This is a genomic window from Spiribacter salinus M19-40 (assembly GCF_000319575.2).
Classification (GTDB): Bacteria; Pseudomonadota; Gammaproteobacteria; order Nitrococcales; family Nitrococcaceae; genus Spiribacter; species Spiribacter salinus.
This window is the reverse complement of record NC_021291.1, coordinates 338842-564044: the sequence shown is the minus strand read 5'-3', so window position 1 is coordinate 564044 and position 225203 is coordinate 338842. Positions and strand designations below refer to the sequence as shown.

Sequence of the window (225203 nt, the reverse complement as noted above, 5' to 3'; positions counted from 1 at the left end):
CGTGTTTGCGACCTCCGTGCCAGCGGCGATCAACTGCCGCAGCACAGACTGCTCACGAACGATGTCTGCATAAGCGCGGATATTGGCGGAGCTTGGGGTATCGCGCGCGAGCAGGCCGAGATAGGCAAGGCCACCCGCATTATCCAGCTCATCGTGCGACTTCAGCCACTCCGAGAGCGTTACGGCATCCATGGGCTGGCCGGTCTCGGCCAGGGACTCGAGGGCACGGAAAATCAGGCGATGATCACGCCGATAAAAATCGTCCTCAGAAACCCGATCACCCACCTGGTCCCAGGCACTGTTATCGAGCATGAGGCCGCCAAGCACCGCCTGCTCTGCTTCGAGCGAATGGGGCGGTACTTTAAGGGCATCCGTCTGCGCAGAAGCGCCGCGAACCTCAGCCATGGTGGGCTTGCGTGACGGCCGATGACCGCCCGCCTCAGGCCTCGCCAGTGACGTTCACATGCACCGCGGCATTAACGTCGGCATGCAGATGCAGCTCAACCGAGTACTCGCCCAGCGCCCGAATCGGCCCGTCTGGCATGCGCACTTCGTGACGCCCCACCTCGACGCCGGCTGCAGTCACGGCATCCGCGATGTCCTGCGGACCCACGGAACCGAACAATTTGCCCTCGTCACCGGCATTGGCAGTGATGCTTACCGTCAATGCCTCAAGTTGTTCCGCCCGTTTATTGGCTGTCGCCAGGTCTTCAGCCGCCTTGCGCTCAAGCTCAGCCCGCTGCGCCTCGAAATAGGCAACGTTCTCTGCCGTCGCCGGCTTTGCTTTACCCTGCGGAATTAGGTAGTTACGGCCATAGCCGTTGCGCACTTTAACCGTGTCGCCCAACCCGCCGAGATTGGCCACTTTTTCAAGCAGAATGACGTCCATCTTTACTATCCCCGACTGTCTGTCTTTTCGATTTTACGTTGCGGGCGCAAAGCGCGCCCGGAAATCTACAAATGTATCGACCAACCCAAGCATCGCGGCCGGTCGAAGCATCAATGGCAGGATCAGGTAAAACCCGATCAGCCAGCCTGTATGCCAGCCCCGCCGCGCGACGAGCGCGTGGGCGACGGCCAGCGCCTGAAGCAAAAAGATGGCCCCCAGGATCAGCCCGACATCGGCCAGTAAACCCGGGCCCGTGATCCATCCACCCAGGACCGCGATCAATGCGACACCCGCGAACCATGCAGCAAAACGCAGCGAATGAAACTCGCTGCGAAACCCGCCTGGATTGTACAGCAGGGCCTGCCACCAGCGCCCGAGCAACAAACAGACTGTTGCGATCGCCAGCATATTGCTCACCCATAGCCCCGTGAGGCGGGGGGCAAGCTGCGCTGCGGCCTGTTCCCACTCCGCGCCCGGTTGACCGCCGCTCAGCATCTGCGCCAGAGACTGAAGCGTGCCCTGCCAAAACGCCGCTGGATCACCATGCAGCGCGTAAAAACTGACGACACCCACGGCCGCTAAACCAGCGCCGGTCTGTAGTGTGGTCGGCAACGACACGGTCTGGCGCAGGATCTGCGCCAACGCAATCACGGGCATCCAGATCAGCGCCAGGGGCTGGAGGATCGCCATGGGTGTGCCGAGCAGCACGGCATACAGGGGTAGCAACACCGCGCTGGCTCCGGCCAGGACGATCAACGCCTCGGCGAGACCCCGGCGCAGCGTGATGAGTGCCAATATCCCGCCGCTCACCCAGAAGAGCAGCGGGAGCGCTGCACCCAGGGCGACCACACCAATGGCACCCAGACGGGTGCGCATGACAAAGCCAAGAAAGGCGCTCATCGTTGGCCGTGCTGGCGCCTGCCTAGTGGCTGTCGGTGTAAGGCAACAGCGCGAGATACCGCGCCCGCTTGATCGCGGTCGAGAGCTGGCGCTGGTATTTCGCACGCGTACCCGTGATGCGGCTGGGCACAATCTTGCCAGTTTCGGTGACGTACTGACGCAGCGTGTTGAGATCCTTGTAGTCGATCTCTTTCACGCCTTCCGCTGTAAAGCGGCAATATTTCCGACGTCGAAAAAAGCGGGCCATGGTCTACATCCTCTAAGCTGTTTCCGTCAGGCGCGTCAGGCGCTTGACACTAATAATAAGGGGGTCCGTTTCTGCGTTTCGCTGACGGGCGCGGAGCATTAATCCGGCCACGCTGACCAACTCACCCACGGTGAGTTCGCTCAGCGTCTCGGCGATGGGCGACCCGGCAGCACGAAGGCCCACCCGAAATCGCACCCATCGCTCCACACCGGCCTCAAGCTGTGATGACTCGTGCTCGAGGAGCGCTCTGGCGATCGGCACACCCGCCGGGGAGTGCCGCAGATCCGCTGGATCGACCAGCCGACCTGTCAGCTCGACCTGATTGGTCACTCGTCCTCTTCGGCTCCGATCGGCTCAAGATCATCGTCAGCGGCGTCCTCGAGCTCATCGGCCTCGTCAGCCTCATCGGCGTGATCGTGACGATCCGCCTCCTCGTCCCGACGCGATGAACGCTCGCGCTCTTCCTCCTGGCTTTTTACCAGGTGGGACGGATCAGTCTCTGCCTGATCCCGGGCGAGTACCATGTTACGAATCACCGCATCGTTGAAGCGGAACATCGACTCGAGCTCTTCGATGTCGCTCGGCTCACACTCGACGTTCATCAGAACGTAGTGGGCCTTGATGAGCTTATTAATGGGATAAGCGAGCTGGCGCCGGCCCCAATCCTCGAGCCGATGGATGTGTCCACCGTTGCCCTCGATCAGGCCTCGATAGCGCTCGATCATGGCCGGGACCTGGTCGCTCTGGTCCGGATGGACCATAAAGACAATTTCATAATGCCGCATTGTGGCTCCTTTCGGATGATCCGGAATGATTCCGGGATAAGCCACCCGCCATTCGCGGGCAGCAAGGAGTAGCCGGATTACACTGGCTAGCCGTGCAGTATAGTCAACCGGGCGCAGCCATGAAAGCGCTGCGTTGCCGCACGGCCTCGAACAGCAGGACGCCCGCCGCAACCGAAACATTCAAACTCTCAACATGACCCGCCATGGGAATGGCGACAAGGGTGTCGCAGTGCTCGCGCGTGAGGCGTCGGAGTCCCTTCCCCTCCGCGCCCAATGCCAGGGCCAACGGTCCGGTAAAATTCGCGCGACTCAGTGGCTCAGCCGCTTCATCGGCAGCACCCGTTAGCCAGATCCCGCGATCCTTCAACCCGCGCAGACATCGGGCGAGATTGGTGACCTGATAAAACGGCATCGCCTCCGCCGCGCCCGCTGCGACACGATGAACCACCGGCGTCAGACCGACAGCGCGGTCTCGCGGTGCAATCACCGCATCAACACCCGCAGCATCCGCCGTGCGCAGACAGGCCCCCAAATTATGCGGGTCCTGAACTTGGTCAAGAATGAGCAGAAACGGGGCATGGCTCAGCCGATCGAGATGCGCGGCGAGATCCGCATCGCCACGCGGCGAGGCCCCCTGATAGGCCAGGACGACCCCCTGATGAGAGACATCCGGGAGCAGCCGCGCGAGCGCTTTTGCATCGCTCTCCTGTACGGGGCAGCCGGCTCCCTCAAGCTGTTCCCGCAACTTTACAAGCCGTGCGTCACGGCGGCGCCGATCGACCCAGGCCTCAATGGCGCGGGTCGGGTCGTAGCGCAGCGCAGACTGAACCGCCTGCAGGCCGCCGATCAGCGTACGCTGGCTCATCGCCGTCGGCGTCGACGGCCCTTGCGACGCGGCTGCTCCGACTGTGGCAGCGGCTCACCGTCGGGACCCAGCGGATGGGCAACAGGATCAAAGTCCAGCTTGCCGTCATCCACATTCACCTTCATCAGCCGCACACGGATGCGGTCTGTCAGCCGGTATTCCTTTCCGGTCCGCTCACCCACCAGGCGGTGGCCAATCGGGTCAAAATGGAAGAAATCCTGCTCGAGATTGGTGATATGGATGAGTCCATCGACAAACAACTCATCGAGCTCAACAAACAGCCCGAACGAGGTCACACCACTGATGACGCCGGTGAACTCGCCACCTACCCGATCCGCCATGAACCGGCATTTCAGCGTCATGATGGCATCCCGGCTCGCCTCCTCGGCACGCCGATCGGTCATGGAGCAATGCTCCCCGACGGTGACCAACTGATCCTCGGTGTACTGGAATGACGTCACCGGCTCCCCGCTCAGTATGTGTTTGATGGCGCGATGCACGATCAGGTCGGGGTAACGCCGGATGGGGGAGGTGAAGTGCGCGTACGCATCCAGGGCCAGGCCAAAGTGGCCGGCATTGTCGGGGCGGTACTCCGCGGCCATCATCGAGCGCAGCATGATGGTCTCGACCAGATGCCGGTCTGAGCGCTGGCGGATTTCCGAGATCAGCGCCGCATAGTCCGCCGGCGTTGGCTCATCGCCACCGCCTAGTTTCAGCCCCGTCTGCTCAAGGAACTGACGCAGATTCTGAAGGCGCTCGAGCGCTGGTGGCTCGTGGACACGATAAAGTGCGGGAATACGGTGCCGGCGCAGATAACGTGCCGTGGCCACATTCGCCTTGACCATGCACTCCTCGATCAGCCGGTGGGCGTCGGTACGCTCCGCCGGGTGGATATCGGCAACCTGCCCTTCCTCAGTGAACTCAAGCACGGACTCGCTCGAGTCAAAATCGATGGCACCGCGTTTTTCGCGATCACGACGCATGGCATGAAAGGCGCCGTACAAATGCTCAAGATGCGGAAGGAGATCGGCATGCTCACGCCGAAGCGACGGGTCACGATGCTGCTCGATGGCATCAACTTCCTCGTAAGTCAGGCGCGCAGCCGAGTTCATCACGCCTTCAAAGAACTCGGCATCCTTGAGATCGCCGTCCTGATCAATGTGCATTTCACAGACCATGCACAGCCGGTCGACTTTCGGGTTGAGTGAGCACAGACCGTTGGAGAGCACTTCGGGGAGCATGGGGACGACGTTACGAGGGAAATAAACCGAGTTACCGCGCTCAGCGGCCTCGGTATCCAGAGGCGAACCCACCGTGACGTAGGCTGCAACATCAGCGATTGCAACCAGTAGCTTCCAGCCGTCTTTCAACGGCTCGCAGTAGACGGCATCGTCAAAGTCGCGGGCATCCGCGCCATCGATGGTCACCAAGGGCAGGTCGCGCAGATCTCTGCGTCCCTTTTTATTGGCCTCGGGTACTTCCGTGCCGAACTGCTCACTCTCAGCCAGTACCTCCTCAGGCCACTCCACCGGGATCCCATGGGTCCGCGCGGCCACCGTGATCTCATCCCCCTCGGCGATCTCGGTGCCGAACACCTCAATGATTCGGCCAATCGGCTGACGACGCTGCGAGGGCTGATTGACCACCTCAGCTGTCACCAACTCACCATGGCGCGCATTGGCGCGGCCATCGGCAGGGATAATCAGATCCTGATGCAAGCGCTTGTTGTTGGGCACCACAAACCCGATACCCGACTCCTCGTAGTACCGACCGGCAATCTCGCGATTGGCATGCTCAATGATTTCAACCAGCTCACCGGTGGGGCGGCCCTGCTTATCCTGGCCGGCTAACCGAACCACGACTCGGTCACCGTTGAGCAGCTGTTGCATCTCCCGGGGGGCCAGGTAGACATCCGAGCCGGGCCGATCCGGATGCACAACGCCCGAGCCGTCCGGTGCCGACCGGATTCGGCCGCGCACCAGCTCCTCGTTGTCCACCACGACATAACCGTTACGTCGGTTTCTTACGAGCTGGCCATCGCGCTCCATCGCCTTGAGTCGGCGGCGCAGCCCTTCGAGGGCATCTTCGTCATCGCCCAGGCCAAAGATTTCGGCGAGGTCTTTACGCGAGAGGGGGCGCGCCTGGGCCTCCAGCTGCTCAGTGATATATTCCCGACTGGGAACGGGGGCACCGTATTTCTCGCGCTCACGTTCAAGGTAGGGGTCGTTGCCGGGATCGGCACCATCAGAGGTTCGTTTAGACATGCCGCGCAGGATACGGCATGCGCGCCACAGTGCCTACACGCCGGGGCAGATTCGATTGACACCACCAAGGCCGGGCAGTATTCTCTGCCGCGCTGTCGGCCAGTTCTGGCCTGCACGGTAAAGCCCAGGTGGCGGAATTGGTAGACGCGCTAGCTTCAGGTGCTAGTGGGGGAAACCCCGTGGAGGTTCAAGTCCTCTCCTGGGCACCACCATCCCGATTGGCTAATTGCGGAAGACACGACGATTTCACCCGCGATCACTGCGCCCGATTGAAGCTCCATGGAAGCGCAGGTGACCCGGCCATCAATCGTTGCGGTATGTGTGGCCTGAAACACACGACAGTGCAAATCGCCATCAAACTGTCCGCTTAGCTTGACGGAATCAGCATACAGCTCACCATTTAACCTGCCGGGCTCACCAATCGTGACGCCGGCGGCCTGAACTTTGCCGTTGACATGTCCCTGAAGATGCAGACCGCCCGAACAAACGAGGTCCCCCGTCATAGCGGTCCCCTCACTAATGACCGACGGCTTTGCAGCTGAGGTTTTATTGAACATTGCGGGCCACCCGAAAGACGGCGAGCGGATCAATATGCCGATCGTTCACCCGAACCTCATAATGCAAATGGGCCCCGTCGCTGCGCCCGGTATTACCCATCAATCCAAGCCACTGGCCGCGCTCAAGCCAATCTCCCTCTTTGACGTCAATCTCCGAGAGATGAGCATAGACCGTTTGGATGCCCATCCCATGGTCGACCACGACCCGTTTGCCTGATAACCCATCGGTGCCGGCGAACACGACCTGCCCCCCACCAGCTGCTCGGATTCGAGGGTCATCCCAGGAGACCAGGTCGATGCCTTGATGGGCGACGTGCTCGCCCGTTACAGGATGCTCACGCAGACCAAAGGCCGAAGTCATCCGTCCGCCTTGCATGGGATTCAGATCCGGCAGATAGTCCCGAAAATGTTCGCTGCGCGCTACGGTCTGTAGCGAGCTCGGCAAATCTTCGGGAACATAGAGGTTCAAGAGCGCACCAACCCCTGCCGTATTCGACATCCCTCCCCCCCAGGACACTTCATCACCCAGGGCGAGATCGAGTGCCTTGAGGGGATCCGTATCAATGGTCGCGAACTCCTCATCGAGCGACCGGGTGTAGTGATCGACGGCTCGGCGGGTAAATTCGACGTACAAACGAAACGCGGAGGCCGTATCGCCAATGAGATTGTCCACCGAGTCCAGCCCGGCCACCGGATCCGCCTGATCAGGCGCGACTTGGCCCTCAGTGACGCGATTAGCCGTTGCAAAAACGCCGTCAATGGCCGTTCCAAGCGTTTCTGCGCGTGCCTCAAGCGCTGCGAGCTCGCCATCAAGCGATGCGTTCACCGTCTCCAAGTGCAGGCTGCGGCCTAAGAACCCCAATGCCACCAAGGCAATCACCACCGCCAGTAGAGACAATCCACGCCGCTGTCGATTGAGCGCTTGAGCCTGTCCCGATAGCCACTCATTCATATCTTCGCGGGCCAGTTCGATGTGCTCGACACCGTCATCAGTGAGCACAATGACCTGGCTTGAGCCACGCTCGCCAAGCCCGGCATGCAATTGCTGCAGCTCCGGGCTCAGCGTCGCTGGCTTAGCCATCCTGCTCACCCGAGGTCACTTCCTCCGAGCGATCCTGAACAGCGGTGAGATAGGCCAGGGAGCCGTCAGCATGGGTGGTCTCTCGGGGCTCGGCTTTGTTGAGCGTACCCTCGATCTGCGCCCCCGCCTCGATCTCCAGCGTCTCGTACTCGACCGAGCCGCTAACGGACGCACTCGAGCGTAGCGCCAGCGTCTTTGCAACGATGCGCTCGCTAACATGCCCCTCAAGGTCGACGTTGCGGCCATCGAGACTGCCTTCGATCCGTCCGCCCGGCCCGACACGAACGTCATCACCTCGCACATCGCCCTCGATGGTCCCGTGCAGCCGAAGCAGTCCGGGGGCGTGCACCTCGCCGACCAGGCGCACACCCTCACCGACGATCAAATCATTTTTATCTGACGAGTCCATTGCTATCCCTCACATAAACTCACTTTTTCTGACTACTCGAAAAGAGTGACGCCAAAAAAAGCTGGCGACAAGTCCTCACTCGCTCAGAGGACATGCGTTATGACAGGACAGTAAGGAACTCAGACTTCGAAAGGATGACGCCGGATGATGGTGTCCTTGCGATCAGCGCCCGTTGAAACAATATCAACGGGTACACCGCAGAGCGTCTCGATGCGCTCGAGATAATCGCGGGCAGCGCTCGGCAATTCGTCATAGTTCTGAATGCCAAGCGTTGAGCATTGCCAACCGGGCATCTCGACATACTCCGGTTCGCACTCGGCGAGGGCCTCTGCGCCGGTAGGCAACACATCACTGCGTTGAGCACCACAACGATAGCCCGTGCAAATTCTGAGCGTGTCCAGCTCATCGAGGACATCGAGTTTGGTCATGCACAGTCCGGAAAGACTGCTGATCTGAACCGCCCGGCGCATGGCCACGGCATCAAACCAACCACAACGCCGCGGCCGACCGGTTGTCGAGCCAAACTCGTGCCCGCGCCGGGCCAGATGCTCTCCGAGATCATCCAGGAGTTCTGTCGGGAACGGACCCGCGCCCACCCGCGTTGTATAGGCCTTGGTGATACCCAGCACGTAATCGAGATCAAGCGGACCCACACCCGTGCCCGTCGCTGCCGCACCCGCCGTGGTATTCGACGAGGTCACAAACGGGTAAGTGCCCTGATCAATATCGAGGAGCGTTCCTTGCGCTCCCTCGAAAAGCAGATGATCGCCCTGCTGCCGGTGGACATGCAGTAAATGGCTCACATCCGCCACCATCGGCTCAAGCTGCTCAGCCAGCGCAAGACACTGTTCCTGAATCGCCTGGAAATCCTGGCCGACCTCGCCGTAAAACTGCTTGAGGATGAAATTGTGGTAGTCGAGAAGCTCGCCAAGCTTGGCAGCCAGACGTTCGCGGTGAAACAGATCGCCGACGCGCAGCCCACGCCGAGCCACTTTGTCCTCGTACGCGGGGCCAATCCCCCGCCCGGTTGTACCGATGGCGGCCTTCCCCCGTGCCTTCTCCCGCGCCTGATCGAGGGCGACATGTGAGGGCAGAATAACGGGGCAAGCCGGGCTGATCCTGAGCCGTTCCCGGGCCGGTACCCCCGACGCCTCCAGTGTGGTGATCTCCTCGAGCAGCGCTTCGGGAGAGAGCACAACACCGTTCCCGATCAGGCAGAGCACATCGGCGCGGAGCACGCCCGACGGAATCAAGTGAAGCACCGTTTTGACGCCATCAATCACCAGCGTGTGCCCGGCGTTATGCCCCCCCTGAAAACGCGCGACGGCAGAAACGCGATCCGTCAGCAGATCCACGATCTTGCCCTTGCCCTCGTCGCCCCACTGAGAGCCGATCACTACCACGCTTCTTGCCATTGGATTCCCCGTCGTTCCTAGAGCGGCTCGACCCGCCATTGCCCGCTATCGTCCTCGACCAACCGCCGATCACACCCCATCGCCGCCGCCGCGTGCTCATGACCAGGCAGCAACCAGACCACCACGTCACCAGCTTGCCGATGCGCGCGAATCGCTGCTCTGAGCGCCTCGTTGGCACTCCATGGCGCCCCGATCGCCCCCTCAACGAACGACTGACTCCCCTTCGTCGGCCCAATCGCCTTCAGCAATGCCTTTAAGTCGGTACTAAAGCCGGTGGCTGGCCGAGCCCGGCCGAATACCGCACCGATGTCGTCGTAGCGCCCGCCGCGTGCAAGCTCAAGCGACTCCCCCGGCGTATAGGCCGCAAACACGACCCCTGTGTGGTAGCGATAACCACGCAGCTCGCCCAGATCAAAATGCAGCGTCAATGTCGGCGACCAGCGCTGGAGTGACTGCGCAATCGTGCTCAGGGCATCGAGCGCCTCCATCACCGAAGACGGCGCGCCCGCCAATACCCGCCGCGCCTCATCCATCGTCTCGGACCCGCCGCTGAGCGTGGCCAGGGCAGAGAGGCGGTCACGGTGCACGGCGTCAACTTGCAGGGTATCCATCAAGGCCTGGATATCCGCTGTCGCCTTGCGCTGCAGCGCATCCCACAGCCGGGCCTCATCGTCCGCTTCCAGGCCGGCGTCACGGGCTAGTGCACGAAAAATACCCACATGCCCCAGGTCCAGGTGGAGGCTCTCGATCCCGGATGCATAGAGCACCTCGGCCATTAACGAGATCACCTCAATGTCACTCTCAACGCCGGCATGGCCATACAGCTCGGCGCCCATCTGAAGCGGGTTACGCGAACCCGCCGGTTCGTCGGGCCGAGTCCGTAAAACGGTTCCGGTGTAGCACAAACGCACCGGGCCCTCTTGTCGAAGCTGATGCGCATCGATGCGGGCCGCTTGCGGCGTAATGTCCGCCCGTACGCCCATCATGCGGCCACTTAACTGATCCGTCAGTTTGAACGTTTGCAGATCAAGGTCGTGGGCGGCGCCGGATAGCAGCGACTCCAGATATTCAATCGTCGGTGGCATGATCAGCGCGTAACCCCACCGGTTGCTGATCTCAAGAGCCGTCCGGCGAAGCGCCTCCAGCTCGCTGGCGGCTGGCGGTAGCAGCTCTTCAACCGAATCCGGCAGGAGCCAGGGAATATCCACGCCACCTGGCTTATTGCTCATCCCCAACTCCTTCAGCGCACCCAATAGAGCAGCAGCAGACCAGCCGCCATGCTCACCATGCCTCCGTATCGAAGGCGACGATCGTTATTCTGAACAATGGAGAATAGCGCTTTTCGCAGGGTTCGCGGGCTCAAGAAGGGTAAAATACCCTCGATAATCAGCACCAGCGCCAGTGCTGTAACCAAATCCTGCGTCATGACAGCCCCACTGACGAAAGGAGGCCCGGGACGCGACGCCTTTCAGCACCTCGCCCCGGGCCCAGGTTCAAGTCAGTCCTGCGGACCACCTTGGTCGAAATATCGGAAAAAGTCCGAATCCGGTGAGAGCACCATGACATCGTCTTCGTCCTGGAAAGCACTCTCGTAAGCGTTCAGGCTTCGGTAGAACCGGTAGAACTCTTCGTCCGCCTCGTAGGCATTGGCGTAGATCGCCGTCGCGTCCGCATCCGCGCTACCGCGAAGCTCCTCTGCATCACGCCGGGCTTCGGCAAGAATCTCCGAACGCCGCCGGTCAGCGGCAGACCGGATGCGCTCAGCCTCTTCCTGACCCTCAGCACGGAACTCACGGGCGACCCGCTCACGCGCGGCGACCATGCGATTAAAGACCGACTCACTTACGCCCTCTGGCAAATCCACGCGCTGAATGCGCACATCCACCACTTCAATGCCGAGGGAGCGGCCCGCCTCAAGGGCATCCTCTGTCAGGATGTTCATAATCTCAGCGCGATCACCCGAGATCACATCCTGCACCGTGCGCTTACCGAACTCGTTACGCAGCCCGTCACGGATGATCTCCGAGAGCCGAAGGTTCGCCCGGGTTGGGTTGGCCTGCACGGTGACGTAGTACTGCTCCACGTCATCGACCCGCCATTTCACGAACGCATCGACGATCACGTTTTTCTGCTCACTGGTCAGAAACCGTTGTGGATCCTCATCGAGGGTCTGCACCCGCGCATCAACCTTGCGGACGTTGTTAACGAAGGGAATCTGAAAGTACAGGCCTGGCTCAAAGTCGACATTGACGACCTCACCCAGCCGGAACTTCAGCGCTCGCTGTGTCTCATGGACAGTGAAGGTCCCGAAGGTGATGCCAACGATGAGCAGCACCAAGATAACGGCACCCAGAGTAGAAATACGATTCATCAGCGTGTCTCCCGCATCCGCAGCTGACGGCTGGACGAGCTGCTCGAAGAGCCGCTCGATGAAGAATTCTGAGCCGTTTCACCGCTACTGCTTGGGCCATCGGCATTGCCAGTGGAACCCTGAGTATTGGCGTTACGCATCATTCGATCGAGCGGGAGGTACATCAACGGCTGGCTGGATTCCACATCGATCAGCACCTTGCCGCTGCGCTGCAGGACCCGCTCCATGGTGTCGATATACAGCCGATCCCGCGTCACACCCGGGGCCTTGGCATACTCGGCCAATTGCTGAGAAAAACGACTGGCTTCACCCTCGGCGCGCTGGACAATCTGCGCTACGTACGCGCCAGCCTCTTCCCGAACTCGGGCAGCCTCACCCTCAGCCCGCGGAATGACCTCGTTGCGATAGGCCTGTGCCTGATTGATCACACGCTCACGGTCCTCACGCGCCTTGATGGCATCCTCGAAGGCGTCCTGCACCTGCTCGGGTGGCTGGACGTCCTGGATGACGACCTCGAGCACCTCGATACCAGGCTCGTACACCCGCAACGCCTCATTGATCAGATCGCGGGTGGACTGGGCAACCTCCGCCCGGCCCTGTGTGAGCACGAAATCCATGGCCCGCTTACCCACGACTTCGCGCAGCGCGCTCTCCGTGAGCTCTTTCAACGTTTGCTGAGGATTAACGAAGTTGAATATGAAATCCGCCGCATCCGAGACCTGATACTGCACCGCGAGCTGAACATTCACGATGTTCTCGTCCTCAGTCAGCATCAATGCCTCGTCCAGAACGGCCCGGGTCTGCTGGGGCGATGTCGCCTGATAACCCACCGTAATACGCCGACGGGACGACACATCGACCACTTCCACCGAGTCGACTGGATACGGAACGTGCCAGTGCGGCCCGGGCATCGCCGTGCTGTGATACGCGCCAAACCGCGTCACAACGCCTCGCGTCCCCTCGTCAACGATGTAGATGCCCGAGAGGGCCCAACCGGCAAGCACCAGCCCGACGATGATGCCGATGCCCTTTTTGGACGGCCCCTTCGGCCCATCGCCACCACTCCGACTGCTCCCACCACTGCTGCGGCCGCCGCTTCCACCGAACAGACCCTCAATACGGGATCGGACTTTACGGATCGCTTCATCGAGGTCGGGCGGGCCTTGTTTGCCGCCGTTACCCCCGCTTCCGCCGCCGCTCCATGGGTCGCGGTTGCCACCACCGGGTTCATTCCAGGCCATGCAATTCTCTCCAGTCTCGGAGTAATACCGGTGTGACAGCTGCCCCGCCGGCGATGAAATTCGACTGATGCTCATTCTGTCGCATCAGCCGCATGATTCTAATGAGCCACGCGCCCTGCCGGCAAGGCGCTGGACGATAGCGGCACCCACTCGGCCTCAAGGCCCTCGTGTCGATAAAGGCGATTTAACGCCCGCTGCGGCATCTCAACGGTCAGCCGCACATGGCCCGCCTCGGTGTATTCCTCTTCAAGGACATCGCCGAGGGCGTAGAACTTCGCGCGCAAGCGGCCCTCCGCCGGGCTCAACTCGATCACGCCTTTTGCCTGTTCGACGGCCACGCGCTCAGCGATCGCCTCGCGCAGCAGGTCCAGCCCTTCATTGGTGGCGGCCGACAGCCACACCGCCCGAGCAACGCCCTCATCGTCGCGCTCGAGGCGCGGTGCAAGACCCCGTAAGTCAATCTTGTTGTAAACCAGCAGCTGCGGTACAGCGTCGGCCCCCAACGCGTCGAGAACCGAATTCACCTCGCGCGCATTATCCTCGCGCAGCGGATCCGAGGCATCGATCACATGGACCAGCAATTGCGCCTCGACCACCTCTTCCAGAGTGGATCGGAATGCGGCGACCAGTTGCGGTGGCAAATCACGAATAAAGCCCACGGTATCGGCGATCACCGCCGCCTCGCCGCCCGAGAGCTCAATCCGCCGCATTGTGGTATCGAGCGTGGCGAACAGCTGATTAGCGGAATACACCTGCGAGCCAGCGACCCGATTAAACAGCGTGGACTTGCCCGCATTGGTGTAACCCACCATTGACACGGCCGGCAAATCCTTGCGTCGGCGGGCCTGGCGCCCCTGGTCCCGCTGCTGCCTTACCCGCCCGAGCCGGCGCTCAAGCTGTTTGATGCGCACACCAAGCATGCGCCGGTCCATCTCAAGCTGCGTTTCACCAGGCCCCCGCAGGCCGATGCCGCCCTTCTGGCGCTCCAGATGAGACCACCCGCGGACGAGTCGACTGGCGATATGGCGGAGCTGCGCGAGCTCAACCTGTAGCTTGCCCTCATGCGAGCGCGCCCGCTGAGCAAAAATATCCAGAATCAGGCCCGTTCGGTCGAGGACCCGACATTGTAATTCACGCTCGAGATTACGCTCCTGGACCGGAGAGAGCGGATGGTTGATGAGGACCAGATCAGCCTGCTCGGCGCTCTTTAGGGCCTGGAGTTCAGCCACCTTCCCGGGGCCAAGGTAGGTCTTGGCATCCGGCCGCCGACCTCGACCGGTTTGATAACCGCAGACGTCGGCCCCGGCAGAGACGGCCAGCGCCTCAAACTCCCGCAGCGCCTCATCGGCATCCAGAAAGCCATCATCAATCTGAACCAGCAACGCCCGCTCTCCGCCGCCAGGCCGCTCAAAAAGCTGGGCCGGCGCGGTCTCTACGGGGGCCGTTGGCTCATTCGTCCTCGGCTTCGGGATTCCGCTCCTCCTGCAGCAGCGTGCTGACATTACGAGACGGCACGATCGTTGAAATCGCGTGCTTGTATACCATCTGACTAATGGAATTGCGCAGCAGAATCACGAACTGGTCGAAGGAATCCACCTGCCCCTGCAGTTTGATCCCGTTTACCAGGTAAATGGACACCGGCACTTTCTCTTTGCGAAGTGCGTTAAGAAATGGTTCCTGCAATGACTGCCCCTTCGACATGCCGTCGAGACTCCTTGATCGCTTTGGCGATTTTTCTTGTGCGTTGCCTTCGATTCAATCTATCACGTCAGCCAGTTGAGCCCTAAGCGTGTTTTGCACTGCGGCATCATCAGCGCTCACCCAGCGAATCCCGGTCTCCCGCCGAAGCCACGTTAACTGCCGACGGGCAAACTGCCGGGTGGCGACCACGCCGCGGTAGATCACGTCATCCTCAGGCAGGTTGCCCTCCAGCCAGTCCCAGACTTGGCGGTAGCCCACGGCCCGCATGGCCGGCAAATCACGGTGCAAGTCACCGCGTGCTCGCAACGCTGCGACTTCCTCAACCAGGCCACCATCCATCATGGCGGCAAAGCGCCGGGCAATTCGATCATGTAGCCAATCCCGGCGCTCAGGCGCAATACCTACTCGGACTACCGGGCCCGGCAAGGGTTCCGTTGCCGAGCCGATTTGCTGCTCACCCAGCGGGCGGCCGGTTAGCTGATAGACCTCAAGGGCACGCTGGATACGCTGGGCGTCATTTGGATGCAGCCGCTCGGCGATGACCGGGTCCACTGCGCCCAGTCGCTCATGCAAGGCAGGCCAACCCTTCTGCGCGGCCTCTGCCTCCAGCGCGGCCCGAAAAGCCGGATCGGCGGCGGGCAGCGATGAGAAGCCCTGCAACAGGGCCCGGTAATACAGCATGGTCCCGCCCACCAGAAGCGGAATACGACCCGCGGCTCGGGAATCGGCAATCAAGGCTCGGGCATCGCTGGCAAAATCCGCGGCCGAATAGGCTTCGGCCGGATCGCGAATATCCACCAGCGCATGGGGTACGCGTGCCCTGACCGCAGGATCCGGCTTCGCCGTTCCGATATCCATTCCCCGATACACCATCGCAGAGTCCACACTGATGATATCCAGGCGGGATGAGCTACGCGCATGAAGATCAAGGGCCAGGTCCGTCTTGCCGGTCGCCGTTGGGCCCATCAAGCAAATCACCGCCGGTAGATCGTCCTGCCGCGGCATCAGCGCCCTCGCAAAAAGAGCCGATCAAGATCCGCCATGCCCAGCTCTACCCAGGTGGGCCGTCCGTGATTACATTGATCGATGTTCGGCGTTTGCTCCATTTCCCGCAGCAAAGCGGTCTGCTCAGCCAATGTCAGACGCCGGTTCGCACGAACCGACCCATGACAACCCATGGTGCCGAGCAACTGCGCGACCCGACCTTCCACCACGTGACCCGCGCTACCCTGCTCAAGCTCACCGAGGACATCCCGAAGCAGGGCCTCCGGATCGGCATCAGTCAGTAACGCCGGCACCGCACGCACACGCAATTGCTCGGGGCCTGCGCGATCAACCTCCAGACCCACCTCCGCCAATACCGCCTGACCGTCTTCCGCGCGGTCGGCCTCGGCGGGCGTCACGGTGACCGGCACGGGCACCAGCAACGGCTGGCGGGCAATCTCGGCGCTCGCATACTGTGCCTTCAGCCGCTCATAGACGATGCGCTCATGGGCTGCGTGCATATCAACCAGCACAAGTCCATTGGCCGATTCCGCCAGAATGTAAACACCATGGATCTGAGCGATGGCCTGACCCAGGCGCGACGCGTGTGCCTGGCCATACACCCGCTCGGCCTCAGCCAGGGGTAACGCGGAGCCTGGTGAGGTGGGCGGCGGTGCCGGGGCCCCCAGAGCAAGCCGGCCTGAGTAACTCGAGGGGCCCGAGGAGGCGAATGACACCGTCGGTGTGGCCTCGGGAGTGCTGACCGGAGCGTGGCTGCCATCGCCGTCCATCGGTGCCGCTGCACCGCCGTGCGCGAGTGCCTGCGCGACCTGACGCTGAATGAAATCAAACACGAGCCCACTCTCGCGGAACCGGACTTCATGCTTGGTCGGATGGACATTCACATCCACCTGGGCGGGATCGATCTGAAGATGCAGCAGATAGGCCGGGAAGCGGTCCTTGAACAGCACATCGGCGTACGCCCGGCGAAGGGCCTGCGTTACCAGCCGATCCCGGATCATGCGGCCATTGAGATAGATATACTGCAGATCGGGTTGCCCGCGGGAGGCGGTTGGCAGGCCGAGCCAGCCGCTCAAGCGCATCCCCGCACCCTCGGCATCGAGCTGTAGGGCCGCGTCAGTAAACCCCTCCCCCATCATGGCGGTCACCCGCTGCCCAGCCGCCTCAGCGGGCAGCGCGGGCAGCTGCATCAAGGCCCGGCCATTATGGGTGAGCTGGAACCCCACCTCCGGGCGCCCCAGCGCGACCCGCCGGACCAATTCCTGAAGGTGTCGTAGCTCCGTGCGCTCAGTACGCAAAAATTTGCGCCGAGCCGGCACCTGATGAAACAGATCACGAACTTCAACCGTTGTGCCGACCGGATGCGGCGCCGGCGCAAGCTCAGCCTCCGCTGCCACCGTCAGCACATGGCCATGAGGCGCCTCCTCGCTACGCGAAGTGACCCGCATTGTGGCGACTGACGCAATGCTTGGGAGCGCCTCACCGCGAAAGCCGAGCGTTGCAATATGCTCCAGATCGTCCAGTGACCCAATTTTGCTCGTCGCATGGCTCGCCACCGCCAGCACAAGATCGTCGGGCGTCATCCCGCGGCCGTCGTCACGGACCCGAATCAGGGACTTACCTCCCGCTTCCAGATCCACCTGAATGGCCCGAGCACCCGCATCGAGGGCGTTTTCCAATAACTCTTTGAGAACCGAGGCGGGACGCTCGATGATCTCGCCCGCCGCGATCTGGTTGACGAGTTCCGGGGGTAGACGCTGGATAGCCATGCGTCAATTATGCGGGCAGGTGCCCGGGATGTGAACGCGCGATCAGGGAAGTTGCAGCGTCCGCCCGGCGTGCAACTGATTGCCAGGTAAGTTATTCACACTTCGCAGAGACTGCACGGACACCGAGTGGCGAGCCGCGATTTCCGATAGGGTATCGCCGCGTTCCACCGTGTATTCGCCGCCGGCGAGTCGAAGATCGGGGCGCTCGCTGCCGGCGTACTCACGAATGCCATTGAGGATGCCGCCAGCCAGCTGGCGCTGATAATCCGCGGATTTCAAGCGTCGCTCCTCTTCCGGATTGGACAGAAAGGCAAGCTCGACCAGTACCGAGGGCATATCGAGGCTTTTCAGCACCGCAAAGCCCGCCTGCTCAACGCCTTTTCCATGAACGTCGCCCACCGCCGAGAGCTCGGATTTGACTACTTTGCCAAAGGCCAGACTCTCCTCGACGGTGTGCGCGCGAGACAGATCGACCAGAACAGAGGCCACCTGAGGATCCTTGTCCCCTAGCGACACCCCGCCGATACGATCGGCGGCATTTTCGCTACGGGCGAGCATGCGCGCCATCTCACTGGATGCACCATTGCGCGACAAAACGAAGACCGAGGAGCCTTTCACCCGTCGATCGGTAAAGGCATCGGCATGAAGTGAAACAAAGAGATCAGCATTCGCCGCCCGCGCCTTGCGCGTCCGGTCACGCAACCCGACATAGTAGTCACCATCCCGGATGAGCACTGGACGCAATCCGTCCACCGCATCAACACGCCGCGCCAGTCGCTTGGCGACACTGAGCACGATGTCTTTTTCGTAGGTCCCGGCTGGGCCAATGGCGCCAGGATCTTCGCCCCCGTGGCCGGCATCGATGGCCACGACAAAATCACCCCGGGGCGTCCCATTGCTGGTCTTCACCGGTGTCCGCTCGCGCTCCCGTTGCACAAGCAAACCCTCGGTTGAACCCTCGCCCGTTAGTAGATCGACGACGAGCCGGTCGCCGTATTGGCTATTCGGTGCAACCGCGAACCCCTCAGCCTTCAGCGCACGATCCAGGTCAAAAACAATGCGGACACCATCGTCGCGCTGACCGGTGCGCACCCGCTCAATCGGCCCCTCGCTACGAATCCCGTCAACGAGCTCATCGCTGAGCTGGGTGTTCGCCAGATCGACAACCGCCCGATCCGGGTCGTCGAGCACGAACAGCTCGTGCCTCACCGGCTCGGAGAGATCGAACACCACCCGCGTGTGCTCAGGGCCCTGCCACGTCCTGATCGCTTCGACGACGACCTCAGCCATCGCAGCGGCTGGGGTCAGCAACAGGGTTAAAGACAGGATCGCGGCGCGCATCGGGTAGCCTCAAAACTCGAATCTGGCGGGAGTAATGCCATAAAGCCGGCGAGGTTTCAAGGAAAACCTTGCGTGAATAACAAGATAGGGCCGTCTTTTAGCTCAAAGTCTCACTGAATCGCCAACGTGGCCTGGCGGCCTTGCCCGTCAGCCGCTAAATCGATCGTCCAGTCCGGTGCCGGCAACACGCCACGCCCTTGCGCTGGCCATTCCACCAGCAACAAACCCTGCCCGAGCAGCTCACGTAGCCCGATGAACTCGAGCTCTTCGGGATCACCCAGGCGGTATAAGTCGAGGTGAAAGACCTGTCGGCCCGCCAGTTCATAGGGCTCAATCAACGTATACGTTGGGCTACGAACCGCGCCGTCGTGGCCTGCAGCACGCAGCAGACCCCGCACCAACGTGGTTTTCCCGGCGCCAAGATCGCCAGAGAGATAGACACAGCCAGTGACGGGCAGCTGCGGCCACAAGGCTGCCCCCAGCGCCAGCGTGGCCGATTCGTCTGGCAACGAAACGCAACGGCTCTTCACGGGTTCACCACGCCGCGCAATTGATCCACAAGATCACCCGCCAGCAATCCGCGCTCGCCATCGCGCGCGGCCCGATCGCCGGCCTCAGCATGCACCCGAGCACCAACCGCAGCAGCCTCCCACGCTGATAGCCCCTGAGCGCGTAAGCCCAGGACAACCCCCGTCAGCGCATCACCCATCCCGCCGCTGGCCATGCCCGGATTACCGCCTTCAATCACGCGGCATCGCTGTCCATCGCTCACGAGCGTCCCAGCACCCTTGAGCACCACGACGCCCCCGTAGCGCTCCGCAAGGGCTGTGACGGCGGCGAACCGATCGGCCTCGACGGCATCGGTTGAGCAGCCAAGCAGTCGTGCCGCTTCCCCCGGATGGGGCGTAAGCACCCAGTCTGGTCGAGCCACCGGCGACTGTGCGAGCCAATTCAATGCATCCGCATCCACGACCAACGGCCGCCCAGCCGCTAAAGCGGCCCCAAATAACCGCCGCCCCCAGGCCTTGTCCTGCCCCAGCCCCGGCCCAATAGCCACCACGGATGCCTTCTCCAGCAGCGGCGCGATCAACTCCGGCTGATCGATGCCTTGCACCATCAACTCCGGTCGGGCCGCCAGGCACGGCGCGACATGCTCAGACCGCGTAGCCACTGAGACCAGACCGGCACCTGAACGGGCGCTCGCCTCGCCGGCAATCCGCACAGCACCCCCCAGCCCGCGGTCGCCACCGATCACAAGCGCGTGGCCAAACGCCCCCTTATGAGCACCCCGCGGGCGGACCGGCAGATAACGGGACAATGCGGTCGCGGGAAAACGCTGAGCCGCGGGGGTAATGCCTTGATAAACCCCAGCAGGGACGCCGAGATCATCGAATAGGACCTCTCCGGCATAATCGGCGGCATCGCCCGTGAAAAGGCCGCGTTTAAGGCCAATAAATGTCGGGGTAACAGCGGCTCGAACCGCGGTGCCAAGGACCTTTCCCGTGGCCGCACTCAGGCCGGAGGGCACATCCACGGCCATCACCGGCTGACCCGCGGCATTTACCGCATCAATTACCTCGGCAAAGCGACCGGTCACCGGACGATCCAGGCCGGTACCTAACAGGGCATCCACGATGACATCCGCCTGAGCGGCAAGCTCAGGTGTAAACGCTCTTGGCGTCAGGCACTCGCAGGCCTGCTGGGCCGCCAGACCCGCATCTCCCTCGAGCGCCTGCAGATCGGTCAAGACACACAGATCGACTCGGTGACCCGCCTCCGCGGCCAGTCGGGCGATCACAAACCCATCACCGCCGTTATGCCCCCCGCCGCATAGGACCAGGATGCGCCGAGCGTGCGGGTACCGGCTCGCCAGGAGAAGCCATGCGCATCGCCCGGCCCGATGCATCAGGACCCGACCGGGGACACCGCTGTCATGGATCGCCGCGTGATCCAGCGCACGGACCTGCTCCGGGGTGTAAAGGGCGTCGGGCAATGCATCCATACTCGTCAGTATACCTCTGCCACCTATAGCTACTGAGTCGTTAAACTGGCCCCCTATTCTGAGCCGGAGTCTGTTTTGGCCGAGACCGCACAACCTGCGATGCCGGATATGGAACGTCTCGCCGTGGCACTCCGTCAATGGGCGGAGGCGCTCGGTTTTGATAGCGTGGGCATTGCCAAACCGGCGCTGGCCGAGGACGAGGCGCATCTGCTGCGCTGGCTAAAGGCGGGCCGTCACGGCACGATGCGCTGGATGGGCCGGCACGGTGTCAAGCGCGCGCGCCCTGACCAGCTCATCCCGGGCACAGCGCGCATTATCAGCGTGCGCATGGACTACCGCCCACCGGACCTGGAGGCGGACGATGCGATCCTTGCCGATCGCCGACGGGCCTTTGTCGCCCGATACGCCCTGGGCCGGGATTATCACAAACTGATGCGCCGCCGCCTCCAGCAACTCGCTGAGCAGATCGAGACAACGGTGGGACCGTTCGGCTATCGCGCGTTCGTCGACAGCGGCCCGGTGCTGGAAAAGGCACTCGGGCGCAACGCCGGCCTGGGCTGGATCGGCAAAAACACCCTTTTGCTCAATCGTGAGGCCGGCTCTTACTTCTTCCTTGGTGAGCTCTTCACCGATCTCCCCCTCCCTGAGGATGCACCGGTTGAAGACCTCTGCGGCAGCTGCCGGGCGTGTATTGATGTCTGTCCCACCCAGGCCATCACCGGGCCCCGGCAGCTGGACGCCCGGCGCTGTATCTCCTATTTGACGATCGAGCATGAGGGCAGCATTCCGGAAGCGCTACGGCCCAGCATTGGCAACCGGGTGTTCGGTTGCGATGACTGCCAAGCCGTTTGCCCCTGGAATCGCTATGCGCAGCCCACGGATGAGGCGGATTTTCATCCACGCCATGGCCTGGAACACGCCTCACTGATCGAGCTGTTCCGCTGGGATGAGGCGACCTTTCTCAAGCGCACCGAGGGCTCAGCAATCCGCCGGCTCGGCCACGAACGCTGGCTGCGCAATCTCGCGGTTGCGCTCGGCAATGGCCCGGCTGACCCTGAGGCCATTCAGGCGCTGAGTGAGCGCCTCGAGCATCCATCCGACCTGGTGCGAGAGCATGTGGACTGGGCGCTCCGCCAGCTCCAATCAGCGACGCTACCCTCGGTAACGAGCGATCAACCCCGCGGTTGATCCATCCAGCGGCGTTTCCGGTGTTGCCCCGCCTAGCAGCGGTTTAAGGTCAGCCGCCAGCCCCTTGCCCAGTTCCACGCCGAATTGATCAAAGGGATTGATCCCCCACACCGCCGCCTCAGCAAAAGTGCGATGCTCATACAGCGCAATCAGCGCACCCAGCCGTTCGGGCGTCAATGCATCAATCAACACCGTGTTACTGGGCCGATTCCCCGGACAGGCTCGCGCGGCCGGCACATCGGCTCCGCCACGGCCCTGCATGAGCGCCTGGCTCTGGGCAAAAAGATGAGCCGTCAGCTCGAGGGGATCCCCGCGCTCACCCGCCACCGGGCGGATCACGCCAATGAAATCCACCGGCACCACGTCTGTGCCCTGGTGCAGCGCCTGGAAAAACGCGTGCTGACCCGGGGTACCGGTCTGGCCCCAAATCGCACCTGCGGTTGGCACCGCCACCGGGTTGCCGAGCCGATCCACGGACTTGCCATTGCTCTCCATAACCAGTTGCTGGAGATAGGCCGACAGCCGCCCCAGGCGCTCGGTATAAGGCACGACGGCCTGGCTACGCCGACCCAGCAACGTGCCATTGAATACCGACAGCAAGCCAAGGATGACAGGCATATTGGCGTCGAGGGGTGCCCGCCTGAAGTGTTGATCCATGCCATGCGCACCGGCGAGCAACGCCTCAAGGCAGTCGGACCCGATCCCCAATTGGATGGCGAACCCCACTGCCGACCAGAGCGAGTAGCGCCCACCGACCCAGTCGCGCATCGGCAGGGCCAGGGCGGGATCCAGCCCCAGGGCCCGAACCCGCTCGAGATTGGCCGTAATAGCCAACACCTGGCGCTCGATGACCGCATCAGACGGGACTCGCCGGCGCAGCCAGGCCATCGCCTCATGAGCATTGGCCATCGTCTCCACGGTGCCAAAACTCTTCGAGACAACCAGCACCAGCGTCGTTTCGGGATCACAAACCGCCAGCGCGCGCTCAAGCTCCACGCCATCCACATTGGCGACAAAATGCACCGCGGGCCCATCCACCATCGGCGCCAGGGCCTCAAGCACTAAGCGCGGACCCAGGTCCGAGCCACCAATACCGATGTTGATCACATGGCGAATCGGCTTGCCCGTTGCGCCCATGTACTCGCCCGACCGTATACGCTCAGCCAGCTCAGCCATCCGCGTCCGGGTATCCATTACCTCTCGGTGGATGGCCTCACCCGCCGGACCCGGTTCCGCCGCTGGCTGGCGCAACGCCGTGTGCAGCGCGGCGCGGTCTTCGGTGCTATTCACCGCCGTGCCATTGAACATGGCCTCACGCTGCGCGGGCAGATCACATGCCTCAGCGAGGGCCAGCAGGGCCTGCCAGGTCGCCGCGTCTATGGGCTGTTTGCTGTAATCCAGCAGCAACCCCTCGGTCTCCAGTGAAAACTGATCGAAGCGCGTCGGATCCGCATCGAACAGATCGACCAGCCGCGTTGCGCGGATGGCCTCACGGCGGTCAACCAGCGTCTGCCATGCCGGTAGCGTCTCGAGTGATGGCATTCAACCTCCTCGCTTCACGATGCCGGGCGGCGAACCTGCACGTTATCAATCAACCGTGCCCGGCCCAGATAGGCGGCTGCCGGTATGACGAGATCACAGTCGCTGGGCGCGGGTCGCCCCAGATCACTCGCCCGACGAATCTCAAGGTAATCCGGTGTCAGACCGGCATGCTGCAAACGCGCCAGACCCTCGGCCTCCAGGCCTGCGAGATCGCCATCGCCCTCGGCGAGGCGCTTCGCCACATCACGCAATGTCTGGTAGAGGACCGGGGCCTGGGCCCGTTGAGCCTCACTCAGATAGGCGTTTCGGCTGCTTAATGCCAGGCCGCTCGGTTCCCGGGCCACCGCGCCGCCAACGATCTCCACGGGCAGACTGAGATCTCGCACCAGATGCTTGATCACCAGCAACTGCTGATAGTCCTTCAGCCCAAACACGGCCAGATCCGGCTGGACGATGTTGAGTAGCTTGGTCACCACCGTTGCCACCCCCACGAAATGGCCAGGCCGCGACGCGCCGCACAGGATATCGTTGAGCACCGGCACGCTGACCGCTGTGCGCAGGACAGGGCCATCCGGGTAAATCGCCTCAACCGGCGGTGTGAATACTAAATCAGTCGCATGCTGTTTGAGCGCGGCGCAGTCGGCCGCTAGCGTGCGCGGATAACCCTCGAAGTCCTCACCCGGCGCGAACTGGGTCGGGTTAACGAAAATGCTGACCACGACGCGATCGCTTCGCGCCCGCGCCTCATCCACCAGCGCCAGATGCCCGCCATGGAGATTACCCATCGTCGGCACAAAACCAATGCGCTCGCCGGCCCGTCGCCAGGCCGCCACCTGCTCACGCAGCGCGGCAATGGACGTGATCTCCTGCATGCTTACTGAAAACCGTGTTCCGGCCTGGGGAACGTGCGGGCTCGAACAGCTTGAGTGTAGCCGGCGAGGGCGTCAGGGATACTGCCGGCATCAGCCAGAAAGTCATGACTGAACGTCGGCGGCCGGCCAGGCGTGATACCAAGAATATCCTGCAGCACCAGAATCTGGCCATCGCAGTCAACACCCGCGCCAATACCAATCAGCGGCACACTGACGGCCGCCTGAACCTGTGCCGCTACGCTCGCTGAGAGGCATTCGACCAGGAGCAGATCCGCACCCGCCGCCTCGAGCGCCCGGGCATCGGCCAGCACCGCCTGCGCCTCAGCGTCGCTGCGGCCCTGGACGCGATAGCCGCCCATCTGCCCCACCCGTTGTGGGCGCAGCCCAAAGTGTGCACAGACGGGCACGCCAGCAGCGGACAGCGCCGCCACAATCGGGGCCTGCTCGGCTGTCGCCTCGATCTTGACCATATCCGCCCGGCCCTCTTTCATCAGCACACTGGAACTCGTCAATGCGCTGGCGGCGTCATGGTCACTGAGAAAGGGTAAATCGACCATCAGATAGGCGCGCTCGAGCCCCCTGGCTACACAGCGGGTGTGATAGGCCATTTCTTGCAGGGTGACCGGCACGGTGTCCGGATGGCCCTGCATGACCATGCCCAGGGAATCGCCCACAAGAACCACATCCACCCCGGCGGCATCCACCGCACGAGCGAAACTGTAGTCGTAGGCCGTCAGGGCGACGATCGGCTCGCGGTCGGCTTTCATCCGCCGCAGTGTCGAGAGCGTTATCCGTTGCGTCATGCCCTTCAGAGTACGCTCATGTCCGGGTTGAAGTAATGGCGGCCTGTGCGGGCACGGCTCATTTCCTCAATCAGCAAATCCAGGTGTCGCTCATCACCCGCAGGATCAATCCCCGCGCTGTTAACGATCAACACCGGGGATTCGCTGTAGTGGTGGAAAAAGTCCACATAGGCACCCGCTAGGCGCTCAAGATAGTCCGTTTCAAGCCGGGCCTCCGGGCCAACGGCATGCTTGCGCAGTCTTGCTTGCAACACCTCAACGGGCGCCTGCAAGTAAATGACCAGATCCGGTGCCGGCACGCCGGGAGAGAGGCTTTGCCAGACACGATCGTAGAGATCGAATTCGTGGGCATCCAGATTGAGCTCGGCGAAGAGCCGGTCCTTGGCAAAAAGGAAATCCCCGACCACACGAGGCTGGAACAAATCACTCTGGCGCAGATGCGAGAGGAGCTCGGCACGCTGCATCAAGAAAAATAACTGGGTAGGAAAGGCCCCTTCCCGAGGGTTGCGGTAGAAACGCTCAAGAAAAGGATTTTCCTGACTGCGCTCAAGCAGGGCCTCAGCCCCCAGGCGCTCGGCGAGCTTTTCTGTGAGCCGCGATTTACCGACCCCGATGGGGCCTTCGACCACTACGTAATTCAGTCCGCCCTGTGTCATGCCCTTATCCGAGTCTTATGAGATCACTGCCATCAACGCCCACTAGCAGGTCTCGGAGCGGCCCGAGCCCCGGGATGTCCAGGCTCGGGGTAATTTCTGTCAGAGGATACAGGACGAACGCGCGCCTCGGCAGGCCGACGTGCGGAATCGTGAGATCGGCCTCATCAATCTGCTCACGGCCGTGTAACAGAATATCGAGATCAAGCAATCGAGGCCCCCAGCGCTGACCATCGCGGAGGCGGCCCGCCTCCGCCTCCAAATGGTGGAGTTCGGCCAGCAGCGCCCGGGCATCGAGCTCCGTTTCCAGCTCGGCTACCGCATTCACGTAATCCGGCTGATCTGCCGGGCCCATCGGCGGGTTGCGATACAGCGAGGACACCTGTTCGACGCGCGTCAGCGGTATCCCAGCCAGCGCCGCGAGTGCCCAGCGAACCTGCGCAACCGGATCACCCAGATTACTGCCGATACCGATGTAGCTGCGCATGCCCGGCGACTAATCGCTACCCGCACGCTCAGGCGCTGGCGAGCCACCGCCGCGCCGACGCCCCCCACGCCGTCGCCGGCGAGCCGGTGTCGGCGGTGGCGCATCCGCGCTCTCGGTGGTGAACGCCCGCCACCATTCGGCCAAATCCCGGTCAGCGAGTCCCGCTTCGGCACGCAGCAGCAGGAAATCGTAGGCGGCGCGAAATCGGGGGTGAGAGAACAAGCGTGTGGCTTTCTTCTCCGAGCGCGTGTCGAATCGTGGCTGCATGGCCCAGATCTCGCGCATGGGTAGTCCAAAGCGCTTGGGAATAGCGACCTGGCGAAGCTGGCGCTCCAGGGCTTCGGTAATGGACTGCTCGAATAACTCCCGATCAATACCGCTCACCATTTTGCCGCGGGGCAACTGAGCGAGTATGGCCGGCCAGAGCAGTGCCGCAAACAAAAAGGCGGGCGTCACGGGGCGGTCTGCATTGACGCGCTGGTCGGTGCTCTCGAGGGCTCTGGCCAGGAACGTGATGAACTGCCCATGCTCGTCGTCATCCAGCGCCGTGTCGGTGGCGGGGAACAGATAGCGAAACAGCCCGTGCTGGCGCAGCGACTCAAAGGTCTCTACACCCTGCCCGGCCATGAGCAGCTTAAGCACCTCATCGAAGAGCCGCGCGGGCGGAATGTCATCAAGCGAATCCGCCATGCGGGGAATGGGCTGGGCCGTCGCCTCGTCAATGACAAAGCCAAGCTTTGCCGCAAAGCGCACCGCTCGCAGCATGCGCACCGGGTCTTCACGATAACGAACCTCAGGGTCTCCGATCAGCCGCAACCGACCGGCCTTGAGATCCGCCATACCACCGGCGTAGTCCACGACCGAGAACGTCGCGATGTCGTAGTACAGGGCGTTGATCGTGAAATCGCGGCGCAGCGCGTCTTCCTCGATCGTGCCATAGACGTTGTCGCGCAGGATCATCCCGTCCTCAAGCACCCGATCGCCGTCGTCCTCCGCCTCTGGCGGGTGCAGCGCCCGAAATGTGGCCACCTCGATAATCTCAGGGCCCCAGTGGACATGGGCCAGGCGAAAGCGTCGGCCGATCAGTCGGCAGTTGCGAAACAGGGCTTTCACCTCATCCGGTGTGGCATCTGTCGCGACATCAAAATCTTTGGGCTCGCGGCCCAATGAGAGATCGCGGACGCCACCACCGACCAGGTAGGCGCCATAGCCCGCGTTCTTGAGCCGATACAGGACCGTCAACGCGCGCTCGCTGATGTGGCTTCGCGAGATCACATGCTCATCGCGGGGGACAATGGTGGGTTCAATGGAGGGGCTTTGGGAAACAGTCACGGAGCGAAACACGCCTCTTGTACCAGGACTTTGAGACCGTATAATACCAGCCCTCGCCGACCGGGCCGATCACAATCGTCTCGCAGGTGAATGCCAGAAACCGTGCTCCCATCGTCTAGCGGTTAGGACGCTGCCCTCTCAAGGCGGAAACCGGGGTTCAAGTCCCCGTGGGAGCGCCATCTCTCCTGACGTTCAGCCATTCGATCGGCTGATCAATTCGCCAGCCCGCCTCATGCGCATTGGCGACCATTAGCCGAAGCACTTCGTGAGCATGCACCCGTGTTAGCGCGAGCCCACCGATCGGCTCGGCACGCATGCGCTCCTCCGGCTCGCCCGGTCGCGGCTGTCCAAGCAATGCCAGCACGATGTGGCTGTCTTGCGCCTCTACTTGCGCTTCGGTCACCAGATGATGCGTCCACTCGATCGGCGGTTCAGCACCCGGGTCTTCGTCGCCCGTCTCCAAAGATCGCTCATGATCGCGCTGCGCGGCGAGTTCAGCTCGGGCACCGATGTGCTCTAGCGCCATGATGGTGTCGTGAGCCATCCCGCCCTCGCCAGCGGGATGGCTCTCTTTTAATACGTGATTCAAGTGCTGGGTCAACGACATCAGCGCACGCCTGGAGAGCCAAGCGATATGACCGCCCCCCGCCACCATGGTCAAGTGCATGGCGATGCGGTCCTCAAGACTCGAGTAGGCAAACCGAATCTGGTGAACCCGTGGAAAGCTCTGTTCTGTACTCATCCGATGCACTATCCCAGCGCCTGATCAAAAACAACCCACATCATGCCACGACAGCGGCGGGGAGGTGCCGGCCAGCGCAAATTCGAATAAACTTTTGGCCAAGATGAGTATGGACCCTGATCAGCGCCCCAGCCTCCTTCGCCGTCTCGCCGCCGTGCTGTACGACGGCATGTTGCTTATTGCCATCTGGATGGGTGCCGCCGCGCTGTGGATTGGCCTCCAGGGTGGTGAGGCAGCGACGGCAGGGGACGGTCTGTTTCGCGTCTATCTGCTCGGCGTCGCCTATCTGTTCTTTGTGGGCTTCTGGGTCATCGGTGGGCGGACGCTGGGCATGCAGGCGTGGCGGCTCCGGTTGGTTGATGCACACGGCCAGCGCATTTCAACACGGGCGGCGACCCACCGCTTTGTCACCGCCATTGTGTCTTGGCTACCGGCGGGCGGCGGCTTTCTCTGGGCCCTCATCGACCGCGAGGGATTGACCTGGCACGACCGCCTCTCGCGGACGTACCTCTCCCTCGAACCCAAACGCCGTTAACGGGTGCGGCGCAGCGCCAGCCATGCCAGCAGACCAAACAACACCGTCGGCGCAAGCGCGCTGACCGGCGCCGGCAACCCGTACACCAGACCGGCATTCCCGAGAAACCGGTTGAGCAGGAAAAACGCCAGGCCAATCAACACACCCAGAAAGATCTGCTGGCCCACACCGGCACTGCGTTGCGACCCGAATACCAGCGGCACCGTGAGCAGCAGCATGACCACGGTGGACAAGGGAGTCGCCACTTTCACCCAAAGCGCGAGCTGATAGCGCCCGCTGTCCAGGCTGTTGGTCTCCAGGTAACCGATGTAGCGCAGGATCTCGCTGATTGCGAGCGTGCTGGCATCGACGACAACCACCTCCAACGTTCGCGGACGCAGCTCGCCACCCAGCTCGAGCGAGGCCATCGGACTGACTGACACGCGATCCTCACCCAGCCGGGTCACTTCCGCGTCGTCAAGTTGCCAAGCGCCATCGACGTAGCGCCCACCCGCGGCCGTGATCACCCGCGTGAGCTGATTACCCTCGATTTCATAGGCAGTCACACCGGCCAGCAAGTCGGGCTGCAATACCCGGTCAATCCGCAGCATGTAAGCGCCGTCCCGCGCCCAGAGATCGCCGCCGGCTGTTGCGACCCCGCCATCGCTGCCTTGGGCCTGCAGGCTCTGCGCCAGTCGGGTGGCAGGCGGCGCTGCCCACTCCCCTATGGCAGCGGCAAGAACCGCCAGGGCCACGCCGGCGAGGACCACCGGTCGCGCGATACGCCCAATCGACAATCCCATGGCCCGCATGACGACAAGCTCGCTGCGCGCCGCCAGGGCGCCAAGACTCACCAGCGCACCAATCAGCGTTGCCATCGGGAACGCCTCATATGCCCGCTGGACCATCGACAAACCCACCGCCAACATGGCGTCAGGCAGCCCGTAGCCGCCCTGGCCAATATTATCCGCCTCGTCGATGAACTCGAATACGAAACTCAGGCATACAATGACAAACAGGCCAGCCAAGGCCCCGGCCACCACCGTGACCGCAACATAGCGATCGATGCGGGTGAGGATCATTGCGGTGCCCATCCCCGCCAGCGGATTCCGAGCCGAACGCTAAGCCCGGCAAGCACAACCGCCAACGCGACGAGGTGCACTCCACCGACACCCGCCCACACGGGGATTGCGCTGCGAACCGCCCAGTCAGACACCGCAATCAGCAAATTGAAATAAATCATGAAGATGAGTACCGCAATGACGACTCGTCCATACCGTCCGCTGCGGGGACCCGTGCGCGCCAGCGGAAGGGCGCCAAGCGCCAGGACAAAAACCATCAATGGATAAGACAGGCGCTGCGCCAGCTCAGCCCTCGCCCTCGGATCTGCAGCATCGAGCACCTCACCCAGCGGCCGGGCATCCAAGCCAACACCAGGCTCTATCGGGTCCGGCTCGGACAGCCGCACGCCGTACTCATCATAAGCCAGCAGCTGCCAGTCGCTCTGTCCCGGCTCACCGCGATAGCGGTGCCCATCACTGAGCACCAGGAATTCGCCAGGCGCGACCTCATCGACCGCGCGTCGCCCCGCTGTCGCTACCCAGATCTCCCGGCCATCCGCTGTCTGGCGCTCAGCAAAAACCTGATTCATCCGGCCTTCCTCAGTGATCGTCGCAACGTAGACCGTGGTATCGCCACCCAGCCCCAGGAACCGACCTGGTTGCAAACCCCGGAATTGCACCGTCTGCTCAGCGTTGGCGACAACACGATCCGCCTGGCGCTCGGCAGCCGGCCCAAGGGTCAGCGTCAGTGCACCCACCAGCAGCGCGAGTGGCAGCGCGACCGCCAAGATCCCGCGATAAATGGGCCACGGTCCAATGCCGCAACCGGCCATGGCGGTCATTTCCGAGTCGCGATAAAGCCGGCCCAGTGCCAGCACAACACCCAGGAAGAAACTGCCGGGCAGCACCACGCCCAGATTAGCGGTCGCTTTAAGCCCGAGGAGGGTAAAAATGACCTCCGCCGGGATATCGCCACTGGCCGCATCCGCCATGAACTGCACCAGCCGGTTGGTCAGTAGCACCACAAACAGCACGACTGTCACCGCGAGCCAGGCCAGCAGGACCTCACGCAGCAGATAGCGACTGAGACGGGTCAGCCCCACGACAGCAACCCACCGGCTGGGGTAGTCTTATAGCGTTTATGCAATGCGATCTTCCTCGATCAGGCAGTGCGCCAGGGGACCATGGTACAGCCGCAGGGCCGATGATGCCGCGGGTCGATTTCTACATACTGGCACTTGAGGGCACCGAGGCCAGAGAGCACTTCTGTTGCCGGCTTGCGACCCGGGCCTGGCGCGAGGGGCATACGGTCCAGGTGCGTGTGGCCGACGAGGCGGCGGCCGAGCGGCTGGATAACGCGCTGTGGACTTTTGATGAAGTGAGCTTCATCCCTCACGGCCGCGAGTCGCTCGATGGCGACAACCCGATTGTCATCAGCCCGGCGCCGGCGCCTGGTGACCTGATGATCAACCTGACCGACGCCCTGCCCGACGACTGGACCACATGCACGCGCATTGCCGAAATTATCAGCGCCGAGGAGCCGATACGCCAGACCGGCCGAACGCGCTATCGAGACTACCAGCAGGCAGGGGCAACCCCCCAGACCCACCGCATCGAGTCCTAGGAGCAGCCAGAGACCATGGAGAAGACCTACAACCCCGGTCAGATCGAACCCAAGTGGTATGAGACCTGGGAGCGCAACGGCGATTTTCAGCCGAGCGGTGAGGGCAATCCCTACTGCATCATGATCCCGCCACCCAACGTGACTGGCACCCTGCATATGGGACACGCATTCCAGGACACGCTGATGGATGTGCTCACGCGGTATCACCGGATGAAGGGCAACAACACCCTCTGGCAGCCAGGCACTGATCATGCGGGGATCGCTACCCAGATGGTCGTGGAGCGTCAGCTCAATGCCGAAGGCACCACACGCCAGGCGCTGGGGCGCGAGGCCTTCGTCGAGAAAATCTGGGAGTGGAAGGATCAGTCCGGCGGGACGATCCAGAACCAGATGCGCCGATTGGGCGCCTCCGTGGACTGGTCGCGTGAGCGATTCACGATGGACGAAGGCCTCTCTCACGCCGTGCGCGAGGTCTTTGTTCGCCTGCATGAACAAGGTCTGATTTACCGAGGCCAGCGCCTGGTGAACTGGGACCCCGTTCTGCAGACCGCGGTCTCGGACCTCGAGGTCGAATCGGCTGAGGAGCAAGGCTCGATCTGGAAGCTCCGCTATCCGCTGGCCGATAGCGATGAATCCGTGGTCGTGGCCACCACGCGGCCAGAGACCATGCTCGGTGATACCGCGGTGGCCGTGAATCCCGAGGACGATCGCTTCAGCCATCTCGTCGGCCGGCGGATCCGCCTGCCGCTGGTCGGCCGGGAGATTCCGATCGTGGCCGATGAGTATGTGGATCCGGCCTTTGGCACCGGCTGCCTCAAGATCACCCCGGCCCACGACTTCAACGACTATCAGGTCGGTCTGCGGCATGGCTGTGAGCCAATCAACATCTTCACCGAGGACGCCCGCGTCAACGATCATGCGCCGGTCACCTACCGCGGACTTGATCGCTACGAGGCCCGAGAGCGCATCGTGGCTGACTTCGAGGCAGCGGGCCTGCTTGAGGCCGTCGAGCCTCATCGCCTGATGGTGCCCCGCTGTGACCGCACGGGTGTGGTGGTTGAGCCGTATCTGACCTACCAGTGGTTTGTGGACCTGACCCGCGAGACGCAGACCGACGGCCGACCCGGCGGCTGGAGCGAGATCACCCGACCCGCCATTCAGGCCGTCCGTCAGGGCGATATCCGCTTTGTCCCGGAGAACTGGACCAAGACCTATTACAACTGGCTTGAGGAGATTCAGGACTGGTGCATTAGCCGGCAGCTGTGGTGGGGCCATCGCATCCCTGCCTGGTATGATGCCGACGGCCATGTCTATGTGGGTCGTGATGAGGCAGAAATCCGCGAGCGTCACGGCCTCGGCGCGGACATCACCCTGCATCAGGATGAGGATGTTCTCGACACCTGGTTTTCCAGCGCCCTCTGGCCTTTCTCCACCCTCGGTTGGCCCGAGCGCACCCCCGAGTTGAACACGTTCTACCCCACCAGCGTGCTGGTCACCGGATTCGACATCATCTTCTTCTGGGTGGCCCGCATGATCATGATGGGGCTCAAGTTCGAAGACCAGGTTCCCTTTCATGAGGTCTATATCCACGGCCTGGTGCGAGACGCCGATGGCGCGAAGATGTCGAAATCGAAAGGCAATGTGCTCGACCCCATCGACATTATTGACGGGATCGATCTGGAGTCGCTGGTCGCCAAGCGCACAACCGGGCTCATGCAGCCGCAGCTTGCACCAACCATTGAGCGCCAGACCCGCACGGCCTACCCCGACGGAATTGCCGCCCATGGCACCGATGCGCTGCGCTTTACCTTCGCCAGTCTTGCCACCACGGGTCGGGATGTCGTCTTTGACATGGGCCGTGTCGATGGCTACCGCAACTTCTGCAACAAGCTCTGGAATGCGGCGCGCTTTGTGCTCATGAACACAGAAGGCGAGGACTGCGGCACCCAGGGCGGTGATATCGAACTTGGCGCGGCCGAGCGGTGGATTATCTCCCGGTTGCAACGCACCGAGCGCACCGTGATAGACGCCATCGACGGCTATCGTATGGATCAGGCCGCTCAGGCGATCTACGAGTTCATCTGGGATGAGTACTGCGACTGGTATCTCGAACTCGCCAAACCGGTACTCCAGGGCGAGGCGAGCGATGCAGCCCGCCGCGGGACCCGTCAGACCCTGGTGCGCGTCCTCGAGGCCACGCTGCGCCTGACCCACCCAATCATGCCCTTCATTACCGAGGAGATCTGGCAGCGGATCGCGCCGCTTGCCGGCGATGCCACCGGCACCCTAATCCGCCAGCGCTTCCCGGTACCAGAACCCGGGCGCGAGGACACGGAGGCGGAGAAAGAGATCGCCTGGCTACAGCGTTTCATCCTCGGCATCCGCCGCATTCGCGGCGAAATGGATATCGCACCCGGCCGCCCCCTGCCTGTGCTCTTGCAAAACGCGGGCGCCGTCGACGAGGAGCGAGTGGCGCGCCATCGTCAGGCGCTCGATTTCCTGGCCCGGCTGGAGTCGATCACTGTGCTCCCAACCGGAGAGGAAGCGCCGGAGTCGGCGCTAGCGCTGGTGGATCATCTGGAGATTCGGGTGCCGATGGCCGGACTCATCGACAAGGAGGCTGAGCTCGCGCGCCTTGACAAGGAGCGCAAGCGCCTCGCCGATGAACTCAGCCGAACCGAGGGCAAGCTTGCGAATGACAATTTCCTGAATCGCGCACCGGCTGACGTCGTTCAACGCGAGCGCGACAAACTCAGCGAGGCACGCTCGGCGCTGGAGCGGCTGAATGAGCAGCGAGTCCGAATAGAGCAGCTCTAAGCGCAGGGGCTTTGCCGAGGTCTAGCTCGCACGGCATACTGGGTATGTTCTACAATTTGTCATCGTCGCCAGGGGAGTCCGCTGGACTGAGAGTGCGTTCTCGCGCAGACCCTGGAACCTGATCCGGTTTATGCCGGCGGAGGAAGCGCGACATGCCCCTGCTTAACCTGGCGGCGATTGCCGTCATTCTGCTGATTTTCGTGGCCATTGGGTCTCAAGCCCGTTCCATCGGTGGCCTTGACGATTACCTTACCGCCCGCCAGAGCCAATCTGGACTCACCCTGGGCCTATCCTTCCTCGCCTCCGGCATGGGGGCATGGATCCTGTTCGCGCCACCCGAGGTGGGCGCCTTTGTTGGGCCAGTCGCTGTGGCAGGTTACGCCCTGGGCTCCGCCCTTCCGTTCGTCGTGCTGGGCGTGATTGGGCCCACCATTCGGCGCCAGTTGCCCGCCGGGCGCAGCCTCACGGAGTTTGCCGCCAGCCGTTTTGGTGGTGCGATGCGGCGCTGGGTGTCGATTCTGTCGGTGCTCTACATGCTCTGCTTCCTCGCGGCGGAGCTCACCGCCATCGGCGCGATCACCACCCTCCTCTCCGGGCTCGACGGGCGCTACGTCATCGTGGGGGTCGCGCTTGCCACGCTGATCTACACCGCCATTGGCGGCCTGCGGGCCAGTCTGCTCACCGACCGCTGGCAGGCCTGGCTGTTGGTCGGCCTTGTTGGGCTGGTCGCCTTTGCCGCGTTGGCACTGGCACCTGCGAGACCCGGTGAGGCGGCACCGACAAGCACGCTGCCCAATACGGGACTCGCTGCATCGCTGGGTGTGGCCCTGACACTGATCATCGCGGTGACGGCCGCCAACCTGTTCCACCAAGGCTATTGGCAGCGGGTGTGGGCGGCGCGGGATGACCGCGCTCTGAAAACAGCGGCGCTCGTCGGCGGCGCCTCAACGGTCGGCGTTGTCGCTGTGCTCGGCGGTGCGGGCATCCTCGCCGGCCTGCGCGGGTTACCCCTCGGATCACCACCGATCCCGTTTTTTGCGCTACTGAGTGAAGCCCCGCAATGGCTCGCCTTACCCGCGCTTGTTCTCGCGATTACGCTGGTCGCCTCGTCAGTCGATACGCTACAAAACGCACTGGTCTCGCTTGGCGTCACGGAGTCACAGGCGATGGGCCTCACTGGGGCACGCTGGCTTTCCGCCCTGCTCATGCTGCCGGTGGTGGGGCTGGCGCTTCAGGAAATCTCGGTCCTGCGCTTGTTTCTCATCGCTGATTTGCTGTGTGCGACCGCGGTTGTCCCACTCTTGAGTGGCTTGTCTGAGCGGGTACCCACCCGGGCTGCCATCCTCGGCGCCGGGGCGGGGCTGATCGGCGCGGTGCTCCCCGGCACCGTTATGGGCGGGAGCATCGCAGCAGGCCTGGTGGCGGCCAGTTTTCCGGCTGCGGTACCCACGCTTGGACCATTCCTCGGCGCCCTGGTGGCCTCATCACTGATCACCGGGCTGGTGAGCGCCGGATGGCCGGTCAAGCGACCTGACTGAGCACCAGGCTGACAATGAGCACCAGCAGCGCGACGAATACCGCGGTAAACACAAACCCGGCGATAATAAAGGTACTGGCATTGCCCTGACTAAAATCCCGCTGCCTGGCCTCTTCGGTCTGGACACCAAACGCCGCCGCGATGGTGCTTTTCATCACCTGCCAAACGCTGGGGGGCCGCCGAGCCGGCCCCTGATCGGACACGGACGGATCAGGCTCGCTCATCATGACCTCCTTGGGTGTCGACGCGCATCAGCAACAGCGCCCCGGCCACAAACAATAAAATTAGCGCCAGCATCGAGTAGCGCACGTCACCGAACCACACGCCGAACAGCCCGAATAGCGGTGGACCAATGAGCGCCGCAAACTTGCCGAGCAGATTATAGAAGCCAAAAAACTCCCCCGCACGCTCGGGTGGGATCAAACCCGCGTAGAACGAGCGGCTCAACGCCTGCACGCCGCCCTGCACCAGACCAATCAACCCGGCAATCACGTAAAACTCCCAGGGCGAGGTGATCAACGCCCCCCAGATACAAATGCCGACATAACCAGCCAGCCCCACCAGAATGCCCGTCCGCGCGCCTGCCCACTCCCCCAGCCGTCCCATGGCGATGGCTGCGGGAAAACCCACGAACTGCGTGATCAGCAACGCAACGATCAAGTCGTTTTGCTCAAAACCAAGCGATCGCCCGTAGGAGACCGCCATTCGAATGGTGGTCCCCAGCCCGTCGATATAAAGCCAGTAGGCAATAAGAAAAATCCAGACGGGCCGGTAGGCCCGCAGATGCGTCAGGGTGCCGCGAAGCTGTCGCAGACCGCCGGTCATCACGGCCCCGTCCCCTGCCAGTGGCGCACGCTCGGGCACATCCCACGCCAAGGGCAAACTGAAAATCACCCACCACAAACCCGTGACCACAAACGCCGCCAGCGCCGCGTTCAATTCACTGGCCAAACCGAACCAGGGCGGATTGAGCACCGCCAGTACGCAACCGAGGTAAAGCAGCCCACCACCCAGATAGCCCAGGGCAAAACCGTATCCAGATACCCGATGCCACAGAGACGGCGGCGCAACACTGATCAGCAAGGCGTCGTAGAACAGATTAGCGGCCATGAAGCACACGGTGCCGAGCACAAACAGGGTAGCCGCAGGCGCCCAGGCATTTTCCGGCACAAACGCCAGGCTGGCGGTGGCCCCGGCCCCGATCAGGGCAAAGCTCAGCAAGGCGCGCTTATGAATCCCCGCGCGATCCGCCATGGCGCCAATAAGCGGCGCGATGATGATCAACAAGAGGCTGGCCAGCCCATTTGCCCAGCCGAGGCGTAAACTCGCCACGGCCGACGAGGCCCCCTGATTCCAGAAGTCCTGAAAAAGGATGGGAAAAAACCCGGCCAGAACGACAGTGGCAAACGCCGAGTTTGCCCAATCGTACAGCGCCCACGATCGAACGATCCGCTGGGAGGGCGCGGTCGTCATCGCCGGCCCGCCGGCGCCACCTCACGCAAATCGTGACGCAGGACCATGGCATCCTCCCGACCCGTTTCCGTGGGGTAATAATCCCGACGTCGACCGACACGGCGAAACCCCTCACTGTGGTAGAGGTGCACGGCGGGGGTATTGCTCGGGCGCACTTCCAGAAAGACCGACTCAGCGCCGAGCCGCTCACCCCGCTCTAGCGCGCGTTGCAACAGAGCCCGTCCCAGGCCTCGGTTATGCCACTCGGGATGAACAGCGAGGTTGAGCACATGGGCCTCGCCCGGCCCCATCGCCAGAACAAAATGACCGACAATACGATCGGTGGCGAGCTGCACCCAGCACTCATAGCCCATACGCAGGCAGTCGCGAAAGATATTCAGTGTCCAGGGGTAGTCGTAGGCGCTGGACTCCACCGCATACACCGACTCAAGGTCAGCCGGGCGCATGGGCCGGATGACGGGAAGAAAGCCAGCCGGATCGGCCGTCATGCCACAGCTCCCTGTAGCGCGCGCTTAACGGCCAGTAAATCCTCCCATGCCGCGGCTTTCTCGCCGGGGTATCGGAGCAGATAAGCCGGATGGTAAGTCACCCGAAGCGGAATCGTAGCCTCTCCCCATGCCATCCATTGGCCTCGCAATGTCCCAAGCCCGTCGCGCGTCCCAGTGAGTGTTTCAGCGGACACCTTACCCACCGCCAAAATACACGCGGGCGCTAGCAACCGGATCTGCGCCTCCAGCCACCCCTGGCAGGCCTGGACCTCACCACGCCGGGGATCCCGATCCCCGGGTGGGTGACATTTCGCTACGTTGGTGATGAACACATCATGCGTCCGGTCTAGCCCGATGGCCGCAAGCATGGCATCCAGCAGCTGGCCCGAGCGACCAACAAACGGCTCACCGCGGGCATCCTCGGTCTTCCCGGGCGCCTCGCCAACAATGAGCAGACGCGCCTGCCGATCACCGGATCCAGGAACAGCCTGGGTGCGGCCCTGGTGCAATTCACAGGCCTCACACCGGGTAATTTCGCGCTCGAGCCGAGCCCAGGCCTGACCCGTACCCGCCGATGAGGGCGGCGATCGCCAGACGGTCACGCCCATCTCGTAGAGCAGGCGTTTACGACGGACATCGAGCTCAGTCATGGCTGGTAAACCGCCGTCAGACGCCTTCTGTTTGCGGATGGGTCCGCGAGGCACCTCGGCGCAGCCGATTGAGCGCGTTCAGGTAGGCCTTCGCGGAGGCAATCACGATGTCCGTATCCGAGCCCTGCCCGTTCACGGTTCGCCCGCCACGCTCAAGTCGCACCGTCACTTCCCCCTGCGCGTCCGTTCCGGTCGTGATGTTGTTCACCGAGTACAACAACAGTTCCACATCCAGCTGCAGGATGCCCTGAATCGCACTGAAAGCCGCGTCCACCGGCCCATCGCCCGCCGCACTGTTGCGCTGCTCTTCGCCATCCACCAGCAACGTGACATCGGCTGTCGGTGTCTCGCCGGTCTCTGAGCAGCAACGAAAGGCCACCAGGCTGACCGTTTGTTCTTCCTCAAGGGCCGCCACAGCCTCGGTGGCGAGCGCCTGCAGATCTTCATCAAAGATCTCGTGTTTCTTGTCGGCCAGCTCCTTGAAGCGCTGGAAGGCCTCGTTGAGCTGCCCCGCCGTCTCGAAGCTGATGCCGAGCTCCTCACAGCGACTCCGAAACGCATTTCGGCCCGAGTGCTTGCCCAGCACCATCCGATTGGTACCCCAGCCCACGTCCTCGGCACGCATGATCTCGTAGGTCTCGCGGTGTTTGAGCACGCCGTCCTGATGAATACCCGACTCGTGGGCAAAGGCATTGATACCCACGATCGCCTTGTTTGGCTGCACCTGAAAGCCCGTGATGTTGGCCACTAGCCGGGAAGTCGGCAGGATTTCCCGCGTCTCGATGCGGGTGTCGCAGGGAAAATCGTCTCGCCGAGTCCGAAGGGCCATCACAACCTCTTCGAGCGCGGCATTGCCAGCACGCTCGCCGAGGCCATTGATCGTGCATTCGATTTGCCGGGCACCTTCCCGCACGGCGGCAAGCGAGTTGGCAACCGCAAGCCCAAGATCGTTGTGGCAGTGCACCGACCACACCGCCTGATCAGCATTCGGAATCCGTCCGCGAAGATCCCCGATCAGACCGGCAAACTGCCCAGGCAGGTTGTACCCGACGGTATCCGGCACATTGATCGTGGTCGCTCCCGCGTCAATCGCCGCTTCGATAATTCGGCACAGAAAATCCGGCTCGGAACGCCCCGCATCCTCTGGCGAGAACTCGATGTCATCACACAGATTGCGAGCCCGGGCAACGGCATTGACGGCGCGCTCAACCACCTCATCGGGCGTGAGCTGGAGCTTTTTCTCCATATGCACCGGCGAGGTGGCAATAAAGGTATGGATGCGCCCGGCCGCCGCCGGCGCAATGGCCTCCCCCGCCCGATCGATATCGGCCTCGTTCGCGCGCGCGAGACCACAGACCCGGGCGTCTTTGATCGTCTCCGCGACGGCACGGACCGACTCGAAATCGCCCTGACTGGCCGCGGGAAACCCCGCTTCAATGACATCGACGCGAAGGCGCTCGAGCGCCCGCGCGATGCGGACTTTCTCCTCGCGGGTCATCGATGCGCCGGGGCTCTGCTCACCGTCGCGCAGCGTGGTGTCGAAAATGGTGATCTGGTTCGCGTTGTTCATACGTTTATTCTACCCGGCATGACGCCGTTTGCGACGCCGACGACGGCGCAGGATGGTCAGTACGGGGCCAGAGCCCATGTAAGTCACCGCCATCGCGAATAACACGGTTGGTGGGTGAACCGACATCAAAGCCACCCCCAGCACACCGAGCACCATCACCACAAACGGCACTCGATAGCGGAAGTCCAGCTCTTTGAAGCTGTCATACCGAACGTTGCTGACCATCAGGATGCCCGCTACCAGGGTGATCACCAGTGCCGGGATACCCGCAGGCCAGCCGCCGAATTCCAGTCGGTCGCCGGCCCAGACTAACCCCGCCAGCGTGGCGGCAGCCGCGGGACTCGGCAGCCCCTGGAAATAGCGTTTATCCGCAACCCCCACCTGGGTGTTGAAGCGCGAGAGCCGCAAACCGGCACAAGCCGTGTAGATAAAAGCGCCCAGCCACCCAAGCTTGTTCCAGACTTCGCCCAGCTCACCCAGATCCGCCAGCGCCCACGAATAGATGACCAGCGCCGGCGCCACCCCAAAGGACACCATGTCGGCGATGCTGTCGTACTGCACCCCGAAGTCGCTTTGGGTATTCGTCAGTCGAGCCACTCGGCCATCCAGGCCATCCATCACCATGGCGACGAAAATCGCAATGGCGGCCAGCTCATAGGCACCCGCCTGGGCGGAGACGACGGCATAGAAGCCGAAGAAAAGCGCCAGGGTGGTGATCAGGTTCGGCAGGAGATAAATGCCCCGGCGCCGTGGCCGGCGCTCGGGGCGATCGTGATCGGTCATGCGCACCTCGATCGGGTGGCTGGATGACCGCTAGTTACGGCTGCGGTCCACCAGCTGGTTGGCCTTGATCCACGGCATCATGTCACGCAGCTTGGAGCCCACCTCCTCGATGGGGTGCTCAAAGGCGCGGCGACGCATGGCCTTGAGTCGGGGTGCCCCGGCCTGGTTCTCAAGGACGAACTCTTTGGCGAACTCGCCGTTGCGAATTTCCTCGAGGATCTGCTTCATCGCCTCGCGGGATTCCTCGTTGATCACCCGCGGGCCGCGCGTGAAGTCGCCGTACTCGGCGGTGTTGGAGATCGAGTAGCGCATATTGGCGATACCGCCCTGATAGAGCAGATCGACAATGAGCTTCGTCTCGTGGAGCACCTCGAAGTACGCCATCTCCGGCGCATAACCGGCATCCACCAGGGTCTCGAAGCCCGCCTCGATCAGCGAGGTGATGCCGCCACACAGCACGACCTGTTCGCCGAAGAGATCCGTCTCCGTCTCTTCCTGGAAGCTCGTCTCGATCACACCGGAGCGCCCGCCCCCGTTTGCCGAGGCATACGACAGGGCAATCTCCCGCGCACGACCGCTGGCGTCCTGATGGACAGCGATCAGACTCGGCACACCATTGCCTTCTACATAGGTCGAGCGCACCAGGTGTCCAGGGCCCTTCGGCGCGATCATCAGCACGTCCATGTCCGGCCGCGGCTCGATCTGCTGGTAGTGGATATTAAACCCATGGGCGAAGGCGATCGCGCCACCCTGGCGCAGGTTCGGGGCTACGAACTGTTCGTAGACAGCCGGCTGATGCTCATCTGGCAGCGTCATCATGACGAGGTCGGCCGCAGCGACTGCATCGGCTACCTCAGCGACCTCAAGCCCGGCCGAGCGGGCCTTCTCCGCGCTCGCGGAGCCCGCCCGTAAGCCAACCACAACCGGAACGCCGGATTCCTTGAGGTTATTGGCATGGGCATGGCCCTGAGAGCCATAACCCAGAATGGCCACCTTCATACCCTGAATGATGGAAAGATCAGCGTCCTTATCGTAGTAAACCTTCATGACTCCCCCGAGTGGTTGTTTCAGATACGCATTTGCTTCTCGCCGCGGGCGATGCCGATGACCCCCGACCGGACCACTTCCATCGGCGTTTTGCGATCGAGCAGCTCAAGAAAGGCATCCAGCTTGCTGCTGCGACCAATCACCTCGATGGTGAAGGTCTTGTCGGTGACATCCACAACCCGGGCCTCGAAAATATCGGCCAGGCGCTTGAACTCCTCGCGCGTCTCGCCAGACGTTGCCTGGACCTTGACCAGCATCAGTTCGCGCTCGATGTGCGTGGCCTCAGTGATGTCCAGCACTTTGACCACGTCGAGCAGTTTGTTGAGCTGCTTGAGGATCTGGTCAACGATTCGTTCATCACCCTGGGTGACCAGCGTCATGCGCGAGAGGGTCGGGTCATCGGTGGGCGCCACAGTCAGCGAGTCAATGTTGTAGCCCCGCGCTGTAAAAAGCCCGGCGATCCGCCCGAGTGCACCGAACTCGTTCTCCACGAGAATGGAAATGATGTGTCGCATAGCGTTTCGACCGGCGCCCGGCGTGACCCAATCTGATGATGTAAAGCCGGTCAACTTACGGGGCGCTGCAAAGGGCGTCAAGCAGGCGGGGGTGGGCGGCCGGGGCCGGGTCGGCTAACCTGTGGCGCATTCTTGCAACGCATAGGTCATCACTCGCATGCGCGCTAGCCAGTTTCCGCTCTTCACCAGCCGCGAGACCCCGGCAGACGCCGAGATCGTCAGCCATCAGCTCATGTTGCGAGCCGGTTTGATCGAAAAGATCGGCGCCGGGCTCTACACTTGGCAGCCGCTGGGCCTGCGAGTCATGCGCCGGGTCGAGCAGATCGTCCGCGAGGAGATGGACCGCATTGGCGCAATGGAAGTCCTCATGCCCGCGGTGCAGCCGGCCGAGCTGTGGGAGGAATCCGGGCGCTGGTCACTTTATGGACCGGAACTGCTGCGACTGACAGACCGTCATGAACGCGACTTCTGCATTGGGCCAACGCACGAAGAGGTGATCACGGATTACCTGCGTCGGGAGCTCCGAAGCTACCGGCAGCTGCCGCTGAGGTATTACCAGATCCAGACCAAGTTCCGCGACGAGATCCGTCCGCGCTTTGGTGTCATGCGGGCGCGGGAATTCGTGATGAAAGACGCCTATTCCTTCCACCTGGACCAGGCGTCACTGGAAGCCACCTACGCGGACATGCACAACGCCTACACCCGGATTTTTGAGCGCCTCGGCCTGCACTTTCGATCAGTGGGCGCCGACAGCGGCGCGATTGGTGGCAGCGTTTCCGAGGAGTTCATGGTCCTTGCCGACTCGGGCGAGGACGAGATTGCGAGTTGCACAGCCTGCGGCTATGCAGCGAATACGGAGCTGGCGACCAGCCGGCCAGTCGCCCCCACCGCGGACACCCCCTTGCCAGCGGAGGAGCGCGAGACACCCGATGTGCACACCGTCGCCGAGCAGTGCGCCTACCTCGACATCAGCCCCATGCAGGTGGTCAAGAGCGTTGTCGTGATGGCCGATGAGACACCCGCGGTGCTCTTTATCGCCGGCGACGACGAACTCAACCTGGTCAAGGTGGCGCATGCGCTCGATGCCGAGGATGTCCGACTGGCAGAGCCCGATGAGGCCCTGGCCGCAACCGGCGTGCCTCGGGGGTTCATTGGCCCCAAGGGCCTGCCCGAAGGTCTCACTCAGCGGGTCGACCACCGTGCGGCCGCACTGGTGAACTTCTCTAGTGGCGCCGGCCGCGCTGACTGGCACTGGATCAATCTGAACTGGGATCGGGATCTCCCGCTACCGCCTTGCGCCGACCTGCGCACGGCGGCTGCAGGCGAAGGCTGCCCATGCTGCGATGAGGGCCATCTCGTGATCGATCGCGGCATTGAGGTTGGCCACATCTTTCAGCTTGGTACCAAGTACAGCGAGTCGATGGACGCCCGGGTGCTCGACGAGGACGGCCATAAACAGCCTCTGATTATGGGCTGTTACGGCATCGGCGTCTCCCGTGTCGTTGCGGCTGCCATTGAGCAAAACCACGACGACCAGGGCATTATCTGGCCCGCGCCCCTCGCCCCCTTTGACGTGGCGATTGTCACGATCGGCGCAGACCGCTCGCCAGACGTCGCGGAGACGGCTGAACGGCTCTACAGCGAGCTTCGCGCAGCCGGGTATGACCCACTGCTGGACGACCGCGATGCCCGGCCCGGGGTTAAGTTTGCGGACATCGAACTGATCGGCATTCCCCATCGCCTCGTGGTCGGCGCCCGAGGCCTGGAGAACGGGGCGGTGGAGTACCGCGACCGCACCCAACCGGAGAACGAACAACTCCCAGTCGCTGACCTCCCTCAGGCGCTTGGTGAGCGAATGGGGTCGCCCGCTTCGTCCAGGGCTGGATAAGGCTCACCACGAGTGCGGCAGTGCTCGGCGATACGCGGATGCAGCCACTCAAACAGCGTGCGCTGATAGACCTCGGGCGTAAGCCGGGGCTGGTCGTAGAAACCGGCAACCTGCCGCTGGCGCTGGGCCTCGAACAGGATCACGGCGGCAGCCACCGAGACGTTCAGCGATTCCACGAGACCCGCCATCGGCACGGTAATGTGACCGTCAGCGAGCGCCGCGGCGCGCTCACTCACGCCCCATCGCTCCGCGCCCATGAGAATGGCACAAGGCGCCGAGTAGTCCACGGTGCGGAAATCGACCGCCGTTGGCGATAAATGCGCGGCATACACGGCCAGGCCCTCGGCCTGCAGCGCCACAATCGCCGTTTCAATATCCGCATGGGTCTGCATGTGAACCCACTGTCCGGCCCCGGCCGAGCAGTGGCGGTGGATTTCGAAAGCGGCATCCGGCAAGACCGCGTGCGCCTGGAAAACCCCCGTCGCATCACAGGTACGCAGGATGGCGCTCAAATTATGCGGTTTGTGCACCTGATCGAGCAGGACCCGAAGATCCGGCTGCCGCTGATCAAGCGTCGCCTTGAAACGAGCCAGACGGCTGGCACTCACAAGTTGTCCTCCCCCAGGGTTTGCCGGCTATTCTAATGCGATGACAGGCAAGCGAATACTGATCGCCGGTTGTGGGCGCCTTGGGACACGGCTTGGCACGGCATTGAACCAGGCCGGCGCGGAGGTGCATGGGCTGCGGCGCCACCCCCGGCATCTGCCTGCAGGCATTACCCCGCTAGCCGCTGACCTGCTGGCGGACCCGGATCTCAGCGACCGCCTTCCCCCCGGCCTCGATCAGGTGTACTACATCCTCACACCCCAAACCACCGACGATGCGGGTTACAAAGCCGCCTTCGTCACGGGCCTAACACGACTGCTTGAGGCCCTTTCGGCATCCGGGAATGCGCATGCCCGCGTCATTTTCGTCTCCAGTACCGGTGTCTACGGGCAGGATCAGGGCGAATGGGTCGACGAAGCCAGCGTGACCGAGCCGACCCGCTTTTCCGGCAGGCGCCTCCTTGAGGCCGAAACGTGCCTTCGGCGTCATCCCGGCGTATCCGTTGTCGTACGATTTGCCGGTATCTACGGACCAGAGCGTGACAGCCTCGTCCGCCGGGTTCGCTCGGGTCGCCCCTGCACAGACCCACCGCCGCGCTATACCAACCGAATTCACGAAGACGATTGCATTGGAGTCCTGAGGCACGTCGGACAGCTCGCCGCACCGGCCCCGCTCTATATTGGTGTGGACGACGCGCCTTGCACGCAGTGCGAAGTGATGGACTGGTTGGCATCTGCACTGGGCCAACAGCCACCCCGTCGCACGCCCGGCGGGACGCAGTCCGGTCGCCGCTGTCTTAATCAGCGCCTGCGCGCCAGCGGTTATCGATTCCGCTATCCGAGCTATCGACAGGGCTATCAGCGGCTGGTGCGTGCGGGGGTATAAACCTCAGGATCCTGCGAGGAGTAATAGGCGGCAAGATCGCGCATATCTTCCGTGCTCAGGTCAGCGGCCTGACCATTCATCAGCGCGTTTTGTCGATCGCCCGATTTGTAGGCCTGCAAAGCGTGGACGATGTAGTCCGGGTGCTGGCCGGCCAGGTTAGGCCACTCAGGATTGCTGGAGACACCGACCTCGCCGTGACAGGCCACGCAGGAGGCTGACTTCTCACGCCCCGCTTCACGGTCTCCGATGGGCTGTGCCACCACCGTGCCGGCCATCAGCATGGCGATCATCACAAGGGCATTCTGGATTACACGCATCATTCCGACTCTTCCTGTCCGGCTGAGGCAAAGTACGCCGCGATATCTTCCATGTCCTGTTCACTCAGCGTCGAGGCGAGCGCCTGCATGGTGCCGTGTTGGCGATCGCCGGCTTTATAGGCCTTCAGCGCCAGCACAATGTACTCGGCATGCTGGCCACCCAGTTTCGGGACGCGGTATGACGGATAGGCGTTGCGGTACCCATCAACGGCATGGCAGCCCATGCAGGTATACGCCTTATCCCGCCCGGCCGAGATATCCCCCTCGGCGGTAGCCAGGCCAGGCAACCCCAGCATGAGCAAGGCAAGCGCGGTCAGTGCCGCTGATCGCGTAATCTTCATCGTACTCCTCTTGGCCCCGTCGGCAGTGGCGCCTATATTTCCATGGATCGACACGGCGGTAAAGTTGCACAGGACGGGCGCCAGCCGTCGTCAAATAATCTCGAATCCGCTCATACCGAGATCATCCGCCGGCTCCGAGGTCACCGACGCGACCACGGCTCTGGGTGGGCCGTCATGCAACCAGGTTTCCAGCGCATCAAGGCCCGCGTTCGATCCGCAGGCCAGCACCTCCACACGGCCGTCGTCGCGATTGCGGACCCAGCCCGTCAGGTCATGTTGCGCGGCCTCTGCCTGCGTGCTGGCCCGATAGAAAACGCCTTGAACCTGCCCCTGGACGAGGAAACGCCGACACTGAATGGATGCTTTCGTCATCAGACTTTCTCTTGCATGCCGCGGATGCAGCCATGATGATCACACCATGAACTGCGAAATCATGATCCTCTATTATAGTCGCCACGGGGCCACGCATGACATGGCTCGTCAGATTGCGCACGGCGTGGAGTCGATTGACGGCGCCACGGCCCTGCTGAGAACCGTTCCGCCCGTCTCGGAGGTTAGCGAAGCAACCGCTCCCGCCGTACCCGAGTCCGGCGCGCCCTATGCCACCATTGAAGAACTCGGGAACAGTGACGGACTGGTGCTCGGCAGCCCAACCCGATTCGGCAACATGGCCGCTCCCTTAAAGCATTTTCTCGATCAGACCTCCGGGCTTTGGATCAGCGGGGCGCTCGATGGCCGACCGGCTGCCGTGTTCACCTCCACCGGCAGCCTGCATGGCGGCCAGGAATCCACCCTGTTATCGATGATGCTGCCATTGCTCCATCACGGGATGTATCTGATCGGATTGCCCTACAGCGAGCCCGGCCTCTCGGCGACCACGACGGGTGGCACACCGTACGGTGCCAGTCACCTCGCCGGTGGCGATGCAGATCGCGCCGTCGACGACACGGAATCGCAGCTCTGCCGGTGCCTGGGCGCCCGCGTTGCCCGCGCAGCCCGGCGTCTGAAACACGCAGAGTCGAGCGATGGCGCAGACTGAACCAGGGGGCGACACGGCCACGCATGTCGCCTCAACACCGCTCTATCGAGTGGCAGTCGGTTGCTACATCGGTCTGATTGTTTTGCTGGGCGCCTGGCTGGTCTGGCTGGCACCGCCACCGCCCGGGCTACTCAGCCCCCTTCTGATCGTCTTTTTATTGCCGCTACTCCTCGGGCTGCGTGGCGTGCTGTATCGGCGCCGCTACACATTGCAATGGACGGGTATGCTCAGCCTTGCCTACTTTATGCACGGCCTAGTCGCTGCCACGGGTCCTGCCTCACAGCGCTGGCTTGGCAGCGCCGAGGTCATTCTGACCATCGGTTATTTTGGCGCCGCCCTCATGGTTCTGCGCCGCGGGAAGATCGCGCACAAGGCCCGCCAGAAAGCCTGACCTGCTTAAGCGGGTGGCGGCGCCCCGAGGATCGTTTTGATGAACGGCACCGTCAGGCGTCGGCCGCTTTGCAGAGAGGCCGCATCCAGCCGGTCCAGCCACGCGAGCAAATGACGCAGGTCGCGGGCCTCATGGCGCAACAAGTAGTCGGCGCTGGCCTGAGGAAGCGCCAGCCCGCGCTGTCCGGCGGCCCGGGAGAGAATTTGACGGCGGCGGGCATCATCCGGCGGGGATAGACGAAACTGCAGCAGCGCCTGCAATCGCGAAACCAGATCGGCCAGCCCCAGCCCCAGGGAATCGGGCCCAACCGCTGCCGCCACAATCAGTTGGCCACCGGCATCCCGAAGTCGATTATGCAAGTGAAACACCGCCTCTTCCCACGCCGCTTTGCCGGCGATGCAGTGCAGATCATCCAAGACCACCAGCGTCACGCGCTCAAGGCCCTCAAGCAGATCCGGCGTGGCGCGGGGGTAATCCGCCAGCGGCACATAAACCGCCGTCGCGCCGGTTCGGCCCGCCTCACCGCACGCCGCCTGCATTAAATGGCTTTTGCCCGTCCCCGGCTGCCCCCACACATACATCCAGGGTGATGCCGGCACGCCCACCGTTCGCAGTGCACTCACCGCTTCGGTATTGCCGTCGGCAACGAAACTCGCAAAGTCCGCACGGGTATCCCAGCGGAAATCAAGCGCCAGCTGTGGCGAAGTCGAGGCGCTGTCCGTCATTCCCAGCGGTATTCCGCATCACTGCCAGCGAGCCGGCCATCCCGCTCTAGGGCATCCATTACCCGGGCTTCGGTGGTGCTGATGGCCAGTTCAAATTGCACAACGTCTTCCTGGACGCGGACCGGGTTGACCCGCTCCACGCCACTCATCTCGGTCAGTCGCTCAGTCACGCGTTCATGGACACCCAAATCGACAATGCCTGCGACCTCGATTTGCATCCGGCCACGCGCCTGGAGATCAGGTAGATAGGCAAACGTTTCCCGCAGCCGGGTGACCAGGCTGTCTAGCGTGCGATCAAGTAGGGCCGCGGGATCAGATGCCTGCTCGCGCCACCGCTCCACATCGCCCTGACCCGAGAGCACCATCCAACGCCCATCGATGCGCCCCCCGTCAGTATCGGCGATACGGCCTGCCAGAATCTGATCGGCCCCATATCGCTCCGAGGCCTCCGCTACCGGCTCCGAAAAGCCACCCGCCAGGTCGACGAAGCGGACGGCGGAGAGATCTTGCAAGTCCATGATGGGGAAAAACAGATTGATGCCGAGGTCTTTGGCAGCCGCTACCCATTCAGCCCGCAGTGGCTCGTCATCACCCGCGCCAACGATTTCGCGCTCCCCCTCCAGATCGCGGCCAAGCCACACAAGTACCGTGGGCGGGCGATCCGGCCAGATGGGCACCTCGGCCTCGACCAGGGCCTCGCGAAGCCGCTGAATATCAAAGCGGGCGATTAAACGCAGCCCGCCTGAACCCGACTCGGTATCCTCCGCTTCCCGGTAGGCATAGCCCTGCAAATACCGATCCGCGTTGCGCTGCAATTCAGCCGCCAGATCGGACGTCAGCACAGACGGATCACCGCTCAAGCGCAGGATCACCTGATCCACCGCCTCCGCCACCGCCTCGGTGCGGGCGGCTTCAGACCCGTCCGTCACAGGCACTTCAGCCCGCCCTGGAGAATCCACCGTCTGCGCCACGGCCAACGGGGCCAGCAGACTGGCAAAAACAAGACAAAAGACAGCCACTAATCGGTATCGCATCAGGTTGCTCGGCTCACCCACACCGTGATGACAGGGGGATTTAAGGTACCATGCCGATCTCATCGGCACGACGCGGCGAGCGGCAAGGGAGCAGGCATTGACGAAGCGCAATGAAACCCAGGGACTCACTTATCGTGATGCAGGGGTCGACATCGACGCCGGCGCCACACTGGTAGAGCGTATCGGCGAGGATGTCGCGCGCACACACCGCCCTGGCATGCTCGGCGGACTGGGCGGTTTCGGTGGGCTATTTGAACTGCCGATGGATCGCTACACCCATCCGGTGCTTGTCTCGGGGACTGATGGTGTCGGCACCAAATTGCGCTTGGCCCTGGATACCGGACAGCACGACGGGATTGGGATCGATCTGGTGGCCATGTGCGTCAACGATGTCATCGTCACCGGGGCCGAACCGCTTTTCTTCCTCGATTACTATGCGACAGGCCGGCTCGATGTGGATATTGCCGAACAGGTTATCCGCGGAATCGCTGCTGGCTGCCGTGAAGCGGGCGCTGGACTCATCGGCGGTGAGACCGCCGAGATGCCCGGCATGTACGCCGACGGCGATTATGACCTTGCCGGCTTCTGCGTGGGTGTCGTGGAGCGCGAGGCGCTGATTGATGGCCAATCAATTCAACCCGGCGACCAGCTGATTGGGCTCGCGAGCGCGGGCGTGCATGCCAACGGCTACTCTCTGGTGCGTCGCATCCTGGCGCGGGATCCCGAGGCCCTGGAAACGACACTGGATGGACGCAACCTCGGTGAATGGCTGCTCACGCCCACCCGAATCTACGCGCGGGCCATTCGCCATTTGATCGCCAACAGCCCAGTGCACGGAATCTGCCATATCACCGGTGGCGGGCTGACAGACAATCTGCCCCGCATTCTGCCAAACGGCCTTGCCGCCGCTGTCGATGTCACCAGCTGGAAATGGCCCGCTTTGTTCGACTGGCTGCAGCGAACGGGCGATGTCAGCACGCCCGAAATGCGGCGCACTTTTAACTGTGGGGTCGGGATGGTGGTCGTGGTGCCTGCGGATCAAGCCGATGCGGCGATCGCCTGCCTGCAGGAGGCGGGCGAGACGGCCTGGCGTCTGGGAGAGATCAGCGCCGCCAATCATGGGCCAGCGGTTGTGTTTGCGGAGGGGCCGTGAGCGTACCCGCCTTTCGGATCGCCGTTCTTATCTCGGGCAGTGGCAGTAACCTCCAGGCCATCATGGATGCCACGGCAACCGGGTCGATATCCGGTGAGATTGAACAGGTCCTGAGCAATCGCCCGGACGCTGGTGGCCTGGAGCGAGCACGTCAGGCGGGTATCCCCGCCGAGGTCATTGACCATCGCCACTTTGACACCCGAGAGGCGTATGACGAAGCGCTCGGCCAACGCCTGACCGCCCTCCGGCCGGATCTCATCGTGCTCGCCGGCTTCATGCGCATCCTCACCGATCCGCTGGTGCGCACGTTCGCCGGTCAGATGATTAACATTCACCCCTCGCTTCTGCCGGCCTATCGCGGGCTGCACACCCATGCGCGCGCTATCGCCGCCGGTGAGCGCCAACATGGGTGCAGCGTTCACTACGTCATTCCCGAGCTCGACGCAGGCCCGGTGATTGCGCAGGCGCCCGTCACCATCAAACCCGACGACACGCCTGCCAGCCTGCAGACCCGCGTTCAGGCGATGGAGCACACCCTGTACCCGCAGGTTGTCAGCTGGATCGCTGATGGCCGCGTCTCACTGCACGACGACCAAGTGTGGATGGATGGCCAGCCCATCAGCCGTCCCCCCCGCATCACCGCCGAGACCGAGCATTGATCCATCGACCGCTCACCCGTTTAATCGGCATCGCCCTCGCGATCTATCTTGGGCCCGGCCTGGGGGCCGTCGCGGCGGAGGGGTTTGAGCCGCCACCCGACTTCAAGGCGCGCTACGAGGTTCGTAAGGCGGGCATCACGCTGGGGCGTGCCGACCTGCGGTTTGCACAACCCGTCCCAGGCCGCTATCGCTACAGTCTGCATACCCGCGCCAGTGGACTGGCCCGGCTGCTATTCAGTAGCGAGGTCTATGAGCAGAGCCATGGACGGATCCTCGACGATGGCTTTCGACCCGATTTTTATCGCTATAAACGCAGTGGTGATGACAAAGCCCGCGTGGCGGAGCTGCGCTTTGACTGGCTGGATCTTGAGGTCGTCAACGACGTCGCGGATTACCCCTGGCGCATGGATATCACCCACGACACGATCGATCGGGTGATTGGGCCACTCCAGCTCATGCATGACCTTGCAGAACGCGACGGCGATGACGATCAGCTCGTCTACCGCATTGCCGATGGTGGCCAGCTCAAGACCTACCTGCTCACCATCGAGGGCACCGAGATGATCGATACACCGATGGGAGCGTTCGAGGCGATTCGGATTCGCCGGCGCGATACCGACAGCAACCGGGAGACACGCCTGTGGTGCGCACCCGAGCTTGATTACCTGGCCGTTCGCGTCGAGCAGCACGAGGATGGCGATCAAAACTTCCGCCTCAGTCTTGCGGCCCTCGACGGCCTCGACTCATCCCGCTGAGGACCTCAGGGTCGGGGCAGGGTCACACCGCGCTGGCCCATGTACTTCCCGGAGCGATCCTTGTACGACTGCTCGCAGACCTCGTCCGACTCAAGGAAGAGCATCTGCGCAACGCCCTCATTGGCGTAAATTTTCGCGGGCAGCGTCGTGGTATTGGAAAACTCTAGGGTCACATGCCCTTCCCACTCCGGTTCGAGCGGAGTGACGTTAACGATGATGCCGCACCGAGCGTAAGTGGACTTGCCAAGGCAGATCGTCAGCACATTTCGCGGGATACGGAAATACTCCACGGTGCTCGCGAGCGCGAAGCTGTTCGGCGGAATAATGCAAACGTCCGCGCGCACGTCGACGAATGAGGATTCGTCAAAGTTCTTTGGATCGACCACCGCGGAGTTGATGTTGGTGAAGATCTTGAAGTGGTCTGCGCAGCGCACATCGTAGCCGTAACTCGACGTCCCGTATGAAATCATGCGGCCGCTGCCAGCGTCTCGCACCTGCCCGGGCTCGTAAGGCTCGATCATGCCCTCGGCAGCCATCTGCCGTATCCAGCGGTCGGATTTGATTGCCATTGGCGTCTTCCTGTCTAGGTGTCGTCGACAACGATATTGGGAAAGCGGCTGGCCCCTGCCGAGTCCTGCCGCGAGAGAATGGCCGCCGTTCGCCGCGCTGCCTCACGATAAAGCTCGGCGACCCGCGAGTGCGGATCCGCCACCACCGTGGGGCGGCCCGCGTCCGCCTGCTCTCGGATTTTCAGGTCAAGAGGCATGGAACCGAGCAGCTCGACCCCCTCCTGATCCGCAAGCCGCTGTCCGCCGCCAGAACCAAAAATCGGCTCCTCGTGGCCACACTGCGAGCAGATATGCAGGCTCATGTTCTCGAGAATGCCCAGTACGGGAACCTTCACTTTCTCGAACATCTTCACGCCCTTACGCGCATCGAGTGTGGCGATATCCTGCGGCGTGGTGATGACCACCGCACCGGCGACTGGCACTTTCTGAGACAGCGTCAGCTGAATGTCGCCTGTCCCCGGGGGCAAATCGATGATGAGGTAGTCCAGCGACTCCCATCGTGTTTCATTCAACAACTGCGTGAGCGCCTGGGTGACCATCGGGCCGCGCCAGACCATCGGGGTATCTTCCTCGATCAGGAAACCGATCGACATCACCTGCACGCCGTAGTTATCCAGCGGTGTAATGGTCTTGCCATCGGGACTGTCCGGCTTGCGCCCCGCCACACCCATCATGCGCGGCTGGCTTGGCCCATAGATATCCGCATCAAGCAGGCCAACCCGGGCGCCCTCGTCCGCCAGGGCCAGTGCCAGATTGGCCGCACAAGTAGACTTGCCGACACCGCCCTTCGCCGACGCCACGGCGATGATGTTGCGAATCCCCTCCAGAGGTTTCAGGGCGGCCTGAACCTGATGCGCGGCAATCGACCAGTCCACTTCCACCGTCACGGCGGTGGCATCGGTCGCCTCGGTGATCTGCTCAGCCACCGCTGCCTTCAACGTTTTTTGGTACTCATCAACCGGAAAGCCAAGCGACAGTCGAACAGTGACTGCGCCCTCGTCGACACTGATGGCCTCAATCGCGCCGGCGCTGATCAGATCCAAGCCCAGGCAGGGCTCAGTCCAATTGGCGAGGGCCTGCTCGACAGCGTCTTGAGTCACGGCTGGCATAATGGCTCCTTGTTCGCCCGGTCCAGAAATAATGAAGCGAAAGTCTACCCCGCGGGGGAGGTGCATTAAACACGCCACGAGCGGGGTTGGCAGACAAGCTTGCCCAGGCCCTCGGGGTGGGGCAGATTGAGCACCATGCGCACACCACCGGAAAACGTCATCCTGATCGGTATGCCAGGGGCGGGTAAAAGCACGGTCGGGGTATTACTCGCCCGTGCGCTTGGGCTGGATTTCACGGATACCGATCTGCTGATTCAGCGCCGTGAGGGCATGAGTCTTCAGGATCTGGTTGACACCCGAGGCCACCAGGCCCTCCGCCACATCGAAGCGGAGGTGCTGCGCCAGGTCAGCCTGCGCGGGCATGTAATTGCGACCGGCGGCAGCGCCGTCTACAGCGAGGCGGCCATGACCGCCTTGCGGACCACCGGTGTGATCGTGCACCTGCATGTCGATCTGCCCGTCATCCGTGCGCGTGTGACCGATTTCGATACGCGCGGGATTGCCCGCGCCGCTGGCCAGAGCATCGAGGATCTTTATCGCGAGCGGGAGGCGCTCTACCACCAACATGCCGACGTTGGCGTCGATGTCAGCACAACCGACCAGGCCGGCGCCGTTAAAGCCGTCATCGCGGCCCTTCAGAAGATTAATGCCCTGCCGGCCGGCTCTGGCATAATGCCGCGTTCCTGATTGTCACCGCGCGGAGCGTTCATGACCCGCAAGCTACTGGTCACCAGTGCCCTGCCGTACGCCAACGGGCCAATTCACCTTGGCCACCTCGTCGAATACATCCAGACCGATATCTGGGTGCGCTTCCAGAAGCTACAGGGCAACGAGGCGTGGTATGTCTGCGCCGACGACGCCCATGGCACGCCGATCATGCTCAAGGCCCGGGAGCGCGGGATCACGCCAGAGGCACTCATCGAGCAGGTGGGCGCTGAACATCGGCGGGATTTTGCCGGTTTCCAGATTGGCTTTGACAACTACTACACGACGCACTCCGCAGAAAACCGCCATTTCTCCGAACTGATCTATACGCGGCTGCGCGATCGGGGCGCCATCGACCGGCAAATCATTACCCAGGCCTTTGATGCCCAGGAGGGCCTCTTCCTGCCCGATCGCTACATCAAGGGGACGTGCCCGCGCTGCGGCGCCGACGATCAGTATGGCGACAACTGCGAAGCCTGTGGCGCCAGCTACTCGCCCGATGAGCTGAAAAACCCGGTCTCGGTACTCTCCGGCGAAACACCGGTGCAAAAAGAATCCGAGCACTACTTTTTCCGGCTGCAGGACTTCGAGCCCATGCTGCGGGAGTGGGCGGCCAGCGAAGGGCTGCAGGACGAAGTCTCGAACAAGCTCCAGGAATGGTTTGATGCCGGCCTGCGTGCCTGGGACATCTCGCGTGACGCCCCGTACTTCGGCTTCGAAATACCGGATGCCCCCGATAAGTACTTCTACGTATGGCTTGATGCCCCGATTGGCTACATGGCGAGCTTTCAGGATTTATGCCACCGCACTGGCGTGGATTTCGACGCGTTCTGGCAACCCGATTCTGACGCCGAGCTTTATCACTTCATCGGCAAGGACATCGTCTATTTTCACGCCCTGTTCTGGCCCGCCATGCTCAGCGGCGCGGGTTTTCGCACGCCCACCCGGGTTTGTGCCCACGGATTTCTGACCGTCGATGGCCAGAAAATGTCGAAATCCCGTGGCACGTTCATCATGGCGGAGACCTATCTGCGCCACCTCAACCCGGAATATCTACGCTACTACTTCGCCGCCAAACTCGGCAGCGGCGTGCACGATATCGACCTCAATCTCGACGACTTCACACAACGCGTAAATGCCGATTTGGTCGGCAAACTCGTCAACATTGCGAGCCGTTGCGCGGGATTCATCCACAAACGCTTCGATGGTCAGTTGGGCCCACGCCTGGACAGCCCTGAGCTGTTCCGGCGCTTCAGCGCCCGGGCAGAGACCATTGGCGGGCTCTATGAGGATCGCGAGTTCGCCCGGGTCGTCCGCGAAGTCATGGCACTCGCCGATGAGGCCAACCAGTACATCGACGAACAAAAGCCCTGGGTCCACATCAAAGACCCTGACCGACAAGCGGATGTCCAGGCGGTCTGCACCACCGGCATCAACCTGTTTCGCGTGCTGATGCTCTACCTCAAACCTGTGCTGCCCAAAACCACGGAAGCCGCCGAGGGCTTTCTCAATGTCAGCGCCATGCGCTGGGCGGATGCAGGACAGCCTTTGCTCGACCACGATCTGCAAGCGTTCAAGCCGCTCATTACCCGCGTAGACACCGATGCCATCGCGGCCATGGTCGAGGAATCGCGGGAGAACCTGAAGCCGACATGAGTCTGATTGAGGCCATCGACCGATGTCTCCCCCAGACCCAGTGTGCCCAATGCGGCCACCCGGGCTGTCGCCCCTATGCTGAGGCCATTGCCCGCGGCGAGGCGGACATCAACCAGTGCCCACCGGGGGGTCAGGCCGGCATTGATGCCCTTGCGGCGCTACTAGGTCGTGACAGCAAGCCCCTGGACCCGGCACATGGCACCTATACACCGCCCCGTGTCGCCTGGATCGATGAAGCGGTCTGCATCGGATGCACCAAATGCATTCAGGCCTGCCCCGTCGATGCCATTGTGGGGGCCCGCAAGCTGATGCACACGGTGATTGCTGAGGAATGCACCGGCTGCGACCTATGCGTTGAACCCTGCCCCGTGGACTGTATTCACATGCTCCCGACCGATCGCGAAGCGGAGTCCGATGCCCTGCGCCAGGCCCGCCGGGATACCGCAAGACAACGCTTTGAGCAGCGCAATGCCCGCGTGGCGGCACGTCAAGCCGAAACCGAGCAACGACGCCAAACCCGTCGCGCCACCCGCCAGCAGCCCACGCTGCCTGATCGGGCAACGCGGCAGGCAGCGGCGCAAGCGGCGTTGGAGCGGGCACGGGCCCGACGCGCGCGACAGCGCTCGGAGCGCCAATGAACGCCAGCAAACGCCAGGCCATCTTCGAGCGGTTGTGCGCCGCCAACCCGCATCCAACCACCGAGCTCGAGTACCGCAATGCCTTCGAGTTGCTGATCGCGGTCATCCTCTCGGCGCAGGCCACCGACCGCGGCGTGAACATCGCCACGCGCAAGCTCTTCGCTGCGGCCAATACCCCGGAAGGCATTCTGAGGCTAGGCGAAGCGGGCTTGCGTCAACACATCCGAACCATTGGGCTTTTCAATAGCAAGGCCAAAAACATCATGGCCACGTGCGAGGCCCTCGTGGAGCGTCATGGCGGCGAAGTCCCTGACCGTCGCGAGGCCCTTGAGGCCCTGCCGGGTGTGGGCCGCAAAACCGCGAATGTCGTGCTCAATACCGCCTTTGGCTATCCCACCATGGCCGTCGATACGCACATCTATCGGGTGGCGAACCGCACGGGTATCGCCAAAGGGAAAACGGTGCGTGAGGTTGAAGACCGCCTGATGCGCTGGGTACCGCGCGCATTCCTGCAGGATGCCCATCACTGGCTGATCCTGCATGGCCGGTATGTGTGTACCGCCCGCAAACCGCGCTGCGGAGCCTGTCCGATCTATGACTTTTGTGAGTTCAAGGACAAGGCCCGTTATGCTGACGAGGCGCCGTCAGCCGGCTGATCCGCCAACCGGCGCCGACGCGCTTGTCGAGCCAGCAGGCCATGCCGCGGGCCGAGCGTAAGCGCCAGTATCAAAAACCCGCCCGTTGCCAGCGCCATCATGCCGGCAATGGAAACGTTGAGCGCGACGGCAGCGACGTAGCCTAGGGGCGCGCTGGCCATCGCCATCGCCACGGCCAGAAACAACATGACCGCCAACCGGTCCGTGAGCAGATACGCCGCGCCCGGCGGGACAATCACAAAGCAGATAAACAGCACCACGCCCACCGCATCAAAAGCAGCGACTGCTGTGCCACTGACCAAACTCAATAATCCGTAAAACAGCAGCGTGGGCTTGAAGCCCAGGGTCCGTGCGAGCTCCGGATCAAAGGTCGCCAGCTTAAGGGCTTTGTAGAACAGCGCGATGAAAAGGCCATCGATGGCCAGCACCACGGCCAAGGTCGCTAAGGACTGCGGCAGCACCCAACCCGCAACGGTGATCTGGTCAAGCCAGACAAAACCGATCTCACCAAGCAGAACCGTGTGCTCATCGAGATGCACATCGCGGGCAAAGACGTTCAGCAAAACGACGCCGAGCGAGAACAGGGCGGGAAACACGAGGCCGATCGCCGCATCCTGACGCACTCGCCGGGTACGAACGACGCTCTCAATGAGGAACACGGCCAGCACACCACTTAAAGCCGCGCCAACGATCTGCACCGGGCCACTCGTGGCGCCGGTCAGCAACCAGACGACTGCAATACCAAAGAGGATCGCATGGCTAATGGCATCGGATAGCATGCTGTTGCCACGCAGCACCAGAAACACGCCCAGCAGCGAGCCCGCGGCCCCCACGAGCATGCCGGTCAGGACAATGGCAATGGTCGGTTCGACAAACAGCTCAGTCACACGCCAATCGCCTCGTCCGGGCGGCCGGCGCGGGCCGCTGCATAGGACATGCCCTCATTGGTCAGGCGCCAATGTCGCCCCTCATCCGGCATGTGCTCCACGGCCTCGAGCAGCCCCCGCTCACGCAGCGACACCAGAATGGCGGCCGTCGCGATGCCGTGATACGCATCCACCGCCCCTTCTTCAACGCGATATCGGCCACTGCCATGCTCGCACGCGAGCTGATAGACCGTCTCAAGCACTCGATCTGACGAGGTTCGACTCAGCCGATGCCCCTGTCGCCACCAGGCGGGGATCAGCCCGCGCCGCGGGGCAAAAAACAGGGAGCCAAGGGCGATCACACTGGCCACCAGGACGATAACCGGCCCGGTGGAGAGCCCGGGGATCAATGCGCTCAGGCCACCGCCCAGCACCCCGGCTGTAGCGCCTAGCAACGCCGCCAGGATGACCATGCCGTGCAGGCTGCAACACCATTGTCGGGCAGCAGCTGCCGGGGCGATGACCATGGCGGTCATCAGCACCACGCCCACGAGCTGCAGGCCGACCACCACCGTCAGGGCGACGAGCAGGGTGATGAGCAATTCAAGCGACCGGACGGGTAGGCCAATCACTGCTGCGTATTCCGGATCGAACGTCAGAAGCTTGAGCGGTTTCCACAAAAGCACCACAAGCCCGACCGCGACCAGCCCCACACTGCTCATCGGCAACAGATCGGCTCGTGACAGGGCAGCCGCCTGACCAAACAAGAACGCATCGAGCCCCGCCTGTGCCGCACCCCCTGTCGCCTGAATATGCGTCAGCAGGACAACACCGAGGGCGAAGAACAACCCCAGGGCGATCCCCAGGGCGGCATCGGTTTTCAGGCGGGTGTAGCGCACCAGAAAAACCATAGCGAAGGCGGCGAGCATGGCCGTCACCAACGCCCCAGCCATCAAACCTGTCAATGACCGTGCGCCCGTTACCATGAAGCCCAGGCACACGCCGGGCAAAGCGGCATGCGACAGGGTATCGCCCAGCAGACTCTCGCGGCGCAGGACGGCAAAGCTGCCGAGCACACCGCTCATCACCCCGAGCAGCGCGGTCCCCAGCGCAACCGTGTGAAGCGTGGGATCAGAGAGCAGCGGGATCATGCCCGGTATCCAGCAAGGCGACCTGCCCGCCATAGGTGCGACGGAGGTTGTCAGCGGTGTAGACCTTTTCGACGGGGCCTTGTGCGATCACACGCCGATTCATGAGGATGAGCCAGTCGAAATAGCTGCGCACCGTCTGGAGGTCATGGTGGACCACGATGGCCGTGCGACCGGCATCCCGGAGCTCGCGCAGCAGATCGATGATCGCGCGCTCGGTGGTGGCGTCCACTCCGGCCATCGGCTCATCAAGGAAATAAATATCCGCCTGCTGGACCAGCGCCCGGGCAATGAAGACGCGCTGCTGCTGACCACCCGAAAGCTCACTGATCTGGCGATCGGCCAGGCCTTCCAACCCGACTTGCTCGAGGGCACGCAGGGCCCGATCGCGCTCGGACCGACCCGGTCGCCGCCACCACCCCAATTCCCCATAGAGGCCCATGGTCACCACATCAAGCGCACTGGTCGGAAATTCCCAATCGACACTACTGCGTTGAGGCACATACCCCACGCGCAGGCGCTGCGCCCGATACGGGTGCCCAAATAGGCGAACATGGCCCGCGGAGCGACGAACCAGGTCCAGAATGGCGCGAATCAGGGTGCTTTTGCCCGCACCATTCGGCCCAATGATCCCGGCCAGCACGCCAGGCGGGATATCCAGATCGATGTCCCACAACGCCGGGCGCTCGCCATAGGTAACGGTCAGATCCTCCACGTGAAGGGCAAGATCCGGCTCGTGCAGCGGCGGACGATTGGCCGACTTATCCCTCATCAACCACGCGGCCTCCCAGCGCCTCGACGATGCGGCGGGTATTGGTGCGCATCATCCCCAGGTAGTCTCCCGCTGGCCCGTCGGCTTCGCCGAGCGCATCACCATAAAGACGGCCGCCCAGGGCAATCTCATGGCCGTCACTCGCCGCTGCCGAGCGTACGGCCTGGACGGTTCGCGGGTTAATCGTGCTTTCAATAAAAATAGCGGGCACATCGCGCTCAACCAGCAATGCTGCGGTGTCGCGGATGTCCGCCACACCGGCCTCGGCGGTGGTGCTCACGCCCTGAATTCCACGCACGTCGATAGCATAGGCACGCCCATAATAGGCAAACGCATCATGGGCTGTGACGAGTACTCGGCGCGGCTCCGGGATGCTGCGCACGGCTTGCCTGATCCACTGGTCAAGCGCGCTGAAGCGCTGCTCAAGCACGGCTGCTCGCGTTGCGATGGCATCGCGACAGTCTGGTCGAACCGCCCCAAGTTGGCTGGCCACTGGGTCGATCGCACTCCGCCACAGCCCGACGTCCATCCACAAATGGGGATCGGGCGCGCTACCCTCGTCCCCCGCGCGGATAACTGCCCCAGCGTGGCCTGCAGAGTTCGCCGCCTCCGCTGCTTCCTCTGCGACAGCCAGGGTCGGCATCATGCTGCCAAGCCGCCCAAGCACTGAGCCGAGCTGACCTTCCAGGCCGAAGCCGTTGTAGAGAATCAGTTCGGCGCGCTGGAAGCGCCCAACATCTTGCGCGGCCGGACGATACTGATGCGGATCGACGCCAGGGCCCATCAGCGTGTGCACAGCGAAGCACTCACCGCCCAATCGCTCGGCCAGATCACCAATCATGCCCGTGGTGGCAACCACCTCGGCGGGGCGGCGCTCGGCGGCCTGCCCATCGACAGCCGCCGCGCTGACGACCACGCCAAGCAAGGCGAGGCCGAGCAAGCCAGGCCGGATCTGCCGCCAAGTGCGCATGCCGCTTCCTTCTAGTTTGAAACTATTCCAACGTATGCTCGCGTCAAAGCAGGGTCAACCGGTTTTAGCGGTCTTTGTGCTCCCCGCGCCGAGCCGCGAGGCGCAGTCGCAGGGCATTCAGCTTGATAAAGCCCTCGGCGTCCTGCTGATCGTAGGCACCGGCGTCGTCCTCAAAGGTGGCAATACTGTCGTCAAACAGGCTGTCCGTCTCGGAACGCCGCCCGATGACAATGACATTGCCTTTGTAGAGCTTCAGTCGCACAACGCCATTAACCGGCCCCTGGGTGTTATCGATTAGCGCCTGCAGGGCCTCGCGCTCCGGGCTCCACCAATAACCGTTGTAGATTAATGAGGCGTAGCGGGGCATGAGCTCGTCTTTCAGATGAGCCGACTCGCGGTCGAGTGTTATTGACTCAATGGCTCGACGAGCCCGCAACAAAATGGTCCCACCGGGGGTCTCGTAACAGCCCCGCGACTTCATGCCGACGTACCGGTTCTCGACAATGTCGACCCGGCCAATGCCGTGCTCGCCCCCGAGCTGATTCAACCGGGCGAGCAGGTCGTGGGGCGCGAGTGCTTGACCATTGATGGCCACAGGATCACCACCGCGGAACGCCAGATCGATCACCTCGGGGGCATCGGGCGCGGCCTCCGGCGAGACACTCCAGCGCCACATGGACTCTTCCGCCGGTGTCCAGGTGTCTTCAAGCACACCGCCTTCGTAGGAGATGTGCAGCAGATTGGCATCCATTGAATACGGTGAACCGCCGCCTGCCTGCTTACCCTCGATCGAGATCCCGTGTTCCTCGGCATAGGCCAGCAGGCGCTCACGCGAGTTCAAGTCCCACTCCCGCCAGGGAGCAATCACATGAATGCCCGGCTCAAGGCCGTAATAGCCGAGCTCGAAGCGCACCTGGTCGTTGCCCTTGCCGGTGGCACCGTGACAAACCGCGTCTGCACCCGTTGCCCGAGCGATCTCGATCTGGCGTTTGGCGATTAACGGCCGGGCAATCGACGTGCCGAGCAGGTACTCCCCCTCGTACAGCGCATTGGCGCGAAACATCGGAAAAACGAAATCCCGCACAAACTCCTCGCGCAGGTCATCGATGTAAATCTCTTCAACACCGAGCGCCTGGGCTTTAACCCGGGCAGGCTCCAGCTCCTCGCCCTGTCCCAGATCAGCGGTGAAGGTCACGACCTCGCACTGATAATGATCACGCAGCCATTGCAGGATCACCGAGGTATCCAGCCCGCCAGAATAGGCTAGAACCACCTTTTTGATATCACTCATGAATCGCACTCTCGCATGGTCAGGTTTCGGGGCGTGTTAAACCGGCAATGATCGACGTGCCGGCGGGGATAATCAAGGCGGCGCCCGCGCGAGCGGTGCCCTGCTACAATGCAGACATGGAACGGCTCACAATCACCCGGCCTGATGACTGGCATTTGCATCTGCGCGATGGCCCAGTCCTTGAGCATGTCGTGCCCTGGAGCGCCGAGCGATTCGCCCGGGCCATCATCATGCCGAATCTGACGCCACCGATCACAACGACCGCAGCCGCCGAGGCCTATCGCGACCGCATTCTATTGGCTCGCCCGGCGAATAGCGCGTTCGAACCTCTGATGACGCTCTATCTCACGGATAACACGCCACCGGCTGAAATCGAAAAGGCAGCGGCCAGTGGCTGCATTCATGCCGTGAAGCTTTATCCGGCCGGGGCAACCACGCACTCGGATGCCGGCGTGACCGACCTCAGCCGCTGCGCGGATGCGCTGGCGGCCATCGCCGAGCAGAACCTCACGCTCTGCATTCACGGCGAGGTCACCCACGACCACACGGATATCTTCGATCGAGAGGCCGCATTTCTGAATGAACGGCTTGCACCGCTTCTGGCGGATCATCCCCGTCTGCGAGTCGTCCTTGAGCACCTGACAACGGCAGCCGCGGTTGATTTCGTCCGCGCAGGTCCTGAACGGCTGGGCGCGACCATCACGCCGCAGCATTTGCTAATGAATCGCAACGATCTACTCGTTGGCGGCATTCGGCCCCATTACTATTGCCTGCCGATCCTGAAGCGCGAGCGCGACCGTGAGGCCCTGCTCGAGGCTGCCACCTCCGGGCACCCGCGATTCTTCCTGGGTACAGACAGCGCACCCCATCCCCGAGGCGCCAAGGAAAATGCCTGCGGCTGCGCCGGTATATTCACCGCCCCACTCGCCATCGAGCTGTATGCAGAGGCCTTTGAGAGCGTTAATGCGCTACCCAGCCTGGCGGGTTTTGCCAGCCACCACGGCGCTGATTTCTACGGGCTACCGCGCAATACGGATGTGATCACGCTAGAGCGCCGGCCACGGGACATCCCTGCGGAACTCCCGTATGCGCGCGAGACCATCGTGCCGCTCCGCGCCGGCGGCCAGGTCGCCTGGCAACTCGCCGACACGCCATCCGCCAACTAAAGGACCCTGCCATGGAACCCCGACAGATCAGTCAACGATTCCGCGGGTTTCTGCCCGTGGTGGTGGACATCGAAACCGGCGGTGTCAAAGCCGCCACCGATGCGGTGCTGCAGATCGCCGCCGTCATGGTGCACATGGAAGACAACGGCACGCTCTACGTTGGCGAGACCCATACAAGCCACGTCGAGCCGTTTGAAGGCGCCAACCTGGACCCGAAGTCGCTGGAGTTCAATGGCATCGACCCCGATCACCCGCTGCGCATGGCTATTCCGGAGAGCGAAGCGCTGCCCATGCTCTTCAAGCCCATTAGGGAGGCGATCAAGCAGACCGGCTGCACCCGCGCCGTTCTGGTGGGCCACAACGCCTGGTTTGATCTGGGTTTTCTAAACGCAGCGGTCGAGCGCTGCGGCATCAAGCGCAACCCCTTCCACCCGTTCTCTTGCTTCGATACGGCCACGCTCTCCGGTCTAGCCTACGGCCAGACTGTCCTGGCCCGCGGGGTTGCGGCCGCGGGCCTCGACTGGGATGCCCGAGAGGCCCATTCAGCCATTTATGACGCAGAGAAAACCGCTGAGCTTTTCTGCACCATCGTCAACCGCTGGGACGCCCTGACCGACACTCAGGGCTGATTCAGTCGGACTGACTCGCCTCGCTGCCGGCCGCCTCGGTCACGGCCTTTTGTAAATCGCCGCTTTCATACATCTCCATGATGATGTCGCAGCCGCCCAGCAGCTCCCCGTTCACGTAGAGCTGCGGAATAGTCGGCCAGTTGCCGTAATCCTTGATGCCCTGCCGGATCCCCTCGTCCTCAAGCACGTTGACGTAGGAGAACTCCACACCACAGCCAGCGAGCGCCTGGGCGGCCCGCATGGAAAAACCGCACTGCGGGAACTGCGGTGAGCCTTTCATGTAAAGCAGTACGGGATTGCTCTCGACCTGCTGGCGAATGCTGTCCTGAACGTCGCTCATGGCTGACTCCTTCTCGAAATTGGACCAATAGTGTACGGATTACACCTCGGGCAGACGAGGGGAAAAAACGTGCTTTATCCGGTATCCTCAATGGCTATGGAACAAAATCATCTCTCCGACACCCGCTTTGAATCCCTCAACCTGCACGAGTCGCTGCTGACCGGCCTGAAAGAGGCCGGCTTCGAGCACTGCACGCCGATTCAGGCCGAAGCCCTACCCATCGCGCTAAAAGGCGGCGATGTGGCCGGCCAGGCAAAGACCGGCACAGGCAAATCGGCCGCCTTCCTGCTGGCCTGCATGCATCGGCTGATGACCACGCCGGTCGCCGAGGATAAAACCGGGCCCTGGGCGATCATCCTCGCTCCCACCCGGGAGCTCGCACTGCAGATCCACAAGGACGCGGAGCGCCTCGGCTGGTTCACCGGCATGGATTTCGCCTGCATCTATGGCGGCACCGGCTATGAAAGTCAGCGCAAGGCCCTCGAGCGTGGCACGGATATCCTCATCGGCACGCCCGGGCGGATTATCGATTTCTACAAGCAAGGCGTCTTCAGCCTCGACAACATCGAGGTCTGCATTCTTGATGAGGCAGACCGAATGTTCGACATGGGCTTTATCGCCGATATCCGCTATCTGCTGCGCCGCATGCCGCCGCCAGAGAAGCGGTTGAACATGCTCTTCTCGGCCACGCTATCGGAACGGGTCCGCGAGCTCGCCTACGAGCACATGAACGAGCCCGAATCCATCAAGATCGAGTCGGAAACCATCACCGCCGACCGTGTGCGCCAGACGCTCTATCATGTGGAGAACACCGAGAAAATCGGCCTCCTGCTCGGTGTTCTACAACAGCAGGATCCCACCCGAACCCTGATTTTCGTCAATACCAAACGCGATGCAGATCGCGTCACCGGCTATCTGATGGGCAATGACATCAAGGCAGCCGTCATCTCGGGCGATATCCCACAGAACAAACGCGAGCAATTGCTCGGCAAGTTCCAGTCCGGTGATCTGCCCATCCTGGTCGCGACCGATGTCGCCGCACGGGGGCTGCACATTCCGGAAGTCAGCCATGTCATTAACTATGACCTGCCCCAGGATGCGGAGGATTACGTCCATCGCATTGGCCGCACAGCCCGGGCCGGAGCGGCCGGAGAAGCGATCAGCTTCGCCTGCGAGAGCTACGTCTACTCGTTGCCGGACATCGAGAAGTACATTGACCAGAAAATACCCTCGGAGATGGCGCCACCGGACCTGATCGCCACTGACATCAAAGCCCCGGCACGGATGGACAATCGCCGCAGCACGGGGGGGAATCGGCGCGGCAGCGGGGGCGGAAACAACCGACGCCCGAGTTCGTCCAGTCAGTCGTAGTCGAACGTATAGAAAATATCGAGCGCACTTTCAGTGCCACTGATCGCCTCCAGGTAAAACTGCTGACTGAGGTAGTAGCGCAGACTCAGCGTGTCGTCCGGTTCGAATACGCCCACGCCATAGCGCACGAGCAGGTTGGGGGCGATGTATCCACTCACCGCGACCTGCGCTTGTTCACCCTCACCGCCCGCCTCCAGCTGAAAGCCTTCAATGCCCAGCTCGTCGGCCAAGGCCTGGCCTGCGCTCTCACCCCCCAGCACGCCCAGCGACAACGCTGCTTGCCCCAGCAGGGCCGTCTCACTTGGCGATTCCTCACCAGGCGGTCGGCCAGTGAGCAGGTAGGCCAGAATGTCCACCTGCTCCATCGGTGGCGTCGAAAACAGCGTTATACCTGGACTCCGCGCCGAGCCATCAACGCGGACACCCGCCATCATCTGCTCGCCCTCACGGACCGCCTCGATGTCGAGCCGTGGGTCGCTCAGGGGACCCGAGAAGATGATACGCCCGCGGCGTACCCGCAGATCTTGCCCATAGGCCTGGTAACGGGCGTCAACCAGTTCAATCACCCCCTCACCCTCAACCGTTTCGCCACCGAGCTGTTGCAGGCGCACCTCGCCGTTGAGCCCGCCAGCGGCGCCGAAGCCCTCGAACCGCACATCATCGCCAAGGACCACACGGATTTCGCTCTCCAGCGATCGCGCGCCCATCCCAGCGGCTTCCGCACGAGCCTGCTGCTCACCCACGCCGCCCACGCGCACGGCATCACCCGACACCCGCGTCGCATTTGGGGAGCCCCCCACCAGGCGCAAACGCCCGTAAGGCACATCCACCTCGCCAGACAGCCGGATCACCTCAGGCTCGAGGGCCAGGCGAAGTGATGGATCAACCTGCAAGGCCACCGAGGGCCCCTGCTCAATCTCCAAGCCCTCGCCCACCAAATTGATGGCCCCTTCAGCCTGGCCTGTCGACCAATCGATATCACCGCTCACCGTGGCCTGACCCTCGCCAGCGACAAAGCGGCCATCAATCACAGCCCGACGTCCCTCAATCACCGCCTCCAGGTCAATGGACTCCAACGGCGTGGAAATGGCGGCCGGTCGCAACCGCCCATCACGCAGGGCGATCCGGCCCTGGAAGGCAGGCGAACCCAGCGCCCCGGTTAACTCGCCGTTGGCGCGGAGCGCACCCGCCACACCCCGGACTTGCGGCAGCAGCCCGGCCAGCGGTGTCAACGGGAGGGCATCCAGCCAGACCGTTCCATTGACGGACGTTGCCTCGGCATTCTCCATGGCCACGGTCGGGTCAAACGACACGCTGAATCCGCCGCGACCGAGGTCATCCGCCGCAATCCCGACACGCAAGGTGGCCGATGCCGGGCGTAGATCGGCGTCCACCACCACACGGTCGTAATCAAGGGCCAGTGGCTCAGCACCGGCTGGCTGTGGCAGCCGGACTTGGCTGTTTTCGGTGACCAGGGTCAAACGCGCTTCTGGCGGCTGGCCCGCCCGCCAGTCAAGATCTGCGGTTCCACTGACTTCACCCGGTAGTCCCAGGTCTGCGGGCAGCCACCGTTCCACAACCACCAGGTCGACGGCCTCTGAGGCCAGCCGAAGCTGAGCCTCACTTGGGCTCGCCGTGAGGCGCTCAGCACACACACGGTATGCCTCACGGGCCCAGCAATGTCCTGCAAGCTGCACGGAGCGCTCAGCCGGGTCGAGCTCGAGGGCTGGCTGATCCTCCAGCCGCCAGCGGCCATCCGGCAGCTTGGCCGTTGCCCCGAGCACATGGCCCTGCCATTGCCAGCTATCCGGGGCGATGCCTCCCTCCAGCTGGACCTCGACAGGCACCGGTCCGCCAGCCAGCGCCAGAGTGAACTGATGCGCTGAGGGCTTACCCTCCAACGACGCCTCAAGTTGACCGAGGGCCTGGTCTTCGTACTGCAATCCGTCAACGGCCAGGGTGAGGTCCCCGCCTGCCTCGGCATCCCAGAAACCCGCCAGCGAACCAGTCGTCAGCGCGCTGCCCGCGTACCGGACATCGCGTGCAAGCAGGTCCGCACGTATGCGCGGCGCGTGCACATCACCCGATACATCCATCGTGCCGCTTAGCGCGCCCTCGAGCCCTGGCCAGAAGACCGCCAGGTCAGGTGCCTGAAGATCAGCGGCCACCGTCAGTGACTCCCCAAGGCGGGCGTCTGCTTTTAGCCTGCCGCCCTCTGCTCGGGCCTCAGCCTCGACCACAAGCGGTTGCTCCAGCAAAGCGAGCGACAGCGAGAGATCCACCGGCCCGGTTTCCAGACCGCGCAGGGTGCCCTCCACATCCAGTGCGCCAGCACGGCCGCTGAGCTCAGCGCTTGCCGTCAAAACCCGTCCTTCGGTCAGATGGGCGCTGGGCTCAGCATGCAGGCTTGCCGCAAGCGGCCAGTCATCTTTGAGCAGGAACTCGCCTTCGGCGCTGGCTTGACCCGCCGGGCCGGCAACCGAGAGCGACTCAATCGCCAGTGTCGCGTCCCGCAGACTAAAGCGCGCATCGAGGTGGTCGTAGACGAATTGCCGCCCCGCTGTTCGCAGCACACCCGCCTCGATCGAGAGCGACTGGACATCCACATCGAGGGGCAACCCCAGCCCGCGCGCCGGCGGCGCCGTCGTTATTGTCCCCTCAGGCTGACGGCTGGCAGCTCGCCGATCCACGACCAGGTCCTCAAGGACCAACCGCTCAACACAGAACGTCCACCGCCGCAGGCAGCTCGGCTGCCAGTCCAGCGCCAGTTCGCTGACCGAGTAGGTTCCCTGCGCATCAGTCCATTGCAGATCCGTCAGCTCAAGCTGATCAATCACGCTGCCAGAGACCGATCCTACGGATAGCGCCGGCACGGCGTCATCGGCCTGACCTGCAAGCCAGCGCGCACCCGGCTCGGTACTGACCAGCCAGGCCAGCGCCACGGCAAGCGCGATCAGCAAAGAGAGTGTTAGCCAGATCAGCCCACGCATCAGAACGGCGGCCCGACCGACAGGTGTAATCGGACCGGGATGTCATCGCGGCTCACGCCCCAGGCAATGTCGACTCGCAGTGGACCGACCGGCGAGCCCCAGCGCAGACCAAAGCCCGTGCCGACTTCAGGATCCAGTTCATCCGGGCCATCAAACGCATTACCCGCATCCGCAAACAGTGCTAAGCGCCAGTTGCCACGCACGGCATAACTATATTCCGCACTCCCGGTCGCCAGGTAGCGCCCCCCGGTGACCTCACCGCCCGCATCAGTCGGGCCAAGGCTGCGGTAACTGAATCCGCGGACACTCTGGTCTCCACCGGCGAAGAAACGCAGCGAGGTCGGAACGTCATCAAAATCGTTGGTGGCAATACCCCCCAGATCCGCCCGGAGCTGAAACCGATGCGCACGCCCGATGCTGCGCAGCCAGGTATTACCCAGACGCAACCGCGCGATATCGACATCGGACCCCAGCGCGCGCGCGCTGCCCTCAATAGAATAGTGCTGATAATCGCCACGGAAGGGATCGATGCCCCCGCGCGAGCGGGTGCGGGAGAATGACAGCCCTGGCATGAGCAACGCGCTGCGCCCGCTGTCCTCACCCGCCGAAAAACGCTCATCGAGATACCGGACTGACTGCGTCCGGACCCACCCCGAGGTGAATTCCTGTCGCCGACTCAGGCCGAAGGCGTATCGCTCACTCGCCTGGTCGTCGACCTCTTCATTATCCCAGCCCGCGTTCACGGAGAGATTGTCATTGAGTGGATCGCCCAGCGGTATTCGATAGCGGGCATTAACGCCCTGATTGACCGGGGAGGCGCGTACCTCGCTGGTCAACGAATGCCCACGATTGTTGACGTAATGGCGAGTAAATCCCAGGCGGACTCGCGGACCCTCATCCGTTGAGTAACCAAGGCCCGTCGAGACGGTATTGCGATCCCGCATCCCCACATTGGCCTCGACAGGAATCCTCTTTCCCTCAGCGGCTTCACGCCGTGTATCCACCACCGCGTCATCAAAATAGCCGCTCTCGAGCAGTCGCCGGTTAAGCTCCGCGACCCGCTCGGCGCTGTACGGCGCACCGGGCGCAAACGGCACCAGGCGTTGGAGAAACGACGCACGCAGCGGGACGCTTGAAAAGCCGACCTCCCCCAGCATGTAGCGATCGCCACTATCGAGCTCTAGCGTGACATCGGCCCACCCTTCATCGACATCAATTGCCAGTTCCGCCTGACTAAAGCGATAGTCGAAATACCCCCGCTCGATGGCGAGATTGCGCAGCGCGCGTTTACTCGATTGATAATCTCCGTGGTCGAGCCCCTGGCCGGACTCAAGCGGCAAGCGCTCACGAAGCGCCGCGAATGCTTCATCATCGGCCGCGTCCCCGCTGATCCGAATTGCGACTGCCCTTACCGTGATCCGAGGGCCCGGTTCAATATCGGCCGACAGGACCCAATCGCCCTGCACCGGCTCAAGTTCAAGCGCAATGGCCGCCTGGTAGTAACCGAGCGCTTCGAGGGCCTCCTGCACCTGGCGGCGAGTCCGATCCTGGTAGAAACGCGCCGCCAGCTCGGAGTCCAGATCAACATCCGCGTCGATGAACGCCAGCACATTATCGCGCACCTCGCCCTCAACGCCGTTGACGCTCACCCGCACGCTAGCGTCAGTGCGTGTTGAGGCCATCAACAACGCGAGGCCCAGGCAAACCAGCCAGGGCGTCAGTCTTGAGGCCGCGGTCAAGTCAGGATCACCCCCTAAAGCCGAGGCGGGGGCCCGCCGGCCTTTTCCGTTGCCGCTTGGCAAGTCAGACAACGGGCCGCCGAGGGGTAAGCCTCCAGGCGCTCGAAGGGAATGGGCTCACCACAGTCCACGCAGATCCCATAACCCCCCTGATGCCAGGCCCGTTGCGCCGCCTCATTCGCTCGAAGCTGCTGCACATGACGGTCAATATCGGCGTACTCAATGTCCGCCAGCAAATCGACCACCGATTCATCGCCAGGATCGCGAACCTGGTCCGCCAGATCTTCCGCCCGATGCAGATCAGCCGCCAGTACCTCGCTGCGAATGGCCTCACGGAGATCTTCAGATTCTGTCTCGAGCGCTCGGCGCAGTGTCTCGCGCTGCTCGGTGGTGAGGGGGTCAGTCATCTCATTCTCCTTCTTTGTCAGGTCTTCGCGCTCTGACCCGTTTCACCCCCATGATATCCTTCTGGCCATGAGTGAACACGAGACCAGCGGCGAGGAGCACCGGCTCCGCCTGCGCCACCTCCGGCTCTCCGACCACCCGGATGTTAAGCACATCATGGATCAGGTCTATCCCGATCTGGGCGGCGCCTGGACCCGCAAGCAGTTCAGTGCGCAGATCAACCGCTTCCCGGAAGGCCAAATCTGCATTGAAGACAACGGCCGGGTCGTGGCGGGCGCCATCTCGATGATTGTGGATTACGACCGCTTCGGGGATCGTCACAAATACAACGAGATCACCAGCAACGGCTTTTTAACCCATCATGATCCCAACGGGGATGTGCTCTACGGCGTCGACATTTTCGTCGACCCAGAGTATCGCGGCATGCGGCTGGGCCGGCGACTCTACGACGCCCGCAAAGAGCTCTGCCGCAGCTTGAGCCTGCGCGCCATCGTTGCCGGGGGGCGGATGCCGGGCTACCAGGAGCACGCCGCAGAGATGAAGCCCGAGGAGTACATCGATCTGGTCAAGCGCCGCGAGCTCTACGACCCGATCCTCTCCTTTCAGCTCGCCAATGATTTCCACGTCCGCCGCGTCATCACGGCCTACTTGCCCGAGGACGAGGAGTCCATGGCGTATGCCACGCTCCTGCAATGGGACAATATTTTCTACGAAAGCGCCCGTACGCCGCTCATCGGCGGACGTAAGTCCACGGTTCGAGTCGGCACGGTGCAATGGCAGATGCGCCGCGTAACGAACTTCGAAGACTTGATGAGCAACATCGAGTTCTTTGTCGATGCCATGGCGGGCTACAACTGCGACTTCATCCTGTTCCCTGAGCTGTTCAACGCGCCATTGCTCGCCCAGTTCAATCAGGAAGACCCGGCCGAAGCGATGCGCGGGCTCGCCCAGTACACCGGTGAAATTACCGATGCGATGAGCCGCATGGCCGTGAGCTACAACATCAATATCATCGCCGGCTCCATGCCGGTGTATGACGACAACGTCCTCTATAACGTGGCCTATCTCTGCCGGCGCGATGGCACCGTCGATCAACACTACAAGCTCCACGCCACCCCGGATGAGCGTTTCTACTGGGGCGTACAAGGGGGTGATCAGCTCAAGGCCTTTGACACCGATGTTGGGAAAATCGGCATCCTCGTGTGCTACGACGTGGAATTCCCGGAGGCCTGCCGGCTACTGGCGGATCAAGGCATGCAGATTCTATTCGTGCCGTTCTGGACCGACACCAAAAACGCCTACCTACGGGTCCGGCGCTGCGCCCAGGCCCGGGCAATTGAGAACGAGTGCTACGTCGCCATCACCGGCAGCGTGGGCAACCTGCCGCGTGTCGAAAATATCGAAATTCAGTATGCCCAGGCGGCGGTGTTCTCACCGTCGGATTTCGCCTTCCCCCACGACGGGATTGTCTCGGAGTCCACGCCCAACACCGAGATGACCCTGGTCGTGGACCTGGATATGGACAAGTTAAAGCAACTGCGTGCCGAGGGCTCGGTCCAGAACGCCAAAGACCGGCGTCTGGATCTCTACCGCGTCCAGTGGCTCGACGACTAGAATTTCTGCTGCGCGAGCCAGGGCTGCATGCGCGCGAACGCCTCTTCAATATTTTCCATGGAATTGGAGAAACTGATACGAATCGCATTGCGGCAGGTATCCCCAAAGGCATCACCCGGAATCACGCACACCCCGGTCTCCGCGAGCATCCGCAATGACAGGTCAGTGGCATCCGTGCGCGGTGGCAGTGAGGGGAAGATATAGAACGCCCCCTGTGGCACATACCCCGTCAGATGGGGCGTCTCGCTCACCATCTCCACAATTCGATCACGCCGGCGCCGATACTCGGCATTCATCTCGTCCACGCAGGCCATGTCCCCCTGCAAGGCCGCTACGCCCGCCCACTGCGCTGGCGTGCTTGCCACGGTGGTGGTGAACATGTGGTAGCGCCGCAGCTTTTTAATGGCCCCCTGGCTGGAGATCATCCACCCAATCCGAAAGCCCGCCATGCTGAACGTCTTCGAGAAGCTCGAGATCGACATCACGTGATCCAGATCCGAGGTGCAGTTAATGACACTCGGGAACTCCATGCCCTCCTCAAGGAGGATGTGATCGTAGACTTCGTCAGCGAACACATAGACGCCTCGGTAAGCTGCCTCCTGGACAATGGCCTCGATCGTCTCCCGCGGATAGACGGCCCCACTGGGATTGCTCGGTGAATTGAGCACGATCGCGAAGGTCCGCATGCCAATGGCATCGATCACCTCCTGCGGGTCGATCTGATGGCCATGCTCCGGCCGCGTCGGGATGACCTTCACCTCGCCGCCATTCATTCGGATGAGCGGCGCATACAGCAAGAATGTGGGGTCAGTGACGATGAACTGCCGGCCCGGCGCCGCCGTGGCCGTCAGCGCAAGGTACATCGCCTCGGTGGCTCCCGTGGTGACCAGGAAGTTGTCTTCGGTGAGCTCGCGGTCATAGCGCTTGCTGTAATAGCGCGCAAGCTCGGAGAGCAGCTCCGGCAGCCCCGCATCCATCGTGTAGCCGGTCTTGCCCTCACGCAGCGCGTCGATGTGTGCCTCGACGATATGCGGGGGCGTTGGGAAGTCCGGTTGGCCGATCGACAGATGGATCACGTCATCCATGCCGGCTGCCGTGTTAATCATCCGCCGGATGCCGGGCATCGGAATCGCCTGAAGGGAAGGACTGAACAGCGGTGCCTCAGCCTGATCGCCCTGCTCCATCTCCACCGGATTGACCATGCGTTTCGCCCCTTTGCGCCGCGATGAAAAGAACTGCTGCGTAACACCGCGAAGCTAGCCCTCGGAAGAAAACCGGTCAACCCCCTTGAGAGCCCATTCTGGCGCAGTTGACGGGGTATGGCAGGGGTGGGTACCGTCCGCTCCATTATCAGCGACTCTCTGGGACGCTCAGTCATGGCCGAACAACCGCCAAAAATCGTCATTCTGACGGCCCCTGGCGAAGGACTGCCGGATGGCCTCGAGGCCCTATCCGGCGAGGCAGAACTGCTCGTTGCCGAGAATGGCGCCCAGCTTCGGGCGGCGCTGCCCGGGGCGCAGGTTCTTTGCGTAACCGACTTCCGCACCAACGCGATTTCAGAGGCGTGGTCTGCGGCGGACAGCCTGCAGTGGATTCACGCGACGAGTGCCGGGGTCGATGCCCTGCTAACAGCCGAGGTGCGCGAGAGTTCAATCCCAGTAACGAATGCCCGGGGTATTTTCGACCGCTGCATTGCCGAGTACGTGCTGGGGCAAATCATCGCCTTTTGTAAGGACTTCGCCGAGAACCAGCGTTTGCAGCAGCGCCATGAATGGCACCACCGGGAGACCGAACCCGTGACTGGACGCACGGTACTGGTTGTGGGGGCGGGGTCGATTGGCCGACAGATTGCTCAGATCTGTGGCGCCATGGGTATGGCGGTAGATGGTATCGGCCGCGGTGCTCGACCTGGAGATAACGACTTCGGCGCCATCTATGCCCAGGCCGATCTGATCTCGGTACTTTCCGACTACGACTTCGTTGTGATTGCCGCCCCGCTGACGCCGGACACCGAGGGCTTGTTCGGGGCCGCTGAATTCCAGGCCATGGCCAGCAGCGCGCGTCTGATTAACATTGGCCGTGGCCCGATCGTGCGCACGGCCGATCTGGTGTCAGCGCTGCAGGACGGCGAGATCGACGGTGCCGCGCTGGATGTCTTTGAGCAGGAGCCCCTGCCGGCCCAACACCCCCTTTGGGACCTGCCCAATGTTGCGATTTCTGCGCATATGGCTGGCGACTTCATTGGCTGGAAGCGGGCCTTGTCCGAGCAGTTCATCACCAATTATCGGCGCTGGGCGGCTGGTGACGCGCTCAACAACCTGGTGGACAAGACGCATGGGTTTGTCCCCTCAACAACGAATCGATAGCGAGGCTTGAAATGATCGAATCTCCACTGCTCCCCGCCCTGGGCGGTTACATCAATGGTCAGTGGGTCATGGCCGACAGTGGCAAAACGCTGCCAGTCACCAACCCGGTGGACAACGGTCATCTTGCTGACGTCGCTTCAATGGGCGGCGCTGAGACCGAGCGCGCCATCGCCGCAGCGGAGGCGGCCTTTGAACAACCCGCTGACCTGGACCAGCGCCGCCACTGGCTGGAAGCCATTGCCGACGCCCTGACGACCCATCGTGAGGAAATTGGCCGCATCCTGTGCATGGAGCATGGCAAGCCACTGGCTGAGGCGACGGGCGAGGCTGACTATGCCGCCGGCTTTTTCCGCTACGCGGCCAAAAACGTTCATGCCCTTGCACCGCGCACCCTTGAAGAGCATCCGCGGGACTGCACCTGGACCGTGCATCATCGCCCGGCAGGCGTCGTGGGATTGGTCACACCGTGGAACTTCCCGATCGGCATGATCGCCAAGAAACTGTCTGCCGCCATCGCGGCAGACTGCCCCAGTGTGATCAAACCGTCTTCCAAAACGCCATTGACCATGATCGCGCTGTTCGCCCTGCTTGACCGCGAAGTCGGGCTGCCGGCCGGCAAAGTCAACCTGGTCATGGGCTCATCTGCGCCCATCAGCCAGGCCCTGTTCGACGCGCCGAGCGTGCGGGTCATCAGCTTTACGGGCTCAACAGAAATCGGTCGAGAGCTGATCCGCCAAGCCGCACCCGGCATCAAGCGCCTGACCCTGGAGCTGGGCGGTAACGCGCCTTACATCATCTTTGATGACGCGGACCTGGACCATGCCGCTGATCAGCTCATGATCAATAAATTCCGCGGTGGCGGCCAGACCTGCGTGTGCGCCAACCGAATCTTTGTGCAGGCAGGCGTTGCCGAGGCGTTTGCAGAAAAGCTCGCCGAACGCGTCAACGGGCTGGTCGTCGGCGATGGCATGAAGCCAGGCACCCAGCTCGGTCCACTCATTGATGAGAACGCGGTCGCCAAAGTCACCCGCCATGTGGACGATGCTGTTGCCAGGGGCGCTCGCGAGATGGCGCGCGCGGATGCAGAAGGCCTGCCCGGTACCTTCTACCCCCCGACCGTCCTGCTGGATGTGCCTTCGGATGCCGCTTGCTATCGGGAGGAAACATTCGGGCCACTCGTGCCGCTGATCACCTTCGCTGATGAGCCGGAGGTCGTGCGCATGGCCAACGACACCGATTTTGGCCTGGCCTCCTATGTGTTCACTGCAGACCAAGGACGTGGCCAGCGCGTGATCGAGCGCCTGCGCTTTGGGCATGCCGCACTGAACACAGGGACGGGGCCGACCCCCGAAGCGCCTTTCGGGGGCATGAAGCAGTCCGGCTACGGCCGTGAGGGCGGCCTTGAAGGGCTTTTTGAATTTACCGAGGCGCAGACCGTGCCGGTGGGCTAGCGAACGCCACGGGTCGTACCAGCAATATGGCAGCGACCAGGTAGGCGATCATGAGCCAGGCGAGCGACTGGACGGTTAATCCCGCATCCAGTAAAAGGCCAATCAGGACCGGGCCCGCCGCTGTCCCGAGCACCATGGCGCCATGCGCCATGGCGCGGATGCCACCCAAGTGTCGGAGGCCATAGAGTTCTGGCCACAAAGCGCCCATGAGTGTACCGGCGGTGCCAATGGACAGGCCCGCCAGCCCCAGATAAAGCGGCGCAGCCAAAGCACCGGGCACAAACCCCATGACGCCGATCCCCAGCAATAGCGGTAGTAGATAAAAGGCCAGTAATCGGCGCGCGCCCAACCGGTCGACCACCGGGCCGCTGAGCAGTAAAGATAAGACGTGCGTGGTGGCATAAGCGGTAAAGGCCGCTGATACCAGTGTCAGACTCCAGCCTTTCGCCTCAGCAATCGGCACCTGGTGAAAAAACAATGCGGTGATTAGAATCGGTGGGCCAAGCAGCGCTGGCAAAATGCGGTAAAAGCGTCCATCCAGCAGTACTTCGCTCCGGGTCCAGTCACGACCCACGCTCGCCGGCCCAGGCGGCGTTTCGCTCGTCATCGGGGCTGACTCCGCCTTGCGCATCGCGACTCGTGTCTCGATACGCAACAGCATCAGGACCAGCGGTAGCGCTACGGCGACCAGCAGCAAGGCCAGCAGAAACCAGCTCCCGCGCCAGCCCAGCGCCGCAATCAACGCCACCACGCTCATGGGCAGAATCGCTTCGGCAACCGGAAAACCGAGGGTCACCAGGCTCATCGCGGTTCCCCGCCGGTGTTGGACACGTCGGCCCACCGTGGTCTGGGCCACATGCGTCATAAGCCCCTGGCCACAGAGCCGCAACAGCAAGAAGGCCGGCACCAGGACCCACGCAGCCGGTGTTAGTGCCAGCAGCAGGCCGCCCAGTGCGGCACCCAGGATCACCGCAGCGGTGAAGCGATCCAGGCGCAAGCGATCGACACCCCGACCGAGAAAGATGACGAGCAGTCCGCTCATTAACGTCGCAAAGGAGTAAAGCCCTCCGAATTCGGCATTACTCAAATCGAAAGTCGCCCGCAACTCGCCGCCATAGAGCGAGATCAAAAAGGTCTGACCATGCCCTGAGAGGAACACCATCACAAAGCCGAATATCAGTAGATATCGGTGAGCGCCGAGCCCCCGAAGCGCTGGAATCATTGGCAACCCCAGAAGAAAAGGCCCGGGCAAAAGCCCGGGCCTAAGTGCGTGCGCGACATTGCGCCGCCCATCTAGCCGGTGCTGCGCATCCGTGTTTCCTGAGTCCCGCCGCCCGTCTGCACGAGGGCCTCCTCAAAGCGATCCACCGCCCAGTCGATCTCCTCGGCGGTAACAATCAGCGGTGGAATCCAGCGCACCACGTTACCGCCCCAAGGACCACAGCGAATCATCAGCAGCCCGAGGTGCTCGCAGGCCTTGAGCATCTTCGCGCCCCGATCCCCGTCCGGCTTGCCGTGCTCGTCCACCAAATGGGTGCCGATCATCAGGCCTTTACCGGTGATATTGCCGATTTCCGGATGGCGGGACTGCACGTCCTCAAGCCGGGCCCGAAGCTGGGCACCCCGCTCGGCGGCGTTTTCGACCAGCTTTTCATCCCGCATCACATCCAGCGTGGCCAACCCGGCCGCACATGCCACGGCATTGCCCCCGTAGGTGCCACCCTGAGAGCCCGGCAACGCCTTGCTCATCAGCGAGGCTGGCGCGGCCATGAACGAGAGCTGGAAACCACTCGCCACGCCTTTGGCGGACACGACCACATCCGGCTCGACACCGAAGTGCTCATAACCCCACTGCAGTCCCGAGCGACCGTTGCCCGACTGGACCTCATCCATGATCAGCAGAATTCCATGCTTATTGCACCGCTCCTGAAGGCCCTGCATAAACTTGGTGTTTGCCGGGATATAGCCCGCTTCACCCTGGATTGGCTCAATCAGCATGGCCGCGGTTTCCATCGGCACGCTCTGAACCTGAAGGATGTAATCGAGCTCCCGCAGGCAGAACTCCGCTGCGTCGTCTTCGCTCATCCCGTACCAGTTGGTGTCCGGGAATGGCGCAGTGACCACGCCACCCATCAGCGGCTGAACGCCCTGGCGCACGGCAGCGCTGGAGCTGGTGGTGGCGAGCGAGCCCATGGTCCGGCCATGGAAGCAGCCCCGGAAGGCGATGATGTTGGGCTTGCCGGTGGCCTGACGGGCCAGTCGGATCGACGCCTCAACGGCCTCCGTTCCGGCGTTCGAGAAGAACACGCTGTCGATGGCATCGGGAAGCAGCTCAACCAACCGGTCCGAGAGCTCAAGGATCGGCTGGTGTTTCATGATCGCGTACTGCGCATGGACCACACGATCGATCTGCGCCTTGGCCGCTTCAACGACCCGGGGGTGGCAATGGCCGGTGCTCAGCACGCCGATCCCCGAGGCGAAGTCCATGTACTTGCCGCCGTCCTCAGCGTAGACGTACATGCCTTGCGCGCGCTCGACCAGAATGTCGCTGGACTGGCGCAGCAGCGGCGAGAGGTGATGGACGTTATCGCTCATGACATAGCCTCCTGGCTAAAGAATTCCCCACCTAGGATACGTGATCCCATTCGGCATTTCTTCCCATCGGGGCAATTCACTTGAATGCCCGGGTACTGGTTCTGACAACCATCTCAGCGGTGCTATCCTGATGCAACTGTTGCATCGGGACGAGGATGAAAAAATGGCAATGCAGAGCAACGAGCCGGTGGTTTTCGAGCGCGACTGCGAAGCAGCGCTCATCCCGGCCGGCGACACGGGGACGATTCCGCAGGGCGCCGAAGGCATGATCACTCAGGCCCTTGGCGGCAGCTACACGGTCTACATCCAGGGCAATCTCTTTCGCATTGATGGCAAGGATGCGGATGCAATTGGCAAAGAACCCGAACCGACGCCCGAGCTGCCTGACAACGCTTCCGCGGCGGACGTCGAGCAGCTGGTCTGGGATCAGATGCGGCGCTGCTTTGACCCGGAAATTCCCATTAATGTCGTTGAGCTAGGGCTTGTCTACCGGTGTGACATCACCCTGAAAGACGATGGCTCACGGTCGATCGAGATCGATATGACACTCACGGCGCCAGGCTGCGGCATGGGGGATATTCTCGCCTACGACGTACGGGAGAAGGTCAAAATGGTCCCGACGGTGGAAGACGTGAAAGTGGAAATCGTCTTCGATCCGCCCTGGGGCATTGAGATGATGTCGGAAGCCGCAAAACTCCAGACCGGGATGATGTAGCCACTGGGTGGGTTCGCGCGGTTATTAGCGAAGCGCAGCAGGCCCCTCGCAGGGTGCTTCGTCTTCGGACTGGCCCGCCAACGCCCGCAGGGCAGGCAGATCAAGCAGGGAAATCTCCCGGCCCTCGGCTTTGAGCCAACCCTGATCGGAAAACCGCCGAAACAGCCGACTCATGGTCTCGGGGGCCAACCCCAGATAGTTACCCAACTCACTGCGGGCCATTGAAAGCCGGAATCGAGTCGGCGATAGACCGCGGCGCTCAAAACGGTTGGAAAAACTCAACAACAGCATCGCCAGCCGCTCTTCAGCGCTACGCCGAGCCATGGCAAAAAGCATCTGCTGGTCGGCAAAAATCTCGCGAGACATTAGCCGCAGGAGCTGGCGCTGGAGTCCGGGTATATGCCCCGCCAGGTTCTCAAGCTGCTCGAAGGGCAAAACGCACACACTCGTGGTCTCGAGCGCCCGAGCCGAGCAGGGATGCTCCCAGCTATTGATCGCATCCAGACCGACGAGCTCCCCGGGCAGGTGAAAACCGGTCACCTGCTCTTCACCCTCTTCGGTGGAGGTATAGGTTTTTAACGACCCAGAGCGCACGGCGTAAATCGCGGAAAAACGCTCACCGAACCGATACAAGTGCGCACCTCGTTCCAGCGGCCGCCGACGCTCGACAATCTCATCAAGCTGACGAATATCGGCTTCGTTCAGCGACATCGGGAGGCACAGCTGATTCAGACCACAGTGCGAACACGCCTGCTGCAGTTTGCCGATCTGAACGCCGCCGGTTGTCATTGGGTCCCCCACTCATTTGCTCAATTCAAATTACCACGAGCCGGGCAGATGACTCCACTGACACTCAGCGCTCGAAGTGACGATAACCGGTGTGGGCACCCCCCACAGCGACGCCATCCAAAAGGACGCCGTGGCCGTGCCGGACTTGCCCGATGCGTCGCACCGGCGTTCGCGCATTCTGAGCGGCTTGGGCCACCGTGCTGCGGGCTGTCACCGGCGCGGTAAAACACAGCGCATAATCATCGCCTCCACTGCATAACCAGGCCGTGGCCTGCGCCGTGCCGCCGAAGGCCTGAAGGCGTGCAGACGGCCGAAGCGCTGCGCGTGCCAAATCAATGGCGACGCCACTCTGACTCGCAATGTGGCCCGCATCAGCCAGCAAGCCATCAGAGACGTCAATGGCGGCGTGGGCGATACCTTGCAGCGCCTGTCCCAAACACAAACGAGGCACCGGTCGGAGAAAGGCGTCAACCAGCCCAGCCCAGCGAGGCTCGCCTTGCTGGCCCGCCTGCCAGACCGCGAGACCGCCAGCCGCCTCGCCCAGCCGGCCAGAGACCCAGACATCATCGCCGGCACACGCCGTGTCGCGCCGAATAGGCGGTAGGGCGCTCGTGCCGGCGATCTGCACACTCACTGCACGGGGCCCCCGGGTGACATCGCCCCCAACAACCGCGACTTCATGGGTTTGCGCAATGGCGTCGAGCCCTCGCGCAAAGCCCGCAACCCAGTCCTCATCCATGGCGGGCAATGTCAGCCCCACCACAGCCCAACGAGGCTGGCCACCCATCGCAGCAATATCACTCAGATTCACGGCCAAGGCCCGATAACCGACGGCTTCGGCGGGCATGTCGCCCGGGAAGTGAACGTCTTCGATAAGCGTATCGAGCGCCGACAGCAACCAGGGGTCCGCCGGGCTTTGCAGGATGGCCGCGTCATCACCAACGCCCAGTGTGACGTCCGCGCGGGCTGCACCAAGCCCCGTCAAATAGCGACCAATGAGGGTGAACTCCGAGCAGCCCGCCATCCGAGCCCGTCTCCTTAGCGCTTGGGCGCGGCCAGCTCGGCCTTGCGCAGGGGCAATGTCCGGCCCACTCGGTCGAGTACACCGTTAATGTAGCGATGACTCTGTTCGGCGCCGAACTGTTTGGCGAGCTCCACCGCCTGGTCAAGACACACGCGATAGGGCACTTCCAGCCGCTCCTGTAGCTCATAGCTGCCAAGCCGCAGGAGGGCGTGCTCTACCGGGTCCAGCGTCCGGGCAGGCCGATCGAGGAACGGATCAAACAGGGCGTCCATCGCGTCGGCTTGTGCCGTGACGCCAGAGAAAACCTCGGAAAAATACGCCAGGTCCATCCTGCCCAGCCGGTGCTCACCCAGGAATTGCCGCTCGATTTCCTCAGGCGCCTGCCCGGTCATCTGCCATTGGTAAAGTGCCTGGAGTACCCGCCGGCGGGCCCGCGCCCGGGCCCGATTGGCCTCACGGGCATTCACAGCCGACGCAGGAGACTAATCATCTCGAGCAGGGACATAGCGGCCTCACCGCCCTTGTTCCCTGCTTTGGTCCCGGCCCGCTCGATGGCCTGTTCGATGGTATCGGTGGTTAGTACACCAAAGGCAATCGGTAACCCGTGCTGGGTGCTGGCCTGGCCAATGCCCTTGGCACACTCGCCAGCCACATATTCAAAATGCGGTGTACCGCCGCGAATGACGCAACCGAGCGCGACGATGCCGTCATAATCGCCCGTGGCCGCGACCCGGCTCGCCACCAGTGGCAACTCCCAGGCCCCAGGCGCGCGAATCAGAGTAAGGGACTCATCAGCCACGCCATGGCGGCAAAGCGTATCCCGTGCACCGCCCACCAATGAGTCGACGATAAACGCATTAAACCGCGTTGCGATCAGCGCAATACGGACATCGGTGGCGGTAAAATCGCCTTCAAGGGTCTTCATGGTCGGTCCATTTTCCGTTCGTTGTTCAGCGCAAGGGTAAACCGCACCGCCGAAAGTTGGAACCAGCGGCGTCGCGCTACTCTGCGCCCGACTGCACGTAGTCGACGACTTCCATGCCGAATCCGGACAGACCCACCATGATTTTCGGGGCTGAGAGAACCCGCATGCGGCGTATGCCGAGGTCGGTGAGGATCTGCGCACCCACCCCATAAGTGCGCAAATCTTCAGCCTGCTGATTGGTCTCGCGCGGCTCGGGCGTCAGCTCGCCGCTTTGCGCCAGCACCTGGAATTCGCGCATGCGGGCCATGACCTCCGGGCGGTCATCGGCGCGGCGAAGCATCACCAGGCAGACCGGCTCACTCTCGCTCTCGGCGATCTCGGCCAGCGACTCCCGCAGCGACCAAGTCTGATCCGGTGCCGTCGCGCCGAACAGATCAGCCAGCGTGTTTTCGATTTGCACGCGGACCAGTGCGGGTGTCTCCGGATCGGTCTGCCCCCGAAGCAAGGCAAAGTGCAGGGCACCGTCCACCGTGTCCTGGTAGGCATACAAATGGAACAGGCCGTGCTCGGTGGGCAGCTCACAATCGCCCACCCGCTCAACCGTGCGCTCATTGCGAATACGATAGGCAATCAGATCAGCGACTGTACCGATCTTGAGATCATGGGCGCGGGCAAAATCCAGCAGATCATCCCGACGGGCCATGGTCCCGTCCTCGTTCAACACTTCAACAATGACCGCGGCCGGCTCAAACCCAGCCAGACGGGCCAGGTCACAGCCCGCTTCCGTATGCCCGGCCCGGGTCAGCACACCCCCGGGCTGTGCCATCAACGGGAAGACGTGGCCTGGCTGCAAAAGGTCCTCCGGTGCCGCTTGGGGCGCCACGGCGGTCTGTACCGTGCGGGCCCGATCAGCAGCAGAGATCCCGGTCGTCACCCCCCGCGCTGCCTCGATACTAAGCGTGAATCGGGTGCCCTGGTGGTCGCCGGAGCCGCTGACCATCAAGGGTAGCCTGAGCTGCTCGCAGCGCGCCCGCGTGAGGGTGAGGCAGATCAATCCGCGCCCGTACCGGGCCATGAAGTTGATATCGTCTGGCCGGACCATGGAGGCCGCCATGACGAGATCGCCCTCATTCTCTCGGTCCTCATCATCCAGCATGAGGACCATGCGCCCCTCGCGCAGGTCCTCGACGATGTCCTCGATCTGATTGAAGCCGCTCACCTAGCGCTCTCCCATAAACCCACTGCGCTTGAGCAGCGCCTCACTGACGCCGCCCTGCCCTGCTATTTCGCTACCCTGCAGAAGCCGCTCGAGATACCGGGCCACCAGATCGACTTCCAGATTGACCGGCTGGCCGGCCTGATAGTCACCAAATGTGGTGACCGCCGCCGTGTGCGGCACGATATTGACGTCGAACGTTGCCGCTTCGACGGCGTTAACCGTGAGGCTGATGCCTTCAATCGCGATCGAGCCCTTGGTGGCGATGTAATGCGCGATGTCCGGTGGTGCCCGAAAGCGCCAGTGCTCAGAGCGTCCAGCCGGTTCTCGCAGCACGACCTCTCCAACGCCGTCCACATGGCCACTCACCAAGTGCCCGCCCAGCGGCGTCGCGAGCGTCAGGGCAGGCTCCAGGTTCAGGGTATCGCCGGGTGACAACCTCCCGAGGGTGGTGCGGGTCAGTGACTCGATGGAGACATCCGCGGCAAAGCCCTGTTCATCCACCTCGATGGCGGTTAGGCAACACCCATTGACCGCGATGCTGTCGCCGATACGGACGGCGGTCATGTCCAGTCCGTCGGTATCGATACGCAGACGCCGGTCTTCCCCCATCTGACGCGATTCGCGCAATCGCCCCATGGCCTGGATGATTCCCGTAAACATTAGTCCTCCTTACGCTCACCCACGCGAAACGTCAGTCGCAGATCATCACCAAACTGGCGGATGTCCAGTGTCTCCAGCCCTAACCGGTCGTCCATGGTATCGAGACCGGGCAGTGTGAGCATGGGATTACCCTCATGGCCCATCAGATGGGGGGCAAGGTAGACGATGAGTTCATCGACCACCCCAGCCTGAATCCACGCCCCCACTAACCGCGGGCCCGCCTCAACCAGCACCTCATTGACCTCGACACCTGCGAGCGCCTCGAGCGCCGCTACCGGGCCGACATGCCCTTCTTCGGTCAGCGCGACCTGCCAGAGTTCCGCACCTGACCGCACCAGATCAGGTTCGCGGGCCGGCATCGTCCCGCCGTGGATGACCACCACGCCTTGCTCGTCGGCCAAAAGGCCAGACTCAGTGGGCATGCGGAGCTGGGAATCAATGACCACTCGTCGCGGTGGAAGAAAAGCTTCATCCCAATCTCGAACCGTTAGCTGCGGGTCATCGGCGATCACCGTATCCACCCCGGTCACAACGGCGCTGCTCAGTGCCCGCAGTCGATGAACATCCCGTCGGGCCGCTGCGCCAGTAATCCAGCGACTCTCGCCCGAGGCCATGGCCGTGCGACCATCCAGGCTCGCAGCCACCTTCGCGCGCACATAGGGCAAGCCGGCCCGCATCCGCCGGAAAAAACCGGGGTTCAAGCGCTCACTTTGCGCGGCCATCAACCCGTCCGTCACCGCGACCCCTGCCTCACGCAACCGATCAAGGCCGCGACCCGAAACGCGTGGATTGGGGTCGGTCGAAGCGGTCACCACCCGGGCGATACCGGCCTCGATTAATGCATCGGCGCAGGGCGGTGTGCGGCCGTAATGGCTACAGGGCTCAAGTGTGACGTACGCGGTTGCACCAGACGCGGCGCTGCCCGCTGCACGCAACGCCAGGATTTCCGCATGGGGATCGCCAGCTCGGGCATGCCACGCCTCGCCAACGCATTCGCCATCGCGGACCAGTACACAACCGACACGAGGATTAGGGTCACAGGTCGCCTGCCCATATTGAGCGAGGCGTAGAGCCCGGGCCATCCAGTCATGATCACTCGCGCTGAATCCGCTCACGAACGATCGCTTTCATCGCTTACGGTTGGTTCACGGTGCTCCAGGCCCTCGATCACTTCCCGAAAGGCGCTGACGTCTTCAAAACTCCGATAGACGGAAGCAAACCGTACGTAGGCCACCTGGTCGAGCTCCCGAAGCTCTTCCATCACCCACTGCCCGATCTGGCTGGCAGGGACCTCACCGTCGCCAAACGCCTGGATGCGCTGGCGAATTTTGGACAGCGCCGCATCGACCGCCTCGGTCGCGACGGGGCGTTTCTCGAGGGCGCGCAACATGCCGTTGCGCAAGCGCAGATCATCGAAGAGCACGCGCGTGCCATCGCGCTTGACGACGCGCGGCATAACCAGCTCGGCCGATTCGTAAGTGGTGAACCGCTCGTTACAGCCCACACACTCGCGCCGACGGCGAACCTGATCGCCCTCAGCCGCTAGCCGGGAGTCTACAACCCGCGTGTCGTGGGTGTGACAGAACGGACACCGCATTCGCCCGGGTCAGCCCTGAAGGGCCTCGACGACCGGTGGCTGCAGCGACTCGTAAACCGGGAACCGGCGACAGATATTAGTGACCTGATCTCGCACACGGGCGCGCACTGTCTCGTCATCGATATTATCCAGAACGTCACAGATCCAGTTGGCGAGCTGCCGGCTCTCCTGTTCCCCGAATCCGCGGGTGGTAATGGCCGGTGTACCGATTCGCAGACCCGACGTCACAAAGGGCGACTGCGGGTCGTTGGGAACGGTGTTCTTGTTGACCGTGATATGAGAGTCTTCGAGCGCCGCATCGGCGGCCTTGCCCGTGAGGCCCTGCTTCACGAGATCCATCAGGAACAAATGATTGTCGGTGCCGCCGGAGACGACATCGTAGCCACGCTCCATGACGGTGTTCGCCATCGCCCGCGCATTGGCGATGACCTTCTCCTGGTAGACCTGGAATTCCGGATCCTGCGCCTCGCGGAAGGCGATGGCCTTCGCCGCGACCACGTGCATCAGCGGGCCACCCTGGGTACCCGGGAAAATAAGCGATTGCAGCTTCTTGGTGACCTCGGGGTTTTCGCGCGCAAGGATGAGCCCGCCCCGGGGCCCGCGCAGGCTCTTGTGCGTCGTGGTAGTCACCACATCCGCGTAGGGCACCGGGCTTGGGTAGACACCCGCAGCCACTGGCCCCGCAACATGCGCCATATCCGCGACCAGCCAGGCGCCGACCGCATCCGCGATCGCCCGGAATCGCGACCAGTGAATCACCCGGGAATAAGCCGAGAAACCGGCAACGATGATCTTGGGCTTGTGCTCATGGGCCAGCCGTTCCACCTGGGCGTAATCGATCTCGCCGGTGCGCTCGTCCAGGCCGTACTGCACCGCGTTATAGAGCTTGCCAGAGAAGTTCGGTTTGGCGCCGTGGGTCAAATGCCCACCGTGATCGAGACTCAGGCCGAGCAGCGTATCGCCGGGACTGGCAAGAGCCATGAACACGGCCAGATTGGCGCCGGACCCGGAGTGCGGCTGGACATTGGCGTAGTCCGCCCCGAACAGGGCCTTGGCCCGTTCGATGGCCAACTCTTCGGCTTGATCAACGAACTCGCAGCCCCCGTAATAGCGCTTGCCGGAGTAACCTTCCGCATATTTGTTCGTCAGCACGCTGCCCTGCATCTCCAGCACCCGCGGACTGGCGTAGTTCTCCGATGCAATCAGCTCAATGTGCAGCTCCTGACGGCGCTTCTCGTGCTCGATGGCGTCAGCAAGCTCTGGATCAAATCCGGCCACGGTCATGGTGCTGGAATACATGCCTTTTCCTCACTCAGTCGGGATGGGCGAATGTCTCCCATGGTAAAGGATTCGCCCCGCTCATGCATGCGCCTGAGAGCGACTTCTGGGAGATTCTGTCCGACAGACTACCCACTTATTCCGCTGATGGACTGAATAACTGCTGGCCACGCAACCGATACGCACCAATGGCTGTTTGACCCTCACCAGACGTCAGCCAGTTATGCCACTCCTGAGCCAAATCATGCTTGACGTCATGATTAGCGGGGTTCACCAGCACACTGCCGTATTGATTGAACAACACCGGATCACCCTCTACCAGAATCTCCAGATTCTGGCGGTTATCAAAGCTGATCCAGGTACCGCGGTCGGCCATAATGTAGGCATCCATACCAGCGGCGGTGTTCAGTGCTGCCCCCATGCCCGAGCCAAGCTCACGATACCAGCGGCCGGCCGGCTCAATACCAGCCTCCGCCCAGACGGCCAACTCCTTTTTGTGCGTACCGCTGTCGTCACCGCGTGAGGCAAAAGGCGCCTCGGCATCAGCAATAATCTGGAATGCCTCGACCGCCGTCTCAGCCCCCTGTATACCGGCGGGATCACTGCCAGGGCCAATGACGATGAAGTCGTTGTACATTATCTCGCGGCGATCAACACCACAGCCATCTTCGATGAACTTCCGCTCAGCCGCTGGCGCATGCACCAGAACCGCATCCGCATCGCCATTGCAGCCGATGCGCAAGGCCTGACCTGTACCGACAGCCACCACCCGTACTTCAATACCGGTGGACTCGGTGAACTGCGGCAGAATGTCTTCAAACAGACCCGAGTTTTCTGTTGAGGTGGTCGAGGCAATGGTGATGAATCCACGCTCCTGGGCGCTGACGGCAAAGGTTAATGACAATGCGATCAGTGCAGCAGTGCTAAATCGAATCATAGCCTTGAACATCATCTTGCCCCTGCAGAAAAGCCCCCTGTTCTCCAGCCAGAAAATGCGCCGCCGCGGGGGTGGCCGGCTGCGCAAGGAAAGTTGAAGCCAGCGCACTCTCGACAATGCGCCCACCAGCCAGAAACAGGCAGTGATCGGCCATACGACGCGCCTGGCCGAGGTTGTGCGTGACCATGACGATTTTGGTGCCGTGGTCCGCGAACCGATTGATGGCGGACTCAATGGACTGTGTGGTACCTGGGTCCAGGGCCGAAGTGGGCTCGTCCAAAAATAAGATCTCTGGCTGCAGCACCCAGGCGCGGGCAAGGGCAAGACGCTGCTGCTCGCCACCTGAGAGCACCCGCGCCGAGCGATCAGCCAACGCAGCGAGCCCCACCAGATCGAGGGCCTTCATCGCCTGAGACCGCGCATCCGCGCCGCGAACACCAAGAAGATTCAGCGCATAAGTGACATTCGCAAGCGCCGAGCGACGCAAAAGCGCTGGCCTTTGGAACACCATCGCCTGGCGGCGCCGGACTTCCGAGCGAGTCGGTGCGCCCGCCGCCGCACAGCTCACCTCCCCCAGTGTCGGCGACAGCAACCCGTGGCATAGCCGCAGCAACAGGCTCTTGCCGGCACCATTCGGCCCCAGAATGACCGTGCGGCCTTCACGATCAAGATCTAGATTAATCGGCCCCAGAAGCCGTCGGCCTTGGCGCTCCAGCATCACATTGCGCAGGGACAGCGGCAGCGTCGTTGACATCGCGCTCATGCCCCGTACCGCCTGCGGGAGAATTCACCCAGCCCATAAGCAAGCCAATTGATCATCAGGGTGAGCAGCATGAGGATCGCCCCCAATGCGAGCGCCAAGGTGAGGTTGCCCTTGTTGGTCTCAAGCGCGATGGCGGTTGTCATCACGCGGGTGACGCCGGCGATATTGCCACCAACGATCAACACCGCCCCGACCTCAGCAACAGCGCGGCCAAAACCGGCAAGCAATGCCGTAATCAGGCTGAATCGGCCATCCCAGAGCAGGGTTGGAATGGCACGCGGCCGGCTGGCCCCAAGTGAGGTGAGCTGATCGCGGTACTCCTCCCAGAGATCACTGACGATCTGCCGGGTGAGCGCCGCGACGATGGGGAAAATCAAAAGGCTCTGGACAATGACCATGGCCGTTGGGGTGAATAGCAACCCCATTGACCCAAGCGGGCCAGCACGGGAGAGCAGCAGGTACACGATCAAGCCGGCCACCACCGGTGGCAACCCCATAAGGGCATTCAACACCACAATCACCCCGTTGCGCCCCGGGAAATAGAACAGGGCAACGGCCGCGCCCACCGGCAGCGCCAGCAGGCTGGCAAAGAAAACTGCCGAGAGACTGACGCGCAATGACAGACCGACAATGCCGAGCAATTCGGCATCGCCGGAGAGAATCAATGCAAAAGCGCTCGCGAATGCCTCGGACATTGGAATACGAACTCCTCCTCTAGAGCGCATAGTCTAGGTATCATGACGTCAGTTAATAGAGACGCTGGTAATCGCTGCAAGAATATGCACAAGAAAACAGTATGGATTTACTGACAACGGCCGAGGTAGCGGAATATCTGCGGTTAAAAGAGCGCAAAATTTACGACCTGGTTAGTCAGGGCGAGATCCCCTATGCCCGAGTCACGGGCAAATTAGTGTTCCCGCGCCAGGCGATCGATCTGTGGGTGATGCAGCATCTTGAAGGCGATCAGGCCGGCACGGCCAATACCCCGCCGGTCTATGCCGGCAGCTCTGACCCGCTGCTGGATTGGGCGCTGCGCGAGGCGGGCACGGATCTGGCCCAGCTATGCAACGGCAGCGGGGATGGTGTGGTTCGATTGCTGGATGGCCGCGCACAAGTCGCGGGTATTCACACCATCAATTCGCGCACCGGGCAATTCAACGACCCGGCCCACTGCCGCCTAGGTGGCATGCGGGACCTGGTGATGGTGCGCTGGGCGCGGCGGACACAGGGCCTGGTGCTGCCTGCCGGCAATCCCCTGGGCATCCGCGGCATTGAGGATCTAAAGCGAACCGACTTATGCATCTGTCAGCGCCAGCCCGGAGCCGGCGCACAGGCGCTGCTGCTATACCTCATGGACCGCGCCGGCCTGCACCTCCCGCCATCACCACGCCCCGGGCATATCGCGCTTGATGAGGATGCCGTGGCCATTGAGATCAGCAGTGGACAGGCAGACTGTGGACTGGCGATCGAGGCCGCGGCGCGGCGTCATGGACTCGATTTCATACCACTGATTGACGAGCCGCTAGATCTGGCGATGAAACGCCGCGACTACTTTGAACCCCCAATGCAGCGATTGATTGCGTTCACCCACACCGATCGGTTCCGTGACTATGCCGCGGGCATGCGGGGCTACGACCTCAGCGAGTGCGGCAAGGTGCTGTTCAACGCCTGAGAAGGTAAACTGACGTCATGGCACAATACATCTACACAATGAATCGGGTCGGCAAGGTTGTCCCCCCGAAAAAGCACATCCTCAAGGATATCTCCCTGTCGTTTTTCCCGGGCGCCAAAATCGGCGTACTGGGCCTCAATGGCTCGGGTAAATCGACATTGCTGCGCATCATGGCGGGGCTGGATACCGAGATTGAAGGCGAAGCACGGCCCCAGGCCGGCATCCAGATTGGCTACCTGCCCCAGGAGCCTGAGCTGGATTCGAGCAAGGATGTTCGGGGCAACGTCGAAGAGGGTGTGGCCGAGACAAAAGCCCTCATCGATCAGTTCAACGAGATATCGGCGCAGTTCGCAGACCCTGACGCCGACTTTGACGCCCTAATGGCCGAACAGGGCAAGTTACAAGACAAGATTGATGCTGCCGATGCCTGGGACCTCGAGCGCAAACTCGACCAGGCGGCCGAAGCCCTGCGGTTGCCGGCCTGGGATGCCGACGTCACGAAACTCTCGGGCGGCGAGAAACGACGCGTGGCGCTGTGTCGGCTACTGCTCTCCAACCCGGACATGCTCCTGCTTGATGAGCCCACCAACCACCTCGATGCCGAGTCCGTGGCGTGGCTGGAGCGTTTCCTTGCCGAGTTCCCCGGTACGGTCGTGGCCGTCACGCATGATCGCTACTTTCTTGACAACGTGGCCGGCTGGATTCTGGAGCTCGACCGGGGGCATGGCATTCCCTGGGAGGGGAATTACTCATCCTGGCTCGAGCAGAAAGAAAAGCGCCTGGCCCAGGAGGCGCGGGAGCAAGCCGCACATCGCAAGGCCATGCAGGCCGAGCTCGAATGGGTGCGCTCCAATCCCAAGGGGCGACAGTCAAAGAGCAAGGCCCGGCTCAAGCAATTTGACGAGCTGCAGTCCCGGGAATTTCAGGCACGCAACGAAACCAACGAGATCTACATCCCACCGGGCCCACGGCTCGGCAACGTGGTCGTCGATGCCGAAGACGTCAAGAAAGGCTTCGGTGACACCCTGCTCGTCGATGGGCTGTCGTTCAGTCTGCCCGCCGGCGGCATTGTCGGGATCATCGGTGCCAACGGCGCTGGTAAAACCACCATGTTCCGCATGATCGTTGATCAGGAACAACCTGACGGCGGCACGATTCGCCTCGGTGAGACCGTCGATCTGGCCTACGTGGACCAGAGCCGCGATCACCTGGATGGCAGCAAAACAGTTTGGGAAGAAATCTCCGGCGGCCACGACATTCTCGAGGTCGGCAAGTACGAGGTGAACTCCCGCGCCTATGTCGGGCGCTTTAACTTCAAGGGCCAGGATCAGCAAAAGCGGATTGGGGATCTCTCGGGGGGTGAGCGCAATCGGGTTCATCTCGCCAAGTTATTGCAGCGCGGCGGCAACTTCCTGTTGCTTGATGAGCCGACCAATGACCTGGACGTCGAGACGCTGCGCGCCCTGGAAGAGGCCCTGCTGGTGTTCCCTGGCTCTGCCATGGTGATCTCCCATGACCGCTGGTTCCTGGATCGTATTGCCACGCACATTCTCGCGTTCGAGGGCGACAGCCAGGTGACCTGGTTCGAGGGCAACTACCAGGAATATGAAGCCGATCGCCGCAAGCGGTTGGGCGACGATGCGCTCAATCCGCAACGCATCAAGTACCGCCGGCTCGCCGGGTAACAGGTTTATCCCCACAACATTTGGGCACCATGACAATGAATAACGCGCGCACGGCTACCCTGCTTATGTACTGCCCGGATCAGCCAGGTGTTGTGGCTGCGGTGACAGACTTTCTGGCCCGGCATGGCGCCAACGTCATCGACCTCGATCAGCACGTCGACCGAGTCGAGGGCGTGTTCTTCATGCGGGTGAAATGGGAGTTAGACGGTTTCGCCCTCACACCCGAGGCCTTCGAGCAGGCGTTCAGCGAGGCCATTGCGAAAGGATTCGAGGCAAGCTGGCAGCTGCATCACGATCCCAACCCCATTCGCATGGCCATTTTCGTCTCCAAGATCCCCCATTGCCTCTACGATCTGCTCTCACGGTGGCAATCGGGCGAGTGGCGAGTCGATATTCCACTGATCATCAGCAACCACGACACCTTGCGGCCTGTTGCCGAACAGTTCGGGGTGCCGTATTACCATTTCCCGATCACCGCCGAGACCAAGGCGGAACAAGAAGCTCGCGAGATTGAGCTATTGCAGGCGCACGACATCGAGCTGGTGGCGCTAGCGCGCTACATGCAGGTGGTCAGCCCACAGCTCATCCAGGCCTTTCCGGAGCGGATCATCAACATCCACCATTCCTCGTTGCCGGCATTCGCTGGGGCCAAGCCCTACCACGCCGCCCATGCCCGCGGCGTCAAGATTATTGGCGCAACGAGCCACTACGTTACAGAGGATCTGGATGCCGGCCCGATCATCGACCAAGGGGTGACCCACATTACCCACCGGGACACCGTCCAGGACCTCATTCGCAAGGGCCAGGACCTGGAGAAGATCGTGCTTGCCCGCGGCATCTGGGCCCATCTCCAGCGCCAGACGCTCGTCTACCAGAATCGCACCATCGTTTTCGGCTAGGGGGTGCAGCTTGGCTGGCGCCCGGCTTCCTGTGCCTGCTCGTAGAGATACAGTGCCCTGGGCATCCAATCGCGCAGGTCATCGATACGCCGGCTCTTGGACGGATGGGTCGACAAAAACTCCGGTGGCTCATCACCGCGGGCTTCGGCCATGTTTTGCCAGAGCGCCACACTTGCCCGTGGATCAAAACCGGCATTCGCCATCAACTCGAGGCCGATCTCGTCAGCCTCGGATTCATGCAGGCGACTAAACGGCAGGATGATCCCCACCTGAGCGCCCAGCCCAAGGGCTGCCATCGCCCGCTGTCGATCGGGGTCATCGCCGGCGGCGATCCGAATCGCCCCTAGCCCGACCACCGTCGCCATCTGAGTCGACATCCGCTCATTGGCGTGTTCTGCCATAACATGGGCGATCTCGTGACCCACCACCGCAGCCAACTGGTCGGCATTCTCTGCAACATCCAGCAGCCCGGTGTACACGCCCATCTTGCCGCCAGGCATAGCGAATGCGTTGACCTGCTCGCTCTCGAACACGCTGACCTCCCAGGCCTGGTCGCGATAGACCTCAGGAATTTGGGGCACGATCGCATCAGTCACGCATTGCACGTAATCGACCAGAGGGCCGTCCTCGATCACCGGCTCTTTTTCTTGCAGCTGCGCATAGGCATCCGCGCCCATGGTGGTCATTTGGGAGGCCGGAAAGAGTTGAAGCTGCTGACGCCCGGTCGGCGACGTCGCGCAGGCCGAGATAACCAGTGCCACCACGACGGCGGCCAGCAGGCGCCGAGCCTCAGTGATCCCGCGGATCGTCTTCAGGGTTGTCCTCATCATCGTTATGCGACCTCGGAAAAGGGACGGGCGGCTCGATGTGGGGTGGCCCAGCCCGCTTCTGCGCGATGATCTGCCAGGCAATGTGCCAGATGCCGAAGGTAATCCCGATCAGCCCAGTGATGGCGATCGGCACGCTGGACACAAACGGGGTGGTGAAAAGCAGATACAAACCAATCCCCAGTGCGAACCAGCGACCGGCGAATGTGCCGCAATGATCCCGGCACCAGCGCGCGCGCTCATCCGCGTCGGCTTCGGCCAGCGGCGGCCGACGCAAATGCCAGAGTGCAAAAAAATAGGCAGGCAACCACTCGATTGATCGTTTCATTCGATCATTATGGGCTGAGTGCCGCTCAAGGCCAACAGCGGCTGGGGTGCAGCCAGAGAATCCGTATAATAGGGGGTTTAGTCCGGTTCATGGAGCATGATTGATGTCGGAGCGCATTCAGCGCCTGGAAGAAGCCTTGGCCGAGCGGATTCTGCTGCTCGACTGCGCCATGGGCACCATGATTCAGTCCTACGAACTTGAGGAGCCAGATTTCCGAGGGGCCCGTTTTGCCGATCACCCGCGCGATCTCAACGGCAACAACGACCTGCTGGTGCTCACCCGACCGGAGATCATTACCGAGATCCATCGGGAGAACCTGGCCGCCGGGGCGAATATCCTCGAGACCAACACCTTTTCAGCCACGACCATTGCCCAGGCCGATTACGGGCTCGAGCCCCTGGCCCGGGAGATCAACGTCGAGGCGGCACGGCTCGCCCGCGCTGCCTGTGACGAATTCGAGGCAGCCGATCCAGCTAACCCGCGCCTGGTCGCCGGCGCCATTGGGCCGACGAACCGCACAGCGTCTATCTCGCCCGACGTTAACGATCCCGGCAAGCGCAATGTCACCTTTGACGAACTGGTCACGGCCTACCGTGAGGCGGCCGAGGGCCTGATCGAAGGCGGCGCTGATCTGCTGCTCATCGAGACTGTCTTCGACACGCTGAACGCCAAAGCGGCGATTTATGCCCTGGAGCAACTATTCGACGAGCGCGGTGAGCGCTTCCCGGTGATGATCTCAGGCACGATCACCGACGCCTCCGGCCGGACGCTCTCCGGACAGACCACTGAGGCCTTCTGGAACTCCGTGCGTCATGCCCAACCCTTCACCGTGGGGCTGAACTGTGCGCTTGGAGCCGACTTGATGCGCCCGTTCGTCCAGGAAATCAGCCGGGTGGCCGACACCTACGTCACGGTTTACCCCAACGCGGGGCTGCCGAACGAATTCGGCGAATATGATCACTCCGCCGAGTTCATGGCACACATCATGCGCGAGTTCGCGGAGAGCGGATTTGTGAACATCATCGGCGGCTGCTGTGGCACAACACCGGAGCACATCCGTGCCCTGGCCCAGGCGGTGGACGGGCTGCCGCCACGGGTCATCCCCGAGCCTGAGCCTGCCATGCGCCTGTCTGGCCTTGAGCCCTGCAATATCAGCGCAGACTCGCTATTCGTGAACATCGGCGAGCGCACCAATGTCACCGGCTCAGCGCGCTTCAAGCGCCTAATCATGGAAGAAGCCTATGACACGGCGCTCGAGGTGGCCCGAGACCAAGTGGACGGCGGCGCGCAAATCATCGACATCAACATGGACGAGGGCATGCTGGATGCCACGGCGGCCATGGAAAGCTACATGAAACTTGTGGCCTCGGAGCCCGACATTGCCCGTGTTCCCGTGATGGTCGACTCCTCGAAATGGGACGCGATGATTGCCGGGGTCAAGTGCATCCAGGGCAAGTCGGTGGTGAACTCCATCTCACTGAAGGAAGGTGAGGCGCCCTTCCTGGCGCAAGCCGCAGAGCTTCGCCGGCATGGCGCTGCCGTGGTCATCATGGCCTTCGACGAGCAGGGACAGGCGGATACCTATGAGCGCCGCATTGAGATCTGCGAGCGGGCCTATCGTCTGCTGACCGAGCGCCTCGGCTTTCCGGCTGAGGACATTATTTTTGACCCCAATATCTTTCCCGTGGCGACGGGGATTGCTGAACACGATCGCTACGCGGTCGACTTCATCGCCGCCACCCGCTAGATCAAGGCCCACCTGCCTCACGCCAAAATCAGTGGCGGCCTGTCGAACCTGTCGTTCTCGTTCCGCGGCAATAATGCCGTGCGCGAGGCCATGCACTCGGTATTTCTTTACCACGCCATTCGCGAAGGCCTCGATATGGCCATCGTCAATGCGGGGCAGCTCGAAGTGTATGACGACATCGACTCAGAACTGCGCGAGCACGTCGAGGATGTGGTGCTGGCCCGGCGTGAGGATGCCACCGAACGCTTGCTCGATCTGGCCGAGCGCTACAAGGGCCAAGGCGGCCGCAAGAAAGAGGAAGATCTCGCCTGGCGCGAGCAGCCCGTGGCGAAGCGCCTGGAGCATGCGCTGGTCAAGGGCATCGCCGATTACACCGATGAGGATGTCGAAGAGGCCCGCCATCAGTTCAACCGCCCCATTGAGGTCATCGAAGGCCCACTGATGGATGGGATGAACGTCGTTGGTGACCTGTTTGGTGAAGGCAAGATGTTCCTGCCCCAGGTGGTCAAGTCCGCTCGGGTCATGAAAAAGGCGGTCGCCTATCTCCTGCCGTACATCGAGGAGGAGAAGGCCGCGAGCGGTCGAACCGACGACGAGCCGGCTGGGCGCATTCTGATGGCCACGGTCAAGGGCGATGTGCACGACATTGGCAAGAACATCGTCGGCGTGGTCCTCCAGTGCAACAACTTCGAAGTCACTGACCTCGGCGTGATGGTTCCCACTGATCAGATTCTGGATGCCGCACTCGAGAAAAACGTGGATGTCATCGGCCTGTCCGGCCTCATCACCCCGTCACTCGATGAGATGGTCAACGTCGCCAAGGAAATGCAGCGTCGGGACATGACCACACCACTGCTGATTGGTGGCGCGACGACCTCACGGGTGCACACCGCCGTCAAGATCGCGCCGCGCTATGACGGCGACACCATTTATGTGAAAGACGCCTCACGGGCCGTTGGTGTCGCCAGCAATCTGGTCAGTGATACCCGCTATGAGGACTTTGCGGCTGGCATTCGCACCGAGTATGAGCGTGTTCGCGAGCAGCATGCTGGCCGCCAGAAACGTCAGAAATGGCTGGATATCGAGACTGCACGCGCCAATCGCACGCCCGTCACGTGGAGCGAATACGAGCCCGTCAGACCCCGTTGCCCGGGGGTCCATGAGGTATCGCCTTCTCTTGATGAGCTGCTCGAGTACATGGACTGGACGCCGTTCTTCCACGCCTGGGAGCTAGCCGGGTCGTATCCGAAAATCCTTGATGACGAGATTGTCGGCGAGGAGGCGCGCAAACTGCTGGCCGATGCCCGAGACATGCTCGAGCAGCTGGTCGCCGAGCAGTGGCTGACGCCGCGCGGCGTGTACGGGCTATTTCCTGCCAATGCGGTCGGGGACGATACGGAAATTTACGCTGGCGAAGACCGCAGCGAGGTCCTGATGACCCTGTGCCATCTACGCCAGCAGAATGAAAAACCCGATGGCCGACCGAATCAGTCACTGGCCGATTTCGTCGCACCCCGGCAAACCGGCGCCAAGGACTGGATCGGTGCATTCGCGGTCACAACGGGCATCGGCATCGATGAGCCGGTTGCCCGCTTCGAGGCCGACCACGATGACTACAGCGCCATCATGGTCAAGGCACTCGCCGACCGCCTCGCCGAGGCATTTGCCGAGATGCTGCATCAACGGGTTCGGCGAGAGTACTGGGGTTATCAGCCCGATGAGACACTGGAAAACTCGGCGCTCATCGAGGAGCAGTATGTTGGCATTCGCCCGGCGCCCGGCTATCCCGCCTGTCCGGATCACACGGAAAAGGACCGCCTGTGGGCCCTGCTCGAAGTTGAAGAGCGCATCGGACTGAAACTCACGGAAAGTCGGGCGATGTATCCGACCGCGGCTGTCTCCGGCTGGTATTTCAGTCACCCGGATAGCCGCTATTTCGGCCTGGGTCGAATTTATCGTGATCAGGTTGAGGACTACGCCGCCCGCAAGGGGATGTCGATTCGTGAGGTGGAGCGCTGGCTTGCGCCCAACCTCGGGTATGAACCCGCCGAGGATTGATTTGCATGACTCACCAACTCCGGCAAACTGCGTTTCACCATCACGGGTTAGGAGAATCACCCATGAAACAGGCTGGCTTCGCCGCGGCCTTAGGCGTAATCATGCTGCTTGCGACGGCTTCTGTCTCCGCGCAACAGAGCATGGAGGAAGAGCCAACCCTTGGGGCTGAGAGCCAGGCCCAGGAGGCTGAAGTCACTGCGGAGTACGAAGACTGGATTGTTCGCTGCCAACCGGCGCCGGAAGATGCGTTCGGTGCGGGAGATCTGTGCGAGATGTATCAGCAAGTCAGCGAACAGGAAAGCCAGCAGACGGTGCTGGAGGCGGTGATTGGCTACCCGCAGGACGCTGAGAATCCGATTGCGTTATTCAATCTGCCGCTGGGCATGCGCCTGCCGCCCGGTGTCCAGCTTCAGGTCGATGACAATGAGGCCATCCGTTTTCCCATCCAGCTGTGTTTGCAGACTGGTTGCCGGGCCAATATCGAGCTGGAAGCAGATCTTCTCGAGCAGCTGCGTGCCGGCACTGAAGTCACGCTGACGATTGCCGACCCGCAGGGTCGCGGCGTTGAGCTCCCGCTCTCCTTGATGGGGTTCAGCGATGCGCTGGACGACGTCAACCCGGCGTTATAGCGGTAAAAAAAAGCGGACATCTCATGTGGGATGCCCGCTCAGGTTCGGTAGGAGGACGCAATCAGCTCGCTGCGTTCAGCAGGCGGTTGACCTCATCCCAGTTCACGACATCCCAAAACGCCTCGACGTAATCCGGGCGGCGATTCTGATACCGCAGATAATAGGCGTGCTCCCAAACATCAAGGCCCAAAATCGGGGTCCCCTGCTCCGGGGCAACGTCCATGATCGGGTTGTCCTGGTTTGGCGTGGAGGTCACTTTCAGCCCATCCGGGGTGTGAATCAGCCAGGCCCAGCCTGAACCAAAGCGCCCCAGGGCGGCATTGGTAAACGTCTCCCGAAAGCTGTCAAACGATCCAAAGGCGGCGTCTATCGCGCTACCAACCGCCCCATCCGGCTGACCGCCCCCATTGGGCGAGAGCATCTTCCAGAACAGCGAGTGGTTGTAATGACCACCGCCGTTGTTGCGCACGCCGACCGGCAGCGTCGACACACTTACCAACAAGTCCTCGAGCGGCTTATCGCCCTGCTCAGTCCCACCGACAGCGTCATTGAGCTTGGTGACATAGGTGTTGTGATGCTTTGTGTGGTGAATCTCCATGGTGCGTGCGTCGATGGAGCGATCCAATGCATCGTAGTCATACGGTAGATCCGGCAATGTGAATGCCATGAAGGCCTCCTTGGTGTTGTCGTCCGAAAACCACTCGGTTGAGTGTGCTAAACCGTACTCGGTCAGTCCAGATTTGGCCACACCGGGGCTGGTCAAGTTCACTGATGATCGGCAATACTGTAGCAGTCAAACGTTTCCTGTCACGGAGAATTTCATGGCCGCGCGTGCCTGGCTCATCCCCATAACGACGACCTTTTTGCTCGCCGGTTGCGGCATCAGCATGCCAGAACTTGGAAGCCTTGGTGGAGACGGTTCTCGGGGTATCTTCGCAGCCCAGCCCGATTCAAGTACGGCGGCTACACGCGCCGAAAATATGGAAATCAGTACCGAAGTCCCTGAAGTCGGTGCTCGGGAGACTGGTCAGCGACGGGGGATCGCGCGAGCAAACTGTGCCAGCGACGAGGGTCTTGAGACCGGCTACGAAAATGCCCTTGAGGACCTGCGCATCAAGGTGGCTAACGATGGCGCGGACTACCTCCGCGTGCGGGGTAGCGGCGACATTGAATCTCGCGGGTTTTGTGATGAGAACTACTACCGGATTGACGGCGTGGGCTTTCGTACCGATGTGGCGAATGCGCGCAGCGCCGACGGCAACACGGCGAGCGGTGCCGACAGCCTGACCGCTCGGCTCGAGGAACTTGAAGCGCTCCGTGAACGCGATCTGATCACCGAGGAAGAATACGACCGCCTGCGTGAGCGGGTCATGAGCGAGCCCTATTAGGGCGCATTGATGCGCAACCTCCCGGCATGGGCCTGGACACTCGCGCTGCCGAGCGCCTTTGTGATGTTGTGGAGTACGGGGTTTATCGGCGCCCGGCTCGGGCTCCCGTACATCGAACCACTGACCTTTCTGGCCGTGCGCCTGTTGCTGGCGACCGGGCTGCTGCTCGTTGTCGCCCTCCTCATGCGCGCTCCCTGGCCGAACGGGCCCCAAGCCATCACCCACACCGCGATTGCGGGCCTTTTAGTGCACGGCTGCTACCTGGGTGGCGTTTTCTGGGCAATTGATCGTGGCCAGGCCGCCGGCGTGACCGCCATTCTTGTGGCCCTGCAGCCCCTACTCACTGCAACGCTGGCCGGCCCGCTCTTGGGCGAACGGGTCAGTCGCGCCCAGTGGGCCGGGCTGCTGCTGGGATTTGCCGGCGTGGCACTGGTCATCTCCTCCCGGCTGCAAGGCGGCACGGCCAGTGCGGCAACGCTCGCTAGCACCGCCGTGGCATTACTGGGCATCACGCTGGGCACGCTCTACCAAAAACGCTTCTGCCCAGTGACTGATCTGCGCACCGGTGGCGCTGTGCAGTTCGCTGCCACCGGCGCGGTCCTGGGCACGCTGGCCATGATCACCGAAACCGGGCAGATCACCTGGACGGGCGAACTCATTTTTGCGCTTGGCTGGCTGGTCCTCGTGCTGTCCGTTGGCGCGATCGGTCTGCTATTTCTGCTGATCCAGCACGGGGCAGCATCCCGGGTGGCCTCGCTGTTCTATCTCGCCCCGCCGCTGACGGTGGTTATGGGATGGTTTTTATTTGACGAGGCGTTAGCGCCAAGTGCCATTGCCGGGCTCGTCGTCGTGGTCGTCGGCGTTATCCTGGTACAGCGCGCCCGCCCGGTTCCGCCGCCCGAGGGGTAGTCAGCCCGGCTCGTGCTGCTTATCCTTCCTACATGGCTGACAGTCTTCGCGATCAACTGATGAAGGCCGGACTGACTGACGAGCAGTCCGTGCGCAAAACCCGCAGCCAAAAGCGCAAAAAACGCCGGCAGGGTGAGAGCGATACGGAGCAGGAGGCGGCGAGCCAGGCAGCCGCACAGCGTGAGGCAGACCGTCGCGCACGTGACCGCACACTGAATCGGCACCAGCAGGAAGCGCGTGAGCAGGAGGCTCGCGAGAAAGCGGCTCGTGCCCTGGTCGTGGATAACGAGGTGGCCCACGATGGCGATGAGCGCTTCCAGTTCGAGCACAACAGCCGAATCCGCCCCATTAACGTGAGCACGGCACAACGCAAGGCCTTGGCCGCCGGCCAGCTTGCGATCGCCCGCACCCGCGGGCGCTACCGACTGATTCCCGGCACGCTGGTGGAGCGGCTGCGCGCCGATGCGCCGTTCCTACTCGCCTGGACGGCAGAGGACAAACCCGCCGAGGAGGAGAGTGACGACTACCCCGATCACCCGGTCCCGGACGACCTCATGTGGTAGGGGCAAGCCCCTCCCGGCCAAAGGCCTTCAAGAGAAACGCATAGCGCAGCGCGACTTCTTCAAGAAACTGAAACCGCCCACCCGGGCCACCATGCCCAGCACTCATGTTAGTGCGCAGCAGCAACTGGCCCGGGGGCTCACCCTCAGCGCGTAGCCGGGCTACCCACTTGGCGGGCTCCCAGTACGTCACGCGCGGATCAGACACCCCGGCCGTCACCAGCATGTGCGGATAAGGCCGCGGCGCGACATTGTCGTACGGGGAGTACGCCGCGATATCAGCGTAGGCCTGCGGATCGTCAATCGGATTCCCCCATTCCGGCCACTCCGGCGGTGTTAACGGCAGGCTGGGATCCAGCATCGTATTGAGGACGTCGACAAAGGGCACATCCGCCAGCGCCGCATGAAAAAGCTCGGGGCGCTGATTGAGGACAGCACCAACCAGCATCCCACCCGCGCTGCCGCCATGGGCGGCAATTCGGCCCGGTCCCGTGTACCCGGCGTCGATCAGAGCCTCGGCGCAGGCAATGTAATCGGTAAAGGTATTCATCTTCGCGGCCTGGCGACCCTGGCGATACCAGCGATAACCGCGCTCGCGCCCACCCCGAACATGGGCAACGGCATAGACAAACCCGCGATCCACCAATGACCGTCGATTCGGGCTAAAGCCCGGCAGCTCGCTGATGCCATATGCCCCATAGCCGTAAAGCAGGAGCGGTGTGGTCGCATCCGGCGTGAGATCAGCGCGATGGAACAACGAGATCGGTATCCGCTCGCCATCCGCGGCGGTGGCCATCAGCCGTCGGGTGACATAGGCCGCAGGATCATGGCCTGAGGGGATCTCTTGGGTTTTTTTCAGGACGCGCTCGCGCGTCGCCATATCGTAGTCGAAGACCTGACTGGGCTGGGCAAACCCGCTCATGGCAAAACGCAGGGTCTGGGTGCGGTACTCCATGCCCGGGACAAGCCCTACCTCAACACAGGGATCGGGCTGCTCGATAACGTGCTCTTCGCCCGTGGCGAGAGCGCGGATCACAATACGCGACTCGGCATCCTCCAGCTCCTGGCGCACAAGCCAGTCCTCGAACACCAACACCCCCTCGATCAGGCGACCAGATCGCTCGGGGACCAGTGGCGCCCAAGCCTCTCGGTTCGGGGTTCCAATCGGCGCCCGAGCAATCATGAAATCCTCAGCCCCGTCAGCGTTCGTCAAAATCAGCCAGGCATCGCCGTGATCGGTCACCGAGTACTCGACATCGGCCTCGCGCTCAGCGATGAGCCGCGGCTCAGCGGTCGGCTGGTCGGCCGGTAAATACCGCACCTCGGAGGTTGTATGATCGTGGCTGTCGATCAGCAGATAGCGACCGCTTTCCGTGCGATCCACGCCCAGAAAAAAACCTGGATCCGTTTCGGTGTAAACCAGCGTATCCGCATCAGCGGGGTCGCCGAGCCGATGACAATAAACCCACCGTGGACGGTGCTCTTCATCATGCACGGTGTAGAGGAATGCACGGCTGTCGCTGGCCCAGGCGATATCACCCCGGCCGTGTTCAATCCGATCCGTCAGTGTCTCGCCAGTGGCCAGATCCCGGATCTGGAGCGTGAACGACTCCGCCCCGGATCGATCGAGCGCATAAGCCAGAAAACGATGATCGGGACTATGCGCCGCACCCCCGAGGCGAAAATACGCACTGCCCTCCGCCTCGGCGTCACCATCCAGCAACACCTGTTCTTCACCCCCGTCGCGGGGCTGACGACACAACAGTGGATGCTGCCCACCCGTGCGGTAGCGGGTGTAATAGGCCCAGGGCCCGTCCGGCGCCGGCACACTGTGATCATCTTCCCGAATACGCCCACGCATCTCGGCCACCAGCGTGGCCTGCAGCGCTTCGGTGTCCGCCATCTGGGCCGCCGCGTAGTCGTTCTCTGCGGTGAGGTAGCTGCGAATGGCCGGATCGAGTTGCGCCGGGTCAGCCATTGCCTCGCGCCAGTTCGGATCCCGCAACCAGGCATACGGATCCTCCCGGGTCTGCCCATGGCGCGCATCCGCAACAGGCCGTCGGGCCGCGACCGGAGGCGCCATCGACGTGTTGGCAGCAGACGACATCACGTTTTCTCCTCACGAAGGGCAAGCCAGGCATGCACGGCCACCGTTGCCAGAATGAGCCCACCCCCGATGAGGGTGAGCGACGGGACCGCCTCGCTTAAGACCCACCACACCCAGATCGGCCCGAGCACAGTCTCAAGCAGCAAGCAAAGGCTGACCTCCGGCGAGGGCAAGTAGCGAGTGGCCACAGCCATCATCACCATGGCGAGCGGCATCTGCGCGATCCCCATCACGCCCACCACCAGATACGTCTGCGGCGTTAACGAAAGCGGCGTTGCAAAGGGCAGCGCCATCAGCCCGGCAACCGCCCCGCTGATGGCAATCAACGGCAACCGTGGGATGGTTGGATAGCGTCGCAGAATCGTCAACTGACCGCCCACGAAAAGCGCCAGCAGCAATGCATAAAAATCGCCCGAACTCGTGGCACCACCGACCCCACCGCCGAAGACAATCAACACACCGGAGACGGCTACCAGAATGGCCACCCAGGTCCGCAGCGGCACCGCCTCCTCGAGGAAAAGCCACGAGAACAGCGCAGCAAAAAACGGCGAAGCCGCCAAAATGACCACGGTGTTGGCCGCCGCCGTGTGGGACACCGACAGGACAAAGAGCGTCGTGTTACCCGAGAGCATCAGTACGGCACCCAGGATCAGCCATCGATCGCCTGCCGCCGGCGGCAGGCGCAAGCGATGGCCGCTCAGCAGCATCCACGCGAGTAACGTCAGGCAGATCAGCCAGCCACGCCAGAAAATGATATCCCAGTGGGGGGCGGCTGCCAGCCGGACGAGCAGAGCGTCAAAGCTGATGAGCAGTACGCCGCCGAGCGCGATTAATAGCCCTCGCGCATGGTCAGGCATACCGCTGCCCAGTGGGTTTGCCGCCGAAACTGACAAGTCGAGACCTCCAGACGCACGCAGATAACTCCAGGCTCGCTGAGCCTATCGACTTGCAGCATGCCTGACCAGCCAGGTGGCGTTTGTCCACAGTCAGGCACGTGTTTACACTACGCGTTCATTCAAATTTGCCTCAGAGGTTTGCATGCAGATTGCCAAAAATGCAGTGGTTGCCATTGATTACACCCTGCGCGACACCGAAGGCGAGGTACTCGATGCTTCCCCGGAAGGCCAGCCCCTGCAGTATCTGCATGGCGCCGGCAACATCATCCCAGGACTCGAGAGTGCCCTTGAGGGCAAGACCGCGGGCGAGGATGTGGACGTCACCGTCCCACCAGAAGAGGCCTACGGTGAGCGCGACGATCGCCTGCAGCAGGATGTGCCAAAAAGCATGTTCGAAGGCGTCGATAACGTCGAGACCGGCATGCGCTTTCAGGCCCAAACGCAGTCAGGCACGCAGGTCGTCACCGTGGCTGCGGTCAGCGGCGACAGCGTGACGGTGGATGCCAACCATCCCCTCGCCGGCCAGACCCTGAACTTCAAGGTCAAGGTCTCAGAGGTTCGCGAGGCTTCCGAGGAAGAACTCGAGCACGGACACGTTCACGAGTAACGCGGCCGCGCGCACACCAGACCGAAGGGGAACACAGTGATCGAAATCGAGCGGATTTCCCGGGCATTCGGTGGCCTGCAGGCAGTTCGTGAGGTTTCTTTCACGGTGGAGACAGGCAGCATCACCGGCCTGATCGGCCCAAACGGGGCGGGTAAATCCACGCTGTTCAATATCATTGCGGGCGAAATCCCGCCGAACAGCGGCCGAATTACGCTCGAAGGCGAGGACATCACGGGCTTGCCAACCCATGCCCTGTTCCACAAAGGTCTGGTGCGCACCTTTCAAATCCCCCATGAGTTCTCGCGCATGACCGTGCGGGAGAACCTCATGCTCGTGCCGGCCGCCCAAAGGGGCGAAACGCTGCTCAAAAGTTGGCTAACGTGGTGGAAGGTCATCCGTGAGGACCGCGCCATCCTGCGCCAGGCCGATGAGGTGCTCGACTTCCTCGAAATTGGCCATCTGCGCGATGAGCTGGCGGGTAACCTGTCCGGCGGTCAAAAAAAGCTTCTGGATCTCGGCCGAACCATGATGACCAACGCCAAGGCCGTGCTCCTCGACGAGCCGGGTGCTGGTGTCAATCGCACACTGCTTGGGAAACTGGCAGAGGCGATCGAGCGCCTCAACCGAGAGCGCGGGTACACCTTCTGTGTCATTGAGCACGACATGGATCTCATCGCGCGACTCTGTGATCCGGTCATGGTCATGGCCAACGGCGCGTTAATCGCCTCCGGCGATATGGCCACGCTTCGGGAGAACCCGGAGGTCCGAGAGGCCTATCTCGGAACGGGGGCGAGCGGTCAGGCAGGAGCGGCTTGAGGTGAGCCTGATTAAAGCCGAGGGGCTGTATGCCGGCTACGGTGGTGTGGATATCCTTCGCGGTACGCGTTTGCGCGTCGAGGCGGATGAGATCGTTGTCATCGTCGGTCCGAACGGAGCGGGCAAGTCCACGGCGATGAAGGCGTTATTCGGTCTGGTCCCAATCCGTGAGGGCCAGGTCGAATACATGGGAGAAGTCATTACCAACCGGCCCGCTGAGCAGATGGCCAGCCGCGGCATTGCCTATGTTCCTCAGGAATCGAATGTCTTCCCGTCGCTGTCGGTGCTCGAAAATCTGGAGTTGGGCGCCTACGCCATGCCGGGTGACCTGGGACCACGGCTTGAGAAAGTCTTCGAGATCTTTCCGAAACTCCGAGAGCGCCGCCAACAAGCGGCTGGGCTGATGTCAGGCGGCGAGCGGCAGATGGTGGCGATGGGGCGAGCCCTGATGATCGACCCGCATCTGCTGATGCTCGACGAGCCCACGGCAGGGCTCTCGCCTCGACTAATTGACGAGACCATCGCGCGCATCCAGGAGGTCAACCAGCTCGGCATCGGCGTGCTGATGGTTGAACAGAATGCCCGCCAGGCGCTGGCGATCGCCAACCGCGGCTATGTGCTGGCCACCGGTGAGAACCGCTACGAAGACAGTGGCCCGGCGCTGCTTGCCAACCCCGAGGTCGCCGAAATGTTCCTGGGCGGATAACCCATGACTGAGATTGCCCAACTCCTGATCAGTGGGATCCTGCTCGGCAGCATTCTGGCGCTTGGCGCCGTGGGCGCCACCATGATTTTTGGCGTGCTGCGGTTCGCCCACTTCGCCCATGGCGATTTCATGGCCATCGGCGCCTACTTCGCGCTCACCGTCGTCACCGTCTTCAACCTGCCGGTCCTCGCCGCCCTGCCCGTTGCGATGCTCATGACAGCGGGGCTTGCGGTCGGCATCGACCAGGTGGTTTACCGTCGGATTCGTCGAGTCCAGCCCGTTATATTGCTGATTTCCTCATTTGCAACGGCGCTGGTGCTGCGCTCACTCATCCAGATGATCTGGGGTAGCAGCAACCAGGTCTACCAGACCGGCATCCAGATGCCATGGCGCATCGGCCCGCTGACCCTTAAACCCGATCATCTGCTGATCTTTGCCGCGGCCGCCGTTCTGGTGTTCCTGGTACACCTGTTCCTCACCCGCACCCGGATGGGGAAGGCAATGCGGGCGATGAGCGACAACATGGACCTGGCGCTCATCACCGGCATCCCGGCCGATCGGGTCATCATGTGGACCTGGGCCATCGGCGGCGCACTCGCCGCGGCTGCCGGCGTACTCCTGGGCATGGACACCCGGCTTCACCCGGTGATGGGCTGGACCCTCCTCCTGCCCATCTTTGCCGCTACCATCCTGGGGGGGATCGGTCGGCCCTACGGCGCGATTGTTGGCGGCCTGGTCATCGGCTGTGCGATGGAGCTCTCGACACTGATCATTCCCAGTGCCTACAAACCGGCCGTGGCCTTTGCCATCATGGTGGCCACGCTGATCTTTCGCCCACAGGGCATCATCCGGGGATCAATCTGATGGAATGGCTTTCGTTGCTGTCCTATCCCCTATTTTTCCTGAACCTGGTCGGGATCTACGCCGTGCTGGTCCTCGGGCTTAATATGCAATGGGGCATGACCGGGCAGTTCAACATCGGCATTGCCGGTTTTTTTGCGGTGGGCGCCTACACCAGCGCCATCCTCACCACCGGCCCGAGTGACAATTGGCTGGGCGGCTTCGATCTACCCTTCCTCGCGGGTATAGCCGGTGCGGTTATCGTGACGATCCCTATCGCCTGGGTCATTGGCCGGATCACGGCCCGCCTGCGCACGGACTACCTGGCTATCGCCACCATTGGCATCGCCGAGATCATCCGGCTGTTCTTCCTCAATGAAGGCTGGTTAAGCAACGGCACCCGAGGCATTCCCGGCATCGATGCGCCTTTTGACGTTGGTAACGCGGGCTATCTGCTCATCGTGGCCGTGTTTGTCGCCGGCACGTATCTGCTGGTTGAGATCGCGCGACGGTCACCGTGGGGCCGTGTCCTGCGCGCCATACGCGACAACGAAGCCGCGACAGCGGCAGCGGGCAAGGATGTCGCCCGTTTCCGGCTCGAGGCCTTTGTCGTCGGCTCCTGCATCATGGCCCTTGGCGGCGGACTGTATGCCCACTTTGTCGGCTTCATCAGCCCCGAGGCCTTCCGTCCGCTCTATGGCACCTTTCTCGTTTGGGTCATGCTCATCGCCGGGGGCAGCGGCAACAACCGTGGCGCACTCCTTGGCGCGCTAGTGGTCTGGATTATCTGGTCTTCCACCGAGGTGCTTGCCGACCTGATGCCCACAGCGCTCATCGGCAGCGAGAGCGCCTTCCGCATTTTCCTCATCGGCGTCCTGCTGCAGATCATTCTCGTTAGCCGGCCACAGGGTCTGCTGCCAGAGAAACGACCCCGCATGCCGGGGGAGGGGCGTTAACTCACCCTGTGCTGTGCCGCTTTTGGGTACTCCACCCGGAAGCGGCATTGCACCGATCCGGGCAGCGGCTTGGCGGAGAGCCTAAAGCGAAGGCTCGAAGACCCGCTCGGTGACGTACTCGCCGTTCTGGATTTCCCAGTGCGCGAATGTGCCACCAACATCTCCGTTATCGTCGAAGTCCACCGGGCCAGAGGCACCCTGGTAATTGATCGCGGTACCGTTCTCGAGCAGCTCGACCGCCTCGGCGAAATCACCTGGCCCCACGGTTTCACCATCCGGGTCATTGACCGCGCGTAGGTGATCGCGAATCGCGGCCGGTTCGGTGCTCTCCGCACTCACTGCGGCGAGGCTGATCAAGTAGGCGGCGTCATAAGCCGTATCGATATACGGTACCGGCGGCACCTCGCCATAGACCGCCTCGTAGGCGCTGTTGAAGTGCTGTGCGGCATCGGTGTCGTCCCGCGCCTCCGCGGCGGTGCCAAAGCTACCGTTCAAATATTGGGCGCCAAGATTCTCTACGATCTGCGGCGACTTCATCCCGTCCGTAAACATGAAATCGGTGAAATGGCCGCCCTCAAGCGCCTGACGAAGGATCGTCTGACCGTTTTCGGGATAGCCAATCAGCAGCAGCGGCGATTCGCCATCAGACACCTGACTCAAGTCACCGCGATAGGAAGCCTGGCCCGGCTCGTATCCGCTGCGATCCACGACTTCGCCACCGGCCGCTTCGAATGCCGACTCGAAGGCGTCTGCCAGGCCTTCGCCATAGTCATTGTTGATATACAACACAGCGGCACTATCAACCCCCTTCTCAGCCGCGACTTCCGCGAGGGCAATGCCCTGGAAGGCGTCCGAAGGCACCGTCCGAAATAGGAAGTCATTGTCATCCAGGTCGGTCATCACTGGTGAGGTAGAGGCGTTCGAGATCTGTGGAACCCCTTCCGACGAGGTCACGCTGCTTGCCACTGGAATCGTGACGCCGCTGGAGAGCGCGCCGACAATCGCCGACACCCCGTCAACAGAAACCAATCGCTGGGCCGCATCAACGCCGGCCTGTGGCTCGGTCTGGGTATCGGAGACCTCGAGCTCGACCGGCTCGCCCATGACGCCGCCTGCGGCATTGATTTCCTCGATCGCGAGCTCAACACCATTGCGAGAGCTCTCACCATAAGCCTGCAGATCACCCGTCATCGGCATCAGTGCACCGACACGCAGCGGTTCTGCCTGCGCAGCACCGGCGAGCACGGCAACAGAAAGGGCACTCGTGGCCCCCAGAAGCTTGCCATTTGTTTTCATGTCCAAGACTCCGCTGGATGGTTATGTATTAAGGCGACATTCGAGGATACCCAGAGCGGCTGGACAGCGCAAAGCGGCCATCGACCAGCCCAAAACCGACTTACGCGGTGGCCTGCTCAGCCATCTCAAGCGCCTCTTCCGCCGCCACCCACTCGGCCTCAGCCTCGGTTTTCTCCTGACGCATCCGGCCCTGCCGACGGAGGAGATCATCGAGCGCTTCCCGCGATCCCGCTTCATAAACAGACGGCTCTGCGAGCTGCGTTTCTATAGCCGCCAGCTCGGTATCGATCTTCTCCATCGCCTTAACGGCCGATTCCACCCGGCGGCGCAAGGGCCGCAGGGCGGCCTTGGCTTCAGCGGTCGCCTGACGCCGAGCGCGGGCATCCTCGCCGCTCTGCGGCTCAGGAGCTGGGCCCTGGCGGCGAGCCGTATTGCGCTCCCGCTGATCCCGAGCAAGCCAGCGCCGGTAGTCCTCAAGATCGCCGTCGAACGCCGTCACGCAACCGGCATTCACAAGCCAGTAGTCCGATACGGTGGTCTCGAGCAAATACCGGTCATGGGAGACCACAACCACAGCACCCTCAAATCCCTGCAGCGCGACATTCAGGGCATGGCGCATCTCAAGATCCAGGTGGTTGGTGGGCTCATCGAGCAAAAGGAGATTCGGCGCCGACCAAACCAGCAGAGCCAGCACCAGCCGTGCCCGCTCACCGCCGGACAAAGGGGCCACCGGATCGAGCGCCTGATCACCGCGAAAGCCGAATCCACCGATGAAATCCCGCAGGCGCTGCGGCTCGGTGTTCGGGGCAAGACGCGCCAGGTGCTGTACCGGGCTCGCGGCCAGGTCGAGCTGCTCGAGCTGATGCTGTGCAAAGTATCCCACCCGGAGCTGGCGGGCGCGCCGGATCTGCCCAGCCATTGGCTCACGCTCGCCGGCGAGGGCCCGAATCAGCGTGGACTTGCCCATGCCATTGCGGCCCAAGAGCCCGATCCGGTCACCCGGCGCGAGACTGCGCTCCAGACCGGTCAGCAACGCGTTGTTATCATAACCCAGCGACACGGATTCGAGGCTGAGCAGCGGATTGCCGGCCCGCGGCGCCTCGGGGAAGGCAAACTGAAACGGCGAGTCCACATGCGCCGGCGCGACGCGCTCCATTCGCTCAAGGGCTTTAATCCGACTCTGTGCCGCCCGCGCCTTCGTGGCCTTGGCACGAAAACGCGTGATGAACGCTTCCATGTGCGCGATTTCGCGCTGCTGGCGCTCATGCAAGGCCTGCTGCTGGGCAAGGCGCTCCCCACGTTGACGCTCAAAAGCACTGTAGCCGCCGGTGTAGTGGTGGATTTGCCGATGCTCGATGTGCACGATGCCCTCGGCCACGTTGTCGAGAAAGTCGCGGTCATGGGCGATCAGAATGAGCGTGCCTGTGAAGGCCTGTAACCACTGCTCAAGCCAAAGCACGGCCTCCAGATCCAGATGGTTGGTCGGCTCATCGAGTAACAGCAGATCGGCTGGGCACATCAACGCCCGGGCCAGATTCAGCCGGACCCGCCAGCCGCCAGAGAACTCGGCGACCGGGCGCTCATGAACGGCGGCTTCGAAGCCAAGCCCGTTGAGCAGAATCCCCGCACGCGCTCGCGCGTCGTATCCACCCGCGGCCTCGAGCGCTGCATAGGCATGGGCGATGCGCTCGCCGGCCTCACTGGCCTCCGCCGCAGCCACCTCGGCCTCCGCTGCCCTGAGGGCGTCATCGCCATCCAGTACAAACTCGATAGCCGGCCTTGGCAGTGCTGGCGTCTCCTGTGCCATGTGCGAAAGCTGCCAGTTGGCGGGCATCGAGATCTCGCCGGCGTCAACCGTGAGCTCCCCGAGCAGTAGGCTAAACAGCGTGCTCTTACCGGTGCCGTTGGCACCGACCAGGCCGAGCTTGCTGCCCGCATGCACGGTCAGTCGAGCCCCCTCAAGTAACGGATCCGGCCCGCGGCGCAGCGTGATATCCCGAAGTTGAATCATGGTGCGACGGCCCCACAGTGCCAGCACTCAGCAAATTGCCCTTCAATCCGCTCACCACAGTCGGGACAGATCCAGGGGTCGGGCGTTGGGCCCGCCGGCTCGAGCACCTCATGGATGAGCTGGCGGGCGATCGGGGCATCGTCACGATCCACCCAGATCTCGGGCCAGGCCTCCAGCGGCGGGATCTCTCCGGCCCCGCCGATGAGGTGACGATTGCGCACCATGCAGTAAATGCCCCGCGCGGCGAGGACGGATTCGATATGACCAGCAATGAGGGGGTCGGCGATAATGTGAACGCGCTCGAGATTGCCGACTGTCTTTTCCATGGCGAGAGGCTAACATGACGGCCATGGAGCGGATCGACCACATTGCCGAGCGCCTCGATCACCTGATCGACCGCGTGGAACAACTGCTGCCCCCAGCGCCGCCCCCCGTTGATTGGGAGGCCGCCATCGCTTTTGCCTGGGTGCCCGCATCAGGCCATCGGCGCGCCCTCGAGCCATTGCCGGCCACGCACGGCATCCGCCTCGCCTCGCTGCAGCACATCGACCGACAAAAAACGGCCGCGGTACGCAACACGCGTCAGTTTCTCGCGGGCCTCCCGGCCAACAATGTGCTGCTATCCGGTGCCCGGGGTACCGGCAAATCGTCGCTGATCAAAGCGCTACTCAACGAGTACGCCGCCGACGGCCTGCGACTGATTGAGGTAGAGCCCCAGCACCTGGTCGCCCTGCCAGCCATCGTTCGAGCGATCAGTGATCGGCCCGAGCGGTTCATTCTCTTCTGCGATGACCTGTCCTTTGAGGCCAATGATCCCAGCTACAAGGCGCTCAAGGCTGCCCTGGACGGCTCCGTGGCTGCGCCTCCGGACAACCTGCTGATCTATGCGACGTCCAATCGGCGCCATCTCCTCCCCGAGTATTTCTCGGAGAACGAGCAGGCCCGAACAGTGGACGGTGAGATCCATCCCGGCGAGGCGGTGGAAGAGAAGATTTCGCTCTCGGAGCGCTTTGGGCTGTGGCTGTCGTTCCACCCCTTCGATCAGCAGCGCTACCTGAATATCTGCGCGGAGTGGATTGCAGCCATGTCACCAGGGCATCCACCGGCCGAGGCCGAATGGCGGGCCGATGCGCTGCGTTTTGCCCTGGAGCGGGGCTCCCGCAGCGGTCGCGTCGCCTGGCAGTTCGCCCGCGACTGGGTCGGCGCCCGCGGGCTGGGTTGACGCGTCAGGCTTGCGGCCCAAGCAGTTCAAAGCCCAGCACCCTAGCCGCCTGATTAAGCCGTTGATCAAAGCAGGCAAAGCTGACGGGGACGTCTGACTGGGCACGAAGACGCATTGCGCTGGCAAGCTGTATGGCGTCGTAGGCTCTCAAACCAAACGCCTCAGTGTACTCCCCTGCGGTCTCAGTGATTGCCGCGGTAAGCTCGACGACGGCGAAATGAGGCCCGTCCTGGCGCAAATGCCGCTTTACGGCATCCTGTATGCGTTGGCCCTCACTCGACTCCCGGCTCAGGCGAGCGAGCGCAGAATGCACCTCTACCCAGGCCACACGCGAGACTGCCACCGCCTCCGATTCCGCGACAGCGCGCCGGACCTCGCGGCTTTCAGACTCGTCGACGTACAGCTTGACCAGCGCCGAGGTATCGCAGAACAGGATCAACGACGGTCCTCAAGCACCATCGCAGCCAACGATGTATTCGAATTCGGCAACTGAATCGCACTGCCCGATGGCTTACCGCCAGACCACTGAAGCTCTCCCTGTGCCACCATCCGCGCCAGACCGGTGTCGTCGTGCGCGGCCAGGCCCACCAAACGGGCCACGGGCTGACGATGCCAGGTGATCTCCACGGGCTTCCCGGCTCTAGACTCCGTTATGTAGAACGACAGTCGCGCTTTGAACTCACGAATGGAGGGCATTGGTGACCTTTTATTGGCAATAATTCTTTAACCGTGACCACGGTACGCAAACCCCAATCGCTTGCCAAATCCTACCCAAGCCGTTTGACAACACGCCAGCCAAGCAACACCGCGAGGATGCCGGCGTAGATCAGCGGCTCGGTCCAGCGGTCAGCCTTGATCAACCAAAAGAAGTGCACAACACCAAGGATGGCTGCGGGATAAATGAGCCAGTGCAGGCGTTTCCAATTGCGCCCCAGCCGACGGATCCAGCCCTGCGTGGAAGTGAGCGCCAGCGGCAGGAGCAAAAGCAGCGCACTCGCCCCCACCAGGATGAACGGGCGCTGAGCAATGTCTGAAACAATGGCAGCGAGGCCAAGGCCGTGCTCGAACACCGCGAAGACGCTGAAATGCGCAGCCGCATAGAAAAACGCCCAAAGCCCGATTTGACGGCGCAACCGAACGACCCAGCGAGCCCCTGTCGCCCAGCGTAGCGGCGTCATCGCCAGCGTCGCGATCAGAAACCGGAGCCCCCAGCTCCCCGTGCCGTTCAACAGGCGCTCGACCGGGTTGGCGCCGAGCGTGCCCTGCAAAAGGCCAACGATGAGCAGCACCGCGGGCAGCGCGCACAGCGCGAACACCGCGGCGCGTATGCCAGCCATCGGCAAGGGGCTAGAAGTTCTTGCGAAGGTCCATGCCGGCATAGAGGTCTGCCACCTCCTCGCCGTAGCCGTTAAACATCAGCGTATCTTGTTTGAAGAGCTCACCGATGCGCCGCTCCCGAGCCTGACTCCAACGCGGGTGATCCACGTCGGGGTTCACGTTGGCGTAGAACCCGTATTCACGGGGTGCCAGCTGATTCCAGGTGCACTCGGGCTCAGTCTCCTGGAAATGAATCCGCACCACCGACTTGATGCTCTTGAAGCCGTATTTCCAGGGCACCACCAGGCGAATCGGTGCACCATTCTGCGAGGGCATTTCCCGGCCATACAGTCCCGTCGCGAGCAGCGTCAGCGGATTCATGGCCTCATCCATGCGCAGGCCCTCGGTATAGGGCCAATCAATGCTCGCCAGAAATGACATCCCGCGGGCCCGCTGGGCAGGAAACACCTCGGGATCGTGTTTGGTGTAGAACTTGACGTACTTCGCCCGGGAGTTGGGATTGGCTCGGCGAATCACTTCGGCCAGCGGCACACCGGCCCAGGGGATCACCATCGACCAGGCCTCCACACAGCGCAGGCGGTAGATGCGCTCCTCCAGCGTGAGCCCTTTCATGAAGTCATCAAACGCAAACTCGCCGGTTTTCTCCGCCTCGCCGCTGACCGTCAGCGTCCACGGCCGGTGCGCCAAACGCTCGGGCGCAAGGCGCATGGGGTCTTCCTTGTCGGTCCCGAATTCGTAGAAGTTGTTGTAGGTCGTGATCTGCTCGAGGGTGTTCTTCTCCTCGCCCGTGCTGAACCCGCTGGTCGGCAGATCACCAAGCGGCGCCAGGTCTTCCATGGGCTTTGCCACGGTCCAGCCCGGCGCAAGCAATGTCCCAGCGGCAGCGAGGGCCGAGGTGCGCAGAAAACGGCGCCGGTCCCGGTAGATGGACTCGGGCGTGATCTCCGAAGGCAGCACATCACTCTGGCGGCGTTTTTTGATCAACATGATGGTTACCCCTTTGGCAGCTTCGCCCCTAACCGAGGGCGCACCGGGCATTTCGGAACAGCCGCATCCACGGCCCATCCTCCCCCCACTCATCGGGGTGCCAGCTATGCTGCAGCGTGCGGAACACGCGCTCTGGATGCGGCATCGTAATCGTGACTCGACCATCGGCATTGCACAGACCCGTGACGCCCATCGGGGAGCCATTCGGGTTGGCCGGATAGGTCGCGGCCGGGGCGTCTTGCCCATCAATATAACGCAGTCCAACCAACCCGGCTGACAACGCCTTGCGCGGGCCACCGTCATCAGCAAACGCGGCCCGGCCCTCGCCGTGCGCGACGACGATGGGCATTCGAGACCCTTCCATCCCCTCGAGAAGCACGGAGCGTGAGGGCAGCACTTCCACCATGCTAAGGCGCGCTTCGTACTGACGCGAGCGATTGGCGAGAAAATCCGGCCACAGGGTCGTGCCCGGGATGATCTCGCGGAGTGCCGAAAGCATCTGGCAGCCGTTACACACGCCAAGCGCCAGCGTATCCGGGCGATCGAAAAAGCCCTCAAAGGCCGCCCGCAACCGCGGGTTAAACAAAATCTTGCGCGCCCAGCCCCGGCCAGCGCCCAACACGTCCCCGTAGGAGAACCCACCGCAGGCCACCAGCGCCTGGCAGTCATCAAGCAGATGAGGTTGCGCCAATAGATCGGTGGTGTGGATATCCCGCGGCTCAAAGCCTGCCCGCTCAAACGCCGCCGCCATCTCTACGTGGCTATTGACGCCCTGCTCGCGAAGCACGGCAACCCGTGGTCGTACCGTACTGGCGATATGGGGCGCAGCGACGTCCTCAGCCGGGTTAAAACTCAACGCGGCCCGAAGCCCCGGGTCCGCCTCGTCCCACACCTGCTCATGCGCCTCTTGGGCACAGGTCGGATCATCGCGCAGAGACTGAAGCTGATAACTGGTTTCGTGCCAGGCAGCCTCGAGATCGACCAGCGACTCATCAAGCACGACCGCGCCGTGGTGACGCACGACCAGATGCCGGGCCGCCGTGGGCCGGCCCAGACGCGTGAACCGCTCCGCAAGCCCTGCGGCCTCGAAGGCGGCCTCGACGCGCTCGTGATTCTCTGCACTCACCTGGATGACCACACCCAGCTCCTCGGCAAAGGCCGCCGCCAGCGGCGCCTCAGCCAGCAAAGAGAGGTCCACCGCCACGCCGGCGCGCCCGGCAAAAGCCATTTCCGCGAGCGTCACCAGCACGCCACCGTCCGAGACATCATGCAGCGCCTGAACCCAACCCTCGGCCAGCAGCGATTGCACCGTATCAAAACCCCGGACAAAGACGTCCGGATCATCCAGATCCGGGGCAACATCACCCAACTGACCATAGACCTGCGCCAGGGCGGATCCGCCCAGACGACGTCCGCCCCCCAGATCGAGCAAGTACAGGGTGCTTTGCGGATCGGCTGCGAGGGCTGGCGTCACGCCCCGCCGGACATCATTCGCCGGGGCGAACGCGGAAACCACCAGGGTGAGCGGCGAGGTAACAGCCCGCTGTTCGCCGCCCTCGTCCCAGACCGTTTTCATTGATAGCGAGTCCTTGCCCACGGGAATGGCAATCCCGAGTGCCGGACAGAGCGCGCGGCCCACCGCCTCCACGGTGTCGTAGAGCCGGGCATCTTCCCCAGGATGGCCACAAGCGGCCATCCAGTTCGCCGACAAATTGACCTGGGCCAGTGCGCCGACCGGCGCCCCCATGAGGTTGGTCAGGGCCTCGCCAATGGCCATCCGGCCCGAGGCTGGCGCGTCGAGCAGCGCCACCGGGCTGCGTTCACCCATGGCCATGGCCTCACCGCGGTAGCCCCGATAATCGCCCACCGTCATGGCGTAATCGGCCACGGGCACCTGCCAGCGGCCCACCATCTGATCCCGCGCCGTCAGCCCGGTGACCGTGCGATCCGCAATGGTAATCAGAAATTCCTTGCTGGCCACCGTGGGCAAGCGCAGCACCCGGTGAATCGCCTCGGACAGACTGACACCGTCAAGCGCCAGCGATTGCCCAGGTGGTGTTTGCCGGGTCACCTCACGCCGCATCTTCGGCGGCTTGCCAAGGAGCAGATCCATCGGGATATGGACCGGGTGATTACCGAACTCGGCATCCCCGACGATAAGGTCGCGCGCCTCCGTGGTCTCGCCAACCACCGCAAACGGCGCCTGCTCACGCTCGCAGATTTGCTGGAAGACCGCCAGACGATCGACATCCAGGGCCAGCACGTAGCGCTCCTGGGCCTCGTTGCACCAGATCTCGAGCGGCGAGAGGCCTGCCTCGGCACAAGGGATCGTGCGCAGCTCCATTCGGCCGCCGCGGTCGGCGTCGTCCAGCAGCTCGGGCAACGCATTCGATAGCCCACCCGCGCCGACATCGTGAATCGCGATGATGGGACTCTCCTCGCCGAGCCCCCAGCACGCGTCGATCACCTCCTGACAGCGACGCTCCATTTCCGGGTTGCTCCGCTGGACTGAGGCAAAATCCAGGGCCTCGTCACTCTGCCCGCTCGCCACGGACGAGGCCGCCCCGCCGCCCAGGCCGATTAGCATCGCCGGGCCACCCAGGACCACCACGGGCGAGCCCGGAGGCGCCATGCCCTTATGCACCTGATCCGGGCGGATCGTGCCCATGCCCCCCGCAATCATCACCGGCTTGTGATAGCCACGCACGTCCTTGCCATCGGTACCCGGCACGGCCTGCTCATAGGTCCGGAAATACCCGGCTAATTGAGGGCGGCCGAATTCGTTGCCATAGCGTGCGGCACCGATGGGCCCATCCAGCATGATCTCAAGCGCCGAGGCGATCCGATCCGGGCGGCCGTGATCGACCTCCCAGGGCTGCTCAGCACCGGGAATACGCAGATTGGAGACGGAAAATCCGGAAAGCCCGGCGCGGGTGCGCGCCCCACGCCCAGTGGCCGCCTCATCACGGATCTCGCCGCCCACACCGGTCGCCGCGCCCGCGAAGGGCGAGATCGCCGTGGGGTGGTTGTGCGTCTCCACTTTCATGACCAGATGCCCTGGCTCACGACGATGGCCGTAACCCCCATCAAACCGCGGTGTGAACCGATCGATCTCACCCCCGGCAATCACGGCCGCGTTATCGCTATAGGCTGAGAGCACACCCTCGGGCCTTTCAGCGTGGGTATGACGGATCATGGCAAAGAGGGTGTGCGGCATGGCCTCGCCATCGATCACCCAGTCAGCGTTGAAAATCTTGTGCCGGCAGTGCTCCGAGTTCGCCTGCGCAAACATCATCAGTTCCACGTCAGTGGGATTGCGCTCCAGCGCCGTGTAATTCTCGAGCAGGTAGTCGATCTCATCGCCCGAGAGGGCGAGGCCCAGGGCCTGATCCGCGGCTTTTAACGCTTCACGCCCACCGCTCAGCAACTCGACCTGGCCCAAGGGGCGCGATGCATGGCTCGCAAACAGCGCTTCAGCGTCTTCAAGACGCTCTAACACGGATTCCGTCATGCGGTCGTGCAAAGCCTGGGTCAGGTCGGATGAGCCGCGCGGATCAAGGGGCTGCCCATGGTGATCAGCCAGCGTGTAGCGCAACCCGCGCTCGATGTAGCGTACGCCATCCAGGCCGCATTGATGCGCGATATCCGTTGCTTTGCTAGCCCACGGTGAGATCGTACCCAGCCTCGGCACGACATAGATCGATGGCTCAAGCACCGTGGGATCCTGGCCGCTAGCGGCCTCCAGCGGCTCCGCTTCAAGCAATGCCTGCAGCCGGCTGACCTCCACCACCGTCAATGTCCGTTGCGTATCCACAAAAAACACCACGCGGGCATGCAGCGCGCCCACGGCCGGCATCGCATCGCGAACCTGCGCAATCAGACGCGGGTCGCCCACCGGTTCACGGGGAGCGTGTGCGATCAACGTCATCATACTGGCAAAGTCAGGGCTTCAGCTGTTCGGCGACCACAACCAGGACCTGACGAGCCGCCCGGTCTGGCGCAGGATCACCGGACAGCTGCTCGACCACGATCCTCGACCCGTTGTCCCGCGCGCTGACCCGCAATTGATAGCGCTGCACACCTGCCTCGGGCGCACTCCGCCAGAAGGCCAGACGCTCGAACACACCCCGCTCGTCCGTCACCGGCGCCGCGTCGTTCGCGTCGTCGTCGAGGCCAATCACCGCGTTCGTGTCGTACCGAATGCCGTGGGTGCGCGCCGAGTCATCAGACTCGATGAGCGCAAAGCCACTGCGATCCAGCGCACGACCAAGGATGGCCCAGCCAGCATCTGCGGGCAGGCCCGTGTTCAACGCAACCTGATCGTTGTAGGTCGTCAGGTATGAGGCGGGATCACGACCCGCTTGCGTGTCCGGTTCTGATGCCGATGCATTCGCGCGCTCTTGGTCATCACGCTCGCGGTTCTCTTCCAGGAGATTCGGTGGGGTGCGCAAACGCTCCGCGGTGCGCTCCGCCTCAGTGGGCTCAGCGCCAATCCAGCTGCAACCGATTAACCCTCCGGTGATCATCACCAGAAGCGTCCATCGAGCCCGTCTGATCACAGTGCGTCTGCCAGCTTCAGGGCTTGCCGAACCGTCTCGTGATGCTGCTCCGCCAACGGGGTTAGCGGCAAACGCAGTTTGGCACCAATCAAGCCCATTTCACTCAGGGCCCATTTCACCGGAATGGGATTGGATTCCAGAAAAAGCGCATTGTGCAGGGCCGCCAACCGGGCATCGACCGCCTCAGCTTCGCTCTGATCCCCCTCAAGCGCCGCCATACACATTTGATGCATCAACGCCGGGGCGACGTTCGCCGTGACCGACACGCAGCCCTTCGCACCCGCGTTCATGAGCGCCAGGTTGCGCGCATCCTCACCGCAGTAAACGTCCAGCCGATCCCCGCAACGCTCAATGACCTCTTCAGCCCGCTCGAGGCTGCCCGAGGCCTCCTTGATACCCACAATATTCGGAATATCGGCCAGCCGATCAACGGTTTCGGGAAGGAGGTCACAGCCCGTGCGCCCCGGCACGTTGTACAGAATCTGCGGCATGGGCACGGCCTTGGCCAGGTGCGAGAAATGCTGATAAAGCCCTTCCTGCATGGGCTTGTTGTAGTACGGAGTGACCAGCAACGCGGCCTCACAGCCGGCATCCAGGGCGCAACGGGTGAGTTGTTCGGCTTCCCAGGTGGAATTGGCCCCGCACCCGCCCATCACCGTGATGCGGTTTGCGGCAATCTCCACCACTCGGCGCATCACGTGCTGATGCTCGGCATGATCCAGGGTCGCCGATTCGCCCGTTGTCCCGACGGCCACAATTGCGTCCGTTCCGGCGGCGATGTGGAATTCAACCAGGCGCTCGAGCGCTGCCTCATCCAGGGCGCCGTTATCGTGCATCGGCGTCACCATCGCAACCATGCTGCCCTGGAACATCACCCTTCCCTCACCTGCGGCTTGATTCGCGGATGGTAGCCTTGCGCCCCGGAACTGACAAGCGGCTGTCACCTGCGCCCGTGCTACACTCAAGCCCGAGTTTGAGGGGATTACGCACAAGCGTCGGGCAGACTTCCATGCAGAAAAATTTCCTGGTCATCTCCGCACTGGGCGAAGACCGCCCCGGCATCGTTGAGGAACTCTCCCGGCTGATCTCTGACACCGGTTGTAGCATCGAAGACAGCCGCATGACGGTCCTCGGTGGCGATTTTGCGGTTATCCTGCTGGTTGAAGGCCGCTGGAACGAGTTGGCCAAACTCGAGACCGGGCTACCGGCCGCCGGCCGCAAGCTCGGCCTGACCGCCCACGCCAAGCGCACCGCCCCAAAAACGAAAGAGGGCAACCTGCTGCCCTACAGTGTTGAAGTGGTTTCCATCGATCATCCGGGTATCGTCCATCACCTGGCGGCGTTTTTCTCGGGCCGCGAGATCAATATCCGGGACCTGGCCACGACCAGCTATGCCGCCGCGCACACCGGCACACCGATGTTTCAGGTCCACATGACCATTGACGTCTCGGCCAGCCTACACATCGCGCGCTTGCGCGAGGAGTTCATGGACCTGTGTGACCAGCTCAACCTGGATGCCATCATCGAGCCCAGCAAGCTCTGAGTCCGCAAGAAAAGGCCGACCATGCGCAGCGTCCGTTTGCTCGACACCTCAGTCCTCCTGCACGACCCAGCGGCCGTTTTCCGCTTTGGCGAACAAGACCTCTATCTGCCGCTGGCTGTCCTCCACGGCCTGGATAACGCACGCCATGGCCAAAGCGAGGAAGCGCGGAACGCGCTTCAGGCCTCCCGCTTCCTTGATCAACTGCTGAGCGGTGTCAGCCCCTCCGAGATGGAGCGCGGCCTGCCCCTCGGCGAGGGACTCGGGCGACTTTATTTCATCACCGAGCCGACCGCCGACGCGGATGTCCTCGCCGCGGCGCAAACCCTGACCCGCACCCACCCCGACATCCAGGTCACGCTGGTCGCCCGCGACATCAATCTGCGCATCCAAGCCAGCGTGCTTGGACTGCAGGCGGAGGACCACGAGAGTGAGGCCAGGCTCGACGACCCCGACCTGCTCCCCGGCGGCGTTCATTCGGTATCAGACCCGGCGGCGCCACCGGAGCAGGCCGTTGCGAACGAATTTCTGCTTCAGGCCAACTCCGCCGCCTGGCGTCTCCATGCTGAACCTGACACCGCGACGCTCGTTCCCCAGCCCATCATTGACTTCAGCGCCGCGGGTGAACCGGTCTGGGGCATCCATGCCCGCAATCAGCAACAGACCCTGGCCCTCAATCTGCTCATGGACCCGGATGTCGAACTGGTCACGCTGCTCGGCCCAGCCGGCACCGGGAAAACGTTATTAACGCTGGCGGCCGGTCTGGCACAGACACTGGAGACGGGGCACTACGAAGAGATCCTCATGACCCGGGCGACCATCGCCATTGGCGAGGATATCGGCTATCTACCCGGTACCGAAGAGGAGAAAATGACCCCGTGGATGGGTGCCCTGATGGACAATCTTGAGGTGCTCAGCGCCAGCACTGGGGCGGCTGGCCCGGGCAATGGTGCCAGCAGCGGTAGCCGCTGGGCGCAAGCCGCCACTCAAGATCTGCTTCAAAGCCGCGTTCGTGTGCGATCGCTGAACTTCATGCGCGGGCGCACCCTGCTCAACCGCTACATGGTCCTCGACGAGGCCCAGAACCTCACCCCACAGCAAATGCGCACGCTGATCACCCGGGCAGGGCCCGGCACGAAGATCGTGTGTCTGGGCAACGTCGCTCAGATCGACACGCCCTGGCTCACACCCACAACCTCCGGCCTAACTTATCTTGTGCGACGTTTTCGCGACTGGCCGCACAGCGGACATCTCAATCTGACCCGCGGCGAGCGCTCCCGACTGGCCGCCCACGCCAGCGACGTGCTCTAGCCGTCAGCCTGGCTGGCCTGTGGGCTAGCTGGCTCCTCGAGTTCCTCGCTGAGCATCTCCTCGGCGGCCCGTGGCCATGCATTCATCACCGCCTGGATCACATTGGCGAGGGGGATCGCAAAGAACACACCCCAGAAGCCCCAAATGCCCCCGAACACCAGGATGGCGATGATGATCGCCACCGGATGCAAATTGACCGCCTCAGAGAACAACAGCGGCACCAGGACATTCGCATCGATTGCCTGAATCACCGCATAAGCAATCAAGATCCACATGAACTCGCTGCTCGTGCCGAACTGGAAGTAGGCAACAATGGCAATGGGCAGGGTCACCACGATCGCCCCGACATACGGGATGATCACGGAGAGCCCGACCAGCAGCGCCAGCAACATGGCGAACTCAAGGCCAAAGAACAAAAACGTCATGTAGCTGCCAAACCAGACAATCGCGACTTCGATGAATTTACCGCGCACATAGTTGCCGATTTGCAGATCCACCTCCTGCCAGACGGAAACCGCGAGCCCGTGATGGCGGGGCAAAAACCGTCCCATCCAGCCGAGGATTTTCGATTTATCCCAGAGAAAGAAAAACACCAACACCGGCAGGAGCACGGCATAGACAACCAGTGAGATCACCATTACCACGGAGGCAAAAGAGAACGATGACGCCAGCGCACGTCCGGAGGCGATGGCCTCACGGCGAATGGTATTGAGCAATGCGGCCACCTGGTCGGCCGAGAAATAATCCGGGTAGCGCTCTGGCAGGCGCAATACCGCCTGCTGGCCCTGTTCAAGCATCGCCGGCAGGTTTTCCACCAACTGGATAATCTGGTTGACCACTGTGGGCAGGATGGCGACGATCAAGGCGATGAGCAGTACCATGAAGACCAGGTACACCCCCAACACGGCGAGACGCCGATCAACGCCTGAACGCACCAGCCACCTGACAAGTCCCTCGAGCAGATAAGCCAATACGATCGAGGCGAACACGGGCACCAGCATGCTGCCCAAGAACGTAATAATCGCCAGGCCAGCTAACAGCAGCACACCCAGCCCAACCACCTGAGGGTCACTCAAATGGCGATAGAGCCAATCCCGGACTGTAAACATCGGCGTCGACACGGCCACCTCCTGTTAGCGGTATATACTGTCCCATAGTCGGCGTCCCGATCGGTAGCCATGATGAACACCGCCATAAAGCAAATCATTGTCCAACTGTGTTTCCTCGCCCTGGTCGTGCCTGCCGCCGGGGCGCAGCAGCTCGACTTGTCACTGCCCGATCTCGGCAGCCCATCCAGCAGCACGTTATCGGCCGCCGATGAGCAGCGAATTGGTGCCGAGATGATGCGGGAAATCCGCCAGCAGGTCTCCCTTGTGGACGATCCGGCGGTAACGGCCTATATCCGCGACCTCGGCGCCCGCATCGCCACCGCCACCGACGATCCGGTAGGACAGTACCGGTTTTTCGTCATTGATGATGAGCGTATTAACGCCTTCGCCATGCCGGGCGGCTATGTCGGCGTTCATAGCGGGCTGATTACCGCAAGCCGCACCGAGAGCGAATTGGGCGCCGTGATCGCTCATGAGTTGGCCCATGTTACCCAGCGCCATATTGCCCGGCGCATCGCCGCTGCCGAGCGGAGCGGCGTGCGCACGGCGGCCCTCGTGCTTGCCGGGCTGCTCATTGGTACACAAAACCCACAGGCCGGTATGGCAACGGCGACGACCGGCATGGCGAGCGGCATCGACTCGCAGCTGCGCTACTCACGAGCCCATGAGCGGGAAGCGGATCGGGTTGGCGTGCGCATCATGGCCAATGCACAACTCGACACGCATGGCATGCCGAATTTCTTTGAAGTGCTGCGTGATGACAGCCGCTATCGCAGCCAGCCCCCGGCCTTTCTCAGCACGCATCCACTCACCGAATCACGAATCGCGGATACCCGCGAACGGGCCGAGAAAATCCGTCCCGACGATCCCTTCGAAAGCCCCGGCTACGCGTTTGTCCGGGCCCGGATGCGCGTTATTCAGACCGACGACCTGGAAACACTGACGGCTCGCTTTCGGGCGCGCCTTGAGGACGATTCCAATGACGCAGGCGCGCAGTACGGCCTCGCCTTCGCCCAACTGCAAGCCGGCCAGATCGACAAGGCCCAGGCCCGCTTCGAGGCGCTTCTCCAAGGTCATGGTGAGCATGCGCTGATTTATCTTGGTCTTGCAGAAGCGGCACAGGCCAACGCCCGTTACGAGCAGGCCATCGAACGGCTCGAGCAGGGCCTGAGCCTGTTTCCCGACGACCAGGCGCTGAGCCAAGCAAAGGTCGAGGTTTACCTGGACGATGACAGGCCCAACGAGGCCCTGCGGATTACCCGGACGCTGGTGGATCAAAACCGAGACGCCCCGGGCCTGTGGGCGCTCCATGCCAAGGCCGCCAGCGAAGCGGAGCAGGCCGCCGAGTCTGTTCTTGCCATGGCGCGTTTCTACGCCGTTCAGGGCGATTTCGAAGCAGGCCTCTCCCAATTACGCCGACTCGAAGATCTCAACACGACCCCGCGCCAACGCGCCAGCGCCGAGGACCTCAGTGAGCGCTGGAAGGATCGTGTGACACCCGCCAGCTAATCCACGCCCAGCGCTGGTGTTAGCATAACCGACGGGTTTTGGGGGAGTGACGGAACCGTATGGCCAGCGATGACGCAAAGGGCGACCCGAGCACGGGCTGGATGGAGTGGCTTAGCTGGCTACGCAGCGGTATGGACCCGCTCAGCGTACGCGGGCTGCTTGAGCGATGTGCCCAGGCACTGGACGCCGCCCAGTCACCAGCTGAGGCCAGTGAGCGTGTGGCCCTGGCCATCGACGAAGAACGCCTGCAACAACAAGCCGGCCTCGCCCAGTTCGACCAGTTGCTCAAGCAATGGAGCGCGACCCTGCGTCAAATCGCGCCCATTCTGCCGGATGCCCAAGCGACCGACACCCCGGCGCTGGGGCCCTACCCTCAACGTCAGGCGCTGCTGTCCGCGCTGGCGACCGAAAGCCAGCACTACCAACAGGCGCTCGCCGCGCATCTCGATTCCATTACCACCCTCGCTGAAAACTGCACCGCGGCGTTTCGGGAGGATCTGATCGCTCAGTCCAGCAACAGCGGTGGACGCGAGCATGCAATACCACCCGACACGCTGGTAGCCCGATGGTCAGCGATTGCGGAGCCGCGTTACGAGGCCTGGCTCGATGACCCACAGACACAAGCCCGCATCGGCGCCCTGGTGAATGCCTGGAGCGCACTGGCCACCACCCTGCGAGCGCTGGCCGATGACTGTCTGGAAACGCTCGGGCTACCGTCATCCCGCGGACTCGATGACCTGGCCAATGAGCTTCAGCGTCAACGGCGGCGCCAGCGCCAGGACATTGCCGCATTACAGGCCGAAATCGCCGAGCTTCGCGAACAAATCGATGGCGGCAAGTCATGACGCAGACCAAGGTGCAGGAAGCACTCCGGCGCGCTGCGCAAATCGCCCGCGCGGCTCGGGATATCACCCCCGCCGAGGCAGTGGCCGAGACGGACAACGGCACGCTCTGGCGCTACCAGTGCGACAGTAAGTCACCCCGCATCCCCCTTTTGATTATCTATTCGCTCGTCAACCGCCCGGCCATCCTGGATTTAAGCGCCGAGCGCTCGGTCGTCGCCCACCTGATCAAAAAAGGCTTTGACGTCCACTTACTGGCCTGGAGGCCACCAGGCCAGGCGCGACGCTACCTCGGCCTCGCCGACTACATCCTCGGGGATATTGCGGACGCCGTCGGCTGGCTCCGCCGCACCTCAGGCGCGGCCCCGCACGTCCTCGGCGTCTGCCAGGGCGGTGTGCTCGCCTTAAGCTACGCGGCAACTCCCATGGGACAGGGCACCCGCAGCCTGACTCTGCTCGCTGCGCCCATTGATACCGGCAGCGATAGCGATCGGCTGGCGCAGCTGGCCCGCTCAATCGACTTCAATGCGCTCATTGGCGCGACGGGCAACGTCCCGGGGCAAGGCCTTGCGGGGCTGTTCGCCAGCCTGAAACCGTTTGCGCTCGGCCCGCAGCGCTACAGCGGACTGGCCGAGCTCGCCGATGCCGATGATCAGGCCATTGATACCTTCATGCGCATGGAGCGCTGGATGTATGACGGGCCGGATCTCGCCGGCCAGGCCTTCGCGGAATTCGCTCAGCAAATCTATCAGGACAACGCGCTCGCCCGCGGCATGCTCGATCTCGATGGCCAGCGGGTGGATCTATCAAACGTCCGCTGCCCCGTATTCAACGCCTACGCACTGGACGACCACCTCGTGCCTGTGCACGCGGCGAGTGGCCTCGAGAAGCGAATCACCGGGCCGTGTGTGGAGCACGCACTGCCCGGCGGTCATCTCGGGCTTTTTATCAGCAAGCGCGCGCATCAAATGCTCTATCCGGCGTTATCCGACTGGCTGCATCGCATTCATTAATGTTCTGGAGATTCCCATGGCCCTGAATCCATCGGTGACTGTTCTTGGGCTGTTCTGTGCCGATCTGATCAGCCGAACGCCACGACTCCCCGCCTGGGGAGAGACATTGCGTGGCCGCGGATTCAGCCTGATGGCCGGCGGGAAAGGCTCTAACCAGGCAGTCGCAGCCGCTCGCCAAGGTGCGAGCGTGGCGTTTATCTCACGCCTTGGTGATGATGCTTTTGCCCCATTGGCGCGATCACTCTACGCAGAGGCCGGCATCGATATGACGCACGTCGGCACAGACCCGGCCGCACCCACCGGAACGGCCACCATCCTGGTCGATGATGAGATTGGCGATAATGCGATCGTGATCGACCCCGGCGCGTGTCAAAACCTCACGAAAGCAGATATTGACGCGGCCCAGTCCGTGATTGCCGGCTCCGCCATATTCGTCAGCCAACTGGAGTTACCGCTCGAAATCTGTCGTTACGGTATCGAGACCGCCCATCAGCATGGGGTGCCCGTCATCCTGAATCCCGCACCGGGCCAAGTCATCCCCGAGGCGATGTATCCCCTGATTGATTACCTCACCCCAAACGAGTCCGAGGCCGCGCTGCTGGTTGGCGGCACGGTTGAGACACTGGACGATGCCCGGGATGCCGCCTCGATCTTGCGCAAGCGGGGGGTTGGTCATGTCCTGATTACCCTGGGCGCTCAAGGGGTCTGGATTAACAGCCCGAGCTTTGAGGGCCTTGTTCCGGCCATCCGGGTCGATAGCGTCGTGGATACGATTGGCGCGGGCGATGCGTTTAACGGTGGGCTTGCCGCAGCGCTGGCTGAAGGCGCAACCCTTGAGGCGGCAGCACGTCGAGGCTGTGCTGTCGCCGGTCTTTCCGTGGCAAGGGCTGGCGCCGCACCCGCTATCCCAATGCGAGAAGTTGTCGATGCCGAGCTGATGCGGCGCAACAACGAAAAGGGTTGCGCCGATCAATGACCCCCATTAGGGTCATAGGCGAATTGAATAGCGCCAAGAGGAGGAGGCCGGGCCACACCCGATCAAAAAACGAACGTGGCCCACTGCCTAATAAAGCGTCCCATTACGAGGGCGCAACCTTCGGGAGACATCGTCTCCCCTTTTTTGGCCAGGCATGCTGCAACGCATCACAGCCCACCTGTTCTTTACCCTACGCCTCAGGCGCTAGAAGCTGCAGAACAGCGCGCCGTTGACCGGCAGGTTGGCACCATTGATATAGCCCGCCTCATCAGCCGTCAGAAAACGAACGGCTCGCGCAATATCGCCAGGCTCACCCATATCACCTGCCGGGATCTGGGCAACGATACCTTCGCGCACCTGATCCGGTATCGCATCGGTCATGCTCGTTTTGATATATCCCGGGGACACCGTATTGGCCGTGATGCCCTTGGGCGCACCCTCTTTCGCGACGGCCATGGTGAAGCCGTGCATGCCGGCCTTGGCCGCAGAGTAGTTCGTCTGGCCAAATTGCCCGGACTGACCGTTCACGGAGGAAATGTTCACGATGCGCCCGAATCCGCGCTCGCGCATGGAGCCAACGAACTGCCGCGTCACGTTGAATGCCCCGTTCAAGTTGATATCAATGACCGAGCGCCACTGATCGGAGGCCATCTTGTGCAGGAAGCCGTCGCGGGTAATCCCGGCAACGTTAACCAGCACATCCACTTCGCCAAACTGCTCACGGACTGTCTCGGCCATCTTTTCGCAGGCATCGTAATCGCTGACGTCACACTGCACCCAGTTGGCGTCGATGCCCTCCTGACGCAGATTTTCCGCCCAGGCCTCGATGTTCTCAGCCTCTGGATCGAGACAGGTGGTCACGATGCGCCGTCCATCAGCGCCAAGCTGCCGGCAAATTTCGGTACCAATGCCACCCTCACCGCCGGTAACCAGAGCTAATCTCGCCGCCATGCTGACCTCCCATGCTTGTGCGTCGCACAATGAAAAATGTTGCACAGCATCATAGAGACGGTAAAAAGGTGTGTCAACGCGCCGAAAAGCCGCCACAAGGGCGGTTCAGCGACGTTGAAATCGGCAGGACTCAGGTCTGGTCTGAGCCCTTTTTGTTGCGGTTTTCCGGCGCTGACGAAGGCCTCGAAGCCTCATCTTTATCGGATGAATCGCTTGAGCTGGAACGCTGCTGTGTCTTGAAGCTATCCATCGCTTGCTGCCAGATGCTCAAGTTCTGTTCGGCAATTTGCGAGAGGACCTGAACGGGGTTATTGGCATCCATGAAATGGCGCGCCCGCTCCCGCATCTCCCGTTGCTGATCCGCCCACAGCTCCATGCTCTTTTCGAGATAACTGGTCAGCAGATTCTGCATATTGCCGCCATACGCTCGGATGATCTGCGCCAGCAGCTCGCTGGAGAAAATGGGCTCGCCCCCTTCCTCCTCCTCGCTGATAATTTGCAGCAGAATGGTTCGGGTCAAATCCGTGCCCGTCTTTGCATCCGTGACCTGGAACTCAACGCCGTCGAGCACCAGCCCTTTGACATCGGCCAGTGTGATGTAGCTGCTGATGGCCGTGTCGTAGAGACGCCGGTTGGGGTATTTCTTGATGAGACGGTTGTCGGCCATCGTCTGCAGCCTCCTTATCGTTTTCGGTTAGCGCTCAACAGCCAGTGCGACGCCCTGACCGCCGCCAATGCAGAGCGTCGCCAGCCCGCGCTGAACATCCCGGCGCTGCATTTCGTGGAGCAATGTCACCAGGATGCGCGCCCCAGAGGCGCCTATCGGATGACCGATCGAGATCGCGCCACCGTTCACATTGACCTTTTCTGGATCCCAGCCGATCTCTTTGCTCACGGCGAGCGCCTGAGCCGCAAAAGCCTCGTTGGATTCGATCAAATCCAGGTCGTCGACGCCCCACCCGGCACGCTCGAGGCAGCGCCGCGTGGCAGGAATCGGGCCGCTCCCCATGATCCGCGGCTCAACGCCCGCATTGGCGTAGGCCTTAATGCGGGCGATGGGCTCAAGGCCGAGCGCCTTCGCGCGACTCTCGGACATCATCAGCACCACGGCCGCCCCATCGTTAATGCCTGAGGCGTTGGCCGCGGTCACACTGCCGTCTTTCTTAAACGCCGCGCGAGCTTTGGCAAACCCTTCCGCGGTGCTGCCGTGGCGCGGAAACTCGTCGGTATCAAAGACCACCGGGTCGCCCTTACGCTGGGGAATCTCGACCGGGACGATCTCGTCCGCGAAACGGCCTGCCTTCTGAGCGGCCTCGGCAAGCTGCTGGGAGCGCGCCGCAAACGCGTCCTGCTCCTCGCGGCTGATGCCGAAATCCTCGGCCAGATTCTCGGCCGTCACGCCCATGTGGTAGTCGTTAAAGGCATCCCACAATCCATCCTTGATCATGGTGTCATCCATCGTCCACGGCCCCATCCGCTGACCTTTGCGGGAATTGGGCAGCGCGTGCGGAGCGTTGCTCATGGACTCCTGGCCACCGGCCAGGACAACACCGGCGTCTTCCAGCCGAATCGCCTGGCTGGCCAGATGGGTTGCCTTGAGGCCACTCCCGCAGACCTTGTTGAGGGTCATTGCCGGTGTGGTCACCGGTAGACCGGCGTTCAACGCAGCCTGACGGGCTGGATTCATCCCGCATGCGGCGGTCAGGACCTGCCCGAGAATCACCTCATCGATGATCTGGGGGTCAACGGAGGCCCGCTCCAGCACCCCACGAATCACCTGAGAGCCGATTTCCGCGGCGGTTAATGCGGATAGCGTTCCGCCAAAAGTCCCCACAGCGCTGCGCCCAGCGGCGGTAATGACGACGTTTTCCATGGCCTTGCCTCCTACTCCGAATAAAGGACTGACTTCACATGGTATCAGCGAGTTGACCGTTCTGCCGTAATGCAGCATCGGCCCGCTGCCCGTGTTCAACCAACTGCCGAAAGGCGCTCGCTTTGGATTCGGTCTCGTCGAATTCTTCCCGACAGCGAGAGTCGATGACGACCCCTCCGCCCGCGCGATAATCCAACCAGCCATTGCGCGCCGTCAGTGTGCGGATCGCGATATTGGTATCCATGGCGCCGTCATAGCCAATGTAGCCAATGGCCCCGCAATAGACACCGCGCGGCTTGGCCTCAAGCTCGTCAATGATTTCCATCGCCCGAAACTTCGGCGCACCGGTGATCGATCCACCCGGCAAGCAGTCGCGCAAAAGATCGGTTGCACTGCGCTGAGGCGCCATCTGTCCGGTTACGACGCTGACCATATGGTGCACCGTGGCAAAACTTTCCACCCTGCACAATGCCGGCACGCGAACACTGCCAATCTCGCAACTCTGGCCCAGATCATTGCGCAGCAAATCCACGATCATCACGTTCTCAGCGCGATCCTTCGGGCTGGCCAGCAGCGCCTCACGCGCCGCTGCATCCTGCCCCGGATTCGCCGACCGCGGACGCGTGCCCTTAATCGGCTGTGTCTCAACCCGACCGTCGCGTAGTCGAAGAAAACGCTCGGGTGATCCACTCAACACCGGTCCACCCGGCAGGTCGAGGTAGGCCGAAAAGGGCCCGCCAGCGAGCGCACGGAACTCGCGATAGACCCCAAGCGGGTCGCCTTGAAAACGCGCACCGAGTCGGCGGGTCAGGTTGACCTGATAACAATCCCCCTCGCGCAGGTAATGCGCGACCTGATCGAACGCCAATGCATAGGCCTCAAGGCCCGGCTCATCCATCACCGGGCCGGTCGTTTCCCAGCCATCCGGCGACGTTTCCGGGCCGGTGACAAGCCATTCCGCCACCTCGCTTGGCACCTCACCCGCCAGCCACGCCTTTCCGCGCTCATGATCCAGCACAAGCGCCCAGTCATAGAGGCCGACGGCCATTTCCGTGAGCGTGTCAGCCTCGGGCGCGATCGTCTGGCCCTGTAGCCGCCGGCCCAGTTCATAACTGAAATAACCCACTGCGCCCCCCGCGAAGGGGGCGGGCCAGTCTGGCTGCTGCGTGCTGCGCGATGCGGCGCGATCGGTCAACCGCGCGTTGAGGGCTGCCAGCGGGTCGCCGCAGCTTAGGCACTCCGTCCCGGCAGCGGTTGTTCGCCACGTTCGGCCGGTCCGCGCGACCAGCGTCTCCGCTGGGTCAGCGGCCATGATGCTGTACTCACCGCCAGCCCCCCCGTCCAGCCAGACCGCGCACGGCCATCGCGCCCGGAAGGCGCCAAACGTGGCCACCGGGTCAACGGGAAACGGCAGGGAGATTTCGGCCATGCGCGCTGCACCAACCGCCTGTGAGTGTGTTCATCGCATGGTAATCTGCCCACTTCGCAAAAACTATCGTTGCAGAGACCGAGGGGGATCATGGCAGGGCATAGCAAGTGGGCGAACATCCAGCACCGCAAAAAGGCGCAGGACGCCAAGCGCGGCAAGATCTTCACCAAGATGATCCGCGAAATCACCGTGGCAGCGCGCCAGGGCGGCGATGATCCCGATACCAACCCGCGCTTGCGTCTGGCAATTGACCGGGCACTGGCGGTCAATATGCCCAAGGACAAGGTGGAAAAAGCGGCCGCACGGGGCGCTGGCACGGATGAGGCAGCCGCCTACGAAGAGGCCCGATTTGAGGGCTATGGCCCGGGCGGTATCGCCATCATGGCCGACTGCATGACGGATAACCGCAACCGCACCGTCAGCGAGATTCGCCACGCCTTTAACAAACATGGCGGCAATCTCGGCACCGATGGCTGCGTGGCGTTCATGTTCCAACAGCGCGGTGTCATGATCTTCCCGCCCGATACTGAAGAAGATCGGCTGATGGAGGCGGCCCTTGAGGCCGGCGCTGAAGACGTCTTGGCGAACTCTGACGGCTCATTTGAAGTGCTTACCGCGCCCGAGGAGTTCACCGCTGTGCGGGATCAACTGGTCGCCGGGGGGCTCGAGGCGGCAGATTCCGAGGTTACGATGCGCCCGGAAACCACCAGCGAGCTTGACGGCGAAGAGGGCGCGAAAGCACTTCGTCTCATTGAGCGGCTTGAAGACCTGGATGACGTGCAGCATGTCTATACCAACGCGGAGTTCCAGGAATCCGCCTATGAGGCGGTCTGAAGCAGCCATGTCAGGCCAGCGCACAGCGCGTCGCATCCTTGGCATCGACCCGGGCTCGGTCAAAACCGGCTTTGGCGTGATTGAGGTGAGCGGCAGCCAGGCCATTTATGTCGCAAGCGGCGTCATCCAGGCGGGCACCGGGGCCTTTGCGGCACGATTGCACACCATTTTCACCGGCCTCACGGCCGTTATCGCAGAGCATGAAGCCACGGAGTCAGCGGTTGAAGAGGTGTTTGTGAATCGAAACGTGCAATCGGCCCTGAAGCTCGGTCAGGCCCGTGGCGCCGCCATCTGCGCTTGCGCTGGCGGCGGCCTTGCGGTGCATGAATACAGCGCGCGCGCGGTCAAACAGGCGCTCGTCGGCCGAGGCGGCGCCGATAAAAGCCAGGTGGGATACATGGTGCGCGCCACGCTCGGGCTGCAAGGCACACTGCGCGAAGACGCCGCCGACGCCCTCGCCGTGGCCCTTGCGCACACCCAGCATGATCGGCTGGATGCCCGTATTGCCAGTGGAGCGGCACGATGATCGGGCGAATCAGCGGTACCCTGATCGAAAAGCACCCGCCCTGGATCCTGGTCGACACTGGCGGCGTCGGCTATGAGCTCGAAGCCCCCATGTCGACGATCTACCAGCTACCGGAGACCGGGCAGACCGTCGCCCTGCGGGTGCATCAGGGGCTACGGGATGAAGTCCCGGTTTTATACGGTTTTCTGAGCGAGGGGGAGCGCGAGCTTTTCCGTGCCCTAATCCGAGTCAACGGCGTTGGCCCCAAAATGGCGCTGGCCATTCTCTCCGGTATCAGCGCCGAGGAATTCCGCCGCTGTGTCGAGCAAAAAGACACGGCCACACTCACGCGGCTACCCGGCATAGGCAAAAAGATCGCTGAGCGACTCACGCTTGAAATGCAGGATCGTGTGGAGGGGCTGGCCGGCGGCTCAGGCCTTGCCACGGCGAGCGCGGTGCCAGCCGACGCCACCGGCGAGGCCCATGCCGCGCTGGTCGCTCTGGGTTATCGGCCAGCCGAAGCGCAGCGACTGCTGCAAGGCCTTGATGACACCGCGGACAGCAGCGAGTCACTCATCCGGGCCGCGCTGCAAAAGGCCGTGCGCTAGCCGCATCGGCAGGAACAAAGGGCCATGATAGAAAACGACCACATCACCTCCACCAACGCGGCCCCCGACGACGAGGCGGTCGATCGGGCCATTCGCCCCAAGCGCCTCGGCGACTACATTGGCCAGCAGGCTGTACGCGATCAGCTGGAGATCTTCGTGCACGCCGCAAAAGCGCGGAGCGAGGCGCTCGATCATGTCCTGGTATTCGGCCCGCCCGGTCTCGGCAAGACGACGCTGGCCCACATCATCGCTCACGAGCTTGGCGTCAACCTCCGCCAGACCTCCGGGCCCGTGATCGACCGACCAGGCGATCTGGCCGCGCTGCTCACCAACCTCGAGCCAGGCGACGTGTTGTTCGTTGATGAAATTCATCGCTTGTCCGCCGTGGTTGAGGAAGTGCTCTACCCCGCCATGGAAGACCAGCAGATCGATATCATGGTGGGCGAGGGACCGGCGGCCCGCTCGATCAAGCTCGATCTGCCGCCCTTTACCCTGGTCGGTGCAACAACCCGTGCCGGCTTGCTGACATCGCCGTTGCGGGATCGCTTCGGCATTGTCCAGCGCCTCGAGTACTACTCCGTTACCGAGCTCACCACGATCGTAAATCGCTCGGCAAACCTGCTCGCCCTCGCCATCGACGAGGGTGGTGCAACGGAGATCGCTCGCCGGGCGCGTGGCACGCCCAGAATTGCCAATCGGCTGCTCAGGCGCGTGCGGGATTACGCAGAGGTCCGGGCAGACGGCCACATCAGCCAGGCCGTCGCTGCCGCCGCAATGGATATGCTCAAGGTCGATAACAGCGGCTTTGATATTCAGGACCGGCGGCTGCTGTTGGCGATCCTTGAGAAGTTCGACGGCGGGCCGGTGGGCGTGGAAAGCCTGGCGGCCGCTATTGGCGAGGAGCGGGGCACCATCGAGGATGTGATCGAGCCCTACCTGATCCAGCAGGGCTTTCTGCACCGCACACCACGGGGTCGAATGGCCACTCGCAGCGCCTACGCGCACTTCGATCGGCCGGCGCCGCCCCGGATAGCCGACCCCACGGGCGAGCTCTTCGATCATGACTAAACGCCGGTTGCGCCGCAGCAGCCGGGGGACTACTGTTTCGGGTCATCGACCCAGCTGAGGATGGCCGATGTCCGCTGACCTTTCCGTGACCCACCTGATCCTGGAGGCAAGTTTTGTCGTCCAAGTGGTGATGTTGATTCTGCTGGTGGCCTCAGTGAGCTCCTGGGCCCTGATCTTCCGGAAAATCCGGCACCTGCGCCGAGCTGACGACGGCGCCGAGGCGTTTGAGGATACCTTCTGGTCCGGCGGCAATCTCACCGACATCTACAGCCGCTCCGAGCAGCCCGACATCGAATCGGGCGGTCTGGAGCGCATATTTCGAGCGGGTTTTCGTGAATTCACGCGCATGCGTCAGCAAAACGCCCTCGCTGAGCCCACCATTGAAGGGGCCCAGCGCGCCATGCGCGTCGCCATCAACCGCGAGATGGATCACCTCGAATCGCATGTGCCTTACCTGGCAACGGTCGGCTCAACCAGTCCGTACATCGGCCTCTTCGGCACGGTATGGGGCATCATGAACTCGTTTCTCGCCCTCGGGGCGATGCAGCAGGCAACCCTCGCGACCGTCGCGCCAGGCATTGCAGAAGCGCTGATTGCCACCGCACTCGGCCTGTTTGCCGCGATCCCCGCGGTGATTGCCTACAACCGCTTCTCGAGTCAGTCCGAGCGCATCACCAATCGCTACGAAATGTTTGTTGAAGAGTTCACCAGCATTCTCCAGCGCCACCTGCAGGGACGGGGCAGCGTCGAGCGATGAGCAACACCCTGCCGAGTCGCCGCCAGCGCGGCCGTCGCCGGCCCATGGCAGAAATTAACGTCGTCCCCTACATCGACGTGATGCTCGTGCTGCTCGTCATTTTCATGGTGACGGCACCCCTGCTCTATCAGGGCGTGAATGTCGACTTACCGGAGTCCAGCGCCGAGCCCCTCACGGCCGATGAACAAGAACCCCTGATTGTTGAGGTCGATCGCGATGGTCGGTTCTACCTGAGCGTGGGCGATCAAGCCGATGACGAGGCACTGAATACCGACGAGGTCATCGCGACCGTGACCACGCTAATGCGCGCGCAACCTGAAACCCCGGTGTATGTCCGCGGCGATGCGGATGTGGCCTATGCCCGGGTGATCGACGTCATGGCCGCTCTGCAGGAAGCGGGGGTTCCGCAGGTAGGGCTCATGACCCAACCCGCGCCGCGCAGCGAATGATCAGGCGGGAGACAGCGCGGGATGTGGCACTGTCGATCGGTGCCCACGTGGTGTTGTTTCTCGTCTTCACCGTCAGCTTGCGATTCGGTTCCAGCCTGGATGATGCCGTGCCGGGTACAGAGCAATCCATGCAGGCGACGGCCATCAGCCAACCCGTACCTGACCAGGAGGCAGAGCGGGAGGCTGAGGCGCAGGCCCAGCGCGAGGCCGAAGAACAGGCCCGCCGCGAGGCCGAGGAGCAGGCTCAGCGCGAAGCGGAGGAGCAGGCACAACGCGAGGCCGAAGAACAGGCTCGCCGCGAGGCCGAGGAACAAGCCCGCCGCGAGGCCGAGGAACAGGCCCAGCGTGAAGCCGAGGAACAAGCCCGCCGCGAGGCGGAGGAGCAGGCCCGACGCGAAGCCGAAGAACAAGCTCGCCGCGACGCGGAGGAACAGGCCCGCCGCGAGGCCGAAGCGCTCGCGCAGCGTCAGGCCGAGGCACGCGGCACCTACGATGCCGCAATCCGGCAAAAGATTAATCGCGCGTGGAGCCGACCGCCAGGTATCCCGGAGGGCCTGAGCGCCGTCGTTGCGGTCCGCCTTGGCCCTGGTGGTACAGTCCTGAGTGCTGAGGTGGTGGAGAGCAGCGGCAATGCCGCCTTCGACCGCTCCGCTGAACGGGCAGTCCTGAGAGCTGACCCGCTTCCCATGCCGGACGAGCCCTCACTGGCGGCCCCGTACCGGCGAGGCGTTGAGTTAACCTTCACACCTGAGTAACCGAAATGCGGTTGACTAGAGGAATCATGAAAAAGCTGCTCGTGCTAATCCTAGGCTTACTCCTCAGCGTCCCAGCGATCGGACAGGTCAAACTCGAGATCACCGGTGGTGCCGAAGCGGCTTTGCCAATCGCGGTTGTGCCCTTCCAGTCCGAGACCAGCACGAGTCAGCTCGATTTCGCGAACATCATCCGTGACAACCTCTACCGCAGCGGCCTGTTCGATCCGATCAGCCCCGACAACCACCTTGGTCAGCCTTCCCGTTTTGAGGACGTGCGCTTTCGCAACTGGCGCGCGCTCGGCGCCGATACCCTGGTCGTGGGAGAAATCCGCCCTGGAGAAGGCGGCAATTACCGAGTGCGCTATGAGCTCCTCGATGTTTATGGCGGCGAGCGCATGACCGGGCAACGCTTCACCGTCGCCCCAGAAGGACTGCGCAACCTCGCACACACCATCAGCGACCAGATATTCGAGGCCGTCACGGGCCGACCAGGCGGATTCAACACCCGCATCGCCTATGTTGAAGAGGAAGGCAGCGTTGATGACCCGACCTATCGGCTGACGATCGCTGAGGCCGATGGGCATCGGCCACAGACCATCCTGACCTCCAGTCAGCCACTCATGTCGCCGGACTGGTCACCCGATGGTGAGCGGCTGGCCTATGTGTCCTTCGAATCGGGGCGCAGCTCGCAGGTGTTTGTACAGGACGTCGGCACGGGTGAACGTCGCTCCGTGGCGGCCTTTCGCGGCATTAATGGCGCACCCGCCTGGTCGCCAGACGGTGAAACGCTGGCCATCACACTCTCTCGCGGCGGTAACCCTGACATCTACCTGATTGCCGCCGATGGCAGCGGCGATGCGCGCCAACTGACTGACCACTTCGGTATCGACACCGAGCCGGTCTGGTCACCCGATGGCGAGCATCTGTATTTTACCTCCAACCGCGGCGGCGGCCCGCAGATCTATCGCATCCCGGCCTCCGGCGGCGAGGCCGAGCGGGTCACGTTTGAGGGTAAATACAACGCCTCACCCAGCGTGTCCGCCAACGGCCGACTGCTCGCTTTCACGCATCGACAAGACGGCCACTTTCGGATCGCAGTGCAGGACCTCGAAGAGGACTTCATGCGCGTGCTCACCGATGGGCAACTCGACGAGTCACCGAGCTTTTCGGCGAGTGGCAGCATGATCGCTTACACCCGTTCGGTGGATGACGGCACCGAGCTGGCCACCGTCTCGGTATTTGGCCGGGTCCAGGGTGGGCTGACCGAGTTTGATAACACCGTGCGTGAGCCCGATTGGGGCCCATTGTGACATTGCGCTTTTCGCCGACGCCGATTCAGCATAAAATAGACATCAGAAAACAGGAGAACCGCTCATGAACCACCCAACCCGCTGGCTGGCAACGCTGGCCGTTACGATCTTTCTGGCTGGCTGCGCCTCGACGGGCGATGACATCGATGACTCCGAGATGGCGGAAATCGACGAGGCCGCCGGTGCCGAGACCGCTGGCGCCTCTGGCGGCACCAGCTTCGAAGGCGAACCCCTCGAGGATCCGTCCAGCCCGCTTTCCGAGCGCATTGTCTACTTCGACTACGACAGCAGTCGCCTGAGCGATGAGGCCATGGATCAACTGGAAGCGCATGGCGAATACCTGGCGGACAACCCCGACCGGCAAATGCTGGTTGAAGGCCACACCGACGAGCGCGGCGCACGGGAATACAACCTGGCCCTTGGCGAGCGGCGTGCCGAGTCGGTGAAACAAGCCCTCACCCTCGCAGGCGCTGATGAGGCGCAGGTCGATACCGTGAGCTATGGTGAGGAAAGCCCGGCCGTCAGTGGCAGCAGCGAGTCGGCCTGGGCGGAGAATCGCCGCGCCGAGTTGGTCTACGAGCGCTAGCATGTCAGGCATGTCCATCTCTCGCACTGTTTATCGGACCGCGGTGGCGGCGACGGCCGCCCTTGGCCTGGCCGCAACCACCGCGTTTGCGCAAAGCGATCTCGAGCGGCGCGTTGATCGCCTCGAGCAGCGCCTCGAGGGCAGCGCGCTGATGTCGCTGATGAACGAAGCCGATGCACTGAGAAGCGAGGTTACCGCACTGCGGGGAGAGATCGAAGTCCTCGAGCGAGAACTGGAAGATATTCGGGGCCAGCAGCGGAGTCTTTACCTCGACCTCGATGAGCGTCTACAAGCCCTTGAGAGCGGTGCATCCGCCCCAGCGGAAGGTTCGGATAACGAGCTTAGCGAGCCTGAGATTGAAGACCAGAACGTCGATGAGGATGTCATCCGCAGCGCGTACGACGAGGCCTTTGGCGAGCTTCGCAACGGCAACTATGACGCAGCGGCAGACCAATTCGAGGCCTTCCTCGAGACCTACGCCGACGCTGATCTTGCCGCGAATGCCCGCTACTGGCTTGGCGAGTCGCACTATGTCCAGCGCGACTTCGAAACCGCCCTGTCGGAATTCCAGCAGGTGCTGGATGAGCACCCGGACAGCAACAAGCGTCCGGATGCCATGCTGAAAATCGGTTACGTGCGACTGGAGCAGGGCGAGCGCGATAGGGCAGAAGAAGCCCTGGAAGCCGTGGTCGAGGAGCACCCCGACACGACGGCTGCAAACCTCGCCCAGCAACGCTTGGACCAGCTCTAGCGCCCGTCCGCCAGGGGCTGCGCCGGTTTCATCATCCTGTCATAGCGATCTCGTAGTGTTTAGAGATTAGTCCATTTGGGCTATTTCAAACACAACGGAGTCGTATCATGAAAATGTCGCACGGTTTCACGAAAGGCCTGGCCGCGATCGCTTTGAGCGGCACACTGGCCGGCACGGCAATGGCTGCCGACCCTGCCAATGTCTGCCCCGCCTCGCTGAAAATGGCCGACACGGGCATTGAGGGAATGGGTTCGCTGGAAGAGGCGTTCGCACCATTCGCCGAGTCCTTCGAAGCAATGACCGGTGTCGAGCTCGAGCTCTACTCACTGTCCAACCGCACGGCAGCCGGCACCGCACTGCAGTTTGACGAGGTTGATCTCGTCTTCGGTGGGCCATCGGAATTTGTCCTCTTTGAGGAACTCGCCGATTTGGATGTGCTGTTCTCGATCGTTCGGCCGAACTATGGCTCAAGCTTTGTGGTAAAGGCCGACAGCGATATTCAGGAACTCGCCGATCTTGAGGATCGCCGCGTGGCCCTGAAGGACGTGGGCTCAACCTCGGGTCATATTTTCCCGATGAAGCTTCTCGCCGAAGCCGGCCTCAACCCAGATGAAATGGACATCGTCATGGCCGGGGATGCGCGCATCCAGGTCCTGATCAACGATGATGTGGAAGCCATGGGTGGCGGTAACAAGGACTGGGATGCCGTGCGCGAGCAGGACCCCAACACCGAGTACCGGCTGCTGGCCCAGACCGACACCCTGCCGGGTGACCCGGTCATCATGCGCGCCAGCCTGCCCCAGGACTGCCGCGATGCCCTGCGGGAGACCATGGCGGCTGACACCGATGAAGTCTGGGATGCGTTGACCTCGACGGAGCGCAACGCCGATAAGTTCATCGAGCGTGATGCGTATCTGTCGTTCGAGACCGATCCCGCCATCTACCAGCAGGTCCGCGAGGCCTACGAGGTCGCTGGCATTCCGCTTGACGAATAAGTCGTCCGCTTGGCCTGCCCGCTCCCGGTCAGGCCAATCCTGAATCGAAGCCGCTCCGTTTTTCTCGGAGCGGCTTTTTGTGTTGTCCGGACCAGGAGAATCCATGACCGATGCGACCGAATCGAGCGCCCAGCCAGTGAGGGTGCGATCCGTACACCTGAGTTACGGCCATCTCAACGTCCTGCGCGGCGTTTCTCTGGATATTCATGCCGCCGAGGGCGTCGTCTTACTCGGCGCGAATGGTTCCGGCAAATCGACGCTGCTGCGCACGCTGAACGGTCTCGCCCAGCCGCAATCCGGAGAGATCGAAATTGCCGGACAATCCGTCATCAACGCGCGCGGCGCTGCGCTTCGTGCCATCCGACAGCGTATGGGATACGTGTTCCAGCAGTTCAATCTCGTCAGCCAGTTAACGGCGTTTCAGAACGTGCTCTTCGGGGTTTTGGGTGCCAGGCCGCTCGGCGTGCTGCGGTGTCTGACCTCCACAGCAACCGCCGTCGATCGCGACTATGCCATGGCCTGTCTCGAGCGCGTGGGCATGGCTGACCGGGCAGAGCACCGGCCCGCTGAGCTGTCCGGCGGTCAACAACAGCGCGTCGCCATCGCCCGGATGCTCATGCAACAGCCCGCTTTGGTCATTGCCGATGAGCCCATTGCCAGCCTCGACCCGCGCGGTGGCCGGGAGGTGCTCGACTTGCTCTGGGGCATTGTGCGCGAAGACAACCTCGCGATGCTCTGCACCCTCCATCAGCTTGACCTCGCGCGGCATTACGCCGATCGCATCGTCGGCATCAAGGACGGCGTCACCGCCATCGACTGCGCTGCCAATGAGGTAGATAACGCGGGCCTGAGTGACCTTTACGCGGAGGCGGCACTGTCATGAAAACCAACACCTCACACGTTCCACCGCGCTTTCGCCGCCCCTCGCCGGTTGCCTGGGGCATCGGCCTCGGGTTTCTGGCCTTTTTCATCCAGGGCATGATCGCCGCAGAGATCACGATCGACCGCCTGATTCGCGGCGCGGGCAACATTGTCCGCTTCCTTGGCCAGGCATTGCCCCCCGACTTCAGCCGCAGCGGTAACATTGGCTGGGCCATGCTGGAGACGCTCAATATCGCCGTAGTGGGCGTCACTATTGGTTGCCTACTCTCCGTGCCACTGGCCCTGCTCGCGGCCCGCAACACGTCACCCCATCGCGCCGTGCATATTGCCGCGCGCTTTGTCATCTCGGTATCGCGCACTATTCCGGATCTGATCTGGGCGTTGATCTTTGTGGTCACCGTCGGCCTTGGCCCACTCGCCGGGATTCTGGCGATCATCATGGATACCATCGGCTTTGCCGCCCGGTTTTACTCCGAGCGCTTCGAAGAGGTGAGCGACGGGCCCGCCAACGCCCTCACCTCCACCGGCGCCGGCCGTATTTCGGTGATCTTTGGCGCCATCATCCCCGAGAGCTTCGCCTCCATGACGGCCGTGTCGCTGTTCAGCGTGGAAAAGGCCATTCGCTCGGCGGTCACACTGGGGCTGGTCGGCGCGGGGGGAATCGGCGTGGAGCTCTCCACGGCCATGCGGTTGTTCCGTTACGACGATGCCGCCGCCATCATCCTGATCATCCTGGTCGCCGTGATCGCCTTCGAGCAGCTCTCCTCAGCGATTCGGCGGCGGATTATTGGCGGTCAATCGATACCCGAGTAAAGCCGCCCCGGAGGGCGGCTTCGCTCAGGCGCTGGGCGCGGCTGGACTACTCGGCGTAGTCCAGCCCCTTTGTGCTCGCGACTTCGCGGGCATTGGGGTTCACGGAGGGCCGGAAGGGCACGCTGACAACCTCAGCGTTCACCCGGTTGCCGGGTAGGCCCTGGGTGTACTCGTCCGGTAGCCAGACCTCGAGCGCCGTTCCCACCTCGGTGCGATTGACGGGGACCCAGGCCAACGCAATGTTGGTCTCGAGCTCCGGCGAATACCAGGGCGAGCTGATGTAACCCACTGCTTCATCGGCGCCCCGCTCGGCCACCAGCCAAAAGTCAGGCGCATAGTCGGTAATCGGCAGGCCACCAAAGGTCAGGCCGACCATCTTGAGATGGAAGGGCGGATCGCCCGCCTCAAGCCTCGCACGAGCCGCCTCGAGGGCCTGTTTGCCAATGTAGTCCGCCGCCTTGTTTCGCGGCACCTGATAGGCCAGGTTGCACTGGAATGGCAGCGTTTCCATGTCGATATCCTGTCCCCAGGACAGAATGCCCGCGGCGATGCGGCGATGATGCGCCGGGGCGATCACCATCAACTGATGCTTTTTACCCACTTCGAGCACCGTATTCCACATGTCCTCGGCATAGCGGGTCGCATCCCGCAGATAGATCTCATAGCCCTTCTCACCGGTGAAACCCGTCTGAGAGATAATCACATCACGGCCCGCGACCTGACCGGCCATGAGGCCGTAATACGGAATCTCGCGAACCGCTTCACCGAAAAGATCCGCCATCAAATCCTCGGACTTCGGCCCCTGAATCTGCACGGGGGCGACGTCGATCTCGGCGATGGTCACATCAAAGCCCTTGGCAATGTTCACGCCACGCATCCACAGCTCAAGGTCACTGTCCGACAGCGAGAACCAGAACTCATCCTCGCTGATGCGCAGCAGAACCGGGTCGTTCAGGATGCCGCCCGCTTCATTGCATAGAATGACGTACTTGCCGTGCATCGGCTTGATGCGCGTGGCATCGCGCGTGATCACGTAGTTCACGAAGGCCTCGGCATCCGGTCCCTTGACCTGGATCTGCCGCTCGACAGCGACGTTCCACATTGTGACGTGGTTGACGAGCGCGTCGTACTCCACCATCGCCCCACCGTCCTCGGGGCGGACATAGCCGCGTGGGTGGTACATGCGGTTATACACGGTGGCTCGCCAACAGCCCGCCTGGTGGGCCAGATGCCAGTATGGCGACTTGCGCACGCGGGTCGAGATCAACATCTCCACCGGGGTGCGGCCTGACTGACGCAAATTGATGGGAACCTTGCGGCCTGACTGATCAACGCTGGTCACCTGAGTGACATTCGCGTCATTAACGCCAACATGCGGGTGTTTTGCACTCATCCATCGCTCTCCCCGAAATACTGTGGAACCACCATTGGTTGCAGGGATCATGCAACACGCTGGTCCACGGGGAGTTTTCAAACTGCGACCTCGGGCATCCTGTGGCGGTCCTGCCGGGGTCTTCGGGTCAGGACGATTGCCCCAAAGCAGCGCGCGCCGTATCATTCCGGGCTGATCGGGTCGTTAGCTCAGTTGGTAGAGCATCGGACTTTTAATCCGCTGGTCGCAGGTTCGAATCCTGCACGACCCACCATCTCCCCAGCGCCTACGTCTCCTGAGGTGCTTTTTCTACCTAACATAACTTAACCCTACTTTTAGGTAGTTAAATAGGGTGAAACCGCTGTAGAGTGGTATTGGTTGTCGTTATTTCCTTTACCAACAAAGGTCGCGTCAATGCAAGTTGTTGATTCAAAAGAACCACCGCTAGGCGTCACGCGGCCCGATCGGTTGTTACAGATCGCAATTCTGGAAGACATCCAGGTCATTCAAGACCGATTCAAGTCCATCATTGAGCAGTCGGATTTAGCCTCACAAGTAGCGCTTGCTGAGTCAAATGAGCAATTGGAGCAATTATTGAATGAAGGGCCGCTGGATGTCGTCCTGGCAGATCTTGGTTTGCCGGACGGATCTGGGCTGGTTTCGATCCAAAGGGTTTGCGCGCTCTACCCCCAGTGTCAGGTCATTGTTGTCTCCAGTCTTTCCGATCCGGAAACGGTGACCACCGCGCTTGTCATGGGCGCCGTTGGCTATATCCAAAAAGATGATGCATCCATCGAGGTCGTTGAGGCCATCAAGCAGGCCTTAAGCGGTGGGTCGCCTATTTCCGCCTCGATTGCGCGTAAAATCGTGGAGAAGATGCAATTTCAACCGCAACTGGCTGATCCTGACGCTGACCACGGGCTGACCGAACGGGAAATTGAGGTGTTAACCGTCTTATCCAAGGGCCTGAGCCAGGCAGAGTCTGCAAAAGCGTTATCGATGGCAAGAACAACCCTGCCGGTCCATGTCCGCAACATCTATCGTAAGCTTCAGGCGCATAACCGTACCGAGGCGATATTCGAAGCGCGAAACCAAGGGATCATCCCCTGAAAGTGCAAGGCCTTACCCGCGCATTGATGCTGGCGATCCCGATAATCCTGTATTTCTCCGGATCCTTATTGCTGAACGTCCCACGCGAAGAGCAACAGGCTTTCATCGCGTTTGATTCAGACCCCGACATCACAGTCCCCCTGCCGTGGGTGGAGTTTCGGGGGGTTGATCAAAAGGCGGCTGTGACCGGCAGTATCCTGCTGCCCCCGGCGAACAAAACAACCGGTCAGCCCCAGGCGCTGTACTTCAGCGGTTATGAGGGGATACTGAGTATCTTCAGCGACGGTGACTTGCTGGTTTACGCGGGATCCGAGTCGACCGTTCAAGGGCCATCCCACCTGCAAGACCTGCTGGTGCGCCTTCCAACCAATCTTAGCACGTCAACCCTGACGTTCAGTATTGAGCCGGCGGGGACGCAGTTTTTGCGCCTCCGTGGCGGGTATCTGGGGCCCGTCAGCAATTTTGAAGAAATCATCTCACGGCATAATTTTTACTACAATGATCTTCGTATAACCTTTCTTGGCGTAGAAATTTTTATCGCGCTACTGCTGGGCGCCTTAATTATTTCCAAAAGCACTCCGACTTACTACCGCCATTTAGGTTCGGTTGTTCTCTTCTTTATGGTCATACAGGCAAGCAGCCTCGATGGTGACCCCTTCTCGCTCAATGCCTTTTACCATCAATTTATGCTGCTACTTCCCTATGTCGTTTGCCTCGGTTTTCGACTGGTACTAGAAGCCAATGATGTTCATCAGCAGCGCATAAAAACTGCACGCCGGACTTTACTGGCGTTCGCGTTCATTCTAGCCATACCCATCCAGTTGGGTTTGTTGCCTGGCGCTCAGGCAACACTTATTTACTCACTGCCGGTGGCATTGATCATCTGGGCAATCGGTGTTGTCGTTCTTTTCACAAAGCGCAGTCTGCGGTTCAGTTCTTATCTGACTTTTGCACTGTTAGTCACCACAATCAGTGCTTTATTCGGCATCGCGCATGATTTGAGTGTTAAATTTGGTTGGATCGATAGCAACCTACTATTTGTGCCACTCTGCACGCCGATTTTTTTCGCTTCAGTCGCATTAGCCCTCATTCTGGATTTCGCTAAAACGCGGCGGGAACTCGAGGATCTGAACAAAAATTTGCAGCAAAAGGTCATCAACGCGACGGCGCAAATCCAGCGTGAATCATCAAAGCGGGCTTTCGTTGAAGTTGAACAGGCCAAATCCGAGGCTCACAAAAATGTCATGATGGATCTGCATGATGGCGTTCTGGGCTATCTATCGTCCATGTACGCCCTACTAGAGCCCCGCACCGACAGCAAAACCACCACGGTTAAAGAACTCGCGAAAAGCGCGATGGATGAAATCCGCCTCATGCTGAATCGGGATATCTCCGGCCAGCAAGGGTCGCTGTTAGTTGTGCTATCGGTGTTCCAGGACCAAATGCAGAGCAGGCTCAACTCGATGGATGTCGAGCTGCAGATGGACGTGACCTCCCTTGCCGACTACGATTCACCCAGCGACCAATTCAACCTCGATATCTATCGAATCCTGCAGGAGGCGATCACGAATGCCGTGGACCGTGCTGCCTGCACTGAGCTGAGTATCGTCGCCTACACCGATCAACGTACCCATTTTTTGTGTATTGAGAACGGCGGTGGCCGGGGCCTGTCTTTAGCGAGCGATAATAAACCCCTGCAGGGCACGGGCCGGTCTAACATGAGGGCCCGGGCTGAGGCCCACGGCGCCGAAATGTCGATTACAGCCACGCCCACCGGGGCCCGTTTGCTGATCAAACTACCGCTGAATGATTCCCCCCGTGGTCAGCGCTAGCAGCCGTTGTTATTACCGGGATGGTACTGTCTCAGTCTGCGCTGGCCGAAACCGGCAACGGCGAGAGCACGAGTCTTACGCCGACATCACCATGTTGATCCTCGATCAAAACCGGAGCCTCTGAGATTAGTCGGTAAGCGGTCCGCAACGATGTCGGCCGATTTGCCACAATTCGGGGTTTGAGGGTCACTTCAGTTCGATCGCCAGCAAGGTATCCGGATACGAGACCATCGACACTGACTTCGATTGCCAGGCCTCGTGGTAATTCACCCACGGCATTATCAATGCGCGCCGCAAGTTTTGCGCCCCCTGAATATGGATGCATCAGCTGAATCAAGCTACCGCTTTTCGGTCTGCTTTGAGGTGGAGCTCCCGCTATACTGGGCGCAACCAGACCGATAGCTGCGATCGGCGCCCAATCCAACTGGTTGGCGGAGTACTGCACTTTAACCCACCCATCTTGACCGTCTTTGCCCGGCTTACGCGCTTGCGTCGACTGGTTAGACGACCCAGGCAGGTTGCCACCACGACCACCACGGCTTCGGATTGCTCCGAGAGATGAATCGCGGCCCTCATGACCTGACGCCGATCGATTTTTTGCAGGGCTGCCACCTTTGCCGCCGGCACCGACAACGACCGAACTGCTACCCGTAGGCAATTGTTTACTGCCTTTGCGGCGCGCTCCGATTTCACCCCCGCCTGAATCGCCAATAGCATTACCGCCGCTACCGGCCTGGATTTCATAGCGGACCAAAATTGGCGTATCGAAAACAATTATTTGATCATTTTGGAGGAATACATGCTGACAATAGAGTTTACCGTCAATGTTTTCGATACTTAGATTTCCGCCCTCGGCAACGCATGGCGTTGCAAAGGCTGCTCCACCTGTGTAACTCGACAACCCCAGAAAGATGATGACTCTAATTAAAAAACCACTGCGAGTTTTCATCGTTACTCCTCCCACTGAATCATTTGAAGTTTCCGCTCAGGTTTAGTTACCTCAATGGATGGAGCCATTTGATAACCGGATTGCAGGAAAATGACTTGCTCGGCATTCTGCAGCCGATGTCCATCAGGCAGATTCTGTCCATAGACTTTAAGCTGCCATTCGCCGGGTTCGAGACGCTCAAACCGGTACTCGCCTTGAGCGCTGCTCAATGTCCGATGGACTTCTTCTTCTCGTCGCAACTCGACGAGTATCCCGCCGAGTGGTTGGCCGCTCTCGGCGTAGCGCACGCTTCCCACTAGTTCTGCACCTGCAACTAATGAAAGGTCATACTCATTATTAATCCCCGGTTGAACAGTGACTTGATGGCCTGCCGGAGTGGCCGGGATCAGATTCTCGACGATTCGGTCAGTTTCGACACGAAGTCTGTGAGGGCCAGCTGGCAGACCACGAAACCGATAAAAGCCATTTGCATCAGTCACTGCGGAAATGGTGTCGGCAAAAATAATTGCACCGCTTACGCCGTTGTCCTGATCTCGAGTGGTATCAACGAGCCGCCCCCTCAGTGAGCCAATACCACTTCTGCGTTTTACCGGAAGAGAAAATCGATGCTCGTAGCTGAGTGTCAATTGATTGCGCGTCTCTAATTCAATATCTTGTATCTGCGCCGCTTTAAAATAAATCCTATTGCGATTATTTAGTCGCCAGGTTGCCGTCGCTGCAGTAATTTGCGTTGCTTCGCGCTCGCGAAGTGCGAGGTCATCGTAGACTTTTTTGTTGTTCGCATATCTTAGCGCGACAGCCAGCCCATCCACGGGTAACCAGCGTAGGTTAAGTCGGCGTTGTTGGAAGTCATTGCCGAGCCGACTCTCTTCGGGAGCGGATGTCGACACTAGATCAAAGTCAATGGTTGCGCTGAAGGAAGGACTCGGTTGCCAACGGCTAAAAATTGAATAGCCCTGCTCAGCCCACTTGTCGGGACTCCGCACATCGTCACGGCGCTCTTGCTTTACAGACAGGCCGTGACGCCAGTTTTCGAGACGAAGATTTATCCCAACTTCACCACTCAGCCGCTCATATGCGGCGTCGTTCGAGGAAACTGCGTTACGGTAGGTGAGTCGGCGGACTCCGCCGCGCAATCCAAAAAGCTCATTGACCGGTAATCGAGCCGTTAACGCTGTATTACTCTCCCGGACCGCCGTCCCTCGGTCCACTATGGAATCTAGATTACGTCGATACTCTTCGTACCTACCGGTGATACTGACACCCTCACGGCGACGGAATTCTAGGCTGGTGCCCCAGCTTGCACTGTCGGGTAGCCGACCCGCGAATGTCGGCGCGGCCTGGCGAGCGAATAGCGTTAATCGCGGGCCCTGCGCGCGTATGTCGGTCTCGTAAGCTGCCTGCCATGCACTGCCGCCATCTTGCATGTCTTGGGCAATCTCAATCGCCAAATTACCCCATGGGCGATTGGCGGTATCGATTTGTAAACTCGTAACAGTTTCGGATGAGTCTTTTGCAACATCCGACGTGACACCTGAGTAGTGGAGAAAATTCAGCTTGAGTACATCTTTGCGGTGAGTCCGCCAACCAAAATGGCTCGCGAGATCAAAACGATCACCCACGGCGCCCTCATCCTGGACACCATAAACGCCCCATAGGGGTCCATTGCGATCGCCGCCATAAGCGACACTGGCTCCAACGCCATTACGTCGCACACTCGTGAGATTCGAGAGGTTAAAGCGGCGATTGCCTGCGGCTAAACGCCATTGATTCTGTTCATATCGCGCTGTGGCCTGGACGGTCTGATCGGTGTCGTTTGATGATCTATCTCCGCTTTCATTCACTTCGAATTCGAGACGCCGCTCAGATTTTTCATCGATATATCCGCTGCCGTTAATAGCCCAGTTGAGCGTAGTTTGTGATTCGGTTGCCGTCACAGCGGTGCTCGCCGTTATTGGCAGACGTATCCACGGATCGCTGCCACCAACCTCGGGAAGGACGTCGATCACTGACGCCGATTGCGCTAGCAGCGATGGGTTGTCATCAGTACTCAGGCCAGTGGCCGTGACGACAAGGCGTTCAGTGCGCTGAAAGCCACGATCGGCCGCCGTTGTAAAGGTAGCTGCCACTTCTCGAGTTTTGCCAGGCTTGAGGTCAATAAGATCTGGGTCTAACGTCGGTGCGGAAGCGCTGTTGCTCGAAAGCTCAGCTTGAAGACGAGCCGTAACAACCGTGTTACCGACATTACTTACCATATAGGTGGCAACCGTTTTCCTATTTGCGATCAGGCGTTGAGGAATCTCTAAGGGTCGAATTTCGAGCTTAGGAACTGCCATCACCCGAATGCGCGTCTTTCCCGCTATTAGAGTGCCGGCTGTATCAGCATCGCGTAAGTGGAAGATAAGGTTGTAGGTGCCTGGCGGTGTGCGCGATGTGGCGCGAATCATCGCAAACATCGTTGCTGAGCCCTTCGATGGCAGGGCGACCGGCTCTGGGGGTATTGCAAGGGTCAGTACTTCTGGGCGCTGTAGATTGCCCTCTACCCTAACCGGTGTATCGCCCGGATTGCGGATGCGGTAAGCGATCGTTGCTGTGCCTCCTGGTGTTACGTCGATAAGTTCTGGCGTTATCCCCACGACAGTTTCGCTGACGTCAGCTGAACCGTTGCAGGAGAACAATGCGATAGAGCCTGCGAGGACGTAAACCAAGATCTGCCGGCTTGGCATCGCTTACGGTAGCTGGAGTTTGTAGAGCGCACCCAGCATAGTCCCTTCCACATCGGCGACGATGAGGGTCTCTTCGCCATTTTTTATTGATGACGCCAGTGGCAGTCGCACCCGACGCTCTCCGCCTGGATAAATTAGAACCTCTTGTGCTTCACCAAGACGATTGTTCAATTGATCACTGCCGAACTGCTCAAGCCAGAGTTTCACGGGGAGCCGGCTATTACCGGTATTTGCAAGCAATACTTCAAGCTCGACACCTGCACCCGTATCGACAACATGGCGGTTGATGAAAGCGATTCCATCCGTGTCGATCGGACCAACTTGCGTATCGACACGAACCGCAGTGCGAAATCTCGGAGTGATTGAAAAAGCCGGCACCGCCGGTTGATCGCCCGCATCTGGAGGAGCAGCTTGTGATTGATCGCCGCCCTCAATCATGATGACGTTCCAAAAGGTGCCTATAGGCAAGTCTGTGGCTGGAATGTGCATTTCATAGGCAAATATGCCTGAGGCGCCGGGATCAATTCGCTGTTCACCGGGTGTGATAGTCATCCACTCGGCCGAGGACCGAGCCAATGTGCCAGCAGGTGGGTACGAGCCTCCAGACCGACTTTGTTGGTAATCGGTTAGGTAGGCTCGGACATTACGTGCTTCGGGACCGCGATTATTCACCGCGATACGTCCGGCTATGGTGCTACCTGCATCTCCTAAATGCAGACGTGTCAGCTCGCCAGCAACGACAACTTGTTGGGCTCTCGATGGCATCGTGAGCAGTGCAAAACAGAGCAATGTAGCGACGAAAAGGGAACGGCCGACGGAGTTAGACATCACGGATTACTCGTGGGTGAGGAAGGGCCGACCTTAGAAACAGTCGGCCCGTTCGCCCTAGTCCTCGCCCAATGTATACATGACGTCCATGGAGTATTCGTCAGAGGCATTAAGTTCTGCGACACCATTAGTTCCGCCTGTTGGGCTAATGCTGTAGGCGACTTGGGCGCCAGTGCCGGTGCCAGTCCAGCAGGTACCAACATCGCTGATTAGCGTTTGAGTCTTTTTGCTGGTCATATCGATTCCAGTTTGTGCTGTTCCACACTGGCCCTCGCCGGGAATGTTTGATACGCCAGCCGTTATATCGAATCCTGGGGGCAAGTCACCATCTGCTTCGATAGTGATGTTTCGATTATCGTCGTCTGTCAGTACCGTATACTGAAGTTGCGTACTGTCATTACTATCGCTTTTTCTTGGATCTTCGCCCGCGCTCAGATCCGTGTTGATGAGCTCGAGCTTGACTGAATCGCCGCCAGACATGGCAAGCATCGAAACTTCTTCCACATTGAACGTTATAGTCTGGTCTACTTCCTCATCCGCAATTGCAGTGAGAGGGATGGTGCTCAATGCAATCCCTAATAAACCAATAATTTGTCCCTGCTTGCACCGCATACTCATTTCCTTTTTGTAGTATCCAAGCCATCATTAGCTTTAACTATGAATATATACCCAATAGAAGGTAGTGCTATACTCTATTTATGGTATGCACTGTGGCGGCCATGAAGGGATTCGGGTTCTATCCCATAGCTGCGGACACATCTGAAAAGCTTCATTATTGGAAGCAGGAGGTGGCCGATGGGACAGAAGAGACGACGGTTCAGTCGAGAGCTCAAAGAGGAAGCGGTCGAGCTCGCGAGTCGGCCTGATGTGACGATCAAAGACGTTGCGAATGATCTTGGTATTCATCGCTCGGTCCTCGAGCGTTGGTGCCGGGCATCCAACACCGCTGGCGAGGACTCTTTCCCCGGCAAGGGCCAACCACGAGAAAAAGGGGTCGCCCGGTTGCGGCGAGAGCTTGCTCGGGTGAGAAAGGAACAGGATTTTTTGCGCGAGGCGGCGGCGTTCTTCGCCAGCGCGTCACCGGCGGTACCAGGTGATCCAACGCTGTCGCGCTGAATATTCTGTCCGACTGATGTGCCGCTGTCTGAAAGTCTCGCCAAGCGGGTTCTATGCCTGGCTTGCACGACCGGTGTGCCAGCGTTCTGCTGAGAACCAACGGCTGCGCCAGCGCATGCGGGAGCTTCACGAAGACCATTAAGATGTTCTTGGAGCCCCTCGTATAGATGAGCAGCTGTTCTATGAGGGTGAGTCTCTCGGCCTCAATCGAGTGGCCCGGCTGATAGCCGCCGAGGGGCTGCAGGGCATACCGCAACATCGGGCATGGCGTCGCAAACGCTCTGGCAGCCAGCCGATGGCAGTGAGCAATCATCTCGAACGGGACTTCAGCGCGGCAGCGCCCAATGAGCGGTGGGTGACGGACATCACCTATCTCCCTACCGGTGAGGGTTGGCTGTATCTGGCTGCAGTCATTGACCTCTAGAACAACGTGGTCATCGGCTCGTCGATGAGCGCACGGCAAGGCCGACGACTAGTGTTCAAGGCGGTCCTGGTGGCTATCTGGTAGAGAAAAAACAACAGCCCGGTGATCCTGCACTCCGACCGCGGAACGCAGTTCACCAGTGGTGAATACCAGGCTTTCCTGCGCGACCATAATGTCATCGGCAGCATGAGCGCCGTTGGCGACTGTGGCGATAACGCCGCGGCGGAGGGGTTCTTCGGTCTCCTCCAGCGTGACCGAGTTCGCCGCCGGCGCTATTTAACGCAGGCTGAGGCGCGAAGTGCTGTCTTTGATTATGTTGAGGGATTCCACAACCCGAGAATGCGTTGGCGAGTTGAACAACCAATGGATCAGAAACGAGGCTTAACGAAACCGTCCGCGGTGGCGGGGTAGAACCCCAAGGATGCGATTGAAGTTGAGAACGTGGAGGCGTTGCCAGCTATGTTGCGTAGTGTGCGCGAGGCTATTGCGGAAGGCGAGTTGGACGAGCTGTTGGCGAAGTATGCAGAGTACGGTAGAAGTGTTCGCAAACGAGCGAAGTAGGTATGCGGTATTGCAGACCTGTTAACACGTTTTGCAGTTGATGCTGTAGCAAGATATTTCGCACACCACAGAATATTGCGTTTAGGTCATTGATTATAAACACGAAATCAAAACCGTCTGCTCTTTTAATCCGCTGGTCGCAGATTCGAATCCTGCACGATCCACCAGCCTTCTCCTCACACCGGTTTGGCGCCATACCATGACAGTCCACAACGTCTCATTACTCACTGACTGGCATCCGGTCTTTGTCGAGGGGATGGGGGGTTATGATCCGCGAGACCCGCAGCGCGTGGCCGAGCAAGTCTGCACCCGCCTCTCGACGCATTGGCAGCACCAGCCCGTTGACCGCCCCAAATTACTCATCACACAAGGCGATCCACTCGAGCCGCGCGGTATCTCGGCCATCACCCGGGCCGTTGCTGAGCGCCTCTCACTGGGTCGCGGCCTCATCTGCTTGGATGAACATATCGCGGATTATCACGCCCGCGATGCCGACCGCCATGGCGTTATACTGGAGTTCCGATACTCGCAGTTACTCGAGGCACTGCCTGAGACCGAGATACTCGCCCCCCTCGAGGCCGCCATTGACCAAGCGCTGGAGCGCAAAAATCACAAGCGGGAGCAGCTCGGAAAGCCGCCGCTTAAATCCTATTACCGGGATTTTGCCCGCTTGCAGGAAGTCAGCAAGGTGGCCTGCCGACAACTTGCCGGCTCGATCACTGTCGCTCACACCAGCGAAGACATCCACGAGTTCTCAGTGACGAGTTTCTATACCATCGGTCTGGAGCTGGGTCTGACAACGGCCTCAGAGCTCGTCGGCTTCCGCCCCTAGGATCTGGCAGTCCACGCCGAAGGTATTCGCGGCTATGGCCAATGGCCGATCGGCGGTGAGAAGACAGCACTCTTGTTGGGCCGCGGCCGCAAGATGCAGGGCGTCCAACGTTCGCAAATTCGTTTTACGTGACGACAACCAACGCAGGGCGTGATCAAAAACCTCTACGGGGATGGGCACTGATCGGTAGCGGCCGGCGGCAATATCGTTTTCCAAGGCAGATTCTATACGGCGAGCCTGTGATTCGGTGATTTCACCCATACGAGACCAACGGGCGATTGCTGAGGCTGTCTCGACCCGGACCAAAGGGCTCAGCCCAATCTGCCCGGCTTGACGCAGGAAGATCACCTCCACAGCAGTGCTATTCACCTCCGAGCGATAGAACGGCAGAACGGCACTGGTATCCACGTAAAGCATCAGCCGCACCAGCGGTTTGCCGCGCGGGGGATGTTATTGCCTTTGAGCAATGTTGACGGCTGACGTCACACGTTACTCCGCGAAACGTACCGCGTTCTGACCGGGTGAGGTTATGCGAACCCTCATAGAGGGGTTATGAAGCAACAGGAGACCGCAGAACCAAGGGCCTCCCGCCACTCGGTAACGTGACGCAATCCGTCTCTCATCCGAGACGCAGTGCGTGTGGCGTAACAACGTTTTCCGGCAGGCATCCTAAACGCCAGAAAGCAACATGCAGTCCTCATAGAACAGCGCGTCGGTTAGGGCCCGATGTTTGGGGCTCCGCCCCGCGGCGCTGCCTACGCCGCCTTCCGCCGCTCCGCTTTCCCGGCCTCGGCGGTGACACCTAACGTCTCCCGTAAAGCGATCCAGTCGACCAGCGACAGCTCTCCCGACTGGCTCTCCGCCAGCGCCGTGCAGCTCTCAACCCAATCGCCGTCATTGCAGTAAAGCAGCCCGTCGCGCTCGCTCAGCTCGGCGTGGTGGATATGACCACAAACGAGCCCGTCGACACCCGCCTCCCGGGCCTCGTGTACCAGCGCGTCCTCGTAATTGGCGATGTACTGCATGGCGTTTTTGACGCGGTGCTTGAGATGCGCGGCCAGCGACCAGTACGGCCGGTTGAGCGCCTGGCGTACGCGATTCACCCAGTGGTTTGCGCGAATAAGCCAGGCGTACATCCGATTACCCAGCATGGCGACCAGGCGGCTGCACTGGACTACGGTGTCGAACTCATCCCCGTGCAGCACCAGCAGGCGCCGACCGTCCGCGCATTGGTGCGTTGCGCGCATGCAGATCTCCACGCCTTCAATCGTCATGCCCGCGTAATCGCGCATCATTTCATCGTGGTTACCCGGGATGTAGACCACGCGCGTACCGCGCCGGGCACGGGCGAGAATGTTCTGGATCACGGCGTTGTGACTTTCAGACCAGCGCAGGCCGCGCCGGCGCATTTCCCAGATGTCGATGATGTCGCCGACCAGATAGAGGGTCTCGCATTCCATCGACTCGAGAAATTCGAGCAGGTAGTCGGCGCGCGCGCCGCGGAAACCCAGGTGGGTGTCGGAGATGAAAACGGTACGGTATCGCAGCGGATGGAGAGGCAGGATCGCCGTCATGGTGCTCTTCCCATGGCCAGGTTTCGCCAGAGGATAGGGAGAGAATGTTAAACCGCTGTGACGATTCACCCCGAGCTGTCACCAAAGCGTCACACGCTAACGGCAGTCTGGCGCCATGCTGAAAACGCTGGCTGACACCCTCGGTTTGATCATCTCCGGCTTGGTCCCACGCCGCGAGGATTTACTCCGCCCCACACCCCGCCGCGTCCTGGTTTCCCTGTTGGCCGCCGTCTTATTGCCCCCGGCACTGCTCTACTACTGGGTCGGGCTCTGGCTGGATGAGCTGTGCTTTCGCCGCTACCGCCAAATCAAGGTACGCCAGCCGGTCTTTATTCTTGGGGTGCCACGCAGCGGCACCACGGCCTTACACGAGGCGCTTGCCGAGGACAGCCAGTTCACCACCCAGCGCACCTGGGAGTGCTTACTGGCGCCTGCGATCAGCCACCGCTATGCCTGGCGCGCCCTGGCCCGAATCGACCGCGCCCTTGGAAGCCCGATGCAGCGCCTGGCGGGGTGGCTCAACCAGCGTATCTTGAGCCCGCTGACGCAGGCGCACCCCGTCAGTGCCCGCGCCCCGGAAGAGGACTACCTGAGCCTGCTTCCCCACCTAAGCGCATTCATCCTCATTGTGGCATTCCCCAACGCCCGGCGGCTGTGGCGACTTGGCCGCGGCGATGAAGCTCTGGATGACTCGGCTCGACAGCGCCTGATGGGCCAGTACCGCCGCGCCATCCAACGGCATTTGTATGTCCATGGCACCGAGCGGACCTATCTGGCAAAAAACGCCAGTCATGCCGTTCTGGCGGGTAGCCTGGCCGAGGCCTTTCCCGACGCCCGGTTTATCGCGTGTCTGCGCGAACCGCAAAAAGTCGTGTCCTCGCAGATCGCCAGCATGACGCCCGCGCTCAACGCCCTGCACGGGCCGATCGATCAGTGGGCGTTCAACCGCCGCATGCGCCAGCAACTGCATTTCGCCTATGCCAACTTACTGGCCGTGCTGCCCGCACAAGCGCCTCAGCGCGCCGTTTTTCTGCCGCTCAATGCCCAGCGCACTGACCTGGCGGGCGCCGTTCGGGGGTTTTACCAGCAATTCGACCTGACGCTCTCACCCGAATACGCCGAGCGCTTAAAGCATCGGGCCCAGCAGGCGGGCGCACACCGTTCCGGCCACCAGCATCAACTGGCTGATCATGGCCTCAGCCCCGCGCTGATCCGTGCAGAATTCGCCGACCTGACCGCGCGCTTCGACTGCGCGGGTGATCAGCCGATTGCCGCGGCTGACGTCACACCCTACCGCCACGCCCGACGGGTGGTGGTGGTCTCGGACGCGGCGGCTGAGCGCAACGGCGTGGGTGCGTATTACAGCGACCTCATCGATCACCTGGATGATCGCGTCGCGGCGATTAATCTGATCGCGCCTGGCAAGGCGCCACGCGGGCACCGCATCCCGCACTGGCGCGAGGCGGCCCTACCCGGCGATGCCACCCAGTCACTCGCCCTGCCTTCGCCCTGGGCGCTGTATCAGGCGATGGCCGATGCCGCCCCGCAGGTCATCATCGTGGCAACGCCGGGCCCTTATGGCTTACTGGCCGCGCACATGGCCCATCGAATCGGCGCGAAATTGATTTTTGGCCTGCATACCGACTATGAAGCCCTCGCGGGACTGTACTGGGGCAGCATTCGCAGTCGGTTGAATCGCTGGGGCATGACCGCGGTCAACCGCGCATTATTCCGGCGCGCGGACGTGGTCGTCAGCAACTCGGCGCACATGCACGCGCTCGCCCAGAAAAAAGGGGCGCAACGGGCCGTGCGTGTGAACACCCCGATCCCCAAGGCCTTTGTGGACGAGCCAACGGCTACCCCGAGCCTGCCACCCAAGCGGGTGCTGTTCGTCGGCCGACTGGCTGCCGAAAAACGCGTTCAATCCGTCATCGAGGCGGCAGAAGCGCTACCCGAACTCCACTTCACCCTGGCCGGCGACGGCCCGCTCCGCGCTGAGGTGGAGGCGGCCACGCGGCGCCTCGACAACCTTGAAGCGCTTGGCTGGGTCGCCAGGCCGGCCTTGAGGCAAGTGCTGGATGACGCGGACCTGCTGGTTCTGCCCTCTGAAGTTGAGGCGTTTGGCACGGTTGCCCTGGAGGCCATGGTGCGGGGTCGCCTCGCCCTGGTCTCGCCCGGTTGCGGCATTGCCGACTGGCCAGAGCTCGCCAACGGCCTGATCGTCATGGACGACGGCGAGTCGGTGGCAGGAGCCCTGACCCAGCTCAGCGCCGAGTGCCCAGCCACCTTGGCAGCCCGAGCCGCTGCGGGGCAGGCGGCCGCTCGATCCATGGCGACTCGCTGTATCGATGAGTGGACCACGCTCATCGAGAACACCCGTCCGTCCCAACCCACGCGCGATCAAGCAGCACGGAAACCCGCCCGATGGGCATTGCCCCGCATCTAAGCATTCACGATGTGATGCCGGAGACCCTCCCGGCGGTCCGCGGTCTGATCAGGCAATGCCACGAGGCGGGTTGGCCACCACCGGTGCTGCTAGTGGTACCGGGGCGCGACTGGACGCCCGCCGCACTGCGTCAGCTCCACGACTGGCAGTCCGCGGGCCATGAGATCGCAGGTCATGGCTGGGTCCACCGAATCGATCACTACGGCGGCATCGGGCATCGACTGCATGCCGCGCTCATCTCGCGACAAGTGGCCGAGCACCTCTGCCTGGATGCCGAGGGCATTCTCGCGTTGATGCGGCGGTGCTATGCGTGGCTCACCGTTCAGGGCCTGCATGGCCCGCGGCTTTATGTTCCACCGGCCTGGGCCCTCGGTCGTGTGCCGCTATCGCGTTTGAACGAACAGCCTTTCCCCTACGTGGAGACCCTGCGGGGCATTGTCGAGGTATCGACGGGCCGCTGGCAGTCACGCGCGCTCCTCGGCTATGAGGCCGGCAACCCATTCCAGGCCCGGGCGCTTGGCATTAGCAATGCAATTAACCGGGCCCGCGCCCGGCGCGGCGCGGGCTTGCGAATCGGGCTGCACCCCCATGACCCGGAACTGGCGCTGGCAGACGACCTGCAGCAGGATCTCGCCCGCTTCCTTCCGGATGCGCCAGCACCGGCCAAGGCGCGTCTTACTCGAGCATGCTCCGCAGCATCCACGCGGTCTTCTCATGAAGCTGCATACGCTGGGTCAGCAGATCCGCCGTGGGCTCATCATGGGCCCCATCCGCGACCGCAAACGCCTCGCGAGCCGTCCGGGCGACGGTCTCGTGATCGCGCATGAGCTGCCGGACCATTTCCATAGCCTCCGGTGCGCCGCTTTCCTCGGGGATCGCCGTCAGGCGCTGATAGTCACTGTAACTACCGGGGGCCTGGGCACCCAGGGCACGGATGCGCTCGGCAATTTCATCGACCGCGGTTGCAAGCTCTGTGTACTGCTCTTCGAACATCGCATGGAGCGAGTTGAACATCGGCCCGGTGACGTTCCAGTGGAAGTTATGCGTTTTCAGATACAGCGAATAGCTGTCGGCGAGTACGCGCGAGACCCCTTCGGCAATTTCTGCCCGAGCGCCTTCTTCAATCCCGATATTGACGGCAGGTGTGGCCATAATGACCTCCTTTCTATCGTTTCAGTCGTCTTTGTTTGGAATAATTCCAAACTAACATACCACAAGGTGCCCAACCAATGGCTCAAGAACCGCCCGCCAGGTTGAGCCCGATCAAGCCAACAACAATCAAACCCAGACTGCCTGCTTTGACCCAATTCATTGTCTCCCCAAATAGAAAGACACCCACAAGCGCGACAAGTGCCGTACCCAGCCCGGCCCAGATCGCATAGGCCACACTGACCTCCATCCGTTTTAAAACAAGACCCAGACCAATAAACGCCAGCGCATAGCCGGCCACCACGACCAGGCTGGGGACAAGACGCGTAAACCCGTCTGAGAGCTTCAGCGCCGTGGTGCCCACGACTTCCATGACAATGGCACCGATCAACAACAACCAGGCTGGCATACCCCTCTCCCGCTTCGTGCCTTTATCGACGTCTGTGGCATAGTCAATACCCACGTTCCAGTCTGAGGCGTTCGCTTGCGAAACTCTATCTTCCAGCCCGGGAAATGGTTGATCGTTGCGCTGGCCGCATTCGGTATCGCCATGCTCACCCGAGGCGGCCTGACCGGCGCCGATGACCACGCGGAGGGCCCGCAGGCGTGGCACTCAATGGAAACCGTTGAGCTTCGCATCACGCCACCCGATGCCCCCACTCAGCGACTGCAGGTGCGTGTGGCCGATGACCGTGCTGAGCGCGCCCAGGGCATGCAGCATCTGCCCGCCCAGGTCATCCGCGATCAGCCCATTTGGTTTGTGTTTGCCGAGCCCCGGCAAGTCGGCTGGCATATGCGCAATGTGCGCCTGGCGCTGGATATTGCCTATGTCGACGCCGAGGGCCAGGTCATCGGCGTTGAGCGCATGGCCCCCAATGGCGGAGGTTATGGACACGAGCAGCCGATCGCGGCGGCACTGGAGGTCGCTGCCGGTCAGGCAAAGCGCCTGGGTATACGCGAAGGCACGCAGCTGGCGATCGATTAACTGCGCTGAGGTTTGCGCACTCGCACGTGCAGATCACGCAGGGCGGCTTCATCCACCTCGGCCGGTGCCTCGGTCAGCAGGCAGGCCCCTGTCTGCGTCTTCGGAAAGGCCATCACATCGCGAATGGAACTGGCACCCGCCATCAGCATGACCAGGCGATCCAGCCCAAAGGCAATGCCACCGTGCGGTGGCGCCCCGTACTCAAGGGCATCCAGCAGGAAACCGAATTTATCCCGCGCCTCTTCAGCGCCAATGCCAAGCCGCTCGAACACGGCCGACTGCAGCTCGGGGCGATGGATACGAATCGAGCCCCCACCGAGCTCCGTGCCATTGAGCACCAGGTCATAGGCCCGTGAAATAAGGGCCTCCGGGTCGGCCGCCTGAAAGTCTTCGATCGTCTCGACACTCGGCGCGGTGAACGGATGATGCAGCGCGTAGTAGCGGCCATCGCCCTCGTCGTACTCAAACATCGGGAAGTCGACTACCCACAGTGGCCGCCAATCGCCCTCAAGCAGATCCAGATCATGGCCGATGCGCACCCGCAGCGCGGCCAGCGACTCGTTCACCACCTTGGCCTTGTCCGCGCCAAAGAAGATCAGATCGCCCGCCTGGGCGCCCGTACGCGCCAGAATCCCGGTAATGGCCGCCTCGGGCAGGAACTTGAGAATGGGTGACTGCAGCCCCTCGGCGCCCTGACTCGGATCATTGACCTTGATATAGGCAAGCCCTTTGGCGCCGTATCGGCCAACGAACTGGGTATAGTCATCGATCTGCTTGCGGGTGAGCGCCTCGCCACCGGGCACGCGCAGCGCGGCAATTCGGCCTCGCGGGTCATTGGCAGGACCCGCGAAGACCTTGAACTCCACATCCGTCAGCAGGTCGCTGACCGTGACCAGCTCCATGGGAATACGCAGATCGGGGCGATCGATGCCATAGCGCTCGACGGCCTCGGCATAAGTCATCCGTGGGAACGGATCGCCAAGCTCGATACCGGCCACCTCGTGCATCAGATCCCGCACCATTTTCTCCATGAGCGTGGTGATCTGGTCCTCATCCATGAACGAGGTCTCGACATCCAGCTGCGTGAACTCGGGCTGGCGGTCGGCACGCAAATCCTCATCGCGGAAACACCGCACGATCTGATAATAGCGATCGAGCCCCGACATCATCAGGAGCTGTTTGAACAACTGGGGCGACTGCGGCAGCGCGTAAAAGCTCCCGGCGTGCAGGCGACTGGGCACGAGAAAGTCGCGAGCGCCCTCGGGCGTGGCCCGCGTCAACATGGGCGTTTCTACATCAAGGAAACCGTTCTCATCCAGGAACCGGTGCATGAAGCTGGTGACCTTTGCCCGCGTCACCAAATGCTGCTGCATCTCCGGGCGACGCAGATCAACGTAGCGATAGCGCAGGCGGACATCTTCGCCGACATCGTCCTCATCGAGCTGGAACGGCGGTGTCTTCGCCTGATTGAGCACCTCGATCCCGAGCCCCAGCACCTCGACCTGCCCGGAGTTGAGGTTGGCGTTGGCCGTGCCCTCGGGGCGGCGGCGGACCTTGCCACGGATTTTCAGTACCCATTCCGGGCGGGCCCGGTCGGCGGTGGCGAACGCGTCTTCCCGATCGGGGTCAAAAACCACCTGTAGCAGGCCTTCCCGATCACGCAAATCGATGAAGATCACGCCACCGTGATCACGCCGGCGATGGACCCAGCCGCAGATCTCTACTTCCTGATCGAGCAGGGCCTCGGTAACGTCGCCGCAGTAATGGGTGCGCATGGGGAAAAACCGCCGTTCACAAAAGCCGAAATGGTAAGCGGTGGGGGTCGTCCAGGCAAGGATGTCAGTCGTTGCTGGCGGTCTTCTTACGCTTGTCCGAGTCCGGTTTTTTGCTCTCGCCAGACGAGCTCTTGCTGGTATCGGCACCCTTGCCGCCGCTAGACTTTTGCCCCGAACCGCCATCGCTCGCCAGGTTACGGCGGTTGTCCTTCTTGAAATCGGTCTCATACCAGCCACCGCCCTTAAGCCGGAAGGCGGCGGCGGAGATCTTGCGACGCAGACGGGCCTGAGCGCAGCTTGGACACTCCGTCAGAACGTCATCACTGATGCCCTGCAGCGCTTCGAGCTCGTGGCCGCAGTCATCGCAAACGTACTCATAGATCGGCATGCTGGTTGTCCTCATTTAAACGTATACCCTCCATAATACCCGTTTGGAGCCGGCTAATGCCCCTGCAGATCATCGCCGCGATTTTTTTGTTTGCCGTTTTGTTTGTGTTCATCCAGATCGGCGTGGTCACGGTGGCGTTCGACAAGCTGGGCCTGTCGCAGGGCTCGGCGATGCTGTTGTTGATCACCTCACTGCTCGGCAGCTCGATTAACCTGCCGCTCTTCAAGGTCGATGCCACGAGGCCACCCGATCCAAAGTGGGCGCAGCGGCTGCGCTGGATGAGCGCGATGGCGCGCCAGCTCGACCCGGGCAAGGTGCTGGTGGCCATTAACGTCGGCGGGGGCATCATTCCGGTGGCCTTCTCGGTGTATCTGCTCCAGCACAACCCCCTTCCGATGACGACGGTGCTCGGCGCGATCGGGATTCAGGCGGCGGTGTGTTATGCGTTCTCCCGCCCCGTAGCGGGATTGGGCGTGGGTATGCCGATCTTCGTTGCGCCGATCGCGGCGGCGATCATCGCCGTCACGCTGTCCTCGGAGCACAGTGCGCCACTGGCCTACATCTGCGGGACGCTGGGCGTGCTGCTGGGTGCGGATCTGTTTCGTCTGGGCGATGTTCGCGAGCTTGGCTCGCCGCTCGCTTCCATTGGCGGTGCGGGGACCTTCGATGGCGTGTTCATCACCGGGCTGGTCGCGGTCCTGCTCGCCTAGCCCCGGATCTGCTATAAACACGGACAAACCAACAGGGGGACGGGGAATGGATTTCAACCGCTATCGTGATGCGCTGGCCGAGCGGGTGGGCCGGCTGGATCTGCCCTTTGACGAGACCGAATACGCGCGGCGTCGCGATGCGGTAACCCAATTGATGGCCGCCGCCGGGCTGGATGCCCTGCTGGTCACCGATGCGGCGGACATCTGCTATCTCACCGGCTACAACACCTTTGAGGTATCAGTGCATACGGCACTGGTACTAACCGGTGCTGAGGCATCCAGCCAACCCGGTCGTGCGGTCCTCCAGGTCCCGTCAATTGAAACCGGCCCAGCCGTGACCACCGCGCGGGTCGATGCGGTGCTGGGCTACCGCTGGGAGGAAGCCGACGGGGCCGTGGCCCAAATGGCCGGCATCCTCGCTGACCTCGGGGTGAGCGCGCGCCGACTCGGCACGGACAACTGGGGCCCAGCCCTTCGCAGTGGCTTTCGGGATGGGCTGGCGCAGGCGCACCCCAGCCTGAGCCTGGTGGATGCCTCGGGGCTGGTCGATGGGGTCAGGATCATCAAAAGCGAGCCCGAAATCGCCCTGCTGCGCGAAAGCGCGCGCATCACCGAGATCGGCATTGCCGCGGCCGAGAGCCTGATCGCTCCCGGCGTGACCGACCAGCAGCTGGCGGCCACCGGTTCGGCCGCCATGATCGCCGCGGGCAGTGAGTTCATGAGCCTGCAGCCCATTGTGACCACCGGCTGGCGATCCAGCGTGATTCACTGCAACCACCAGCGCCATGCAGTGGCGACGGACGAGGTCGTTTTTCTGGAATTCGGCTCTGCGGTGCACCGGTATACCGCGCCGATGATGCGCACGCGGGTGGCCGGCGAACCGAGTGCGGCGATGCGTGAGGTGGCTGACGTAATCCGGGCCATCTATACCGCGCTTCTCGAGCACATGCGCCCCGGTGTCACCATGGATGCTGCCGCCGCCGCAGCGGATGCCGCCCTCAAGCCCATCGCGGATCGGGTGTTTTTCTCGGGCGTTTACGGCTACACCGTTGGCATTCAGTTTCCACCCTCTTGGGTGGAGGCCTCGGGCTACATCGCCCGCGGTGTCGAGCGCCCGTTCGAGGCCAACATGGTCTTCCATTTGCCGTTGATGCTGCGGGTGCCTGGCGAGTGGGGCATCGGCATGAGTAACACCGTGCGGGTCACTGCCGAGGGCGGGGAGGCCCTCACCGGCAATGATCTAATGCTGCAAGGCGTCGGTACTTGACCCGCGTGGCCTCAGACGCGCCCGTTATCCTCATCACCGGCTGCTCGAGCGGCATTGGGCGGCACTGCGCGTTCGTGCTCCAGCAACGCGGTTGGCGGGTGTTTGCAACAGCCCGGCAGTCCGCCGATGTCGACGCCCTCAAAGCCGCGGGCCTGGGCGACGCGCTGGTGCTGGACGTTGACGATGACGCGAGCATCACCCAGGCAGTGGCCGTCGTCCTCGAGCGCACCGGCGGGCGGATTGATGCACTGTTTAATAACGCGGGCTTTGGCCAACCCGGCGCGCTCGAAGACCTGCCCCGCGCCGCCCTGCGCGAGCAGTTTGAGACCAACCTCTTCGGCGCCCATGCGCTCACTCGGGCTGTGCTGCCGGCCATGCGCGCCCAGGGCCACGGAAGGATCGTCCAGCACAGTTCGGTGCTCGGGTTTATCGCCCTGCCTTGGCGGGGTGCCTACAACGCATCAAAGCACGCGCTGGAGGGGCTGACCGACACCCTGCGCCAGGAGCTGCGCGGAACGGGCATTGAGGCCATTCTCATCCAGACCGGCCCGGTCACCAGTCGCTTTCGGGCCAATGGCTGGATGAAATTTCGCCACTGGATTGGACTCGCCAGTGAGGGCGGTTTGCACAGCGTCCACCGCGAGACCTATGAGGCCGTGGCCCAACGACTCAACGCCGAGGGCGATCCACCCCTGACACTCGGGCCTGAGGCGGTGGCACGCAAGCTCATCCTCGCCGTCGAGTCAATCAAGCCCAAGCCCCGCTATCACGTCACGGTGCCAACGCACGTGTTCAAGGCGCTAAAGCGCGTTTTGCCCACCCGCGCGCTCGATGCGGTGATCCACCGGATCAACGGATAGCTTAGGCCTCGGCGGGCTCGTTTACCCGCTCAAAGCGCAGCTCACTCGCCTCCTCACCGCCGACGGCATCGACCCGAATGCGGTCACCCGGCGCGAACTCACCCGCGAGGATGCGCTGGGCGAGCACGTTCTCAACCCGCTGCTGCAGGATGCGCTTCAGTGGCCGTGCGCCGTAAATCGGATCAAAGCCGGCCTCGCCGATGACATCCAGGGCGGCGTCGGTCAGCTCCAGTGCCATCTCGCGCTCACGCAGCCGCTCGGAGAGATACCGCACCTGCACCTCGGTGATGCGCCGGATCTGCTCCCGCTCGAGCGGGTGGAACACCACCACATCATCGACGCGGTTGATGAACTCCGGGCGGAAGTGTTGCGAGACCACGCCCATGACCTGGCGCTTCATCTCGTCGTACTGCGACTCCCCGGCGTGCTCCTGGATCAGGTGCGAGCCCAGGTTGGAGGTCATGACTATGACCGTGTTGCGGAAATCGACTGTCCGGCCGTGGCTGTCTGTCAGACGCCCGTCGTCGAGCACCTGCAGCAGGATATTGAAGACATCCGCATGGGCCTTTTCGACCTCGTCGAGCAGCAGCACGGAGTAGGGCTTGCGGCGGACGGCCTCGGTCAGATAACCGCCCTCCTCATAGCCGACATACCCCGGCGGTGCGCCGATCAGCCGGGCTACCGAGTGCTTTTCCATGAACTCCGACATATCGATGCGCACCATCGCCTCTTCGGTGTCGAAGAGGAACGTGGCGAGGGCCTTGCAGAGCTCGGTCTTGCCCACACCCGTCGGCCCGAGGAACAGGAACGAGCCATTCGGGCGGTTGGGGTCGGACAGCCCCGCCCGGGAGCGCCGGATGGCGTTGGATACGGCCTCCACCGCCTCGGCCTGGCCGATCACCCGGTCACCCAGGGCGTGTTCCATGCGCAGCAACTTGTCGCGCTCGCCCTCGAGCATCTTCGAGACGGGAATGCCGGTCCACTTGGAGACCACTTCCGCCACCTCTTCTTCGGTCACTGAGTTCCGCAGCAGCTGCCTTTCCTGCTGACCCTCGGCTTCGGAGGCGCTGGCAAGCTGTTGCTCGAGCTCGGGGATGCGCCCGTACTGGAGTTCCGACATGCGGGTGAGATCCCCCGCCCGGCGCGCGGTCTCGAGCTCCTGGCGCGCCTGCTCGAGCGACTCTTTCAGGCCCGTCGCCCCCTGCACCGCCGCTTTCTCGGCGGTCCAGATCGACTCCATTTCGTTGTACTCATGCTCGATCTCTGCGATCTCGCCCTCGAGTGTCGCCAGCCGCTTACGGGAGGCCTCGTCGGCTTCCTTATTCAGCGCCTCACGCTCGATCTTGAGCTGAATGAGCCGGCGTTCGAGCCGATCCATCGCCTCCGGCTTGGAGTCGATCTCGATGCGGATCCGACTGGCGGCCTCGTCGATCAGGTCGATGGCTTTGTCAGGCAGTTTGCGGTCAGTGATGTAGCGCTGGGAGAGCGTCGCCGCGCTGACAATCGCCGGGTCCGTAATTTCTACGCCGTGATGGACTTCGTAGCGCTCCTTGAGCCCCCGCAGGATCGCCACGGTGTCCTCCACACTCGGTTCGTCGACCAGCACTTTCTGGAAGCGCCGCTCCAGCGCGGCGTCCTTTTCGATATTGGTGCGATACTCATCCAGCGTGGTCGCGCCGATGCAGTGGAGCTCACCGCGGGCGAGGGCAGGCTTAAGCATATTGCCCGCGTCCATCGAGCCCTCGGCCTTACCGGCCCCCACGATGGTGTGAATTTCATCGATAAACAGAATGATCTCGCCTTCCTGCTTGGCAAGGTCTTTCAGCACACCCTTCATGCGCTCTTCGAACTCGCCGCGGTACTTTGCGCCGGCGACCATCGCGCCCATATCCAGCGCGAGGACGCGCTTTTGCTTCAGCGCTTCGGGCACCTCGTGGTTCACGATCCGCAGCGCCAGGCCCTCGACGATCGCGGTTTTACCAACACCAGGATCGCCGATCAGCACGGGGTTGTTCTTGGTGCGCCGCTGCAGGACCTGGATAGTACGGCGGATTTCCTCATCGCGGCCAATCACCGGATCCAGCTTGCCCTGCTCGGCCCGCTCGGTGAGATCAATGGTGTACTTCTCGAGCGCCTGACGCTGATCCTCGGCGTTGGGATCATCGACATTCTCGCCGCCACGGGTCGCCTCGATCGCTTTCTCGAGGGCGTCTTTGTTGGCCCCAGCCTGCGTGAGACTCTCGCCGACGCGGGTCTTGCCATCCTGGAGGGCCGCGAGCAAAAAGAGCTCACTGGAGATGTAGCTATCCCCACGTTTTTGCGCGAGCTTATCCGTCTGGTTAAGCAGGCGGTTCAGGTCATTACTGACGTGCACCTCGCCGGCCGCGCCAGAGACGGTCGGCAGCCGGTCGAGCGCCTCGCCGATCTGCGAGCGCAGCAGGTTGACGTTTACCCCGGCCTGCTGGAGCAAGTGGCGAACGCCGCCGCCCTCCTGATCGAGCATGGCGAGGCCCAGGTGCTCAGGCTCGATCATCTGGTGGTCGCGCCCAAGTGCGAGGGATTGCGCTTCGGACAGCGCCATCTGGAATTTGGTGGTCAGTTTGTCCATCCGCATGGGTCGGACTCCTTCACTTATCGTTGCCGTTGCTTGTTGTTAGATATGGGGGGTGGCAGGCGCGTTTCCAATGGGGTGGATCAGCCGAAAGGCGAGACTGGCGCCAAGCGCCAAACCGCCAGGGGCCAGCGCCGAGCGCCGAGCGCAGACCAGCGTGTTGTTAATACGTTTTGCCCATGAGGACGCTGTCCGGAAAACATCACTCCGCCATACGGGAGACGTAACGCGTTCCGAACGATGCGCGTCATGCGTCAAAGCCATGCGCGTTCCCCGGCCACGGCGGCCTGATACGGCTTTCAGGGCAGGCGATGGGTTCGTGCTCCGTACGGCGTCTACGCCGCGTTACGCATCGCGTCGTAACGCATGACGGCACGCGTCAACATCATGAAAAAGCACCATGCAACGCTCTGCCAACTTTATGCCGGCAATGAAATAAAAGCGGCAATGCGTCCAGTCTTCCCATCACGCCGGTAGGAGTAGAACGCCTCCGCATCCGCATGGGTGCAGCTTCCTAGGTCAGTAACCGCCGCGACCCCGCAAGCCGAAAGAATGCCCGCGGCGGTGTCGGCGAGGTTCAGGTGAGCGCGGGACGTTCGCGCATCGTTTCGCTCATAGTGAGGTGCTACGCCGGCCGCCTGCATCTGCTCGATCACCTCTTCGCCCACTTCATAAGCCGCCTGGCCAATACACGGGCCGATACAGGCGTGTAGCCCGGCGGGCGGCGCCGGTAAAGCGGCCACTGCGACCTGAATAATGCCACTCGCCAACCCACGCCAGCCTGCATGCACGGCCGCCACACAGCCGCCATCGGCACTGGCCAGCAGGATGGGCATACAGTCAGCCACTAGCACGGCGCAGACCTGACCGGGCCGATCGCTCCAGACCGCATCCGCTTCGGTAACGTCCCGCTCGACCTCGTCGGCGTGCACGACGCGGGTTCCATGGACTTGGCGCAGCCAGCGCGGTTCTTCAGGCAGACCCGCTTGCGCGACCAGACGACGACGATTCTCGTGGACCGCCGTGGGATCGTCCTCGACGTGCAGGGCGAGATTGAGGGTGTCGTACGGGGACTGACTGACGCCGCCCTGACGGGTGGTGAAGCCGGCATGCACAGGCACCGGCCAGTCCGGACGAATCAGTTCAATGCCGTGCCCGGGGGCCTCGCGGGCATCCGCTATCATGGCCGCCACCCGCGGTTCCTTTCCTCGGCCTCGGCCTCCTCAACCACGGCGCGGTGAGCGGTCAGTGCCTCCAGCAGGCCCGCATAGTCGGTGGGCAGATCCACGCTCCAGCTCAGCGTCTCGCCCCGAGCGGGATGGACGAGGGTCAGGGTCTCGGCATGCAGGGCCTGGCGCCGGAACCACCGCAGGCAGTCAGCCACCGTGGGCGGCTCGATATCGCCCTTGCGCGGTGGCCAGGGTCCCTCGGGGGCCGGCACGGATTCGACGCCGCCAGGCATCCGCAACCGCCCGCCATAAAGCGAATCGCCCACGATTGGGTGGTGCAAGTGGGCCATATGGACACGGATCTGGTGGGTGCGCCCGCTTTCAAGCTTACAGCGCAGCAGGGTATGGGCCGGGAAGCGGGTGTCGATGCGGTAATGCGTCACCGCCGGCTTACCCGCTTCTTGTACGGCCATGCGCAGGCGATCCCGCGGGTGGCGGCCAATGGGGGCGTCGACCTTGCCGCCGGCGGTGAACGTTCCGGTCACCAGCGCCAGATACTCTCGGCCCACGGTGCGCGCCTGGAGCTGCTCGACGAGATGGGTGTGCGCCTGTAAGGTCTTGGCCACCACCATGAGCCCGGTGGTATCGCGGTCCAGTCGATGCACGATGCCGCCGCGCGGCAGGCCGCCCAACCGCGCGTCATGATGCAGCAGGGCGTTCTGCAGCGTCCCCGCGGCATTACCAGCCCCCGGGTGCACCACCAGGCCCGCCGGCTTATTAATAACCAGGAGCGCCTCGTCCTCGTAGACAATCTCGAGGGGAATGGGCTCAGGTTCTACCACGCCCTCCTCGGATTGGGTCGCCGTAATTCGGACCTGCTCACCCCCCTTCACCGCAACGCGCCCTCGGGGCGAGGTTCCATTCACCGTCAGCGCGCCCTCTTTTAACCAGCGCTGCAGGCGCGCGCGGGAGAACTCGGGGAACAACTCCGCGAGCACGGCATCCAGGCGCCGTCCCGCGGCCGCGTCAGGGATCGTGGCTTCACGGGTGATCTCAGTGATGGATTGATCGTTCATGCTGCTGGGCGATGCCCCCGGTTTTCTCTAGACTGTGCGCATTAGACACACGGTGGACATGGGTGCCATGAAGCGCTTTTTTGCGATTCTACTGCTAATTGGCCTGCTCGCGGGCTGTGCCAACAACGACGAAGGCGGCACGGAGCTGCGCGATGCGGAAGCGGCGGCGCTGTACGAGACCGCCAAAAGTGCCATGGATCGCGGCGATTGGGCGACCGCCACCGAAGAGCTCGAGGCCCTGCAGGCTCAGTATCCGTTCGGCATTTATGCCACTCAGGGCCAGCTTGATTTGATCTACACGTACTACCGCGCGAATGACCCCACCTCGGCGGTGGCTGCCGCTGAGCGCTTCCGGCGCATCAACCCGCGTCACCGTGAGGTGCCGTACACCTGGTACATGCAGGGGCTCGCCTTACAGGAGAAAAACGAGGACGCCATTAAGCGCTGGGTGGGTGTAGACACCACGCTGCGGGACCCCGTGCCTCGTCGGCAAGCGTTTCAGGCCTATCGCACGCTGATCGAGCAATACCCCGACAGCGAATACGTGGACGACGCCCGCGAGCGTATTGACGAGCTCTACATGGCTGGTGCGCGCTACCAGCTCAGCGTCGCGCGCTTTTACGCCGATCGGCAGGCTTGGGTCGCCGCCGCCCGACGCGCTATCGGGATCATCAATGAGTTCCCTGAGTCACCCACCGTCGACCCCGCAATGACGCTGCTTGAGCAGGCGTACCGAGCGCTGGAACTGCCGGATCTGGCAGAGGGTGTGATCGATGCGCGTGACGAGGCACTGGCACAGACAGACGAGAAGGCCACGCCAGACGCACCACCTTTGTACCAGGATGAGACCCGCGAGGTCGCGCCCTCACCGGAGGCGGGCAGTGCGCCGAGTGGTGGCAGCGCTGGGGGCCAACTCCCCATGCCGCCCTCCACAGGTGGCGGCATGGGCGAGTTCTAGCAGCGGGCTCGCGCTAGAGCGCCTCCTCACCCTGGTCGCTGGTACGAATGCGGATCGCCTGCTCGACGGGCGAGACGAAGACCTTGCCATCACCAATTTTGCCGGTGTTGGCCGCCTTCACGACCGCCTCGACCACGCCATCAACAACATCGTCGGGTACGACGACTTCGATGCGCATCTTTGGCAGGAAGTCCACCACATATTCCGCGCCGCGATACAGCTCGGTATGCCCTTTCTGCCGGCCAAAGCCCTTGACCTCGGTCACCGTCATGCCAGTGATGCCAACCTCGGCAATGGCCTCGCGGACGTCATCGAGCTTAAAGGGCTTGATGATCGCTTCGATCTTTTTCATTCGTTCACTCCCGTCGTTTTGGGGGCCGTAGTGTATCAGCCCGACTCCCGGCCAAAGCCCGAGGTAATCGGATAACGTCGGTCACGGCCAAAGGCTTTCGTCGTCACCTTCACGCCCGGAGCGGCCTGGCGACGTTTGTATTCGTTGCGGTGCAAAAGCCGCACCACCCGCTCGATCACGGCGCGGTCGTGACCGCGCTCGACAATCTCATCGATACGCGCGTCCTCCTCCACATAGGCGGCCAGAATGGCATCGAGGACGGCGTAGTCGGGCAGGCTGTCGCTGTCTTTTTGATCGGGCGCGAGCTCGGCACTGGGTGGACGGGTCAGTACGTTTTCAGGGATCACCTGGCCCTGGGTGTTTCGATAGCGGGCGAGGCGATAAACCTCGGTCTTGAAGATGTCTTTCAGCGGCGAGAATCCCCCGACCATATCGCCATATAACGTAGCGTAGCCCACGGCCATTTCACTTTTGTTGCCGGTGGCGAGTACCAGCCCACCAAGCTTGTTGGACACCGCCATCAGCAGTGCGCCACGAATCCGCGACTGAAGATTCTCTTCAGTCACATCCACCGGGCGGCCATCAAACACGGGCGCCAGCGCATGGGTATAAGCCTCGAACATCCCCTGAATGGCCATGATGTCGTAGCGCACACCCAGGGCCTTCACAATGGCGGCCGCATCGCTGTGGCTCATTTCACTGGTGTAGCGACTGGGCATCATCAGACAGTGAACGCGCTCCGGCCCCAGGGCATCAGCGGCGATACACGCCACGAGCGCCGAATCAATGCCACCCGACAGGCCGATGACCACACTGGGGAAACGGTTCTTTTGGACGTAATCCCGCACGCCCCACACCAGCGCTTCGTAAACGACCGCTTCAGGAGAGAGCTCAGGATCGATCGCGCCTTCGAGTGGCGTCCATGCGCCATGGATACGCTGTAGGTCGACTGGGAAGACGCCGGTGTCAAAACGCGGTGCCCGAACCATGAGATCACCACGACCATCAAAGGCGCAGGATCCGCCGTCGTACACCACCTCATCCTGTCCGCCCGCCATGTTGCAATACAAGATGGGACGCGCGCTCTCGGCGATCCGCTCGCGTAATACCGACTGCCTGGCCGTGCCCTTGTACTGATCAAAGGGCGAGGCGTTGAGGTTGACGATCAAATCGGCACCAGCCTGCGTCGCCGCCTCCACAGGCCCGGGGTGCCAGGCGTCTTCGCAGATGGTCACACCCACCCGACAGCCCTCGATGTTAACGACACACGCGGCCTCACCTGGCGAGAAGTAGCGCAGATCGTCAAAAACACCGTAGGTGGGGAGTTCATGCTTGGCGTAACGGGCGATCACCGCACCGTTCTGGATCACCAGCGCCGCGTTGTAGAGGCGGCCTTGCTCCAATATCGGCGCCCCCACGATCACGGTGATGCCACGCGTGTCCGCCGCGATGCGGTCAATGCCTTTTTCAACCGCCTCGATAAAATCCGGTCGCAAAAGCAAGTCATCCGGCGGATAGCCGGTCAGCGTTAACTCCGGAAAACACACCAACGCGGCACCGAGCTGGTCGCGTGCCTCGTGGGCGGCGGTGACGACCGAGTCGGTATTACCGCTCACATCTCCCACCAGGAGATTGAGCTGGGCCATGGCAAAACGCAGCCTATCGCTCATGGGCGAAGGATGCCTCCCGAGATCGGGGGCCGGCATGCGGCCATTGATAACGTCGGTTCAGCCAGTAAAGCAATCACTGACGCGCTGGCCAATCTCCGCCGGGGAGCGAACCGTGGCCACGCCGGCTTTCTCAAGCGCACCGAACTTGTCTGCCGCTGTGCCCTTACCACCGCTGATGATCGCACCGGCGTGGCCCATGCGCTTGCCAGGGGGGGCCGTGACACCGGCGATATAGGCCACCACGGGCTTGCGCACATGCGCCTGGATGTACTCGGCGGCCTCTTCTTCGGCCGTTCCACCGATCTCGCCCACCATGACGATGCCCTTGGTCTGGCGGTCGGCCTCGAAGCGCTCGATCACATCGATAAAGCTCATGCCCTGAATCGGGTCGCCGCCAATCCCCACACAGGTGCTTTGACCCATGCCGATGTCCGTGGTCTGTTTGACCGCCTCGTACGTCAGCGTGCCCGAGCGCGAGACAATACCGATCGAGCCCGGCTTGTGGATGTGGCCGGGCATGATGCCGATCTTGCATTCGCCAGGGGTAATGATGCCGGGGCAGTTGGGGCCGATCAGCGTGGCGTCGTAGAAGTCGAGCGCGGCCTTCACCTTGAGCATGTCGAGCACCGGAATGCCTTCCGTGATGCAGGCGATGACCTTGATGCCCGCCTCGGCGGCCTCGAGGATCGCGTCAGCGGCAAACGCCGCCGGGACGTAAATCATCGAGGCGTCGGCGCCCGTGTCGCCCACGGCATCGCGAACGGTGTCGAACACCGGGCGGTCGAGATGCGTCTCGCCACCCCGGCCCGGCGTGGTGCCACCCACGATGTTGGTGCCGTAGCCGATGCACTGCTCGGCGTGAAAGGTGCCCTGCTTGCCGGTGAAGCCCTGGACGATCACCTTGGTGTGTTTATCCACCAGAATACTCATGCGTCTTCCTCGTCTTGTGTCCGGGGGTAACCGGGTCAGGCGCCGACCGCGCCCACGACTTTTTCAGCGCCGTCGGTCAGATTATCGGCTGGGATGATATCGAGACCGCTCTCGGCGAGTAGTTGCTTGCCCTGTTCCACATTGGTGCCCTCGAGCCGCACCACAACGGGCACATTCACGCCCACATCCTTCACGGCCGCAATGACGCCCTCGGCGATCATGTCGCAGCGAACGATACCGCCAAAGATGTTAACGAGAATGCCCTGCACATCGGGGCTTGCCGAGATGATCTTGAACGCCTCGGTCACCCGCTCCTTGTTGGTGCCGCCACCGACATCCAGGAAGTTGGCCGGCTCGCCGCCATGAAGCTTGATGACATCCATCGTGGCCATGGCCAGACCAGCGCCGTTGACCATGCAGCCGATGTTGCCATCGAGGGTGATGTAGTTAAGGCCGTGCTCCGCGGCTTGCACCTCGGTGTCATCCTCCTGGCTGACATCGCGCATGTCGGCGATCTCGGCCTGGCGGTTGATCTCGATGGCGTTGTCGTCAACGTTGATCTTGGCATCAAGGGCGAGGAGCTCGTCATCACCCGTCACGATCAGCGGATTGATCTCGACCAGGCCCAGATCGCGGTCTTCGAAGCAGCGATACAGACCCTTCATGACCTGGGTGAGCTGCTTGATCTGTGCGGGCGTCAGCCCCAGGGCAAAGCCCATCTGCCGGCACTGGTAGGCCTGCAGACCCGCGACAGGGTTCACCCGCACGGTGATGATCTTCTCGGGCTCGGTGGCCGCCACCTCTTCGATGTCCATGCCGCCGGCAGCCGAGCCCATGAACACAACGCGCTTACTGGCGCGGTCCACGAGGGCGCCCAGGTAAATCTCCCGAGCAATGTCGAGGCCTTCCTCAATCATCACCGAGTTGATGGGCATGCCGTGCTCGTCAGTCTGATGAGTAACCAGCCGGGTACCGAGCAAGGCCTCGGTGTACTCCACGACCTCGTCCAGACTCTTGGCGATCTTGACGCCCCCGGCCTTGCCGCGGCCGCCCGCGTGGACCTGGGCTTTAACCACCCAGACCGGGCCGCCCAGCTGTTCGGCCGCAGAGCGTGCTTCCGCTGCGGAACGGGCCACGAAACCCTTGGGAATAGGAATACCGTACTGGCTGAAGATGTGCTTCGCCTGAAACTCGTGCAGGTTCATGGACGCTCCGCCTCCTCGGGAAAATTGCCATTATTCTCCACGATTCTGTGGTGCGGTTCAAAAAATGCGGCGCTGCAAGGTAAGGACCGGCTGGCGGCGTTGCCACCACGCTGATCGCATCTGTGCGTCACTTCTCACTCTGCTGCGCATGCCCTCTGGCCGAATAGCGCTTGCGCGCCGCCAGCCCGGCGGTCAAGCCAACCAGAAGGAGTCAGACAATGCGCAACCACCAAAGTGGTTTTACCCTGATTGAGTTAATGATTGTTGTGGCCATCGTCGGCATCCTCGCCAGCGTTGCCGTACCCGCTTATTCCGATTACACGGTCCGAGCCAAGGTCTCCGAGGCCGTCGCCGCGGTCGCCCCCGTCAAGGCATCAGTCGCGGATTATTACTATGGGAATGGGGAGTTGCCAGGCACTGCTGAGGAGGCCGGCCTTGACACCGGGGGCGACCCGGCTGGCAGCAATTACTCTACGGCTGTGATCGATACGATTGTGATGGATGCGAATGCCGGAGCAGGCTCCATCAAAGTGACCATCAACGAAACAGTGAGTGACGAAATTACTGCTGGAGACAGCATCATCTTCACGCCCACTGAAACAACAGCAGGGCAACTAGAATGGGACTGCACAGGTAGCACCCTCCCCGCCCGCTTCGCACCGGCGAGCTGCCGCGGTTAGTCACTCGGCTTAATGGCGGTTCCATTTCGTTGGCGGGGTGCTTGCTCGCGGTCTCGACCGAGGTCGTGGTGGCAGCTAGCACTCCGCCGGCGTTCTCAGCAGGGCAGCCTGATGCTCGAGAGCCTGATCGCGTTACCGGTGCTGCTGGTGGTCGGCCTTTCGGTGGTGCAGTGGGCTTTCGTGTACGAGGCAAGGGCGTTCGTTGATCATGGGGCCCTCATGGCCGCGCGTGCCGGCGCAATGGAGAATGCGCGCATGCAGCCCATGCGCTTGGCCCTGGCGCGAGCCCTGACGCCACTTCACCCCTCCCCGCGGAATGTCGGGGCCTTCGAAACCCGCGTGGTGAGCAAAACGCTGCCCGACATCCTGGCGCATGCCCGAATCCGTATTCTCAATCCCACCCGGGAAGCGTTTACCGATCATGGCCAACGCGACCGATCTGGCACTCGGTACCTGCCATTCCGGGATATGCATCGCCAGTCGTCGCGGATCGCCCCACGCAGTGAACTGACGCTCCAGGACGCGACCCTCTTGCGCGTGCAGGTAACTTACGGCTACCCCTTGCATGTGCCTTATGCCGGCTGGTTCATCGCCAAGGCCGCGCTGGGTGCTGCGTGGCTGGGTTCAAACTGGGATGTGCGCGAGCAGCTCATGCTCCGCAATAACCGACTGCCGATCGTGGCCACCGCGACCGTGCGCATGCAAAGCCAAGTCATTGACGGCAACCAGTTTCCAAAGAAAGATGACCTTTCGGAGACAAACCGCGTTAAGCCCCCTCAAAGAAGCTAGTCGGGATGCGCCCAAAAAGTGTGCATTTACCCGCCGATGTGCACTAAATCGGCACAAATGTCTGCGACTTGACCCCCATACCCCCTCAAGCTAGCCTCAACATGACTGTCACATTTGTGATAGCGGCCAAACAGCATAAACAAGGAGACTCATCAATGAAGTCATCCCGCATCTTTACCCGGACGGCGCTGGGTGCACTGGCGCTGAGCCTGTCCGCCACAGCATTCAGTGCAGACTGGCGGTATGCCCACGAGGAGTACGAGGGCGATGTGCAGGACGTGTATGCCTACGCGTTCAAAGAGCACATCGAAGAGAATTCTGACCACACCCTGGAGGTCTACCGGTTCGGTGAGCTCGGTGAGTCTGACGACATCATGGAGCAGGCACAAAACGGGATCATCGAGTTCGTGAACCAGTCACCAGGCTTCAGTGGTGCCTGGCTGCCGGCCGCGCAGATCTTCTTTGTGCCTTATCTACTGCCCACCGACGAAGAGACGGTGCTGGAGTTCTTTGACGAGAGCACGGCCATCAACGAGATGTTCCCGGAGCTCTACGCTGAGCACGGCCTCGAGCTGTTGAAGATGTATCCCGAGGGCGAGATGGTGGTGACGGCCGACGAGCCGGTGACCAGCCCGGAGGGCTTCGACAACAAAAAGATCCGGGTGATGACCAACCCGCTGCTGTCAGAGACCTACAACGCCTTCGGTGCCACGCCGACACCGCTCCCTTGGGGTGAGGTCTATGGTGGCCTGCAGACTGGCGTGCTTGATGGTCAGGAAAACCCGATCTTCTGGATCGAGTCCGGCGGCCTGTACGAGGTCTCCCCGAACCTGATCTTCACAGGACACGGCTGGTTTACGACCGCGTCCATGGCCAACAAGGACTTCTTCGATGGCCTGTCATCCGACGATCAGCAGCTGATCCGGGATGCAGCCAATGTTGCCTACGACCACACCATGGAGCATATTCAGGGTTTGGCGGAAGAGTCGCTCGAGAAAATCCAGGCCGCGTCTGACGAGGTCACGGTAACCCGCCTTACCGAGGAGCAGATCGACGCCTTCCGTGAGCGTGCCCCACAGGTCGAGGAAGAGTACCTGGAGATGACCGGCGAGGACGGCGCCATGCTCCTGGAGCAGTTCAAGGCGGATCTCGAAGCGGTTCGGTAGGCACTATATCAAGGCCTGATACGAACCCTAAGGGGCGACCCGGAGCCCGGGATCGCCCCTTTTTCTTCTGGGGGGCACGGAACCATGAACGAAGACGAACTGGCCGAGCACCATTACCAGTCAGGGCTGCCGGGCATCCTGGGCACCATCGACACGCTGCTCAGCCGCCTGGAGGCGGGCATCCTCGGCCTGGGCGTGATCCTGATGGCCGTGAATACAGTGGCCAACGTCGTCGGCCGTTTTGCCCTTGGCTCAAGCATTTTCTTCTCAGGCGAGATCAACCGGATACTGATTATCATGGTGACCTTTGCCGGGATCGGTTACGCCGCCCGTCACGGCCGCCACATCCGCATGTCCGCGATTTATGACGCGTTTCCCGTCGCCGGACGCAAAGCCATCATGATCACGATTGCGCTGATCACAGCGGCAGCCATGTTCTTCCTGCTCTATTTCTCGATCACCTACATCATCAGTCTGTATGACCGGGGCCGTGTCCTGCCGGCGCTTGGTCTGCCCATCTGGTGGATTTACCTCTGGGTCCCGATCGGCTTTACGATCACCGGCATCCAGTTCTTGCTCACGGCGGTGAAAAACCTCCGCGAAAAAGACGTCTATCTATCCACCGCAATGGTGGATGGCTACAGCGACACGGAAACGGAGGTGTAACGGCCATGGGCTGGATCATGTTCTCTGCCATGGTCGTGCTGTTGCTGCTCGGCTTTCCGATGATGGTGCCGCTGATTGCCGGTGCAGTCATCGGCTTCGTGATGATGTTTGATGGTCTGGGGCAAATGGACACCCTGATCCAGCAGATCGTGGCGGGGATCCGGCCGGCATCACTGATCGCGGTGCCCATGTTCATTCTGGCTGCCGACATCATGACGCGCGGGACGTCGGCTGAGCGCCTGATCAACATGGTGATGGCCTTCATTGGCCATATTAAGGGCGGGCTCGCTGTCAGCACCGCGGCGTCTTGCACGCTATTCGGTGCGGTCTCCGGGTCGACGCAGGCCACCGTTGTCGCGATTGGCTCGCCGCTGCGACCGCGCATGCTCAAGGCCGGTTACAAAGACTCATTCACGCTCGCGCTGATCATCAATTCGAGCGACATCGCGTTCCTGATCCCTCCAAGCATCGGGATGATCGTCTACGGCGTGATTTCAGAGACCTCCATTGGCGAGCTCTTCATCGCCGGCATCGTCCCGGGACTGATGATCCTGGCGATGTTCTCGATTTACTGCGTCGTCTACGCCACGCTCAAGGACGTACCGACAGAGCCACGGGCGAGCTGGCGGGAGCGCCTTGGCGCGGTGCGCGAAGCCCTGTGGCCGCTTGGCTTCCCAGTGATCATCGTCGGCGGCATCTACGGCGGCGTGTTCAGCCCCACCGAGGCGGCAGCGGTCTGTGTGCTCTACGCGTTCATCCTCGAATTCCTCGTCTTTCGCACTCTGAAGTCCGCCGACATCTGGCGCATCGCCAAGTCCACCGGGCTCATCACAGCCGTGGTCTTCATTCTGGTGGGTGTGGGCAATGGCTTTTCGTGGATCATTTCATTCGCCCAGATCCCGCAGGCGGTGCTCGAAGCGGTGGGCATTAACGAGGCCGGACCGACGGGGGTGCTGATCGCCATCTGCGTGGCGTTCTTCATTGCCTGCATGTTCGTGGATCCGATCGTGGTCATCCTGGTCCTCACGCCGATTTTCATGCCGGCCATTGAGGCCACCGGGCTCGACCCCGTACTCGTGGGTATACTGATCACGCTGCAGGTGGCGATCGGCTCGGCGACGCCACCTTTTGGCTGCGATATCTTCACAGCCATTGCCATATTCAAGCGCCCCTACATTGAGGTGATCCGTGGCACGCCCCCGTTCGTGCTCATGTTGGTGGCCGCAGCAGCGCTGTTGATCATGTTTCCGCAAATCGCGCTCGGGCTGCGTGATCTGATGTTTAATTAGAGGCAAGGAATGGCGGTATTCAACCGAATCCTGATCCCGGTGGATGGCTCCAGTGGCGCTGTCCAGGCGCTGGAGAAGGGCATCGCGCTGCAGCATCTCACTGATGCCGAATTGCTCGTCTTGTGTGTGTTCAAACACCACAGCCTGCGGGAGGCCTCGTTATCGATGGTCCGGCCCGATCGGCTGGAGCTGCCGGATGATGCCCTCAAGGAGTACGCCACCGATATCGCCATGTCGGCCAAGCAATATCTAATGGATCACGAGGTACCCAAGGAGCGATTGCGGGCGTTCGTCAAAGGGGGCCGGCCAGCCAGCACCATTGTGCAATTCGCCCGACAGCGCGACTGCGATCTGATCGTGGTGGGCGCGCAGGGCACGAATGGCGACGCCAACGTACTCCTTGGCAGCGTCGCACAACGCGTTGCGGGCGGCGCGCACTGCCCGGTCCTGGTGGTCTAGGGCTTAAAGCGCCCCCAGCAGCACACCAGCCGCCAACACGGCGAGCCAGATATAAAGCGCCCGGCGCAACAGGGCATGCGCGTCATCCACCGCCTCAGCGGTTAAATCACGTGTGACCGCCTCGTCGGCAGGCGGCAGACCCAAAGCCCCCAGACCCGCTTGTGAGAGCCGATCACCATCAGCTGTGCCCGCTGATTGCTCCCAGGCCTGGGCCGCGGCGCTGAAATGCCCCCCCAGCGCGAGGGCAGCGGCCATCAACCGATCCGGCACCCAGTCAAGCAGTGCCACAAGCTGCTCAGCCCGCTGGCAGTACCCGGGACCGGCGTTGTCCTGACAGTCGCCAAAGGCCCGGGCGAGCACCACCAGTCGATAACCGACGGCGCCCACAGGGCCCAGCAACACAAACCAGAAAATCGGGGCAAAAAGCCGGGTCCGGCCTCGCCGCAACAGGTGAGTCGCAGCCACTTCCGGCATCTGCTCCATGGCCACCGGCGCAATCGCCGTCCCGGCCAGCGCGTTCAACGCCGACTGTGCCTCGGCCTCGTCCCCGCGTCGCCAGGCCGCCGTAAAGCTGGCCACCTCGGTTTCCAGCGGCTCCCCACCGCCAAACGCGAAACACAGCGCGACCACGCCTAGCACTAGCCCGACAGCCCCAAACAGCCAATGGCCAATCAGCAACTGCAAAACGCCGAGCAGTACCACAAACGGCACCAGCAACAGGGCAAGGCCACCGGCATGGTTCCACAGCCGCATGGGCATGAGGCGTTGGCGCAGCCAGTCGGCGTAACGATTAAAGCCCCTTGCGCTGCGCCATCCACCGGCTGACAGCTGCCCGTTGATGAGCAGCGCAATAATCAGGGCGAGCAGTGTCATCTTGTCGATACCCGTGGCTGAGTGACGGGCTGAAGGATACCCAAACTTCGCTGCAAACGTCCCCAGTCGAACCGCGGGCCGGGGTCGCTCTTGCGGCCAGGCGCGATATGACAGTGCCCGACCACCCGGTCATCGCCGATCTCAGGGTAGGCTTCACGCAGCGCACGAAGTACCGGCTCAAGCACGTCGTACTGCACACCTGCGTAGGTCGTCATATCCGTCCCCTCCAGCTCAATGCCGATGGAAAAGTCATTGCAGTTGGCGCGCTGGTTAAAGCTCGACTCACCGGCATGCCAGGCGCGCTGGTTGAAGGGCACGAACTGGGTGATGTGACCGTCTCGATGAATGAGAAGATGCGCCGAGACTTGCACGCCGGAAAGATGGGCAAGGCGCTCGTCGCTGTCTGTGTCCAGCTCATTGGTGAAAAGCCCTTCAACATGCCCGTCGCCAAAGTGGCCCGCCGGCACGCTGATCCCGTGGATGACCACCAGCTCGGGTTCGCACCCAGCGGGCCTGGCATTACAGTTAGGCGAGGCAAGATACGAGGCGCCCTCAAGCCGTCCCGTTGACCGATTCACCTGCATGCGCTGCATCCCCGCCGACTACCCCCATACTCGGAATGATAGCATTGAGGCTTTGACTCTACGGTGTCGGAGCAGCCATGGATCCCGCGGCCATTGAGACCAACCGGCTGGCGCAAACGACCAGCCCCTACCTGCGCCAGCATGCCGACAACCCGGTGCACTGGCAGCCGTGGGATGAGGCCGCGCTGTCCGCAGCACGCGTGCTCGATCGCCCGATCCTGTTGTCGATTGGCTATGCCGCCTGCCACTGGTGCCACGTGATGGCGCACGAGTCCTTCGAGGACCCGGCGATCGCCGCGCAAATGAACCAGGACTTCATCAACATCAAGGTCGACCGGGAAGAGCGCCCTGACCTCGATCGCATCTACCAAATGGCACACCAGCTGCTGGCTGAGCAAGGCGGCGGTTGGCCCCTGACGGTGTTCCTGACTCCGGAGCAGGTGCCGTTTTTCACGGGCACCTACTTCCCGAAAACGGAGCAGGCCGGCATGCCGGGGTTTGCCGATGTCATGGCCCGGGTTACCGAGGTCTGGCAGACGCGCCGAGACGAGATCATTGAGCAGAACGCGCGCATGCAGCGTGTTCTCCAGCGCCTGGCCAGCACCAGCGGGGCCGCGCTACCCGGGCCTGAGGCACTGGATGCCGCCCGCACTCAGGTGGCCAGTCGCTTTGATCCGGCCTTTGGCGGGTTCGGGGAGGCGCCGAAATTCCCGCAGCCAACCGCCCTCGAGCGCATGCTCCGCCACTACGCCCGCAGCCAGCGCCAGGGCGAGGTAGACCGCGGCGCCCTGCACATGGCCTGCCATACGCTCAGACGCATGGCCCTCGGCGGACTCTATGACCAGATCGGCGGGGGGTTCGCGCGCTATTCGGTGGACCGGGAGTGGACCATCCCCCACTTCGAGAAAATGCTGAGCGACAACGCCCTGCTGATCCGGGTAGCGACGGATGCCCATCGCGCCACCGGCGACAAGTTCTTTCGCCGGGTGGCGCGAGAGACCGGCGAGTGGGTCCTGCGCGAAATGATCCTGGCTGAGGGTGGCTTTGCGAGCTCACTGGATGCCGACACCCGCGACGGCGAGGGCGCGTTTTATCTCTGGACGCCCGCGCAGATGCACGCGGTGCTGACACCCGCCGAGGCAGAATTAGCGATTCTGCGCCTGGGCCTCGATGAAGCGCCCAATTTCGAAGGCCAATGGCATCCGCAAGTGCACATGACCTTCTCGGAGCTCGCCAAACGCTTAAAGACCCCGCGGGAGCAACTGGTTGAGCGCTGGCAGTCGGCCCAGGCCAAACTGCTGGCTGCGCGCAACCAGCGTGAGCGGCCTGCGCTCGATGACAAGGCCCTGACTGCCTGGAATGCGCTTATGATCCAGGCACTGGCCCGAGCCGGCCATTTCCTCGGTATCCCGGCATTCATTGACGCGGCCGAACGCGCCGAGGCGTTCATCCACGCGCATCTCTGGCGTCATGGCCGATGCCTGGCGAGCTGGCGAGCGGGCGTAGCCGATCTGCCCGGCTATCTGGATGACCACGCCTTTATGCTGGCGGCACTCATCGAGCTCCAGCAGGTGCGCTGGTCAGCGGCGCGGCAGGATTGGGCCAGCGCTCTGGGCGATGTCCTGCTTGCCCAATTTGAAGACACCGAACACGGCGGCTTTTTCTTTACGGCTGCCGATCACGAGCCGCTCATCCAGCGGCCGCGCAGCTTTACCGATGATGCCCTGCCGGCCGGCAATGCGGTGGCAGCCCTGTCCCTCAACCGCCTCGGTCACTGGCTCGGGGATAACCGCTATATCGACGCCGCCCGGCGGACGGTAATCGCCGCCTCGGACGGCATTGAGGACAGCGCCGGCGCCCACTGCGCGCTACTCGATGCCTTGGAAGAAATCATTGACCCGCCCAAAATTATCACCCTGCGGTTAGACGCAACTGATCATGAAACTCTCTCCGATTGGCGCGCGACGGCCGAAGGGGGCTACCACCCGCAACGGATCGTCTTCACGCCGCCGGCGGGGTCCGCCGTAGCTGGTGCACCCGCCACCGGCACCGGCGCCTGGGTGTGTTACGACCACGCCTGCCTCCCCAGGGCCTCCACGCCGGCCGAGCTCGCTGACTGCCTGAATCGCGCATGAATCGGCTGTCGCTCAACCGCGACGAACACTCCTATTTTGTAGCTTAAGCGCAACACCGATGATCATTTTTCATCGGATTGTCACCGAATCGTCATCGCTTTTTCACTGACCTGTCACGGGCGTCCTCCATTGTTTCGCGTGTCGCACACGGCGTCCCCTTTTGCCCTCTGTCGCGTCGAAACAACATTTAGCTATGAGGACCATGACCATGAAAAACGTTTCCAAGCTGGCCCTGTTTGTGGCCGCCGGAATGGTGTCTGCTGGTGTGCAGGCTGCCGATTTTGAAGTTGATGACCGCACGACCGTGACGCTTGGTGGCGAAGTGGTGCTGAACTACATCACCGAGGACGCTACGGACGGATCCGACGAGACACAGTTCACCGACGATGGCTCCATCGTTGTCTTCGGCGGCTCGCGCGATCTGGGTAATGGCGTCACCGGTTACATCGAGACCGAGTTCGAGTACAACACCCTGGGCGACGGCGACGGCGACTTTACGCGCGACGCCACTGTTCTCGGCTTCGCCGGTGATTTCGGCGAGATCCAGATCGGCGATAGCGACAACGTCTTCGAAGACCTGATCTCCGACAGCGTTGATCCGTTTGAGAACGCCTCGCTGGCGCAGGTCAGCCGGACCGAAGAAGACAACATGGTCACCTACTACAGCCCGGACATGGGAAATTTCTCGTTCCGGCTGCAGAGCCGCATCGCAGACGAGACCACCACGGCAAACCAGACGGGCACTGAGCTCAGCCTTATTGCCGCGGCGCAGTTCACTGCAGGCAACCTGTCTTTGAGTGCGGGCTATGATGATCGCGGCTCGGTAGACGCCGAAACGGGGAACGCCTTTGAGTCCGAGGACGAGGTAATTGGCGTTGCTGCGGTGTTCGGTCTGACCGACGCTGTCGAGCTGTCGGCACGTTATGCTGAGCAGAGCGACAAGGACGGTAGCGACAGCGACGGCACGGCCGTTGCCATCAACTATGACTATGGTATGGGTTCGCTCTACGGCGCGTTCCAGGACTTCTCCGTCGATGCTGGTGAGGATGGCTCACAGATGGCCTTTGGCGCGAATTACGACGTGGCTGACGGCCTGATGATCTTCGCTGAGTATGGCGACTTTGATGATGTTGGTGGAGCCGACTCCCTCGCGGTTGCTGGTCTCGTCTTCGAGTACTAAGCGCCAACGGAATCGTTGATTCCAATAGCGACCGCCCCCGGCGCTGCCGGCGGGCGGTTTTTTTATGCCCACTCGCTAGAGATCCAGCTCGCCCTGGCGGCTGTCGGGTTTTGCCTTGCGCCGGGGGCGCTCGGGACTGGGCGTTCGGCTGGCGTGCTGACGGCGAATGCGGGCGGACTCCCGGCCCAGATGGCGGCTCGCTCGGTGGGCCTTGATCTTGTCCCGCGCCTCGCGCGCCGCCTGCTCGTGGTCCACCACAGGCCAGGGATAGTCGGTACCGAGCTTAACGCCATAGCGCTGCTGGAGCCCTGTCGGCAGGCGCCAGGGCTCATGAATCCAGTCGGCCGGTACCGCAGCTAATGCCGGTATCCAACGACGAATATAGGCACCATCCGGGTCCTGATCCCGCGACTGTTTGACGGGGTTATAGATCCGCAGCGTGTTGATCCCGGTGGTACCTGACTGCATCTGAAACTGGCAGTAGTGAATCCCAGGCTCATAATCTGTAAAGAGACGCGCGAGATGCTGCGCGGGCTCACGCCAATGCAGCCACAGGTGATAGCTCGAGAACGCGACCAGCATGGCCCGCATCCGAAAGTTGATCCATCCGTCGTGCGCTAGCTGACGCATACAGGCATCCACGAAGGGGAGGCCCGTCTCGCCCTGTGCCCAGGCGGTGTAGCGCCTCGGGTCAACGCGATCCTCGTCGCGCAGGCCGTCATACCCACGGTGAAGGTTGCGCCACTCGATACTCGGCTCGTCTTCCAGCTTCTGGATGAAGTGGCAATGCCAGTGAAGACGTGACTCGAACGACTTCAACGACTGCGACCAGTAGGAGCGCGGCGCCGCTGCTTTGGCCTCAAGCCAGCGCTGCCGATGCGTCTGAACGATTTCCCTGAGCGACACCGTGCCATAGGCGATATGCGCCGAGAGCCGCGAGCAGACCTGCTCGGCGGTCATCGGGCTCGACATGCCCTGGCGATAGGTCTCCCCCCGCTCGGCCAGAAAACTGGCCATCAAATCGAGGCCGGCGTTGCGCCCGCCTGCCTGACGCCCCGGACAGGGGGTTTGATCCTGACCCAGCGCCTCGGGGAGCGCCGGTGCCGCATATCTCACCTGCAGGGTCACATCAGGTGCCGCGACGACCGACGCCGGCATCTGCACCTGAGGCGCTTTCATCCGGCGCTCCCAATGCCCCAGCCATTCATCGCGGTTGCGCAGGCCTCGGACAACGCCGAACTGCGGTGTCTCATGCAATGCCACGCCGGTTTGTCGACACCAAGTCGCCACCGCGCGATCCCGCGCGTAAGTCCAGGCGTTCCCCGTTTCCTCGTGGGTGTGGATGACCGCGATCCCGTGCTCTGCGTGGAGGCGAGCAAACACCGCTGGCAGCTCACCCTCCAGGATCTGTAAGGCGAGCCCAAGCTCAACCAGTCGCTGATCAAGCTCAACGAGGCTCTCGCGAATGAACGCCCAGTGCCGGGCTGCCGTGTCAGGCTGCTGCCAGTAGCCCGGTTCAATCACATAGACCGGTAACACAGGGCCAGCCGCCGCAGCCGCTGCCAGCGGGGCGTGGTCGGCCACACGCAGGTCGCGCTTAAACCAAACCAGCTGCACCGCCATCAGCGCTCGCCTTGGCCTTTGGTGGCGCTGGCCTGCCGGCGATGCCGCCGGCATCGCTCAGAGCAGTAGCGCACCGATTCCCAGTCTTTCGCCCACTTGCGCCGCCAGTTGAAGGGGCGCTCGCAAACGGGACAGATTTTACTTGGCAATGGCTTTGCCATAGACACTCAAATTCTCCCGCGAGATTGATCCAGCGCGTGTCGCAGTGCTGCCAGGCCCTCGCCGCAATCTGCCGTCAATCGACCATCCGCCTCGGCATCGCCGCGGGTTACACCCAGGCCCAGTACGTACACGGGCTGCCTGGCCGCCGCAGCGGCCCGGACAAATCGATAGCCGGACCACACCATGAGGGAGGAACCCACGACGAGCAAAGCCCCCGCGCCGGCCACCGCCTCAAAAGCCTGCTCGACCCGCGCCGAGGGCACCGTCTCGCCAAAAAACACCACGGCGGGCTTGAGCAGCCCCCCGCAGGCGTGGCATCCCGGCACCGCAAAATGGCTGTAATCCGCATCCAGCAAATCCGCGTCACCATCTGGGGCGGTGGCTACCTGGCGCGCGGATGCCGCCCAGCCCGGATTAGCCGCTTCCAGCCGGGCCTGATGCTCGGCACGCGGAACGACCTGCCCGCAATCAAGACATTCCACACGATCGAGACGGCCATGCAAATCGAGCACTGAACGGCTGCCGGCGGCCTGATGCAGTCCATCGACGTTCTGGGTAATGACCGGCCCGACCAGCCCGCGCGCCTCCAGCGCCGCGATTTCGCGATGAGCCGGATTGGGTTGGGCGGTCTCAACCGTCCGCCAACCCACCAGACTCCGCGCCCAATACCGCTGACGGCCGCGCTCGCTGCCCGTAAACTCGGAGAGTTGCATGGGCGCTCGGCGCTTCCACGCGCCCTGGTGATCCCGATAATCCGGGATACCCGAGCCCGTAGAAACCCCAGCGCCGGTCAGAACGGCCACCGGCGCCACAGCCCTCAGGGCCGCGGCTAGCTCGTCCGCCGACCAGTCGGGGGCCGGCTCAGGCAAAGGGCGCGGTCTTGCCACGAACATGAACTCCTGAAAGGGAATGAACTCTCATCAACCTCAAGTATAGGGATTTCTTTTGTTTAACCAACGCTATCGCGCCCATCCGGATGGCACCCTCATGATTATCATGCTCGGGGTGTTCACGGCGTTTGCGCCGCTGTCGATCGACCTCTACCTCCCGGGCATGCCGGCCATGGAGGCCGACTTCGGCGTGAGTGCCGGCTTGGTTCAGCAAAGCCTGAGCCTCTTTTTTGTTGGGCTTGCGGGAGGGCAGCTGTTGTATGGCCCGCTGGCGGATCGATTCGGGCGGCGGTATCCGCTGCTCGCCGGATCCCTCATTTATCTGGCGGCGGGTCTGCTGTGTGCCCTCGCACCCAGTATTGAGTGGTTGCTCGCCGGGCGTCTGCTACAAGGCTTCGGTGCCGCGGCCGGCCCAGTCATCGCGCGCGCCATCGTGCGAGATGTGTATGCGGGGCGACGAGCGGCTCAGGTCATGTCTTTTGTGATTCTGGTGATGACGCTGGCGCCGCTGATTGCGCCCGTCGTCGGCGGCTGGCTCACCACCGCGCTGGGTTGGCGTGCCAATTTCTGGGCGCTGGTCGCCTTTGCGGTAATCTGTCTGGTCATGCTGCTCATGGCCCTGCCAGAGACCCACCCCGCCGAGCGGCGCCCGCGCACGGCACTGCGGCATTTGTTTGCCGGGTATCTCCCCATCCTTCGAGACCGGGCGGCCCTCGCCTACCTCGGCGCGGGCGGCATGGCCTTCGCCGCCCTGTTTGCCTACGTGGCGGGCAGCCCCTTCGTCTACACCCGGGTTTTTGGCGTAGCTGAGTCGAACTTCGGCTATTTTTTCGCGTTGAACGTCATTGGCCTACTGATTGGCAACCTGGTCAACAGCCGCCTTGTCATGCATTTTGGTCAACAAATCATGCTGACAGCAGGTGTGTTGGTCATGGCAACAGCCAGTGTGTCCATGCTGGTCATGGCGCTTGCGGGCATTACCGAGCAATGGCTGATCACACCCGCGCTTTTTGTCGCACTGGGGACAGTGGGCATCATCGCGGCCAATACCGTCTCTGGGCTGCTTGACCGGCATCCGCGTCATGCCGGGGCAGCATCTGCCCTGTTCGGGGTGGCGCAGTTCGGCCTCGGCGCGCTGAGCGCCGTCGGGGTTGGACTGGTAAGCGTCGGCCCGCTGCTGACCATGACCCTGGTCATGGCCGCGGCTGCGCTGGTGGCGACTGCCTCGGTCATCGCGTTGTGGTGGCAACTGCGCCGCCCGGCCCTGGCAGTCTAGCGCCATGGCACGCGAAAATGATCGGATCGATCGCCGCATTGCCTGCCTGCGCACGGAGCACATGCCAGCTACCCTCGTCTCTGATGACGGCTATCACTGCGCGGTCTGGCGCAGTGGCGGCACCCTCTGGCATGAGGGGCGCGCCCAGACGATGGACATGGTCATTAAAGTGCCCCGTCAGGCGGTCAACGCGGCTGAGGTCCGTGTCCTGAAACGCGAACATGAAACGCTGCGAGCGGCGCTGGGTGACATCGTCCCGCAGACGGTTTTTGCCCGGACGCTGATCGATGGGCAGGTCAGTGTGGTAGCGATGGCGCCGAATATCCGGCGCTGGTTTGATATGGCCAACCCGATCCATGGCGAGCAGATTGCGCCATTGCTGGCCCAGTCGCCCCGCCTGCGCGAGGCCCTGGCCTCCTTCGTTTGCCAGGCTGAGGCCTGGTATCAAAATGATCGACGGGTCATCGATCTCTACGGGCGGGACAACCTGATCTTCGATCGCAACCGGCATTTGCACTATATCGACAGCTTCGGGGTCTTTTTTCATGAAGACCTGCTGCACGTGCTGCCTGATCCCGACGCGGGGCTAGCCGAGCGTATCCGGATCTCTCGGCTGCGGCTAAACTATTTAAGTGCACTCCTGGAGGACGGCCATGCTATCCATTCATAACGCGGTTCGCGCTGTGGCGCTGCTCGCACTCATGCTCGGATTCTCGGTAGCTGGTGCCGCCGATAAACAGTCGGTCGACAATGAAGACCCGGAGGCCGTGGTTTCGCAGGTTGTGAGTAACGCACTGGACGTGCTCGCCGAAGACATTGACCGCCTGACAGACGACGAGGACGCCGGGCGGGCATTTTTTGACGAGCAGGTCCTTCCCTGGCTGGACACCGATCTGATGGCCCGATTTACGATGGGCCGTGTCGCGCGCCAGGCCAGTGACGAGGAAATCAAGCGTTTCACCCGTGCGCTGGAAACCCGGGTAGCAAACCTCTACACCAGCTCACTGGAAAGCTACGCCTCGGAGGCAGAAGACTTCGCTGAAAACGGTGAGATCGACTTGCGAACGGTTTCGCAAAAAGATGACCGCGCGGTTATTTCAGCGCAGATCAGCAGCCCGCAGCTCGAGCGCACCACGCTGCGCATTCAGCTGCATCGACGCGATAATCGCTGGCGCGTGTTCGATGTAGAGACCAGCGGGGTGAGCATGTTGCTGGTCTTTCGGGATGCGCTGCGCTCAGCAGCCCAGGATAACGAGGTCGAAGCGATGATTGCCGCGCTTGAGGAAGGCACGGTGGAAGTCGAGGAGGCCTGGGAAGACGAGACCAACTGACGGCCTAGTAGCCGGTCATCTCCAGATAGCCGACGCCTTCTGCACTGCCCGTGACGCCAACGGCGCCTTCCCAGTAGCGCACGGTCGTCGGCATTTCCTGGGCATCGACACGGGCCTCGATAGTTAAACTGAGGTCCTCTGCCGGTAGCTCGAGCGACCAGGCCACCGGATAGCGTGAACCGGTTATCCCGCTCTGCCAGTCGCGCTGGGGTGTCAACGTGAAATCCTCGGCGCTCAAGACCTGCGCGTTGCCTTCAGCGTCAACCACGATGCCCGCCGAGTGACGGTCGGTGCGGCCGTCGTTACGGCGCAGACGATAAACCATAACGTCGCGGCCATCCTCCAGTTGCAGCGCAAACCAGTCCCACCCCGCCTGGCCGGCATCGAGCGCGCTGGTGCTCCATTCCCGATCCAGCCAAGCGCTACCCGAGACGTCTGACTGACGGCCGTCAAATTCAACTTCACCCTCAGCAGCCAGCCGGGTGAACGAGTAGTAGCGCGACGCGTTGCCCGGCGCTTCTCCTTTGCGGCTGTAGCCCTGATCGCCTTGCAGGACATGGCCCTTTTCCGCCTCGATCGCGAGATCGAGGGCGATGCCCGCTGCCGAATCACTGGCGCGAATCCGCAGCGGGAAAAGTTGCTCGTCCGTGTCGCTTGCGATCTCCCAGTCATCCATCCACACCCGTACAGGGCGAACCTCGGCACCTGCGAGACCCAGCGCACCGCGCTGGTAGCGCTCCGTTGCCCGGTGCTCACCCGCCTCAATGTCGGTGATGGCGAAATGCCCCATCCAGGCCTGACGGGTCGCCCAATCTGAGTCACGCGGCGGGGCGGATGGCCCCAGTGCCGAGCGAAAGAGCGTGATCTGAAACCCGTACGCTCGCCCATCCTCCCCCGTCAGATTGCCGGTGAAGTACCACCATTCGGTCCGGTAATCCGGATGCGCCCCGTGATCTTCGGGAAACTGCAGAGGCCGTGGCCCGGTGACGCGGGCAAAGGCCTCCGCATCCTCACTGGGCCCCATGGCCTCGGCCAGCCCCTCGGCCCCCGAAACGGGTTCGTTACTCGGTCCGCCAAAACGCAGCCAACCAATCGCGATGGCCGCCACCACCAGCGCACCGAGCACAACAGGCGTGGGATCCAAACGTCGCATCATTCCCCCTTCAGCCCACGGGCAATCCCCTGGCGCGCGGCCCGCCAGGCCGGATGCAAGGCCGCCAGCAATGAGGCACCCACGGCCAGCAAAACACCCTCGACCAGCGGCAGGGCGCTGAGCTCAAACCCCATGGTCCAGCCAAACGCCCGGCGGTTGATCACAAATACCAGCAAGCCCGCCAACGCGAGGCCGAGCGGAATCGCCCACAAACCAGCGGCTAGTCCGAGTAACCCACTTTGACCGCCCACAACGAACCCAAGGCCACGGCGCTCAAACCCGATCGCCCGCATGACGGCAAACTCACGCTGGCGATCCAAATGCAACGCCATCAGCGCACTGACCACGCCAACAAAGGCCACCAACCCCGCCAACCAGCGCAGGACCTCTGTGATGGCGAACGTCCGATCAAAAATGGCCAGCGACTGCTCAAACACCGCGGCGTTATCGGTCACACGCGCTCCGGGCACATCCGCGGTCGCCCGCTCGATGACCGGTTGCCAGTCCGGGCTGGCGGCCGCGTTTGCCGAGGGATCCACATGCACACCGATTCCCGAGAGGCCCTCATCATCAAACAGCGCTCGATACAGCGGTCGGCGCATGAGGACCACACCCGTGGGCGAGCCGTAATCGCGATAAATGCCCGCCACCTCAAACGGAGAGGCGTCATCAGCGACGGGTAGAGCGAGTGTGTCGCCCACCTCAAGGTCTCGGCGGGCCGCGAACGGCTCGCTGATCAGTACCGCATCGTCCTCGGCCAAAGCCGCATACGCGGCCGCTGGCTCGCCAGCGAGCAGATCCAGTTCAGGCTCACGTTGATTCGGCAGACCCAGTGCCCAGATCTCGATGGGACCATCAGCGGTTTGCACCGTCTCAAAGCGTGAGCGCGAGACAAAGGCGACCCCGGAGAGACCGGCCACGGTATCCGCTGTGCCGTCATCCATCGCCACCGGCGCGGTCACGTAATAGTCGGCGGCCAGTGACCCCTGAAGCCAGTCAATGACACTCGTACGAAAACTCTCGATCATGATCGAGACGCCGATCACCGCGGCCACCGCGACACTGAGGGCGGCCACGGCCACCCCGGTCCGACTGAGCGACGCCGCGGCCCCTTCAACCACCAGCCCCGCCAAGGGTCGACCCCGAACCAGCGGGCGCAGCAGCGCCGTGAGCCAAAGCATGAACCGCGGCGCAAGCAGCGCTGCACCCAGGATGATGGCGAACAGGCCCGCAAAGGCCACCACCAGCCCGCTGCTTCCGGCAATCAGCGCGCTTCCGATGACCAGCACAATGATGCCCGCCGGGGTGGCCTGACGGGCAAGGCTATGCGCGCGTTGCTCAAGATCCGAGCGTGAGAGCGCGGCCCGGGGCGGTGTTGCCGCCGCTTCGCGTGCCGGCGCGAGGGCCGCGATCACAGCGCCACCCACGCCCACCACGATGCCGGCCACCAGCGACAGGGTAGACAGCTCCAGATCGCCTGCCGCTCGGGAGAAATACACGTCATTGACGGTCTGGAGCACCAGGCCGACCAGCGCATGTGCAAGCCCGAAGCCGAGGGCCAGTCCGATCACAGTACCCACGCTACCGATCAGCAGGGCATCTCCGAGCACCTGGCGCAAAATCTCGCCACGCTGAACGCCCATGGCCCGCAGCACACCGATGGTGGCGCGCCGGCGAACCGCCAGGAACGAGAGGGTGTTAAAGACCAGGAATGCGCCAACCACGACGGCCAGTAGCGAGAGCGCGGTCAGGTTAATCTGAAAGGCCCGGCTCATTTCCAGTACCGATTGGGCGCTGGCCGCAGCCGGGACAATCCGGGCGCCACTGCCAAGTTCGGCTTTCAGCCGCGCCACCGCCGCCTCATCCGCCACCAGATCGATACGATCAATGCGGCCGTGCCGGTCGAGTAAGGTCTGGGCTGTGGCGATATCCGCCAGGATCAGGCCGCGGGCCTGGTCCTGGGGGTCGTCCACGACGCTGACAATCTCCAGGCTCACCCGGCGACCGGCGACCTGCACGGCAAGCGCATCCCCGGCAGTGACCCCAAGCCGCTCTGCCTCTCCCGACCCGAGCGCGATCGCACGCTCGCCCAGCAAGAGTTCGTTAAACGCCTCCCCCAGACCCGCTGTGCCGCCCAACGGCCGCTGAAACGGGCCTTCGGCAAAGGCGTCCAGCCCCAGCAGCGTCAGTGATCGGCGCGTGTCCGCCTCAGCCAGGCGCGCGCCGCCCTCGATCACCGGCGCAGCGGCATGGAATCCCAGCTCGGTGCGCAAACGGGTGTAGACCCGCTCATCCAGGCCATCCGGGCCGCTGACTACCTGATGCGTTGCCGCACCCGTCACCGATGCCAACGAGACGCGCATCGCCTCACGGGCAGAGTGGTTCGCCAGATCCACGGCGACGACCACTGCCACGGCGATCGCGACACCGACAACGGCAAGTCCGGTCTGCACCGGATGCCGCCGCAAGTCACTTCGCCCGATACGGCCAAGCAATCGATTCAAGGCGTCGCTCCGGTTGAGGTGCCGGCGTCAGCCTCGACCAGACGGCCGTCACGGATGGTCAAGAGTTGATCAGCCAGGCCAACCACCTCGTGGGCATGGGTCACCATGATGAGCGTCCGGCCCGCCTCACGGCACAGACCATCAAGCAACCCGACGATGCGCTCAGCATTTTCAAGGTCCAGATTACCGGTGGGCTCATCGGCGAAGATAAACGCGGGGTCGTGGATCAGCGCCCGGGCAATGGCCACCCGCTGTTGCTCGCCACCCGACAACGTGTCGGGCCAGGCGTCTGCGCGATCCGAGAGCCCAACCCGCTCGAGCCACTTATCGATCCGGTCACCCTCAGCCAGCCCGTTCAAGCTGAGCGGCAGGCGCAAATTATCCGCAACGCTCAATGTGGGGATGAGGTTATAGGCCTGAAAAACAAAGCCCATTCGAGCGCGCCGCAGCGCGGTGAGTTCGGCATCCTTCAACGTGGCGATATCGGTGCCATCGACACGCACGGTGCCCTGACTCGGCAGATCCAGTCCGCCGAGGAGATTGAGCAGCGTGGACTTACCCGAGCCACTGCGGCCAACAACCACCACGAATTCGCCGCCACGAATGTGGCCGGAGACCCCGTTGAGGACCTGGCGCCGGGGTGACTCGCCATACCAGCGTGTCAGCGAGTCAAAAGCGATGTCCGCCATGGCGTCGGGCTCCCATGTAACAAGATAAAAGCAAGCTCAATGGTCTGAATTGTGACACTCCGCCGGTGGCATGACCCACCCGTGCCTCTGGTAAAGTACAGACATCATTTTTTATCAGAGATCCCATCATGACTGACCTCGAGGGCGAGAGCACCGGCCCCCGGATCTATCGCATCCCCGAGGGTGACGATCGTGAGCGACTGACCTGCCCTGACTGCGGGTTCATCGCTTACGAAAACCCCCGCATTGTGGTCGGTGTCGTCGCCCGCGCTGAGGATGAGCGCATTCTGTTATGCCGGCGAGCTATCCCGCCGCGTATTGGATACTGGACTCTACCCGCCGGTTACATGGAACTGAACGAAACCGCTGAGGACGGCGCCATGCGGGAGGCCTGGGAGGAAGCCCGGGCGCGAATGCGACTAACCGGGCTACTGGCTGTCTACAGCCTGGCGCAGATCCATCAGGTCCAGCTGATCTATCGCGCCGTGTTAACCGACCCGTCCGTGTCTGCCGGCCCGGAGTCTCAGGCAGTCGGGCTCTTTCACTACGACGAACTGCCCTGGGATGAGCTGGCCTTCCCCACGGTGGAGTGGGCGCTCAAACAGGATCACCAGACCCATTTAGAAGGCCACGGCCAGGCCTTCAGCAACCCCGAATAGGAGATCATCATGGCAACCGCAACACTCGGTGGGGGCTGTTTCTGGTGCCTCGAGGCCGTTTATCAGCGCCTGAACGGGGTCAACCAAGTCACGTCCGGCTATGCCGGCGGGCAGACGGACAACCCGCATTACCGCAGCGTCACCACCGGCAGGACCGGCCATGCCGAGGTGGTACGAATTGACTATGACCCGTCGGTGATTGACTTCGAAACGTTACTGAATGTGTTTTTCACGATCCACGACCCGACCACCGCTGACCGTCAGGGCGCGGACATCGGCCCGCAGTATCGCTCCATCATCCTCTGGGAAGATGAAGACCAGCTGGCGACCGCGAATGCCGTGATCGAGCGGCTCACCCGCGAAGGCGCTTACACCGATCCCATCGTCACCCAGGTCCAGCCCCTGGAGGCCTTCTACCCCGGCGAGGATTACCACCAGGATTACTATCGCCACAACGCATCGGCACCCTACTGCCAGATGGTGATCATGCCCAAACTGGAGAAGGCTGAAGCGCGTTTCGGCGATCGGCTCAGGCGCTAGGCGCCGAGGCGGGCTCCTGCACCAGCACCCAGGGTGCGGCCACCACCGCCCAGAGCGCCGGGTCGCGATCATGCCAGTCGCGGGCATCCTCTGCGCTGGCCCGCCACACCTGTCGCGCGGTCATCCAGGCCATGACCGCGGGCTCGTCGTCGCGCACAAAGGCAGCGGCCACCTCGACCAGGTCCAGTTCGGGCTGTACACGCACCACCACGCCACGCGCGAAGTGGCGCTCAAGCTCACCCCAGGTGATACGTCCGGTTTCGGTGTTGAGCCGCGTCTCGAGTGGCAGGTTGTCTTCATCCATCGCGCAAGCATACCAATTCGCTTGAAGAGGGTTTAGGCTCCCCCGCCATGATCGCCCGAGACTGGTTGTTGCTGATTATCCTGTCCACCGTCTGGGGTGGGTCTTTTTTCTTTTTTGAAGTTGCGCTGCAGACACTACCGCCCTTTACCGTGGTCCTGGGCCGTGTCTCCATGGCGGCTGCCGCGCTGCTTGTGATTGCGCGTATTCGCGGAGAGCCGTTGCCCTTTTCCGCGACGATCGCCCGGCGCTACCTGCTGCTGGGTGCCATCAGTAACGCCATACCGTTTTCCTTGATCGTCTGGGGACAGACCCAGATACCCAGTGGTCTGGCCTCGATCATCAATGCCATGACTCCTATCTGGGCGGTGCTGGTTGGCCTGCTCATCCGCAGCGACGAGCGTATGACCGCTGGCAAGGCCATCGGTGTGGGGTTGGGCTTCCTGGGCGTCGCGGTGCTGATGGGCCCGGATCTTCTTCGTGAGCTTGACCCCTACAGCCTCGGTCAGCTGTCTGTGCTGGGCGCGACGATTTCCTACGGATTTGCCGTGCACTACGGCCGGCGTTTCGGCGCCACCTCGGCCTTGGTGAACGCCGCCTACATGCTGACCGCTGCGACGGTGTGGCTACTGCCCGTGGCTATCCTGGTGGATCACCCCTGGACGTTGTCTCCTGGCCTCAGCGGCTGGACTGCGCTGTTGGGCCTGTCGCTGATATGCACCGCGTTTGCCTTCCTACTGTATTTCCGACTCCTGGCCTCAGCCGGCGCCACGAACATGTCGCTGGTCACCTTTATCGTGCCCGTCTCGGCCATCAGCCTCGGGGCCCTCTTTCTGGGAGAGCGACTGGGGCCGACGGCCTTCGCCGGTATGGGAATCCTGTTCGTGGGGCTCGCCATTATCGATGGACGGGCGGCGCGGATGCTGCGCACCGGGACCCATGCGCTCTGGTCAGGCCTGCTCGGCCGGCGCGTCGTCAGCAAGCGGCCCGAATAGCGCGGTCACGGTTTCCGGATCGAGGCGCGCCGCAGAAGCCTCGGCGGCATCACCCAAAAGACGCTCGCCGAGTTCAGCCTTGTCCCTTTGCAGGGCCATGATCCGGTCTTCCACAGTATCCCGCGTGAGCAGGTGGTAGACGAACACCGGCTGGTCCTGCCCAATCCGGTGCGCCCGGTCAGTCGCCTGACGGGTGACAGCCGGGTTCCACCAGGGATCGTAGTGGATGACGGTATCCGCTGCCGTTAAGTTGAGCCCGGTGCCCCCGGCTTTCAGGCTCACCAGGAAGATGGGCACGTCACCAAATTGGAAACGGGCGACGGCGGCCTCCCGATCCCGAGTTTCACCCGTCAGTTTTGTCCAAGCATGGCCGCGCTCGTTCAATCCCTGCTCGATAATCGTGAGCATGCGGGTGAACTGAGAGAACACGATCACGCGTCGGCCTGCCTGCATCAGGTCATCCACCAGCTCCAGTAACAACTCAAGCTTGGCAGACGCTCGGGCGCTCTCGGGGGCGCCAGCCACTAGCCGGGGATCACAGCAGGCTTCCCGGAGCTTGAGCAACGCGTCCAGGATCAGCACACGACTCTGGGGATGACCCTGTTCGGCAAGCGCCTCACGGACGCGCGCCTGCTGGCCAAGGCGCAGCTGTTCATAAAGATCGCGCTGCCCGCCGACCAGCTCGGCATACAGTGAGATCTCGGTTTTGGGGGGCAGGTCACGGGCGATGGCTTGCTTGGTGCGGCGCAGGAGAAAGGGCCCGACGCGCTCCCGCAATGCGGTCAATCGGCTTTCATCACGGTCCTGCTCAATCGGTCGGCGGTAGGTGCGCTTAAAGGCCGAGGCGTTGCCCAGCAGCCCCGGTGCGACAAAATCAAACTGGGCCCAAAGTTCGCCGAGATGATTCTCGAGCGGGGTGCCGGTGAGGCTGAGACGCTGGCGCGCCTCGAGGGTACGAACGGCCCGCGCGGCCTGGGCACGCGGATTTTTAACCGCCTGCGCCTCATCGAGCACCAGCAGATGCCATGGCTGCCCATGGAGTCGTGCGATGTCGCGCACCAACAGGCTGTAGGTCGTCAGCACCAAATCATAGTGACCCAACCGATCGTATTCGGCATGACGATGCGGACCGTGAAGGCGCAACACCCGAAGCCCAGGCGTGAATTTTTCCGCCTCCCGAGCCCAATTGAACATCAGACTGGTGGGCACAACGACCAGGCTGGGCGCCCGGGCACGCCCCGCTTCCTTTTCGAGCTGCAGGTGGGCCAGCACCTGGAGCGTCTTGCCAAGGCCCATGTCATCCGCCAGCACACCACCTAACTCGACCTGCGCGAGTTGCTGTAACCAGGCCAGGCCATCGCGCTGATACGGACGCAGCTCACCGCGCAGTCCATTGGGGATCGTGACGTCGGTATGCGCTCCCATGGACCCCAGTGTTCGACCCAGCGCTCGCAGGTCCTGATCACCTTGCCAATGGAGGGCGCGCCCTGCGCTCTCCGCGAGACGGTCGAGGGCATTCGCGCGGCCCAGTGGGAGACGCAGCCGGCCCTGGTCCAAACGCAGAGCGGGATCGTAGAGCTCAGTCAGCCCCCGCAGCAGGGGAACCAGCCGATCCGCTGGCACGGGAATCAAGCGCCCGTCACCCAGATCCACCAGCAGGCTGGACGCCGGATCAATGGCATCCAGATGACGCGTTGACATGGCTTCAGGATTTTCACGAATAATCGCCAGCAAAAGCGGGAGCAGGGCATGGCGCTCGCCCTCCACCTCGACGGACAGATCAAAGGTGAACCAGCCCGGCTGGTCTTTATCGCGCCGGGCATCCGCTTGCCAGAGCGCGACCTCGGCTAACCGCCACGGAAACGCGGGTTCAGTGGTGACACGCCACCCCGCCTCGCGAAGTCGGGGCAGCGTCTCAGCAACGAAGGGCCGCCAGCCGCCGACGTGACCCGGCATGAATCGATCACCGGCCATGCACCCCGCTCGCTCAAGGCCTGCTACTTCAAGCTGGCCGATGGCCGAGGATTCGGCGCGCGAATCCCGACGATATTCGAGAAGCTCACCGTGCTCATACACGCAGAGCGTTTCCGCCGGGTCGTCAGCGGCCACAAGATGCCCGGCGTAGTCAAAGCCGACTTCCGCCACGGGCTCGCCGGCATCAACCCGTACGGCATGCGCTCCGCCGTTGAGCCGCGTCAGCCGCAGACACGGGGCCGGCGCGATGTCATCAATTCGTCGTCGACTGGGTACGCGAGGCGCTGGCACGGGCAGCCCACGTTGGACCAGCCCATCAGCCATGGCCGGCACGTCCGCCGGCGCCACGGCGGGGCCAGACTGCAAGCGCGCCACCAACGCCATGGACACACCCGTCTCGATCGTCCCGAATTCGCCTGTCGTCGTGTCCAGCCAGATCGGTGGCAGGGCCGGGTAAGCCTGTAAGCCGTCTCCGGCCACCGGCACCAGCCGCTGGCTTCCGTCCGACTCAACCCGCCAGACAAATGCCCCGTCGCGCGGCCCTGAGGCAGACAGCGCCGGGGTCTCCGTCCGCTGCCAGTGAGCCCGGCCCGTTTCCGCTAGAGCGGTCAAAAGAAAGTTGAGGTCCTCAGGTAAGATCGCTTGCCCCGCTTCGGGCAACAATCTCAGCAGCCGGCGATCATCGGCCCCTAGCAAACCCGCGGGGGCTCGGCGTAGCCCCTGGAACGCCATCAATCGGCCATAGCCACCGCGTCGACGGGGGCGGGCCCGGCGCGGTGTGACCGTCACTCGACCCGCGCCATCATCATCCAGCAGATAGACCAAACACTCGGTACGCCGCTCGGTGCCGTTCGAACCCGCGTCTTCGCTTAAGCGGTCCAGCTCGCTCAACCACTGGTGCACGGCCGGATTGGCCTTCACCAGCCCGGCGGGTGTCTTGCGCCCCAGGTAGAACAGCAGTGCCGCCACCGCGTGCTCGCAGCCACCACCCGCCGCGCACGTGCAATAAGTGGTTACGGGTTTTGGTGAGGGCAGCGGATGCACGCGGCAGTCAACGGAATGGACATGGCGGCGGTCAGCCTGCACGCGCGCAAAGAACCCCTGGCCGCCGGGGCTGGAGTCGAGCACGGCCTGCGCACGCAGCAGCCGCTCGCCGGCTTCCAATGCCTCGCGCGGGAAATCAGCCCAGATGACCGTCTCGCCGTGCTGGGCGATCCATGCTTCGAGGGGTTCGGACAATGCACTCGCTCCCGGGGTTAACCACGAACAACCCCACAGCATACCGCGTTAACAAGTCACTGGGGGATGACGGTTTCGTTAACCGCCGCTTACCGGAGGCAAAAGGACGAGCGTTTCGTCCTGGGCAAGGACTGACTGACGGCTGCGCATCTCATCCCCGACTGCACAGGCAACACGAGGCAAGTGGGGCATGACGCCCGGATAGGTGGCCTGCAGGTGCTCAAGCACCTCATCCACGGTAACGGGGGGTTCGAGGTCCAGGCTGACTTCACTCGCACCCACCGCCTCACGCAGCACACCAAACAGCTCTATGCGTTGAGTCATCCGACCTCCTTGCCCATAAAAAAGCCCCGCCGAAGCGGGGCTTTCCTGGATGGCTGGGGGACCAGGATTCGAACCTGGGTTGACGGAGTCAGAGTCCGTAGTCCTACCGCTAGACGATCCCCCAAGGAACCCTTTAGCGCTTCGAGAACTGGGTCGCCCGACGCGCCTTGTGCAGGCCGATCTTCTTACGCTCGACCATGCGCGCGTCACGGGTAACGTAGCCGGCCTTGCGCAGGCTGCCCTTCAATTCGTCATCATAAGCGATAAGGGCCCGCGTGATGCCATGACGGATGGCGCCAGCCTGACCGCTGGACCCGCCCCCTTCGACACTCACTTTGATATCGACTTTGTTGACGGTCTCCGTGAGCTCGAGTGGCTGACGGACCACCATGCGGGCGGTCTCGCGCCCGAAGTACTCGTCAAGCGGCTTGCCGTTCACGACGATGTTGCCGTTACCGGGGCGCATGTTGACGCGCGCTGCCGATGTTTTCCGTCGGCCGGTGCCGTAATACTGTTCAACTGCCATCGGTTATTCCGCTCCGACTCAGATTTCCAGCGCCTGGGGCTGCTGGGCGTGATGATTGTGTTCGCTGCCGCTGTAGACCTTGAGTTTCTTGAACATCTGCCGGCCCAGGCGATTTTTGGGCAGCATCCCCTTGACGGCGTGCTCGATGGCCCGCTCCGGGTGCTCGACGATGAGCTTGTCAAAGGTCGTCGACTTCATGTTACCGACATACCCCGTAAACCGATGATAGGTCTTTTGTTCCGCTTTGCGACCTGTCACCGCAACCTGCTCGGCATTGACGACCACAACGTAGTCTCCGGTGTCGACGTGCGGGGTGAATTCGGGCTTGTGTTTACCACGCAGGCGAAACGCAACCTCAGAGGCCAGTCGGCCTAGGGTGAGCCCTGCCGCATCAACCACATACCAGTCGCGATGTACGTCCGCCGCTTTGGCGCTGAAAGTCTTCATGGGTAACCGTTCTCCGAGCTCGACGCTCTCGATTCAAGACCGCGCACTGTACACAACCCACAGCCACCAGACAAGCACGTCACCCCGTTTTGGCCGTATCGATTGTCTCGTGACTGTGCGTTAGCTCAGCGGCCTTGGCGAGCATCAGCGAAGCCGAGCAGTACTTGTCGGCTGATAACTGCACGGCACGTGCCACAGCAGCAGGTTTCAGGGCCTCGCCGCTCACTCGAAAATGCAGATGAATCGAGGTAAAGACCTTCGGCGGTGTGTCGGCACGCTTGGCATCGACCTCTACCGTACAATCACTCACGGCGTGGCGGCCACGCTGGAGGATATGCACAACGTCCACCGCCGAGCAGCTGCCCAATCCTTCCAGCAGGAGCTCCATGGGCCGGGGCCCCCGCTCTTGACCCCCCAGATCAGGCGGCCCATCAACCGTTTGTCGGTGACCGCTCCCGCTCTCCACCTCGAAGGCCATGCCGTCAAGCCAGCGTATATGCGCTTTCATACTCATTTCCCTCTGTTCGAAGCCCTCCGTTTGGACGATGCGGTGCATCACCGAAAAAGACTACTGTTTCGCGGCCTCGACACCCGGGGCGCTTACACGACCAATGGAGGTCATCATGTCCCCGCAAACGGTTCGCTTTTTCCAGCAACCGCCCGTCACCATCCTGCTTAAGCACTGCCGACGAAGTCGCTACGGACCCGGCTCAACCCTAATGCATCGCGGGGCGAGCAGCGATCGGCTATGCCTTATTCTCAGCGGCTCGGTCAGTGTCATCGAAGATGACGAGCGTGGCCGCGAGCTCGTCCTGGCTTACCTCAATGCCGGCGACTTCGTCGGCGAAATGGGCTTGGCCGCCGAGACCCCGTGTCGCAGCGCCTGGATTCGCACGCGCGCACCCTCGGAACTCGCGGAAATCAGTTATGCCCGCTTCCAGCGTCTGCAACGCCAACACCCTGAGGTCTTGCAGCCTGTGATTGAGCAAATGACCCGGCGCCTGCGCGACACGAATCGCCGCTTTCGCAATCTGGCTTTCGAGGACGTCCGCGGCCGAGTTCAAGCCATGTTGAGCGATCTTGCCACGCATCCCGACGCCATGACCCATCCCGATGGCATGCAGCTGAAAATTACCCGCATCGAGCTTGGCCGCCTGGTGGGATGCTCCCGGGAAATGGTGGGGCGGGTGTTGCGCCAGCTGGAAGCGGATCGTTTGATCTCAACCCGTGGACACACCATCGTTGTCCATGGTGCGCGCTAATCAGCGCTCAGCCCGAATAACTCGGCGAGGCGATCGCCGGGTTCCTCGGCCCGCATCAAGGCCTCACCCACCAAAAATGCATTGACCCCATGACCGCGCAGGTAATCCACCGCCTCGCGGTTGTGTATCCCACTCTCCGAGACGCGGGTGACACCCTCGGGCAGGCGCTTCGCCAACCGAACTGTGGCCTCCAGGTCGGTCTCGAACGTTCGCAGATCCCGGTTATTAATACCAATCAGATCGGCCTCGAGCGCCAGTGCTCGGTCCAGCTCCTGATCGTCATGCACCTCAACCAGCACATCCATCCCCAGGCGATGACCAAGCGCATGCAATGCATGCAGCGCGGCATCGTCCAGCGCGGCCACGATCAGCAAGATGCAGTCCGCACCGAGCCCACGCGCTTCATGCACCTGATAGGCATCGAAAATAAAGTCTTTGCGGATCACCGGCAGCGCGCAGGCGCTGCGAGCCGCTTGCAGATGGGCATCCGCCCCCTCGAAGAAATCTTCCTCCGTGAGCACCGACAGACAGGCGGCCCTGCCCTCGGCATAGCTCCGGGCAATTGTGGCCGGATCAAAGACTTCACGCAGCACGCCCTTGCTGGGGGAGGTCTTTTTGATTTCGGCAATGACCGCTGGCTCGCCCTTTGCGACACGACGCTCGAGTTCGGCGCGAAATCCGCGAGGCGCAGGCGCCGTTGCCGCGCGCTCGACCCACTCATCCAGGCTGACCTGGACACGGCGGTCAGCGACCACCTGTGCCTTGCGATCGAGAATCCGCCGCAGGATATCCGGGGTGTCGGCCGGTACACTCATGACGGCTCAGCCAGCCGTTGGCTCGTGGCAACGAAATGCGCCAATGTCTCGCGCACGGTCCCACTGGCCAGCAACGACTGCGCTCGGGCGACACCACCCGCCAGATCCTCGGCAAGCCCCGCAATCGTAATCGCCGCCCCGGCGTTGAGCGCAAGGAGGTCAGTCGCTGGCCCGGGCAGGCCGTCGAAGATGGCCTGGATGATCTCGAGACTGCGCTCGGCAGAATCCACCCGCAGATCCTCGAGCGCCGCCCGGTTCAGGCCAAAATCCTCAGGCTGGATGGTGTACTCCCGAACCGTACCGTCACGCAACTCAGCGACGCGCGTTGGCGCCGCGATGCTGATCTCATCGAGCCCATCCTCGGAATGCACCACCATGACTCGCTCGCTGCCGAGGGCCTGCAACACCTCGGCGATGGGCCGAACCCAGGCATCGGCGTAGACGCCGAGCAACTGGTTGGGGGCCCCGGCCGGGTTAGTGAGCGGGCCGAGCAAATTGAACAGCGTGCGCACCCCCATCTCCCGGCGCGGCCCGATGGCGTGGCGCATGGCCTGGTGATGCTGGGGCGCGAAAATAAAACCCACTCCCGCCTCGTCGATACAGCGGGCGACACCGGCCGGACTCAGGGCCAGGTTGGCGCCCGCGGCCTCCAGCAGATCGGCACTGCCAGAAGCGCTCGAAACCGAGCGGTTGCCATGCTTGGCCACGCGGCCGCCTGCAGCGGCCACCACGAATGCCGTAGCCGTGGAAATATTAAAGGTACCCCGCGCGTCACCACCCGTCCCACAGGTATCGACCAGGTGGTCCCGGTCGACCTCCACCTGGGTGGCGAGCTCACGCATCACTCGGGCCGCGGCCGCAATCTCGGTGACGGTTTCGCCTTTCATGGCCAAGCCCACCAGGAAGCCGCCGATCTGAGCGGGTGTGGCCTCACCGCTCATAATCCGCTGCATGATCGCGGTCATCTCCGCGTCGTTGAGATCGCCCCGGGTTGTGACCCGCTGAATCGCTGCCTGCATTTCCATGGCTCGGTTCGTCCTCTCTGGTTCAGGCCGCCGCAGCCGGCCGCGACAGGAAATTGGCCAGCAGGTCATGCCCGGCCCGGGTCAGGATGGATTCCGGGTGGAACTGCACGCCTTCAACATCCAGTGTGCGGTGGCGTACGCCCATGATTTCCTCCAGCGCGCCGCTCTCAAAGGCCGTCCAGGCCGTGACCTCAAGACAGTCAGGCAGGGTCGCCGGGTCAATGACCAGCGAGTGATAACGGGTCGCTTCCATCGGCTCCGGCAGCCCGGCAAACACCCCCTCACCCCGATGATGAACCTGCGACGTCTTGCCATGCATGACCGATTTGGCATGGACCACATCGCCTCCGAAGGCCTGACCAATGGCCTGATGCCCCAGACAGACACCCAGCAGGGGGATTCGGCCCGCGAACGCCTCGACGGCAGCAAGGGAGACCCCCGCTTCGTTGGGGGTACATGGACCGGGCGAGAGCACGATGCGCTCAGGCTGCATGTGCTCGATATCGGCCAGGGTAATGGCGTCGTTTCGGTGGACGACCACATCCGCACCCAGCTCGCCGAGGTACTGGACCAGGTTGTAGGTAAAGGAGTCGTAGTTATCGATCATCAGCAGCATTGGATCACCCCTTCGATCAGCTCTGATCGAGTCCTGCCTCGGCCATGGCAACCGCTCTAAACAGGGCGCGGCCCTTGTTGACTGTCTCTTCCCATTCGGCCGCTGGCTCGGAGTCGTGAACCACGCCACCACCGGCCTGCACATGCACCCGACCGTCCTTGATCACCGCCGTACGAATGGCAATCGCCGTGTCCATATTGCCCGACCAGGACAAATAGCCGACCGCGCCGCCGTAGACGCCCCGCTTGACCGGCTCCACTTCATCGATGATTTCCATCGCCCGAATCTTCGGCGCTCCGCTCAGCGTGCCCGCCGGATGCGTGGCGCGCAACAGATCCATCGGCCCGAGCCCGTCGCGGAGGCGTCCGGTAACATTGGAGACGATGTGCATCACATGACTGTAGCGCTCAATGGTCATCTGGTCGGTCACGGCGACTGTCCCGGTATCGCATACCCGGCCGATGTCGTTGCGTCCGAGATCGATCAGCATCAAATGCTCGGCGCGCTCCTTGGGATCCCCGAGCAACTCGGCCTCCAGGGCACGATCTTCATCCCGCGTACGCCCGCGACGGCGGGTACCGGCAATCGGCCGCACCGTCGCTTCACCGTCTTCCAGACGCGCCAGGATTTCCGGCGATGAACCCACCACCTGAAAGTCTCCGAAATCCAGGAAAAAGAGATACGGTGAGGGGTTGGTACAGCGCAGTGCCCGGTACAAGTCAAGCGGCCGACCATGATAGGCGGCACTCATCCGCCGCGACGGGACCACCTGCATGCAGTCACCGTCAATAATGTAGCGACGAATACGCTCGACAATCGCCTCGTAATCCTGGCGATCGATTGACGATGCAAAATCATCTTCCGCCACGGAGCGCGGTGGGCTGGGGCGGGCGTAGCGCAGCGCCTCATCACGCAAGCGGGCCGAGAGCGCATCAAGCCGTGACTCACCCGCCTCGCGGGCCTTCGGCGCGGCTGGATCGACATTCACCACCAGATACAGCCGGCCGGCGAGGTTGTCGAACACCAGCACCTCTTCCGACTCCATGAGCAGAATATCCGGGACGCCCAAGGGATCCGGGTTGGGACACTCAGCCAGCCGAGGTTCGATGTAGCGGATGGTGTCGTAACCGAAGTATCCAACCAGTCCGCCGAGAAAGCGCGGCAACACGGGCAGGTCATCCGTCAGTTCGGTCTGCACCGCCTGGTGCCGGGCCTCGACCCACGCCAGCGGGTCATCCACCGTTTCGGTATGGGTGAGCGCACCCGCTTCCCAGGTCTCGATACGCTGGCCATGAACCCGATACTGGCGACGGCAGGGTAGCCCGATAATCGAATATCGGCCCCATGTCTCGCCACCCTGAACCGATTCAAACAAATAACTGCCGGCACCGACGGCGAGCTTGAGATAGGTCGACAGCGGCGTATCGAGATCGGCGAGCAGCTCTCGAACCAGAGGAACTCGGCGTGTGACGCTCATGCCGCCGAGACCTGCCCGAGGCGCTCGGCCAGCTCAGGAACGGTCAGGGTCAGCAGCTGTGGGCGGTCAGCGAATGCGTCAGCGCCCCCCGGATAGCCGTGTGGCACCCGCACCATCATCATTCCCGCGGCATCAGCGGCATCCAGATCAGCGCGCGAATCCCCCACATACAGGCACTGATCTACCGCGACGCCCATCTGCTGCGCTGCGTGCTGCAGGGGGGCGGGGTCAGGCTTTTTCACCGCGAGGGTGTCACCACTGACACTCACTGAGAGGAAGGGATCCAGGCCCAATGCGCTGACCAGCGGCGTCGTGAATGCCTCCGGCTTGTTGGTCACAAGCCCCATCGCAAGGCCCATGGCCTGCAACTCAAGCAGGGCCTCTCTGACCCCGGGGTATAAAATCGTCGTATCGACCAGGCAGGCGTGATAGTGCACAAAAAAACGCGCCATCGCCGCCTCGGTCTCGGGCGGTTCCGTGACAATATCTCGCTGGCCGGCCAGCGCGCGGGCCACGAGCCGCCGCGCACCATGCCCAATCCACTCCCGCACCCGGGACTCGGTGATCGCGGCCCGCCCCAGCTCCGTCAGCATGCGGTTAACCGCCGTTGTTAAATCCGGCGCGCTATCCACCAGCGTGCCATCCAGATCAAAAAGCACGGCGTCCGGCATGAACAGGGTCACGCGCCTCTCCGTCCCGGGGTGGCCGATGCCGCCCGTGAGCGCATCTGCTCAATGACTGCGACATAATCTGGCTGGCCGAAGATGGCCGAGCCAGCGACAACGGTATCCGCACCCGCGGCGACAATATCGGCGATGTTCCCCGGGCCAACGCCCCCATCAACCTCCAGACGAATGTCTCGGGGGTGGGCGTCAATGAGCGCTCGTGCCTCCTCAAGCTTGGCCAATGTGCCCGGGATGAATGTCTGCCCGCCAAAACCCGGGTTCACCGACATCAAAAGGACAAGATCGACCTTATCGAGGACATAACGCAGGCAATCCAGCGGCGTTGCGGGGTTGAACACAAGCCCTGTCTGACAGCCCTGCTCCTGGATGAGCTGAAGCGTGCGATCGACATGATCGCTGGCCTCGGGATGGAAGCTGATCAGACTGGCCCCGGCGGCCGCAAAATCGGGAATGATCCGGTCCACTGGCCGGATCATGAGATGCACATCAATGGGCGCCGTAACGCCGTGGCGGCGCAATGCCTGACAGATCACCGGACCGAAGGAGAGATTCGGCACGTAGTGGTTGTCCATCACATCAAAGTGAACCCAGTCCGCACCAGCAGCGAGGACCTGATCCACCTCGTCGCCCAGACGAGCGAAATCGGCGGCCAGTATAGAGGGAGCGATTACGAGGTCTTGCATGCGCGAAATGTTAGCAGATTCCCCAGCATGGCTCGCCGTACGGCGTGGAAATCGCGAACCCCATGCACCCGGGCGAGCTGCAGCGCGCCCTGCGCTGCGGCGATTACCAGCCGTGCCTGGTCGCGGGGCTCACCGACGAAGCCAAACTCACCGGCCTCACGACCGGCATCCAGCGTTGTGGCCAGCCACGCCACCAGATCATCGCGAAAGGCCTCCGCCTCGCTGCAGGCCGCCGCAGGCAGGCTCGCATATTCCACCCCCGCGACGCCCAATGGACTGACCTGTTCGTTATCAGCGCTGCGTGCCTCGAGATCCAGAAACCGCTCAAGACGCGTGGCCGGGCTGGCCTGGACCTGCACGGGCTGCTGCGACCACCAGGCAAAGCTGGCCCGGTAGCGGGCGAACACCGCCGCCACCAGATCATCCTTGGCGGGGAAATGGTAATGCACCGCACTACTGCGGATTTCCAGCGCATCGGCGATCTGGGCGAAGGTAAAGCCGTGATAGCCCCGCTGCTGCAACCAGCGGGCCGCCAGGCGGAGAATCTGGCGACGGGTTTCTCCCCGCGGCCGGCGCTGAGCAGACACCATGGTGCTCAGGCCCCGATGGCCAGCTCAGCGAGATTGCAGGGCCGATGGCGAACGTCGAGTTGGTCGGCCAGGATGCCTTCCCAGCCATCCCGGCAAGCCCCTGGCGAGCCCGGCAGCGCGGCCACAAGGGTGGCATTGGCCACACCGGCCACGACCCGCGACTGGAGCATGGACGTCCCAATCTTCTCGCGTGAGATCTGTCGAAACAGTTCGCCAAATCCAGGAATCTCACGATCAAATAACACCCGAACGGCTTCCGGTGTGACGTCACGCGCCGTGAAGCCAGTGCCCCCGGTGGCGAGCACGACCTGCACGGCCGCGTCCGCGATCCAGCGCGACACCACCTCCCGAATGCGATAGCGATCGTCAATCACGATCTCGCGCTCCACCACATGATGCCCAGCGCCTTCAGCCAAATCCCTCAAGGTCTGGCCCGAGCGGTCATCCGCCTGAACCCGCGTATCCGAAACCGTCAGGATCGCAATGGCCAGTGGCACAAATTCACGTTGGCTGGCAGTCACACCGCACTCCCGTGGCAATGGATGTTGTGCATTAAAGACTGACAAGATAACCCGCCACTCGCGGGGCACCAAGCCTGTACAATACGCGGCTGAATCAACTGAACAGGTGGTGCATGGAACCTCGAAGAATTGCCGTGGTGGGTGCCGGCGTAGCCGGTATCGGGGCAGCCTGGATGCTGGCTAGAAAGCACGATGTCACGTTGTTTGAGGCCAACGAGCGCCTGGGCGGCCACAGCCATACGGTGGAGTGTGACCTCCCGGAGGGCCCAGTCCCCGTCGACACGGGGTTCATCGTCTACAATGAGCCCAATTACCCGCAGCTCAGCGCCCTCTTTCGTCATCTGGCCGTGCCGACCCAGGAATCGAACATGTCGTTTGCCTTCGCGGCCACCGACATTGACCTGGAATACGCCGGCAGCGGTCTGGGAACGCTTTTTGCCCAGCGCCGCAATCTCTTTCGCCCGCGCTTCCTCGGCATGGTCCGCGACATCCTGCGTTTTAACCGTGCGGCCAACGCGCGACTCGAGGCCGGCACCGGGCATCGCCAATCCCTCGGTGAACTGCTGGATGAGCTCGGCATGGGAGAGGCCTTTCGGCGCTACTACCTGCTGCCGATGAGCGCCGCGATCTGGTCTTGCCCGCAGGATGTCATGTTGCGCTTTCCGGCCCGGTCGTTCCTGCGCTTTTTCCACAATCACGGCCTGATCCAACTGCGTGATCGGCCACAGTGGCGAACAGTCACTGGCGGCAGCCGCGAATACATCGCCCGCATGCGGGATGCAATTCAGCGCATCGAAACCGCCAGCCCGGTGCGCTCGATCGTGCGCACCGCCAGTGGCGTTCGCCTGAGCGGAGACAACGGTGAGCTCGGCGACTTTGATGCGGTGGTCGTGGCGGCCCATGCCGACCAGGCCCTCGACATGCTGGACGGGCCCAGTACCGCCGAGCAGCAGGTCCTTGGGGCATTCGGTTACCAGGACAATGCAGCATGGCTGCACACCGATACGGCGCTGATGCCGCGTCGGCGCGCCGTCTGGTCGTCGTGGAACCACCTGACCACACGGCGGGCCGACGGCCACGATCCAGTGTCAGTGACGTACTGGATGAACCGACTGCAGAACCTGGCCACGGACACCGATGTGCTGGTCAGCCTCAACCCACTGGAGGCGCCAGACCCAGCCCATGTCATCCACCGCCAGACCTACGCCCACCCGGTCTTCGATCAAGCGGCCATGACCGCGCAGATCGATCTGCCGTCCATCCAGGGCACCGACCGAATTTGGTATTGCGGCAGCTACCACGGCTACGGTTTTCATGAGGATGCCTTTGCCAGCGCCGTCAGGGTCGCGGAACAACTGGGTGCACCGCCCGCGTGGACGGAGTCAGCGCCAGCGACAGAATCCGAGGTCATGGCGGAGCCTGAGCGCCCAGTCGCTGGCGCAACCGCCACCCCATGAGCGCCGTGGCCGAGGCACTGACGCTTTACCGCGGCACGCTGTTCCACGAACGACGGATCAAGCCGCGCTACCAGTTCCGCTATCGGGTCTTTAGCCTGCTACTGGATCTGGATCGGCTTGACGAAGCGGATCGATCACGCCGGTTTTTTTCGCACAACCGCTTCAATCTGATCAGCTTCCATGACCAGGATCACGGGCCAAAGGACGGCACCGCACTCAGGCCCTGGATTGATGCGCAGCTCGCCGAGGCCGGTATCGACCTGGCCGGTGGGCCAGTGCAGCTTTTGTGCTATCCGCGTGTCTTCGGATACGTCTTCAACCCACTGTCCGTCTGGTTCTGTCATCACGCCGACGGCCGGCTCCTCGGGGTGCTCTGCGAGGTACGCAATACGTTCGGTCAGTGGCACGGTTACCTGTTGCATAATGAAGGGGCAGCGCTTGCGGCGCCCTTGCGTGATGAGGCTCGAAAAGTCTTTCATGTTTCGCCCTTCCTGCCACGCGAGGGGCACTATCAATTCCGTGTCCAGCCACCTAGCGCGCGCTATGGCGTGACCGTGAACTGGCATGCCGAAGACGCCCCGGATACACCGGCGCTCATCGCTGTCCAATCGGGCGAGCGACGGCCGAGTGGTGATGGGGGCTTGCTCCACGCCGCGCTGGCGGTACCCTTAATGACTGCGAAGGTGATCGCTGCCATTCACTGGCAGGCCCTCAAGATCTGGCTCCGGGGTGGTCGATACCATCCCAAACCGGCGCCACCTGACACGGAGATCAGCCGATGAACAGCAGCACGCAGCAGGCAATGGTTGACTTGCCTTCTCCGCTGCCCCTGGCCGGACGCGTCCTGATTGGCTGGTTGACCCGGCTGCGACGCGGCCGCATGGAAGGCCAGCTGCCCAACGGTGAGCCCTTTGTCATTCAGGGCCCGGAGGCTGGGCCTACGGGTGTTATACGCCTGCATCGCCCGGTGCGAATGATCGCGCGCATCCTGACCCGAGGCTCCGTGGGATTCGCCGAAAGCTACATGGCCGGTGAATGGAGCAGCCCGGATACCGCCCATCTGCTTGAGCTCATGCTGCGGAACGAAGATGCCTTCGCTCAGCGCATGGAGCCAAACTGGATGCATCGGCTGCGCCTGGCGCTACACCATCGCGGCCGTCGCAACCACCAGCGCGGCAGCCGCCGCAACATCGCCGCGCACTACGACCTCGGAAACGAGTTCTACCGGCACTGGCTGGACGAGACCATGACCTACTCGGCGGCCGTGTTCGCGCACCCGGATCAGCCCCTGGAGGAAGCCCAGCGGCTCAAGTACCAACAGCTGCTCGACGTCATGCAGGTCCGCCCGGGCGATCACATTCTGGAAGTGGGATGCGGCTGGGGCGGATTTGCCATCGAGGCGGCCCGGCGCGGTGCCCGCGTCACCGGCCTGACACTCTCCACTGAACAGCTCGCGTGGGCTCGCCGGTCAGTCCAGGACGCTGGGTTATCCGGCCTGGTGGACCTTCGCCTCGAAGACTACCGCGACACCACGGGTCGCTATGACCATGCCGTCTCCATTGAGATGCTCGAAGCGGTCGGTGAGCAATACTGGCCCGCTTACTTCCGTATGCTCCACGACCGGGTCAAGCCCGGCGGGCACATCGGCCTGCATGGCATCACGATCGCCGAAGACCGGTTTGAGGAATACCGCCGCTCGCCGGACTTCATTCAGCGCTATATCTTCCCCGGCGGCATGTTGCCAACGCCACTCAGACTAGCTGATGAGAGCCATAACGCCGGCCTCGAAGTCATGGAGTCCACGGGGCTCGGTCAGCATTACGCGACGACACTCTTGCAGTGGGATGCGCGCTTCGTGCGTGCGCTCCCCGAGATTCAGCGCCTGGGGTTTGATCAGCGGTTCATTAATATGTGGCGCTACTATCTCGCCTACTGCTACGCGGGCTTTTGCACCGGTACCATCGACGTCAAGCGGGTTCTGCTACGTCGGCCGTAGCCCTGAACCGAGGCCGACTTCTGCTGTACGGCCTGCCGGCGCTGCCACTGGCGGTGATGGGCGTGCCGATGTACGTCTTTCTGCCTGGCTTTTACGGCGAGACGCTGGGCCTCGCGGCTGTGGGGGCTGCCTTGCTGGTGGCCCGGTTGTGGGACGTCATCACGGATCCGCTGATTGGCAGCCTGGGGGATCGACTCGATACCCGCTGGGGGCGGCGCCGGCCGCTCATCGTCGCCGGCATGCCCCTGTTGTTAATCAGCGCCTGGGCCTTGTTCCGCCCGCCCACCGATGTTGGGCTAGCCTACCTGCTCGGCTGGGGCCTCGCGGCCTACCTGGGCTGGACGCTCATGTCGCTGCCCTACACGGCCTGGGGGGCCGAACTCTCCGAGGACTATGACAAACGTGCCAGCCTGACCGCCAGTCGGGAGGGGTTCATGCTGGCCGGCACGCTGCTGGCGATTGCCTGGCCCACCCTGTTAGGCACGGGCCGCGCGGATGCCGCCACCCTCGCCGGGCTGGCCTGGCTGCTCGTCATTGCGCTGCCCATCGCCGTACTGATTACGGTCTGGCGGGTGCCGGAATACCGCTTCACGGGTCACCCTGTGGGCTGGCGGGCTGGCTGGGCACTGATTCGAGCCAATCGCCCCTTTATGCGCTTGCTCCTCGCCTATGTCATGAACGGACTGGCAAACGGCTTGCCCGCTTCCCTGTTCACGCTGTTCGTGGCGCATGTCCTGATGGCCGAGGCGTGGACCGGCCCCCTGTTACTGATTTACTTCGTCACCGGCATTGCCGCGCTGCCTGGATGGCTGTGGCTGTCGCGGCGAATTGGCAAACACCGCGCCTGGGCATTATCGATGCTCTGGACCTCGCTGGTCTTTGCGTTTGTGCCCTTTCTCGGCCCCGGGGACACCTGGGCGTTTCTGGTGATCTGCTTGCTCTCCGGCGTGGGTGTCGCGGTGGACATGGCCCTGCCCGCTGCCATTCAGGCTGATCTGGTCGACCTCGACACCGCCGGTGGCGGGGGGCGGCGCACGGGTTTGTATTTCGGAATCTGGAACATGGCCACCAAACTCGCGCTGGCGCTCGCTGTCGGCATTGCCTTTCCGATGCTTGAGCTCCTGGGTTTTGACGCGACCAACATCGATGACCGGGAGGGCACCCTGACCCTAGCCCTGTTCTACGGGGCGGTTCCCATTGCCTTCAAGCTCGGGGCCACTGCGCTCATGTGGCGCTTCCCGCATGATCGTCGAGCGCAAGTGGCCACGCGAGCCCGCGTCCACGACATGGAAGGCGAGCCGAGCTAGCCCGCGCGACTTGCCGACTCCGAGGATAACCGGCGCCGCAGGCCCCGCATCAACGCACCCAGCACGGGAAATTGCGCGTAAAGCTCACCCGCGGCATCCCAGTAATCAATGTGCTCACGCACTCGCCCGTCTTCGGCAAACACCACGCGGGAGACCCCCTCGACGGGTGCCCGGTCGGTGCGATCCCGCTTCAAACGGAAATGGAAATGCCAGCGCAGATAACCCAGCCGATCATCGCCCACCGACTCCAGCACCTCGAACCGCGCCATCGCGGTATTGGCGTACATGTGCTCAAACACCCGCCGAATCCCCGCCAGGCCGGTCACATCGTTGAATGGATCCTTGAACCGGGCGTTTTCGATGAACGCCACATCCAGACGCTCAAGATCAGCGGGCTGCAGTTCAGCAAAGAACTCACCGTAGCGGGCCAGCGCACTCATGGCTGAACCATGCGCCGGGTAAGCGCGAAGTAGAGGCGGTAGGGCAGCAGCCGCAGGACTTTCAGCGTCCAGGCAAACCGCTTGGGGAAGAAAATCTCGAAGCCCGAGGCATCGATCTCGCGATGAATATAATCCGCGGCCTGCTCCGGTGTGATCAGCTGCGGCATCTTGAAGCGGTTTTTCTCGGTCAAGCGGGTTTTCACAAATCCCGGGTTGATGACCCGCAGTGACACCCCGGTACCCTCCAAGGCGGGGCGCAGCGACTCCGCCATGTTTAAAACGGCGGCCTTACTGGCGCCATAGGGCGCGGCCTGGGGCAGGCCCCGATAGGCGGAGAGGCTGGCTGTCACCAGAATCTGGCCGCGTCGGCGGGCCCGCATCGGCCCCAGCGCCGCGCCCACGCCGTTGATCGTGCCCAGGTAATTCACTTCCGCCAGCCGACGAAAAAGGCCCGGATCAAAATCATCGAGCGGCATCGGGTCATAGTCCCCGGCGTTCAGAATCAGCGTATCGACCTCGCCCAAATCAGCCTCGACCGCCATGAAAACCGCTTCGCTCTCCGCAGGATCAGTCACATCCAGGGGGAATGGATGCAGTCGCTCGGCGAGGGCCGGGTTGTCCTCGGCCACGGCGCGCAGTGTCTCCTCGCGACGCGCGCACAGCGCAACCTGCCACCCCGCTTCAGCCAGCCGAATAGCTAACGCACGGCCAATGCCGGCGCTTGCCCCGGTGATCATGGCCACTCTGCCTGTCTGCGCGATCGATTCGCTCATATGCCTGCCTCGTGCGGCCGTTAAATTCGATGGGTACAATCTTACGGGTTGACCATGGCGCTCCGCCATTAGCTCCCTGATCTGGAAAGGACCTACCCGAATGTCTGCGGCGATCTGCTGGTTCCGGCGCGATCTGCGCCTTGCCGACAACCCGGCCCTGAGCGCGGCGGCCCGTGATGGTCGCCCCGTCATCCCAGTCTATATCCATGCGCCCGGCGAGGCGGGCGACTGGGCGCCAGGCGCTGCCAGCCAATGGTGGCTCCACCACAGCCTCACGGCGCTATCCAGCGCCCTGGCGGAACATGGCCTCACGCTGATTATCCGCAGCGGCGAGACACTCGCGACGCTCGAGTCACTGATCGACGAGACAGGTGCGGAGGCGGTGCACTGGAATCGTCTCTATGACCCAGCATTCATCGAGCGTGACAAGCACATCAAACAATCGCTCCAGGCGCGGGGACTAAGCGTTCACAGCCATAACGCGGCGCTGCTGCATGAGCCCTGGACGATCAAAACCGGCACCGGCGGTGATTACAAGGCATTCACTCCGTTCTGGCGCGCGGCTCGGCGCCAGGCCGACCCCGATGCCCCGATGCCGACGCCAGCGCTTACTGCGCCTATATCGACGCCGGCGTCGACCCCACTGGCAGCGCTGAACCTGCTGCCCGCTACCGATTGGGCCGCGGGATTACGGGCCACCTGGCAGCCGGGTGAAGCCGGCGCACATCAGCGCCTGACAACGTTTCTGGATGAGACGGTGACGGCTTATGAGTCTGGCAGAGACTGGCCTGCGGTCGAGGGCACTTCACGGCTCTCGCCGCATCTACACGCCGGCGAGATCGGCCCCCGGCAGGTCTGGCAGGCGGTTCAGAGCCGGCTGGCGCGATCGAATCCCGCGACAGAACCCGGCCTTCTGGAGAGTGCGGAACGCTTCCTCTCAGAGATTGGCTGGCGTGAATTCGCGCATCACGTGCTGTTTCACCACCCGGACTTTCCGGATTATCCGCTGAACCCGCGATTTGCCGATTTCCCCTGGCAGGACGACCCGGATGATCAGCTGCTTGCGACCTGGCAGCGCGGCGAGACCGGCATCCCGCTGGTCGATGCCGGCATGCGCGAACTCTACAGTACGGGCTGGATGCACAATCGCGTGCGCATGGTGGTTGGCTCGTTTCTGGTGAAAAACCTGCGCCTGCCCTGGCAAGCCGGCGAGGCCTGGTTCTGGGACACTCTGGTCGATGCGGACCTGGCCAGTAACAGCCTGGGCTGGCAATGGGTTGCGGGTAGCGGTGCCGATGCCGCGCCTTACTTCCGGGTCTTTAACCCCGTGCGTCAAGGCGAGCGGTTCGATCCCGAAGGCACGTACATCGCGCGGTGGATCCCAGAACTCGGCCGCCTACCGGCAAAACATCGACAGGCGCCCTGGGAGGCACCTCAGGCCGTGCTGTCTGCCGCAGGCATCACGCTTGGCGTGGATTACCCACACCCCATGGTCGACCTTAAAGCCAGTCGGCAGGCGGCCCTGGCGGCCTTTTCGCAGATCAAGAAGAGCGACTGAAAGCCGCGTCCTGGTGAAACGCATCCCGCCTGCTATGATCACCGCTTTCACGTTTGCCAGGCACCGAAGGAGTTGGCCGTGGGCCCCGAGCAGTTGTACCAGAGCGAACTGAGCAGTCTGACGCTGCTCCAGCGCGGCAAGGTCCGGGATGTCTACGCGGTCGATGATGACGCGCTGCTCGTGGTGACCAGCGATCGGCTCTCGGCGTTTGACGTGGTGCTCCAGGATCCCATCCCAGGAAAGGGAGCGGTTCTTAATCAGGTCTCTAACTTTTGGTTCCAGCGCCTTGGCGGCCGCATCGCGAATCAGTGCCTGGATCGGCCCCTTGAGGCGGTATTAAGCGATCCGGCGGAACGCGAGCAAGTGGCCGGGCGCGCGTCGCTAGTCCGGCGGGTATCGCCACTGCCTTTCGAGGCCATCGCCCGGGGCTATCTAATCGGCTCGGGATGGCGGGATTACCAGGCCCACGGCAGCCTGTGTGGCATCAATCTGCCAAGCGGCTTACGCCAAGCCGACCAGCTACCACAGCCGTTATTCACCCCGTCCACCAAAGCAGCGGCAGGCGACCACGACGAGAACGTCGGGTTTGATGCCGTTATCAAGGCCCTGGGCCGTGAGCTGGCTGAACAACTGCGGGCGATCACACTCGCGCTCTATACCGAAGCCGCCACCTATGCCCGCGATCGCGGCATCCTCATTGCAGATACCAAATTCGAATTTGGCCTGGATGCCACCGGCGATCTTGTGTGGATTGATGAGGCGCTCACACCCGATTCCAGCCGCTTCTGGCCAGCCGATGCCTACCAACCCGGCAGCTCACCACCGAGTTTCGACAAACAATTCGTTCGGGATTATCTGGATACGCTCGACTGGGACAAGACCGCGCCGGCGCCGCGGCTACCCGAGGTCATTATCGAGCAGACCGCGGCCAAGTACCGCGAGGCACGCGACCGGCTCTGCGGCGACAGCCGCTAGAGAATCTCGTTAACGCGAACTACCTTCATGGCATTTGTCCCGCCGCGGACGCCCGCCAGGTCGCCTTTGGTAATCAGAACCAGATCGTCGCCACTGGCGACACCACGCCGGGTCAGCTCTTCAACGGCCTCGCGATTCACGGCCTCATGCTCGCGCATGGTCGGGTCAAAACTGATCGGGTGGACACCCCGATACAGGGTGATTTTGGTGCGCGTGCGCGGCTGCTCTGAGAGCGCGTAAATGGGAATGTCCGTACCAATCCGAGACATCCACATGGTGGTTGCCCCCGACTCAGTCATCGCGGCGATGGCTTTGACGCCCAAGGTATTCGCGGCCGTGATCGCCGTCTTCGCAATCGCCTCGTCAATGCGATCGAAATGGGGGCTCCGGCGGGCGACGTCCGTGGGGCGCGACTCATCCGCGTAGGCCTCTGCCCCAACGCAGACACGCGCCATGGCAGCGACGGTCTCTGCGGGATACTGGCCCACCGCCGTCTCCTCGGAGAGCATGACCGCATCGGTGCCATCCAGCACGGCATTGGCCACATCAAGCACCTCGGCCCGGGTCGGCATGGGGCTGTCCACCATGGACTGCATCATTTGCGTGGCGGTAATCACCACACAATCCCGTTCACGCGCCATGCGCATGATGCGTTTTTGCACACCTGGCAGCTCGGCGTCGCCAATCTCGACGGCCAAGTCACCGCGGGCGATCATCACGGCATCGGCGGCGTCCATGATCTCGCCGAGTGACTCAACGGCCTCATGGCGCTCGATCTTCGCCACAACGCCCCCGTGGCCACCAGCGCCGCGCAGTAGCTCGCGGGCCTCATCGAGATCGGCGCCATCGCGTGGGAAAGACACCGCCACGTAGTCGGCCTCCAGCTCGGCCGCCAGTTTAATGTCGTTCCGGTCCTTGTCCGTGAGCGCCCGAACGGACAACCCACCACCCAGGCGGTTAATGCCCTTGCGATCGGACAGCATCCCACCCGTCTCCACACGGGTGTGGATCCGCGTGCCCTCAATACGCTCAACGCGCAGTCGCACGAGGCCATCCGCCAGCAGCAGGATATCGCCCGCATTCACGTCTTCAGGCAGCCCTTTGTAGGCCACACCAACGCCTTCGGCCGTACCCGCCGCGCCATCAAAGGCGGGATCCAGAAAGAACGCCGCGCCCTCTTCCAGCTCGGCCGACCCGCGGGCGAACTGTTCGATACGAATCTTCGGGCCCTGCAGATCACACAGCATGCCCACGACGCGACCGGCGTTACGGGCGGCCTCCCGCAACAGTCGAGCGCGCTCACGGTGCTCGTCATGATCACCATGAGAGAGATTCATTCGGACGACATCGACGCCGGCCTCGACAATGGCCTGGAGGGCGGACTCGGTCGTGGTTGCGGGACCGAGGGTGGCAACAATCTTGGTCTGACGCGTCATAACGATGTCCTGTTACTGATCAAGAATCGCCACAGCGGGCAGCGTGCGTCCCTCAAGAAACTCGAGAAACGCCCCACCCCCCGTGGAGATGTAGGAGATGTGCTCGGCCACACCGTATTTCGACACGGCGGCTAAGGTGTCACCGCCCCCGGCAATTGAAAATCCGGGGCTCTCGGCGATCGCCTCGGCCAGTGCGCGCGTGCCCTCGCCAAAGGCGTCGATTTCGAATACGCCCACCGGGCCATTCCAGACGATCGTGCCCGCCTGTCGCAGGCGCTCAGCATAGGCCGATGCGGTCTTTGGGCCGACATCGAGAATCATTTCATCGGCGTTAATGTCGTCCACGGCTGCCACCCGCGGTACGGCATGATCACTCAGCTCGGTCGCCACAATGACATCCGCCGGGATGGGGATCTCGCTGCCAGCAGATGCTGCCTTGTCCATCAGCGCACGGGCTGTGTCCACCAGATCCACCTCCATCAAAGAGCGGCCGACCGAATACCCCGCTGCGGCAATGAATGTGTTGGCGATGCCACCCCCCACAATCAGCTGATCCACTCGATCGGTGAGTTGCTCCAGCACCGTTAACTTGGTTGACACTTTTGAGCCGCCAATAATGGCCACCAGCGGCCGCGCTGGCGCGGCGAGTGCCTTGCCGAGGGCCTCGAGCTCAGCGGCCAACAGAGGCCCGGCGACCGCATCCGGCGCAAAGCGGGCGACTCCGTGGGTGGAGGCCTGGGCACGGTGGGCCGTGCCAAAGGCGTCCATCACGAAGACGTCGCAGAGCGCAGCCATACGTCGCGACAATGATTCGTCGTCCTCGGTCTCACCCGCATTGAAGCGCACGTTCTCGCAGACCACGAGCGCACCCGGCACGGGGGCCACCTCGCTGTCCAGCCACTCGCGCACCACGGGCACCTCACGCCCCAACAGCTCGCCCAAACGCGCGGCCACCGGCGCAAGCGATGCGGCTGGGTCAAACTGACCAGGCTCAGGTCGCCCGAGATGGCTCATGACCATCACCCGGGCATTGGCTGCCAGCAAACGCTGAAGCGTCGGCAGCGCAGCCCGAAGCCGGGCATCGTCGGTAATCGCGCCGTCGTTGAGTGGCACATTCAGATCTTCGCGCACCAGAACCCGACGACCGTCGAGCTCGACATCATCCAGTGTGCGTACCGCCATTACTGGGCCTTCATCATCGCCACGCTGGTATCGAGCATCCGGTTCGAGAAGCCCCACTCGTTGTCGTACCAGGCGCAAGCCTTAACCAGCCGACCGCTCACCTTGGTCAGGGTGGCATCAAACGTGGAGGAGTGGGGATCGTGGTTGAAGTCCACCGAGACGTAGGGACCATCGCTGTAAGCCAGCACCCCTTTCAAGGGACCGTCGGCGGCCTTTTTCAACACAGCGTTGACTTCGTCCACTGAGGTATCCCGCGAGGCGATGAACGACAAATCGACGCTCGAGACGTTGATCGTTGGAATGCGCATGGCATAGCCATCGAGCCGTCCGTCGAGCTCTGGCAGCACCAGCCCGACCATGGCAGCTGCGCCGGTTTTGGTCGGAATCTGCGACATGGTGGCGCTGCGCGCGCGGCGCAGATCGCTGTGGTAGACGTCGGTCAGCACCTGGTCGTTGGTGTAGGCATGGATGGTGGTCATCAGGCCCTGCTCGAGACCGATGGCATCGTTGAGCGGTTTGACCAGCGGCGCGAGGCAGTTGGTGGTGCAAGAGGCGTTAGAGACCACCGTATGCTCGGCACGCAGCACGTCATGGTTCACCCCATAGACGACAGATGCGTCGACAGCCTTGCCAGCCGGGGCCGAAATCAGGACCTTTTTGGCGCCACCGGCGAGATGCGCTGAGGCCTTCTCCTTGCTGGCAAAAAGCCCCGTGCATTCCATCACGACATCCACACCCAGCTCGCCCCAGGGCAGCTTGCCGGGATCACGCTCGGCGAGCACCTTGATCTCGTCGCCGTTGACGATCAGATTGCCGTCGCGGACCTCTACCGTGCCCGGGAAGCGTCCGTGAGCCGTGTCGACCTGCGTGAGATAGGCGTTCGTCTCGGCATCACCCAGATCATTAATGGCCACGACGCGAATCTCATCGCTGCGACCCGCCTCGTAGAGGGCACGCAGCACATTGCGGCCAATGCGGCCGTAGCCATTGATTCCTACCTTAATCGCCATGTTCGCAGACTCCTTTTCCTTGCTGTACTGGCTCGCGGGGGTTCAACCCGCTAACTGAGATTCAACGGCCGTCACCACCGCCGCGGCAGTCAGGCCCATCCATTCGTAAACCGTGTCCCCCGGTGCTGAGGCGCCGAAGCCGCTCAGGCCCACCAGTCCAGCGTCGCTGCTGACCAGTCCGCGCCAACTATCCGGTGCAGCGGCCTCCACGGCCACACGTGACCGCACCGACGCGGGCAGCACGGACTCCCGATAGTCGGCGGGTTGGGCCATGAATCGCTCCAGGCAGGGCATCGAAACCACGCGGACAGCGTGGCCTTTCGCTTCCAGCGCTTCCGCCGCTTCCACGGCCAGGCCCACTTCGGAGCCACTCGCCATGACAATGGCCGCGGGCTCGTTGGCTGGCTCACGCAGCACGTAACCGCCACGTCGAATGTCGCTGACCTGGTCGTCCTGTCGGGGCTGATGCGGCAATTTCTGTCGCGACAGGGCCATTGCGCTGGGCCCATCGGTGCGTTCAATCGCGGCCTGCCAGGCCACGGCCGTCTCGGTGAGATCGCACGGCCGCCAGACATCCAGGTTGGGGATCAGACGCAGACTGGGCAATTGCTCGATCGGTTGGTGGGTCGGTCCATCCTCGCCGAGGCCAATGGAGTCGTGGGTGTAGACCAGGATGCTGCGCACGCCCATTAGCGCAGCCATCCGCACCGCGTTCCGAGCGTAGTCTGAAAACACAAGGAAAGTGCCTGCGTACGGCACTAGCCCGCCGTGCAACGCCATCCCGTTCGTGATCGCGGTCATGCCGAACTCGCGCACGCCATACGAGACGTAATTGGCGTCCGCCTCATCAGCAGTGACCATGCGGCAGCTGTCCCACCAGGTGTTGTTGGACCCGGTGAGATCAGCCGAACCACCCACCAGCTCTGGCAGGTGCGGGCCAAAGCCGTTCAGGACCGCCTGCGAGTGCTTGCGGCTGGCGTCATCTTTTGCAGACGCCTGCGCCTGCTTGATGAAGGCCTCGGCATGCTCAGCGAAATGCGCTGGCAACTCACCGGCCATGCGACGCTCAAGATCCGCGGCCAGTTCGGGATGCGCCGTGCGATAGGCAGCCAGGCGCTCACGCCATTCCGCTTCCGCCGCTGCACCACTGGCGCGCGCATCCCAACCCTCATAAATGGCATGCGGGATTTGGAACGGCGCGTGATCCCAGCCAAGGAATTCGCGGGTTGCCTGGATCTCCTCGGCCCCCAGCGGCGCGCCGTGCACGCCATGGGTTCCGCAGGCATTCGGGGCGCCAAAGCCAATCGTTGTTTTGGTGCAAATCAATGAAGGCCGGTCGGTCACCGCCCGAGCCTCTTCGAGGGCGGCGCGCACCGCCTCGGCGTCGTGGCCATCGACATTGGCCACCACATGCCAGCCGTACGCCTGGAACCGTGCGGGCGTGTCATCGGTGAACCAACCGCTGACCTTGCCGTCAATCGAAATGCCGTTGTCATCGTAAATCCCGATGAGCTTGCCCAGCTTGAGTGTGCCAGCAAGCGAGCAGACCTCGTGGGAGATGCCCTCCATCAGGCAGCCATCACCGAGAAAACAGTAAGTCCGGTGGTCCACCACGGAATGCCCTGGCCGGTTAAATTGCCCGGCCAACAGTCGTTCAGCGAGCGCCATGCCCACCGCGTTCGCTAGGCCCTGTCCAAGTGGCCCGGTGGTGGTTTCCACGCCGGGCGTATCGCCCACCTCCGGATGCCCGGGTGTGCCCGAATGAAGTTGGCGAAAATCTTTCAGCGCCTGCAGTGACAAGTCGTACCCACTCAAATGCAGCAGCGAGTAGATCAGCATCGAGCCGTGACCGTTCGACAGCACGAAGCGATCCCGATTGGGCCACTGCGGGTTAGCGGGGTTGTGAACCAGGAAGTCGTTCCATAGCACTTCGGCAATGTCGGCCATGCCCATCGGCGCGCCCGGATGACCGGAATTGGCCTGCTGGACCGCGTCCATCGAAAGGGCACGGATGGCGTTTGCAAGTTGACGACGAGTGGACATGAGCGGTGTATCTCCGGCGGGCAGATCGGGGTTCGGTAAGCCGGTAATTCTCCAGAACTTCCCGCGAACAGGCAACCAACGCTACACTGGCGTGAGTTTTTGCGCGTTACACGGAGGCGATCCGCCCCAATGGCCGAGCAGTACCTCTTTACCTCGGAATCGGTTTCCGAAGGACATCCGGACAAGGTGGCCGATCAAATCTCGGATGCCGTGCTGGATGCCATCATTGCGGATGATCCCAATGCCCGCGTGGCCTGCGAGACGATGGTGAAAACCGGCATGGTCATCATCGCCGGCGAGATCACGACCAGCGCCTGGATTGATCTCGAGGATCTTGCCCGTCAAACCATCCTCGAGATTGGCTATAACAGCGCCGAGGTCGGCTTTGATGGGGCGACCTGTGCGGTGCTCAATGCCATTGGCAAGCAGAGCCCGGACATCAATCAGGGCGTGGATCGCGAGGTGCCTGAAGAACAGGGCGCGGGCGACCAGGGCATGATGTTTGGCTACGCCTGCCGCGAGACCGACGTGCTCATGCCAGCGCCGATCACCTATGCCCATCGCCTGGTCAAGCGCCATAGCGACATCCGCCGCCGCGGTGTCCTCCCCTGGCTGCGGCCCGACGCCAAATCCCAGGTCAGCTTCGTCTACGAGGACGGCAAGCCGGTCGCCGTAGATACCATCGTGCTGTCCAGTCAGCACGACGACACGGTGTCCCAGGCCGACATCAAAGAAGCGATCATGGAAGAGGTGATCCGGCCGGTGATTCCGGCGGACTGGATCAGTGACCGGACCCGATTTTTCATCAACCCGACCGGCAAGTTCGT

Annotated in this window: 222 protein-coding genes, 4 tRNA genes, 5 pseudogenes and 1 riboswitch (2 of these 232 only partly in view); of the genes and pseudogenes, 92 read left to right on the top strand and 139 right to left on the bottom strand. The window is 62.4% G+C overall.

The genetic code is table 11. The features are described 5' to 3' along the window. The 8 genes from dnaB to rnr all read right to left on the bottom strand — a co-directional run. On the bottom strand, positions 1-405 hold the beginning of the coding sequence (gene dnaB / locus SPISAL_RS02805; protein ID WP_016352962.1) for a replicative DNA helicase. It extends 984 nt beyond the left edge of the window; the window shows 405 of its 1389 coding nt (coding positions 1-405); the start codon lies at positions 403-405; its stop codon lies off the left edge, out of view. A gap of 34 nt (positions 406-439) precedes the next feature. Next, positions 440-889 (bottom strand): 50S ribosomal protein L9, encoded by a 450-nt coding sequence (gene rplI, locus SPISAL_RS02800; protein ID WP_016352961.1) that lies wholly within the window; start codon positions 887-889, stop codon positions 440-442. A gap of 33 nt (positions 890-922) precedes the next feature. Next, positions 923-1789, bottom strand: a complete 867-nt coding sequence (locus tag SPISAL_RS02795; protein WP_016352960.1) for a hypothetical protein — start codon at positions 1787-1789, stop codon at positions 923-925. A 22-nt stretch (positions 1790-1811) separates the two neighbouring features. Next, complete coding sequence (rpsR, locus tag SPISAL_RS02790; protein ID WP_016352959.1) at positions 1812-2036, bottom strand: 30S ribosomal protein S18; 225 nt, start codon at positions 2034-2036, stop codon at positions 1812-1814. A gap of 12 nt (positions 2037-2048) precedes the next feature. Beyond that, positions 2049-2366: a primosomal replication protein N gene (gene priB / locus SPISAL_RS02785; RefSeq protein ID WP_016352958.1), complete on the bottom strand. Its 318-nt coding sequence runs from the start codon at positions 2364-2366 to the stop codon at positions 2049-2051. Then, positions 2363-2821, bottom strand: a complete 459-nt coding sequence (gene rpsF, locus SPISAL_RS02780) for a 30S ribosomal protein S6 (RefSeq protein ID WP_016352957.1) — start codon at positions 2819-2821, stop codon at positions 2363-2365. Before rpsF ends, priB begins: the two co-directional genes overlap by 4 nt. A gap of 103 nt (positions 2822-2924) precedes the next feature. After that, on the bottom strand, positions 2925-3686 hold the full coding sequence (gene rlmB / locus SPISAL_RS02775; protein WP_016352956.1) for a 23S rRNA (guanosine(2251)-2'-O)-methyltransferase RlmB: 762 nt from the start codon (positions 3684-3686) through the stop codon (positions 2925-2927). Beyond that, complete coding sequence (rnr, locus tag SPISAL_RS02770) at positions 3683-5950, bottom strand: ribonuclease R (protein WP_016352955.1); 2268 nt, start codon at positions 5948-5950, stop codon at positions 3683-3685. The genes rlmB and rnr overlap by 4 nt, the downstream gene beginning before the upstream one ends. Positions 5951-6072: 122 nt before the next feature. Between rnr and SPISAL_RS02765 the strand changes: the two genes are divergently transcribed. Then, positions 6073-6159, top strand: a tRNA-Leu gene (locus SPISAL_RS02765). A gap of 45 nt (positions 6160-6204) precedes the next feature. Here SPISAL_RS02765 and SPISAL_RS09050 read toward each other — a convergent pair. The 15 genes and pseudogenes from SPISAL_RS09050 to SPISAL_RS02695 all read right to left on the bottom strand — a co-directional run. After that, positions 6205-6507, bottom strand: a pseudogene (locus SPISAL_RS09050) (bactofilin family protein); the annotation flags it as partial. Then, entirely contained in the window at positions 6497-7588 is a 1092-nt protein-coding gene (locus tag SPISAL_RS08650; RefSeq protein WP_016352954.1) for a M23 family metallopeptidase, read from the bottom strand. The gene SPISAL_RS08650 and the pseudogene SPISAL_RS09050, both read right to left, overlap by 11 nt. Further along, positions 7581-7997: a bactofilin family protein gene (locus SPISAL_RS02755; protein ID WP_016352953.1), complete on the bottom strand. Its 417-nt coding sequence runs from the start codon at positions 7995-7997 to the stop codon at positions 7581-7583. Before SPISAL_RS02755 ends, SPISAL_RS08650 begins: the two co-directional genes overlap by 8 nt. 119 nt (positions 7998-8116) lie before the next feature. Next, positions 8117-9412 (bottom strand): adenylosuccinate synthase, encoded by a 1296-nt coding sequence (locus SPISAL_RS02750; protein WP_016352952.1) that lies wholly within the window; start codon positions 9410-9412, stop codon positions 8117-8119. Between the two features lie 17 nt (positions 9413-9429). Then, on the bottom strand, positions 9430-10641 hold the full coding sequence (locus tag SPISAL_RS02745) for an ATP phosphoribosyltransferase regulatory subunit (RefSeq protein WP_016352951.1): 1212 nt from the start codon (positions 10639-10641) through the stop codon (positions 9430-9432). Between the two features lie 11 nt (positions 10642-10652). Further along, on the bottom strand, positions 10653-10838 hold the full coding sequence (locus SPISAL_RS02740; protein WP_016352950.1) for a DUF2065 domain-containing protein: 186 nt from the start codon (positions 10836-10838) through the stop codon (positions 10653-10655). 72 nt (positions 10839-10910) lie between these two features. Continuing rightward, entirely contained in the window at positions 10911-11783 is an 873-nt protein-coding gene (hflC, locus tag SPISAL_RS02735; RefSeq protein ID WP_016352949.1) for a protease modulator HflC, read from the bottom strand. After that, positions 11783-13024: an FtsH protease activity modulator HflK gene (gene hflK, locus SPISAL_RS02730; RefSeq protein WP_016352948.1), complete on the bottom strand. Its 1242-nt coding sequence runs from the start codon at positions 13022-13024 to the stop codon at positions 11783-11785. Before hflK ends, hflC begins: the two co-directional genes overlap by 1 nt. Before the next feature lie 98 nt (positions 13025-13122). Further along, the gene (hflX, locus tag SPISAL_RS02725; protein ID WP_281166725.1) at positions 13123-14496 is read right to left on the bottom strand and encodes a ribosome rescue GTPase HflX; all 1374 of its coding nucleotides are present in this window, start codon (positions 14494-14496) and stop codon (positions 13123-13125) included. Further along, entirely contained in the window at positions 14474-14725 is a 252-nt protein-coding gene (hfq, locus tag SPISAL_RS02720) for an RNA chaperone Hfq (protein WP_016352946.1), read from the bottom strand. The genes hflX and hfq overlap by 23 nt, the downstream gene beginning before the upstream one ends. A gap of 54 nt (positions 14726-14779) precedes the next feature. Beyond that, on the bottom strand, positions 14780-15730 hold the full coding sequence (gene miaA, locus SPISAL_RS02715) for a tRNA (adenosine(37)-N6)-dimethylallyltransferase MiaA (protein WP_016352945.1): 951 nt from the start codon (positions 15728-15730) through the stop codon (positions 14780-14782). After that, positions 15730-17499: a DNA mismatch repair endonuclease MutL gene (mutL, locus tag SPISAL_RS02710; RefSeq protein ID WP_016352944.1), complete on the bottom strand. Its 1770-nt coding sequence runs from the start codon at positions 17497-17499 to the stop codon at positions 15730-15732. Before mutL ends, miaA begins: the two co-directional genes overlap by 1 nt. A 42-nt stretch (positions 17500-17541) precedes the next feature. After that, on the bottom strand, positions 17542-18840 hold the full coding sequence (locus SPISAL_RS02705) for an N-acetylmuramoyl-L-alanine amidase (RefSeq protein ID WP_016352943.1): 1299 nt from the start codon (positions 18838-18840) through the stop codon (positions 17542-17544). A 110-nt stretch (positions 18841-18950) separates the two neighbouring features. Next, positions 18951-19349 (bottom strand): tRNA (adenosine(37)-N6)-threonylcarbamoyltransferase complex ATPase subunit type 1 TsaE, encoded by a 399-nt coding sequence (gene tsaE, locus SPISAL_RS02700; RefSeq protein WP_016352942.1) that lies wholly within the window; start codon positions 19347-19349, stop codon positions 18951-18953. A 17-nt stretch (positions 19350-19366) separates the two neighbouring features. Beyond that, positions 19367-20842 carry a bifunctional ADP-dependent NAD(P)H-hydrate dehydratase/NAD(P)H-hydrate epimerase gene (locus SPISAL_RS02695; RefSeq protein WP_016352941.1) on the bottom strand — a complete coding sequence of 492 codons (1476 nt, stop codon included), beginning with the start codon at positions 20840-20842 and terminating at the stop codon, positions 19367-19369. Positions 20843-20950: 108 nt separating this feature from the next. Between SPISAL_RS02695 and queG the strand changes: the two genes are divergently transcribed. Next, complete coding sequence (gene queG, locus SPISAL_RS02690) at positions 20951-22030, top strand: tRNA epoxyqueuosine(34) reductase QueG (RefSeq protein WP_081633248.1); 1080 nt, start codon at positions 20951-20953, stop codon at positions 22028-22030. Here queG and pgi read toward each other — a convergent pair. The 6 genes from pgi to pcnB are packed head-to-tail and all read right to left on the bottom strand — an operon-like array spanning position 21995 to position 27719. Next, positions 21995-23572, bottom strand: coding sequence for a glucose-6-phosphate isomerase (gene pgi / locus SPISAL_RS02685; protein WP_016352939.1), 1578 nt, complete (start codon positions 23570-23572; stop codon positions 21995-21997). The two genes, queG and pgi, sit on opposite strands and share 36 nt — an antisense overlap. Before the next feature lie 14 nt (positions 23573-23586). Further along, complete coding sequence (panC, locus tag SPISAL_RS02680; protein ID WP_016352938.1) at positions 23587-24444, bottom strand: pantoate--beta-alanine ligase; 858 nt, start codon at positions 24442-24444, stop codon at positions 23587-23589. 2 nt (positions 24445-24446) lie between these two features. Next, positions 24447-25247, bottom strand: coding sequence for a 3-methyl-2-oxobutanoate hydroxymethyltransferase (gene panB, locus SPISAL_RS02675; RefSeq protein WP_041389157.1), 801 nt, complete (start codon positions 25245-25247; stop codon positions 24447-24449). Between the two features lie 5 nt (positions 25248-25252). Next, positions 25253-25903: a deoxynucleoside kinase gene (locus SPISAL_RS02670; protein ID WP_016352936.1), complete on the bottom strand. Its 651-nt coding sequence runs from the start codon at positions 25901-25903 to the stop codon at positions 25253-25255. Between the two features lie 4 nt (positions 25904-25907). Then, positions 25908-26387, bottom strand: a complete 480-nt coding sequence (gene folK, locus SPISAL_RS02665; RefSeq protein ID WP_016352935.1) for a 2-amino-4-hydroxy-6-hydroxymethyldihydropteridine diphosphokinase — start codon at positions 26385-26387, stop codon at positions 25908-25910. A gap of 9 nt (positions 26388-26396) precedes the next feature. After that, complete coding sequence (gene pcnB / locus SPISAL_RS02660; protein WP_245539906.1) at positions 26397-27719, bottom strand: polynucleotide adenylyltransferase PcnB; 1323 nt, start codon at positions 27717-27719, stop codon at positions 26397-26399. A 104-nt stretch (positions 27720-27823) separates the two neighbouring features. Here pcnB and SPISAL_RS02655 point away from each other — a divergent pair. Next, positions 27824-27898, top strand: a tRNA-Glu gene (locus SPISAL_RS02655). Here the strand turns inward: SPISAL_RS02655 and SPISAL_RS08800 are convergent. Beyond that, entirely contained in the window at positions 27877-28461 is a 585-nt protein-coding gene (locus SPISAL_RS08800; RefSeq protein WP_016352933.1) for a hypothetical protein, read from the bottom strand. The genes SPISAL_RS02655 and SPISAL_RS08800 overlap by 22 nt on opposite strands. 109 nt (positions 28462-28570) lie before the next feature. Here SPISAL_RS08800 and SPISAL_RS02650 point away from each other — a divergent pair, with 109 nt between their 5' ends. Next, positions 28571-28996, top strand: coding sequence for an RDD family protein (locus tag SPISAL_RS02650; protein WP_016352932.1), 426 nt, complete (start codon positions 28571-28573; stop codon positions 28994-28996). Here SPISAL_RS02650 and lptG read toward each other — a convergent pair. After that, complete coding sequence (gene lptG / locus SPISAL_RS02645) at positions 28993-30057, bottom strand: LPS export ABC transporter permease LptG (protein ID WP_041389493.1); 1065 nt, start codon at positions 30055-30057, stop codon at positions 28993-28995. The genes SPISAL_RS02650 and lptG overlap by 4 nt on opposite strands. Beyond that, entirely contained in the window at positions 30054-31139 is a 1086-nt protein-coding gene (gene lptF / locus SPISAL_RS02640) for an LPS export ABC transporter permease LptF (RefSeq protein ID WP_016352930.1), read from the bottom strand. The genes lptG and lptF overlap by 4 nt, the downstream gene beginning before the upstream one ends. 101 nt (positions 31140-31240) lie before the next feature. Here lptF and SPISAL_RS02635 point away from each other — a divergent pair, with 101 nt between their 5' ends. From SPISAL_RS02635 to SPISAL_RS02625, 3 genes are all read left to right on the top strand, one after another. Beyond that, positions 31241-31660 carry a DNA polymerase III subunit chi gene (locus SPISAL_RS02635; protein WP_051111879.1) on the top strand — a complete coding sequence of 140 codons (420 nt, stop codon included), beginning with the start codon at positions 31241-31243 and terminating at the stop codon, positions 31658-31660. A 15-nt stretch (positions 31661-31675) separates the two neighbouring features. Next, positions 31676-34477: a valine--tRNA ligase gene (locus SPISAL_RS02630; protein ID WP_016352928.1), complete on the top strand. Its 2802-nt coding sequence runs from the start codon at positions 31676-31678 to the stop codon at positions 34475-34477. A 60-nt stretch (positions 34478-34537) separates the two neighbouring features. Continuing rightward, positions 34538-34640, top strand: a riboswitch (TPP riboswitch). Further along, complete coding sequence (locus SPISAL_RS02625; RefSeq protein ID WP_016352927.1) at positions 34630-36015, top strand: sodium:solute symporter family transporter; 1386 nt, start codon at positions 34630-34632, stop codon at positions 36013-36015. Its footprint overlaps the riboswitch before it by 11 nt. Here the strand turns inward: SPISAL_RS02625 and SPISAL_RS02620 are convergent. Genes SPISAL_RS02620 through ilvN form a run of 8 tightly spaced genes read right to left on the bottom strand, consistent with a single transcriptional unit; the run spans position 35999 to position 42540 of the window. Then, a complete protein-coding gene (locus SPISAL_RS02620) occupies positions 35999-36238 on the bottom strand; it encodes a DUF2970 domain-containing protein (RefSeq protein WP_016352926.1) in 240 nt (79 codons plus the stop codon). The genes SPISAL_RS02625 and SPISAL_RS02620 overlap by 17 nt on opposite strands. Further along, on the bottom strand, positions 36225-37487 hold the full coding sequence (locus tag SPISAL_RS02615; protein ID WP_016352925.1) for an MFS transporter: 1263 nt from the start codon (positions 37485-37487) through the stop codon (positions 36225-36227). The genes SPISAL_RS02620 and SPISAL_RS02615 overlap by 14 nt, the downstream gene beginning before the upstream one ends. Then, complete coding sequence (gene rimI / locus SPISAL_RS02610; RefSeq protein ID WP_016352924.1) at positions 37484-37975, bottom strand: ribosomal protein S18-alanine N-acetyltransferase; 492 nt, start codon at positions 37973-37975, stop codon at positions 37484-37486. Before rimI ends, SPISAL_RS02615 begins: the two co-directional genes overlap by 4 nt. Continuing rightward, positions 37972-38625 (bottom strand): uracil-DNA glycosylase, encoded by a 654-nt coding sequence (locus SPISAL_RS02605; RefSeq protein ID WP_016352923.1) that lies wholly within the window; start codon positions 38623-38625, stop codon positions 37972-37974. Before SPISAL_RS02605 ends, rimI begins: the two co-directional genes overlap by 4 nt. A 16-nt stretch (positions 38626-38641) precedes the next feature. Continuing rightward, positions 38642-40195, bottom strand: a complete 1554-nt coding sequence (locus SPISAL_RS02600) for a 2-isopropylmalate synthase (RefSeq protein WP_016352922.1) — start codon at positions 40193-40195, stop codon at positions 38642-38644. Positions 40196-40204: 9 nt separating this feature from the next. Beyond that, on the bottom strand, positions 40205-40978 hold the full coding sequence (pssA, locus tag SPISAL_RS02595) for a CDP-diacylglycerol--serine O-phosphatidyltransferase (RefSeq protein WP_016352921.1): 774 nt from the start codon (positions 40976-40978) through the stop codon (positions 40205-40207). A 30-nt stretch (positions 40979-41008) separates the two neighbouring features. Beyond that, positions 41009-42025: a ketol-acid reductoisomerase gene (ilvC, locus tag SPISAL_RS02590; protein WP_016352920.1), complete on the bottom strand. Its 1017-nt coding sequence runs from the start codon at positions 42023-42025 to the stop codon at positions 41009-41011. A gap of 20 nt (positions 42026-42045) precedes the next feature. After that, positions 42046-42540, bottom strand: a complete 495-nt coding sequence (gene ilvN / locus SPISAL_RS02585; protein WP_016352919.1) for an acetolactate synthase small subunit — start codon at positions 42538-42540, stop codon at positions 42046-42048. 157 nt (positions 42541-42697) lie between these two features. On the opposite strand from ilvN, the gene SPISAL_RS02580 reads away from it, so the two are divergent. Beyond that, entirely contained in the window at positions 42698-44428 is a 1731-nt protein-coding gene (locus SPISAL_RS02580; protein ID WP_016352918.1) for a proline--tRNA ligase, read from the top strand. Here SPISAL_RS02580 and trmH read toward each other — a convergent pair. Beyond that, the gene (gene trmH, locus SPISAL_RS02575; RefSeq protein WP_016352917.1) at positions 44377-45036 is read right to left on the bottom strand and encodes a tRNA (guanosine(18)-2'-O)-methyltransferase TrmH; all 660 of its coding nucleotides are present in this window, start codon (positions 45034-45036) and stop codon (positions 44377-44379) included. The two genes, SPISAL_RS02580 and trmH, sit on opposite strands and share 52 nt — an antisense overlap. A gap of 40 nt (positions 45037-45076) precedes the next feature. On the opposite strand from trmH, the gene SPISAL_RS02570 reads away from it, so the two are divergent. Further along, positions 45077-45919: an SDR family oxidoreductase gene (locus SPISAL_RS02570; protein WP_016352916.1), complete on the top strand. Its 843-nt coding sequence runs from the start codon at positions 45077-45079 to the stop codon at positions 45917-45919. Here the strand turns inward: SPISAL_RS02570 and SPISAL_RS02565 are convergent. From SPISAL_RS02565 to SPISAL_RS02555, 3 genes are all read right to left on the bottom strand, one after another. After that, positions 45892-46239, bottom strand: coding sequence for a c-type cytochrome (locus SPISAL_RS02565; protein WP_016352915.1), 348 nt, complete (start codon positions 46237-46239; stop codon positions 45892-45894). The two genes, SPISAL_RS02570 and SPISAL_RS02565, sit on opposite strands and share 28 nt — an antisense overlap. Beyond that, the gene (locus SPISAL_RS02560) at positions 46236-46577 is read right to left on the bottom strand and encodes a c-type cytochrome (protein WP_016352914.1); all 342 of its coding nucleotides are present in this window, start codon (positions 46575-46577) and stop codon (positions 46236-46238) included. Before SPISAL_RS02560 ends, SPISAL_RS02565 begins: the two co-directional genes overlap by 4 nt. 90 nt (positions 46578-46667) lie before the next feature. Further along, complete coding sequence (locus SPISAL_RS02555) at positions 46668-46949, bottom strand: acylphosphatase (RefSeq protein WP_016352913.1); 282 nt, start codon at positions 46947-46949, stop codon at positions 46668-46670. A gap of 61 nt (positions 46950-47010) precedes the next feature. Here SPISAL_RS02555 and wrbA point away from each other — a divergent pair, with 61 nt between their 5' ends. Further along, positions 47011-47616 carry an NAD(P)H:quinone oxidoreductase gene (wrbA, locus tag SPISAL_RS02550; RefSeq protein WP_342663958.1) on the top strand — a complete coding sequence of 202 codons (606 nt, stop codon included), beginning with the start codon at positions 47011-47013 and terminating at the stop codon, positions 47614-47616. Further along, a complete protein-coding gene (locus SPISAL_RS02545) occupies positions 47603-48007 on the top strand; it encodes a DUF2069 domain-containing protein (protein WP_016352911.1) in 405 nt (134 codons plus the stop codon). The genes wrbA and SPISAL_RS02545 overlap by 14 nt, the downstream gene beginning before the upstream one ends. Before the next feature lie 5 nt (positions 48008-48012). Here the strand turns inward: SPISAL_RS02545 and hda are convergent, their stop codons facing one another. Together hda and SPISAL_RS02535 are read right to left on the bottom strand one after the other, a co-directional pair. Then, entirely contained in the window at positions 48013-48732 is a 720-nt protein-coding gene (hda, locus tag SPISAL_RS02540; RefSeq protein WP_016352910.1) for a DnaA regulatory inactivator Hda, read from the bottom strand. Next, positions 48729-49766, bottom strand: coding sequence for a DUF2066 domain-containing protein (locus tag SPISAL_RS02535; protein ID WP_016352909.1), 1038 nt, complete (start codon positions 49764-49766; stop codon positions 48729-48731). The genes hda and SPISAL_RS02535 overlap by 4 nt, the downstream gene beginning before the upstream one ends. Positions 49767-49863: 97 nt before the next feature. Here SPISAL_RS02535 and purM point away from each other — a divergent pair, with 97 nt between their 5' ends. Genes purM through SPISAL_RS02520 form a run of 3 tightly spaced genes read left to right on the top strand, consistent with a single transcriptional unit; the run spans position 49864 to position 52333 of the window. Beyond that, positions 49864-50919, top strand: a complete 1056-nt coding sequence (gene purM, locus SPISAL_RS02530) for a phosphoribosylformylglycinamidine cyclo-ligase (protein WP_016352908.1) — start codon at positions 49864-49866, stop codon at positions 50917-50919. Then, positions 50916-51578 carry a phosphoribosylglycinamide formyltransferase gene (purN, locus tag SPISAL_RS02525; RefSeq protein ID WP_016352907.1) on the top strand — a complete coding sequence of 221 codons (663 nt, stop codon included), beginning with the start codon at positions 50916-50918 and terminating at the stop codon, positions 51576-51578. The genes purM and purN overlap by 4 nt, the downstream gene beginning before the upstream one ends. Further along, on the top strand, positions 51575-52333 hold the full coding sequence (locus tag SPISAL_RS02520) for a DUF3108 domain-containing protein (protein ID WP_016352906.1): 759 nt from the start codon (positions 51575-51577) through the stop codon (positions 52331-52333). The genes purN and SPISAL_RS02520 overlap by 4 nt, the downstream gene beginning before the upstream one ends. Positions 52334-52338: 5 nt before the next feature. On the opposite strand, the gene dcd is transcribed toward SPISAL_RS02520, so the two are convergent. Both dcd and apbC read right to left on the bottom strand, forming a co-directional pair. Next, positions 52339-52902, bottom strand: a complete 564-nt coding sequence (gene dcd / locus SPISAL_RS02515) for a dCTP deaminase (RefSeq protein ID WP_016352905.1) — start codon at positions 52900-52902, stop codon at positions 52339-52341. Positions 52903-52916: 14 nt separating this feature from the next. Next, complete coding sequence (gene apbC / locus SPISAL_RS02510) at positions 52917-54011, bottom strand: iron-sulfur cluster carrier protein ApbC (RefSeq protein WP_016352904.1); 1095 nt, start codon at positions 54009-54011, stop codon at positions 52917-52919. Positions 54012-54146: 135 nt separating this feature from the next. Here apbC and SPISAL_RS02505 point away from each other — a divergent pair, with 135 nt between their 5' ends. The 4 genes and pseudogenes from SPISAL_RS02505 to nth all read left to right on the top strand — a co-directional run bounded on the left by SPISAL_RS02505 (position 54147) and on the right by nth (position 57666). Then, complete coding sequence (locus SPISAL_RS02505; RefSeq protein ID WP_016352903.1) at positions 54147-54698, top strand: shikimate kinase; 552 nt, start codon at positions 54147-54149, stop codon at positions 54696-54698. A 21-nt stretch (positions 54699-54719) separates the two neighbouring features. Further along, complete coding sequence (gene metG, locus SPISAL_RS02500) at positions 54720-56372, top strand: methionine--tRNA ligase (protein WP_016352902.1); 1653 nt, start codon at positions 54720-54722, stop codon at positions 56370-56372. Further along, positions 56369-56776 (top strand): annotated as a pseudogene (rsxB, locus tag SPISAL_RS09000) (electron transport complex subunit RsxB); the annotation flags it as partial. The gene metG and the pseudogene rsxB, both read left to right, overlap by 4 nt. Before the next feature lie 230 nt (positions 56777-57006). Further along, on the top strand, positions 57007-57666 hold the full coding sequence (nth, locus tag SPISAL_RS02490) for an endonuclease III (RefSeq protein ID WP_016352900.1): 660 nt from the start codon (positions 57007-57009) through the stop codon (positions 57664-57666). On the opposite strand, the gene SPISAL_RS02485 is transcribed toward nth, so the two are convergent. From SPISAL_RS02485 to SPISAL_RS02465, 5 genes are all read right to left on the bottom strand, one after another. After that, positions 57636-58553 (bottom strand): metal ABC transporter permease, encoded by a 918-nt coding sequence (locus SPISAL_RS02485; protein WP_016352899.1) that lies wholly within the window; start codon positions 58551-58553, stop codon positions 57636-57638. The two genes, nth and SPISAL_RS02485, sit on opposite strands and share 31 nt — an antisense overlap. Then, positions 58550-59683, bottom strand: coding sequence for a metal ABC transporter permease (locus SPISAL_RS02480; protein WP_016352898.1), 1134 nt, complete (start codon positions 59681-59683; stop codon positions 58550-58552). Before SPISAL_RS02480 ends, SPISAL_RS02485 begins: the two co-directional genes overlap by 4 nt. After that, positions 59664-60452 (bottom strand): metal ABC transporter ATP-binding protein, encoded by a 789-nt coding sequence (locus SPISAL_RS02475; protein WP_016352897.1) that lies wholly within the window; start codon positions 60450-60452, stop codon positions 59664-59666. Before SPISAL_RS02475 ends, SPISAL_RS02480 begins: the two co-directional genes overlap by 20 nt. Continuing rightward, positions 60442-61422, bottom strand: a complete 981-nt coding sequence (locus SPISAL_RS02470) for a metal ABC transporter solute-binding protein, Zn/Mn family (protein WP_016352896.1) — start codon at positions 61420-61422, stop codon at positions 60442-60444. Before SPISAL_RS02470 ends, SPISAL_RS02475 begins: the two co-directional genes overlap by 11 nt. 64 nt (positions 61423-61486) lie before the next feature. Beyond that, a complete protein-coding gene (locus tag SPISAL_RS02465; RefSeq protein ID WP_016352895.1) occupies positions 61487-62713 on the bottom strand; it encodes an argininosuccinate synthase in 1227 nt (408 codons plus the stop codon). Between the two features lie 116 nt (positions 62714-62829). On the opposite strand from SPISAL_RS02465, the gene pyrC reads away from it, so the two are divergent. Together pyrC and rnt are read left to right on the top strand one after the other, a co-directional pair. After that, complete coding sequence (pyrC, locus tag SPISAL_RS02460) at positions 62830-63879, top strand: dihydroorotase (RefSeq protein ID WP_041389483.1); 1050 nt, start codon at positions 62830-62832, stop codon at positions 63877-63879. A gap of 11 nt (positions 63880-63890) precedes the next feature. After that, positions 63891-64508 (top strand): ribonuclease T, encoded by a 618-nt coding sequence (gene rnt / locus SPISAL_RS02455; RefSeq protein ID WP_016352893.1) that lies wholly within the window; start codon positions 63891-63893, stop codon positions 64506-64508. A gap of 1 nt (position 64509) precedes the next feature. Here rnt and grxD read toward each other — a convergent pair whose 3' ends face one another. Further along, entirely contained in the window at positions 64510-64848 is a 339-nt protein-coding gene (grxD, locus tag SPISAL_RS02450; RefSeq protein ID WP_016352892.1) for a Grx4 family monothiol glutaredoxin, read from the bottom strand. Positions 64849-64938: 90 nt separating this feature from the next. Here grxD and SPISAL_RS02445 point away from each other — a divergent pair, with 90 nt between their 5' ends. Then, positions 64939-66219, top strand: a complete 1281-nt coding sequence (locus tag SPISAL_RS02445) for a DEAD/DEAH box helicase (RefSeq protein ID WP_245539905.1) — start codon at positions 64939-64941, stop codon at positions 66217-66219. On the opposite strand, the gene SPISAL_RS02440 is transcribed toward SPISAL_RS02445, so the two are convergent. The 3 genes from SPISAL_RS02440 to SPISAL_RS02430 are packed head-to-tail and all read right to left on the bottom strand — an operon-like array spanning position 66210 to position 71355. Beyond that, positions 66210-69209: a translocation/assembly module TamB domain-containing protein gene (locus SPISAL_RS02440; RefSeq protein ID WP_016352890.1), complete on the bottom strand. Its 3000-nt coding sequence runs from the start codon at positions 69207-69209 to the stop codon at positions 66210-66212. The two genes, SPISAL_RS02445 and SPISAL_RS02440, sit on opposite strands and share 10 nt — an antisense overlap. Continuing rightward, positions 69209-70948 carry an autotransporter assembly complex protein TamA gene (locus SPISAL_RS02435; RefSeq protein WP_016352889.1) on the bottom strand — a complete coding sequence of 580 codons (1740 nt, stop codon included), beginning with the start codon at positions 70946-70948 and terminating at the stop codon, positions 69209-69211. The genes SPISAL_RS02440 and SPISAL_RS02435 overlap by 1 nt, the downstream gene beginning before the upstream one ends. A gap of 14 nt (positions 70949-70962) precedes the next feature. Continuing rightward, a complete protein-coding gene (locus tag SPISAL_RS02430; RefSeq protein ID WP_016352888.1) occupies positions 70963-71355 on the bottom strand; it encodes a TraR/DksA family transcriptional regulator in 393 nt (130 codons plus the stop codon). A 67-nt stretch (positions 71356-71422) separates the two neighbouring features. On the opposite strand from SPISAL_RS02430, the gene SPISAL_RS02425 reads away from it, so the two are divergent. Beyond that, complete coding sequence (locus tag SPISAL_RS02425) at positions 71423-72967, top strand: bifunctional GNAT family N-acetyltransferase/carbon-nitrogen hydrolase family protein (RefSeq protein WP_016352887.1); 1545 nt, start codon at positions 71423-71425, stop codon at positions 72965-72967. On the opposite strand, the gene SPISAL_RS02420 is transcribed toward SPISAL_RS02425, so the two are convergent. Continuing rightward, positions 72964-74169 (bottom strand): pyridoxal phosphate-dependent aminotransferase, encoded by a 1206-nt coding sequence (locus SPISAL_RS02420; protein WP_016352886.1) that lies wholly within the window; start codon positions 74167-74169, stop codon positions 72964-72966. The genes SPISAL_RS02425 and SPISAL_RS02420 overlap by 4 nt on opposite strands. 174 nt (positions 74170-74343) lie before the next feature. Here SPISAL_RS02420 and SPISAL_RS02415 point away from each other — a divergent pair, with 174 nt between their 5' ends. Together SPISAL_RS02415 and SPISAL_RS02410 are read left to right on the top strand one after the other, a co-directional pair. Next, positions 74344-75333 (top strand): D-2-hydroxyacid dehydrogenase, encoded by a 990-nt coding sequence (locus SPISAL_RS02415; protein WP_041389479.1) that lies wholly within the window; start codon positions 74344-74346, stop codon positions 75331-75333. An 11-nt stretch (positions 75334-75344) separates the two neighbouring features. Beyond that, positions 75345-76784 (top strand): NAD-dependent succinate-semialdehyde dehydrogenase, encoded by a 1440-nt coding sequence (locus SPISAL_RS02410; RefSeq protein WP_016352884.1) that lies wholly within the window; start codon positions 75345-75347, stop codon positions 76782-76784. Here the strand turns inward: SPISAL_RS02410 and SPISAL_RS02405 are convergent. Next, positions 76753-78006 carry an MFS transporter gene (locus tag SPISAL_RS02405; protein ID WP_016352883.1) on the bottom strand — a complete coding sequence of 418 codons (1254 nt, stop codon included), beginning with the start codon at positions 78004-78006 and terminating at the stop codon, positions 76753-76755. The two genes, SPISAL_RS02410 and SPISAL_RS02405, sit on opposite strands and share 32 nt — an antisense overlap. 71 nt (positions 78007-78077) lie before the next feature. Beyond that, complete coding sequence (locus SPISAL_RS02400; protein WP_016352882.1) at positions 78078-79379, bottom strand: aspartate aminotransferase family protein; 1302 nt, start codon at positions 79377-79379, stop codon at positions 78078-78080. A gap of 163 nt (positions 79380-79542) precedes the next feature. Between SPISAL_RS02400 and sufT the strand changes: the two genes are divergently transcribed. Then, on the top strand, positions 79543-80094 hold the full coding sequence (sufT, locus tag SPISAL_RS02395) for a putative Fe-S cluster assembly protein SufT (RefSeq protein WP_016352881.1): 552 nt from the start codon (positions 79543-79545) through the stop codon (positions 80092-80094). Between the two features lie 24 nt (positions 80095-80118). On the opposite strand, the gene fnr is transcribed toward sufT, so the two are convergent. The 12 genes from fnr to SPISAL_RS02335 form a co-directional block, all read right to left on the bottom strand. Continuing rightward, positions 80119-80883 (bottom strand): fumarate/nitrate reduction transcriptional regulator Fnr, encoded by a 765-nt coding sequence (gene fnr / locus SPISAL_RS02390; protein WP_016352880.1) that lies wholly within the window; start codon positions 80881-80883, stop codon positions 80119-80121. A 64-nt stretch (positions 80884-80947) separates the two neighbouring features. After that, on the bottom strand, positions 80948-81907 hold the full coding sequence (thiL, locus tag SPISAL_RS02385; protein WP_016352879.1) for a thiamine-phosphate kinase: 960 nt from the start codon (positions 81905-81907) through the stop codon (positions 80948-80950). Between the two features lie 14 nt (positions 81908-81921). Further along, positions 81922-82374, bottom strand: a complete 453-nt coding sequence (gene nusB / locus SPISAL_RS02380; RefSeq protein WP_016352878.1) for a transcription antitermination factor NusB — start codon at positions 82372-82374, stop codon at positions 81922-81924. Then, positions 82371-82832, bottom strand: coding sequence for a 6,7-dimethyl-8-ribityllumazine synthase (gene ribH / locus SPISAL_RS02375; RefSeq protein WP_016352877.1), 462 nt, complete (start codon positions 82830-82832; stop codon positions 82371-82373). Before ribH ends, nusB begins: the two co-directional genes overlap by 4 nt. 76 nt (positions 82833-82908) lie before the next feature. Beyond that, entirely contained in the window at positions 82909-83997 is a 1089-nt protein-coding gene (ribB, locus tag SPISAL_RS02370) for a 3,4-dihydroxy-2-butanone-4-phosphate synthase (protein ID WP_051111912.1), read from the bottom strand. Between the two features lie 54 nt (positions 83998-84051). Beyond that, on the bottom strand, positions 84052-84711 hold the full coding sequence (locus SPISAL_RS02365; protein WP_016352875.1) for a riboflavin synthase: 660 nt from the start codon (positions 84709-84711) through the stop codon (positions 84052-84054). Continuing rightward, entirely contained in the window at positions 84711-85826 is a 1116-nt protein-coding gene (gene ribD, locus SPISAL_RS02360) for a bifunctional diaminohydroxyphosphoribosylaminopyrimidine deaminase/5-amino-6-(5-phosphoribosylamino)uracil reductase RibD (protein ID WP_041389152.1), read from the bottom strand. Before ribD ends, SPISAL_RS02365 begins: the two co-directional genes overlap by 1 nt. After that, a complete protein-coding gene (gene nrdR, locus SPISAL_RS02355; protein ID WP_016352873.1) occupies positions 85823-86308 on the bottom strand; it encodes a transcriptional regulator NrdR in 486 nt (161 codons plus the stop codon). The genes ribD and nrdR overlap by 4 nt, the downstream gene beginning before the upstream one ends. Positions 86309-86317: 9 nt before the next feature. Continuing rightward, positions 86318-87607 carry a serine hydroxymethyltransferase gene (gene glyA, locus SPISAL_RS02350; protein ID WP_016352872.1) on the bottom strand — a complete coding sequence of 430 codons (1290 nt, stop codon included), beginning with the start codon at positions 87605-87607 and terminating at the stop codon, positions 86318-86320. A 115-nt stretch (positions 87608-87722) separates the two neighbouring features. Continuing rightward, positions 87723-88523, bottom strand: coding sequence for an ABC transporter substrate-binding protein (locus SPISAL_RS02345; RefSeq protein ID WP_016352871.1), 801 nt, complete (start codon positions 88521-88523; stop codon positions 87723-87725). Further along, positions 88510-89286 carry an ATP-binding cassette domain-containing protein gene (locus SPISAL_RS02340; protein ID WP_016352870.1) on the bottom strand — a complete coding sequence of 259 codons (777 nt, stop codon included), beginning with the start codon at positions 89284-89286 and terminating at the stop codon, positions 88510-88512. The genes SPISAL_RS02345 and SPISAL_RS02340 overlap by 14 nt, the downstream gene beginning before the upstream one ends. Further along, complete coding sequence (locus tag SPISAL_RS02335; protein ID WP_016352869.1) at positions 89283-89981, bottom strand: ABC transporter permease; 699 nt, start codon at positions 89979-89981, stop codon at positions 89283-89285. The genes SPISAL_RS02340 and SPISAL_RS02335 overlap by 4 nt, the downstream gene beginning before the upstream one ends. A 101-nt stretch (positions 89982-90082) precedes the next feature. On the opposite strand from SPISAL_RS02335, the gene SPISAL_RS02330 reads away from it, so the two are divergent. From SPISAL_RS02330 to purU, 3 genes are read left to right on the top strand one after another with little or no spacing between them, the layout of a single operon-like run. Continuing rightward, a complete protein-coding gene (locus SPISAL_RS02330) occupies positions 90083-90958 on the top strand; it encodes a helix-turn-helix transcriptional regulator (RefSeq protein WP_016352868.1) in 876 nt (291 codons plus the stop codon). 17 nt (positions 90959-90975) lie between these two features. After that, positions 90976-92643 (top strand): energy-dependent translational throttle protein EttA, encoded by a 1668-nt coding sequence (ettA, locus tag SPISAL_RS02325; protein ID WP_016352867.1) that lies wholly within the window; start codon positions 90976-90978, stop codon positions 92641-92643. 29 nt (positions 92644-92672) lie between these two features. After that, positions 92673-93542 (top strand): formyltetrahydrofolate deformylase, encoded by an 870-nt coding sequence (gene purU / locus SPISAL_RS02320; RefSeq protein WP_144060368.1) that lies wholly within the window; start codon positions 92673-92675, stop codon positions 93540-93542. Here purU and SPISAL_RS02315 read toward each other — a convergent pair. Both SPISAL_RS02315 and SPISAL_RS02310 read right to left on the bottom strand, forming a co-directional pair. After that, complete coding sequence (locus SPISAL_RS02315) at positions 93539-94372, bottom strand: M48 family metallopeptidase (protein ID WP_245539904.1); 834 nt, start codon at positions 94370-94372, stop codon at positions 93539-93541. The genes purU and SPISAL_RS02315 overlap by 4 nt on opposite strands. Then, on the bottom strand, positions 94332-94697 hold the full coding sequence (locus tag SPISAL_RS02310) for a hypothetical protein (RefSeq protein ID WP_016352864.1): 366 nt from the start codon (positions 94695-94697) through the stop codon (positions 94332-94334). The genes SPISAL_RS02315 and SPISAL_RS02310 overlap by 41 nt, the downstream gene beginning before the upstream one ends. Before the next feature lie 103 nt (positions 94698-94800). Here SPISAL_RS02310 and metH point away from each other — a divergent pair. Next, positions 94801-98502: pseudogene (gene metH, locus SPISAL_RS02305) on the top strand (methionine synthase). A 62-nt stretch (positions 98503-98564) separates the two neighbouring features. Further along, a complete protein-coding gene (locus SPISAL_RS02300) occupies positions 98565-99131 on the top strand; it encodes an invasion associated locus B family protein (RefSeq protein WP_016352863.1) in 567 nt (188 codons plus the stop codon). A gap of 61 nt (positions 99132-99192) precedes the next feature. Here SPISAL_RS02300 and SPISAL_RS02295 read toward each other — a convergent pair whose 3' ends face one another. Further along, on the bottom strand, positions 99193-99798 hold the full coding sequence (locus tag SPISAL_RS02295) for a superoxide dismutase (protein ID WP_016352862.1): 606 nt from the start codon (positions 99796-99798) through the stop codon (positions 99193-99195). 154 nt (positions 99799-99952) lie between these two features. Between SPISAL_RS02295 and SPISAL_RS02290 the strand changes: the two genes are divergently transcribed. From SPISAL_RS02290 to SPISAL_RS02280, 3 genes are read left to right on the top strand one after another with little or no spacing between them, the layout of a single operon-like run. Further along, positions 99953-100519, top strand: coding sequence for an SHOCT domain-containing protein (locus SPISAL_RS02290; RefSeq protein ID WP_041389150.1), 567 nt, complete (start codon positions 99953-99955; stop codon positions 100517-100519). Between the two features lie 9 nt (positions 100520-100528). Then, entirely contained in the window at positions 100529-101428 is a 900-nt protein-coding gene (locus tag SPISAL_RS02285) for a DMT family transporter (RefSeq protein WP_016352860.1), read from the top strand. Positions 101429-101460: 32 nt separating this feature from the next. Next, positions 101461-101991 carry a DUF2058 domain-containing protein gene (locus SPISAL_RS02280; RefSeq protein WP_016352859.1) on the top strand — a complete coding sequence of 177 codons (531 nt, stop codon included), beginning with the start codon at positions 101461-101463 and terminating at the stop codon, positions 101989-101991. Here SPISAL_RS02280 and SPISAL_RS02275 read toward each other — a convergent pair. Then, entirely contained in the window at positions 101981-104095 is a 2115-nt protein-coding gene (locus tag SPISAL_RS02275; RefSeq protein WP_016352858.1) for a S9 family peptidase, read from the bottom strand. The two genes, SPISAL_RS02280 and SPISAL_RS02275, sit on opposite strands and share 11 nt — an antisense overlap. Continuing rightward, positions 104095-104952 carry a DMT family transporter gene (locus SPISAL_RS02270; protein ID WP_016352857.1) on the bottom strand — a complete coding sequence of 286 codons (858 nt, stop codon included), beginning with the start codon at positions 104950-104952 and terminating at the stop codon, positions 104095-104097. Before SPISAL_RS02270 ends, SPISAL_RS02275 begins: the two co-directional genes overlap by 1 nt. Positions 104953-105133: 181 nt before the next feature. On the opposite strand from SPISAL_RS02270, the gene SPISAL_RS02265 reads away from it, so the two are divergent. From SPISAL_RS02265 to SPISAL_RS02245, 5 genes are read left to right on the top strand one after another with little or no spacing between them, the layout of a single operon-like run. After that, positions 105134-105598: an FKBP-type peptidyl-prolyl cis-trans isomerase gene (locus SPISAL_RS02265; protein ID WP_016352856.1), complete on the top strand. Its 465-nt coding sequence runs from the start codon at positions 105134-105136 to the stop codon at positions 105596-105598. 36 nt (positions 105599-105634) lie between these two features. After that, a complete protein-coding gene (locus SPISAL_RS02260; RefSeq protein ID WP_016352855.1) occupies positions 105635-106414 on the top strand; it encodes an ABC transporter ATP-binding protein in 780 nt (259 codons plus the stop codon). 1 nt (position 106415) lies between these two features. Further along, positions 106416-107120 carry an ABC transporter ATP-binding protein gene (locus SPISAL_RS02255; protein WP_016352854.1) on the top strand — a complete coding sequence of 235 codons (705 nt, stop codon included), beginning with the start codon at positions 106416-106418 and terminating at the stop codon, positions 107118-107120. 3 nt (positions 107121-107123) lie between these two features. Then, the gene (locus tag SPISAL_RS02250) at positions 107124-107984 is read left to right on the top strand and encodes a branched-chain amino acid ABC transporter permease (RefSeq protein ID WP_016352853.1); all 861 of its coding nucleotides are present in this window, start codon (positions 107124-107126) and stop codon (positions 107982-107984) included. Further along, the gene (locus tag SPISAL_RS02245) at positions 107984-108916 is read left to right on the top strand and encodes a branched-chain amino acid ABC transporter permease (protein WP_016352852.1); all 933 of its coding nucleotides are present in this window, start codon (positions 107984-107986) and stop codon (positions 108914-108916) included. The genes SPISAL_RS02250 and SPISAL_RS02245 overlap by 1 nt, the downstream gene beginning before the upstream one ends. Before the next feature lie 81 nt (positions 108917-108997). Here the strand turns inward: SPISAL_RS02245 and SPISAL_RS02240 are convergent, their stop codons facing one another. The 3 genes from SPISAL_RS02240 to SPISAL_RS02230 form a co-directional block, all read right to left on the bottom strand. Further along, the gene (locus tag SPISAL_RS02240; RefSeq protein WP_016352851.1) at positions 108998-110212 is read right to left on the bottom strand and encodes an ABC transporter substrate-binding protein; all 1215 of its coding nucleotides are present in this window, start codon (positions 110210-110212) and stop codon (positions 108998-109000) included. 100 nt (positions 110213-110312) lie between these two features. Continuing rightward, positions 110313-112223: an ATP-binding cassette domain-containing protein gene (locus tag SPISAL_RS02235; RefSeq protein ID WP_016352850.1), complete on the bottom strand. Its 1911-nt coding sequence runs from the start codon at positions 112221-112223 to the stop codon at positions 110313-110315. After that, positions 112220-112549 carry a putative signal transducing protein gene (locus tag SPISAL_RS02230; protein WP_016352849.1) on the bottom strand — a complete coding sequence of 110 codons (330 nt, stop codon included), beginning with the start codon at positions 112547-112549 and terminating at the stop codon, positions 112220-112222. Before SPISAL_RS02230 ends, SPISAL_RS02235 begins: the two co-directional genes overlap by 4 nt. Positions 112550-112572: 23 nt before the next feature. Here SPISAL_RS02230 and SPISAL_RS02225 point away from each other — a divergent pair, with 23 nt between their 5' ends. Next, positions 112573-113445, top strand: a complete 873-nt coding sequence (locus SPISAL_RS02225; RefSeq protein WP_041389465.1) for an ATP-binding protein — start codon at positions 112573-112575, stop codon at positions 113443-113445. 4 nt (positions 113446-113449) lie between these two features. Here SPISAL_RS02225 and SPISAL_RS02220 read toward each other — a convergent pair whose 3' ends face one another. The 7 genes from SPISAL_RS02220 to dapA all read right to left on the bottom strand — a co-directional run bounded on the left by SPISAL_RS02220 (position 113450) and on the right by dapA (position 121201). After that, positions 113450-113884 carry a type II toxin-antitoxin system VapC family toxin gene (locus SPISAL_RS02220; protein ID WP_016352847.1) on the bottom strand — a complete coding sequence of 145 codons (435 nt, stop codon included), beginning with the start codon at positions 113882-113884 and terminating at the stop codon, positions 113450-113452. After that, the gene (locus SPISAL_RS02215; protein WP_041389148.1) at positions 113881-114141 is read right to left on the bottom strand and encodes a type II toxin-antitoxin system Phd/YefM family antitoxin; all 261 of its coding nucleotides are present in this window, start codon (positions 114139-114141) and stop codon (positions 113881-113883) included. Before SPISAL_RS02215 ends, SPISAL_RS02220 begins: the two co-directional genes overlap by 4 nt. A gap of 71 nt (positions 114142-114212) precedes the next feature. After that, positions 114213-114782: a protein-methionine-sulfoxide reductase heme-binding subunit MsrQ gene (locus tag SPISAL_RS02210; protein WP_016352845.1), complete on the bottom strand. Its 570-nt coding sequence runs from the start codon at positions 114780-114782 to the stop codon at positions 114213-114215. 10 nt (positions 114783-114792) lie between these two features. Next, positions 114793-115770 (bottom strand): protein-methionine-sulfoxide reductase catalytic subunit MsrP, encoded by a 978-nt coding sequence (msrP, locus tag SPISAL_RS02205; RefSeq protein ID WP_016352844.1) that lies wholly within the window; start codon positions 115768-115770, stop codon positions 114793-114795. 28 nt (positions 115771-115798) lie between these two features. Continuing rightward, positions 115799-119701, bottom strand: a complete 3903-nt coding sequence (gene purL / locus SPISAL_RS02200; protein ID WP_016352843.1) for a phosphoribosylformylglycinamidine synthase — start codon at positions 119699-119701, stop codon at positions 115799-115801. A 10-nt stretch (positions 119702-119711) separates the two neighbouring features. Next, the gene (locus SPISAL_RS02195; RefSeq protein WP_144060366.1) at positions 119712-120299 is read right to left on the bottom strand and encodes an outer membrane protein assembly factor BamC; all 588 of its coding nucleotides are present in this window, start codon (positions 120297-120299) and stop codon (positions 119712-119714) included. A gap of 26 nt (positions 120300-120325) precedes the next feature. Further along, positions 120326-121201: a 4-hydroxy-tetrahydrodipicolinate synthase gene (gene dapA / locus SPISAL_RS02190; protein WP_016352841.1), complete on the bottom strand. Its 876-nt coding sequence runs from the start codon at positions 121199-121201 to the stop codon at positions 120326-120328. A gap of 137 nt (positions 121202-121338) precedes the next feature. On the opposite strand from dapA, the gene SPISAL_RS02185 reads away from it, so the two are divergent. Both SPISAL_RS02185 and SPISAL_RS02180 read left to right on the top strand, forming a co-directional pair. Then, entirely contained in the window at positions 121339-121872 is a 534-nt protein-coding gene (locus tag SPISAL_RS02185) for a glycine cleavage system transcriptional repressor (RefSeq protein WP_016352840.1), read from the top strand. Positions 121873-121893: 21 nt separating this feature from the next. Then, positions 121894-123180 (top strand): PhoH family protein, encoded by a 1287-nt coding sequence (locus tag SPISAL_RS02180; protein ID WP_016352839.1) that lies wholly within the window; start codon positions 121894-121896, stop codon positions 123178-123180. Here SPISAL_RS02180 and SPISAL_RS02175 read toward each other — a convergent pair. Then, entirely contained in the window at positions 123177-124289 is a 1113-nt protein-coding gene (locus SPISAL_RS02175) for an AI-2E family transporter (protein ID WP_016352838.1), read from the bottom strand. The genes SPISAL_RS02180 and SPISAL_RS02175 overlap by 4 nt on opposite strands. 72 nt (positions 124290-124361) lie before the next feature. On the opposite strand from SPISAL_RS02175, the gene SPISAL_RS02170 reads away from it, so the two are divergent. Genes SPISAL_RS02170 through rbsK form a run of 4 tightly spaced genes read left to right on the top strand, consistent with a single transcriptional unit; the run spans position 124362 to position 128629 of the window. Next, positions 124362-125798, top strand: coding sequence for a M48 family metalloprotease (locus SPISAL_RS02170; RefSeq protein WP_187287974.1), 1437 nt, complete (start codon positions 124362-124364; stop codon positions 125796-125798). A 59-nt stretch (positions 125799-125857) separates the two neighbouring features. Beyond that, entirely contained in the window at positions 125858-126643 is a 786-nt protein-coding gene (locus SPISAL_RS02165) for a poly(R)-hydroxyalkanoic acid synthase subunit PhaE (RefSeq protein WP_016352836.1), read from the top strand. Further along, positions 126640-127653 (top strand): alpha/beta fold hydrolase, encoded by a 1014-nt coding sequence (locus SPISAL_RS02160; RefSeq protein ID WP_016352835.1) that lies wholly within the window; start codon positions 126640-126642, stop codon positions 127651-127653. The genes SPISAL_RS02165 and SPISAL_RS02160 overlap by 4 nt, the downstream gene beginning before the upstream one ends. A gap of 16 nt (positions 127654-127669) precedes the next feature. After that, the gene (gene rbsK, locus SPISAL_RS02155; RefSeq protein ID WP_016352834.1) at positions 127670-128629 is read left to right on the top strand and encodes a ribokinase; all 960 of its coding nucleotides are present in this window, start codon (positions 127670-127672) and stop codon (positions 128627-128629) included. A 204-nt stretch (positions 128630-128833) separates the two neighbouring features. Here the strand turns inward: rbsK and phbB are convergent, their stop codons facing one another. The 4 genes from phbB to pabB all read right to left on the bottom strand — a co-directional run bounded on the left by phbB (position 128834) and on the right by pabB (position 132882). Then, a complete protein-coding gene (phbB, locus tag SPISAL_RS02150; RefSeq protein ID WP_016352833.1) occupies positions 128834-129580 on the bottom strand; it encodes an acetoacetyl-CoA reductase in 747 nt (248 codons plus the stop codon). 130 nt (positions 129581-129710) lie between these two features. After that, the gene (gene phaR / locus SPISAL_RS02145; protein ID WP_016352832.1) at positions 129711-130247 is read right to left on the bottom strand and encodes a polyhydroxyalkanoate synthesis repressor PhaR; all 537 of its coding nucleotides are present in this window, start codon (positions 130245-130247) and stop codon (positions 129711-129713) included. A gap of 27 nt (positions 130248-130274) precedes the next feature. Continuing rightward, entirely contained in the window at positions 130275-131453 is a 1179-nt protein-coding gene (locus tag SPISAL_RS02140) for an acetyl-CoA C-acetyltransferase (protein ID WP_016352831.1), read from the bottom strand. A gap of 34 nt (positions 131454-131487) precedes the next feature. After that, a complete protein-coding gene (gene pabB, locus SPISAL_RS02135; RefSeq protein ID WP_016352830.1) occupies positions 131488-132882 on the bottom strand; it encodes an aminodeoxychorismate synthase component I in 1395 nt (464 codons plus the stop codon). 90 nt (positions 132883-132972) lie between these two features. On the opposite strand from pabB, the gene SPISAL_RS02130 reads away from it, so the two are divergent. From SPISAL_RS02130 to phnE, 13 genes are all read left to right on the top strand, one after another. Then, entirely contained in the window at positions 132973-133716 is a 744-nt protein-coding gene (locus SPISAL_RS02130) for a YebC/PmpR family DNA-binding transcriptional regulator (RefSeq protein WP_016352829.1), read from the top strand. Positions 133717-133723: 7 nt separating this feature from the next. Continuing rightward, positions 133724-134242, top strand: coding sequence for a crossover junction endodeoxyribonuclease RuvC (ruvC, locus tag SPISAL_RS02125; RefSeq protein ID WP_016352828.1), 519 nt, complete (start codon positions 133724-133726; stop codon positions 134240-134242). Then, entirely contained in the window at positions 134239-134829 is a 591-nt protein-coding gene (ruvA, locus tag SPISAL_RS02120) for a Holliday junction branch migration protein RuvA (protein ID WP_016352827.1), read from the top strand. The genes ruvC and ruvA overlap by 4 nt, the downstream gene beginning before the upstream one ends. A gap of 24 nt (positions 134830-134853) precedes the next feature. Further along, positions 134854-135897 carry a Holliday junction branch migration DNA helicase RuvB gene (ruvB, locus tag SPISAL_RS02115; protein WP_016352826.1) on the top strand — a complete coding sequence of 348 codons (1044 nt, stop codon included), beginning with the start codon at positions 134854-134856 and terminating at the stop codon, positions 135895-135897. A gap of 67 nt (positions 135898-135964) precedes the next feature. Continuing rightward, positions 135965-136654 carry a protein TolQ gene (gene tolQ, locus SPISAL_RS02110; RefSeq protein WP_016352825.1) on the top strand — a complete coding sequence of 230 codons (690 nt, stop codon included), beginning with the start codon at positions 135965-135967 and terminating at the stop codon, positions 136652-136654. Next, positions 136651-137103, top strand: a complete 453-nt coding sequence (gene tolR, locus SPISAL_RS02105; RefSeq protein WP_016352824.1) for a protein TolR — start codon at positions 136651-136653, stop codon at positions 137101-137103. The genes tolQ and tolR overlap by 4 nt, the downstream gene beginning before the upstream one ends. Positions 137104-137126: 23 nt before the next feature. Beyond that, entirely contained in the window at positions 137127-137858 is a 732-nt protein-coding gene (tolA, locus tag SPISAL_RS02100) for a cell envelope integrity protein TolA (RefSeq protein ID WP_016352823.1), read from the top strand. A 26-nt stretch (positions 137859-137884) separates the two neighbouring features. Continuing rightward, the gene (tolB, locus tag SPISAL_RS02095; RefSeq protein ID WP_016352822.1) at positions 137885-139168 is read left to right on the top strand and encodes a Tol-Pal system beta propeller repeat protein TolB; all 1284 of its coding nucleotides are present in this window, start codon (positions 137885-137887) and stop codon (positions 139166-139168) included. A 64-nt stretch (positions 139169-139232) separates the two neighbouring features. Then, the gene (gene pal, locus SPISAL_RS02090; RefSeq protein ID WP_016352821.1) at positions 139233-139754 is read left to right on the top strand and encodes a peptidoglycan-associated lipoprotein Pal; all 522 of its coding nucleotides are present in this window, start codon (positions 139233-139235) and stop codon (positions 139752-139754) included. 10 nt (positions 139755-139764) lie between these two features. Continuing rightward, positions 139765-140505: a tol-pal system protein YbgF gene (gene ybgF / locus SPISAL_RS02085; protein ID WP_041389454.1), complete on the top strand. Its 741-nt coding sequence runs from the start codon at positions 139765-139767 to the stop codon at positions 140503-140505. A gap of 107 nt (positions 140506-140612) precedes the next feature. Next, the gene (locus SPISAL_RS02080; RefSeq protein ID WP_016352819.1) at positions 140613-141500 is read left to right on the top strand and encodes a phosphate/phosphite/phosphonate ABC transporter substrate-binding protein; all 888 of its coding nucleotides are present in this window, start codon (positions 140613-140615) and stop codon (positions 141498-141500) included. Between the two features lie 103 nt (positions 141501-141603). Continuing rightward, positions 141604-142383 carry a phosphonate ABC transporter ATP-binding protein gene (locus SPISAL_RS02075; protein ID WP_016352818.1) on the top strand — a complete coding sequence of 260 codons (780 nt, stop codon included), beginning with the start codon at positions 141604-141606 and terminating at the stop codon, positions 142381-142383. Beyond that, positions 142380-143195: a phosphonate ABC transporter, permease protein PhnE gene (phnE, locus tag SPISAL_RS02070; RefSeq protein WP_016352817.1), complete on the top strand. Its 816-nt coding sequence runs from the start codon at positions 142380-142382 to the stop codon at positions 143193-143195. Before SPISAL_RS02075 ends, phnE begins: the two co-directional genes overlap by 4 nt. Positions 143196-143241: 46 nt before the next feature. Here the strand turns inward: phnE and SPISAL_RS02065 are convergent, their stop codons facing one another. Continuing rightward, positions 143242-144588, bottom strand: coding sequence for a glycine cleavage T C-terminal barrel domain-containing protein (locus tag SPISAL_RS02065; RefSeq protein ID WP_016352816.1), 1347 nt, complete (start codon positions 144586-144588; stop codon positions 143242-143244). 177 nt (positions 144589-144765) lie between these two features. Here SPISAL_RS02065 and SPISAL_RS02060 point away from each other — a divergent pair. The 3 genes from SPISAL_RS02060 to SPISAL_RS02050 all read left to right on the top strand — a co-directional run bounded on the left by SPISAL_RS02060 (position 144766) and on the right by SPISAL_RS02050 (position 147509). Further along, positions 144766-144841 (top strand) — tRNA-Lys (locus SPISAL_RS02060). Positions 144842-144981: 140 nt separating this feature from the next. Further along, on the top strand, positions 144982-145677 hold the full coding sequence (locus SPISAL_RS02055) for a response regulator transcription factor (protein WP_016352815.1): 696 nt from the start codon (positions 144982-144984) through the stop codon (positions 145675-145677). A gap of 2 nt (positions 145678-145679) precedes the next feature. Then, positions 145680-147509 (top strand): sensor histidine kinase, encoded by a 1830-nt coding sequence (locus SPISAL_RS02050; protein ID WP_187287973.1) that lies wholly within the window; start codon positions 145680-145682, stop codon positions 147507-147509. A 31-nt stretch (positions 147510-147540) separates the two neighbouring features. On the opposite strand, the gene SPISAL_RS02045 is transcribed toward SPISAL_RS02050, so the two are convergent. The 4 genes from SPISAL_RS02045 to SPISAL_RS02030 all read right to left on the bottom strand — a co-directional run bounded on the left by SPISAL_RS02045 (position 147541) and on the right by SPISAL_RS02030 (position 152624). Then, positions 147541-148458: a hypothetical protein gene (locus tag SPISAL_RS02045; protein ID WP_041389145.1), complete on the bottom strand. Its 918-nt coding sequence runs from the start codon at positions 148456-148458 to the stop codon at positions 147541-147543. A gap of 2 nt (positions 148459-148460) precedes the next feature. Then, positions 148461-150905, bottom strand: a complete 2445-nt coding sequence (locus tag SPISAL_RS02040; protein WP_187287972.1) for a carboxypeptidase-like regulatory domain-containing protein — start codon at positions 150903-150905, stop codon at positions 148461-148463. Positions 150906-151187: 282 nt separating this feature from the next. After that, entirely contained in the window at positions 151188-152012 is an 825-nt protein-coding gene (locus SPISAL_RS02035) for a fimbrial biogenesis chaperone (RefSeq protein WP_187287971.1), read from the bottom strand. Positions 152013-152069: 57 nt separating this feature from the next. Continuing rightward, positions 152070-152624 (bottom strand): hypothetical protein, encoded by a 555-nt coding sequence (locus SPISAL_RS02030; protein WP_016352810.1) that lies wholly within the window; start codon positions 152622-152624, stop codon positions 152070-152072. Positions 152625-152807: 183 nt separating this feature from the next. On the opposite strand from SPISAL_RS02030, the pseudogene SPISAL_RS02020 reads away from it, so the two are divergent. Both SPISAL_RS02020 and SPISAL_RS02015 read left to right on the top strand, forming a co-directional pair. After that, a pseudogene (locus tag SPISAL_RS02020) lies at positions 152808-153963 on the top strand (IS3 family transposase). Positions 153964-154312: 349 nt separating this feature from the next. Continuing rightward, entirely contained in the window at positions 154313-154945 is a 633-nt protein-coding gene (locus tag SPISAL_RS02015; protein WP_016352808.1) for a hypothetical protein, read from the top strand. Here the strand turns inward: SPISAL_RS02015 and SPISAL_RS02010 are convergent. Both SPISAL_RS02010 and SPISAL_RS02005 read right to left on the bottom strand, forming a co-directional pair. Then, positions 154919-155362, bottom strand: a complete 444-nt coding sequence (locus tag SPISAL_RS02010) for a type II toxin-antitoxin system VapC family toxin (RefSeq protein WP_041389447.1) — start codon at positions 155360-155362, stop codon at positions 154919-154921. The two genes, SPISAL_RS02015 and SPISAL_RS02010, sit on opposite strands and share 27 nt — an antisense overlap. A gap of 338 nt (positions 155363-155700) precedes the next feature. After that, entirely contained in the window at positions 155701-156519 is an 819-nt protein-coding gene (locus tag SPISAL_RS02005) for a UDP-2,3-diacylglucosamine diphosphatase (RefSeq protein WP_016352806.1), read from the bottom strand. 115 nt (positions 156520-156634) lie between these two features. On the opposite strand from SPISAL_RS02005, the gene SPISAL_RS08645 reads away from it, so the two are divergent. Then, positions 156635-158965 carry a sulfotransferase gene (locus SPISAL_RS08645; RefSeq protein WP_016352805.1) on the top strand — a complete coding sequence of 777 codons (2331 nt, stop codon included), beginning with the start codon at positions 156635-156637 and terminating at the stop codon, positions 158963-158965. Beyond that, positions 158944-159324 (top strand): annotated as a pseudogene (locus SPISAL_RS09045) (DUF2334 domain-containing protein); the annotation flags it as partial. The gene SPISAL_RS08645 and the pseudogene SPISAL_RS09045, both read left to right, overlap by 22 nt. 316 nt (positions 159325-159640) lie before the next feature. Here SPISAL_RS09045 and SPISAL_RS01985 read toward each other — a convergent pair. Then, positions 159641-160117 (bottom strand): Dps family protein, encoded by a 477-nt coding sequence (locus tag SPISAL_RS01985; RefSeq protein WP_016352803.1) that lies wholly within the window; start codon positions 160115-160117, stop codon positions 159641-159643. Between the two features lie 82 nt (positions 160118-160199). Next, positions 160200-160523 carry a DMT family transporter gene (locus SPISAL_RS01980; RefSeq protein ID WP_016352802.1) on the bottom strand — a complete coding sequence of 108 codons (324 nt, stop codon included), beginning with the start codon at positions 160521-160523 and terminating at the stop codon, positions 160200-160202. A gap of 108 nt (positions 160524-160631) precedes the next feature. Here SPISAL_RS01980 and SPISAL_RS01975 point away from each other — a divergent pair, with 108 nt between their 5' ends. Continuing rightward, positions 160632-161099, top strand: coding sequence for a DUF192 domain-containing protein (locus SPISAL_RS01975; RefSeq protein WP_016352801.1), 468 nt, complete (start codon positions 160632-160634; stop codon positions 161097-161099). On the opposite strand, the gene aspS is transcribed toward SPISAL_RS01975, so the two are convergent. Together aspS and SPISAL_RS01965 are read right to left on the bottom strand one after the other, a co-directional pair. Beyond that, the gene (aspS, locus tag SPISAL_RS01970; protein WP_016352800.1) at positions 161096-162874 is read right to left on the bottom strand and encodes an aspartate--tRNA ligase; all 1779 of its coding nucleotides are present in this window, start codon (positions 162872-162874) and stop codon (positions 161096-161098) included. The two genes, SPISAL_RS01975 and aspS, sit on opposite strands and share 4 nt — an antisense overlap. 64 nt (positions 162875-162938) lie before the next feature. Continuing rightward, positions 162939-163262 (bottom strand): FmdB family zinc ribbon protein, encoded by a 324-nt coding sequence (locus tag SPISAL_RS01965; protein ID WP_016352799.1) that lies wholly within the window; start codon positions 163260-163262, stop codon positions 162939-162941. Between the two features lie 56 nt (positions 163263-163318). Between SPISAL_RS01965 and SPISAL_RS01960 the strand changes: the two genes are divergently transcribed. The 3 genes from SPISAL_RS01960 to SPISAL_RS01950 are packed head-to-tail and all read left to right on the top strand — an operon-like array spanning position 163319 to position 166099. Beyond that, positions 163319-163972, top strand: a complete 654-nt coding sequence (locus tag SPISAL_RS01960) for a DUF1614 domain-containing protein (RefSeq protein ID WP_016352798.1) — start codon at positions 163319-163321, stop codon at positions 163970-163972. A gap of 46 nt (positions 163973-164018) precedes the next feature. Next, positions 164019-165239 (top strand): M24 family metallopeptidase, encoded by a 1221-nt coding sequence (locus SPISAL_RS01955; RefSeq protein WP_016352797.1) that lies wholly within the window; start codon positions 164019-164021, stop codon positions 165237-165239. Beyond that, the gene (locus tag SPISAL_RS01950) at positions 165236-166099 is read left to right on the top strand and encodes an SDR family NAD(P)-dependent oxidoreductase (RefSeq protein WP_016352796.1); all 864 of its coding nucleotides are present in this window, start codon (positions 165236-165238) and stop codon (positions 166097-166099) included. The genes SPISAL_RS01955 and SPISAL_RS01950 overlap by 4 nt, the downstream gene beginning before the upstream one ends. 1 nt (position 166100) lies before the next feature. Here SPISAL_RS01950 and clpB read toward each other — a convergent pair whose 3' ends face one another. The 3 genes from clpB to rluD form a co-directional block, all read right to left on the bottom strand. Continuing rightward, positions 166101-168707, bottom strand: coding sequence for an ATP-dependent chaperone ClpB (gene clpB, locus SPISAL_RS01945; RefSeq protein ID WP_041389441.1), 2607 nt, complete (start codon positions 168705-168707; stop codon positions 166101-166103). Between the two features lie 422 nt (positions 168708-169129). Further along, positions 169130-169894 (bottom strand): peptidoglycan editing factor PgeF, encoded by a 765-nt coding sequence (gene pgeF / locus SPISAL_RS01940; protein ID WP_051111911.1) that lies wholly within the window; start codon positions 169892-169894, stop codon positions 169130-169132. Further along, on the bottom strand, positions 169891-170955 hold the full coding sequence (gene rluD, locus SPISAL_RS01935) for a 23S rRNA pseudouridine(1911/1915/1917) synthase RluD (RefSeq protein WP_016352793.1): 1065 nt from the start codon (positions 170953-170955) through the stop codon (positions 169891-169893). Before rluD ends, pgeF begins: the two co-directional genes overlap by 4 nt. Before the next feature lie 67 nt (positions 170956-171022). On the opposite strand from rluD, the gene SPISAL_RS01930 reads away from it, so the two are divergent. After that, positions 171023-171913: an outer membrane protein assembly factor BamD gene (locus SPISAL_RS01930; protein ID WP_051111878.1), complete on the top strand. Its 891-nt coding sequence runs from the start codon at positions 171023-171025 to the stop codon at positions 171911-171913. A 13-nt stretch (positions 171914-171926) separates the two neighbouring features. On the opposite strand, the gene SPISAL_RS01925 is transcribed toward SPISAL_RS01930, so the two are convergent. Genes SPISAL_RS01925 through sucC form a run of 4 tightly spaced genes read right to left on the bottom strand, consistent with a single transcriptional unit; the run spans position 171927 to position 176070 of the window. Further along, on the bottom strand, positions 171927-172265 hold the full coding sequence (locus tag SPISAL_RS01925; protein WP_016352791.1) for a P-II family nitrogen regulator: 339 nt from the start codon (positions 172263-172265) through the stop codon (positions 171927-171929). A gap of 35 nt (positions 172266-172300) precedes the next feature. Next, a complete protein-coding gene (locus SPISAL_RS01920; protein ID WP_016352790.1) occupies positions 172301-173935 on the bottom strand; it encodes an NAD+ synthase in 1635 nt (544 codons plus the stop codon). Between the two features lie 57 nt (positions 173936-173992). After that, complete coding sequence (gene sucD, locus SPISAL_RS01915) at positions 173993-174865, bottom strand: succinate--CoA ligase subunit alpha (RefSeq protein WP_016352789.1); 873 nt, start codon at positions 174863-174865, stop codon at positions 173993-173995. A 35-nt stretch (positions 174866-174900) separates the two neighbouring features. Further along, positions 174901-176070: an ADP-forming succinate--CoA ligase subunit beta gene (gene sucC, locus SPISAL_RS01910; RefSeq protein ID WP_016352788.1), complete on the bottom strand. Its 1170-nt coding sequence runs from the start codon at positions 176068-176070 to the stop codon at positions 174901-174903. Positions 176071-176288: 218 nt separating this feature from the next. Here sucC and SPISAL_RS09015 point away from each other — a divergent pair, with 218 nt between their 5' ends. From SPISAL_RS09015 to SPISAL_RS01880, 6 genes are all read left to right on the top strand, one after another. Then, the gene (locus SPISAL_RS09015) at positions 176289-176750 is read left to right on the top strand and encodes a pilin (RefSeq protein ID WP_016352787.1); all 462 of its coding nucleotides are present in this window, start codon (positions 176289-176291) and stop codon (positions 176748-176750) included. 111 nt (positions 176751-176861) lie between these two features. Continuing rightward, a complete protein-coding gene (locus SPISAL_RS01900) occupies positions 176862-177539 on the top strand; it encodes a hypothetical protein (protein ID WP_016352786.1) in 678 nt (225 codons plus the stop codon). A gap of 155 nt (positions 177540-177694) precedes the next feature. Then, positions 177695-178705, top strand: a complete 1011-nt coding sequence (locus SPISAL_RS01895) for a TRAP transporter substrate-binding protein (RefSeq protein WP_016352785.1) — start codon at positions 177695-177697, stop codon at positions 178703-178705. An 84-nt stretch (positions 178706-178789) separates the two neighbouring features. Then, positions 178790-179371: a TRAP transporter small permease gene (locus SPISAL_RS01890; RefSeq protein ID WP_016352784.1), complete on the top strand. Its 582-nt coding sequence runs from the start codon at positions 178790-178792 to the stop codon at positions 179369-179371. 5 nt (positions 179372-179376) lie between these two features. Further along, positions 179377-180660 carry a TRAP transporter large permease gene (locus tag SPISAL_RS01885; protein WP_016352783.1) on the top strand — a complete coding sequence of 428 codons (1284 nt, stop codon included), beginning with the start codon at positions 179377-179379 and terminating at the stop codon, positions 180658-180660. 9 nt (positions 180661-180669) lie between these two features. Then, positions 180670-181119, top strand: coding sequence for a universal stress protein (locus SPISAL_RS01880; protein WP_016352782.1), 450 nt, complete (start codon positions 180670-180672; stop codon positions 181117-181119). 3 nt (positions 181120-181122) lie between these two features. Here the strand turns inward: SPISAL_RS01880 and ampE are convergent, their stop codons facing one another. Both ampE and ampD read right to left on the bottom strand, forming a co-directional pair. Beyond that, complete coding sequence (gene ampE / locus SPISAL_RS01875; RefSeq protein WP_016352781.1) at positions 181123-181992, bottom strand: regulatory signaling modulator protein AmpE; 870 nt, start codon at positions 181990-181992, stop codon at positions 181123-181125. Then, positions 181989-182576, bottom strand: coding sequence for a 1,6-anhydro-N-acetylmuramyl-L-alanine amidase AmpD (ampD, locus tag SPISAL_RS01870; protein ID WP_041389435.1), 588 nt, complete (start codon positions 182574-182576; stop codon positions 181989-181991). The genes ampE and ampD overlap by 4 nt, the downstream gene beginning before the upstream one ends. Positions 182577-182653: 77 nt before the next feature. Between ampD and SPISAL_RS01865 the strand changes: the two genes are divergently transcribed. Further along, on the top strand, positions 182654-184711 hold the full coding sequence (locus SPISAL_RS01865; protein WP_016352779.1) for a thioredoxin domain-containing protein: 2058 nt from the start codon (positions 182654-182656) through the stop codon (positions 184709-184711). 202 nt (positions 184712-184913) lie between these two features. Next, positions 184914-185891 (top strand): porin, encoded by a 978-nt coding sequence (locus SPISAL_RS01860; protein WP_016352778.1) that lies wholly within the window; start codon positions 184914-184916, stop codon positions 185889-185891. Positions 185892-185966: 75 nt separating this feature from the next. On the opposite strand, the gene SPISAL_RS01855 is transcribed toward SPISAL_RS01860, so the two are convergent. The 3 genes from SPISAL_RS01855 to SPISAL_RS01850 are packed head-to-tail and all read right to left on the bottom strand — an operon-like array spanning position 185967 to position 188569. Beyond that, the gene (locus SPISAL_RS01855; protein ID WP_016352777.1) at positions 185967-187514 is read right to left on the bottom strand and encodes a cryptochrome/deoxyribodipyrimidine photo-lyase family protein; all 1548 of its coding nucleotides are present in this window, start codon (positions 187512-187514) and stop codon (positions 185967-185969) included. Further along, a complete protein-coding gene (locus SPISAL_RS08790; RefSeq protein ID WP_016352776.1) occupies positions 187514-187675 on the bottom strand; it encodes a DUF2256 domain-containing protein in 162 nt (53 codons plus the stop codon). The genes SPISAL_RS01855 and SPISAL_RS08790 overlap by 1 nt, the downstream gene beginning before the upstream one ends. Before the next feature lie 6 nt (positions 187676-187681). After that, complete coding sequence (locus SPISAL_RS01850) at positions 187682-188569, bottom strand: NAD-dependent protein deacetylase (RefSeq protein ID WP_016352775.1); 888 nt, start codon at positions 188567-188569, stop codon at positions 187682-187684. Positions 188570-188621: 52 nt separating this feature from the next. On the opposite strand from SPISAL_RS01850, the gene SPISAL_RS01845 reads away from it, so the two are divergent. The 3 genes from SPISAL_RS01845 to SPISAL_RS01835 are packed head-to-tail and all read left to right on the top strand — an operon-like array spanning position 188622 to position 191173. Then, positions 188622-189842 (top strand): Bcr/CflA family multidrug efflux MFS transporter, encoded by a 1221-nt coding sequence (locus SPISAL_RS01845; RefSeq protein WP_016352774.1) that lies wholly within the window; start codon positions 188622-188624, stop codon positions 189840-189842. 4 nt (positions 189843-189846) lie between these two features. Next, positions 189847-190512 (top strand): hypothetical protein, encoded by a 666-nt coding sequence (locus SPISAL_RS01840; protein ID WP_016352773.1) that lies wholly within the window; start codon positions 189847-189849, stop codon positions 190510-190512. Then, complete coding sequence (locus SPISAL_RS01835) at positions 190496-191173, top strand: MlaC/ttg2D family ABC transporter substrate-binding protein (protein ID WP_016352772.1); 678 nt, start codon at positions 190496-190498, stop codon at positions 191171-191173. Before SPISAL_RS01840 ends, SPISAL_RS01835 begins: the two co-directional genes overlap by 17 nt. 4 nt (positions 191174-191177) lie before the next feature. Here SPISAL_RS01835 and SPISAL_RS01830 read toward each other — a convergent pair whose 3' ends face one another. From SPISAL_RS01830 to SPISAL_RS01820, 3 genes are read right to left on the bottom strand one after another with little or no spacing between them, the layout of a single operon-like run. After that, positions 191178-192329 (bottom strand): lipocalin-like domain-containing protein, encoded by a 1152-nt coding sequence (locus SPISAL_RS01830; RefSeq protein WP_016352771.1) that lies wholly within the window; start codon positions 192327-192329, stop codon positions 191178-191180. Then, positions 192326-194830 (bottom strand): FtsX-like permease family protein, encoded by a 2505-nt coding sequence (locus tag SPISAL_RS01825; protein ID WP_016352770.1) that lies wholly within the window; start codon positions 194828-194830, stop codon positions 192326-192328. Before SPISAL_RS01825 ends, SPISAL_RS01830 begins: the two co-directional genes overlap by 4 nt. Next, positions 194827-195519 (bottom strand): ABC transporter ATP-binding protein, encoded by a 693-nt coding sequence (locus tag SPISAL_RS01820; RefSeq protein WP_016352769.1) that lies wholly within the window; start codon positions 195517-195519, stop codon positions 194827-194829. Before SPISAL_RS01820 ends, SPISAL_RS01825 begins: the two co-directional genes overlap by 4 nt. Positions 195520-195647: 128 nt before the next feature. Here SPISAL_RS01820 and SPISAL_RS01815 point away from each other — a divergent pair, with 128 nt between their 5' ends. Both SPISAL_RS01815 and msrA read left to right on the top strand, forming a co-directional pair. Further along, positions 195648-196178 carry an NUDIX hydrolase gene (locus tag SPISAL_RS01815; protein ID WP_016352768.1) on the top strand — a complete coding sequence of 177 codons (531 nt, stop codon included), beginning with the start codon at positions 195648-195650 and terminating at the stop codon, positions 196176-196178. 9 nt (positions 196179-196187) lie between these two features. Continuing rightward, positions 196188-196718: a peptide-methionine (S)-S-oxide reductase MsrA gene (msrA, locus tag SPISAL_RS01810; protein WP_016352767.1), complete on the top strand. Its 531-nt coding sequence runs from the start codon at positions 196188-196190 to the stop codon at positions 196716-196718. Here msrA and SPISAL_RS01805 read toward each other — a convergent pair. Next, positions 196708-197022: a DUF2288 domain-containing protein gene (locus SPISAL_RS01805; protein ID WP_016352766.1), complete on the bottom strand. Its 315-nt coding sequence runs from the start codon at positions 197020-197022 to the stop codon at positions 196708-196710. The two genes, msrA and SPISAL_RS01805, sit on opposite strands and share 11 nt — an antisense overlap. 47 nt (positions 197023-197069) lie before the next feature. Between SPISAL_RS01805 and SPISAL_RS01800 the strand changes: the two genes are divergently transcribed. After that, positions 197070-198014 carry a DMT family transporter gene (locus SPISAL_RS01800; protein WP_016352765.1) on the top strand — a complete coding sequence of 315 codons (945 nt, stop codon included), beginning with the start codon at positions 197070-197072 and terminating at the stop codon, positions 198012-198014. Here SPISAL_RS01800 and SPISAL_RS01795 read toward each other — a convergent pair. The 6 genes from SPISAL_RS01795 to SPISAL_RS01770 form a co-directional block, all read right to left on the bottom strand. Next, complete coding sequence (locus tag SPISAL_RS01795) at positions 197970-201227, bottom strand: DEAD/DEAH box helicase (RefSeq protein ID WP_016352764.1); 3258 nt, start codon at positions 201225-201227, stop codon at positions 197970-197972. The genes SPISAL_RS01800 and SPISAL_RS01795 overlap by 45 nt on opposite strands. 78 nt (positions 201228-201305) lie before the next feature. After that, positions 201306-201551 carry a MoaD/ThiS family protein gene (locus SPISAL_RS01790; protein WP_016352763.1) on the bottom strand — a complete coding sequence of 82 codons (246 nt, stop codon included), beginning with the start codon at positions 201549-201551 and terminating at the stop codon, positions 201306-201308. A 50-nt stretch (positions 201552-201601) separates the two neighbouring features. Further along, positions 201602-201675 (bottom strand) — tRNA-Gln (locus SPISAL_RS01785). 9 nt (positions 201676-201684) lie between these two features. Continuing rightward, complete coding sequence (gene rpsI, locus SPISAL_RS01780; protein WP_016352762.1) at positions 201685-202077, bottom strand: 30S ribosomal protein S9; 393 nt, start codon at positions 202075-202077, stop codon at positions 201685-201687. 18 nt (positions 202078-202095) lie between these two features. Then, positions 202096-202524 carry a 50S ribosomal protein L13 gene (rplM, locus tag SPISAL_RS01775; RefSeq protein WP_016352761.1) on the bottom strand — a complete coding sequence of 143 codons (429 nt, stop codon included), beginning with the start codon at positions 202522-202524 and terminating at the stop codon, positions 202096-202098. Between the two features lie 79 nt (positions 202525-202603). Continuing rightward, entirely contained in the window at positions 202604-203032 is a 429-nt protein-coding gene (locus tag SPISAL_RS01770; protein WP_041389138.1) for an OsmC family protein, read from the bottom strand. A 115-nt stretch (positions 203033-203147) separates the two neighbouring features. On the opposite strand from SPISAL_RS01770, the gene crp reads away from it, so the two are divergent. Further along, positions 203148-203786, top strand: coding sequence for a cAMP-activated global transcriptional regulator CRP (crp, locus tag SPISAL_RS01765; RefSeq protein ID WP_041389426.1), 639 nt, complete (start codon positions 203148-203150; stop codon positions 203784-203786). Here crp and trpC read toward each other — a convergent pair. The 8 genes from trpC to moaB are packed head-to-tail and all read right to left on the bottom strand — an operon-like array spanning position 203783 to position 210199. After that, positions 203783-204601 (bottom strand): indole-3-glycerol phosphate synthase TrpC, encoded by an 819-nt coding sequence (gene trpC / locus SPISAL_RS01760; RefSeq protein ID WP_016352758.1) that lies wholly within the window; start codon positions 204599-204601, stop codon positions 203783-203785. The two genes, crp and trpC, sit on opposite strands and share 4 nt — an antisense overlap. Continuing rightward, complete coding sequence (trpD, locus tag SPISAL_RS01755; protein ID WP_016352757.1) at positions 204598-205626, bottom strand: anthranilate phosphoribosyltransferase; 1029 nt, start codon at positions 205624-205626, stop codon at positions 204598-204600. The genes trpC and trpD overlap by 4 nt, the downstream gene beginning before the upstream one ends. A gap of 22 nt (positions 205627-205648) precedes the next feature. After that, positions 205649-206242 carry an anthranilate synthase component II gene (locus SPISAL_RS01750; protein ID WP_016352756.1) on the bottom strand — a complete coding sequence of 198 codons (594 nt, stop codon included), beginning with the start codon at positions 206240-206242 and terminating at the stop codon, positions 205649-205651. A gap of 16 nt (positions 206243-206258) precedes the next feature. After that, the gene (trpE, locus tag SPISAL_RS01745) at positions 206259-207719 is read right to left on the bottom strand and encodes an anthranilate synthase component I (RefSeq protein ID WP_016352755.1); all 1461 of its coding nucleotides are present in this window, start codon (positions 207717-207719) and stop codon (positions 206259-206261) included. Next, the gene (locus SPISAL_RS01740; RefSeq protein ID WP_016352754.1) at positions 207716-208402 is read right to left on the bottom strand and encodes a phosphoglycolate phosphatase; all 687 of its coding nucleotides are present in this window, start codon (positions 208400-208402) and stop codon (positions 207716-207718) included. The genes trpE and SPISAL_RS01740 overlap by 4 nt, the downstream gene beginning before the upstream one ends. Beyond that, positions 208399-209088 carry a ribulose-phosphate 3-epimerase gene (gene rpe, locus SPISAL_RS01735; RefSeq protein ID WP_016352753.1) on the bottom strand — a complete coding sequence of 230 codons (690 nt, stop codon included), beginning with the start codon at positions 209086-209088 and terminating at the stop codon, positions 208399-208401. The genes SPISAL_RS01740 and rpe overlap by 4 nt, the downstream gene beginning before the upstream one ends. After that, entirely contained in the window at positions 209073-209678 is a 606-nt protein-coding gene (locus tag SPISAL_RS01730; protein ID WP_016352752.1) for a TetR/AcrR family transcriptional regulator, read from the bottom strand. Before SPISAL_RS01730 ends, rpe begins: the two co-directional genes overlap by 16 nt. Before the next feature lie 5 nt (positions 209679-209683). Next, positions 209684-210199 carry a molybdenum cofactor biosynthesis protein B gene (gene moaB / locus SPISAL_RS01725; protein ID WP_016352751.1) on the bottom strand — a complete coding sequence of 172 codons (516 nt, stop codon included), beginning with the start codon at positions 210197-210199 and terminating at the stop codon, positions 209684-209686. Positions 210200-210312: 113 nt separating this feature from the next. Between moaB and SPISAL_RS01720 the strand changes: the two genes are divergently transcribed. Genes SPISAL_RS01720 through SPISAL_RS01705 form a run of 4 tightly spaced genes read left to right on the top strand, consistent with a single transcriptional unit; the run spans position 210313 to position 214959 of the window. Continuing rightward, positions 210313-211656, top strand: coding sequence for an NAD(P)/FAD-dependent oxidoreductase (locus SPISAL_RS01720; protein ID WP_041389135.1), 1344 nt, complete (start codon positions 210313-210315; stop codon positions 211654-211656). Beyond that, positions 211653-212438, top strand: a complete 786-nt coding sequence (locus SPISAL_RS01715; RefSeq protein WP_016352749.1) for a DUF1365 domain-containing protein — start codon at positions 211653-211655, stop codon at positions 212436-212438. Before SPISAL_RS01720 ends, SPISAL_RS01715 begins: the two co-directional genes overlap by 4 nt. Continuing rightward, entirely contained in the window at positions 212435-213652 is a 1218-nt protein-coding gene (locus SPISAL_RS01710) for an SAM-dependent methyltransferase (RefSeq protein ID WP_016352748.1), read from the top strand. The genes SPISAL_RS01715 and SPISAL_RS01710 overlap by 4 nt, the downstream gene beginning before the upstream one ends. Positions 213653-213654: 2 nt before the next feature. After that, positions 213655-214959, top strand: a complete 1305-nt coding sequence (locus SPISAL_RS01705) for an MFS transporter (RefSeq protein ID WP_041389420.1) — start codon at positions 213655-213657, stop codon at positions 214957-214959. On the opposite strand, the gene SPISAL_RS01700 is transcribed toward SPISAL_RS01705, so the two are convergent. Together SPISAL_RS01700 and SPISAL_RS01695 are read right to left on the bottom strand one after the other, a co-directional pair. Beyond that, positions 214956-215399 (bottom strand): nuclear transport factor 2 family protein, encoded by a 444-nt coding sequence (locus SPISAL_RS01700; RefSeq protein WP_016352746.1) that lies wholly within the window; start codon positions 215397-215399, stop codon positions 214956-214958. The genes SPISAL_RS01705 and SPISAL_RS01700 overlap by 4 nt on opposite strands. Then, complete coding sequence (locus tag SPISAL_RS01695; protein WP_016352745.1) at positions 215396-216172, bottom strand: SDR family NAD(P)-dependent oxidoreductase; 777 nt, start codon at positions 216170-216172, stop codon at positions 215396-215398. Before SPISAL_RS01695 ends, SPISAL_RS01700 begins: the two co-directional genes overlap by 4 nt. 100 nt (positions 216173-216272) lie before the next feature. On the opposite strand from SPISAL_RS01695, the gene SPISAL_RS01690 reads away from it, so the two are divergent. Together SPISAL_RS01690 and SPISAL_RS01685 are read left to right on the top strand one after the other, a co-directional pair. Continuing rightward, entirely contained in the window at positions 216273-217730 is a 1458-nt protein-coding gene (locus SPISAL_RS01690; protein ID WP_016352744.1) for a cryptochrome/photolyase family protein, read from the top strand. Positions 217731-217808: 78 nt separating this feature from the next. Beyond that, on the top strand, positions 217809-218705 hold the full coding sequence (locus tag SPISAL_RS01685; protein WP_016352743.1) for a phosphoribosylaminoimidazolesuccinocarboxamide synthase: 897 nt from the start codon (positions 217809-217811) through the stop codon (positions 218703-218705). On the opposite strand, the gene pyk is transcribed toward SPISAL_RS01685, so the two are convergent. From pyk to tkt, 4 genes are read right to left on the bottom strand one after another with little or no spacing between them, the layout of a single operon-like run. Then, positions 218702-220141, bottom strand: a complete 1440-nt coding sequence (gene pyk, locus SPISAL_RS01680; RefSeq protein ID WP_016352742.1) for a pyruvate kinase — start codon at positions 220139-220141, stop codon at positions 218702-218704. The genes SPISAL_RS01685 and pyk overlap by 4 nt on opposite strands. A gap of 12 nt (positions 220142-220153) precedes the next feature. Continuing rightward, positions 220154-221323 carry a phosphoglycerate kinase gene (locus tag SPISAL_RS01675; RefSeq protein ID WP_016352741.1) on the bottom strand — a complete coding sequence of 390 codons (1170 nt, stop codon included), beginning with the start codon at positions 221321-221323 and terminating at the stop codon, positions 220154-220156. Next, on the bottom strand, positions 221323-222333 hold the full coding sequence (gap, locus tag SPISAL_RS01670) for a type I glyceraldehyde-3-phosphate dehydrogenase (RefSeq protein ID WP_016352740.1): 1011 nt from the start codon (positions 222331-222333) through the stop codon (positions 221323-221325). The genes SPISAL_RS01675 and gap overlap by 1 nt, the downstream gene beginning before the upstream one ends. A gap of 42 nt (positions 222334-222375) precedes the next feature. Next, the gene (gene tkt, locus SPISAL_RS01665) at positions 222376-224376 is read right to left on the bottom strand and encodes a transketolase (RefSeq protein WP_016352739.1); all 2001 of its coding nucleotides are present in this window, start codon (positions 224374-224376) and stop codon (positions 222376-222378) included. A gap of 129 nt (positions 224377-224505) precedes the next feature. Between tkt and metK the strand changes: the two genes are divergently transcribed. Beyond that, on the top strand, positions 224506-225203 hold the 5' portion of the coding sequence (metK, locus tag SPISAL_RS01660; RefSeq protein WP_016352738.1) for a methionine adenosyltransferase. Its footprint extends 463 nt past the window's final position; 698 of the gene's 1161 nt are visible here — the first part of the coding sequence; it begins with the start codon at positions 224506-224508; the stop codon falls past the right edge of the window.

Coding starts and splice junctions, on each gene's coding strand:
- SPISAL_RS01840 (WP_016352773.1), top strand. CDS start 189,847: ATGGCACGCGAAAATGATCGGATCGATCGCCGCATTGCCTGCCTGCGC.
- SPISAL_RS01695 (WP_016352745.1), bottom strand. CDS start 216,172: ATGAGCGAATCGATCGCGCAGACAGGCAGAGTGGCCATGATCACCGGG.
- SPISAL_RS02425 (WP_016352887.1), top strand. CDS start 71,423: ATGAGTGAACACGAGACCAGCGGCGAGGAGCACCGGCTCCGCCTGCGC.
- SPISAL_RS02605 (WP_016352923.1), bottom strand. CDS start 38,625: ATGACTGAGCTCGATGTCCGTCGTAAACGCCTGCTCTACGAGATGGGC.
- wrbA (WP_342663958.1), top strand. CDS start 47,011: ATGATCCTCTATTATAGTCGCCACGGGGCCACGCATGACATGGCTCGT.
- queG (WP_081633248.1), top strand. CDS start 20,951: ATGGAACGTCTCGCCGTGGCACTCCGTCAATGGGCGGAGGCGCTCGGT.
- panB (WP_041389157.1), bottom strand. CDS start 25,247: ATGACGCAACGGATAACGCTCTCGACACTGCGGCGGATGAAAGCCGAC.
- SPISAL_RS02210 (WP_016352845.1), bottom strand. CDS start 114,782: ATGGCTGGCATACGCGCCGCGGTGTTCGCGCTGTGCGCGCTGCCCGCG.
- apbC (WP_016352904.1), bottom strand. CDS start 54,011: ATGCCAGCCGTGACTCAAGACGCTGTCGAGCAGGCCCTCGCCAATTGG.
- tolB (WP_016352822.1), top strand. CDS start 137,885: ATGAAAAAGCTGCTCGTGCTAATCCTAGGCTTACTCCTCAGCGTCCCA.
- SPISAL_RS02625 (WP_016352927.1), top strand. CDS start 34,630: ATGCCCCTGCTTAACCTGGCGGCGATTGCCGTCATTCTGCTGATTTTC.
- ampD (WP_041389435.1), bottom strand. CDS start 182,576: ATGCAGGTGAATCGGTCAACGGGACGGCTTGAGGGCGCCTCGTATCTT.
- SPISAL_RS01880 (WP_016352782.1), top strand. CDS start 180,670: ATGGCGGTATTCAACCGAATCCTGATCCCGGTGGATGGCTCCAGTGGC.
- pabB (WP_016352830.1), bottom strand. CDS start 132,882: ATGGCCGAAATCTCCCTGCCGTTTCCCGTTGACCCGGTGGCCACGTTT.
- SPISAL_RS01955 (WP_016352797.1), top strand. CDS start 164,019: ATGGATTTCAACCGCTATCGTGATGCGCTGGCCGAGCGGGTGGGCCGG.
- SPISAL_RS02465 (WP_016352895.1), bottom strand. CDS start 62,713: ATGAGTGATATCAAAAAGGTGGTTCTAGCCTATTCTGGCGGGCTGGAT.
- rbsK (WP_016352834.1), top strand. CDS start 127,670: ATGGCCCTGAATCCATCGGTGACTGTTCTTGGGCTGTTCTGTGCCGAT.
- rpsI (WP_016352762.1), bottom strand. CDS start 202,077: ATGGCAGTTGAACAGTATTACGGCACCGGCCGACGGAAAACATCGGCA.
- SPISAL_RS01895 (WP_016352785.1), top strand. CDS start 177,695: ATGAAGTCATCCCGCATCTTTACCCGGACGGCGCTGGGTGCACTGGCG.
- folK (WP_016352935.1), bottom strand. CDS start 26,387: ATGCGCAGCTACATCGGTATCGGCAGTAATCTGGGTGATCCGGTTGCG.
- SPISAL_RS02600 (WP_016352922.1), bottom strand. CDS start 40,195: ATGAACAACGCGAACCAGATCACCATTTTCGACACCACGCTGCGCGAC.
- SPISAL_RS02405 (WP_016352883.1), bottom strand. CDS start 78,006: ATGATTCCAGCGCTTCGGGGGCTCGGCGCTCACCGATATCTACTGATA.
- rluD (WP_016352793.1), bottom strand. CDS start 170,955: ATGAACGATCAATCCATCACTGAGATCACCCGTGAAGCCACGATCCCT.
- pssA (WP_016352921.1), bottom strand. CDS start 40,978: ATGACCGATCACGATCGCCCCGAGCGCCGGCCACGGCGCCGGGGCATT.
- SPISAL_RS08650 (WP_016352954.1), bottom strand. CDS start 7,588: ATGGCTAAGCCAGCGACGCTGAGCCCGGAGCTGCAGCAATTGCATGCC.
- SPISAL_RS01750 (WP_016352756.1), bottom strand. CDS start 206,242: ATGCTGCTGATGATCGATAACTACGACTCCTTTACCTACAACCTGGTC.
- SPISAL_RS02545 (WP_016352911.1), top strand. CDS start 47,603: ATGGCGCAGACTGAACCAGGGGGCGACACGGCCACGCATGTCGCCTCA.
- SPISAL_RS01930 (WP_051111878.1), top strand. CDS start 171,023: ATGAAGCGCTTTTTTGCGATTCTACTGCTAATTGGCCTGCTCGCGGGC.
- SPISAL_RS02055 (WP_016352815.1), top strand. CDS start 144,982: ATGCAAGTTGTTGATTCAAAAGAACCACCGCTAGGCGTCACGCGGCCC.
- thiL (WP_016352879.1), bottom strand. CDS start 81,907: ATGGCGGGCTGCTCGGAGTTCACCCTCATTGGTCGCTATTTGACGGGG.
- trpD (WP_016352757.1), bottom strand. CDS start 205,626: ATGGAAATGCAGGCAGCGATTCAGCGGGTCACAACCCGGGGCGATCTC.
- tolQ (WP_016352825.1), top strand. CDS start 135,965: ATGTCCGCTGACCTTTCCGTGACCCACCTGATCCTGGAGGCAAGTTTT.
- SPISAL_RS01730 (WP_016352752.1), bottom strand. CDS start 209,678: ATGGTGTCTGCTCAGCGCCGGCCGCGGGGAGAAACCCGTCGCCAGATT.
- ilvC (WP_016352920.1), bottom strand. CDS start 42,025: ATGAAGGTTTACTACGATAAGGACGCTGATCTTTCCATCATTCAGGGT.
- crp (WP_041389426.1), top strand. CDS start 203,148: ATGTCCCCGCAAACGGTTCGCTTTTTCCAGCAACCGCCCGTCACCATC.
- rpe (WP_016352753.1), bottom strand. CDS start 209,088: ATGCAAGACCTCGTAATCGCTCCCTCTATACTGGCCGCCGATTTCGCT.
- SPISAL_RS08800 (WP_016352933.1), bottom strand. CDS start 28,461: ATGAGTACAGAACAGAGCTTTCCACGGGTTCACCAGATTCGGTTTGCC.
- SPISAL_RS01710 (WP_016352748.1), top strand. CDS start 212,435: ATGAACAGCAGCACGCAGCAGGCAATGGTTGACTTGCCTTCTCCGCTG.
- SPISAL_RS02615 (WP_016352925.1), bottom strand. CDS start 37,487: ATGACGACCGCGCCCTCCCAGCGGATCGTTCGATCGTGGGCGCTGTAC.
- hda (WP_016352910.1), bottom strand. CDS start 48,732: ATGACGGACAGCGCCTCGACTTCGCCACAGCTGGCGCTTGATTTCCGC.
- SPISAL_RS01800 (WP_016352765.1), top strand. CDS start 197,070: ATGATCGCCCGAGACTGGTTGTTGCTGATTATCCTGTCCACCGTCTGG.
- nrdR (WP_016352873.1), bottom strand. CDS start 86,308: ATGCGGTGTCCGTTCTGTCACACCCACGACACGCGGGTTGTAGACTCC.
- SPISAL_RS02230 (WP_016352849.1), bottom strand. CDS start 112,549: ATGGAAAAGACAGTCGGCAATCTCGAGCGCGTTCACATTATCGCCGAC.
- SPISAL_RS02580 (WP_016352918.1), top strand. CDS start 42,698: ATGCGCGCTAGCCAGTTTCCGCTCTTCACCAGCCGCGAGACCCCGGCA.
- SPISAL_RS01960 (WP_016352798.1), top strand. CDS start 163,319: ATGCCCCTGCAGATCATCGCCGCGATTTTTTTGTTTGCCGTTTTGTTT.
- SPISAL_RS02420 (WP_016352886.1), bottom strand. CDS start 74,169: ATGGTCAATCCGGTGGAGATGGAGCAGGGCGATCAGGCTGAGGCACCG.
- aspS (WP_016352800.1), bottom strand. CDS start 162,874: ATGCGCACCCATTACTGCGGCGACGTTACCGAGGCCCTGCTCGATCAG.
- tkt (WP_016352739.1), bottom strand. CDS start 224,376: ATGTCCACTCGTCGTCAACTTGCAAACGCCATCCGTGCCCTTTCGATG.
- SPISAL_RS02075 (WP_016352818.1), top strand. CDS start 141,604: ATGACCGATGCGACCGAATCGAGCGCCCAGCCAGTGAGGGTGCGATCC.
- sucC (WP_016352788.1), bottom strand. CDS start 176,070: ATGAACCTGCACGAGTTTCAGGCGAAGCACATCTTCAGCCAGTACGGT.
- SPISAL_RS01675 (WP_016352741.1), bottom strand. CDS start 221,323: ATGGCGGTACGCACACTGGATGATGTCGAGCTCGACGGTCGTCGGGTT.
- hflK (WP_016352948.1), bottom strand. CDS start 13,024: ATGGCCTGGAATGAACCCGGTGGTGGCAACCGCGACCCATGGAGCGGC.
- rplM (WP_016352761.1), bottom strand. CDS start 202,524: ATGAAGACTTTCAGCGCCAAAGCGGCGGACGTACATCGCGACTGGTAT.
- SPISAL_RS01980 (WP_016352802.1), bottom strand. CDS start 160,523: ATGCCAGCCTGGTTGTTGTTGATCGGTGCCATTGTCATGGAAGTCGTG.
- SPISAL_RS02300 (WP_016352863.1), top strand. CDS start 98,565: ATGAAACAGGCTGGCTTCGCCGCGGCCTTAGGCGTAATCATGCTGCTT.
- SPISAL_RS01885 (WP_016352783.1), top strand. CDS start 179,377: ATGGGCTGGATCATGTTCTCTGCCATGGTCGTGCTGTTGCTGCTCGGC.
- grxD (WP_016352892.1), bottom strand. CDS start 64,848: ATGAGCGACGTTCAGGACAGCATTCGCCAGCAGGTCGAGAGCAATCCC.
- rlmB (WP_016352956.1), bottom strand. CDS start 3,686: ATGAGCCAGCGTACGCTGATCGGCGGCCTGCAGGCGGTTCAGTCTGCG.
- sucD (WP_016352789.1), bottom strand. CDS start 174,865: ATGAGTATTCTGGTGGATAAACACACCAAGGTGATCGTCCAGGGCTTC.
- SPISAL_RS02650 (WP_016352932.1), top strand. CDS start 28,571: ATGGACCCTGATCAGCGCCCCAGCCTCCTTCGCCGTCTCGCCGCCGTG.
- SPISAL_RS01830 (WP_016352771.1), bottom strand. CDS start 192,329: ATGATGCGACGTTTGGATCCCACGCCTGTTGTGCTCGGTGCGCTGGTG.
- SPISAL_RS02180 (WP_016352839.1), top strand. CDS start 121,894: ATGCGCAGCGTCCGTTTGCTCGACACCTCAGTCCTCCTGCACGACCCA.
- SPISAL_RS02755 (WP_016352953.1), bottom strand. CDS start 7,997: ATGGACTCGTCAGATAAAAATGATTTGATCGTCGGTGAGGGTGTGCGC.
- SPISAL_RS02295 (WP_016352862.1), bottom strand. CDS start 99,798: ATGGCATTCACATTGCCGGATCTACCGTATGACTACGATGCATTGGAT.
- SPISAL_RS01865 (WP_016352779.1), top strand. CDS start 182,654: ATGGATCCCGCGGCCATTGAGACCAACCGGCTGGCGCAAACGACCAGC.
- SPISAL_RS01890 (WP_016352784.1), top strand. CDS start 178,790: ATGAACGAAGACGAACTGGCCGAGCACCATTACCAGTCAGGGCTGCCG.
- SPISAL_RS02470 (WP_016352896.1), bottom strand. CDS start 61,422: ATGCGCACTTGGCGGCAGATCCGGCCTGGCTTGCTCGGCCTCGCCTTG.
- pyrC (WP_041389483.1), top strand. CDS start 62,830: ATGGAACGGCTCACAATCACCCGGCCTGATGACTGGCATTTGCATCTG.
- miaA (WP_016352945.1), bottom strand. CDS start 15,730: ATGCCGCGGCAGGACGATCTACCGGCGGTGATTTGCTTGATGGGCCCA.
- ribH (WP_016352877.1), bottom strand. CDS start 82,832: ATGAAGACCCTTGAAGGCGATTTTACCGCCACCGATGTCCGTATTGCG.
- SPISAL_RS02445 (WP_245539905.1), top strand. CDS start 64,939: ATGGCTATGGAACAAAATCATCTCTCCGACACCCGCTTTGAATCCCTC.
- SPISAL_RS02400 (WP_016352882.1), bottom strand. CDS start 79,379: ATGAGCGATAACGTCCATCACCTCTCGCCGCTGCTGCGCCAGTCCAGC.
- trpE (WP_016352755.1), bottom strand. CDS start 207,719: ATGAGCGTCACACGCCGAGTTCCTCTGGTTCGAGAGCTGCTCGCCGAT.
- SPISAL_RS02275 (WP_016352858.1), bottom strand. CDS start 104,095: ATGTCGTCTGCTGCCAACACGTCGATGGCGCCTCCGGTCGCGGCCCGA.
- SPISAL_RS01900 (WP_016352786.1), top strand. CDS start 176,862: ATGCTCGAGAGCCTGATCGCGTTACCGGTGCTGCTGGTGGTCGGCCTT.
- SPISAL_RS02290 (WP_041389150.1), top strand. CDS start 99,953: ATGGCCGCGCGTGCCTGGCTCATCCCCATAACGACGACCTTTTTGCTC.
- SPISAL_RS02555 (WP_016352913.1), bottom strand. CDS start 46,949: ATGACGAAAGCATCCATTCAGTGTCGGCGTTTCCTCGTCCAGGGGCAG.
- ruvB (WP_016352826.1), top strand. CDS start 134,854: ATGATAGAAAACGACCACATCACCTCCACCAACGCGGCCCCCGACGAC.
- msrP (WP_016352844.1), bottom strand. CDS start 115,770: ATGTTGATCAAAAAACGCCGCCAGAGTGATGTGCTGCCTTCGGAGATC.
- SPISAL_RS01820 (WP_016352769.1), bottom strand. CDS start 195,519: ATGGCGGACATCGCTTTTGACTCGCTGACACGCTGGTATGGCGAGTCA.
- pgi (WP_016352939.1), bottom strand. CDS start 23,572: ATGCCATCACTCGAGACGCTACCGGCATGGCAGACGCTGGTTGACCGC.
- pal (WP_016352821.1), top strand. CDS start 139,233: ATGAACCACCCAACCCGCTGGCTGGCAACGCTGGCCGTTACGATCTTT.
- SPISAL_RS02235 (WP_016352850.1), bottom strand. CDS start 112,223: ATGATTCAACTTCGGGATATCACGCTGCGCCGCGGGCCGGATCCGTTA.
- SPISAL_RS02315 (WP_245539904.1), bottom strand. CDS start 94,372: ATGATGAGGACAACCCTGAAGACGATCCGCGGGATCACTGAGGCTCGG.
- SPISAL_RS02265 (WP_016352856.1), top strand. CDS start 105,134: ATGCAGATTGCCAAAAATGCAGTGGTTGCCATTGATTACACCCTGCGC.
- ruvA (WP_016352827.1), top strand. CDS start 134,239: ATGATCGGGCGAATCAGCGGTACCCTGATCGAAAAGCACCCGCCCTGG.
- SPISAL_RS02620 (WP_016352926.1), bottom strand. CDS start 36,238: ATGAGCGAGCCTGATCCGTCCGTGTCCGATCAGGGGCCGGCTCGGCGG.
- rplI (WP_016352961.1), bottom strand. CDS start 889: ATGGACGTCATTCTGCTTGAAAAAGTGGCCAATCTCGGCGGGTTGGGC.
- clpB (WP_041389441.1), bottom strand. CDS start 168,707: ATGGACAAACTGACCACCAAATTCCAGATGGCGCTGTCCGAAGCGCAA.
- SPISAL_RS01860 (WP_016352778.1), top strand. CDS start 184,914: ATGACCATGAAAAACGTTTCCAAGCTGGCCCTGTTTGTGGCCGCCGGA.
- ybgF (WP_041389454.1), top strand. CDS start 139,765: ATGTCCATCTCTCGCACTGTTTATCGGACCGCGGTGGCGGCGACGGCC.
- SPISAL_RS01985 (WP_016352803.1), bottom strand. CDS start 160,117: ATGGCCACACCTGCCGTCAATATCGGGATTGAAGAAGGCGCTCGGGCA.
- SPISAL_RS02285 (WP_016352860.1), top strand. CDS start 100,529: ATGCGCAACCTCCCGGCATGGGCCTGGACACTCGCGCTGCCGAGCGCC.
- dcd (WP_016352905.1), bottom strand. CDS start 52,902: ATGGCAATCAAATCCGACCGCTGGATACGGCAGATGGCTGCCGAGGGC.
- SPISAL_RS08645 (WP_016352805.1), top strand. CDS start 156,635: ATGCTGAAAACGCTGGCTGACACCCTCGGTTTGATCATCTCCGGCTTG.
- rnr (WP_016352955.1), bottom strand. CDS start 5,950: ATGTCTAAACGAACCTCTGATGGTGCCGATCCCGGCAACGACCCCTAC.
- SPISAL_RS08790 (WP_016352776.1), bottom strand. CDS start 187,675: ATGGCAAAGCCATTGCCAAGTAAAATCTGTCCCGTTTGCGAGCGCCCC.
- SPISAL_RS01715 (WP_016352749.1), top strand. CDS start 211,653: ATGAGCGCCGTGGCCGAGGCACTGACGCTTTACCGCGGCACGCTGTTC.
- rnt (WP_016352893.1), top strand. CDS start 63,891: ATGGAACCCCGACAGATCAGTCAACGATTCCGCGGGTTTCTGCCCGTG.
- SPISAL_RS02695 (WP_016352941.1), bottom strand. CDS start 20,842: ATGGATGCATTGCCCGACGCCCTTTACACCCCGGAGCAGGTCCGTGCG.
- SPISAL_RS02475 (WP_016352897.1), bottom strand. CDS start 60,452: ATGAGGGATAAGTCGGCCAATCGTCCGCCGCTGCACGAGCCGGATCTT.
- SPISAL_RS02415 (WP_041389479.1), top strand. CDS start 74,344: ATGGCCGAACAACCGCCAAAAATCGTCATTCTGACGGCCCCTGGCGAA.
- SPISAL_RS02505 (WP_016352903.1), top strand. CDS start 54,147: ATGCGCACACCACCGGAAAACGTCATCCTGATCGGTATGCCAGGGGCG.
- SPISAL_RS01720 (WP_041389135.1), top strand. CDS start 210,313: ATGGAACCTCGAAGAATTGCCGTGGTGGGTGCCGGCGTAGCCGGTATC.
- purU (WP_144060368.1), top strand. CDS start 92,673: ATGACAATGAATAACGCGCGCACGGCTACCCTGCTTATGTACTGCCCG.
- SPISAL_RS02245 (WP_016352852.1), top strand. CDS start 107,984: ATGGAATGGCTTTCGTTGCTGTCCTATCCCCTATTTTTCCTGAACCTG.
- ampE (WP_016352781.1), bottom strand. CDS start 181,992: ATGACACTGCTCGCCCTGATTATTGCGCTGCTCATCAACGGGCAGCTG.
- SPISAL_RS02430 (WP_016352888.1), bottom strand. CDS start 71,355: ATGACTGACCCCCTCACCACCGAGCAGCGCGAGACACTGCGCCGAGCG.
- pyk (WP_016352742.1), bottom strand. CDS start 220,141: ATGACGCGTCAGACCAAGATTGTTGCCACCCTCGGTCCCGCAACCACG.
- SPISAL_RS02750 (WP_016352952.1), bottom strand. CDS start 9,412: ATGGCAAGAAGCGTGGTAGTGATCGGCTCTCAGTGGGGCGACGAGGGC.
- SPISAL_RS02795 (WP_016352960.1), bottom strand. CDS start 1,789: ATGAGCGCCTTTCTTGGCTTTGTCATGCGCACCCGTCTGGGTGCCATT.
- SPISAL_RS01690 (WP_016352744.1), top strand. CDS start 216,273: ATGTCTGCGGCGATCTGCTGGTTCCGGCGCGATCTGCGCCTTGCCGAC.
- SPISAL_RS02410 (WP_016352884.1), top strand. CDS start 75,345: ATGATCGAATCTCCACTGCTCCCCGCCCTGGGCGGTTACATCAATGGT.
- SPISAL_RS02335 (WP_016352869.1), bottom strand. CDS start 89,981: ATGTCCGAGGCATTCGCGAGCGCTTTTGCATTGATTCTCTCCGGCGAT.
- ribB (WP_051111912.1), bottom strand. CDS start 83,997: ATGGTCCTCATGCTGGATGATGAGGACCGAGAGAATGAGGGCGATCTC.
- msrA (WP_016352767.1), top strand. CDS start 196,188: ATGGCAACCGCAACACTCGGTGGGGGCTGTTTCTGGTGCCTCGAGGCC.
- SPISAL_RS02560 (WP_016352914.1), bottom strand. CDS start 46,577: ATGAAGATTACGCGATCAGCGGCACTGACCGCGCTTGCCTTGCTCATG.
- SPISAL_RS02015 (WP_016352808.1), top strand. CDS start 154,313: ATGACAGTCCACAACGTCTCATTACTCACTGACTGGCATCCGGTCTTT.
- SPISAL_RS02280 (WP_016352859.1), top strand. CDS start 101,461: ATGGCTGACAGTCTTCGCGATCAACTGATGAAGGCCGGACTGACTGAC.
- SPISAL_RS02705 (WP_016352943.1), bottom strand. CDS start 18,840: ATGCGCGCCGCGATCCTGTCTTTAACCCTGTTGCTGACCCCAGCCGCT.
- nth (WP_016352900.1), top strand. CDS start 57,007: ATGAACGCCAGCAAACGCCAGGCCATCTTCGAGCGGTTGTGCGCCGCC.
- SPISAL_RS01835 (WP_016352772.1), top strand. CDS start 190,496: ATGCTATCCATTCATAACGCGGTTCGCGCTGTGGCGCTGCTCGCACTC.
- SPISAL_RS02130 (WP_016352829.1), top strand. CDS start 132,973: ATGGCAGGGCATAGCAAGTGGGCGAACATCCAGCACCGCAAAAAGGCG.
- SPISAL_RS01920 (WP_016352790.1), bottom strand. CDS start 173,935: ATGAGCGATAGGCTGCGTTTTGCCATGGCCCAGCTCAATCTCCTGGTG.
- gap (WP_016352740.1), bottom strand. CDS start 222,333: ATGGCGATTAAGGTAGGAATCAATGGCTACGGCCGCATTGGCCGCAAT.
- SPISAL_RS02035 (WP_187287971.1), bottom strand. CDS start 152,012: ATGTCTAACTCCGTCGGCCGTTCCCTTTTCGTCGCTACATTGCTCTGT.
- SPISAL_RS02345 (WP_016352871.1), bottom strand. CDS start 88,523: ATGATTCGATTTAGCACTGCTGCACTGATCGCATTGTCATTAACCTTT.
- dapA (WP_016352841.1), bottom strand. CDS start 121,201: ATGTTCCAGGGCAGCATGGTTGCGATGGTGACGCCGATGCACGATAAC.
- SPISAL_RS02185 (WP_016352840.1), top strand. CDS start 121,339: ATGCAGAAAAATTTCCTGGTCATCTCCGCACTGGGCGAAGACCGCCCC.
- SPISAL_RS02005 (WP_016352806.1), bottom strand. CDS start 156,519: ATGACGGCGATCCTGCCTCTCCATCCGCTGCGATACCGTACCGTTTTC.
- purL (WP_016352843.1), bottom strand. CDS start 119,701: ATGATGACGTTGATCGCACACGCTCCCCGTGAACCGGTGGGCGACCCG.
- SPISAL_RS02175 (WP_016352838.1), bottom strand. CDS start 124,289: ATGTTTACAGTCCGGGATTGGCTCTATCGCCATTTGAGTGACCCTCAG.
- SPISAL_RS02745 (WP_016352951.1), bottom strand. CDS start 10,641: ATGAGCAATAAGCCAGGTGGCGTGGATATTCCCTGGCTCCTGCCGGAT.
- SPISAL_RS01700 (WP_016352746.1), bottom strand. CDS start 215,399: ATGAGTGCGCTGGCCCGCTACGGTGAGTTCTTTGCTGAACTGCAGCCC.
- SPISAL_RS02045 (WP_041389145.1), bottom strand. CDS start 148,458: ATGAAAACTCGCAGTGGTTTTTTAATTAGAGTCATCATCTTTCTGGGG.
- SPISAL_RS01850 (WP_016352775.1), bottom strand. CDS start 188,569: ATGTTCGTGGCAAGACCGCGCCCTTTGCCTGAGCCGGCCCCCGACTGG.
- SPISAL_RS02310 (WP_016352864.1), bottom strand. CDS start 94,697: ATGAAACGATCAATCGAGTGGTTGCCTGCCTATTTTTTTGCACTCTGG.
- ilvN (WP_016352919.1), bottom strand. CDS start 42,540: ATGCGACACATCATTTCCATTCTCGTGGAGAACGAGTTCGGTGCACTC.
- SPISAL_RS02160 (WP_016352835.1), top strand. CDS start 126,640: ATGACGCAGACCAAGGTGCAGGAAGCACTCCGGCGCGCTGCGCAAATC.
- SPISAL_RS02480 (WP_016352898.1), bottom strand. CDS start 59,683: ATGATCCCGCTGCTCTCTGATCCCACGCTTCACACGGTTGCGCTGGGG.
- SPISAL_RS02635 (WP_051111879.1), top strand. CDS start 31,241: ATGATGCCGCGGGTCGATTTCTACATACTGGCACTTGAGGGCACCGAG.
- phbB (WP_016352833.1), bottom strand. CDS start 129,580: ATGGCGGCGAGATTAGCTCTGGTTACCGGCGGTGAGGGTGGCATTGGT.
- SPISAL_RS02365 (WP_016352875.1), bottom strand. CDS start 84,711: ATGTTTACGGGAATCATCCAGGCCATGGGGCGATTGCGCGAATCGCGT.
- SPISAL_RS02330 (WP_016352868.1), top strand. CDS start 90,083: ATGGATTTACTGACAACGGCCGAGGTAGCGGAATATCTGCGGTTAAAA.
- trpC (WP_016352758.1), bottom strand. CDS start 204,601: ATGAGTGTACCGGCCGACACCCCGGATATCCTGCGGCGGATTCTCGAT.
- hflC (WP_016352949.1), bottom strand. CDS start 11,783: ATGAATCGTATTTCTACTCTGGGTGCCGTTATCTTGGTGCTGCTCATC.
- SPISAL_RS01965 (WP_016352799.1), bottom strand. CDS start 163,262: ATGCCGATCTATGAGTACGTTTGCGATGACTGCGGCCACGAGCTCGAA.
- SPISAL_RS02670 (WP_016352936.1), bottom strand. CDS start 25,903: ATGACACAGGGCGGACTGAATTACGTAGTGGTCGAAGGCCCCATCGGG.
- SPISAL_RS09015 (WP_016352787.1), top strand. CDS start 176,289: ATGCGCAACCACCAAAGTGGTTTTACCCTGATTGAGTTAATGATTGTT.
- SPISAL_RS02340 (WP_016352870.1), bottom strand. CDS start 89,286: ATGAGCGCGATGTCAACGACGCTGCCGCTGTCCCTGCGCAATGTGATG.
- SPISAL_RS02225 (WP_041389465.1), top strand. CDS start 112,573: ATGGAGCGGATCGACCACATTGCCGAGCGCCTCGATCACCTGATCGAC.
- phnE (WP_016352817.1), top strand. CDS start 142,380: ATGAAAACCAACACCTCACACGTTCCACCGCGCTTTCGCCGCCCCTCG.
- SPISAL_RS02565 (WP_016352915.1), bottom strand. CDS start 46,239: ATGATGCGTGTAATCCAGAATGCCCTTGTGATGATCGCCATGCTGATG.
- panC (WP_016352938.1), bottom strand. CDS start 24,444: ATGCAGGAGATCACGTCCATTGCCGCGCTGCGTGAGCAGGTGGCGGCC.
- SPISAL_RS02270 (WP_016352857.1), bottom strand. CDS start 104,952: ATGCCTGACCATGCGCGAGGGCTATTAATCGCGCTCGGCGGCGTACTG.
- ruvC (WP_016352828.1), top strand. CDS start 133,724: ATGTCAGGCCAGCGCACAGCGCGTCGCATCCTTGGCATCGACCCGGGC.
- SPISAL_RS02165 (WP_016352836.1), top strand. CDS start 125,858: ATGGCCAGCGATGACGCAAAGGGCGACCCGAGCACGGGCTGGATGGAG.
- hfq (WP_016352946.1), bottom strand. CDS start 14,725: ATGTCGAAGGGGCAGTCATTGCAGGAACCATTTCTTAACGCACTTCGC.
- SPISAL_RS02170 (WP_187287974.1), top strand. CDS start 124,362: ATGAACACCGCCATAAAGCAAATCATTGTCCAACTGTGTTTCCTCGCC.
- glyA (WP_016352872.1), bottom strand. CDS start 87,607: ATGTATTCCAGCACCATGACCGTGGCCGGATTTGATCCAGAGCTTGCT.
- SPISAL_RS01925 (WP_016352791.1), bottom strand. CDS start 172,265: ATGAAAAAGATCGAAGCGATCATCAAGCCCTTTAAGCTCGATGACGTC.
- SPISAL_RS02240 (WP_016352851.1), bottom strand. CDS start 110,212: ATGAAAACAAATGGCAAGCTTCTGGGGGCCACGAGTGCCCTTTCTGTT.
- SPISAL_RS02140 (WP_016352831.1), bottom strand. CDS start 131,453: ATGGAAAACGTCGTCATTACCGCCGCTGGGCGCAGCGCTGTGGGGACT.
- metG (WP_016352902.1), top strand. CDS start 54,720: ATGACCCGCAAGCTACTGGTCACCAGTGCCCTGCCGTACGCCAACGGG.
- rpsR (WP_016352959.1), bottom strand. CDS start 2,036: ATGGCCCGCTTTTTTCGACGTCGGAAATATTGCCGCTTTACAGCGGAA.
- phaR (WP_016352832.1), bottom strand. CDS start 130,247: ATGGCCGACAACCGTCTCATCAAGAAATACCCCAACCGGCGTCTCTAC.
- SPISAL_RS01815 (WP_016352768.1), top strand. CDS start 195,648: ATGACTGACCTCGAGGGCGAGAGCACCGGCCCCCGGATCTATCGCATC.
- fnr (WP_016352880.1), bottom strand. CDS start 80,883: ATGACAACCGGCGGCGTTCAGATCGGCAAACTGCAGCAGGCGTGTTCG.
- sufT (WP_016352881.1), top strand. CDS start 79,543: ATGGCAATGCAGAGCAACGAGCCGGTGGTTTTCGAGCGCGACTGCGAA.
- pgeF (WP_051111911.1), bottom strand. CDS start 169,894: ATGATAGCGGATGCCCGCGAGGCCCCCGGGCACGGCATTGAACTGATT.
- mutL (WP_016352944.1), bottom strand. CDS start 17,499: ATGGCTATCCAGCGTCTACCCCCGGAACTCGTCAACCAGATCGCGGCG.
- SPISAL_RS02215 (WP_041389148.1), bottom strand. CDS start 114,141: ATGCCCTCCATTCGTGAGTTCAAAGCGCGACTGTCGTTCTACATAACG.
- tolR (WP_016352824.1), top strand. CDS start 136,651: ATGAGCAACACCCTGCCGAGTCGCCGCCAGCGCGGCCGTCGCCGGCCC.
- SPISAL_RS02080 (WP_016352819.1), top strand. CDS start 140,613: ATGAAAATGTCGCACGGTTTCACGAAAGGCCTGGCCGCGATCGCTTTG.
- SPISAL_RS02250 (WP_016352853.1), top strand. CDS start 107,124: ATGACTGAGATTGCCCAACTCCTGATCAGTGGGATCCTGCTCGGCAGC.
- SPISAL_RS02535 (WP_016352909.1), bottom strand. CDS start 49,766: ATGCGATACCGATTAGTGGCTGTCTTTTGTCTTGTTTTTGCCAGTCTG.
- SPISAL_RS02065 (WP_016352816.1), bottom strand. CDS start 144,588: ATGAGTGCAAAACACCCGCATGTTGGCGTTAATGACGCGAATGTCACT.
- SPISAL_RS02740 (WP_016352950.1), bottom strand. CDS start 10,838: ATGACGCAGGATTTGGTTACAGCACTGGCGCTGGTGCTGATTATCGAG.
- SPISAL_RS01770 (WP_041389138.1), bottom strand. CDS start 203,032: ATGAAAGCGCATATACGCTGGCTTGACGGCATGGCCTTCGAGGTGGAG.
- SPISAL_RS02570 (WP_016352916.1), top strand. CDS start 45,077: ATGACAGGCAAGCGAATACTGATCGCCGGTTGTGGGCGCCTTGGGACA.
- SPISAL_RS01790 (WP_016352763.1), bottom strand. CDS start 201,551: ATGACTCAACGCATAGAGCTGTTTGGTGTGCTGCGTGAGGCGGTGGGT.
- rpsF (WP_016352957.1), bottom strand. CDS start 2,821: ATGCGGCATTATGAAATTGTCTTTATGGTCCATCCGGACCAGAGCGAC.
- SPISAL_RS02030 (WP_016352810.1), bottom strand. CDS start 152,624: ATGCGGTGCAAGCAGGGACAAATTATTGGTTTATTAGGGATTGCATTG.
- lptG (WP_041389493.1), bottom strand. CDS start 30,057: ATGATCCTCACCCGCATCGATCGCTATGTTGCGGTCACGGTGGTGGCC.
- rimI (WP_016352924.1), bottom strand. CDS start 37,975: ATGACGGCCGATCCGGCTGGCTTTCTTCCCGTCATCCGGCCCATGCGC.
- SPISAL_RS02010 (WP_041389447.1), bottom strand. CDS start 155,362: ATGCTTTACGTGGATACCAGTGCCGTTCTGCCGTTCTATCGCTCGGAG.
- SPISAL_RS01855 (WP_016352777.1), bottom strand. CDS start 187,514: ATGGCGGTGCAGCTGGTTTGGTTTAAGCGCGACCTGCGTGTGGCCGAC.
- SPISAL_RS02630 (WP_016352928.1), top strand. CDS start 31,676: ATGGAGAAGACCTACAACCCCGGTCAGATCGAACCCAAGTGGTATGAG.
- SPISAL_RS01805 (WP_016352766.1), bottom strand. CDS start 197,022: ATGGATGAAGACAACCTGCCACTCGAGACGCGGCTCAACACCGAAACC.
- ettA (WP_016352867.1), top strand. CDS start 90,976: ATGGCACAATACATCTACACAATGAATCGGGTCGGCAAGGTTGTCCCC.
- SPISAL_RS02440 (WP_016352890.1), bottom strand. CDS start 69,209: ATGCGTGGGCTGATCTGGCTAACACTCTCTTTGCTGATCGCGCTTGCC.
- SPISAL_RS02040 (WP_187287972.1), bottom strand. CDS start 150,905: ATGATTCGCGCCACATCGCGCACACCGCCAGGCACCTACAACCTTATC.